Below are 226,659 nucleotides of genomic sequence, written 5' to 3'. Positions count from 1 at the left end.
GGATTTGAACCTGTGACCCCATCATTATGAGTGATGTGCTCTAACCAGCTGAGCTAAGTAGCCATTACCATGTTTTTTGTTCCTTTTCGATTTGTTGCTGTCTCGTTGGGAACGGGGCGCATTATGCGGAGTTGAGGCTAAACCGTCAATAGTTTTTTCGCAGAAATTTGGAGAAATGAATCGTTCGGTTTCTTTTTAAACAAAGAGGCGTGTTAATGATCTAAAACTGGTAACAAAATGACTGCGCGATAATGAATTAAATGGTTGCGATACTGCAGTTATAAAAAAAGCCCGCATATCTGCAGGCTTTTAAACTCAACAACTTGCACAAAAAATGCGCAGTTAATTATACGTTGAAGCGGAAGTGAACCACATCGCCATCTTTTACGATGTATTCTTTACCTTCAAGACGCCATTTACCGGCATCTTTCGCGCCGCTTTCACCGTTGTATTGGATGAAGTCATCGTAGCCAACAACTTCAGCACGGATAAAGCCTTTTTCAAAGTCAGTGTGGATCTTACCCGCTGCTTTTGGTGCAGTTGCACCAACAGGAATTGTCCAAGCACGAACTTCTTTAACGCCAGCTGTGAAGTAAGTGTGAAGTTCTAGCAGCTCGTATCCTGCGCGGATCACGCGGTTTAGACCTGGTTCTTCAATACCCATGTCCGCTAGGAACTCTTCGCGCTCGTCATCTTCTAGTTCAGCCATTTCTGACTCAATAGCAGCACAAACAGCAACAACCACGTTGTTCTCTTTTGCTGCGTATTCGCAAACTGCATCTAGATATGGGTTGTTTTCAAAACCATCTTCATTAACGTTAGCAATATACATTGTTGGCTTTAACGTTAGGAAGTTCAGGTAATCGATCGCCAGTAACTCTTCTTTAGAAAGCGTAACAGTACGAGCCATACCACCTTCAGTTAATACTGGTAGTAGTTTTTCTAGTACGGTGATTTCAAACTTAGCGTCTTTATCGCCGCCTTTTGCTTTCTTAGCATTGCGGAAAATAGCACGCTCACAAGAATCTAGATCAGCCAGTGCAAGCTCTAGGTTGATGACTTCGATATCTTCGATAGGTGATACTTTACCAGCAACGTGAATGATGTTTTCATTTTCAAAACAACGAACAACGTGACCAATCGCATCAGTTTCGCGGATGTTAGCTAGGAATTTGTTACCTAAACCTTCACCTTTTGATGCACCAGCAACTAGACCTGCGATGTCTACGAATTCCATCGTAGTCGGCAGTACTCGCTGAGGGTTCACAATTTTTGCCAACGCATCTAGACGTAGATCTGGCACAGGAACCACACCAGTGTTTGGTTCAATAGTACAGAACGGGAAGTTTGCAGCTTCGATACCCGCTTTAGTTAATGCATTGAACAGAGTTGATTTACCAACGTTTGGAAGACCAACGATGCCACATTTAAAACCCATGATTGTAACCTTATTCAGCTTTGAACGTGTGTAAGCGATTTTGTGCTTTGCTTAGACCATCTTTAATCAAGATGTCGAGACAACGAACAGCTTCATCTGCCGCCGCGTCTAATAGCTCTTGCTCTTTAGCAGGAGCTTTGCCGAGTACAAAACCAGCCACTTTATCTTTGTGTCCCGGATGACCAATGCCAATCCGAAGACGATAAAACTCTTTGTTGTTGCCTAATTTGCTAATGGTGTCACGTAAACCATTGTGACCACCATGCCCGCCGCCTTTTTTAAATTTAGCGACACCAGGAGGTAAGTCTAGCTCGTCATGAGCGACCATGATTTCTTCTGGTTTAATTTGGTAGAACTTAGCCAGCGGAGCAATTGCTTTGCCAGATAGGTTCATAAAAGTGGTAGGGATCAATAGGCGAAGATCCTCACCATTTACCATGATACGTCCAGTAAGACCAAAGAACTTAGGCTCATTCTTTAGCGTAACGTTATGAACGCGTGCTAACTCCTCCACAACCCAAGCGCCCGCATTATGGCGAGTCTTAGCGTATTCAGGGCCAGGATTAGCTAGTCCGACAAGAAGTTTGATCTGTTGAGTCAAGGTTGGGATCTCTCTGGAATATCAAAAAGCGCAGTATGATAGCACACAAATCCTGCCTCGGGCGAGGTGTGGATATTGGCGGTAATTTTGCACAACGATAGCAATAAAAAAACACCCCTAAAAGGGGTGTTTTCAATTCGGTCTAATCGCGAGGGATTAGTTGAACATTGCAGAGATTGACTCTTCGTTGCTAATGCGACGAATAGCTTCAGCTAGCATGCGAGATAGGCTTAGTGTGGTCACTTTACCTGTCGCGTCCATCTCTTTAGACATAGTGATTGAGTCAGTCACGATCACTTGGTCTAGAACTGAGTTTCCGATGTTTTCAGCAGCATTACCAGAGAATACAGCGTGAGTAGCGTAAGCGAATACTCGCTTAGCACCGCGCTCTTTAAGCGCTTCTGCTGCTTTACATAGGGTGCCACCTGTATCGATCATGTCATCAACGATCACGCAGTCGCGACCTTCAACGTCACCGATAAGGTTCATTACTTCAGATACGTTCGCACGTGGACGACGTTTATCAACGATAGCGATATCGATGTCGCCAAGCGCTTTTGCTGTTGCACGAGCACGTACAACGCCACCTAGGTCAGGAGAAACCACTACTGGGTTTTCTAGACCACGCGATTGCATGTCTTCAAGAAGTACTGGTGTACCGAAGATGTTATCTACAGGTACATCGAAGAAGCCTTGAATTTGCTCTGCGTGTAGATCGATCGTTAGAACGCGGTCAACGCCAACGTTAGACAGGAAATCCGCTACTACTTTCGCAGTGATAGGTACGCGAGAAGAACGTACACGACGGTCTTGGCGAGCGTAACCAAAGTAAGGGATTACAGCTGTAATACGGCCCGCAGAAGCGCGGCGCATTGCATCAATCATCACGACAAGTTCCATTAGGTTGTCGTTAGTTGGTGCACAAGTAGATTGGATGATGAATACATCGCTACCACGTACGTTTTCGTTAATTTGAACAGCGACTTCGCCGTCAGAGAAACGAGAAACAGTGGCGTCACCAAGTGAGATGTAAAGACGATCAGCAATACGTTGGGCTAGTTCAGGTGTTGCGTTACCAGCAAATAGCTTCATATCAGGCACGGTGGAAACCTCAGGTTTGCGTCCAGTTTTTAAATAGATGAGTTGTGGGCTAAACGGTATTTAGCCAGTGTCTGGTATAAGGGCGAAACGTTATTACCTTTAGCCACAAATGCCGACACATTGTCAGATAATTGCTCGAACACGCTTTGTGCATCGTTTTTGCTCAAAAATTCAGCAAAAACACACGATCCAGTGCCCGTCAGTCTCGACGGCGCGTATTGTAGCAGCCATGAAAGTTGCTTATCAACCTCTGGGTACAGCATTCGGACAATTTTTTCGCAATCGTTTTCGTAATCACCCTCAAGAAGTAGGGATAACGGGCGTTTCGGCGTGTTTCTGGTTAAGTCGGGATGAGTAAAAATATCGACCGTTGCGATGCTGACATTGGGTCTAACCACCAAGTACCATTTTTCTTCCGGTTCAACGTGGATTATTTCTTCGCCAACCCCTTCCGCAAATGCCGCATGACCTCGAACAAAAACAGGCACATCAGCGCCTAATTGAAGACCGATTTCAGCTAATTGGTCGTCATTGCATTTGGTTTGCCATAGGTGATTGAGTGCAACAAGTACGGTCGCTGCATTGGAAGAACCGCCACCAATGCCACCACCCATAGGTAAAATCTTGTTAAGTTGGATATCAGCACCATGCTGACAACCTGTAAATTGCTGTAGAGCCTTTGCTGCGCGCCAGATTAGATTGTCTTCAAGTGCAACACCCGGGATATCGGGTGAGAGGGTGATCATCCCGCTGTCATTGGCGGTAATGGTTAAGTCGTCATTATGGTCTAAGAACTGAAACAGCGTTTGCAGTTCATGGTAGCCATTCTCACGACGACCAGTAATGTAAAGGAATAGATTAAGTTTTGCTGGTGAAGGCCAGTGTGTGGTTTCACGAATCATTACTTCAAAGTCCACTTAGAGATCACCAAATTAATGGTGGTGTCGTTTTGTTTTAGTTTGAGCTTGTGCGGTACAGGAAGGTCTGAACCTAAAAATGGCACATCTTGATAACTTGAATAGATTAGTTTCCAAGTTTGGCCATTAATTTTTTTGGTTAACGATGCCAATGTCTGCGTCTCGTTGACACTGAACTCATCAGCATTGGTTGGTTTGCCGAGCAGCCAATCGTTGAGTTGCTCTACCGGGATGTTTAAGCCCGTGAGATCGGCAATTAAACGGTCGGCACTGGTATCGGTATAAGTCTCATTATTATAAGTCTCAACCTTTGCACCAGATGAATCTATGTTGAGGTTTAGTACCGTTTGTCCGAGGAACGTGGTTAAGCGTAACTCTTGAGCTTTTGGCGTATTTTGCCAATAGAAAGTAAGCGATTCACGCTGTTTGGGTGCAATGTAGCCCAACTTACCAGCGGCTTTGTAATTGCGGATAAGCTCTAGTCTTTGTTGGTGCGCTTGCCATTCCACGTTGGTATAACTGTCTTGGACAGAGCTACACCCTGTGACCAGTGCAATCAAAAAAAGCAGCAAAAAGCGTTTTGGTGAAAGTCGCAAAGACATAGCGGACTCATTTCCTTGTTCAACTGAATTTAGGTTGGTAACTATACCATTGAAAAGTGTTGTTACTCTTGTTTCGAAAAGGAAATTACGGACTTTGCAGTCTGATTCAAGCTATGTGGTTGAGAAATAGGGTACAATCGGTTTTTTATACCCTCAATATTGACGATTAAATAGTGTAGAGTGAAAACAGTTGGGCGATCCCCTTTTATTCATCGGGGGCATCAAGTAAAATTCCGTCCCTGTTTGTACACCACCTGATTCAGAGAACCCACAGTACATGTCATTGCTTGCTATCGGTATCAATCATAATACGGCTTCTGTAGAACTACGCGAAAAAGTCGCGTTTGGGCCGGACAAATTACCGCAAGCTTTACAACAACTATCTGAAAGCCCTCATGTTAGTGGTGGTGTCATCGTCTCAACTTGCAACCGTACCGAGATTTATTGTGACGTCAAACCTTCGTGTAAAAACAAGGTCATTGATTGGCTCGCACAGTTCCATCAAGTCAGCGCTGAAGAACTAAAACCCAGTATTTATGTTCATGAAGAGCAAGCCGCCATTCGACATTTAATGCGTGTTGCTTGTGGTTTGGACTCATTGGTGCTGGGTGAACCGCAGATTCTTGGGCAGGTAAAACAAGCTTTTTCTGACTCACGCGCGGGTCTTTCTGTTAATGCGGCAATGGAAAAATGGTTTCAAAAAACGTTTTCTGTTGCTAAACGTGTTCGTACAGAAACCGATATAGGTGGCAATGCTGTTTCTGTCGCGTATGCGGCGTGTACGCTTGCTAAACATATTTTTGAGTCGTTACAAGAGTCGACCGTACTGTTAGTCGGTGCGGGTGAAACGATTGAGTTGGTGGCAAAACATTTAGCTGCCAACGGCTGCACTAAAATGATTGTGGCTAACCGAACCAAAGAGCGCGCGCAATTATTAGCTGAGCAGTTTGGTGCGGAAGTGATCAGCTTACCTGAGATCCCTGAGCATTTGGCAAGAGCGGATATTGTGATCAGTTCTACCGCAAGTCCATTGCCTATTATTGGTAAAGGCATGGTGGAAACTGCGCTGAAAAGTCGCCGTTATCAGCCGATGCTGCTGGTGGATATTGCCGTCCCTCGTGATATTGAATCACAGGTCGGTGAAATTAATGACGCTTACTTATACTCGGTGGATGACTTACAGTCGATCATTGATAGCAACATAGAGCAGCGCAAAGTTGAAGCGATTCAAGCCGAAGCGATTGTCAGCGAAGAAAGTGCTGCATTCATGACTTGGCTACGCTCACTGCAAGGTGTCGATACGATTCGTGAGTTCCGTCAGAACGCGAACGACATCAGAGAAGATCTGCTCGGTAAAAGTATTCAAGCGCTCGCCGCTGGGGGCGACCCAGAAAAAGTGTTGCTTGAGTTGAGCAATAAACTCACCAACAAACTCATTCATGCCCCAACCCGTGCTTTACAAAGTGCGGCGGAGCAAGGCGAGCCAGCAAAGCTTGCCATTATTAGACAAAGTTTAGGTCTTGAAGACCCGTTATAACTAGAACCCTGAGTTAATAAAATATGAAAGCCTCAATTCTAACTAAGCTAGAAACGCTAGTAGAACGTTATGAAGAAGTTCAACACCTACTTGGTGATCCTGGAGTGATTGGCGATCAGGATAAATTCCGCGCATTGTCAAAAGAGTATTCTCAACTCGAAGAAGTCACTAAGTGCTTCCAAGCTTATCAGCAAGCACAAGATGATCTTGAAGCTGCAGAAGAGATGGCAAAAGAAGATGACGCAGAAATGCGTGAAATGGCTCAGGAAGAAATTAAAGAAGCAAAAGCAGCGATCGAACGTTTGAACGATGAACTGCAAATTTTGCTACTGCCAAAAGATCCAAACGATGACCGCAACTGTTTCCTAGAGATTCGTGCCGGTGCGGGTGGTGATGAAGCGGGTATCTTTGCGGGTAACTTATTCCGTATGTACTCAAAATTTGCTGAGAAGAAAGGCTGGCGCATCGAGGTGATGAGCTGTAACGAATCTGAGCAAGGCGGTTACAAAGAGATGATCGCGAAAGTGAGCGGTGATGGTGCTTACGGCGTTCTGAAATTCGAATCAGGCGGTCACCGTGTTCAACGTGTACCAGAAACTGAATCGCAAGGTCGTGTACATACATCAGCGTGTACCGTTGCTGTCATGGCTGAAATCCCAGAAGCGGATCTACCAGAAATCAAAGCGGCAGATCTGAAAATTGATACTTTCCGTGCGTCAGGCGCGGGTGGTCAGCACGTTAACACCACAGATTCAGCAATCCGTATTACTCACTTACCAACAGGTACAGTGGTAGAGTGTCAAGACGAGCGTTCACAGCATAAAAACAAAGCGAAAGCGATGCAGGTACTGGCTGCGCGTATCGTACAGGCTGAGCAAGCTCGTCGTGCGGCAGAAGTGTCAGACACTCGTCGTAACTTGCTAGGTTCGGGTGACCGTAGTGACCGTATTCGTACTTACAACTACCCACAAGGTCGTGTTTCTGATCACCGTATCAACCTGACTATTTACCGTCTAAACGAAGTGATGGAAGGTGACTTGGCGAGTTTGATTGATCCTGTGATCCAAGAGTACCAAGCGGATCAGCTTGCCGCTCTAGCAGAGAGCAACTAATTAAATGTCGGCTGCAAACAGTGTTGAGAACACACTAAAGCGAGCCACACAGCAACTTCAAGAGAACGGCAGCGATTCGCCGTCTCTTGATGCTGCGGTATTACTCTGTCACGCCTTAGATAAACCCCGCTCATTTTTAATGACATGGCCTGAAAAAGAACTGTCTCCGCTCGAATTAGCGCCGTTTGAGTCTTTACTTACTCGTCGTTTAACCGGTGAGCCAGTGGCTTATATCGTTGGCGAGCGTGAGTTTTGGTCTTTGCCATTAAAAGTGTCACCAACCACTTTGATTCCACGCCCAGATACAGAGCGATTGGTAGAGTTAGCCTTGGACAAAGCACTTGCGACGCAAGGTGATATTCTTGATCTTGGCACGGGGACAGGGGCGATAGCACTCGCGTTAGCGTCTGAATTGCCAACTCGCAATGTCATGGGTATTGATTTGATGCCTGACGCTCAGCAGTTAGCGACAACCAATGCAACCAACTTAGAGATTCGTAATGCGATTTTCTTAGCGGGAAGCTGGTTTGAGCCTCTTGAGAGCAGTAAGCAATTTGCTGTGATTGTCTCTAATCCTCCTTATATTGAAGAGAATGACCCGCACTTAGCTCAAGGTGATGTACGCTTTGAACCTCTAAGTGCCTTGGTTGCGGCAGGCAATGGTTTAGCCGATATTCGTCATATTGCCGACAAGGCGCGCCACCACTTGTTAGACAACGGTTGGCTGCTGTTTGAACATGGTTATGACCAAGGTTTAGCGGTTCGTAATATTTTCAATGAGTTGGGTTACCAAGAGATAGACACATTCCAAGATTATGGGCACAACGATAGAGTGACATTAGGTCGCTATGTGAAAACACAATAAGAGAGCAGATTGATGTACGAAGGACTGAAACATTTTCACTTACTCACTATTGCCCTAAGCGCAACGTTACTATCAGTACGTTTTGCATTGCTACTGGCGAATTCGTCACTACGTGAGAAAAAATTTCTTAAAGTATTTCCACACGTCAATGACACTTGTTTATTGGTGACAGGTGTTATCTTATCGATAATCACCGGTTATATTCCGTTCACTGAAGCAGCACCATGGCTAACAACCAAAATTACCTGTGTACTGGCCTACATTGCATTGGGTTTCTTTGCGCTGAAATTGGCAAAAAATACGCTGTTACGCATTTTTGCCTTCCTGGGTGCGTTGGGTTGGTTGATGATGGCGGGTAAAATTGCCATAACCAAAACCCCATTTTTGTTCTAAATTGGTAATTTCGAATGCAAAAATTGTTTGATGAAGACTTTGATGCGCTGGAGTTAGCGGAAGGTGCGTTAGTGCTCAATCAGGCGATTGATCCTGAAACTCAAGCGGATTGGGCACGGGCAGAGATGCAGCGCCTGCTGAAAGAAGCTGAGTTAGCTTTAGTCAATGAACATCACGAGCAGCAGCGCTTTGAGGCGTTTTTACGACTCTTTTACCAAGAGTGGGGCTTTCAGGGTGATAAAGACGCGTATTTTGACTCAGCTAATGCGTTTGTTGATAAAGTCTTAGAGCGTCGCAAAGGGATTCCTGTGAGCTTAGGTTCACTGCTGCTCTATTTTGGTAAGCAGCTTGGTTTTCCTGTTGAGGGCGTCACATTTCCGACTCAGTTTGTCGTGATGGTTCGATGGCCTGAGCACCCAGTGCAATATGTGAACCCTTTTAATGGTGAATACGTCTCGGAACATACGCTGCGCGCATGGCTTGTTGGGCAAAAAGGTCCTTTTGCTAAACTGAAACCAAATTACTTAAAAGTCGCGGATCACCCAACGGTGATAGGGCGCTGGCTTGCATTGATCAAAAGTGCATTGCTGCGTGAAGAGCGTTACGCACTCGCGTTGCGTTGTTCTGATTTAGCATTGTCCTTCGCGCCAGATGACCCGTATGAAATTCGAGATCGCGGCTTTATCTATCAGCAACTAGACTGTCATCAGATAGCTTCATCTGATTATCAGTACTTTATTGATCAGTGTCCGGAAGATCCGGCTGCAGAGTTACTTAAAAATCAAGTTCGTGCCATGAGTCAAACTCAGGTGACGTTACACTAAGTCCAGTAACACACTGGCTTACTAGGTTGAAAAAGAGAGAAAATGATGGAACAGAAAATCGTTCATGTTGGTGATATTCCTGTTGCTAACGACAAACCGTTTACCTTATTTGCTGGTATGAACGTACTAGAGTCTCGCGATCTTGCGATGCAAATCTGTGAGCATTACGTAAAGATAACTGACAAGCTTGGTATTCCTTACGTATTCAAAGCCTCTTTTGATAAAGCAAACCGCAGCTCTGTTCATTCATACCGCGGTCCAGGTCTTGAAGAAGGTATGAAAATCTTCCAAGAGCTAAAAGATACGTTCGGCGTGAAAATCATCACAGACGTTCATACCGAAGCACAAGCGCAGCCAGTAGCTGATGTTGTTGATGTGATTCAGCTTCCTGCATTCTTAGCGCGTCAAACTGACCTGGTTGAAGCAATGGCAAAAACGGGTGCAGTGATCAACGTTAAGAAACCTCAATTCATGAGCCCTGGTCAAGTGGGTAACATCGTCGATAAATTTGCTGAGTGTGGCAACGAAAACATCATTCTATGTGAACGTGGTTCATGTATGGGCTACGATAATCTAGTGGTTGATATGCTTGGTTTTGGCGTAATGAAGAAAGCGTCTAACGGCAGCCCAATCATTTTTGATGTTACTCACTCACTACAAATGCGTGACCCATCAGGCGCGGCATCCGGTGGTCGTCGTGAGCAAACGGTTGAGCTAGCAAAAGCGGGTTTAGCGACGGGTATTGCGGGTCTGTTTATTGAAGCGCACCCAAACCCAGATCAAGCTCGTTGTGATGGTCCATCGGCATTGCCGCTAGACAAATTAGAGCCTTTCCTAAAACAGATGAAAGATCTCGATGATTTGATCAAAAGCTTCGCGAATATCGATATCCGTTAGTCGAAATACGCTTATCCTATCTAAATTAAAAGCTGCCATGGGCAGCTTTTTTCGTTTTTAGCCTCATTTAATGCTCGGCTTTACGTTCTTGCCATCATTAATTTTTATGCTGAGGTTAAAGTTAGGTAATCAGTTAAACGTTTGCTTGTGATCGTTTTTTCAATCAAATGTAAGTCCCCACTTTTGTTGCACTTTTTCTAGAAAATTATAGTGATCAATGTTGCATAAACATGAAAACTGAATGTTCAGCAAGAATGGTTACTTTAAACTGTGTCAAGTTTTGCTACCCCAAATTATATCCGTGTAGATGAATATGCTCGCTACACTAAGCCAAAAAGGTAGCAAATGGCAGTGGATCCCAATTAGTTCAAAGGTATGACTATGACGCAACGCCTGATTGTAAAAACAGCACTAAGTGCAGCGATTCTTGCAACGCTAGCTGGCTGTGCAACAGCTCCTCAACAAGAGTGGGAAGCAGACAAAACGTATAAATTGACTGTTCTACACACCAATGACAACCACGGTCGTTTTTGGGAGAACAAATATGGCGAGTACGGCATGGCCGCTCGTAAAACGTTGATTGACGAGCTACGCGCAGATATTAAAGCTGATGGTGGTAGTGTATTGCTACTGTCTGGTGGCGATATCAATACAGGTGTTCCAGAGTCTGACCTGCAAGATGCAGAGCCTGATTTTAAAGGTATGAACAAAATTGGTTACGATGCAATGGCACTTGGTAACCATGAGTTTGATAACCCGTTAGAAGTACTTTTCAAGCAGGAAGAGTGGGCAAACTTCCCAATGCTTTCAGCAAACATCTACGATAAAAAGACTGGCGAACGTATGTTCCAAGCTTATCAGATGTTTAACAAGCAAGGCATCAAGATTGCGGTTATTGGTTTAACGACTGAAGATACGCAGAAAATTGGTAACCCAGAATACATCGGTGGTATTGAGTTCCGTGATCCTAAAGCGGAAGCGAAAAAACTGATTGCTGAGCTTAAAGAAACTGAGAAACCAGACCTAATTTTCGCAGTAACCCACATGGGTCACTACGAGAATGGAGATCGCGGTATTAATGCACCGGGTGATGTAGCATTGGCGCGTTACCTAGATGAAGGCTCGCTAGACATGATCGTTGGTGGTCACTCGCAAGAACCAGTATGTATGGAAGCACCAAACGTGGTGAAGAAAAACTTCCAACCATCTGATGAGTGTAAGCCAGACATGCAAAATGGTACTTACATCGTGCAAGCGCACGAATGGGGTAAATATGTTGGTCGTGCAGATTATGAATTCCGCAACGGCGAACTAGAGATGGTGAGCTACGATCTAATCCCAGTTAACTTGAAGAAGAAAATCAAAGTTAACGGTGAGAAAAAGCGTGTTTTCATTGAAGATGAAATCGCACAAGATGCAGAGCTACTTGAGTTCCTACGTCCATACCAAGAGCAAGGTCAAGACAAGCTAAACGTTAAAATTGCTGAAACAAATGGCAAGCTAGAAGGCGATCGTAATGTGGTTCGCTTTGAGCAAACTAACCTAGGTCGTCTAATTGCCGCTTCTCATATGGAACGTGCAAAGGCAGACTTTGCGGTAATGAACTCTGGTGGCGTACGTGACTCGATCGAAGCGGGTGATGTGACTTACAAAGATGTACTGACTGTTCAGCCATTCGGCAACATTGTGACTTACATTGATATGTCAGGTAAGGAAGTACTGGATTACTTGAATGTTGTTGGTACTAAACCAGTTGATTCAGGTGCGTACGTACAGTTCTATGGTGTTTCAATGACTGTCGCTGACGGTAAAGTGTCTGACGTGAAACTGGACGGCAAAGCGATTGATCTTGAAAAAACTTACCGCTTTACAGTGCCAAGCTATAACGCAGCAGGTGGTGACGGTTACCCGAAAGTGTCTGATCACCCTGGTTACGTAAATACAGGTTTTGTTGATGCTGAAGTTCTAAAAGAATTCTTAGAAGCGAATAGCCCTGTAGACGTAAATAAATTCGCGCCTAAAGGCGAGATTGTTTACAAATAGTTCGTTTACAAACACTGACTATTGACTGTTTTTAACAGATCGCATTAACTAAAGCGGCGCCAATTGGCGCCGTTTTTTGTTTTTAGACACTCATCACTATAAGTTATTGCGCTAAGTCTTAAAAAGTTGCAGTGGTTTATCCTGATTGGTGATAGGAAATTTTATGACACCCGCAATCAATACCGCGAAAAAGAAAAAAGTGGTTCATACCATTCATCAATACCACCACGATCCTCGTGCAGAGAGCTATGGATTAGAAGCGGCAGAAGCGTTGGGGCATGACCCTCAACAAGTGTTTAAGACGTTGCTGTTTTGCCTCAATGGTGAGCCGAAGAACCTCGCAGTGGCTGTTCTGCCAGTGGAGCATAAGCTTAACCTTAAGCTCGCCGCTAAGGCTGCAAATGCCAAAAAGGCTGAAATGGCCAACCCTGATATTGCGCAGAAAACCACAGGTTATGTGGTAGGTGGCATTAGCCCGCTAGGACAAAAGAAGGCACTGCCAACGTTTATTCACTGCAGCGCACAAAATCTGGCAACCATGATGGTCAGTGCTGGTCGTCGTGGTCTTGAAATTGAATTAGCTCCGCAAGACCTTGCGATGCTGACAAGAGGGGAGTTTGTTGAACTCTGTCTTGATTAAATCAGCAGACAATGTCCATTAAAAAAGGGTTGGCATCGCCAACCCTTTGTCATTTTTGTGCTTTGTCCAGAGACGGGTTAATTAGTCACGGATTTGTGCATTATCAACCACGTGGTTTTCACCCAAATCTTTAGGCAAGATTAGGTTTAGAACGATCGCCACAATACCACATAAGCTGATGCCTTGTAGGTTGAAGTCGCCAATACCAAACGCCATGCCGCCGATACCGAATACCAGAGTGATCGCCACAATCACTAAGTTGCGTGACTTATGCAGATCAACATTGTTTTTGATTAGCGTATTCAAACCAACGGTTGCGATTGAACCGAACAGTAGAATCATAATGCCGCCCATCACTGGCATTGGGATAGTTTGTAACAGAGCGCCAAGCTTACCAACGAGCGCAAGTACGATAGCGGTAATTGCTGTCCAAGTCATGATCACTGGGTTGTATGCTTTAGTTAGCATCACAGCGCCAGTCACTTCAGAGTATGTTGTGTTAGGCGGTGCACCAACCATTGATGCCGCGATAGTCGCCAGTCCGTCACCTGCAATGGTACGGTGTAGACCCGGTTTCTTCAGGTAGTCTTTACCCGTTACATTTGAAATCGCTAACATGTCACCTACGTGCTCAACTGCAGGCGCAATGGCAACAGGAATCATAAATAGAATAGCGTTGATGTTGAATTCCGGCATGACGAATGCTGGTAGTGCAAACCATGCAGCTTGATGTACCGGTGTAAAATCAACAATGCCATAGAATAGGCTTAGCGAGTAACCAACAATAATACCGCCTAGAATTGGCATCAGTTTTAAGAAACCACGGGTAAACACGCTGATAAAGACAGTCGTAATGAGTGACGCAGAAGAGATCACTAGGGCTGCGTTGGCATCAATCACTTGTACACCGTTTGCTTTACCTAGCGCCATGCTGACAGCCGTTGGTGCAAGACCAAGACCGATCACCATAATAACCGGACCAACAACGACTGGAGGTAATAGTTTGTGTACGATTCCAACACCACGCAGTTTAATCAAACCACCAAGAGCCACATAAACTAAACCAGCTACCATTAAGCCGCCCATAGTGGCAGGGATTCCCCAAGTTTGAACACCGTAAAGAATTGGAGCAATGAAGGCAAAAGAAGAAGCGAGGAAGATAGGAACAGAACGACGGGTGATAATTTGGAAGATTAGAGTACCGATACCGGCACCAAATAGTGCAACACTAGGATCTAATCCCGTCAGAAGCGGAACCAGTACCAGAGCACCAAATGCGACGAATAGCATTTGCGCGCCTTGAATGGCATTTTTCATTGTTTTATTCCTTTGTGGTGACAAATAATCCAATTTCGCAGTATCTAGCTGGTTTATCAGCCAGACCCGGAGAAATGATGGCTCAAAATAAAAATTCGCGGGATTTTATCACCACTGCAAACGATTTCAATCCGAATTAGAACAATTGTTTAAATAATTGTGGTCGAGGTCTATATCAAAATTATCAATAATCAGTTAGTGGCCTCAAACTTGTTTGGAATAATTGTCGACGTCATGGGAAAAGTTTGAGATCGCTTGATCTCGCAATTGAGGTCAAAAGTTGGTCAGTTCGACTGCGCTTTTGTTGCTCAGATTTGATAAGTTGCTTATCATCTGCGATTAAATTGCTGTAACTGATTCTAGGAAAAATATGCGTTCTATTGTTTTATTCGCATTGGGTCTGATTGGCTTCCCTGCCTTAGCTCTAACTAATGTCGATCTTTACCAAACTCAGGTTGTGTTAGATCAGAGCGTAGATAAACCAGATGCGCAGGCGCGTATTGAAGGCATGGAACAAGTGATTGTTCGTGCATCCGGTATGCAAGACTCGGTAAGTAACCCAGTGGTACAAAAAGCGCTCAAGCAGAGTGCTCAATACATTGCTCAAATCAGCTATGGACAGCTAGACGATCAGCAAACCCTGAAGATGAAATTTAATGCCCCACAGATAAATGGGCTATTGAGCCAAGCTCAATTGCCAACGTGGCCGGCACAGCGTGCCAATATTCTGGTGTGGCTGGTGGAAGAAACACAGTCACAACGTGCAATTGCTTGGGAGCACACCAACTCGGCTGCGTTGAAGCAAATGAAGGTTCAGGCAACAGAACGAGGTCTACCTCTTACTATTCCTGTCGGCGATTTTGATGACGTGACGGGAATCAACATCTCTGATCTTTGGGGTGGTTTTGCCTTACCTGTTGGTCAAGCTAGCCAACGTTATCCAGCCGATGCGGTGTTGGTTGTTCGTGCAAGCAATAACAACGTGCGTTGGACGCTCTACGATCAAGCACCAAAAACCATAGGTATCACACGCCAAGCGCCACTTTCTGGTAGCAATAATGGTGCAGATGCAGCGGATAAGATGATTAACCAAATCAGTGATTACTATGCGAAGCAAAGCAGTGTTGTGGTCGCGAGTGAATCATCGGAATCGGTGAAGGTTCGTTTTACTTCTTTGGATAACGCGGTCGACTTTTTTGTATTGGAGCGCAAGCTACAGCAATTAAATTCTGTTGCATCGCTGGATATCTTGAAAATCCAAGGTAATCAAGTCACGTTTTTGGTGCATCTGTTGGCAACGCCTTCTGAGTTTGAACAACAAGTTACTCGTATGCGTGAAGCAACCCCCATTGTAGTCGAAGTACAACCAACAATTGTCCCTGCTCAGCCTGAGCCATTAGCGCAAGCTGGTGACGTGAGTGATTTGACCGCTGAGCAAACACTGCCGCAAATCATCGAACAGGCTCCGGCTGTTGTTGCGCCAGAACCTATGCTGATGTTCGAATGGCAAGGTGGTAAATACGCCGCACCAACACCGACTGAACCAGTGAAAGAAGCACCAGCAGAAACGGATGTTCTAGAAACCGATATTGATGCTTAGTGCGCTCACAGATAACGAAAAGGTCTAGCAATGCTAGACCTTTTTCATTTTTACCGCTCAATCTAGGATTTATTTGTCAAACTTCGCTCTTTCTTTCTTCTCAACTTCTGACAGGCGGGTGAGTTTTAGCCCTAACTCTTTGCCGCGAGCGCGAGCATAAAGAATATTGCCAACAAACGCACCACTGGTTAGCAGTAGTTCCACCATTGCAAGCCAGCGCTCTCCACCATCGACGTACAATAGAGTTAACGCGTGTAGGAAATAGAGCATTAATACAAAGTTTGCCCAAGCATGAGTGTATGGTTTGCCAGCTAAGATGCCGGGTAGCGGTAGCAGTAAAGGGATACACCAAGCAATGGCTAAGGTGGTGCTGCTGATATGAGGATGAGGTGATAAAAAGATCTGCCATATCGCAACCCAAGTCAATAACGCCAAATTAGCGCACAGTGCCAATAAGCGAAATGCTTTGGTCATTGGCTTCATACCTTTGAGTAAACTATCTGGCTGGGTGTCGGACATAATCACTCCTTGACTAGTTTTAATGCGGTTGTCGCAAGACGCTTTCCAAGTTGTTTTGCTAATTCACTTTCGTCTTGGGAAAGCCCCTGCAGAGCGGAATCAGCTACATGGCTAGCACCATAGGGTGTGCCACCGGCTTTTGTTGTGTGTAGTTCTGGGATTGAATAGGGAATGCCCATGACCAACATTCCGTGGTGGAATAGAGGAAGTTGCATTGATTGCAAGGTGGTCTCTTGTCCGCCATGCATGCTTGAAGAGGAAGTAAATACACAAGCTGGCTTGTCAATCAAATCACCGGCAAGCCAGAGCGGGCTGGTTTGGTCCCACAAGTGTTTGAGTGGCGCGGCCATATTGCCAAACCACACAGGGCTCCCCATCGCTAAGCCATTACAACTCTTCAGTTCTTCCAGCGTTATTATAGGGTCGTGCAATTTAGCATCGCTTGGCGAAAAATCTTCAACCGTACGCAGTAGCGCTTCGCATTGAGGGACAGACTCTATCCCTCGTGCTATTTGACGGGCTAACGCTCTCGTTGCTCCATGACGGCTATAGTAGAGGACGATTAGCTTGCAGCTCATAGGATCTCAAGAACTTGCTCAGGTGGACGTCCATGTTTTGCTTTGCCATTGGCAACAACAATAGGGCGTTCAATCAGTTTTGGGTGTTCGGTCATTGCAACAAAAAGAGCGTCATCTGATGCTTGTGCAAGGTTGAGCTCTTTATAGATGTCTTCTTTGGTACGCATCATCTCACGCACTTCACTCAGTGCCAGTTGAGAGTAGAGCGTTTTGAGCTCTTCAACTGTAAGCGGCGTTTCAAGGTACTTCACCACTTCAGGTTGAACGTTATTCTCTTCGAGTAAAGCAAGAGTTTGTCGGCTTTTTGAGCAGCGAGGGTTGTGATAAATCACGACTGACATGTAAAAGTCTCCTATTTATTTTTATTGTAATGCCATGAAACGGTCACGTTGTACCATCAATTGGTCAATACGTGCGTCGTATCTGGCTTGTTCTAAACTACCTAACTCTGCCATTTGGCTGGCTTGAGAGTAATATTGTATGGCTTTATTCCAACCCGCCTTGAGTGCCAGAATTTCAGCACGAGCCGCGAGATCTTCTTGGCTATTACCTAGCTTAATATTCGCTTCCGAGAGTAAATGCCAACCGTTCACATCGTTGCCATTGTCATGAGTGTAACGTTGTAATACACGAATGGATTGAGCGTATTTTTCTTGTTTTAACAAGCTATTGGCATAGTTGATCATTAAAACAGGGTTGTTGGGCTCAGACTTCAATGCTTGCTCTAGCATAGTGATAGACTGCTCGGGTTTGTTTTGCGCCAGATAGAGATCGGACAGTGAATCAATATAAAAGCGATTATTGCGATCTTGTTTATGCAGTTGCTCAAGAATAGGCGCTGCTTTATCCAGCTGCTGATTGTCTAGATAGACTAGAGCACGACCGTATTGCAGAGCAGGCTTGATATCATTACTCGCTTTTGCTTCTTGTCGAGAAAACCAATCAATCGCGGCATCTGATTTAATGCCCGCATAGCGAGCAACAATTCTTGAACGTGCGAGATGATAGTCTAACGAGGCAGAAACTTGTTTCGTCGGGTAATTCTGTGCTCTGGCTCGGGTATCGGTAATACGATCTTGTGGCAATGGGTGAGTCAGTAACATAGGTGGTAAGTTCGTTGCGTAGCGGTATTCATCAGCTAAGCGACCAAAGAAGCGTGGCATTGCACTTACATCGAACCCCGCTTTGGACAATGTCGCGATTCCGAAGCGATCCGCTTCTTTTTCATTACTGCGGGTGTAGTTTATCTGCCCTTGAATATTACCAGCTGTGGTTGCTGTGATAGCTGCCATCCCCGCTTCGGGTGCGGCAATGGCCAATAGTAATGAGCCTGCCAATGCCGCCATTGTTACTGGAGAACGACGAGCTTGTTCTTCCATACTTCGAGCAAGGTGGCGTTGTGTTACGTGAGCAATTTCGTGGGCCAATACAGACGCGAGTTCGCTCTCTGATTGTGCATGCAAAAATAAGCCTGAATGAATCGCAACATAACCACCAAAAAATGCGAATGCATTAATGTTACGGTCACGAATCATGAAAAAGGTAAACGGCGTTTTGACATCATCGGCGTTGGCAACCAACTGATGCCCAAGAGTGTCAACATACTCACTCAACACAGGGTCAGTAATTATGGGTGCTCGATTTCTTAGCATACGCATATACGCATCGCCATATTGTAGCTCTTGATCGATAGTGAGAGTGCTACTGGCTGCAGTGCCGATATCAGGCAGATTGAGACTATTGGCCATTAAGGGCGCAGAGGGAATGCTTAGAGTCGTCGCAATACAAAGGGCAATAAGCGATCGCGTTTGTTTAAACATAGCTAGCAGGTTAGTTTCCTTTTGACTTGACGTATCTACTAAAGATCTTGTCATGTTAACGTCCAGTAGATGTATAGACACTTTATTGTCGACAGGGTTTCAAAGCAAATAAAGTTGTAGCATATCTGCACATTTATCTCGTAGAAGGCTTTTTATTTTTCCCTGCCGCGAGAGGGCGAGCAATTATAAGCAGTTAAGTATACAATGAGCGTCTCATACTGTTTATTCGGCTATCGTCAGTAAGATGAAAGAATTAGACTTGCGAGATCAGCGTTGCCCCTTGTCTTTGCTTCTAGCAAAGCGCCATACAATGGCGTTAGGGGAAGGAGAGCAAATCATTATTTTGGTGGCTGATCCTAGCTCCAAGTCAGATATTATCCGATTTCTTAGTCAGCATGCATTTGATGTTAAATGTGCAGAGCTTGGCAGTTTTTACTCATTGAACGTGACTAGAGGGAACGCCCTAGATGTTAGAAATGGTGAGTCGTTGGTATAAACGACGTTTTTCTGATCCACATGCTGTCAGCTTAGTAGCGATCTTGCTATTTGGCTTCATTACCATTTACTTCTTCGGTGATCTCATTGCACCTTTGTTAGTTGCGATTGTTTTGGCTTATTTACTTGAATGGCCAGTGTCAAAGCTTTCAAAGCTCGGTATTCCACGAACCTTATCAGTCATATTGGCGATTCTTACCTTCTTTAGTTTGGCGTTAATTGCTTTGTTTGGCTTGGTTCCAACGATATGGCAGCAAGTGGGTAATCTGATCAACGATATCCCCAATATGTACACTGGCTTGCAGAATGTGATTGCTGAATTACCGCAAAAATACCCTGAGCTGGCTAACTTCCAGATTGTTGAGTCATTAGTGACCAATGCGAAAAATCAAGTAATTAGCGTTGGTGAAAGTGTGGTTAAAGGGTCACTTGCTTCATTGGTGAGTCTTGCTACTTTAGCGGTTTACCTCATTTTGGTCCCACTGCTTGTGTTTTTCTTGCTCAAAGATAAAAAAGAGATGATCGCGATGGCAAGTGGTGTCTTACCTCGTAACCGAAAACTCGCAACCAAGGTATGGGAAGAGATGAATGAGCAAATCTCAAACTATATTCGCGGCAAGGTAATGGAGATTCTGATTGTCGGCGGGGTGAGTTACGTCACATTTGCCATTTTAGATCTGCGTTATTCGGTGCTACTAGCCGTTGCGGTAGGCTTCTCGGTTTTGATTCCCTATATCGGTGCGGCTGCGGTGACGGTTCCAGTGGCAATTGTGGGCTTATTTCAATGGGGCTTATCGCCTGATTTTTATTATCTACTGATTGCTTATGGCATCATTCAAGCGCTCGATGGCAACGTATTGGTACCCGTACTGTTTTCTGAAGCTGTAAACTTACACCCTGTCGCAATTATCGTGGCGGTATTGGTGTTTGGTGGCTTGTGGGGATTCTGGGGTGTCTTTTTTGCTATTCCGTTAGCGACCTTGGTTAAAGCGGTATGGAATGCCTTACCTGGACCGGAAGCTCAGGAAAATGAAACGGAAGCGTGATCACATATAGATAAATTACCCCAAAAAAAGCCAGCTATTATTGCTGGCTTTTTTACATTTAAAATCATTGATTTAGAAAATGTAATCGTCAACTTTAATTATTTAACTATTCAACCAACCTAAACTTTTTCGATTTACTGTCGATAAAATTGCTATTAGTTATTGGTGTTTATGTGAGGTATGTCGTGAGGTTTAGCCAAAAGATAGTTTTAGCTTCTTCAACGTTGCTGTTGGTTAGCATTATTTTGCTTTCTGTTCAGCAGTCTATGTTAGTAAAAAGTGAAGTGGAAGGACTGGTGAATTCTAGCTTGGAAGAGTTAGAGAAAGGGGTGAGCACAATTGTGAGTGCTGAACTCAACAATAAACGCGATTTAGCTAAATCGACATCTGAGCTAATCGAACTTGCTCCTTTTGATCATCAATATGTTTCTCAGGTTTTAGAGACTTCGGTGATTAAACAAGGTTTTATTACCGTCGGTTTAGGTTATGACCAAGATGGTTTTGTCATTGAGAACGATGACGTGTGGGAAGCTGACTCTAGCTATGATCCTCGTACGCGAGTTTGGTATAAGCAAGCGAAAAACCAAGGTAGCCTCGTTGTTACTGACCCTTATGTCGATGCCACTACCAATAAAGTGATTATTTCGATTGGAACACCAATCAAAGCTGATGGTCAATTTGTTGCTGGCATGTTCTACGATGTCGACCTGAAAGAGCTCGCAGATTTAGTTAATCAAGTTAATCTGCTGGACGCTGGCTACATGTTCATCTTGAGCGCAGACGGTTCAACTATTGCGCACCCTGATGGCAGCTTTAACGGCAAACAATTGGCAACTTACTTACCGGAAGTACAAATTCGAGAAGGTATTCAATCGTTTGAAAAAGATGGTACGCCATATTTAGTTCGATTCACCAAAGTAGCGTCTGAAGGTTGGTATATCGGTGCCGTTGTTGACGAATCCGTTGCGTTTGCCGCGATTTCTGAAATGCGCAACAGCTCAATGATTTACGCTGCAATTGCATTAGTTCTGAGTGTGCTTGGTCTTTCTTTATTGATTAAATTCCTAATGCGTCCGCTTAATGACTTAAACAATGCGATTCAGGATGTAGCCTCTGGTCAGGGTGATTTAACCAAACGTCTAGACACCAACACTGACACTGAGTTTGCAGAGTTGGCGCGAGGCTTCAACTCGTTCACAGAGAATCTGCAACAGCAAATTATTCAGTCCAAAGCGATCGGTTCAGACATTTTGGTTGGTACGGAACAATCTCATGTTAACGCACAAGATGCTTCAAAGGCTGTTGCTAGCCAATTAGAAGAGTTAGAGCAATTAGCAACGGCTATGCATGAAATGTCGGTAACGGCAACGGATGTTGCTAACAATGCCCAAGGTGCAGCGGAAGCGGTTAAAGAAGCTGAGCGCGTTACTGATGAAGGTTCGAAAGTTGTAAGCGATACAACCGAAGCGATGAGCCAGCTTTCTATGCGTGTTGACCAAGCTGTAGAAGAAGTGGCAGGGTTAGAGTCGGCGACAAATAACATCGAAACGATTTTAAAAGTAATCAATGATATTGCTGACCAAACCAATTTGCTTGCACTAAACGCAGCAATTGAAGCGGCGCGTGCGGGTGACTCAGGTCGCGGCTTTGCTGTTGTTGCCGATGAAGTACGTACTTTGGCTCAACGCACTCAACAGTCAACGACTGAAATTCGTGGCATGATTGAACAACTGCAATCAGGCGCTAGCTCTGTGTCATCAGCAATGAACGAGAGTAAATCAACGGCCGATATTGCAGTTGATAAAGCGCAGCAAGCGAATGACTCTTTACAAGCTATTCGCACTATCATTCAACGCATTACGGACATGAACTTGCAAATAGCTTCAGCGGCTGAAGAGCAAAGCTTGGTTGCGGAAGAGATCAATAGCAATACTGTACGCATTAAAGATCTGACTACGTTAGTGGCTGATGCAGCGCAACAATCCAGTGTGGCGATGGAGCATCAAACGCAAAGTGTTCGTCAGCAAGATGAACTACTCAATAAGTTTATTGTATAAGTTAACCTTGTAAGTGAATGGAAAACGCCAGCGATTATCGCTGGCGTTTTTGTCTGTAATATTGTTATCTAAATAGATTATTTTCCGTTTAGATAATTCAAGACGACTTCATGGTGATCTTTAGTTTTGAACTTATTAAACACATGTTCAATCATGCCATTTTCGTCAATCAAGAAGCTGATGCGGTGCAGTCCATCGTAGACTCGGCCCATAAATTTTTTCTCGCCCCATACACCAAATTGCTCGGCAACCGCATGGTCTTCATCTGACAGCAAAGTAAAGTTGAGATTGTCCCGCTCAATGAATTTTCCTAGGCGTTTTACCGGATCAATACTGACACCGAGAACGACGACATTATGTGCATCCAGCTCTGCTTTAGTATCACGTAAGCCTTGCGCTTGAACAGTGCAACCCGGAGTCATTGCTTTTGGGTAAAAGTAGAACAGTACCTTTTTGCCTGCAAAATCAGCCAAACTGATTTGATTGCCATCTTGGTCGAATAGAGAAAATGCTGGAGCTGGGGAGCCCGCAGTAAGCGTATTCATGATAATTCCTTTATTGACTGTTTTTTGTAAAATTCAATGAGCCTTTTACGTCGAGCTCTAGGCAAAGAGCGGTAAACTCTTCTTGCAGTTGCATCAAATTACATTCGGAATCCACCGAGGCGGTAAGAGCAAGATGAAATTGATCGTGCTCAGATTCGAGTTTTTCTTTATCAATGGTTTGAGCACTGAGTGATGACAGATCAATCGCTTTAGCCGCGAAAAACTGGGTGAATTTCTCGGTGAGACCGACTTTGTCATCAGACTCGATAAAGGCTTCTAAGGTGTAGGTGTTATCTTGATGCGCGTGTTTTGCAGTACGCTTCATCATGGTGATAAGGTTTTGCTCTTGTCCGAGCAGAGGCAAGGTTGTCTCTACACGGGTAATGGCCCCATTGCTGCCAGATAACAACATAATGAGCGTGAACTCACTACCGAACAGAGCTATGCGGCTATCAACAATATTACAACCAGATTGCGTGACTAGTCGCACGACTTGGTTGCATACACCAGGGCGGTCGCTACCAACCGCAGTAATTACCAGATGTTGAGTCATACTATCACTTCAAACTTTGTTTTGATTATTAATCAATTACTTTAGCATAGTTATTACGCGGAAAAATCATGATTGTGATCATTTTATTCACATTCGCTCGCGTTTGCTTAGGAAATACTCTGTGTCTCAGAATTAACGTGCTTGAACATGATTATGATAGCGCCAAATGGCGTTTTATTTGCTGAGTATCTGCGATTATTTTTAACAATTGATTCGGTGGGAAAAGGGTGTTGCTCTGTGGTGACTATTGATGATTAGTCGATGTACAATTTGACCTATGTCTTAATTCTGCTGCTTTGGTGAGTTTACAACGCAATATTCAAGTAAATCGATGAGTTAAGAGGCGTTAAGCGCTTGTCTTTTTTCATCACCATACAGTACCATGCAATCAGTATCAAAATATCGGAGAAGGACATGTTTTCAGGAAGTATCGTAGCGCTAATTACCCCATTTACTCAAGACGGCGAAGTAGATTACGTTAGCCTGAAGAAGCTCGTAGATTATCATTGTGCTGCTGGCAGTGACGGAATTGTTGCTGTTGGGACAACGGGTGAATGTCCGACTTTAACCATCGAAGAGCATGTCAAAGTTGTGCACAAGACAGTTGAGTTTGCAGAAGGTCGTATACCCGTTATCGCAGGCACAGGTGCGAATGCAACTCATGAGTGTGTGACGTTTAGTCGTCTACTGAATAATTCAGGTGTTGTGGGTTGCTTGAGTGTGACGCCATACTACAATAAACCGACGCAAGAAGGTCTTTACCAGCATTATAAAGCGATTGCGGCAGAGTGCGATTTGCCTCAGATCCTATACAACGTACCAGGTCGTACTGGTGTTGATCTACAACCTGAGACGGTTGGTCGCTTGGCTGAAATTGAAAACATCGTTGCACTTAAAGATGCAACCGGTGATCTCAGCAGAATTGCAAAACATCGTGAACTTTGTGGCAAAGATTTTATCTTACTAAGTGGTGATGATGCGACAGGTCTCGATTTCGTTCGTCTAGGTGGGCAAGGTGTTATCTCTGTGACAAATAATATTGCCGCAGAAGATATGGCGACCATGTTCCGCTTGGCAAAAGAAGGTCGATACGAAGAAGCGGAAATCATCAACCAACGCCTAATGTCTTTGCATAAAAATCTGTTTGTTGAATCAAGCCCTATCCCTGTGAAATGGGCAGCGCATAAGATGGGTTTGATTGAGTTCGGTGGTCTACGTTTACCGCTTACCGACCTTTCAGCATCGGCAGAGCCTATTGTTGCTCAAGCGATGAAAGATGCTAGCATCTACTAAATTTAAGGATTGCTGAAGCGTAAAGCTTCAGCATTTATTTATCAGGAGTTTCAATGAAGTTGTCACCCCAGCTAGTCGTTAGTTCACTAGCTGTTTTTGTGTTAAGTGCATGCTCCGGCAGTGCCGACCAGCGCCGCCAAGCGGATAATGATTTTGATTACCTGACCACTGCGCCTTTAGAGGAGTGGCATTCGCTTGAAGGTTCAGAACCTCGCGTCTACAACAACTACGTAATTCCTAAAGGTGATTTTACAGGTGGTGTTGGTAAGCAAGTCGATATTCGTCCGCCGCAACAAGTACTTGAGCTCATACCGGGCGCTCGCATTGAACGAGCGAATGGTGATGTGACTATCTGGCTACTAAAGCAGGAAGATGCTGATCGCGTCTGGAAAACCGCTCAAACCTTGTTAGCAGAACGTGATTTAAGTGCACGTGAGCAGTCAGATTCTCATATTGAAACTGAATGGACGACTTGGGTATCAGAAGATGAAGACACGCCACTCAGTGCGCGTTATGAATTAACGCGTTTTACTAGTAATGGTCGTCACGCTATTAAGTTAGCGCTGATTGATTGGCGTCAAGGTAGCCAAGAGTTACCAGTCACATTTACTAATAAAGAACGTTACAGTGCTTTGATGGCAAACTTGCTAACCGCACGATACGATCTTGATATACGCCAGGAAGCGGAACGCAAAGCCAGTGAGTTGATTAAACAGATCCCGATCTCTATGGGTACAGACCGTTCTGGTTTGCCAATTATCATTGCACGTTCACCATACGATGTATTGTGGGCTCGTTTACCGAAGATTCTACCAGCAATGGGCTTTAAAATTGAAGAGCGTAACCAATCGCAAGGTACGATTAAAGCGAAATACTTCGAACCGGATGACGAATTTTGGCAGGAAGTCGGAGTGAAGCCAATTGCACTTAAATCGGTCACTTATACTTTCCTATTTGGTGATCTAGGTAACCGTACTTCGATCAACGTAACGGACTCGACTGGTAAGCCAGTGGAACAAGAGTTGCTGAAAGATATGGTTCCAGTCTTGGCTGCGATGGCGGAAAAACATCAATAGCGAGATTGCTTGAGGTAATAAAAAAGCTGACATTGATGTCAGCTTTTTTTGTATCAGTCGTACTGAGAAAACAGTCGAGTAGTCAGTCTCTATAGAACCATTGCTGCAACCCAACCGAATGCAATAAGCGGTAGGTTGTAGTGGATAAAGGTAGGTACTACCGTTTCCCAAATGTGTTCATGCTGTCCGTCGGCATTCAAACCGGAGGTTGGTCCAAGCGTTGAGTCTGACGCTGGTGAGCCAGCATCACCCAATGCTGCCGCTGTTCCCACAAGAGCAATCGTTGCCATAGGTGAGAAACCAAATGCTGCTGCAAGTGGCACATAAATAGTGGCAATAATTGGAATGGTTGAGAATGAAGAACCAATACCCATGGTCACCAGAAGACCAACAACCAACATTAATAATGCGGCAAGTGGTTTATTGTCACCAATGCTGGTGGAGAGCGCTTGTACCAATGATTCCACACCACCGGTTTGCTTCATTACTGCCGCAAAACCAGCAGCTGAAATCATAATAAAACCAATCATAGCCATCATGTGAACGCCTTTGGTGAACACATCATGGGTCTCTTTCCAAGCAATAACACCGCCGCCAGTAAAGACCATAAAGCCCGCTAGTGCACCAATGATCATTGAGCCCGTCGTCAACTGAACCGCTAGCGCTGCAACAATACCAAGACCCGCGACCACAATATTTTTCTTATTGATTTCAGGAGTGACTTGGCTAGTTTTTGTATGGCTTGTTTCCGCGTACTCTCTAGGCTTACGGTAAGTGAAGAAAATAGCCGTCAGCAAACCAAATACCATACCTGCAGCAGGCAGTAGCATGGCGGTCGGTACTTGCCCAGCAACCACATCTAAGCCGTTGTCATGCAGGTTTTTAAGTAGAATATTGTTGAGGAAAATGCCACCAAATCCGATAGGTAGGATCATGTAAGGCGTGATCAAACCAAAAGTCAGTACGCATGCAACCATACGACGATCGAGTTTCAACTTCGCAAATACGCCTAGAAGAGGTGGAATTAGAATAGGAATAAAGGCGATATGGACTGGAATAACGTTTTGCGAAGACATTGTCACTAGCACTAGAGCAAACAGCATGCCATATTTTAAACCAGTGGTCGCCGCGTCGTTCTCTTTGCCGTTGAGACGTTTGATCACGTTATTGGCGAGTAGATCGGTAATGCCAGAGCGGGAGATCGCAACCGCAAAGGTTCCTAACATCGCGTAGCTTAAAGCGATGGTTGCACCACCACCAAGACCACTTTCAAATGCGGAGACCGCATCATTTAAGCTCATGCCAGATACCAAGCCACCAACAATAGCGCTAAATGTCAGTGCAACCACGACATTTACCCGCATTAGGGCAAGTATCAGCATGATACATACAGATATTACAACAGGATTCATAATCAACTCATTCGTTATGTTTGCGTTTATTTTTGTCCGTTTTCTACTTCATCGCTAACTAGTGGCCAACCACCAAGGGCTTTCCATTTGTTGACGATGCCGCAAAAGAGCTCTGCTGTTTTTTGTGTGTCATAGAGTGCAGAGTGGGCTTCTTTGTTATCAAATTCCATTCCGGCAACTCTACATGCTTTGGCTAAAACGGTTTGGCCGTAAGCAAGACCACTAAGTGCAGCGGTATCAAAAGTTGCGAAGGGATGGAAAGGGACACGTTTTAGCTTGCTGCGCTCACTGGCTGCCATCACAAAGTTGTGATCAAACGTTGCGTTGTGAGCCACAATGATGGCACGGCTACAATCTGCCGCTTTTTGCTCTTTTCGTACAAGCCTATAAATCTCTTTTAACGCTTCAGATTCCGCAATTGCGCCACGAAGTGGGCTAAAAGGGTCGCGAATGCCGTTAAATTCGAGCGCTTCCTTAACTAAGTTTGCCCCTTCAAAGGGCTCAATATGGAAATGAAGCGTTGATGCTGGATGGAGATCGCCATGCTCGTCCATCTTTAGCGTGACGGCACAAATCTCAAGAAGTGCATCTGTCTGGGCGTTGAAGCCCGCGGTTTCGACGTCAATCACTACCGGGAAATAACCGCGGAAGCGTTTTTTAAGCGTCAAAGCTTCATTTTCTATAGTCATATTGATTTAAATTTGTGTGACAAGGCTGGCATTATTGCAGATTCTAGATGCAATACCAATCAACATTAATTTGCATTTAAGTTGGGTGAGCCGCCTCTTAATCAACGTGTGATGGACAACACGTAAAAATTGAGCATAACTCGGTGAAATATGGAGCAGTCAACGGCTACTGGCTAAAAGTTGGCGGGAATATTGCTTTGTAAGATAGGGTGCTTAGTTGCGAGCGAAAAACTGGCAAATATGTGCCGCGAAAGAGTGAATTTCAGAGAACGGTATAGAATGAAGAATCGGATTGTTACTAGTTTAGCGTTTACCATTGCTCTCTTTAGTGCAAATAGTTGGGCTATGGATAAGAGCTATGGCGCCTCGCCCACGCAATCCCAATGGCAAATGGTGGTGAATACACCATTGCAGTGTCAACTGGTTCATCCGATCCCAAATTTTGGTGATGCTGTTTTCACCTCGATAGCCAGCAAAAAGATAAACCTCGATTTTGAACTAAAAATGAAACGTCCTATGGGCGAAACGCGAGATGTTTCATTAGTGTCAATGCCGCCAGCATGGCGACCTGGTGACAGCGCAGACCGAATGACCAATATCCGCTTTTTTAAACAGTTTGACGGTTATGTTGGCGGGCAAACGGCGTGGAGTATTTTAGGTGAACTAGAAAAAGGGCGTTACCCGACTTTTAGTTATCAAGAATGGCAGAGCCGAGACCAGCGTGTGGAAGTGGCATTGTCTTCGGTACTTTTCCAACAAAAATACAATGTTTTCAGTGATTGCGTCGCCAATTTATTGCCTTACAACTTTGAAGATATCGCTTTTACTATTTTGCATTACGATCGCTCAAGTGTGCAGTTGAACAAAGCGTCGCAAAAACGGTTGGCACAAATTGCCGAGTACATCCGTTACAACCAAGATATTGATTTGGTGTTGGTATCGACCTACACCGGTTCTGAAGACAGTAAGAGTGGAAGCCAAGCACTTTCTGAGCAACGAGCGGATGTATTGCGTGATTACTTTAAGTCGATAGGTTTGCCTGAAGACCGTATTCAAGTGCATGGCTATGGTAAACGTAGACCAATAGCCGACAATGCTTCGCCACTTGGTAAAGATAGAAACCGACGAGTAGTGATATCGCTCGGGCGAACACAGGTATAGCCTTAAATAAAAACCAGCCAATAGGCTGGTTTTTTTATACGGGTGACAGGTGATAAATGAAGGCGCTCTGCGTTAATGCAACTTGAATTTGGCGATGAGGTTACAGTTGGTTGCAGTGTCGATATCTTGAACCATTCTGGCGATCTTGGCATTAGGGTGGCGTTTCATAAATTCAACTAAGGCTTTTTTACAACACCCCATAGAATCAACAAAAGCATCGCAATTGGTATTTGGACATTGTGGCACTAGGGTGAGTACTTTTTCTGAAGCAAGTTTTAAGTACTTGAGCTCGTACTTAACATCGCCAATAGTACGCCAAAATGAGGCGAGATTATGGCAAGAAATCACCGAGATCAGTAATCTATCTTCAACTTCTATTTGTGTCGATTGGCTGATCCTTTCACTAACGGTAAGCGCTTGCTGGTAGTGCAAGACAGATCTTAGGTGGTCCTGCTCTTTCATCGCTATATCAGCAAGTAAGGTGTGTTTCTCCCAATCTGAAATGTCCATTTTGCCAACCTCATTAAAATAGGTTGCTCAATATTAAATGATACTCATTATCATGTAAAGTAAAAATAAAAGGGCAGCTGTGTGCCACCCTTCGCTTGAGTTTTTGCTAGATTTAGCCTTCAAGCCCTGCTGAAGCATCAGAGTTTTGAATCAACTCAATCATGTAACCATCTGGGTCTTTAACGAAAGCAATATGCGTTGTACCGCCTTTGACTGGACCAGCTTCACGAGTGATGTTGCCACCTGCAGCTTTGATCGCGTCGCAAGTTGCATAGATATCATCAACACCGATAGCAATATGACCAAAAGCAGAGCCTAGGTCGTACTCACTGGTTCCCCAGTTATAAGTCAGTTCGATTACCGCACCTTGCGATTCGTCGCCAAAGCCAAGAAAAGCGAGGGTATATTGGTATTCAGTATTGTCATTTTTGCGCAATAGCGTCATGCCCATTACGTCTTGGTAAAATTCAATTGATTTGTCTAAATCACCGACGCGAAGCATAGTGTGTAAGATACGTCCGTTTGACATGGTTCACTCCCGTTTTTAACCTTTGCTAATATTATCATGATTTTACAGCTGGAAGTCAGATTGAATACCGTTTGCTTCCGCTGGGTTACACGTCAGTCTTTTCTTTATACTTCTGTTTTTTCAGAGTACTCACACAAGTCTTCGATGATGCAACTACCACAGCGAGGTTTGCGTGCCACGCAAGTGTAGCGCCCATGGAGAATTAACCAGTGATGAACATCAAGCTTGAATTCTTTTGGTACGACTTTCAGTAGCTTTTCTTCTACTTGATCGACATTTTTGCCCATCGCAAGCTTAGTGCGATTTGAAACGCGGAAAATGTGCGTATCAACAGCGATGGTTGGCCAACCAAAGGCAGTGTTCAACACCACATTAGCGGTTTTCCTGCCAACACCGGGCAGCGCTTCTAATGCTTCACGATTTTCTGGAACTTCACCACCATGTTTTTCCAGCAAAATTTTGCAGGTTTTGATGACGTTCTCTGCTTTTGAATTAAATAAACCGATGGTTTTGATATAGTCCTTAACACCATCGACACCCAAATCAAATAGGGCTTGAGGTGTGTTGGCAATAGGATAAAGCTTGTCTGTTGCCTTATTTACACTAACGTCAGTTGCTTGTGCTGAAAGCAACACGGCTATCAATAACTCAAATGGCGAATTCCAGTTCAATTCTGTTTGCGGGTTAGGGTTGTTCTCCCTTAACCGTTTGAGAATCTCAACTCGTTTGGTGTTGTTCATTTTGTTGGCTGCTTCCAGTGTCGATTTATAGTTATATTTTCAATTGAGGCTAGGAGCATCGCGCCACTTAATTAGTTACACGTGCACGCTCAATACTTGATTTTTCTTGTTTTGGCTGACGCTGCGCCAGCTTTTTATCGATGATGTTTTTAAGAGCAATTAAAAAGCCAACACCAATAAATGCGCCTGGCGGCAATAGCGCCAGTAAGAAGCTGTTATCGAATTGGAATATTTCGATACGTAATGCTTTTGCCCAATCACCTAGCAGTAAATCGGCGCCATCAAAAAGCGTACCGTTACCAATGATTTCGCGCATGGCACCGAGTACAACTAAAACACTCGTCATGCCTAACCCCATCCATAGACCATCAAGGGCGGCAGGTAGAGGCTCATTTTTAGAGGCAAAGGCTTCCGCTCGACCAATGATAATACAGTTGGTCACAATCAAAGGAATGAAAATCCCGAGTGATAAATAGAGACCATATGCGTAAGCATTCATTAGCAATTGAACACAAGTCACCAGCGCTGCGATGATCATTACAAACACCGGAATGCGCACTTCTTTAGGCACATAATCACGCACTAATGAAACACTGACATTCGAGCTAACCAACACCAAAAGAGTGGCAACGCCTAAGCCTAAAGCGTTGGTTACAGTAGAAGAAACCGCAAGTAGTGGGCACAAGCCCAGTAGTTGAACTAGGGCAGGGTTGTTGTCCCACATGCCGTTTTTAAATAGTTGCTTGTTATCAGCCATGATTTCCTCCGCAGTCGCGAGGTTGAGCGAGTAGCTGCTGCTGGTTTTGGTTGATGTAATCGACGGTGCGTTTCACGGATTTAACTACCGCTCGTGGCGTAATGGTTGCGCCAGTAAACTGGTCAAACTGTCCACCGTCTTTGCGTACATGCCAACTTGATTCATTGTCAGCGGTCGCTTGTTTACCCGCAAATCCCAAAATCCAGTCACTGACACGTAAATCGATCTTATCGCCCAAGCCAGGGGTTTCTTGATGAGACAATACGCGAGTACCGGTAATGGTGCCGTCCAGTTGTACGCCAACAATAATCTTAATTGCGCCGTTGTAACCATCAGGTGCGATGGCCTCGAGTGCGATCGCACTTGGTTTACCCTGCATTGTTGCTATGTAAGCTGGCATTGGCATCGTCGTGCCGAGAGCTGGTGATTGAACCAGAGTGCAAGCCTCGTAAAGTACATTATCGTGCATCTCTTGAGGGATGACCTGATTAAGCACAGAGAGTAATTGTGCCTGTTCTTGTAGTTTTATCTGATCTTTCGTCAGGTACTGAGTCAGTGCAACTAGACCTGTTGACGCACAAGCAAAGATAGCAAGCACAAGACCATTTTTTCGAATTGCTTTTAACATGCTATCCCTTAGTGACCATAAGTGCGTGGTTTAGTGTAGTAGTCGATTAACGGCACACACATATTGGCAAGTAGTACAGCAAATGCCACGCCGTCAGGGAAGCCACCCCAACTGCGGATAATAAAGACCATCACACCGATGAAAGCGCCAAAGATCAGGCGACCTTTTACCGTTGTAGAAGCAGATACCGGATCGGTTGCGATAAAAAATGCCCCTAACATAGTCGCACCTGAGAATAGATGGATGATTGGCGACGCCGTTTGATCGGGTGTAATAACCATAAATAGACCGCTAACGATAAATAGGCTAGCAAGGAAGCTAACCGGAATTTGCCAGCTAATAACACGTAGCTTGAGCAGGGCAATGCCCCCAGCTAAGTAAGCAAGGTTGACCCACTGCCAACCAAGACCAGCTAGTGCGCCAAACTGTGGTTGAGTTAATGCTTCACTTGCGGTGCTGCCAGCCATTAAGGCAGTTTTAAAGCTGTCTAATGGTGTCGCCATGGTTACACCATCAATGCCAGTTCGAATCTGTTGCAGTGACAGCCCTTCAATATTAAAACTAGTAAAAATTAGCGAGAAGGCATCGCCCATACTAATGGGAGTTGCTTGCAGTTCCACAGGTGAAATCCAACTGGTCATTTGTACTGGGAACGAAATCAAAAGAACTACATACGCTACCATGGCAGGGTTAAATGGATTTTGCCCAATACCACCGTATAAGTGCTTGGCGATGACGATTGCGAAAATCAAACCAATGACAATCACCCACCATGGAGAAAGTGGAGGAATAGCAATCGCAAGCAGCCATGCTGTTACTAGCGCACTGTTGTCGCGTAGAGCTGACATTGGTGGACGCTTGCGAAGTAGCATGACCATTGCTTCAAGACCCAAGGCAATAACGATAGCCATTACCAATTGAATCAGTGTTCCCCAACCAAAAAAGTAGGTTTGGGCAATCAGACCTGGAAGGGCGCAAATCGCTACCCACTTCATAAGATCAGGAGTGCTTCTGCGGCTATGCGCATGGGGTGAGCTGGCAATAAAAAAGGCCACTACTCTTTCTCCTCAAATTGTTTTTGTTGTTCTTGTTGTGCTTTACGAGCCTTCGCGCGTGCAATGGCAGCGGCAACCGCCGCTTTCTTTGGATCTTCAGTAGCAGGCGTGTCTTCGACTGTCGTTGCTGGCTCATTCGCCGCAGCGTCACTCGCTTTTGCTGACTCTTGCTCTGCTTTACGAACTTTGGCGCGGGCAATGGCAGCGGCAACTGCCGCTTTCTTTGGATCTTCAGCTACAGGCGCGTCGTCTTCTACTGGCGTTGCGGGTTCATGCACCGCAGCATCACTAGTAGTTGCAGACTCTTGCTCTGCTTTACGAGCTTTCGCGCGGGCAATGGCAGCCGCAACCGCCGCTTTCTTTGGATCTTCAGCTACAGGCGCGTATTCGACTGTCGTTTCTGGTTCATTCGCCGTAGCGTCACTCGCTTTTGCTGACTCTTGCTCTGCTTTACGAGCTTTGGCGCGAGCAATGGCGGCGGCAACCGCCGCTTTCTTTGGATCTTCAGCGGCAGGCGTATCTTCTACTGCCTTTTCTGGTTCATTTGCCGCAGCGTCACTCGCCGTTGCTGAGCCTTGCTCTGCTTTGCGTGCTTTAGCGCGGGCAATGGCAGCAGCCACAGCGGCTTTTTTCGGATCGTCTGTCGCTGGGGCATCGTTCTGCTCTTTGCTGTCAGCTACTGGTGCTTGCTCTGCTTTACGAGCCTTAGCACGGGCAATAGCGGCAGCGACGGCAGCTTTTTTGTCCTCAGCAGGAGCGGTTGGCGAACCGTCTGCTTCAGCTTGCTGAGCCTTTTTCGCTTTAGCACGAGCAATGGCGGCGGCAACCGTATCTTTTTTCTCATTTGGCTCTGATGAAGATGACTCTTTTTCTGCTTTGCGTTCACGAGCTAGGCGTTTACGCTCTTCACGCAGCTTCGTCATTTCACTATTGTCTGGCTCGTTGCTACCTTGCTGCTGAGCTTGTGCTTGTTTTGCTTTCGCTCGGGCAATGGCAGCGGCAACCGCAGGTTTTACGTTTGATTCTTGAGATTCCGGTTTTGCTTGCTGGGCTTTCACGCGAGCAATGGCCGCAGCTATTGCGTCATCACCACCAGAGGATTTCATCTCCTGACGACGATCATCCGCTGCTTTCTTGAAGCGATTTTCACGCTCAGCCTTGTCACGCTCCATGCGAGCTTTCTTGTGTTCAAAACGCAGTCTTGCTCTTTCTGATGCTTCCGCTTCTTCTTTGCGAGTACGAATTTCTGCTTTTGCTTGGCGGTAGTATTTCACCAGTGGAATTTCGCTAGGGCAGACGAAGGCACAAGCACCGCACTCAATACAGTCTTTGAGGTTGAGTTCTTCGCACTTATCGTATTCTTGGGCTTTTGCATGCCACTGTAACTGTTGTGGTAGCAGTGAGGCAGGGCAAGCTTCAGCACATTTCCCACAACGAATACACGCCATTTCATATTGTTCGATAGAAATTTCACGGCGAGTGGGTGCTAAAATACAGTTCGCTGTTTTGGTAATTGGCACATTGGTGTGCGGCAGGGTAAAGCCCATCATTGGACCACCCATAATCAGACGCGGTGCTTTTTTATCTGCACTGTATTCAAATTCATTAAGCAGAGCTTGGACTGGCGTACCGACGAGCGTCCATACGTTTTGTGGCTGCTTAAAGGTATTTCCCGTTAGTGTGACGATACGTTCAATTAAAGGTTCGCCATGGCAAACAGCACGTTGAATTGCGTATAACGAGCCAACGTTTTGCACTAACAAGCCAATATCTGCCGGAATACCAGTGTTTGGCACTTCTTTATTCGTCAGTACTTTAATTAGCTGCTTTTCACCACCTGAAGGGTACTTAGTTGGGATCACTCGGATAACAATATCTTTGTGTTTAGCGGCTTGCTCTAAGGCTTGTACGGCTTGTGGTTTGTTATCTTCAATACCGATGATGGTTAATTTCGGCTTGAGGATATGTTCGACAATCTCAATACCTTGCACGATAGCATCGGCATGCTGCTGCATTAAGACATCATCGGCGGTGATATAAGGCTCACATTCGGCAGCATTAACAATCAGAATTTCAGTTCGACCTAGACCTGCCTGAATTTTTTTCGCCGTTGGGAAGCCCGCGCCACCCATACCGGACACACCAGCCTGACGAATGATTTCAATTAAAGCATCAGGGGTAAGGCTTTGATAATCTTCTACTGGGTTGAGTTCAAACCACTGTTCTTGAAAGTCAGGTTCAATCACCACACACAGTTCAGATAGACCAGACGGATGCGCAGTCGTTCTTGGTTCAATCGCTGTGATCACGCCAGAAGTGGGCGCGTGAATTGGTAGCATAAAGCTGGTGTCGTATTTGGTCAGAGGTTGACCTTTCAGTACGCGTTCACCAACGGAGACAATCAAGTTGCCCGGCTTACCGATATGTTGTTTAACGGGTAGCACAAGTTCGTTGGCAATTGATGCACGAGCAATGGGCGTTTTAAGGGATTGACGTTTATTCTCTGGTGGATGAACACCTCCGGGAAAGTCCCAAAGTGCACCCGTTTTAATTTGTTTGATTAATGACAACATACCAGCCCTTAACTCACACTTTTCTGCGCTTTGGCAGAATCGGTAATATCAACAACAGCAATGGCGTTTAATTGCCACTTCCAATTCGCTGTAGTGGTTTCTACAGGGATCATTTCAATACAATCCGTTGGACAAGGTGCAACACATAAGTCGCAACCGGTACATTCATCCTTAATCACTGTGTGCAAAGCCTTAGTGCCACCAACAATGGCATCGACCGGACAAGCTTGGATGCACTTGGTACAACCAATACACATATCTTCATGAATAAAAGCGACGGTTTTCACCGCTTCATCAAGGTTATGTGCCGACTCTGTGGCTTCAACACCCATAAGAGCGGCAAGCTTTTCTATTGTGGCTTGCCCACCCGGAGGGCATTTATTGATCGCGTCACCGTTGGCGATGGCTTCAGCATAAGGTCGGCAACCAGGGTAACCACACTGACCACACTGTGTTTGCGGTAAAATTTCATCGATTTGATCGACGATAGGATCCGCTTCAACTTTAAAGCGAATTGACGCAAAGCCTAAAATAGCGCCAAAAGTAGCGGCTAATGCCACAAGGGCAACAATGGCGATTAATATTGAACTCATTAAAGCTTCACCAAACCTGTAAAGCCCATAAAGGCAAGAGACATTAAGCCCGCGGTGATCATCGCAATGGAAGCACCTCTAAATGGAGTAGGTACATCAGCCACGGTAATACGTTCTCGCATAGCAGCGAAAAGGATCAATACCAGTGAGAAGCCAACCGCAGCACCAAAACCATAGATAATAGACTGGATGAAATTGTGGTTCTCATTAATATTCAGTAAGGCAACACCCAATACAGCACAGTTGGTTGTAATGAGAGGTAGGAAGATCCCCAGCAGGCGGTAAAGCGTCGGGCTGGTTTTATGTACGACCATCTCTGTAAACTGAACCACAACGGCAATCACGAGAATGAAACTCATCGTACGTAAATATTGCAGCCCCAAAGGTGCCAAAATATAACTTTCGACGAGATACGCGCATACCGAAGCGAGAGTTAGCACAAATGTTGTTGCTAACCCCATACCAATAGCTGTCTCTAGTTTTTTAGAGACACCCATAAATGGACATAAGCCCAAGAACTTCACCAGTACAAAGTTGTTGACCAGCACAGTGCCAACCAACAACAAAAGATATTCGGTCATAGTTATTTAGTTAAAGAATTCCGATCCCAATATTATCCCGCTTTGCTCAGTCAATAACAACCAACTAAAGGTAAGGATTTCAATTGCTGATTAAAAATTATACGCAAAAATCGACAATAGAGACTGCCCAATCGTTTTCGAGCAATTTTACGCTAGTGAAAACTTATATTGCTGAAGGGTAAGTCGATGGCTTGTAAGAAAGGTAAGGGTGAGTGAGCGATATTTTTATATGCTTGTCTGGCAACGCATTAGTCTAGAAAAACGAAAAAAGCCCAATCGACAGATTGGGCTCTTCTCTAAATTTGGCTCCTCCTGCTGGGCTCGAACCAGCGACCTGCGGATTAACAGTCCGTCGCTCTACCAACTGAGCTAAGGAGGAATTGCTTTTAGCGCTGCGAATATTATCTATCTGCCAATTAAGTGTCAATAGCTTTTCAGCGGCGGATTTGAAAAATTAATCAAGAAAAAGGGCTTTACATTTCGCTAAGCCACGCCACTAAAGGGCTCTATTTAGTTATCCACTAAAATTGTGGATAAGTATGTTAATTACGCTTTAATAAGTAATTGGCAGGCGAAATATTAGGCATTTAACGGATGTGTATGAAAGAAAAAGATCGTTGCTAAAGTGCTTTTATAGCAATGCTTTACGAGGTTTTAAGTTGATAACTTAAGCGAATTGTGAATAAAAGATCTTTTTGATTTTTTAACTCGAAAAGTGATTTTTGTGTATAAGCTGTGAATGATGAAGAGTGGTTTTTGAGGCTGATTGACTCAATAGGGTCGGGCATATTATCAGCTTCTTCATCAAGGATCTAGCGTAATTACTCGAGCAAGAACAAAAACCGAATTTAATTTTTTTGTATATTGCTTGAGTCTGTATATATATACAGACAAAATAGCGTCATCACCTAGAATAAGACTTCGAGGATGTCATGAGCAAACTGTACGACCTAGTCTCAGATTACAAACCATCGGGCGACCAACCTACAGCCATCAATCAATTGTTAGAAGGCTTGGATGCAGGGCTTGCCCATCAGACTCTGCTTGGGGTTACGGGTTCTGGTAAAACCTTCACTTTGGCTAATGTGATTGCAACGGCACAACGTCCGGCAATCTTTTTGGCACCAAATAAAACTCTGGCAGCTCAGCTCTATGGTGAGATGAAAGCATTCTTTCCTAATAACGCAGTCGAGTACTTTGTTTCCTACTACGACTATTATCAGCCAGAAGCGTATGTCCCCACCACGGATACCTTTATTGAGAAGGATTCATCGGTGAATGCCCATATTGAGCAAATGCGCTTGTCTGCAACCAAAGCGTTGCTTGAGCGTAAGGATGCGATCATCGTTGCATCGGTTTCTGCTATTTATGGTTTGGGCGATCCGCAGGCATATCTGCAGATGATGTTGCATATTCGTCGCGGCGATGTCATGGACCAACGAGATATTTTGCGCCGCCTTGCTGAACTGCAATATAGCCGCAATGATGTTGCTTTTGAGCGTGGTCAGTTTCGTGTTCGCGGTGAGGTGATCGATATTTTCCCAGCGGAATCCGCTCAAGATGCGGTCCGTATTGAAATGTTTGATGATGAGATAGATTGCATCAGTATTTTTGACCCTTTAACTGGCGCAGTGAAGCAGCGAGATTTGCCTCGTTATACCATTTACCCGAAAACGCACTATGTGACGCCACGTGAGCGTATTCTTGAGGCGATTGAAACGATTAAAGAAGAGCTCGCCCAGCGTAAAAAGTACTTGTTGGATAACAATAAATTACTGGAAGAACAACGTATTAGCCAACGTACACAATTTGATATTGAGATGATGAACGAATTAGGTTTCTGCTCAGGTATCGAAAACTATTCACGTTACTTGAGTGGTCGTAGTGAGGGTGAGCCACCTCCGACATTGTTTGATTACCTTCCGAGTGATGGCTTATTGATCATCGATGAGTCACACGTGACGGTGCCGCAAATTGGCGCAATGTTTAAGGGCGACCGTTCGCGGAAAGAAACCTTGGTTGAGTACGGTTTCCGCCTGCCGTCTGCTTTGGATAATCGCCCGCTTAAATTTGAAGAATTTGAAGCGCTCGCGCCACAAACTATCTTTGTCTCCGCAACGCCAGGAAAGTACGAGATGGAGAAATCCGCAGGCGAAGTAGCGGATCAGGTTGTTCGCCCAACGGGTCTATTAGATCCGCAACTCGAAGTACGTCCTGTTGCCACTCAAGTGGATGATTTGCTGTCAGAGATTCGAATTCGAGCAGGTAAAGATGAACGCGTACTGGTGACGACGTTAACTAAGCGAATGGCAGAAGATCTCACTGAGTACCTAACAGAGCATGATGTACGAGTACGTTATTTACACTCTGATATTGATACCGTCGAACGTGTCGAAATTATTCGAGACTTGCGTTTAGGTGAATTTGATGTGTTAGTGGGTATTAACTTACTTCGAGAAGGTCTTGATATGCCTGAAGTTTCTTTGGTTGCTATATTAGATGCAGACAAAGAGGGTTTCCTACGTTCTGAGCGTTCACTTATTCAGACAATTGGTCGAGCAGCGCGTAACATCAACGGTAAAGCAATATTGTATGGAGACAAAATTACCGGCTCGATGGAACGTGCCATTGATGAAACCAATCGACGCCGCGAGAAGCAAAATGCTTACAATGTAGAGCAGGGGATTGAGCCGCAACCATTGAAGCGTAATGTTAAAGACATTATGGAGTTGGGTGACATCAGCAAAGGGCGCAATCAACGCAATACCAAAGCGGTACCTTTGTCGAAAGTGGCTGAACCTTCACAAGATTACCATGTACTTTCGCCACAGCAGCTGGATAAAGAGATCAGAAAGCTGGAAGCGCAGATGTACCAACATGCACAGGATCTTGAGTTTGAACTGGCAGCCGCCAAGCGTGATGAGATAGAAAAATTGCGAGCGCAATTTATTGCTAACAGTTAGCGGTGAGGCTGAATTAAAGATAAAAAAATAGCCAATAGAAATGTTCTATTGGCTGTTATTTGTGAATACTAAGTTCACTAACAACGTCAGTTGGCTAGGTGACCCGTTAGGGTCATATAGTATTGAGCACTATTCATGCCAGTTTTGAATTACCGAAAATCATTAAAATTTATAACCTAGCTCGGTTTTTTTGTGGCTAAGATTTGCAAAATGCAATGCGCAATGCAATTATTGGTACAAAATGCAATCAAAAAGAGCATTGGCTAGGTTATGCAACAAAACACAACAAAACAAAAAACAAAATATCTATTAATGGTTGAAGATACCGCGTCGGTCGCAGCCTTATATCGTTCTTACCTTACCCCACTAGGTATTGATATCAATATCGTTGGTACCGGACGTGATGCAATTGAGAGCCTCTCGTTTCGCACTCCTGATCTGATTTTGTTGGATCTGCGTTTGCCTGATATGACTGGTATGGATGTACTGCATGAAGTAAAGCAGCAAAATCCAGATGTTCCCGTTATCTTTATGACCGCTCATGGTTCGATTGACACCGCAGTTGAAGCGATGCGTCATGGTGCGCAAGATTTTCTTATTAAGCCTTGTGAGGCCGACCGTTTGCGCGTTACGGTCAATAACGCGATTCGAAAAGCATCAAAGCTTAAAACTGAGGAAGGGATTAATCAGGGTTATCAGGGCTTTATTGGCAGTAGCCACACCATGCAGGCGGTTTACCGCACTATAGACTCTGCAGCATCAAGTAAAGCGAGTATTTTTATTACCGGTGAAAGTGGTACCGGTAAAGAGGTGTGTGCTGAAGCCATTCACGCTGCGAGTCAGCGCGGTGATAAGCCATTTATTGCAATAAATTGTGCCGCAATCCCGAAAGATCTGATTGAAAGTGAGTTGTTTGGTCACGTAAAAGGCGCGTTTACCGGCGCCGCGACTGACCGACAAGGCGCTGCGGAATTAGCCGATGGCGGTACTTTGTTCCTCGACGAGCTGTGCGAAATGGATTTGGATTTACAAACCAAACTGTTGCGCTTTATCCAAACCGGTACCTTCCAAAAAGTGGGCTCTTCCAAGATGAAGAGTGTCGATGTGCGCTTTGTTTGTGCCACCAACCGCGACCCTTGGAAAGAAGTGGAGCAAGGACGTTTCCGTGAAGATTTGTATTATCGTCTATACGTTATCCCACTTAATTTGCCACCATTGAGAGAGCGTGGTGAAGATGTCATTGAAATTGCATACTCTTTGCTAGGTTTTATGTCAAAAGAGGAAGGCAAGGATTTCATCAGGCTATCTCCTGAAGTGGTGGATTGCTTTGCTCGATATGAGTGGCCAGGGAACGTGCGCCAATTACAGAACGTATTGCGTAACGTAGTGGTACTTAATAACGGTAAAGAAATTCGCCTTGATATGCTGCCACCTCCATTAAATCAGCCGATGCCAGCGAATTCGGTGGTCTCACACCAAGAGAAAGAAATGTTGTCTGTTCATGATATTTTCCCGCTTTGGATGACAGAGAAAAGAGCAATTGAACAAGCGATTAAAGTGTGTGATGGCAATATACCGAAGGCGGCGGGGTACTTAGATGTTAGCCCGTCGACCATTTATCGCAAGCTGCAGGCATGGAACGAAAAGCAACTATAGTAGGGTGTCATGGACATTATCAATCAGCAGCAAGTTGAACGTTTAAAGCAAGAAATTGGTGCGGAAAATCTGCCAGTGTTGTTAGAGATTTTTCTTTCTGAGCTGAACCAATATAGGATGAAATTGACAGATTCGACCCATGATCAAGAGGCGTATTTAAAAGAAATCAGCCATGCACTCAAAAGTAGCGCCGCCAGTTTTGGCGCTGAGGCGTTGCGTAATTTGGCGATTGATTATGATGGAGCAGCAAAAGCAGGGGTGAGCCTTGCAAGTGCCGAGCAAAAACACGCAATGCTCGCTTTGCTTAAAGAGACTCACCAATGTTATGAAAAGCTACTGAGTCAGTAGCTCGATGACGGCATTGTTCAGTTTCTGACGATCATGTCGCCAGTCGCGGTTAGGCGAAGCAAGATCTGCTTGGACACAGTTCCAGCTAGCCAGTTCAGGGTGTTCTTGCGCGCCTAAAACGACATCAATTTTACGAGCCTGACAGGCTCTTTCACACCACTCGAGTTTCTCTTTGAGTGTCATTCGCCCTGCTGGGCCATATTCAGGCGATAAGTTCTCCACAAATACAAGCTTAGCCTTAGCGTTGTCGGCAATTGCTCTGCCTATTTCAGGGAGTAGCAATGGTGGCATAATACTGGTAAGAAAGCTGCCGGGACCAAGAATGATCATATCGGCTTGTTCAATCGCGCTCACACCTTCTTTCGTCGCCGGAACTTCAGGATCTAAATCTAATCGCTGTAGATCCGCTTCCATTTCGTCGACACTGGTCTCACCGGTGACCCACTTGCCATCTTTTGATAACGCCTTAAGATCGGAAGGGTGCTCTGACATTGGCACTAAATTGATATCAACTTTAAGCATATTGCGGATAAGGTTGATCGCATCAAGTGGACGAACGGAGAGGTTATCGAGTGCTGTTAGCATAAGATTACCTAGGTTGTGCCCATCTAACTCACCAGTACCTCTAAAACGGTATTCAAACATCATAGAGCTGATTGAAGGTTCAGTAATGAGCTGATTAACACAGTTCCGAGTATCGCCCCAAGCAATACCGCCTTGGCAATGACGAATACGTCCCGTCGAGCCACCATTATCTGTTGTAGTGACGATTCCAGTGGCATTTGAGCCGAAATCTTTCAATGCAGCGAGCATTCGTCCTAAACCGTGCCCACCGCCGATAGCGACAACTTTTTTTGTTGTGTAGATTGTCATTTAGTTTGTTCTTATTTCCAGCTATACCAACTACAATTTAAGATAATTCATTTGTTCAAGGTACTCAATACTGGGTAAATTGGGCTCAAAGAGCGTTTTTTTTTACTCAAAGGGTAGAATCACTTACATTTTTTAAGTATTTTATCTATCAGCTACCGTTGGGCTCACTGGTGTTAGATTTGTGAGTTGGTAACGGTTGCCATAACTCCGAGCTCATTAAGCTAAGTTCTATCATTGAATAAGCTTTGTGAGCCAGTGGCATGACGCCACCAGGGCATAATTGGAAATGATTATGCCTCCCGTGTTTGGAAAGGTGTTCCGTGGCGCAACAATTAGAAGATAAATTCCATCGCAAGTTTTATTACTTGCGTCTTTCTGTTACAGATGTCTGTAACTTTAAATGCACATATTGCTTACCTGATGGTTACAAACCATCGGGGCAGAAAAACTCGTCCTTTTTATCGCTACCAGAAATCCAACGTGTAGTCCGTGCTTTCGCAGATTGCGGAACCAGCAAGGTGCGCATCACTGGTGGTGAACCTAGTTTACGTAAAGACTTTACCCAGATTATTGAAACCGTTGCGAATACTAACGGCATTAGTAAGGTTGCGACAACCACTAACGGTTATCGAATGGAGAAGCAGGTCGAGGAATGGAAACAAGCGGGTTTAACGCACATCAACGTTAGTGTTGATAGCCTTGATCCACGCCTATTTCACCAAATCACCGGCGAAAACAAGTTTAATCAAGTCATGGCTGGCATCGAGCGGGCCTTTGAAGTGGGCTACTCGCAGATCAAAGTTAATGTCGTGTTGATGAAAGACCTTAACTCTCACCAGTTGCCACTTTTTCTTGATTGGATCAAAAACCGACCAATTCAGCTGCGCTTTATTGAGCTAATGCAAACGGGTGAGATGGATGAGCTGTTTAATAATCACCATGTTTCCGGTGTACAGATCCGCAATCAATTGATCGCCAACGGCTGGCTACTCAAAATTCGCGAGAAAAATGACGGTCCGGCACAAGTTTTTGTTCACCCTGATTATCAAGGTGAAATTGGATTGATCATGCCTTACGAAAAAGGGTTTTGTGAAAGCTGTAACCGTCTGCGTGTATCGGCTCTGGGTAAACTGCATCTTTGCTTATTTGGCGATCATGGCGTCGAGTTACGCGATCTTCTTCAGCAAGATGAGCAAGAACCACTATTAATTCAACGTATTCAAGATCAATTACAAACCAAATCTGTCAGTCATTTTCTTCAAGATGGCAACACAGGTATGACGCCGCATTTGGCGTCAATTGGCGGCTAATTATACAATCTTCCTAACAATTTATAGTCGGTATTAATCGACAAACAAACCAATCACAACAGGTAGGTGAGCAAATGGGTCATGCAGAAAGCAAGTTCCAACCAGCAAATATTGCAGTATTAACCGTGTCTGACACGCGTACAGAAGAAAATGATACTTCTGGTCGTTACCTTGTCGAAAATGCTCAAGACGCAGGCCACAACATTGTTGATAAACAAATTGTTATCGATGATATGTACAAAATTCGTGCAATCGTGTCACAGTGGATTGCTGATGATAACGTGCAAGCAATTATGATTACGGGTGGTACAGGTTTCACTTCACGTGACAGCACGCCTGAAGCACTAAAACCACTATTTGATAAAGAAGTTGAAGGTTTTGGTGAACTGTTCCGCTTGGTTTCTTATGAAGAAATCGGTACTTCAACTATTCAATCACGTGCGATTGCGGGTTTTGCTAACCATACGGTTATTTTTGCAATGCCTGGTTCGACAGGTGCTTGCCGTACCGGTTGGACCAAGATCATCAAGCAACAGCTTGACGCGAGCCACCGTCCTTGTAACTTTATGCCACACCTGTCGGTTTAATCGCTGTCTGAATTATACGCGGAGCAATCATGAACCAGTTTACCCATATTAATGCTTCTGGCGAAGCGAACATGGTTGACGTATCGGGCAAGGCAGAAACAGTACGTGAAGCACGCGCTGAAGCATTTGTTCATATGGCACCAGAAACCCTGCAACTGATCACTTCTGGTCAGCACCATAAAGGTGATGTATTCGCGACAGCGCGAATTGCAGGTATTCAAGCGGCAAAGAAAACGTGGGACTTAATTCCACTTTGTCATCCTCTGCTGCTTTCGAAAGTAGAAGTGCAGTTAGAAGCGAATGAAGCGGAAAACTACGTACGCATTGAATCGGTATGTAAACTGGCGGGTAAAACCGGCGTAGAAATGGAAGCACTTACTGCTGCTTCAGTTGCCGCATTGACCATTTACGACATGTGTAAAGCCGTACAAAAAGACATGGTAATTAGCCAAGTTCGTTTGCTTGAAAAGCTAGGCGGTAAATCTGGGCACTTTAAGGTGGATGCATGATTAAAGTTTTATTCTTTGCTCAAACTCGTGAGTTAGTGGGTATTGATGAGCTTCAATTGCAGGGTGAGTTTCATACCGTTGAAGAGTTGCGTTCTCACCTTGCTGAGCAAGAAGGTAAATGGGATTTAGCGCTAGATCCTGGGCGCTTACTTGCTGCTGTGAACCAATCTATCGTACCACTAACACACCCAATCTCATCCGGTGATGAAGTGGCATTCTTTCCCCCAGTGACAGGGGGTTGATATGGACTCTCGTGTTTCTGTTCAGGTTGAAGACTTCAATGTTGGTGATGAGTACCAAGCATTAGCGCAAAGCAATGCTTCAGGTGCAGTGGTTACCTTTGTTGGTAAAGTTCGTGACATGAACTTAGGCGACGATGTTGTCGGTTTGTCACTTGAGCACTACCCAGGTATGACTGAAAAGGCTCTGCTTGAAATATGCAATGAAGCAGAGCAGCGTTGGTCACTTGAAGGTATTCGAGTGATTCACCGAGTGGGTGATATGAGCACCGGTGATCAAATCGTTTTTGTTGGTGTTGCCAGTGCGCACCGTGGTGCGTCTTTTGAAGCATGTGAATTTGTGATGGATTACCTAAAAACCAAAGCACCGTTTTGGAAAAAAGAGCGTACGACAGCCGAGACTCGTTGGGTCGATTCGCGAGATTCTGACGCCAAAGCTGCTGAGCGTTGGCAGAAATAGAATAGAGTGGAAGTTAGTTTATCGAAAGGTCATAGGCGAAAGCGTATGACCTTTTTTTGTGCATAGTTAGAATTTGTTGTAGAGCCTATTTTCCCCTTCTGCGGCGTTGATAAAATCTTCACATAGAGCATTGATTGGTAATTCCTATCAGAAAAATTGCTGCTTTCCATTTAGTAAAATCAAGAAATTAGGCGACACTTACCTTAACCAACATTTTTGCAGCAGTGCGCAAAAGTCAGTTGCACGATAAGGAGACGAGAATGGAATCGTTGAAAGTAAAAGACTACATGACATTACAAGCCGTAACGTTTAAACCAGAAATGTCACTCAGTGCAGCCTTAGGTAAGGTGATGGGCTCAGACTATCTTGGTGGTCCAGTTATCAATGAAAATAAAGAAGTCATTGGTTTTTTATCCGGGCAAGATTTACTCGATAAACTGATTAAAGTGAGTTACTTCTGTCAAGACACTCATATTGTGAGCGACTGTATGTCGACGGAAGTTCTGTCAGTGTCGTCAGATATGTCCGTCATTGAATTGGCTGAAATGATGCAAATTGGAAAACCCAAAGTGTACCCGGTGATCGATAGCGGAAAGCTGGTGGGTATAATTACTCGGAAAGATGTACTACGAGCAATTGCAAAAAATATCGATGAATGCTTTAAACATCCAGTATGATATCGATAGATTGTAAGAAGGCGCTGAGGCGCCTTTTATTTTTGCAAATGGATGTCTAAAGGATTCGCGATGACCGAGCAAAGCGCCAAGTTTGTTGAAGGATCGACCATGCGTCATATCCTTGTTATGTCAGGAGCTGGCTCGGTCGGCTTGATGGCGCTTTTTGTTGTCGACTTACTCGACATGTTGTTTATCAGTATGCTCGGTCAAGTCGAGCTAGCGGCGGCGGTTGGTTTTGCTGGTACCTTAGTCTTCTTCTCTACCTCCATTTCTATTGGTACATCTATTGCCATGGGCGCATTGGTTTCCAAAGCCATTGGCAGTAAGCAATTTACCTATGCCCGCGCTTTGAGTAGCAGTACGTTATTGACTGCGTTCGCGATTAGCTGTGTTGTTAGCGCGGTGATGTATAGCTTTATTCCAGAGTTACTCGCGGCGATAGGTGCCAAAGGTTTTGTAGCTGAGCGAGCACAAGCCTACCTGCAAATTATTATTCCGAGCGGACCCATTCTAGCGTTGGGCATGGCAGCCGGTGCAGCGCTGCGTGCTGCGGGCGACGCGAAACGCTCTATGTGGGCAACGCTTGCGGGGGGAATAGTTAATGCACTATTGGATCCCCTGTTTATATTTGTGTTCAATTGGAACGTTGAAGGGGCGGCGGCGGCATCTGTGATTGCACGTATCGCTGTGTTCTCTTTCTCTATCTACCCATTAATCAAAACCCATGATTTGGTGGCATTGCCCACGTGGTTTGCTTGGAAGAACAGCGCTAAGGCAATATTGGCCATTACTATTCCAGCCATCATTACCAATATCGCAACACCAATAGGTAACGCGATAGTGACCTCATCAATCGCCCAGTTTGGTGAAAACTTTGTCGCCGGATTTGCGGTAATAGGGCGATTAACCCCCGTTTGTTTTGCGGTAATTTTTGCGCTGTCTGGGGCGGTTGGTCCGATTATTGGACAAAATTTTGGGGCGGAGCGTTTTGACCGAGTGAAAGAAACACTGAATAACTCATTGTTGGTAACCACTGTGTACACCATCTTTGTCTGTATTGTTCTATATTTCGTGCAAGGTTTGATTATTAGTGGCTTTAGCTTAACAGGTGATGCCGCATTGATAGTGGCAACGTTTTGCACCTATGTAGCGGTGAGTTTCATCTTTAATGGCATGCAGTTCGTTGCCAATACTTCGTTTAATAATCTTGGTAAACCTCTTTATTCAACGGCTCTTAATTTGGGTAAAGCTACCTTGGGAACCCTTCCTTTTGTCCATCTTGGTGCCAGTTGGTTTGGCGCTGTAGGCGTTTTGTACGGACAAGCCGCTGGTACTATTGTATTTGGGTTGATTGCACTATGGGTGCTTCGCAAACATATTCGGGATCTTATGCAAGGGGAAGTGGCAGAATTGGCACCTAAAGATCCATCCATTACCAGTGTCAACACCACCCCATTTTGTAGTCACGATGCTGTTTTGATTGAAGAAGTTGCTGCTAATAAAGAAAATTAATTGATTAGAGGCTTGACCTTGGAGTGTACTCCAAGGTTTATGCTTAAGGTGTACAATGATAGGAGAATCAAATATGTGCACCAAACATGACGGCTGCTGTTCAAGCAAAACAGTGGCAACGCCAGCTCAATCAAGCTCTTGCTCTAGCCCAAAAGTGACCAGTATCAAAATGGCAACAGTTGCCACCTCTGAAGCTGCGTGCTGCTCGAGTTCAAGTTGCACGGCTGGTGGTGATCCTAGTGATGAGGAAAGCGACTCCGGTAGCATTACCCAAGCTCGTTATAGTCACAGTTGGAAAATTGATGGTATGGATTGCCCATCTTGTGCCCGCAAAGTTGAAACTGCGGTCAACAAGATTGAAGGTATCTTAGAAGCCAAAGTGCTATTTGCAACTGAAAAGCTGATCATTAAGTCAAATGATGCCGGCGTTGCAACAATAGTGGAGCAAGCCATTCTCGATACCGGGTTTACATTCCGCTCGCCAGATCAAAAAAATACCCCAAAGCCCACTGGTTGGTTATCCATCATTGCGCAGAATGCGCAAATAATTGCCATCGCCTCTGTGATGGTGTTGGCGGCTATTCTAAAACCATATCAGCCACAAATTAGTGAATGGCTTTTCATTTTGACCTGTCTGGTCGGTCTTTATCCTATCACTAAAAAAGCCGTTTCTTTGGCAAAATCAGGCACTCCTTTTGCTATTGAAACACTCATGAGTGTGGCTGCGCTTGGCGCTCTGTATTTAGGTGAAAGCGTCGAAGCGGCGATGGTGCTGTTGTTGTTTCTGATTGGTGAGCGCTTGGAGGCCTTTGCTGCTTCAAGAGCGAGGAGTGGTGTGCAAGCGTTAATGGAACTCGTTCCCGAAACAGCAACCAAGATTGTTGACGGTGATCGAGTCGAGGTGTCCGCCAGTGAACTTAATCTTGGTGATATCATTGAAGTTGCGCCGGGCTCACGTTTACCCGCAGATGGCAAAATCTTAACAGGCGGTGCAAGTTTTGATGAAAGTGCATTAACGGGTGAATCACTCCCGGTTGAACGTTTTGAAAATGAACCGGTGATGGCGGGTGCTGTCGTGGTTGATAAAGTGGTGCGTTTAGCCATTACCTCCAAACAAGGCGAGAACGCTATCGATCGAATTCTCCATTTGATTGAAGAAGCCGAATCACGCAAAGCGCCATTAGAACGATTCCTAGATCGATTCAGTCGATGGTATACACCGCTAATGATGCTGGTGTCATTGCTGGTGATCATCACCCCACCATTACTGTTTGCTCAACCGTGGGAAACTTGGGTGTATCGAGGATTGGCATTATTGTTGATTGCTTGCCCATGTGCATTGGTCATTTCAACACCAGCCGCGATCACATCAGGTTTGGCTGCGGCGGCTCGTCGAGGTGCGCTGATTAAAGGTGGTGCGGCACTCGAACAGTTAGGGCGTATTGAGTCAGTAGCATTTGATAAAACGGGCACTTTGACTAAAGGCAAGCCAGAAGTAACCGATGTTGTGGTGAGCGAAGGTGTTGAAGAGGCGTGGTTACTCAAACATATCGCGGCGATTGAGGTCGGATCTAGCCATCCATTGGCTGTGTCACTGGTGAAGCACGCGCAGAACAAGAGCATTGAATTACCAGAGGCAAATGACAAACAAGCGTTGATTGGCAGTGGTATTCAAGGCGCGATTAATGGTGTGGTTTACAAGGCGGTAGCACCGAGCCGACTTGAGTTTTCTCTAGCAGAAGAGATGAGTGACAAAGTATCACTGCTCGAAGACCAAGGTAAAACGGTGATAGTTGCGCTGCAAGATACTCAAGTGATCGGCTTGATTGCATGGCAAGATACTTTGCGTGAAGACGCTAAAAAAGCCGTAAAAGCGCTAAAAGAGTTGGGCATTCATTCAATCATGCTGACAGGTGATAACCCTCGAAGCGCCGCGGCGATCAGTGCTCAAATTGACATTGATTTCCAAGCAAGCTTGCTGCCACAAGATAAAGTGCATTATGTAGAGCAGTTATCGGAGCAACATAAGGTCGCGATGGTTGGGGATGGTATCAATGATGCGCCAGCAATGAAGGCATCAAGCATTGGTATTGCGATGGGAGGGGGGACTGATGTCGCGCTTGAAACTGCCGATGCGGCGATCACCCATAATCGTCTAATAGAATTAGCGTCGATGATTGAACTGTCGCGTGCAACGTTAAACAACATTCGTCAAAACATCGCGTTGGCGTTAGGTCTAAAAGGCGTATTCCTTGTTACCAGTTTACTGGGAATCACAGGGCTTTGGGTTGCTGTATTAGCTGACAGTGGTGCGACCGCTATCGTAACCTTGAATGCCTTGCGACTGCTGAAGTTCAAAAGCAAGGTTAACTAATCTTACCTCACATTAACTGCAAAAATAGCCACTAATCTCTTTTTAGTGGCTATTCTTTTTATGCAATAGATTGTCTTGAATTGCGAATAAATGTGATACCAACCGTTTTTATGTGCAAGTTGGATGTTTCTTACTTTCTTTAGTGTGATTGTTGTCACTTTTTAGCCGGTTTGAGTTGGTTAGAGTGGTTTTGTACCCAATGAATTTATAGAGCGAGCCTAGTTGCAGAGCTCGACGTAATAAGGAGTTTCCCATGTCTCAAGCTGTATTCCATTTAGGTATTACTGAAACTGATCTTGCAGGCGCGACACTTGCGATTATTCCAGGTGATCCAGCACGCGTGCAAAAAATTGCCGAAGAAATGGAAAATCCGGTATTTCTAGCGAGTCACCGTGAATACACTCTTTACCGCGCCGAGCTTGATGGTAAACCAGTTGTTGTTTGCTCTACCGGTATTGGTGGTCCTTCTACGTCAATCGCTGTTGAAGAGTTGGCGCAACTTGGCGTTCGTACTTTCCTACGTGTCGGTACTACGGGTGCGATTCAACCTCACGTCAATGTGGGTGATATGATTGTTACCACAGGTTCCGTTCGTCTTGATGGCGCAAGTCTGCACTTCGCTCCAATGGAATACCCAGCAGTGGCGGACTTCGATGTGGCAACTGCGATGAAAGCGGCCGTTGAAGAGTCAGGCGCACCAGTGCATATGGGTGTGACAGCATCGAGCGATACCTTCTACCCAGGACAAGAACGTTACGATACGTTTTCTGGTCGCGTTGTGAAGCGTTTCCAAGGCTCAATGCAAGAATGGCAAGATATGGGCGTACTGAACTTTGAAATGGAGTCAGCGACGTTGCTAACCATGTGTGCAAGCTCTGGTTTACGTGCGGGTTGTGTTGCGGGTGTGATTATCAACCGTACACAAAAAGAGATCCCTGATCACGCCACGCTAAAAGAGACTGAAGCGCGCTCAATTAAAGTGGTCGTTGAAGCTGCACGTAAAATGCTTTAACACTGATTCATATAGTCACGCAGCAAAAGCCACCACTAGGTGGCTTTTTTGCTTTCTGCTGATGGAATATCAGCAAGTGGCTGATATAAACTCTGCATAATATCAGACAGCATTTGATCATAAACTTGTGAAATAAGGCGCGAAATATCGGTAGTTAAGTAATAAAGTTGGTTTTGATTCAACGTAATTTTATCGGCTTGAAGCAACATATCTAATGTATCAAATAGATGATTACCCAGCGGAGAGTTGATAGGAAGTGAGTTAATCAAGCTTAACTGCAGCAGTTTGTGTCGGATCTTGTTAGCGTTGTATTTGATTCTCATCTCTCCGGATGGCTGCCCCACTTCTGGAATGCAGATACGCAGTTGGGTGAGCACCTCCATACTATCCAGTACTTGTTGCCAATTTAACTGGTATTCATCGCAGAGATCCTCTCGACCAGAGTCGAGAAGCCAAGTTAAAGCAATATCATCGATTAGAAATAGACAGTGTCGAATTGCGGTACCATGAATACGTTGATTACGTGCAAAACTGCGCTGTTGGCAGCCTTCACACATTCCAGTTAGCTTACGCTGCAACATTCGGTACTGAGGTTTACTATCGAAATGAGCTAAACCAATCAGTTTGGATGACTCCAGAGTTAACTGCTGTTTAAGTTGATCTATCGTCTGAGTGGTTGATTCATTATGTTCCGTTGCAATCGCGTGGTGGGTTAAATCGCGGTGCTGCCGGCATAACTCTAATACCTGACGAAGAGAGTGGATTTGTTGATGGTTACGTTGATGGGATTGGCTGCGTTGTCTCGAATAGTGAGACAGCAGCACTAATATTAATATAGAAACTGATATCGAAATTATGACCAACATAGCGGCTCCTTGCTGTTAGTGGGCTCTTTAGTTAACAGCAGTATCAATGCCAATAGGTAATGTATTAAATATCAGTTATTTAGGTGTAAGTTTAAATGATGAATGAACGTTTATGGTGCAATGGCTCACCAAGTGAGGGAATCGCAGCCATAAAAAATCCCCGCCGAGGCGAGGATTTTTAATTAGTTCAAAAGCTTACATTACGCGCATACCAGGTTGAGCACCTTCATGTGGCTCAAGAATCCACAGGTCAGCGCCACCAGGCCCCGCTGCTAGGATCATACCTTCAGACATACCAAACTTCATTTTACGAGGCTTAAGGTTTGCTACTACAACCGTCAGTTTACCTACTAGGTCTTCTGGGTTGTAAGCGGCTTTAATGCCTGAGAATACTTGGCGCATTTCACCACCGATATCCAACTGGAATTTCAGTAGTTTGTCTGCTTTTGGCACTGCTTCACAAGAAACGATTTTAGCGATACGTAGGTCTACTTTCGCAAAATCATCAAATTCGATTTCTTCTGCGATAGGATCTTTGCTTAGCTCTGTTTCGTTCTTAGCCGCTTCTGCTTTTTCTTTCGCAGCCACTTCCGCAGCAGCATCTTCTTTCGATGCTTCGATCATCGCTTCGATGTTCTTCGGATCGATACGATTGAATAGCGCTTTGAACTTAGTGATTTCATGACCAGTTAGTGGTGCAGCGATACCTTCCCAAGTTAGATCTTGGTTTAGGAATGCTTCAGTGCGCGCAGCTAGCTCAGGCATGACAGGTTTTAGGTAAGTGATCAGAACGCGGAACAAGTTAATACCGACAGAACAGATTTCTTGTAGTTCCTGATCTTTGCCTTCTTCTTTCGCAACAACCCAAGGTGCTTTTTCATCAACGTATTGGTTTGCTTTGTCAGCCAGTGCTGTGATTTCACGGATAGCACGACCAAATTCACGAGTCTCGTAAAGTTCAGCAATACGATCAGCCGCAGCAACGAATTCGTTGTATAGCTCAGGTTCAGCAAAAGTATCGGCAAGCTTGCCTTCAAAACGCTTCGAAATAAAGCCAGCGTTACGAGAAGCTAGGTTAACGATCTTGTTAACAACATCAGCGTTTACACGTTGAGTGAAGTCTTCAAGGTTAAGATCTAGATCATCAATGCGGCTGTTTAGTTTCGCAGCGTAGTAGTAACGTAGACATTCAGGGTCTAGGTGGTTTAGGTAAGTGCTCGCCTTAACAAACGTACCTTTAGACTTAGACATTTTCGCGCCGTTTACTGTAACGTAGCCGTGTACGAATACGTTATTTGGCTTGCGGAAACCAGAACCTTCTAACATCGCTGGCCAGAATAGGCTGTGGAAGTAAACAATGTCTTTACCAATGAAGTGGTAAAGTTCAGCCGTACTGTCTTTTTTCCAGTATTCGTCGAAGTCTAGACCTTGGGTTTTGTCACATAGGTTCTTAAATGAAGCCATGTAACCCACAGGTGCATCTAGCCAAACGTAGAAGAATTTGTTGGTTTCACCAGGGATCTCAAAGCCAAAGTATGGCGCATCACGTGAGATATCCCATTGCTGAAGACCAGATTCAAACCACTCTTGCATCTTGTTTGCTGTTTCAGTTTGTAGCGAGCCAGAGCGAGTCCACTCTTTTAGCATGCTTTCAAACTGAGGCAGATCGAAGAAGAAGTGCTCAGAATCTTTCATGATTGGTGTTGCACCAGACACCGCTGATTTCGGGTTAATCAACTCTGTTGGGCTATAGGTTTCGCCACAGCTATCACAGTTGTCACCGTATTGGTCTTCTGACTTACACTTAGGGCAAGTACCTTTTACAAAACGGTCTGGTAGGAACATCTCTTTTTCTGGGTCAAACAGTTGAGAGATAGTACGGCTAGAGATAAAGCCATTCTTTTTCAGTTCTAGATAAATGTGTGACGCCAGCTCGCGGTTCTCGTCAGAGTGCGTGCTGTGGTAGTTATCAAAGCTGATGTCAAAGCCAGCGAAGTCTTTCTGATGTTCTTCACTTACGGCAGCGATCATCTCTTCTGGAGAGATACCCATCTGTTGAGCTTTAAGCATGATTGGCGTGCCGTGAGCGTCGTCAGCACAGATGAAGTTTACAGTGTTTCCACGTAGGCGTTGGTAACGAACCCAGATATCCGCTTGGATATGCTCAAGCATATGACCAAGGTGGATCGAACCGTTAGCGTACGGGAGGGCACAAGTTACCAGTAATTTCCTTGGTGTAAGGGTTCTTGGATCGTTTGCCATACTTAATATTCGCTTTCTCGATAGGTACAAAAAATAGAGACTTATACTACCTTATCCAAACAACGACTCCAAGGAGTCAAATAGGCATTCCCTTAGTTTTTTCAGGGTTCTGTATATGAGCTTGTAGTGCTACGATTGGAACAATAAGTAGCAGGCTTTAAGTCATGGCATTTAAAGCGACTCGAACAATCATTATTACCTTGTCTTAAAACCAGGTAAAACTCACCTAAAGAGCATTGTTGAGGTGATTTGGTTACATGAAGGAGAACCTATGCGTCAGTTTCATTCCAAGCAAGATTTTTGTACTTGGCTAAGCCAATTCGAGCATCATCATCTCATTCAAGATTGGGCATCGGCGCCGGGTATAGTGAGTGTGGATGCGCAGGGTTATTTTGCTATCACTTTTCCTTTTGCCGCGAATCAGTTGGTGAGCGAACTTGATGCATGGATTAAACAGCAACAACAAAATCAAGATGTAGCGCCGTTCAACTACCAAATTAATGTGGAAGTGAAAACGCTACAAAGTCATGTTGAAAGCAAGGTTAAAGGGGTGAAAAATGTTATTGCCATTACCTCTGCAAAAGGGGGAGTGGGCAAATCTACCACCTCAGTTAACCTTGCATTAGCGATAGCACAAAGTGGTGCCAAAGTTGGTCTTCTTGACGCAGATATCTATGGTCCATCAGTGCCAATGATGATTGGTCAAGTGGATGCTCAGCCAGAAGTACGTGACAACAAATGGATGCAACCTATTCAAGCGCATGGCATTCATACCCATTCGATTGGCTACTTAGTTTCTAAAGAAGAGGCGACAATTTGGCGTGGTCCAATGGCTTCCAAAGCATTAGGACAACTATTAAACGAAACCGATTGGCCAGAATTAGATTACTTAGTGATCGATATGCCGCCAGGTACCGGTGATATTCAATTAAGTTTGGCGCAGCAAATTCCCGTTACAGGCGCAGTGATAGTGACAACGCCGCAAGATTTAGCCTTAGCAGATGCGCGTAAAGGCGCGGCAATGTTCGACAAAGTAGGCATTCCTTTGGTGGGCGTTGTGGAAAACATGAGTTACCACATCTGCAGCCAATGTGGGCATAAAGAACACATTTTTGGTACTGGTGGCGCAGAACAGATGTCGAGTGACTATCGCTTGGATCTGCTTGGACAAATTCCTCTGCATATTAATGTGAGAGAAGATATCGATGCGGGTTGCCCAACCGTTGTCGCACGCCCAGACTCTGAACATACGCAGCAATATCTAGAGTTGGCAGAATCGGTCTGTGCTCGCTTGTATTGGCGTGGAGATGTTCAACCTGATGCCATTAATATCAAGATGGTTTAACTCAGTTGCATAAAACGTTTAGCTGGTCTTATGACAGCTAAACGTTTGCTTTATCCCTTCTTATTCCATTTTGTATTGAAAGACGATTTAAACTATTACTTTCTGGTATCTATCAGCTGAACTCCCTATAATCAGGCGGTTTAATTTGGCACTGCTAACCTTTCCATGCCAAGCTTTTAGCAGGTCACTGCTCACCAATCAATTCATCGGGTGCAAGAATAATGTCTGATAATAATCAATGTGTAATCGTCGGTATTGCTGGCGCTTCAGCTTCAGGGAAGAGCTTAATCGCAAGCACTATTTATAATGAACTTCGTGAGAAGGTAGGCGATCATCAAATTGGTGTGATTACGGAAGATTGCTATTACAACGACCAGACTCATTTGAGCATGGAAGATCGTGTAAAAACCAATTATGACCACCCGAGTGCACTAGATCACGATCTACTGTGTGATCACCTAGAGAAGCTAGTAAAAGGTGAAGCGGTTGAAGTGCCTGAGTACAGCTACTCAGAGCATACGCGTACAACAAATACCACAGCAATGACACCGAAAAAGGTGATCATTCTTGAAGGTATTTTGCTACTAACGGACCCACGTCTACGTAAATTGATGCACGCAACAATATTTATGGATACGCCATTAGATATCTGTTTGCTACGTCGTGTAAAACGTGATGTGGAAGAACGTGGTCGTACTATGGAATCGGTATTGAAACAGTACCAAGAAACAGTTCGTCCAATGTTCATGCAGTTTATCGAACCATCTAAGCAATATGCCGATATCATCGTACCACGCGGTGGCAAAAACCGTATTGCCATTGATGTGTTAAAAGCTCACATTGCTAAACTACTGAAATCTTAACAGTATTCTAGCTTTAGAGACTTTATTTTTTCTAAGATAAGTGGCACTTTAGGTGCCACTTTCTTTTTTCTGAAAAGTAATCGGTTGCGCAGAAGTTTTTCCGTAAGCCGTTATACTTTCAGTAAACTTTACTCATTCAAATAGCCTAGTTTGGCTGTTAAGCAAGGACTCTGCTGATGAAGAAACTCGCGTTAGTAATCGCAATTCCCATCGTGGCAATCATTGCCGTAGTGTTGGCTTTGGTGCTACTTGTAAACCCTAATCAATTCAAGCCATTGATCGTTGAGCAGGCCAAACAGCAAACGGGCTTAGATCTTGTCATTGAAGGTGATATTGATTGGCAGTTTTTCCCTTCTGTTGGTTTTACTTTAGGTAAAACTGAACTGAAAAATCCACAAGGTTTCAGCCAGCCAAATTTATTCAAAGTTGAGCAAGTTGGTATTGATGTTTCGGTCACGCCGCTGTTTAGTCAGCAACTTGAAATTGGCAATGTCACGCTGGATGGCGCAGAGTTCTATATCGAAACGCGCAAAGACGGTGTGAAAAACCTTGATGCATTAGCTCAGAGCCAATCGAAAGCCAACCAAGAGCCAGTTGCGACAGACAACGCCGAGACACCAGAAGCCGCTGCGGGTGAAGCTTCTCCGTGGACGATTAGCCTAGCAGGCGTTTCTATCACCAATGCCTTGCTTGATATTCAAGATAATAAAGCGGGTACGCATACTAAGTTGTATGACGTGTCATTAACGCTAACCGAGTTTGCCTTAGATGCATGGAGCCAAGCGGATTTCGCCATGAAAGGTGAAACTAATCAGCAGAAATTTACCGCGCAAGGCACAGCAGAACTCAAATTAGCCAGCGGATTTGCTGATTACGCACTGCGTAATATTAGCTTTGATGCGAGCTATAGTGACGCAACAAATCAGATTGACTCGGCAAGCATTGAGCTGGCGACATTTGTGTTCGATCAGCCAAATGCACTGAAATATGCAGTGAAAGGTAAAGCAGCAGAACTGGCGCTTGATCTTAAAGGTGGTGCGCAATTAACGGTTGATAAAGCGATCAGCAAAGTGACCATGAAGCAGTTAATTCTTGATGCTAACTTCGAGGGAAGCAGCCTGCCACAGTCACCAATGAAAGTGGATATGGCATCAGATCTAGCGTTTGATCTTAACAAGAGCCACTTGAGCTTTGTGCTGGAAAAACTCACCGCCAATGCACTGCAGTTTGACGGCAAACTTGATGTTACTTTGGCTGATATCCCTAAAATTGTGTTCAATTTGCACAGCCCAAATATTGATGTTGACGAGTTCTTGGGCTTAAACAGCGAAGGTGACAAGCAAGCGAATCAGGGTGATGAATCTCAATCTAGCAAAAAAGCACCAGACGCAACCACTGAGCAAGAGCCTGATTTATCAGCGCTTAAAGGGCTAGACCTTACCGGTGCTATCGCCATTGATAAATTTAAAGTGAACAATGCTAAATTGCAAAATGTTAACGCGAAGTTCAGTGTTAACCGTGGCCTCGTGAAACTGACTTCATTTAGCTCCAATTTGTATGATGGTTCAATTAAAGCGACAGCGACCTTAGACGCACGTAAAACACCAGCAACTTACAGTGCGAAGAAGTACATCAAAGGTGTAAAAGTACAACCTCTTTTGATTGATGTGGTACAAAACGACAAATTGGAAGGTACGGGTAATATTGATGTTGATGTGACGGGCCGTAGCTTGGCACCAACAGCAATGAAGAAAAACCTAGCGGGTACGATTAAGATTAATTTTGCAGATGGTGCCGTAAACGGCATTAACGTTGCGCAGCTGATTCGTGAAAATTATGCGAAGTTCAAAGGCGAGAAATTAGAAGCGAAAGACAGCGTTAAGAAAACTGATTTTAGCGCAATGACAGCAACGTTAACGCTTAAGAATGGCGTAGTAACGACCAACAACCTGCATGCACAGTCACCATTATTGCGTGTTCGTGGTGAAGGCAGCGCAAACTACATCAATGAAACAGCAGACTTTACCATTAGCACCTCAATTGTTGGCTCGTTAGAGGGGCAGGGTGGTAAAGACATCAATGAGCTTAAGGACATTACCATCCCGGTGAATATCTCTGGTCAGTGGGCTGATCCGAAATTCAAGCTAGTATTTGATGATGTTCTAAAGCAAAAAGCTGAGAAAGAAATTAATCGTGGTTTGGAAAAACTGGATGAGAAGCTTGGCGACAAAATTAAAGATGAAAAGACCAAAGAAGCGGTGAATAGCTTAATCAAAGGTTTGTTCAACTAAGTCTATACCCAAGAAACTTGAAGATGCAGGTAGGCGGCAAGTAAGAAAGCCCCTGAGCATAGGTGAACTATGTGATTGGGGCGCACGAACACAGCCAACACCGCTGCAACTTCAAGTATGACGGGTATAAGTCACTTGCAATAAAAAGCCCGCTAACCAAGCGGGCTTTTTTGAACTATCAGCTAATTGATACTTATTTGCTCAGCGAGAAGTTAAAGAATTCGCTGCTGCCATCATCATTGTCACTGGCAAGTAAACCTTCGATTTTGTCTAGGCTTTGGCTCGTAAAGGCAACCGACTCAATCTTGGTAATCAGACGCTGATTGCCTTCCATTAATGGCACTAAATTGTCGCTTAAATCTAACGTTCGATTTTGACTAAGATCGTCAAGAGCAACTAGACCAACATAACTCCCCAATATTTCTCCATCATTATACGCATCACCTGTCGCTTCAATTGAAGCGGTGAGAACTAGGCTGTCAGTTTCTACCCAGTAGGCAGCGCCAGAAAGCCCTGCCTCAAAACCTTTAACGATCGGCAGTGCCACATGGTACGCTTTTACATCTTCAATTAGCTCACTTTCGCCGGCGAGATAATCCTGGAAGTCTTCAAGATCCAGTTCAAAAATCACGTTAGAACCACCGTTACCTCGGTTAATAATGAAGGCAGAATCTTTTGATGTCGCCAAACCTTCAACGTTAATTTCTTGATCTGCTGTGTACCCTGCGGCTTGACGTAGTGTTTTGTACAGTGGCTTTAATGAACGCTCAATTTTTAGTTCACCGTCATGGCTAATGATGAATGCCCATTCGCGAACGTCTAGCTTACTGCCTGAACCGAGCATGACAAATGATGGTTTTTCACTGACGGAGATAATGTCTAGTGCTTCAAAATCAGGTTTCACTTTCTTGAGTATGCGGCCATTATCTCCAACAGGATATTCCTTGATGAGCTCCTTCTCCACAATTGTAAATTCAGGGCTGAGTTGGTATAGCCAAGGTGAATCATCACCGACGGCATAGATTTTTTCTTGGCTTACTACAACACCAGAAGCGGAGGGAAGGTTATTGTTGGTCGTTTTGTTGGACAGCTCTAGAGTTAATCCTTGTGCGGCGAGACCACTTGAAAATAATGCGCTAAAACATAAAGTTAAGAATGTCTTCTTCATTTACCGATTTCCTTATGCGTAATAAATTGCATATACGCTACCATAGGCATAAAGGGCTAAAGCAAAGAATGAGGGGAAGTTTGAGTTTGATTCCAGTGGGCGAAGAAACAGGAACGGCTTTGTATCAAATCTGGATAGCAATCGACACTATCCGCGCAATAATCCGCGCAATACTGCGTTCCTTTTGATTGGGTAATAAAAACAAAGCTTAGCGAAAGCCAAGCTTTTAGGTAAATGTTAAAGGGGCTACCAATCAACACCTTTGAGTGCTTTCACTCCGGATTCAAAAGCGTGTTTAACGTTTTTCACTTCTGACACTGTGTCTGCCATTTCAATTAAGGTTCTATGCGCTGCTCGTCCCGTGATCACGACCGACTGCATCTTAGGGCGATTATTAAGTGCTTCCACCACTTCATCTAATTCAATGTAGCCATAGCTCACCATGTAGGTGAGTTCGTCAAAAAGAATGACATCAATTGATTCATCTTGCAGCATACGTTTGCACTCTTGCCAAACTTGCTGCGCTGCTTGTGTATCGGCGTCTTTGTTCTGTGTTTCCCAAGTAAAGCCTGTTGCCATTACTTGGAAATCAACCCCCAGCTTTTCGAGTAGGTTGCGTTCGCCGTTTTCCCAAGTGCCTTTGATAAATTGGGCGACAGAACATTTCATACCATGACCTACGGCGCGGGCAATGGTTCCAAAACCAGAAGTAGACTTACCTTTGCCATTACCGGTGATGATCAGTAGTAAACCTTTCACTTCGGTTGCCGCGGCAACTTTAGCGTCAACTTGTTGTTTGACCTTTTCTTGTCGTGCTTTATGACGTTGTTGCTTGTCGTTATCAGCCACCATGGGAATTCCTTTTTTCAGTTCGCTATTCTCGTTATGATAGAACAATGCAGGTGTAAGAAAAACCATTGATAAATCAGGGGTTCAAATGAAGAGAGTGCTGGTGGTTTGTATGGGGAATATTTGTCGTTCTCCAACGGGAGAGGCAGTGTTGCGTGCCAAAGCAAAGCAGTTAGGGATTAATGTCGAAATCGATTCTGCGGGAACGATAGGCTACCACCAAGGCAATCCGCCTGATGAACGCTCTCGTCAAGCTGGCGAGCGCCGAGGATACTCGTTTAAAGGGATACGCTCTAGAAAAGTAGAAAACCAAGACTTCAGTTATTTTGACCTTATTTTAGCCGCAGATAGAGACAATTTACATGATCTTCAAGCTATCTGTCCGGCAGAGTATCAACACAAACTTCGACTCTATTTGAGTTTCGGACACTCCGAACAACAAGAAATTCCAGACCCATATTATGGTGGTGAGCATGGCTTCGAATTAGTGCTCGACTTACTTGAAGATGCGGCAGAGCAAGTTCTTCGCCAGCTCTAATTATGCCGCCATTACTCGCCCGCTAAAGTAGTCATTCGAAATTATATACTCAGTGTTTCGGATGACTTCATCTTGAACTTCTGCCCAATTCTGCCCATTAGACTCACCACAAGGTATCACGCCACCAACGCGTATGTTGAAGGGGGTGAGTTCTTTCGCCCAGCTCTGTGTAAAGCCCGATACAAAAGATGAGGCATTGTCGAAGCCTGCCATATCTTCGTAGTTGGAGTAGCCAATGACATTGACGATCACCCCCTGTTTGTTTTCTTGCCTCATTCGCTCAGCGGTGGCTTGTCCAAAGCCAAACAGAGCGCTTGCCATGGAAGTAAGGTTAAGGGCAAAGGTATCATAAGCACTTTGATCGAAAATATTTGGGACGGCTTTTGTGGTAAAGGTATTGATTAGCACATCGGGTGTGCAATCAAGAGAGTGCTCAATGGATGAGAACAGCTGTTGGATTGATGGAATAGAGTAGTCTTTCAACACGAATTGATAAACATTATTGTTAATGCCACGGCAACGGTGATAAGTCTCGTCGAGTAAGCGTTTATCGCTATCACAGAGAATGACTCGCGCCCCCAAAGATGAAAAGTGAGCTGCGAGTGTGCTCCCAACTCCAGAACCTGCAGAGGTAACCAAGACTACTGCACTGTCTACTTTCATACTTTTAATCCCCGTCTACGAACGACAAAAAACTGTCCACAAAGAATGGTTGATTAATTGTTATTTAGATGTGAATAAGGTCAAAGAAGCTGTGAGTAGATAGGATCAGTTGTCAGTTTTTTGCGTTCATTCACACTCTGGCGTTACGAACAATTACCAAAGAGAAATTGTGCTATCACATTGAAAAATCAGGCTTGTGCTCTGATTTGGAAGGTTCTTTGAGCTTCAACTAGTTGATTGTAAAGATCAAAGGGCATCAATTTCTTCGGTTCTTTCTCACCGAGTTGACGCTGCTGATGTAATGATAAGTTATGGTATACATCTTCAGGTAGGCTATGAGTCTGCTCGGGAAGGTAGACTAGCGCTTCGGGAATTAAATAATGTGCTAGTTTTGCACTTGCTAACCCACCTTGGTGAAACTGATGGGCTTGTTGAGCGGATATTTGGTACGAACTTTGGTCCGACTGCAGTGCTTGTGGTGACTGCAAATCAAAGCGCTGACGTAATGACTGGTCAGTGATCTCAACTTTGTCAATTTGCTCGACGGGAGTATTGTCTCTCACGTCATTGGAGAACATTGAAAGCAGCAAAGCGAAATCAGCACGACGCCCTTCGTGAACGGCATGGTTGATCCCCGTACCGAACTGAAGTTCGTTAATAGCGCTGATGTTATTGATAGATTCGATTTGCATTAGTTCCTCACTTGCCATTTAAAATAGCGGCTAAGTGGTGAGAAACTTTAAACAAATTTGCTTCGGGCATAAAAAAAGCCTGCGAGATGCAGGCTTTTTCAACAATAGGGTAATCGCGTGATTACTTCGCTAGGTTCTCTGCAACGAAATCCCAGTTAACTAGTGCCCAGAAACCATTCATGTAATCTGGACGAACGTTGCGGTAATCGATGTAGTATGCGTGTTCCCACAGGTCAACCGTTAGAAGAGGAGTAACGCCTTCTTCTGTTAGTGGAGTTGCTGCGTTAGACGTGTTCACGATATCTAGAGAACCGTCAGCTTTTTTCACCAACCAAGTCCAAGATGAACCGAAGTTGTTGATTGCTGAGTCTGTAAATTTCGCTTTGAATTCTTCAAATGAACCAAATGCAGCATTGATAGCATCAGCAACAGCACCTGTTGGTTCGCCACCTGCTTTTGGCGCTAGACAGTGCCAGTAGAACGTGTGGTTCCAGATTTGAGCTGCGTTGTTGAATACACCGCCAGTTGAAGTTTTTACGATCTCTTCTAGAGTTTTACCTTCAAACTCAGTGCCTGGGATCAGACCATTAAGTTTTACAACGTAAGTGTTGTGGTGTTTTCCGTGGTGGAAATCTAGAGTTTCAGCTGAAATGTGTGGTTCTAATGCATCTTTTGCATAAGGCAGAGCTGGTAGTTCAAATGCCATTGCTCGTTTCTCCATATATATAGAAAGAGTGTTCTCTTTCGATTCTTCCAAATGTTTATTGTTTTTGCGATTCGCTACCTTGCGAGTCGTTGTCGATATGACTGACTTGTCGCCTAGTTTAGCAAGTTTTTACGTGATTAAAAGCACGCTTGAGCAAATTGTTTCGCAAAAAATTCGTTTCTAACTATTTATTTAAGCACATAAAAAACATGGTTTTTACGTGAGATAGCAGTAACAATGATGGCTGCAGACCTTGCTGATAGTTCGTGTTAAGATGTTGTAATAATCACGCTTATAATAACCGCAATATTTCTGTGCTTTTTATTCTTGAACAATGGTTTAAAATGAGCGGATATCTTGCAGTAACTCCATCAGAGGAAGCAATGGAAACTATTGAAAAAATCAAACAGCAAATCGCAGAGAACACCATCTTACTTTACATGAAGGGTTCACCAAAACTACCTAGCTGCGGTTTCTCATCTCAAGCTGCTCAAGCACTTATGGCTTGTGGTGAAAAGTTCGCTTATGTAGACATTCTTCAAAACCCTGATATTCGTGCAGAGCTTCCAGCGTATGCACAATGGCCGACTTTCCCACAACTGTGGATTGAAGGCGAATTGATTGGTGGTTGTGACATCATTCTTGAGATGTTCCAAAAAGGTGAGCTTCAGCCACTAGTGAAAGAAGCCGCTGCTCGCAATCAAGGCGATGCTGAATAACGCATAATACTGTTTAAATTTACAGTTTATCTTGAATTTTTAAGGCCACATTGGATAATGTGGCCTTATTTGTTTGTGTTGAATTCTGTTTATGTCACGTTTATTTATTGCCGAAAAACCCAGCTTAGGCCGAGCAATTGCTGCTGCTTTACCTGGTCCTAAGAAAAATGACCAAGGTTTCATTCGTTGTGGCAATGGTGATGTAGTGACATGGTGTATTGGTCACCTGTTGGAACAAGTTGAGCCAGATGTTTATGACGAACGTTATAAGAAATGGAACCTCAATGATCTGCCTATTGTGCCGCAGCAGTGGCAATTAAGACCAAGAAAATCAGCCAGTAAACAGCTCACGGTCATACGAAAATTACTTAAAGAAGCTACTCACATAGTCCACGCTGGCGACCCAGACCGTGAAGGTCAGCTGTTGGTGGATGAGGTGCTGGATTACTGTAAAGTCAGCCAGACAAAGAAAAAAAGCGCACAACGTTTGTTGATCAATGACTTGAACTTACCAGCGGTAAAGCGTGCCATCGATTCAATGCGCAGTAATCGAGATTTTATTCCCCTTTCGGTTTCCGCTTTAGCTCGCTCTCGGGCTGACTGGTTGTATGGCATGAATATGTCACGCGCTTATACCTTGCTGGGGCAAAAGGCGGGTTATCAAGGGGTACTTTCTGTTGGTCGCGTGCAGACTCCGGTACTTGGTCTTGTCGTGCGTCGTGATGAAGAGATAGAGCACTTTGTGCCGCGAGACTATTTCAGTTTGCATGCGCTGATCCCGTATCAACATGAGGGTACCACATTTGATATTCGAGCCAAGTGGCAGCCAAGTGAGGCGTGTCAGCCTTGGCAAGACGAAGATGGTCGAGTACTTAATCGAAAGTTGGTGGAAAACGTAGCCGCAAGAATCGTAGCCCAACCCGCGAAAGTAACCGAATCAGAGCAAAAGCAAACCAAGCAGGCGGCACCGCTGCCTTATTCACTATCTGCATTGCAGATTGATGCTGCAAAACGGTATGGGATGAGCGCGCAACAGGTGCTTGATACCTGTCAGTCCTTGTATGAAAAACATAAGTTAATTACTTACCCTCGTTCGGATAGCCGTTATCTACCCAATGAACATTTTGCTCAAGCGCGCAGTGTTACCGAAGCTATAGCCAATAATGCCCAAGAGATGAGTTCGGCGGTTGCAGGGGCAGATTTAAACCGTAAGTCAAAGGCATGGAATGACAGCAAAGTTGATGCGCATCATGCGATCATTCCGACACCTAAAAAAGCGGCAGTAAACGCACTCTCGGCATACGAGATGAAGGTTTATCAGTTGATCGCAAGGCAGTATTTGATCCAATTCTACCCAGTAGCAGTGTATGCAGAAGCAAAATTAGTGTTTGATATTGCTGGCGGGAAGTTTATCGCCAAAGGTCGCCAGCTTGTGACCGCTGGTTGGAAAGCCTTGATGGGTAAATCTGATGAGCAAGATGCAGGGGTCGACAAAGTGCCGCCGTTAGCGGAAGGTACCGTATTAACGTGCCGAGAAGGTGAGATTAAGCAACATCAAACTGAGCCGCCAAAGCACTTTACGGAAGCTACTTTGCTGCAAGCGATGACGGGTATTGCGCGATTTGTAGAAGATAAAGAATTGAAAAAAATTCTCCGCGAGACCGATGGCTTAGGGACCGAGGCAACAAGGGCGGGCATTCTTGATACCTTATTTAAGCGCCAGTTACTGACAAGGCAAGGTAAGAGCATTCTGAGTTCAGCCGCAGGACGGGGGCTGATACACGCTTTACCTAAGGAGTCGACTTTTCCTGATATGACGGCAAATTGGGAACACCAATTACAAGGAATGGCTGAGCGAAATCAAGCCTATCAACCGTTTATGGGCGCATTGCAACAAAGAATCGAGAATCTGATGCAGCAAGTGAAACAAGGGCAAGTACCTGAGTCTTTACGCCATCTACCTCAAGTTGAGCGACCAGCATTTAAACGTAAAAAGCGCACCTTTAAAAAGGCTACGAGTAAAAAAGGCAGTAGCAAATAGGTGATGATGAGAGGCGGCAACGGCACAATGCCGCACTCGAGTTAATCAAAAAGATTGTTATGTTCGGCAATTGCGCCACGGACATCATTTTGAGTTAACACGCGCTTACCTAACTCACCTTTCACTTGCTTACCCAAATCGATTAATGCATCTCTATTGGCTTGTGTTTGCCTTTTCCCTGCACTTCTTAAGCAATAGTTGAGTTCGTGGGTTTCACTAAAATTGACTAGATGCTTGTCTGCCATCGTTGCTCTCCTTATTGAGTGAAATCTTTATAATTCTGGAAGGAGAGAGAGAAAATTCAAGTTAGCGATAGCGATTAATTTTCTAATAGTAAAGCGGACGGCGCTAGCCAATTGATTTTCCGCACTTTGATTATGTCGGCGCTTGCTTGCTTGTTTGTTTTGTTATTACCTACCAAGGTAGGGATTGCCCATCAAAATTGATGAACTGACCAGATTGCGGAATCGTCAAATTTTCGATCACCTGAGTTAACCCTGCAACCGATGTCGCAACATCAATCAAAGCATTGCTTCCGCCCATTTGCGTTTTAACCCAACCAGGGTGTAGCGCGACTACGGTAAAACCTTGTGAAGATAAGTCATTGCTTAAGCTCTTCACCACTGAGTTTAATGCGGCTTTGGAAGAGCGGTAGATGTAACCACCACCGGAGGTGTTTTCAGTCATACTGCCGACTTTAGATGAAAGGCAGGCAATTTTGCGTACAGAGCTTTGCGCCAAGTTTGAGTAAAAAGCTTCGACCAGCTTTAATGGTGCAATCGAGTTCACCTCAAACACTTTTCGCCACTGCTCAACATCAGTATGACCAAATCCATAGCCTTTAGGGCCATAGTAGCCAGCGTTATTGATCAGTATATCGAGCGTACCAACTTGCGAGGCGAACTGAGAGACTTTGGCGTAATCTGTTACATCCAAACAGTGGCAGTGAAGACTGGCATTGTTGGCGGCAAGAGCAAATAGAGCATTGGCGCTAGTAGCATCACGATAGGTGGCATGAACATCAAAGCCTTGCGATAAATAATGCTGGACTAAACCAAGCCCGATCCCTCGGTTTGCACCTGTAATTAAAACACGATTCATATAGCCTCCTTCCAAAGTGAGATTATTGTCTTAGCTCAGAATGATAAAATCAACCATAGCCCAAGCGGTCAATGTCATCAGAGCGAAAGCGAGAATTGCACCGAGCATGCCCGCGATGATGCCAAGGTAGAAGAAGAGAGTTGAAGAGTACATAGCTACTTAGTGGTAATGATAATTAATATCAATTAAATCTATTTTGCAGTCAAAGTTCAAGCTGTTAACATGAAAAGACACAATTCAAGCTGATGTCATCATGATTCCGATTGTCTATCATCCCATTTATTCTGAGCTAACATTGCCCCCTAACCATCGATATCCTATTGAAAAATATCGATTGTTGTATCAAGCGCTGCTTGCGCAGCAAAAGAACGAGTCGGATTGGCAGCAGATGTTTCCCCTCTATGCACCCACGCCTTTAGCCATTGCAGATATTACCAAGGTGCATTGCCCTGAATACATTCATGCGCTTTTCTACAATCAATTGCCGGCGGCTAAAATGCGGAGAATTGGATTCCCATGGAGTGAGCAGTTGATACAGCGAACCTTAATCTCGGCGGGTGGTACTTGCTTAACGGCAGAGCTTGCGATTGAGCACGGTACTGCAATCCATTTAAGCGGTGGTTACCACCATGCACATTATGATTTCGGCTCCGGATTTTGTTTGGTGAATGATCTGGTTATTGCGGCAAAGAGGGCATTGGAGTTTGAACAGATAGATAAAGTCTTGATTATTGATAGTGATGTTCACCACGGAGACGGTACGGCAACCTTGTGTTCTGAAGATCCGGATATAATCACACTCTCTTTTCATTGTGATAAGAATTTCCCTGCCAAAAAGCCGCATTCTGATATCGATATTGCGTTACCAAGAGAAACGGGCGATGAGCTATTTCTGGATCATTTTGTATCGGTCGTAGAGACGGCGGTAAACCTGCATCGTCCTGATCTGATTTTGTATGATGCAGGTGTGGATATTCATATTGATGATGAGTTGGGGCATTTCAACGTATCAACTCATGGGCTCTATCAGCGAGATTTATTTGTAGTGAATATGGCGAAGCAGCGGGAGATCCCACTCGCGTGTGTGGTTGGGGGAGGGTATCGCAGTGTGCATCAAGCACTTGTCCCAATGCACATGCAATTATTGAAAGCCGCCTTGAATAGCCACCACATGTCGCCAACCTAAGGGGAACCTATTCCACAATAATAACGCGGTTCTTACCCTCTTTTTTTGCCTGGTACATTGCGCTATCGGCTTTGTGCATCAACTCTTCTTGGTCGCATTTCTCGCCGCAACAGAAATAACCACCAATACTGGCATTGAATTGCAAACAGACGTTGCGGGCGACCTCTGTCGGTTGTTGTACCAATTCCAGCAATGTTGAAGCGTGGCACTGTGCGTCTTTACCGTTTGTATTGTCTTGCAATATCACGGCAAACTCATCGCCACCAAGGCGTCCCATAATGGCTTGTTCACCAAATACGTGTTGCATCGCTTGGGCGACGTGGATCAACGCTTTATCACCGGCAGCATGTCCGAATTGGTCGTTGATACCTTTAAAGTCGTCCAAATCGATGTAGATCAAACACAACGAGGTACGTGTTTTTCTCGCTGATTGAATCAAAGACTCTAGCTCTGTTTGGAAAGCGCCTCGATTTAATAGTTTGGTTAAAAAATCATAACGAGCTAGATAGTGAATGCGCTGATTGTCTTGGTGCAGCCTAAGCTGATATCTGGCCATAAAATAAGCCAAAATCAAACTTAGCAGTACGCCAATTCTCATTAACGTATCGTGTAGTGATAACGGGTGCTTGACGTCTAAACGTTTGTCGAACTCAGCATAAGAGACAATCTTCCAAGCGGTAGTATCGTTGTTTGATAGCAGAGAATCCTGAAAGCAATAAGGGGTTTCGTTGCCACTCGACCCGACAGATTCGATGGTCATAATGCCATCTGCAGTTTCAAATTGTCCAGATACGGTTTGTTTTAGCTGCTTGACCATCGAAGGGAATTGAGAATAAACGGTAAGATCTTTTTTATCATCAAACATAAATGCGAATTCAGATTCAGGCTGCTGTTCATTGAACAGATAGTAACCATCACGATTGACCAGCATGTAATTGGTGCCGCTATTTAGGTTGAATAGCCTTAAACCATCCATTAAATAGTCCGCTAGATAGTTAATGATAACAATGCCACGCTTATTCCCTTGCTGATCAAAAACAGGGGCAGCCATACGTATAGTGGGTTTATAAGGCAGTTCTATGGCTCCATGTTCAATATTCAAATCCAATGGGGAGACATACACTTGATTGCAATCGAGCTGTTTGGCTTTCTCAAAATAGTAACGGTGTGCTTTATTTTGTAGTTGTGTATGAGCGACGACATTTGCTCGACCATCTTTAAAATTGATTCGCACTACTTCGTTGCCATTGAGGTCAAGGTAGCGTATTTGGTCGTAAATCTCTTTCCGTTGGCTCATGGACACTAGAGTATTATTGACTCGGCTGAGGATCGCTGTCTTTGATGTTAGGTCAGGGTTGTTTTCCGCTAAATAAACTTCTTGCTGGCTGAGTAGGTCAGCTAGTAGGGCCGTCTCTTTAACCACTGACCCAATGACTGACTCGATATAATCTTTCTTACCTTCGAGAAGTGCTTTCTGCTCAGCTTTTATATTGCTTTTGCTTGTTGCAAGCTCGTTTGTTGCGTCGTAATAAAAGATAGCAAAAAACACCATCACAAATATTGCAAAGGTGGCGACGAAACGGGTAGAGAAAAACTTAAAGTCAGAGGTGGTCATAAACAGCAGCTAATCGAACAAAATACAATCAGGCGTTATTATAGTGAGAGCGGTCACACAATGATAGGTTTATAGTTTATTGATTAAACTGGTGAAAATTAATGAAAGTGGCTAAAAATGTTTACGCGAAGATAAAGTAAGCGTTCACCTCTTCCCCGCCCCAAATCTTTCCTTATTAAGGAAGCTACCGACCAGCTCAATAGGGCTTGGTATCAAAAATCCTCCATAGAAGAGCGCATTTAGTGCGATGAAAATAGTACAGCGTGAAAATTTTAGGCGTTTTACTAAAGAAATTTCGGTTAGTTTTCACTGAGTGTTTATGGCTAATTATTTATAACATTCTTAATTAATTCATGTGCTTGGGTTTATCTGCTTGATTTATTTGTTTTCAGTCCCCTGACTTTCTGTCACGGATATTTCAAACCATTCAAAAATATTGCACGAAATTGTGACTCTGGTCATATTTTGTCTTTTGTTTAATCGTATAATGCCGATTGTCGGACAATGGACAATTAACTGTTTAACGATAAGACTGAGAATATCAAAATGAAAGCAATAAAACTTTCTCCTACGGACAATGTAGCAACGCTACTGGGTGACGTAGAAAAAAACGAACTAGTTGAAATTATTTCTGCGGATAACGAAGTGATCGCAGAAGTTAACGCGCTGCAAAAAATCACTTTCGGCAACAAGATCGCACTTGGCGACATTGCCAACGGTGAGCATATTTTGAAATGCGGTCACTCAATCGGTAAGTCAATTGTTGAAATACCATTGGGTCAACTTGTTCATGTCCAAAACGTTCGCAGCGAACGCCTAGACATTCCAGAAGCAATCATCGAAGAAATCATTAAACAAATGGGGATTGAACAATAATGACCGCGACATTTAAGGGTTTCCCTCGCCCAAACGGCACATTTGGTATTCGCAATAGTGTGATAATTATTGCCATTGATGAGTGTTGTGAAGGCATTGCACGCAACATCAGTAAAGAAATTGAAGGTTCAGTTGTTGTGACTAACCATTACACCTGTATGTATGGTGGTAATGAAGAGATGATCGACACTATCATCCACACGGCAACGAACCCGAACATTGCTGGCGTACTAGTCATTGCAATGGGTTGTGGCTCCATTGACCCACAAATGGTTGCTGAACCAGTGCGTAAAGAAGGTTTGCCAGTTCATGCACTAACCGTTATTAAAAACAAAGGTACGGTTGAAACCATCAAAGATGGTATCGCACTGGCTAAAGAACTAAAAGCATATGCTGATAGCGTAGAGCGTGTTGATGCACCAGTATCTGCGTTACGCATTGGTATTAAGTGTGGCGGTTCTGATACGTCAAGTGGTCTTGCTTCTAACCCATCTGTTGGTGCTGCGTCTGACAAACTTGTCGATATGGGTGCAACGACAATGGCAGGTGAGCTACTAGAGCTACTAGGCTGTGAAGAAATCCTAAAAGAGCGTTCAGTTACCCCTGAAGTAGGCGACAAAATTGAACGTCTTATCGCAGAAGATTTGAAACGCTGGCACGTAATTGAAGCCACTGAAACCATGTCTATTGGTAACAGTGTTGGTGGTCTAACAACGATTGATGAGAAATCACAAGGTGCAATGCACAAGACGGGTACTCGTCCAATTCAAGACTGCTTACGCATCAACCACATTCACCGTGAAAAACCAACAACCCCAGGTTTCTACCTAACCGAAACTACCATGTTATGTGGTGGCGCAGCAATGCACTTTGGTTCACTGGGTTGTCAGCTAATTCTTTGGACTGCAGGCGCTGCAGGCTTTAATAACTCAATCGTTCCGGTTATCCGAGTGTCTGGCAACAGCTCTCTGATCACTGCTGATATGGATATCAACGCTTGTGGAATCATGGATGCAACAGACACTATCGACAATGTATCGAACAAGATCGTTGAGCGTGTGTTTGATGTTGCAAATGGCGCAGAGACTAACCTTGAAGGTATTGGTTTTGCTTATGCGTCACTATATCAAAAAGACCAACGTTTAGAACACGTTATCGGTATTTGTCCACAATAATCTACGTTGTTATTTCCAAAAGGAGTTGCCTCAACTCCTTGATTTGAGATGAAGAAAATGAGTAAAACTGCTCCGAATAAATCACTGGGTTTAAGCCTTGCTCTTATTTGTGCTGCTTTATGGGGGGCTTCTTTCCCATTGGGTGGTGTTCTTGCGGGTAAACTAGACCCTGTGGTACTTGCAATCGCTCGTTATGCGATTGCGACACTAGGCTTCGTTGTTCTGTTTGCTTTCTCTAAAAAACACACGCTTAAGAAAATTCAAAGTAAGAAAGATGCAGTATTGCTAATGACAGCGGGTATCGCAGCACAAGCAGTATTCTTCTACTTTACGATCCTTGCATATGAATTCACCTCTTCAGGTGAGATTGGTGTAATCAATGGTATGGCTCCATTCCTAACCATGCTTGCTGTATTTGTTATCGACAAAATCAAGCCTTCTGCGCCAAAAGTATTTGCAGTGGTACTGTCTCTAGTGGGCGCTGCAGTTATTGCTTACGACCCATCGAACAAGATCCAAGGTCTAAACCTGGGTCACTTGTTCGCACTTTGTGGTGTACTTGGTTTTGTCACTTACAACTACATTTTAGGTAAATTTGGTTCTGATCTAAACTCTCGCTACGACACGTTCTCTAGTTGTTTTTACCAATTCGCCGCGGCAACAGTTGCGCTTCTAGTGGTTGGTCTAGTGACTGGCGCTGATTTTGGCTCAGCAGTCGTTCTGGTTGAAAATGGCAAACACATTGCGACCATCTTGTCGTTAGGTATGTTGTGCTCTGGTATCGCCTACGCGGTATGGGAAGTGGCAACACTGAAAACTCAAGATGCAGTTATCACTACCATGGCACTAAACGTTTTACCGCTATTTGCGATGATCGTGGCTTACTTCCTATTAGGTGAAGTGATGACAATGCAAAAGCTTGCCGGTGTTGTGACCGTAGTTATCGCACTATGTATCTACACTGCGGGTGACAGATTCATGAAAAAACCTGTTGCTCCACAACCTGCGGTATAACTTGTATCGATTTACTGTCAGTCCTGCACTGACAGTTTCTTTCCTGCTAGCTGAATAGCTCCACGATTTATCTAGCAGGAAAGAACTTTACCAATGGCATATAAACAATATTCTACTGCAACACTCTATGGCGCTCGCGCTCTCCAATCGGCTAAAACTCACTTAAAAGAAACGTCTTTCGAATAAAATGTACTACGAATCGAATTATCTAAATCGACGTGGTGCAAACCTCTAGGCTATAGTGTCCTGCCATTCTTAAGTCATACCCGAAGGCGGTAACTCCGCCTATTCAACCGATAGCACCGATCTCTTCAACTTGCTTACTGCATATTCTGGCAACGTGTTTTAGCGCTCCATCCCCAGTGCTATGACACCAACAATGAAGTCGTATTCATACTCTTCCATAAGATATAGACCGGAATTATTGTTTATCCAGAGTAGGTCTTGCTCAACAATAATCTTGATATAAGTTTCGTCCCAATATGAGTACTCAGACAATAATTTCAACACACGTAAGAGGCTATGTAATTTGCGATGGATTTTGAGCAGATTCTGGGTTGATTGCATTTTCGTTGAGATAGGCTTTATTAGCGAATCAAAACAAAAGCATGAATACCACTTACAACACTTTGGGCTTGAATTAAATCAGATGACGGGGTGGGGGGCTAAAAAATTAGGATTGAGTTTTAGTTTGTACCCTAAAATGACGAAAGCCCGCTAATTTCTTAGCGGGCTTTCCGAATGTGGCGGAGAGATAGGGATTTGAACCCTAGGTGGGCTATTAACCCACGCCGGTTTTCAAGACCGGTGCTTTAAACCACTCAGCCATCTCTCCGTTGTTGACGCGAATAATATAGGGGTCTGCTAACCTTGTAAACCCCTATTTATACTGTTTGCTTCATTTGTGAGCGGTTTTGGTTGTTTTTCTTTTTGTTGGCTTAAGGATTAACCTATCACCCTGATTTTTAGGGAAACATTGCACAAAAACACTAAGCTAGAAACGACAAAAGAGAGCCGAAGCTCTCTTTCTAGGTGTATGGTCGGACTGAGAGGATTTGAACCTCCGACCCCCGACACCCCATGACGGTGCGCTACCAAGCTGCGCTACAGTCCGATGAAGTTAATTTAACCTCTTAAATCGGACAGGTCAAACATAAGGTTATGATTTATTGGCTTTTTGTGTAGAAGCGTTGTAATTCTGTTAACCCCTGCATAATGACAGGAAGCGCCGGATTCTCATCTCGCAGGCGTTTGTATTCACTGTCGTACAGCTTGTAATTACCAAACTTATCGATCACCGTGGTGTTACGATTGGTGATAAGTGCGAGCTCGTGGTAGTCACCAGCAAGAATCCACTTACGTGCACGTTCATCAAACAAGTTACGACCACTGCTGTAATCAGAAGGGTTTGAAGAGACACCTAATAGATCTTGAAGCAGAGTCACTGAAAGATCTAGGTGACTGGTACGGTGGTTATACTGACCAGCGACTTTACCTGGCCAGTGGATGATCATTGGAACTTCAAGTTGGAAACGGCTGTAGTTTGTGCTTGAACCCCAAGTATTGGTCTTGGTTTCATTAAATTCGGTACCGTGATTTGAGGTAATGATAATCACCGTTGACTCAGACAGATCCAAGGTTTGGATTTGCTGATAAAGATGAGCCAATTCATTGTCGGCACTTTTGATAGATTGCTGATAATTGCTAATTAAATCATTTTCAGCATTGCCTGAGTTTGAACTGTAGTCATTGAAATCATCTAATGTGGTTAGCTCAATAAAGCTAAACCAAGGTTGCTTGCCTTGTTCTTGCACCCAAGTTGCCCAAGCGTCAATTGCCGCGTTGTCACCCGTGGTTGTCGCATCCGGTGTGATTGGAATAACAGGCAGCCCATTAAAGACGATCTCTTTATAGATAGGGTCGCTAAAGTTATCGCCACTAAATAGACCAACTTGATAATCTTTATTTTCTAACGTTTCTAATACCACAGGTAAAGATTGCTGAGCTTTAATGCTACTTGCGTAACTTGTTGGCAAACCATAAAGCAAACCAAACACGCCGTTACTGTCATTACTTGAGCTGAAGTGATTGTTGAAGCTCAAATTATCCAAAGAGTATTGGAAAGTATTTGGCATGTTTATGGCGTTCAATGCATCGGCACGCAAATTGTTCACACTGACAACCAATACGTTGAGTGGATTTGCGCGGCGGCTAAATTCGAGTTTTTCTAACGGGTAGCGTACAAGTTCCGCTTCACCTAAGTTCTCTTGTTGGCGTTTTAGGTACTCTTCACGGTCAAGTAGACCATGTTTTTCCATAAACGATTTTGCCGTCATTGGGTAAGACAACGGGAAATTAGATTGTTGAGAGGTGATCGGATTATAGAAGTAGGCATCTGCCCAAACGTAAATCAGATGGCTTGAAATAAAACATAGGAAGAACACACCAGCGATTGGGCGTCCTACATGTTTATGTGAGAGTTTACGTTGTTTACGCCACACCCATTCTGATAGAGCAAGTTCAACGAGGAAGATCAAAGGCAGCACGACAAACAGATGCTGCAAATCGGCACTTGCACCACTGACGTTCTCACTGCTGTCGGAGAATAGAACTTCCCAAACCACAGGGTTTAGGTGGAGGTTGATCGATTGATAAGCTTGCGTATCAATCAACAATACCGTTAAACCGACAGTCGTCAAACATACCGTCAGTAAGCGGAATAGCTTACGTGACGGTATAACAAACGTTAACGGGAATAGAACCAGCAGATAAACCGCGAATACCAAGAAGCCGAAATGTCCAACCCAAGACGCCGCCAAGTACACTTGACCAAGCAATGTGTCAGGCCAAGGCGACTGAGTGATATATCGAGTCCCGATAAGCATGGCTGCGATAATGTTGAAAAAGGCAAACCAGTGCCCCCAACCGACTAAACGCGAAACCCGCTCAGCGTATGTATTTCCGTTATCTACCATGTAAAGTTCTATTTTCCGGTGTTTAGATTAGTGTGCTTTGTCGTCGATTGAAGACAACAGTGCTTGAGCAAATTTTTCTGCAATAGCTTTACGTTGAGCGATAGCTACGCTCTCGTTAATCACGTTAGTTGCAAGGTTGCCAGCGATCATTAGTGACAAGTCAGGACCCGCGCCATGCTTTTCTAGCACAGCAGCAACTTCTGTCAGAATGTTTTCGTATTTTTCGTCGCTGTATTTAGATGTAATCGGCATTGAATACTCGAATGATGATAGTAAAGCGGCTTATGATAACCTACAATGCCGAGCAACTGAATCCTAGAACGACGATAAATTTAACATGAGCCTACACCTTTCAAACGTAATTTTACATCAATTGCAAAAAAACGATTCTGATGAGTTGGTGGTTAACTTCCGTGCTGAAGCGCTAGAGAATGATAACTCGTCTGAAAATCTGGTTGCTGAGTTACATCGAGTTTTTAATTCTAAAGCGGGCAAGGGCTTTGGCTCATTTAAGTCTGACAGTGAATTTCAGGTCTGGTTGCAAGAACTTCGTCAAAACAACCGCGATTTTTATGATTTCTCTCAAGTAAGCGCTAATCGCTTAAAAGATGAGTTGTCTAAATACCCATTCGCTGATGAAGGTATTTTAGTTTTTGCTGAATATCAGTCTTTAGCGACAGACTATTTGTTTGTTGGCATTATTCCTTCAAATCAAAGCCTTAAAGTAACTGAAGGTCTTGATATTAGTGCTACTGAGTACTTAGATTTAAGCAAGATGGATATCGCAGCGCGTATCGATCTTTCAAGCTACGAGACAGATAAAGATTCAAATCGATACCTCACTTACATTAAAGGACGTGTGGGTCGTAAAGTGGCTGACTTCTTCCTTGATTTCCTACAAGCAGAAATTGGTTTAGACACGAAGCAGCAAAACCAAGTGTTAATGCAAGCTGTTGAAGATTTTTGTGCGGATTCAAAATTAGATAAGTCTGATGCAAACAGCTACAAAAAACAGGTTTATGACTACTGTAACGATCAGTTGAAGTCGGGTGACGAAGTCTACATCAAAGAGTTGTCGGGTGAATTACCACCAGCACAAGATGGTTCAAGCTTCCTCGATTATACGCAAGATCACGGTTATGAATTAGAAGAGAGCTTCCCAGCAGATCGCAGTACAGTTAGAAAGCTAACTAAGTATGTTGGTGCTGGTGGTGGTTTGAATATCAACTTTGATAGCCTGTTACTCGGTGAACGTGTTTTCTATGATCCAGAAACCGATACGCTAACAATTAAAGGTACGCCGCCTAATTTGCGCGACCAACTAACACGTAATCGTTAGAATTATCATACTGAAAGCCTCGCAAATATGCGGGGCTTTTTTGTATAACAAGAGCTTCACGACAAATTCCTAACTCGGTCTTACCTATCAACACTTTTATGTATATGCTTGTTCTACAGGAAGATAAAAGTGAATGCAGTGTATGGATAAGCGTCAATTAAAGCTCGGATGGTGGCTGATCATGCTTTGGCTGGTTGGCATGTCGGTGATGATCTTCAACTATCATCAGATAGAGCGTCGAGTGCAACAAGTCGAGTTGCTAGGGGATTGCATTGAAGAATTCCGCAGCCGACTTTACTTTGATATGCCGTATCGGACTTATCTTTCTGATCAGCAAACTAAGCAATTAGAAGGTATCACCACACTTAGAGCTCAGTTGGAACAATCTCCCCCTTTTTCTTGGCTGCAACCTGACATCCAGCAATTACTCTTCACGACGGATCGATTTATCGAACAAAGTCGCGCTTTTATGTCGACCGAACTGGCGATAAAAGATTTAATCATCAGCATCCAAGATAAACGCCAGCAATATGATGAACGGTCAGAAATGGCGGTTTACTACTATCAATTGAGTGCTTACGTATTTGAAGCGCTTTTCTCATCCCAATCTTCAAGCTCAATGGCTTATCGAGAACTTGATAAACTCTATACCCAATCACTTCTTATAAACGAACAAGAAAAGCAGCACTTACAACAATCGCTGGCTGAGACATCGAGTGTGATGGGCAGTTTTGCCCAAGGCACTTATCTGGTTGAACAACTGATTGGTCACTCTATCCATGATGAGATTAGGAAGGTGGAAGCGCAGTTTCATCACGCTTTAGAGAAACTACTCATTTTTAGCTTGGTGATTAGTGGGATTTTGATGACTTTTATTATGTCATTTTACCAAAGAGCCATGATTAGAGTGTCGAAGTTGAATTTGTCAGAGTTGAATACATCAAAATTGAGTGCGTCAAAGGCGCTTTCCCCTCATGACGAACAGCCAAAAACTGTGGAGCCTACAGACGAATTGAGTTCGCTACGAAGCGTAGAGGAAGAGACTGAGGCAGCAAGTGCTGAGGTAAGTGTTGAACAACAAGTCAATTTTGAAGCAATGCTAGAGTCTCTCGGTGATGATAAAGAATCCCTATGTATGTTGCTTGAAGTGTTCGTGGCAGACCATAAAGATGACGTAGCTCAGATAACACAACTGTTGAATGATTCCCCAGATGAGGCGATACGCAAAGCCCATAGCTTAAAAGGGGTGGGGGGGAACCTAGGCGCAGATCAGTTGCGTGACAGCGCGTCGAAACTTGAGATTGCTATTGTGCAAGACATCACTCAAGTTGCGGCTCTTTTACCAGAGTTAGATCGCTGTTTGAATAAGGCTATCGAAGAAGCAGAGCTGTTTATAGAGCAACACAGTTGCAATGAAGAGAGCTAACGAAAAAGAGTTAAAGAAGAACGTATCGAAACAAGTAAAACAAAAAAGAGCGCCAATGCGCTCTTTTTTATTGGAAGATAGATTAAGCCGTTTGCTTATCTAACTCAGTAGTACTGTTTTGCTCTGCGGCTTCGGCAATCGGCTCACAACGGTCAACGAACCAACCCATGTATGAGCTAATGATGGTGACTAGGATACAGACAAAGCTTAGCCACATAAATGGCGCGTAAGAGAGCGTAGCAACACCTAAGATACTCGCCATATAAATGCCGTTATCACTCCATGGCACCATGCCTGATGTTAATGTGCCACCAAATTCTGCGTTACGAGATAGGTTTTTACGTTTAAAACCTAAGCGGTCATAGTTTTTGGCACAAATCTTCGGTGTAAGGATTAGCGAAACATACATCGCCGAACCAAAGATGTTACCCATAAAGGCAGTAGCAATGGTCGATGTCGCGAGTGAACCGGCATTATTAACGCGGCGTTCAAACAGTTTCGCAACCGTCTCAAGTACGCCTACTTTATCCAGTAGACCACCAAAACCTAAACCAAACACAATTACCGCTACTGAACCAAGCATGGATGACATGCCACCGCGGTTTAGAATCGAATCGATAAAATCAACACCAGATGAAATCGCATAAGGTGCCCACGCAGTGTTAAACGCAGTTAGGAAGTCAACATCTTGAATCAATACCGCCCACACAATACCCAGTAGTGAGCCAAAGCTAATTACTGGGAATGAAGGCATGCGCATCGCAAGTAAAACAAGTACAACAACGACAGGTATGAACGAGAAAGGGGTAATGTAAAATTGTTTATCCATGGCAGCGATAACGTTTTGCACTTGTGACATATCAACGTTACCCGCGTAGTGGAATCCGAACAGGGTAAAGAGGATACCGGTGATCACATAGCTAATTAAGGCAATAGGTAACATGCCTTTGATGTGCTCAACCACTTCAACGTTAGACATTGACGATGCCAAGATCACTGAATCAGAAAGTGGTGACATTTTGTCGCCAAAGTAACAGCCTGATAATACGGCACCTGCAGTGATAGGCGCTGGCACACCAAGCCCTTGGCCGATACCCATCATCGCAATACCAGCGGTACCCGCCGCACCCCAAGATGTACCTGTAGCCAGTGCAGTGAGTGAACAGATTACCATGGTAGCGAGAAGGAAAATCGAAGGATGGATTGCTTTTAAACCATAGTAAATAATTGTTGGAACAATACCGCCTGAAATCCAGGTACCGACCAATGCACCTACTGCAAGTAGGATAAGCACTGCACCAAGACCGTTTGAAATGCCATTAAGTGCAGATTGTTCTAGATCTTTATACTTATGTCCGAGTCTGAGACCCAGCGTCATAATGATGAACCAACCGATATAAAGTGCTAGCTGAATTGGTAGATTTAACTGGGCAGTAAAAGAAAATGCCATCAGTAGAAATAAACCAAGTGATACAATTACTTGTGTCAAGCTTGGCAGTCGAGGGGTAAGTTGCGTCATAGCGTGCCTCTTCGCGAACTGAAACTAAACATTCAACACCAATCAATCCTTGCTTACTTTGGAGTAAGCTTCAGAGCAGCCATACAAGCCTAAGAAAATGCATTTTTTGTTACATTAATTTAAGACAAGTCAAAGCTCAGATGATGAACTCGAGTGTGAACTCCATTTTATTTGCTGAGGAACCATACATTAGCTAGGTGAATAATTCGAGAAATTGTCATCTTTTCGTCTAATTTGCCTGTAGCGCGGTAAATGGTCAGTTAAATGTGTTAATTGGTGGTGATTTTGCTGAGGGTGATTACTCTGTTGTGTAACATTGGTGTGCTACAAATGGTATATAACCAAGTTGTAACGGTAGATATGAGCTTTCAACGCTTGAGAATCAAAAATCCTCCGCAAAACGGCTCGATTACAACAATTATTTAAAAATAACTGATCAAAGTGTGATTTTTAACTTGAGATTTTTGTTTGAAAAATGAAAGATGAAAGGAATCGTTTTTAAAATGAATACATGGAGAGTTGATGATGAGAGTTGGTTTAGTTGGGTGGCGTGGCATGGTAGGTTCCGTGCTGATGCAGCGAATGGTAGAAGAAGGCGATTTCGACCTTATTGAGCCCGTGTTTTACAGCACATCTCAAATTGGTATCCCGGCACCGTTTCTAGGTAAAGAAGCAGGTAATTTGCAAGATGCCTTTGATATTGAAAGCTTAAAACAGTTAGATGCCGTTATTACCTGCCAAGGTGGCAGCTATACAGAAAAAGTATACCCAGCGCTTCGTCAAGCGGGTTGGAAAGGCTACTGGATTGATGCCGCTTCCACGCTACGCATGGCGCAAGACTCTATTATTACTCTTGACCCTGTCAACCAAGCTCAAATTCAGCAAGGCATCCATGGCGGCACCAACACATTTGTTGGTGGTAACTGCACAGTAAGTCTAATGCTAATGGGGCTAGGTGGGCTGTTCGAAAAGGGTTTGGTTGAATGGACGAGTGCCATGACTTACCAAGCCGCTTCAGGCGCAGGCGCACAAAATATGCGCGAGCTTATTTCACAGATGGGCGTGATCAATGACGCGGTAAGCTCTGAGCTTGCTAACCCTTCAAGCTCTATTCTTGATATCGATAAGAAAGTGGCCGATACCATGCGCAGTGGTACCTTCCCGACTGATAAATTTGGCGTACCGCTAGCAGGTTCTTTGATCCCATGGATCGACGTTAAGCGCGATAATGGTCAAAGTAAGGAAGAGTGGAAGGCTGGTGTTGAAGCAAACAAAATTCTTGGCTTCCAAGACTCTCCAGTTCCTATCGATGGTACATGTGTTCGTATTGGCGCAATGCGTTGCCACTCTCAAGCATTGACTATCAAGCTTAAGCAAAATGTCCCAATGGATGAGATTGAAGAGATCATCGCGACTCATAATGATTGGGTTAAAGTGATCCCGAATGAGCGTGATATTACTTCACAGGAACTCTCTCCAGCGAAAGTGACGGGGACACTCTCAATTCCTGTTGGTCGTCTACGTAAGATGGCAATGGGTGATGACTTCCTCAATGCATTTACTGTTGGTGACCAATTGCTATGGGGTGCAGCAGAGCCTCTACGTCGTACACTACGTATTATCCTTGCTGAAAAACAATAGAGATGGGCTGATTTAAATAGACAAAGGCTACAGCACTGGCTGTGGCCTTTTTTGTTTTTACCGTTTGTTGGCATTTAATACTTGTGCATATTTAGAGCATATCGTCCCTTTTAAGACGCAATTAGTTCGGTGACTACGCAGAGTTTGATATGATATAGAGAATTTTCAGCCAAACATGGACGGGATGTCGCGCGGAGGGCTTCGTGTCGGCATATGTAGGAATAGAAGACTATTGTAATCATGAAAATCAATAAACAAAGCTTAGAAGAACAAGCGGCCGATTACCTAAGACACAAAATCGTCAAAGGCGAGATGGATCAGGGTGAAAAAATAGTTGAAAGCACACTAGCAAAAGATTTAGAGCTATCACGCAGCACAGTTCGCATGGCACTAAACACTTTGTCTCATGAAGGTCTAGTGGTGCAAAAACCTTATGCGGGCTGGCATATTTTTTCTCTGGATGAAGATGATCTTTGGGAATTATACAATTTACGTGTTGCTCTAGAGAGCCAAGCGGCAGCGATGGCTGCAGAGAAAGCCTCAGAAGCCGACAAGCAAGCCTTACGAGCGTTATATCAAGAGTATTGTGAGCTCTGTGTTTCCTCGCCAAAAGAGATGCAAGCGATTAGCCAAGCTGACTTTAACCTGCACCGAAAAATCGTTGAGGTAAGTGGCAGCAAGCGGATGGATAAAATTTACAGCCAGATAGCGAATCAGCTCCAAAGCTACCTTAGCATTACTCACCAAGATTATGATTTAACTCAAAGTGCTTTAAGTCATGAAGCGATGATTGACGCGATTTGCGCCGGTGACCAGGAAAAAGCCTGGCTAGAAGCGAAAGCCAATATCACACCAGTGACTTTGCAATGCCAGTCACTTAAAGACAATCAGTAACGCCAATTGTTATCTTTTTATAAATACCCACTCTCGAGTGGGTATTTTTTGTTTGCCAATGAGCCATTTATGAAAAAATGCTTGTAACCCTGATCAAAACTAAAAACTAATAGTGATCAAACGGCATTAACGAACTTTACAAACCAATGACTTAGCTCTGATTTCTACTCGTTCTGACAACCTTATTGGTTATATGAGGACTGATGGCTGTTAACAATTGATAACGGTTTAGCGTAGTGAAAGAGCTCCTAGGAGCTCCTTATTTGTCATCAACTGGAATAATGCGTTGGTCAGGTTCGGCTAATTCGCTGCCGCAATGCTTGCAATGTACGGCATCTGACTCATGCCCTGGTTTTGAGCAGTTAGGGCATTTCACTAAAGTCCGATGTGACTTCATTTCATTATTCAGTTCCGCCGTAATGATCCCTGTTGGTACCGCCAAGATTGAGTAGCCCAATAGCATGGTGAGCGATGCCACACCTTTGCCTAGAGCCGTTTGTGGTACCAAATCACCGTATCCGACCGTGGTAATAGTGACGATTGCCCAATAAATACTTTGTGGAATGCTGGTAAAACCATTAGCTGGACCTTCAATCACGTAGATCAATGAACCCAAAATCGTCACCAAAATAGCCACAGTATTAAAGAAGATAAAGATTTTGCGTTTCGCCATTAGCAGTGAACGCAGCAAAATATTGGAATCTTGTAAGTAACGAACCAGCTTCAACACACGGAAGATACGCATTACACGCAGTAATCGAACCACACCCATAAACGAAACAGCAGGGAAGAAGATTGCCAAGTAAGTAGGCAAAATAGCAAGAAGGTCAATGACACCATAAAAGCTGGTGGCGTAAGACTTGGGTTTTGGTGAACAGTACAGGCGTAGCAGATACTCTATGGTGAAAAGCGCGGTAAAAACGTATTCACAGTAACGAAGCTCTGCGCTCCACTCGGTCATTACCGATGGCATCGACTCCAAAACGAGGATCACTAGAGACGTTAGAATGGCAATGATAAGCCCAATGTCAAAGGCTCTACCAGCAGCGGTATGGGTGCCAAAGATAACGACATACAGCTGATGTTTAAAAGAAGTTTTAGGCATGATGTGTCATATCAAGTTTTATATATGTCACATCATACCAGAAAGGAGAGAGAGGCTAAATTACGCCAAGCCCGGGAATAGGGCGCGTAAACCGTTGGCAATAAACTCAATACCCAGCGCACCTAAGATCAAACCCATAATACGTGAAATGATGTTGATGCCCGTTTGTCCAAGGAAACGAACGATTAATGGCGCTGAACGGTATAGCATCCAAGAGCAGAAGCAAAAAACCATAATGGTTAGAGCAATACCAACGGTATCAAACAGATTTGGGTAGCGAGCACCGTATACGATGGTCGAGCTGATAGCACCAGGACCAGCCAATAGCGGCATTGCCAGCGGCACAACACCAATCTGTTCACGGCTGATAGATTCGGTTCTTTCTTGATTGTTCTGTTTATCAGCACCTAATTTACCGCTCATCATTGAAAAGGCGATGCTTAGCAGTAATAAGCCACCAACCACTCGGAATGAATCTAGAGAAATACTGAACATATCCAGTAGCCACTGACCAGCGAGCAAAGAGATGATCAAAATACTGGCAATCGCAATATGGGCAGTTAATGCGGTTTTGCGCTTTTCTTCTAAAGTCATATGACCGGTTAAAGAAACAAAAATAGGCATGATGCCGATCGGGTTAACCGCCGCAACCATACCTAGAAAGAACTGAAGAAAAATAGCGAGCTCGATAGTCTGCATGTTGGTACTCAAAGGTTCACAGAGTTGAAAAACAATAGAGGTAAAATTTCGCGCATAATGTAGTTCATTACGCTTTGGTAAACGAATGAAAAAAACTAACGTATAAGACGGGCTACGAGTGAGAAAATCTTATCGTTAGTTGATGTTGTAAATAAGGAGGATTGGAATTGTTACGATGGCGAACAATGGAATGTATGTTTGATTTCACAAATGTTAACATTCGCACACTTTCAATATAAATTATGTCGAGTTGTAGAGAGATAATGTGGATTCTATATACTCTCAGTAGCACAAAAATTTAGAGCTACATGAAAGTGTATAGCTAAAAAATGAAACTTTTTTACAGTTTATTGTCAGATTCTATAGTTTATGGTTTGTTTGCTACTTTTTTGTTCAGTTTTTGTTTTTCTGTAAATTGTAGTTATATCAGATAGTTATGTGTTGTTATGTTCTGCTTTCACCACTTTAGGGTTAATTAGATTGTCAAAACTGATCAAGGTCAATTTTTTTCACAACTTGAAATAATATACTCAGCCCTGAAAGCAATTTACTAAGAGTGTTGTAAGTTGAATCACTTAGGTAGTGACTAAGCAAAGAAACAACGAACTTACTAAAAAGTTTTTAATATTTGTTAATTTTAGGAGATTCCCTATGCCTGTAACTAATTTGGCTGAACTAGATGCTCTAGTAGCTCGCGTAAAAGCAGCTCAAGAAGAATTCGCTACGTTCTCTCAAGAGAAAGTAGATGCAATTTTCCGCGCAGCATCTCTAGCAGCTAACCATGCTCGTATCCCGCTAGCACAACAAGCGGTTGCTGAGTCTGGAATGGGTATTGTTGAAGATAAAGTAATCAAGAACCACTTCGCGTCTGAGTTCATTTACAACAAATACAAAGACGAAAAAACGTGTGGCATCCTTGAAGAAGACGAGAACCTAGGCACGATGACTATCGCTGAGCCTGTAGGTATCATCTGTGGTATCGTACCAACAACAAACCCTACTTCTACAGCTATCTTCAAATCTCTAATCTCTTTGAAGACTCGTAACGGCATCATCTTCTCGCCACACCCACGCGCTAAAAACTCTACTAACGACGCAGCTAAACTTGTTCTAGATGCAGCAGTAGCAGCAGGCGCACCAAAAGACATCATCGGTTGGATCGACCAACCTTCAGTTGAGCTTTCAAACGCTCTTATGAAGCACGATGGTATTGCACTTATCCTAGCAACTGGTGGTCCAGGCATGGTTAAAGCTGCATACTCTTCTGGTAAACCAGCAATCGGTGTTGGTGCAGGTAACGTTCCTGTAGTTATCGACGAAACAGCAGACATCAAACGTGCAGTAGCATCTGTTCTTATGTCTAAAACATTCGATAACGGCGTAGTTTGTGCTTCTGAGCAAGCAGTAATCGTAATGGACGAAGTATACGATGAAGTGAAAGAGCGTTTCGCTTCTCACAAAGGTCACGTACTAAGCAAAACTGACGCTGATAAAGTTCGTAAAGTTCTACTTATCGACGGCGCACTAAACGCGAAAATCGTAGGTCAACCTGCTGTAGCAATCGCTGAAATGGCGGGTGTTAAAGTACCAGCTGATACTAAGATTCTAGTTGGTGAAGGTCTAGGTGAAGTATCTTACGACGACGAATTCGCTCACGAGAAACTATCTCCAACTCTTGGTATGTTCCGCGCGTCTTCTTTCGAGAACGCAGTAGACCAAGCAGTGAAAATGGTTGAAATCGGTGGTATCGGTCATACATCTGGTCTTTACACTAACCAAGACGTGAACGCAGACCGCATCCGTTACTTCGGTGACAAGATGAAGACTGCACGTATTCTTATCAACATTCCTACAACTCACGGCGGTATCGGTGACCTGTACAACTTCAACGTTGCACCATCACTAACGCTAGGTTGTGGTTCATGGGGTGGTAACTCTATCTCTGAAAACGTTGGTCCTAAGCACCTAATCAACAAGAAAACTGTTGCGAAGCGAGCTGAAAATATGTTGTGGCACAAACTACCTAAATCAATCTACTTCCGTCGTGGTAGCCTTCCAATCGCTCTTGGCGACCTAGAAGGTAAGAAACGCGCGTTCCTAGTAACTGACCGTTTCCTATTCAACAACGGTTACGCTGATGACGTAGTTAGCCTACTTAAAGCTCAAGGTATCGAAGTTCAAACATTCTTTGATGTAGAAGCGGATCCAACTCTATCTGTAGTAGAGAAAGGCGCTGAAGCAATGAAGAGCTTCCAACCTGACGTAATTCTTGCTCTAGGCGGCGGTTCTCCAATGGACGCAGCTAAGATCATGTGGGTTATGTACGAGCACCCAGAAACTCACTTTGAAGAACTAGCAATGCGCTTTATGGATATCCGTAAACGTATCTACAAGTTCCCTAAAATGGGTCAAAAAGCTGAGCTTGTATGTATCACTACAACTTCAGGTACGGGTTCAGAAGTTACTCCATTCGCTGTTGTTACAGACGACAAGACTGGTGCTAAGTACCCACTAGCTGACTACGAAATCACGCCAAACATGGCTATCGTTGATGCGAACCTAGTAATGAACATGCCTAAGTCGCTAACAGCGTTCGGTGGTTACGATGCAGTAACTCACGCTCTAGAAGCTTATGTATCAGTTCTTGCGAACGAATACTCTGATGGTCAAGCTCTTCAAGCACTTAAGATGCTTAAAGAGTACCTACCATCAAGCTACAAAAATGGTTCTGCTGACCCAATCGCTCGTGAAAAAGTACACAACGCAGCAACAATCGCTGGTATGGCATTTGCGAACGCATTCCTAGGTGTTTGTCACTCAATGGCACACAAACTAGGTGCTGAGTTCCACCTACCACACGGTCTTGCTAACGCACTACTTATCTCTAACGTTGTACGTTACAACGCGAACGATAACCCAACTAAACAAACTGCGTTCTCTCAATACGACCGTCCACAAGCACGTCGTCGTTACGCTGAAGTTGCTGACCACCTAGGCTTAAGCCAAGCTGGTGACCGCACTGCTCAGAAGATTGAACGTCTACTAACTTGGTTGGAAGAGCTTAAAGTTGATTTGGATATCCCACTATCAATTCAAGCGGCTGGCGTTAACGAAGCTGACTTCATCTCTAAACTTGAAGAGCTATCAGTTGAAGCGTTCGATGACCAATGTACTGGTGCGAACCCACGTTACCCTCTAATCAGCGAGCTAAAAGAAGTTCTAACTGCTTCTTACTTTGGTAAAGCATTTGTTGAAGGCGAAACTTTCGAAGGTACAACTGTTATCAAGAAAAAAGCCGACCAAGAAGCTAAACCAGCTAAAGCTAAGAAAGAGAAATCTGACGCTTAATAATAAGTAAGCGTGAGTTATGAGTTTGGTTTTCGCTAGCACGTAACCTTACTCGGGAAAAAGGTTCAAAGCCTCTGTCGAAAGACAGGGGCTTTTTTTCGTCTTTATGTTTCATCTCTATGTTGAGCAGGGATAAAAAAAGGCTGATGTTTTCACATCAACCTTATTATTATTTACGTTGTAACTGAGTTACTTTTCTTCGTCTGGCAGCTTAACGTTAAGCTCCAACACTGAAATGTCGTCATCTTTGTGTTCGAAAGTAAGATCAACCATTGAAGGATCAATCGCAACATATTTGCTGATCACTTTCAGAATGTCTTCTTTTAACTGTGGCAAGTATGACGGTGCTGGGTCGTCATGGCTGCGACGCTCAGCAACGATGATCTGCAAACGTTCTTTGGCTAAGTTTGCTGAACTCTTCTTTTGTGGACGGAAAAATTCCAATAATGACATGCCGTTTTAGCCCCCAAATAGTCGTTTGAAAATCCCTTTCTTCTGCTCAGTTAGGAAGCGGAAGTCAATTTGATCACCCAATAGACGATCAACCGTATCTGCATAAGCTTGGCCTGCGTCAGACTGATCGTCAAAAATTACTGGTACACCTTTGTTTGATGCATTCAGAACCGCTTGGCTTTCTGGAATAACGCCCAGTAGAGAAATATGTAAGATCTCTTCCACATCTTCCACGCTTAGCATTTCGCCTTGGTTTACACGAGCAGGGTTATAACGGGTAAGTAGAAGGTGTTGTTTAACCGGCTCTAAGCCTTGCTCTGCGCGTACTGACTTCGAATCTAGAATGCCTAGAATACGGTCTGAGTCGCGGACAGATGAAACTTCAGGGTTAGTGGTAACAATGGCTTCATCTGCGAAGTACAGCGCCATTAGAGCGCCTTGCTCGATACCTGCTGGTGAATCACAGATAACAAAGTCAAAACCCATCTCGTCTAACTCGTCAAGTACACGTCTCACGCCGTCTTTGGTGAGGGCATCTTTATCACGAGTTTGAGAAGCAGGCAGAATGAACAGATTGTCAGTGCGCTTATCTTTGATCATCGCTTGGTTAAGTGTTGCTTCACCATTGATAACGTTAACGAAGTCGTACACGACGCGACGTTCACAGCCCATGATCAAGTCAAGGTTACGTAGACCGATATCAAAATCGATCACTGCCGTCTTCTTGCCTTTCAGTGCAAGACCAGAGGCAATAGCAGCGCTTGATGTAGTTTTACCTACACCACCTTTACCTGAAGTGACAACAATAATACGTGCCATTCTTTATTCCTTATAATCTTTAAATCGTCAACAACTCGAACTTGAGTGAGTCATCTTCCAAACTAAATAGAACTTTCTGTTGCCAAAATTCTTCGGCAAATTGCTCGGTCAACCAATAGTGCCCAGCAATCGACATTAATTCTGCGTGCAATTTATTACACACAATGACCGCACCGGTGTTACCACTGGCTCCGGCAATAGCACGCCCACGTAGCGTACCAAGAATATGGATAGAGCCATCAGCGATGACTTCGGCACCTTCACTTACATGGTTTAGCACGATCAGGTCAGCGTCTTTGGCATAAATTTGTTGCCCAGAGCGAACGGGGGTGCGAACCACTTTGGTCGGGCCCATTTTTGCTGGTGCTTGGGCTGGAGACTTACTTGCCGACATAATGGCAAAGCCTGCCTCTGAAGCCATATTTTTTGTTCGTTTGTCTTTGCTCCCTGTGACTCCAACTGGAATCATCCCCACATCTGAAATACCTTGTTTGAGTGCGATAAAATCGATGTCACCCTGAACGAGAGAAACATTAATTACAACAGGTGCTGATGTGAAAAAAGCGGGGGCGTGTTCGACCTTTTCTTTCAGAAAATGGATAGTCTTTTCGACATCATTGTCAGAAAGGTGCAAAACTGACAAAGTAAAACTACTACCTTTCAAATCTGGGGTATGTGACATCTTTTACTTTGGACCTCGTTTGAAAATCGCTTTTGCAGAAATGACGTTGCCTGCGAGTAGGGGTCTCATGTTATATTCCCACAATACACTCAGCAAGTTATCTTGCTGTCAATTGAGTGTTTTGCTAAAAAAAAAGCAAAACATGGTTGTTCTCGATGATAGATAGGCTAAAGGTTTCCCATGCTTTGTGCGATTTACAAAAGTTCTAAAAAAGAAGGCGCATACTTATATTTACCAAAGAAAGACGATTTTTCACAAGTTCCTGACCAACTTATGCAAATGTTTGGTAAACCTGTTATTGCGATGATGGTGAATTTGGATGGTCGTAAATTGGCGCAAGTGGACATAGAAAAAGTGAAACAGTCTATGAATAACGAAGGTTTCTTCTTGCAATTGCCGCCACCACCAAAGAACCTATTAGACGAATATAAAGAACAAAAAGCACGTCAAAAATCAGAATAGTGAGCCATTGCTCAAGGAGGGCAATAGTGAAAAAAATACTGTCAGTTGTATTGGGTTTAAGTTTGGCTTCTACTGCGATAGCGCAAGATAAAGACTTTGACCAATATGTGAAAGGCTTAAAAGCAGAAGCCATAGAAAAAGGAATTTCTGCGCCGATCGTTGATCGCGCTTTTGCTGAAGTAAATTACAAACCAAGAGCCGTTAAGGCCGACCGCAACCAACCAGAAAAACGTTTAACGCTGGACGAATACATTCCGAAAGCCGTACCTGATTGGAAGGTCAAGCAAGCAAAAGAGTTGTACAAAAAGCATTATGCAGAGCTAACTCGTATTGGTGAAGAATACGGGGTACAACCAAGATTCATCGTCGCACTGTGGGGCATTGAAAGTAACTTTGGTCGCTTCACTGGTAATTACAGTGTGGTGGATGCGTTATCAACCATGGCGTATGACGGTCGTCGTGAAGAGTTCTTCCGTAAAGAGCTAATGGCAGCATTGACTATTCTAGACCAAGGGCATATCGAAGTTGAAGATATGAAAGGCTCTTGGGCTGGGGCGATGGGACAATGCCAGTTTATGCCAAGCTCATTCATCAACTTTGCTGCTGACGGTAATGGTGATGGTAAGAAAGACATTTGGAACACCGAAGCTGACGTTTTTGCCTCGGCGGCGAATTACCTTAGCCAGTCAGGCTGGGATGATAGCTACACTTGGGGTCGCCAAGTGAAACTGCCAAATGGCTTTGATATGAACTTGGAAGGGCGTGTACAAGGTAAAGAGAAGACATTGACCGAGTGGAACACGCTGGGCATTACTCGTTATGACGGTCGCGCGCTACCTAAGCTTGATAATGATATTGTCGCTTGGTTAACCGCCCCTGATAACGCTAATGGTCGTGTTTACTTGGTGTACAACAACTACAATGTGCTGATGAAGTGGAACCGCTCTTACTACTTCGCGTTGGCGGTAAGCCATTTGGCTGATCGCATCATGCTCGATTAAGCGCATTTTCTAACTATGTTTAAGGGAGCTCTATGAGCTCCTTTTATTTTTCAGGAGGCAACGTGCTTTCAGATCGCGCAGCTCAAATGGTGGTGTTTGCCGCATTACTCAAACATAAAAACTTTACTCTAGCCGCGAAAAGCTTAGGAGTGTCGGTTTCGCATGTGAGTAAGCAATTGGCATTATTGGAGCAGTCCGTTGGCGTTAAGTTAGTACAGCGTACCACGCGCAGTTTTACCGCTACTGAGGCGGGTGAACGATTCTATCGCCACTGCCAACAGATCGTTTTAACCATTGATGAAGCGCAAACCGAAATCGAAAGCCAACGAGATGAAGTTGAAGGCTTAGTGAAGATTGGTCTTTCGCAATCATTTGGCACACTGCATATCATCCCTGCAATTCAAGAACTGCGGGCGCAACACCCGGATCTGCAAGTCGAAGTACACCTGTTTGACTACAAAGTCGATATGCTCGAAGAAGGGCTGGATCTGTGGATCACCAATAATGAACGCCTGCCGGAAGGCTATGTGGCGCAGCGCATTGCAGATTGCCAATTTGTCGTTGCCGCTTCACCAGATTACTTGATGCACAATGCCGCACCCAAGCACCCGCAAGAATTGGCAGAGCACAACTGCTTGATATACCGCAGTTGGGAGCGCGATTATACCAACTGGACATTCAGCAACGCACAGCAACAGTTGGCGGTGAAAGTAACCGGTAATTACTCGGTTGATCTTGCCGAGGCTGTGCGCGACGCGGCAGTGGCGGGGTGGGGGATTGCCTATTTAGCGACTTACTTGATACGTGACGAGTTTAAACAGGGGCAACTGATTCAATTGTTGCCAGAATGGCGAGCAAGCCAAAGTATGCCATTTTATGCCGTTTACCCAAGCCGTCATTACATGCCGAAAAAGACCTCAGCCGTGATCGAATTTATCAAACAAAAGATCGGTTCGCCATGTCATTGGGATGCCCAATTAGCGCCTTATATTAGCCGACCGAATGTTTAATGATTGTTTCCAAAGTCAGAAACATATTTTCCATTTGGAAATAATGGCATTTAGCAATCGTTTATCTTGTTATAAAACAGTGTGTTAAGTTGTTGTTTAAAAAGTGAGCGGCTAATTCTACAACCTTGCAACAAACGTGACTTGCGTCTCATTTTTTAGGCGCTATTATCCGACGCCTTCCAGTTCCCCCCTTTTTGTCGGATTCATTTTATGAACTCAATCTTTGGTATCGTAGCGATTTTGCTTACTGCATGGCTACTATCTACAAATAGAAAAAATATTAACTATCGAACGGTTTCGTTGGCATTTGCGCTACAAATCGCATTTGCCTTACTTGTTCTCTATGTTCCGGCGGGTAAAGACGCGCTAAACAGCGTGACAGGTGCAGTTTCAAACTTAATCAACTACGGACAAGAGGGCATTGCTTTTCTTTTCGGTGGTCTGGCGACGGGTGGTTTCACCTTTGCGATTAACGTATTGGGTATTATTGTTTTCTTCTCGGCGCTTATCTCTGGTTTGTACCACATTGGTTTGATGCCAAAAGTGATCAACCTGATCGGTGGCGGCTTACAAAAACTATTGGGTATTGGTCGCGCGGAATCGCTTTCAGCAACAGCGAACATTTTCGTAGGTATGATCGAAGCACCATTAGTCGTAAAGCCATATCTAAAACACATGACTGACTCGCAGTTCTTCACCGTGATGACGTGTGGTTTGGCATCGGTTGCCGGTGGCACGCTAGTGGGTTATGCCTCATTAGGTGTTGATCTTAACTACCTTATCGCGGCGGCATTTATGTCGGCACCAGCTGGTTTGTTGATGGCAAAAATCATGATGCCTGAAAGCGAAACAGTGGCACCGGAAGTTGAGCTAGAAAACGTTGAAATGCCGAAAGCAACCAACGTAGTAGAAGCGATGGCTGATGGCGCAATGGCAGGTTTACGCATTGCCGTTGCCGTGGGGGCAACTCTACTTGCATTTGTTAGTGTGATTGCACTTCTAAACGGCATTTTAGGTTGGGCTGGTGGCTTAGTTGGTATCGACCTAAGCTTTGAGCTGATCCTTGGTTACTTGTTTGCACCGGTAGCATGGCTATTGGGTGTGCCATGGAGCGAAGCGACTATCGCAGGTTCTCTGATTGGTAACAAGATCGTGGTGAATGAGTTCGTAGCGTTCATTCAACTAATGGAAGTAAAACCACTACTGAGTGAGCACTCACAAGCGATTGTAACTTTTGCACTGTGTGGTTTTGCCAACATCTCAACCATGGCAATGCTGATTGGTGGCTTGGGCAGTATTGTTCCAGAAAAGCGCACCTTTATCTCTCAGTATGGCTTCCGAGCAATTGCTGCGGGTGTAATGGCAAACCTAATGAGCGCTTCTCTAGCGGGTGTGATTTTATCACTCTAGTTTGCTAATTGATTATCAAAGCTAGCGAAACCTACGAAGACTCCTTCTGGACAATTGGGTATTCGTGGTTCGCTTAGCTTGATTCTTCGAGCTTAAATAGAAAAAGGGATGACAACGTCATCCCTTTTTTATTCGATTTTTTCGACTACTTGCTGTGTAGAGTCTGTTACTTAGTATGGAACTGCTCACACGCGAGCATCGTATTCTCAATCAGGCTGGCGACTGTCATTGGGCCTACGCCACCCGGTACAGGAGTAATAAAGCTCGCGTTTTCTTTCGCTTTATCGTATTCCACATCACCGACCAGTTTGCCTGACTCCAAGCGGTTAATACCCACATCAACCACAACCGCACCTTTCTTAATCCACTCTCCGGGAATAAAGTTAGGTTTACCTACAGCCACAACCACCACGTCAGCTTGGCGAATGTGACTTTCTAAATCTTTGGTGAAGCGGTGACAGGTAGTGGTAGTACAGCCAGCTAGTAACAATTCAAGCGTCATTGGGCGGCCAACAATATTTGATGCGCCAACCACGACCGCGTGTTTACCACGTAGATCGATGTTGTAACGACCCAGCAGGGTAATAATGCCTTTAGGAGTGCAAGAGCGTAGCTTTGGAATGCGTTGCGCTAGTCGACCCACGTTGTATGGGTGGAAACCATCAACATCTTTCTCTGGGTGGATACGTTCTAATACGTGAGTGGTGTCGATGCCAGCCGGTAAAGGTAACTGCACCAAAATACCATCAATCTCATCATCACCATTCAGTTCATCAATGAGGTCTAATAGTTTTTCTTCTGTCGTGGTCGCTGGTAGGTCGAATGACTTAGAGACAAAGCCCACTTCTTCACAAGCGCGGCGTTTGCTACCTACATATACCTGTGATGCTGGGTCTTCACCCACGAGAACTACGGCCAAGCCTGGTGCGCGTAAGCCAGCTTCCTTGCGTGCTTTTACTCGTGCAGCAACTTCAGATCGCACTGTTTGCGATATTAACGTCCCATCTATGTTTTGAGCAGTCATGACTTTCCTTCAGAATTGAATGGCGAGAAATACGCGGAGCATTGTCGCAAAAAAATCAACAAACATCTATAAGCAAACGTTTGCGTCGGGTTGTTTTTAAACAGCGACGCTGATGATGCAGGTTTTTTAAGCATTCAGATCAGAATGTTAGTAAAAGCACTTGTGTTACCCGTTCTAACTCGTATAATCCTGTCCCTGTAGCGCGCCCTTAGCTCAGCTGGATAGAGCACGTCCCTTCTAAGGATGTGGTCGCAGGTTCGAATCCTGCAGGGCGTGCCATTCATTCTAGAAAGCCCCGATAACTCAATGAGTTGTCGGGGCTTTTGCGATCTGGTGATGTCGAAATTCCACTTATCACCTTCTAATCAGTAAATGTTAGCGAGTTAGCTAGCGCATTTATGCCCCAAAACCACTTAGATTAAATACTCTACACAATTCATAGGGCGTGCGTTTACCCTACTAAAACTTATTCGATTGAGTTGATAACTGTTCATTCTCGTCATTAGGCGACATCTTGCCGCTTAACTTCCCGTCATGTGTCATAACTTATTGATTATAAGTTGAGTTAATATGAAAATGATGGCATTTCCGAAAGATGAAAGACGACAATTTGTCGTCTAACAAGCTTTAGGGGAAATAATCAACTTTCCCTCCCAGAATACAACATCAATCACATTTTTGAACGTCTTTATCGTTTTATGCAATCACACACTTTAAAAATGGTTTCTTTGACTACATATAGTGTTTGCGGTTGTCGCAAGCACAATTTGTTGTGTTGGTTGTTTGTTGAGTGGTGTGTATGGCTAAGACTATTTCTGATTTACTAGATGTTTCAAGCAAGACCCTTATGGACTTGGGAGCGTTCGATCCCATTTTAGATTTAGATACTCGTTTATTCATCGACCCTCACTTGTTGAAACACTGCGATATACCTGAGTTTGAAGCAAGTTATGACAAGTTTACTTCTCACTTTAAAAGTATTGTCAAATTGCTTGATGCAAGCGAAAAAAAGGGTGACGTTTTTTGGAATAAAGCTGACCGCTTATTATCTGGAAAAGAGGTTAAGGGTCTATGTATAGGATATGCATCTAAAGGTACTTCTGGCTCTGGTGTTGGCCCAGCACTAAGGAAGCGATTGCTCGAAACAGCTAAAAACATAATAGCTAAAGGTAAAGATGACCCTGAGTTATTTGAACTTGTTGGCATGTTTGAGGGCGACTTCGGTCCCGACCGAATCAGTGATATGACGGCAAATATCATCCGAGATGATATTACTGAATATACAAAAAGAGTTGTATCTCAAGTCGAATTGGGTGCAAAGGCGACAGTAACTTTCGATGATAAATCTGGTCTTCCAATGAACCCATTTACGGGGGATATTATCCTATTAGTCCCTTATTCCATACTACGAGATCTACCAGTTGCTCTAGATTGGAGTAATATGGATGTTGTTGCGCAACAGAACCAAGAGCTAAGAGACAAAGTTAACGGCATCATCGGAAATTCTTGGCGAGAAGCCATGAAGACAGTTAGCAAAGACAAACTGAAGAAACTAATCCTTGAACATCCTGACTTACTCGATGATCTAGTTAAACAGTATGCAGCTAAGCCACCGTTGCCATATGACTTTATCGAAGACCGTGCTGGTGAATATATTTGGTATCCTGTTACTAGAGAATTAGTTAAAGACAACCCAATTCCTCTTACTCTCAGTGAGTCTCCAACCATTGACGAGGTAGAAAGCCTCGTTGTGACAATATGCGAGAAATTCAAAGAACTTGTAGAGTATAACGGCCTTAATCAACTTTTATACAATAAAGATGGCTCTTTAAAGCATGAAAGTGCAGCTCAGTTACTGTTTTATGGTGTCGCTGAGTCTTATTGTACAAGTAACAATATAATGATTGCCCGAGAGTGTGATTCTGGCCGTGGTCCTGTTGACTTTAAGTTTGGTACAAACAGTGAGAATAGTGTGCTCGTTGAGCTTAAGAAATCCACAAATACATCTGGACTAAAGAAAGGTATTGAGAAACAGCTACCTGAATATATGAAATCAGAGAAAAGTCGCCGTGCAATATACTTAGTGATCGATGTTGGCTATACAAAAGCTGCGATCAAAAACTTGGAAAGTATCAATAAAAAAATTAATGGTGCAAATGTGCAAATCATTCATGTAGATGGTTCGCAAAAGGTTAGTGCTAGCAAGATGTAGCAAAAATTTCCCCTAACAAGCATTTAAGGTATCGAGATACTTTTTCTAATCTGGAACAAGTGTTTTAGAACGACAGACCTAAAACACTTTTGTCCAATAGTGAGTTTGGAAGCGCTTGAGATTGTTGTGATCACCTCGCGTTTGTATTACAAAAATAATAACTGGAAAAAGACAACACTTTCCCCTGTTTATCACCTTACTTTATTACTCCTAAAATTAATGCCAAATAAATACATTAATACAGGCTATTTACAGTTTCTCATACTGGTAGTCGTACTCTACGACTAATGTCTAACTATCTGAGACTGTTTGTTTTTTTTGGTTTGGTATAAAGTGCAATCAACTGAGTTTCTATAGTTATGTTTAGTAATAGGTTGAATTGTTCTTTTATTAAATAGTAAGTATTAAGAGTTTTATAGAACGAATGACCATATATTCGGTTGTTTCATTCTCTATTTTTAATGAGTTAATTTCACGTGTTAATAAAAACTCAACTTATAAATAATATAAAGCCATCAGTTCTTTATCGGGGGGAATATATAGCTTAACTACTCCGCTAAATCTTTGTGCGGTGAGTAAATAACGTTTGTTGGAATAACACACCTTAGAGTGTGAAAGAAAGGAATCAAAATGAGCAGTACCTTAGAGTCCGTGCATCTACGAACAGATAAGCCTCAAGTCAGTGGGGATGAACTCACTTATGAACAACAACATAAACCAAGATCTGAATTTGATTCCCGAGAGCAATATTTAGAGCACGAATTACAAATCATGGCGCCAAAACGCTGGCGTCCCAATTTGCCGTTTAAAGATTATCGATTTGAGATAGAAGATACCATTCCTGCTATGGCGGCGACCATTGGTAAGGTTGTTATGGTGGGAGCCATTGCAGCAACCTTTGCCGGGGCTCTAGGGTTAAATGAAGGCTTTATTTTAGAAAATGTACGTTATGAATTACTCATAGCATCTGTTTTTATTATTCTTTTCTCTGGTTTTTTGTTGCCGACCGCTAACCTCGCTGGTACACACGGTCCACTAATCCCTTTAATTCCAATTGTCGTTGCCGCTGGCGGGCATCCTATGGCTTTCGGATTGCTGATTGGCGCTTTTGGCTTGATTTTAGCCATTAGTAAAGGTGGCAGCATGCTGGCAAATCTCACCAGTAAAGGCGTGTGTGGCGGCTTATTACTCTACCTTGGCTTTGTTGGAACCGCATCTCAAGTTAAAAAGCTGTTTGCTTGGGCTGAGGGAATAGGTATGAGTCATATTGCTTTTGTCGTGATCTTTTGCACCATTATTTTATATGCTTTATTGGAACATTTTCGTAAGCGTTGGCTAGCAGTACCACTTAGCTGCTTGCTGGGCGGCACTATAGCTTTTGCCATGGGTGCGCCGTTTTCTTTTCAAACCGAGCCTGGTTTGCCCAATATGAACCCTATGTATTGGTGGGGAGAAGATACTGGCTGGATGCTCGGCTTACCGACGATTGAACATTTCATGGTGGTATTGCCTTTTGCAATTCTAGCTGTGGCTATGTGGTCGCCAGATTTTTTAGGGCATCAAGTTTTTCAAAAAATCAGCTATCCAGAACGTACAGAAAAAGTACATATGAACATTGACGATACTATGACCACAGCTTCAATTCGTCAAACGTTCGGTTCCCTGCTCGGTGGTACTAATTTTACTTCTTCCTGGGGTACTTACATCATACCGGCGGCTATTGCCAAACGTCCGATTCCTGCCGGCGCTTTGCTGACGGCTCTGTTCTGTATCATAGCTGCGGTTTGGGGTTACCCAATGGATTTAGCGATATGGCAACCTGTACTTTGTGTTGCGCTCATTGTTGGGGTATTTGTGCCATTGCTAGAAGCTGGAATGGAAATGACGCGTGAAGGGAAAACCACACAATCGGCAGCGATTGTTGTATTTTCTTCAGTGCTAGTTAACCCAGCATTTGGCTGGTCTCTCACCATGCTGCTAGATAACTTAGGCTTAGTAGGTTGCAAAGAACGTAGCGGTGAACTTAGCAAAATGAGCCGTTGGGTGCTGCCTGGAGTTATGTTTATTGTGTTAAGTGGTGTGATGGCGTTAGTTGGTCTTTTACCAGGGATACCTGCGATTATCACGAGTTTTCGTTAACCGTTGAATGCTGGCTTTGGAAATAAAAAAGGCATGCTAACTTGGGTGTTCTATGTCACTTAAGTTAAAGGTCTACTATGAAGAAAGCACTCTGGGAAATTGTTTTTTTGTTAATGTCGTTTGGCAGTGTAGCCGCAGTGATTGCTCCAAATGTACCAGAGGGTTATTACCGGCTTGGATGGATCTATATTATCTCAATGCTCGGTATTGGTGTTTTGACACTTTATGCTGAGAAAATTATAGCTTGGTGCGATAAACAGTTGGGAATCGATAAGGGTGAGTAAACAGGGTCGCATTTCCCATTAACGGAGTGAATCACTCTCAAAAATGCAATGTTAGCTTACCTGCTTTAGATTGATGTAGCGTTGACGGCTACGTTTGAGAAGCGCATTCTTTTATGTCCGAGCAGGACAGGGTTGCTATTCGTTAATCGAGTAATCTAACAATAGTTTGTTCTGTGCAACGCATCTATTTGAATGGCTGAACACATGAATAAAATTGTTATGTTAGTTATGGGGCTGCTTTTTACCAGTCGACTATTTGCCAGTATTGGACCGCATGTTACCCAGCTTGAGCATGATGCGCCGATTCTGATTCGCTCTGCACTCATCGTCGGCGTTGCGGTTTATCTCATCTGGATGGTAGTTAAATACCTTAAAAAGAACAAAGTCTAGACGCTCAAAGAATATATATTAGAGAACGTATTATTCGTCGTTGAACTAATATCGAGAGTACCAAACACCGAACTTTCACGTTTGATTAGATTACCGTCTTCATCATAAATGTAAGTGCTGTTTTCGCCCAACGTATCATATGATTCAATGATATTTCCGGTGTCGTCAAAAATAAGCGTCACCTCTGAAGAGGTATCAACACCTTCGATTTGCTTCGTGCTTTTTTGCGATTTAAAAGGGGCTAGTTTTATCGTTGGTTAGATCATGTTGATATGTCAAAAGTAATGAGTGACAAAGTCAGGACCTGCCACTCATTTTCTTATCACTTTATCCTTTAATACGAGTTGGAAAGCTCTTTTCTGATGATTTCTGCACCAGCACTCAAAGCATTTAATTTAGCAGTTGCGACTGAGCGCGGTAGGGGAGCCATGCCGCAGTTCGTACTAGGGTAGAGTTTATCGGCATCGACAAACTTAAGTGCTTTGCGTAGGGTATCCGCTACTTCTTCTGGGGTTTCAATGGTATTGGTTGCGACATCAATAGCGCCGACCATCACTTTCTTGCCTCGAATGAGTTCAAGTAGATCCAGTGGGACGTGGGAGTTGTGGCACTCTAGCGAGATGATATCAATACTCGATTTTTGTAGTTTAGGAAAAGCCTGCTCATATTGTCGCCACTCTGTTCCTAGCGTCTTTTTCCAATCGGTATTAGCCTTTATACCGTAGCCGTAGCAAATATGTACGGCAGTTTCACACTTAAGCCCTTCAATGGCTCTTTCTAAAGTTGCGATACCCCAATCATTGACCTCATCAAAAAATACATTAAATGCAGGCTCATCAAATTGGATAATATCAACACCAGCCGCTTCTAACTCTTTCGCTTCTTGGTTGAGAATTTTGGCAAACTCCCAAGCGAGCTTTTCACGGCTCTTATAATGGTTATCAAACAGCGTATCAATCATAGTCATAGGACCTGGCAAAGCCCATTTAATCGGCTGTTTGGTTTGCTGGCGCAAAAACTTGGCATCTTCAACAAAGACGGGTTTTTGACGAGAAACAGCCCCAACGACTGTTGGTACACTCGCATCATAGCGATCGCGAATTTTAACTGTCTTACGCTGCTCGAAATCCACGCCGTTAAGGTGTTCAATAAACGTTGTCACAAAATGTTGGCGTGTTTGTTCGCCATCACTGACAATATCAATGCCGGATAGCTGTTGTTCATGTAATGACACGCGTAAAGCATCACGCTTGCCTTCAATTAACGCCTTATCTTGTAATTTCCAAGGTGACCAAAGGGTTTCAGGTTGTGCGAGCCAAGAGGGTTTAGGTAGGCTGCCAGCCGTAGACGTTGGTAGTAGTATTTTCATAATAAATTCTGTTGTTGGCGTTCGTTAATTAAACTGAGTAATTCGCAGACCAATGCTCAAGTACACTTTGGTATGGTTTGATGAAATGTTCTTCCGCAAATTTCCCCTGCTCGATAGCTAACTGGCTACGCTCTTCTCGGTCATAAATAATTTGAGTTAACGAGTGATCCAAGTTTTTCAAATTTGGTTGATAGCATTTTCCGGCAACTGCATTGGCGTTATAGATTTCAGGGCGGTAGATTTTTTGGAACGTTTCCATCGTGCTGATAGTGCTTATGAGCTCAAGGCTCGTGTAGTCATTTAGCAAGTCGCCAAAGAAATAAAACGCCAATGGTGCAACACTGTTTGGTGGCATGAAATAACGAACCTGCAATCCCATTTTTTGGAAATACTGCTCAGTCAAAGATGATTCATTTGGCTGGTATTCAACACCTAATACAGGATGTTGATTTTCAGTACGATGATAGGTTTTGGTATCTGAAACGCTAAGGCATATAACCGGAGGTTTACTAAAATTATTCTTGTAAGTGTTTGAATTGACGAAATATTGGAACAGCTTACCGTGTAGGTCACCAAAATTATCAGGAATGCTAAATTTAGGCTGATTTTTATTATGATTGAGTAGCAATACGCTGAAATCATAATCACGGACGTAAGAGGAAAAATTATTCCCTACAATACCTTCAATACGTTTTTTTGTTTTGTGATCAATAATATTTGTTTTTAATATTTCAATTGATGGGAATGAATAATCACCGTCTTTGATATCCATATTGACGGAAATAATTTCAAGTTCGACAGAGTAACGATCGGCATTAGGATTATCCCAATGTGCTAATGCATTAAAGCTATTATTCATCATCTTTAAAGCGTTGCGCAGGTTCTCTTGGCGGGTGTTGCCTCTAGCCAAGTTTGCGAAGTTAGTTGTAATGCGAGTACTGTCTGAAGGATGATAGTTTTCATCGAGACAAACGCTTTTAATGGCAAAAGTGAAATCGTTATTCATGGCGAGTTGTTAACCTGTTCCTGAAGTGAAAGCTGAATTAATTACTTACTTTTTGTATGGCTTATTATGTTTTGCATCGATTGTTCTTGTTAGATAAAAATAAAGCGTTGAAAGCGAGTGTGTTTAAATATTTTTGGTATGGTTTATTTTATACGTTGAAGATGGTTCGATTAATAACTCTTTCACTTCATAGTCAACATGAAAAATATTCATGCTCTATAAGTTTGTATTCTCAATTGGGTGTCAGTTATATTATTTTCCTTTGCGCGAGTATAAATGCATTTATGTGGTGTTATAGCCACTCAATTATATTAAGAGATGAACTAGATGAGTGAGTTGCTATTATTGGTTATATACTGCGCATTACTGGGGAGCTGCGTTGGCTTTTTGGCAGGGTTGTTAGGTATTGGCGGAGGGTTGGTTATTGTCCCTGTGTTGAGCAGTATTTTGCTTTACTTTGAGGTTTTACCGCAGCAGCAGGTCGTCGTTGCTGCGATAGCCACTTCGCTGGCATCGATATTATTCACCTCAACCTCTTCAGCCATCGCGCATCATAAAAATGGTAATGTCCCATGGGATCTCGCGCCTTGGGTTATGATTGGTGTTGCCTTTGGTGCGCTTATCAGTGGCTTTATGGCGGCGTTATTACCGGAAAAAGTGGTTCGAATTGTGTTTTCTGTGAGTGTTGTTCTTATCGCTATAAAGATGTTTCTAAGCAGTAAAAATGACTCACCGCAAGAACGTAAAATACCGAACAAAGGTTTATTGACGATCTTTACAACTGTTACTGGCGGTTTATCTGCCATGATAGGTATTGGTGGCGGTGCTCTATTAGTACCTTTGTTGACATTTTTTTCAGTCGACATGAAAAAAGCCATCGGATGCGCCTCTGCGTGCGGCATTGTCATCGCCTTATTTGGTTCAATAGGTTACATCAGCTCAGGCAGTAGTCATTTTTCTTTGCAAGAGGGGTTTGCTGGGTTTGTCTATTTGCCGGCTTTATTCGGTATTGTATCCACATCTTGGTTTACTGCGCCGTTAGGAGCTAGATCGACCCATTACTTACCTGTTGCTACGATCAAAAAAATCTTCGCGGCATTGTTGTTAGTCATCGCAGTTAATATGGCTATTAATTAAAATAGGGCTGTGCATAATCAGCTAGCCTTACTCAACATCAATAAAGTAGGTCGATTGTGATGATGGGTTTAGATAATGGTATTGATCGAGCGTTAGCGCTTTGCTGTCTAACACATTGGTGATGCTCAAACCAAACTCAGCAATATTAATGATGGCAGCTTGGTCACGAGGAACATCTTGGTCGTAAACCAATATGTATGGGCTTAGGCGCGTCTCTTTATTGGTAGAAATCACCACCCCAATTTGATGATCAGATAGCTCAACTATCGTCCCCGGAGGATAAACCCCAACCACGCTAATCAACGCCATTATGTCTTTTACATCATGTTGCCCACGGCACTTATTATATAAGTACGTTAGCGCATTATGCGGGCTGTACTGGTTATCTAACCCGTTACAAAGGTTGTCATAGGCATTGGCCAAAATGAGCACGCGAGAGAGTTGGTGAATCTCATCTCTGCTTAGGCTATTTGGGTAACCCGAGCCATCGTTCAACTCGTGGTGCTGACCAATCAACTTTAATGCCGCTTCTGGGAATTTCGGGATCTTCGCAACTACTTTTAGACTTTTCTCTAAATGAGAACAGAGCCGTTTTTGGTCATTATCATCCAGTGGATGTGGTTTTGATAGCAAACTCACAGGCAGTTGAGTTTTGCCAATGTCGTGATACAAAGCGGAGAAAGCCACTAACTGGCACTGCTTTGGAGTAAAGCCTTTCGCTTGGCATATCAATACCGATAGCAAAGAGACATTAAGTGAATGGTAATGCAAACGACTGTAGCCAACGGAATCGTTCATTAAGTGAATCGCACTGCCGCTCTCAGTATCAATGTTTTTGTAGATAAAATTCACAATAGCTAAAGATTGACTGACGCTTGGGTTTTCGCGCAGTTTATCGAGGTCAAAGATATCTTGAACATCATTTAGCGTGTTCGCAAATGCCTCTTTAGAGCGGTGAATACGGTCTTCAATCGCAGCAAATTGCTTGCAACTGTCTTGCTTCTTTGACCACATTTCGTCCAGCGCTTCTTCCGCGACGAATTCGAGTGAATTTTCACTATTCTCGTCAGTATTCGCGTCAGTAGTTAAGTCACTGTTTGAATCACTATCTAAGGGCGCAACTGGCTCGTCATGAACATCACTTTTGAGTGCATTAATCGTGATGGTATTTATCCCGAGCTGTTTGATAATGCTTAACTGCTCATTACTCTTAATTTTGAATGAATTGAGTAAGAAAGGGTGTTGTCCCCACTTGAGTGGTAGATAAACATAGTGGCCGATACGCAGCTGTTTTATATCTAGTCTTACTTTCATACTCTTTTCATATCAAGAATTTAAATCACTACCTTGCCTACAGATCCAACGTTGCGGTTCTGTGACTATCGGTCATCGCAGCAGAAATGCGCGGTATTCTCGGCTCAACTATGCTCGGCAATGCTCGATTTCAGCAAGACTGTACTCTTGAGCCAGTGATATTTCTACTTTAAATAGAAGAATAAAAGCAAGAATGTAGGGGCTCTCACTATAAGAGACAATAAAACTGAGTAAACACTGACTTTGACTGTGAGGTTTCATTTTAAGGTAAGTGGTACTCGTTCTAAGTGAACGATTTGGATCCACTTCGCTGATCAGAATATAGGTCGATAATCTCGATTTTCGATTGATAAAGTTAATTCGATATTCATTCCAATTTGGGCAATGTTCATTCCAACGAAATTAATAATTGGAATTAGCGTCATAGAATCTAAAAATACGTGCATAAAGAATTGTGTTCATTTGATAAAGTGAATGAATATTATGCTCTGAATTTATTTTAATTTAAGTTAAATAATGAAGATTTATTAAGGTTTGTTGTTTTTGATGCTTGCGTTTACTTGCATTTAAATTAAATGAAAATTGAGCAGTTATACCTGTTTGGTTATTTCGTTATTGATGGTTTTTTGTCTAACTCAGTCATTTGTACTGTTTGTTACCATATGGAGATGAGGGTGGTTCCGTGATTGCTAGTTATGCTTAGGGCAGAGCCTTAGTGAACTTTTGGAATCCAATGTGATGATTTAGGTGTTTAAAAATCATATGGATACATATGTTTTCTAGGTTGGTGAGGTAAAAATGGCTACCGTGATTTTCTAGCGGAAGAAATATGTCAGAAATAACCTACACACGAAGGTGTAGCAATAAAAACAGTCGTTCAATTATACTTCGCGTTATAAATAAAGGACTTCCTTTCACTAGGGGGCTTATTTATAGCCTAAAGTAAAGTCGTTAGTCCTCTAATTAAAATGATTTATCTGAATGGATAAATAACTCAAAGAAGAACTAAGTTGTGAGAAAAATAAATAAAATAACCGTCGCACTTACCAGCGTTATGTTCAGTGGGTATTTGTACGCTGCGGACGCAAGTCTAACATCTGGTGTTGTTACTTTTGTTCCTGGAGAAACAAAAGTTCAAAATGGAGACATGGTTTCCTATAATGGCGAGTGTTTTATCGCCAAAAATAACCCAGGGATCTGGGAAACGCCAAATGCAAGTTCATGGTTTTGGGATGCAGCGGAATGTTCAGGTGAGCCAGAACCTGAGCCGGATCCAGACCCAACACCAGATCCTGATCCAACCCCTGACCCAGATCCAGATTTAGGCGATGTTATTCCTTTTGTTCCGGGTAAAACTCAAGTAAGTAATGGCGATGTTGTTTCTTATGACGGTCAGTGCTTCATTGCACAAAACAACCCAGGCGTATGGGAAACTCCAAGTGCGAGTTCATGGTTTTGGCAGCTAACAGAATGTTCTGATGAGCCGGGAACTGGCGAACCGGAACCAACTGAGCTATCTGTTCTTTCTCCTGTTGCTGGGCAAGTACTAAAAACTGAACAGCCTATCGCGATCAAAGCAAGTGTTGACGGCGAACTTGCGGCAAAAGTTGAGTTTTGGGTAAATAACACCAAGCTTGCATCTAAAACCATTGATCAAAGCCAAACACTTTACTCACAAACGTGGACGCCAAAAGAAGCGGGCAGTAAAAAAATTAGCGTAGTTGTGTTTGACAGCAAGAACCAGCAGTTAGAACAGCAATCAGTTAATGTGACGGTAGAAGCGGACGTTAACGAAGATTTCGTCGCACCTGTAGTAACCTTCATTACGCCTGCGAACGGCACAACGATTAAAGCAACAGAATCTGTTTCTATTGCGGTTAACGCAACCGATGCGGATAACGATTTGTCTACGCTGGTGGTTAAAGCGAACAACAAGCAAATCTGTAGCTTTGATGCGGCAACGACTGACGCATTTACGTGTGATTGGCAGCCAACTCAAGCTGGTAATGTAACGCTGAAAGCGATTGCGACGGATGCTCAAGATCTCTCTTCGACGGTTAGCGTAAAAATCACGGTTGAAGAAGAAACTGTTGAGCCACCTGTAGAGCCGCCAGTAACCCCACCGGGTGAATTGTGTGCAGACTTCAATGTTTACCCAGACTGGACGCAAGGTACTCATGCGACAGGTGGTGACATTATGGTTCACAACAACATTGCTTACTCTGCGATTTACTGGACTCAATCAGTACCGGGTAGTGATGCTTCGTGGTCTCTACACCTAAACTGTGATGGTTCAGAACCTGGTACTGCGCCGCTGCTTTCACTACCAAACCCGATGGATCCTGTTCGTCTGGAAGTGGCAGGTTGGCCAAACACATTTGTGGTTGCTAGCCCATCGACGATGACATCAACAAATGCGCCTGCAACTTTAACTATTGAAGCGAGCAGCAGCGCAGAATTGGCTGACTTCGATAAGCTAACCAGTGCGTTTGTCTCATTTATTGAGGCAGCGGCAAAAGCAGACGCTTCGTCTATTATCATCAGCAGTGATGTTCTTGATGCCGCCACTCAAGACAAAGGTGCATCAGTTGGTACAGTTGCGGTTAAGCAAGCGCTAACTAACGCAATGGATATCACAGGTAGCCAAATTGATATCGATGCGATCAACGCACTATCTAATGATCTAAAAGGCTGGGCGCAAGCACACAACCTAATCATCAGCACGATCGCACCTGAAGCGAGCTTTGGTTGGTCACTAAGCATTGGTGCTTTTGCTTACGATACCCACTCAGGTCGTCAATCAGTATGGGATAAAGCATCTGTATTTAGCGCAGATCTATTAGCGACTCTAGAGCTATACAAAACAGACGCAGTAAACAAAGCCGACTTTGTGGCATTCACTAAATCTGCGGCAACTGATGCGCTGACGAGTGAGCAGTGGCACAACGCGCTTGAGTACGTGAAGCAAGTTTCTGACTACGTGAAGACGCCTGCGATGTTAGCAAACATCTCAACAGATCAAGCATCTGGTTATTTCATGGGTGATTCAGCGGGCAAACCTCAACTACGTAAAGCTGCGTTTAGCAATGTATTTGCGCTGATGTTTGATCAAGATAGCCAAGCGCTAACGGCGAAGATTGAAACTTACCAAGATGTGAAAGTACCACTGTACTACGTGGGTGAAGAGTTAGAAAAAGGCTCATTAACACGCATTGAAGCGCTAAACCAACAGTTAGCAAATGCTGAAAACGCGATGGACAATGAAGCATTCCTATACGAAACACCGCAATCACAGTGGGTTCCATCAACAGTGTATAAGTGGGCTGACTTCCTAGATGGTCTAAATGCCATGCACAACATTGGTGTGGCGGGTAATAAGTTCTGGCTACTGAACGATGAAGCGGACGATGCAACCAACATCACTTATGCAAAAGTGGCGATTGCTGCGTTCCTAGCACAAAGTATGCAAGAGACGATTCGTTACAACGCTTGTGATGAGAATAACTGGTCTGAAGTGAAATACGGCGCGCCAACAGACTACCCAATGACTGCGAGCTGTGGTCAGCTTGGTCAGAAATACGCAGATTACGGTGTTAACCCGGTATCAGGTCTAGATTACGCATACTCATGTCCGCGTGATAACAAGATGGAAGTGAGCGCATTGACTCACGCCAAATGGTACGGTGCACCCGCGCCTGTGTTTGCTGCTCCTGATGCTGTGCTTGAAGAGCGCGGTCTACTTGTGAACGGCAGCGTTGGTCGCTGGACGAACAATGGTCACTGTAACGATGTACCTGAAAAAGTAGATACGTCTAAGCAAGTTTGGGAACGTGACGAGTGTAAAACCTACGTTGGTCAAAAAGCCGGTAAGTTCATTTGGGACGGCAGCAGCCAAGAAAGTGTTGAAGGCTGTGGTTGGTGGGGTCGTGGTGTTATTCAAACCACGGGTCGTCAAAACTTCGGTACGCTTAACCACTACTTAGGTCGTTCACACGTTGACCCTGAGACAATCGGTAAAACGATTGATGGCGTAACTGTTGAAGCTCCACCCGCGAACCCGCTATACGCAGAGCTTGATTTCTGTTCAAACCCAGGCTTGATTTGTAGCTCTGAAGAGAACCGTGAAATTAAGTGGATCGCAGGTTTGTTCTACTGGGTAACATCAGTACAAGCGTACAACGATGAAGGCGGTCAATACGGTGACTGGAACTACCACAACGAACTGAAAAAGTACGTGGATAGTGGTCTACAAGGTTCTCAGTTCATTGATGACGTTTCTGGTATCGTTAACCGTGGTTGCCCTGATCTAACGTGTTCAACGGGTGATGTACACAACGTTAAAGAGCGCCGTGAGAACTTCAAACTAGTACTACAAAAACTAGGTCTTGACCCAAAATAATTGGCTAAACAGCTCTAGTTAAACCAACCAGTGACAATGCGCTCAGGTTGTTTAAGCCCCTTACTTCTCGAAGTAGGGGGCTTTTTTATTGGTTGTTGTAGTATGGCAATTGCATTCTCATGCCATGGTAATCGCGACCGCAATGCCCTTAGATATAGTATTTTGCTAGAAAACGCGCATAATCTTGCTATACAAAACTCAAAGAAGATATTTCCTATGGCTGATTTTCAATACTACTTCCATCAACTACCTTGTTTTAACTGCCAAAAAACCACAGTGAATACTGATCTTGGTTGGCTAACCGAAGCAATGAAAGATGACGTTCTAGCGCAAGTGGCTGCGACGATTGCCGAAGGTAACGTTGAAGCTGACCTTTCAGTGAACGTGACTTGTAGTGCAGATGAAGCGCGTGATTACTTACTATTAAACTTTTACGGATATTCGGAAGAAGAACTTGCTAGCCAAGTTGAAGCTGAAGATGAAAAAGAAGTGGCGGATGAAATCGCAGAGCTATTAGCAGAAGGTAATGATGTGGCAGTGTTTGAGCATGAGATTGCGCTGCAAATCTGTACTGATTGCGGTATTGATGATGAGTCAAACCAAGCGTAATCATTAAGTCTGTGCCCGTGGAGGGAATTGTATTGCTAGCCAGCGTGCGAAAGCAGTAATACACGGTCTCATCTTTACTCGCTATTCATCATAAGTAACATGGTGTTCTAATAAGTTAAGGCGTTAGCAAGGTATTGTTTGCTAACGCCTTTTTTATAATTAATTCAGCTTTAAATTAATCGACTCACTAAGAGAGCTCCGTTTTCGCGTAGAAAGCAAACCTCTGGTTACTCGAGCACTTCTCCAAATGACTATTCTGTCACGAGTGATGGCTGGCTAGATGCATATTTGCCCATTACTAAACCTAGAGACACCATCAACATTGTTGGAACAATCCAACTGGCAAAGTAATGGTATAGCGGCATATTGATCTCTAACCACTGGTTGGTAGCTTCTGGCATGTAGCCAAGAATATGCACAGCGTCCACGCAGCCAAAGCCTAGTGCAGTGAAGGCGGTTAAAACAATCATCATTTGTGACATCTTATTGCGGACAGGCGCCATAACCATCAATGCAATGGCGACGGGGTGGAGTACAACAACCGCCGGCAATGTGATGGCTAGTAGCTGCTCTAAACCAATGTTGGCAACGAAACCTGCAATGGTCATTGTGATGATGACACAGGTCTTGTAGTTCACTTTGCTAAAGGTATTGTCGTAGAACTCACTGCCTGCGGTTGTTACGCCAATCGCGGTGGTCAAGCACGCAAGCACCATGACTGCGCCTAACAATACTGAGCCAAATGCACCGAAATGAGCGAAAGTAAATGCCGTTAGAATGTCGCCCCCATTGCTAAATTCAGAGCCTAGGTAAGAACTTGTAGAACCAATGTAGGACAATGAGATGTACACAAATGCCATTGCGACGGCATACATCAAAGCAGCAATAAGTGTGTATTTTGCGGTTGCTTTCGGGCAGTCGATCCCCATGCTACGAATCGCGCGAAAGATGATCCAACCAAAGCCGATTGAGCCAAGTGCGTCCATGGTCATGTAACCTTGTGTTAAACCTTCTGCGAATGCGCCATTCACATACGGACCGCTTGCGGCAGTAAGTTCCCCGACCGGATAAACCAAAGCTGTCACTGACATGATCACTAAGATAGCTATTAATGCTGGCGTTAGTATTTTTCCCAAGTTATCGACTAGCTTACCCGGATGCAGCGCAAACAGAATGGTGATAATACAAAATGCGATGGTAAATGGCACCAATGCTGCCTCACCAAAAATTGGTGCAAAACTAAATTGGTAAGCGACAGTAATGGCACGTGGAATCACGAATGCAGGACCAATCACGATAAATACCATCACCCAAAAGCTGGTTGCCAATGGTTTAGGTAGTGCGGCCGTTAATTTGTCAGAGCCGTTAATGATAGCCACCATTACTAGTGCCATCGCAGGTAGACCGACGCCAGTTAAGAGGAAACCAGACATTCCGCTCAGGAAGTTTTCACCTGCTTGATAACCCAAAAAAGGAGGGAAGATAAGGTTACCTGCGCCTAAGTACATGGCGAAAGTCATAAAGCCTAAGGCGGCGATGTTGCGTGCGCTTAACATGGTTATTCCTCTTTAGTTTCGCTTGAAAGAAACGGAAAGGAATAGGAGAGATGGTGTGGTATTCCCGTCAGCTTCTTATCAAGCCGACAGAAATTTTAGATTTAGCCTGTCAGCCCTGAATCAGTTTCAGAGAGAGCAGGAGGATCGAAGCAGCAACACCTGATAGGCGTTTTAAAGCGAATTGTGATTGCGCAGTTGCTGACATGGATGATCCTTAATAGCGAAAAATGCCAAGGAATACGTTTGCCTTGGCGTTCTTTACCCTAACCAAGATGTAGTGATTGATACAATCCAAAATTATAAAATAAGTCGATATTGTTAATGTTTTCTCTATTTGTAGCCTATTAAACTGGATTGAAGTTAATTGGTTGGAGTAAATGACTTTTCATTTTATTAACAATATCTATTTGAGTGTCCATGCTAGAGATGGCAAAAGGTTAGAACAACCAAATCGTTTACCTATATCGGCATCGGATCGGGTGAACATGGGTAGTGTTGGTATGAGCTTTCGGTAGGGGCTGGAAAATAGAAAGTCGCGGTGATTTTCATCACCGCGACAGCATTACTGCAGGAGCAACTAACCTCGGGGGGAGAGGGCTATTTGTTCAGCAATGCTTGTTCTAAACGGTATAAACGATGATTTTGCTCAATCATTTTACGAATAAGTTCGCGTTCTGATAGCGTTGTCATTAAGTGATCTTGTGCGTGAACCATAATCATACTGACTACAATTTTCTCACCACTGATTTCTTGACGGATAAGATCAGTTTGAACGCTGTGAGCTTTGCGTACGCTTACATTGCACTGTTCCATCATCGCTTCAGCTTCATCAAACTTGCCTTCTTCAGACAATGTTAACGCCTCATAAGCATAGCCCTTCGCTTCGCCAGAATAACTCACGATCGATATTATGATTTTTTCAAAATCTTCATTCATTTCTTGGGTGTTGCTCATGGATATTTCCTGAATTTAATTTGATGCATTCACCCTAACAGAAGCGAAATAAAAAGCGATGAAACTTGATTTCACAGAATTAGTGAAATCAAGTTTCGTTGACGAAAGTAAGCAGATGCTCGTTAATTACGCTGTTGTTAATGCGAATTTTAAATACGAATAAAAAGGAAATTACGATGAAGATTTTATTGGTTTGTGCTGGTGGTTTTTCAACCACAATGATGATGGAAGAAATGAAAAAAACCATCAATGGTAGCCAGAAGCTGAATTTAGAGGATTTTACTCTTGAAGCTATTTCGGTTGACCGATTAGCAGAGAAAATAAACAGCTTCGAAGTGATTTTAGTTGGACCTCAACTGAGCCACAAATATAAGGCTATTGAAGCGTCGGCACTGGAAAATAATAAGCCTTCAGTTCTGTTGTCTGCAGAGATCTACGGTGCAATGGACGGTGCAACTGTGCTGAAACAAGCTCTTCTTGCGCACAAAAAGCACCAAATGAGCCTAACAGACTAAATCTAACAGAGTTTGATTTTATCTCTGCCCCTACCACCTGTACTTGATTGCAGGTGCTACCTATTATAATGAATGAAGGTTATTTATATGAACCTATTTGCTTCTTTTGAAAAGCTGCTGAGTAGTATATTACTGCCAATAGCAGAAAAAATAGATAAGCAAGTCCATCTTAGTGCCGTTAAAAAAGGCATGGTCGTACTGACACCTATACTATTACTAGGTTCGATGGCATATCCATTAAAAGCGCTGAAAAACGTATTTTCGGATTCAGCTGCGGTACAAGAATGGTTTATAAATAATACATATCTAATTGACCTGTTAATTAAATTTTCACTTGGTTTTATTGCAATCTATACCGTAATTGCCATCGCTTACTTCTTAAGTGAAGGGTATAAAATCTATACGGTCGGTGCGATAGCCTTATCCCTTTTTGCTTACCTGATTCTAACAACGTCAGTAAATGCGGATGGGTCTCTTGATATTCGTTTCTTCGACTCCAAAGGTCTATTTACCGCAATATTTGTTGCCATAGTCAGTGTTGAAGTCTATCGATTCTTTACCGAGAAGAAACTGGTGATCAGAATGCCTGAAGGCGTGCCTGATTTTGTTTCAAGCTCGTTTGAGTTAATCACCCCAACAGCATTTATTGCCGTACTATTTATTTCAGCTCGTTACTTCATTGCTGATTTAACGGGTGGTTTGTTATTGCCAGAAATTCTTATGCAAGTGCTAGCCCCTGTTGTCGGTAGTTTAGATAACTTGTGGGTAGTATGGTTCGTTATCATGCTGCGTTTGCTGTTCTGGTTCTTTGGTATTCACTCTGCGGTACTTAGCCCGATCCTTTCCCCTATTTTTGTGCAATATCTATCTGAAAACATTGCAGCGAAAACGCTGGCTGAAGAGCTGCCTCACTTTGTGACGGGTGGTACTTTCTCTGCCTTTGTTAACTTTACCGGATCTGGGGTTACGTTAGGTCTGGTCATTGCCATGATGATCGCCAAAACCCAGCGTTACCGAAAAGTTGGTCAGGTCTCCTTGGTGCCGAGTTTGTTTGGTATCAATGAACCGGTGTTGTTTGGTGCACCGATTATCTTGAACCCGATTTTGTTTATCCCATTCGTACTAGGTGGTTCGTTGATTGGTATCTTCCCACTCGTACTAATGAAATATGGCTTCCTAGCGAAACCGTTCTTTGATCCACCGTATTTACCGCTGTTCTTTGAAGGTTACTTAACAAGCTTTGACTGGCGTACTCCGTTTGTTCAGGTTGTGCAGATAATGGCGTCGTTCTGTGTTTACTATCCGTTCTTTAGAATTATGGATAAACAAGAAATGATCCGTGAAGCAGAAGTTCAAGCGGAAAAAGAGAAGAAATCCGTATTCAGCAAGAAAGATGATGAGCTGCTGGATGAACTCGGACTCGATTTCTAGCCTCGCTTTTATACAGAGAAAAGCCTTAGTGGAAAATGGAAAACGATTTCAGCTAAGGCTTCTCTCAACGGTCTTCTTTAACGGAGAAACGACATGCGTACATTTAGCCTAGAGCCTTATCAAGAGCAGTTTGATGCTTTGCTGGTTAGCGATAGCCATCATAAGCGTTATTTGAGTGGGTTTACTGGCAGCGGTGGGCACTTGTTGCTCACACCTACCGGGGCAGAGTTATTGGTTGCAGGTAAATACTGGAACCAAGTGGGTGAGCAAAGCCCAAACTGTCACAGGGAGTGCACCGATGCTGCGGGATGGCTAAAGACCTTGCAACAAAGGCTGAATGTACACGGAGTTCAACGCTTGGGTTTTGAAGCGCACGCATTAAGTTACCAAGAAGTTGAGGCGCTAAAGCAAAATCTATCTCAGCAATTAGTACCTGCAATTGATGTGGTGCAACCCATGCGGCGCTGCAAATCACCACAAGAAATTGCTTTGATACGCAAAGCGTGTGCAATTACTGAAGCCGCGATAGAACGTGGTCTAGCCGATTTTCGCTTCGGTATGAGTGAGCAGCAATTGGCGGCGCATATTGAGTTTCATGCTCGAATGTTGGGTGCAGATAGCATCGACTTTTTGATTGTGGTCTCTGGTGAGCGTGGTGCTTTGCCTCACGGGCGACCTTCAGAGCGAGTCATAGCTAAAGACGAGTTACTGACTATCGATTTTGGTGTGGTCTATCAAGGCTATCACTCAGATGTCACGCGCACATTCAGCACGGGTGATATCTCTAGCCAGCTACAACGTTTGTTCAACGCCGTGCTAACTGCACAACAAATGGGAGTTGAGATGCTTCGCCCAGGCGTTGCCGTTAGTTGTATAGACCATGCGGTTCGTCAATACCTTACTCGACAAGGGTATGGGGAAGCCTTCTGCCACGGTCTTGGACATGGGGTGGGTTTGCAAGGGCATGAGTACCCCATGTTAACCGCAGATAGCACCGCAATACTTGAGGTTGGAATGGTCGTAACCATTGAACCTGGAGTCTATTTGAGTGGTGTGGGAGGGGCTAGGGTTGAAGATACCTTAGTCATTACCGAAACGGGCTGCGAAAGCCTAACTAAGCTACCAAGAAGCTTACGAAATATCACCGATTTGGCATAAACGGCGTCAAGAAGCCGGGAGTAATAACAATGACAGACTTCAGTTTGTTGGCTCGATTAAACAATGCTCATGGTCCTTCGGGACGAGAAAGTGAAGTGCGAAAAGTCCTTTGTGATGTTTTAGCCCCTATCGCTGATGAGATCACCTTTGATGGATTGGGCAGCGTTATTGCGCGCCTTAACCGCCATGCAACAGGTCCGAAAGTCGCGGTAGTGGCACACATGGATGAAGTGGGTTTTTTGATCCGCGAAATTCGCTCAGACGGTTTGCTAAAAGTGTTCAAGCTGGGTGGAATTGACCCTATGGTAGCGGTGAACAGTGAGGTAGAAGTCAAAACTCGTAGTGGCAAAAAATACACCGGCTTGATTTGGAGTAATAAACCAATACCCGAGCTGACAATGGATGACTTGTGGCTTGATGTAGGCGCAGACACCCGTGAGGATGTCTTAGCCATGGGGATTGAAATAGGTGACAGCGCGGTGTTTGCCACTCGTCATTTTGCTCTTAACGATAGTGGAAATTTAGTCGCTAAAGCGATAGATGACAGAATCGGTTGCTGGCTGGGCGCAGAGTTGATGCGTACACTCGCACATTCATCACTGCAGTGTGATCTTCACTTCGTGGCGACAGTGCAAGAAGAAGTTGGCACTAAGGGCGGAAAAACCGCGATCGAGCAGTTAAAGCCGGATGTGGTTATTGTGCTCGATGTTGCCACAGCCAAACACGCTGATGCTCAATCAGGGACTCAGCGAGTGTATGGCAATGGTCCTTGTTTGGTGGTGGCAGATAAAATTGCACTCGGGCATTACCCTTTGTTGAATTTTGTTAGCGATGTTGCCAAAGAGCAGGGCATTCAAGTGCAGCGAGATTTCTTAGCGGGTGGTGGTACCGATAATGGTCCTGCGACCATGGTCGGTCATGGTATTGCAGGGTTAGCCATCATATTACCGGTACGAAACTGCCACTCAGCCTATACGCAAGTTAGTCAGAATGATGTTCTAAACTGTCTGGCATTATTACAGCAGACCATTACTCAACTGGATGAAACGCAGACAGCGCGCTTGTACTCCTATTACTAAGCGGATTATCGGTTTCAGTGGTTACCGAAAACGGGTCTTGCTCGGTTAACCGCTGATGAAGTTGATGCACCGCGCGTAGATGCTGAACATTATCAATGTGGCTGATCATCATGACCTGCCTGATGGTTCGGTGGAAGATGTCTTTCACCGGACTTTTTAGTGGCAAGTGGACAATCCCGATACGATGCGAGTGGGCAGAGCTTTTCCCATGACAGATCAGCAACCCATGTTGGGCAAAGTAAGCATGATTACGGGCAAAATGGAGGGTTTGTACGCCATTGGTGTATTTCTCATTCACTAAACCCATTTGCTCCATTTCACCCCCGAGCCATTTTAATACTGGAATCAATTCAACGCAGTCCGGCACATTGTTGGCATGCCCAAGAGTGACGAGTAAATCATCCAAAGCCGGTAGGGTTCGATCATCGATTACCTGCTTGCCCACTTTGCTTAAGATTTGTGTGACAAACTCTTCGCAATTAAGGTCACTGCTGCAATTTTTGGCGATTGAGAGTAATGCCTCCAACGAAATGGGGTTGTGGCTGCGTGCTTCTATTGCTCGATTGATCAACCGAGTTAAATAGCCAATTTCTTCATCACGTAATGGTTCAACCAGAAGGTGACTATATTGGGTGGCAACGACTTTAACTTGTTCAAATAGCTGACGTGAATAAGGGCTTTGTTCTCCTAGCTGGGTATTGAGGTTGTTTTTAGCCCGATACACCGCAGTTGTTAGATAGGTAACCATGTCATTGAGCAGTGCAGTGTCATTGAGCAAGGAGTTGTTATTAAGCTGAGATGATGCCCTGATTGCTGAAGGATCTGCGCGTTGCCCTTCAAGGCAATATTGGCTTACGCAGCTTTGACTAATTGTACTGAGTAGCTGGTATATAAAGCTTTCTGCTTGAAGACGTTTTTCGTAAAAACCATCAGTATTGATGCCACCGAGGAAGTATTCCGCCAAATGCAGGGACTCAAATCGGTAGCTTTCTTGATGCCAATTTAATGCATTTTGAATGTAGCCAAATGCCTTGGTTGATTGCAAAAAAGTGCCGTTATTTTTCCGATTGATCAGTACGCCTTGTTCAATGCGGATCAAGGTGATCATTAAATAAATAGTGAACAGGTTTTTGAATTCGTGGCTCAATGAGCATTTGGCATTTTGTTCAATTTTGCTGACGGCTGGGAATGCGGCAAGTGGCTTGTAGTGCTCCATATAGGCACGAACAATGGCGACGATATCACGCTCAAAAAAATAACGCTTTTCAAGGTAGTGTAGGTTGTTGTTCTTACAGTACAGGTATTTAGAGGCGTAACACATCTGCAAGTAGCGGATCTGTTTTTCCTTTCCAGTCACGCATAAGTGCTGATCTATGACTTCCAATTCAAGGGTGAGCTCGTTGAATGTCTCATTGGTGTTGCGTAAGTCTTTATTTAGCGTAGGTCTGCTAACGCGTAAATAGTTCTGAATCTCACATAAGGGCGTATCGGGAGCAAACAGCGCAATCGTGGCTAAGTATTCTTCGCGTTCGTGTTTAGAAAAAATGAAATTGCTTGCCAAGGTATCGCTGAAAAACGGGCTAGGGTCATGAGGGTAATGCAGCTCTCCTTGGGTAAGGGCTATCGGTGTCATCCCCAGTTTTTCTAAGTAGTAATTGATGTTTTCGATGGCGTATCGAAGATTACGCGATGTCATATTAAACACCGAGGCGAGCACCTTGATGTTACTGCTCTGCATAGTAAGTGCAGTCACGATATCAAAATGCTGTTTGTTCAGGCTCATGAGCGTTCAAGGTCACTAAAATTTCGCCCAAGTCTATCAATATGCAAAGGGGAAAGATGAGAGCTGCTCGACTAAATCAGCCCTGTTTTTCGCTGACAAATGTGGCATATATTTCACCTGCGTATGATGTGCTCACTTATTCAACACTTTGGTTCACTGCTTATGTTGCGCTGCAATAAAAAGCCCCAATAGGTATGAATGGTATTGGGGCTTTAGCTGATTATTTTTTATCGAAAAAATTCAATCAATGGAAGTATTGTACTTTCTGCATTAGTTCAAGAGCTTTGCTTCTAAGGGTTTCTGATGATTGAACAGTATTCTTACTGATCTCCTGCGTCTCTCGGGTTAGAGTATCTATCTCATTCACATTGAGTGAAATTTCTTGAGCGACTAGAGCCTGCTCTTCGGAAGTGGCTGACATTATTTCAGTTTGCTCGCTAATATCGCTTACCTGCTGTGCAATACTATGAAGTTCATTGCGTGCTGACTCTGCTTGTGCAACGGCTTGTATTGAATTGTTTTGACTCTGTGAAACGATATCGACGGCGCCTTGGGTCGATTTCTGTAGCTGTTCAATAAGCTCAGCCACACTGACTACTGAAGTCTGAGTTTTGTGCGCTAAAGTACGAACCTCATCCGCAACGACCGCAAAACCTCGCCCTTGCTCTCCTGCTCGAGCCGCTTCAATCGCAGCGTTTAAGGCAAGTAAGTTTGTTTGTTCTGCTATATCGTTAATGATTACGGTCACCTCTTGGATTTTTTTTCCGTGCACAGCCACACTTTCTATCGCACTAGCAGAGTCACCAAGAGAAACACTCAATTCATTTAAGTTTTCAGCAACGTCGTTAACGATATTAATACCTGATTGAGTATTAACATTCGTTGTACGGGCGTTATTTGCAATAGTATCGACCTGTAGAGCAATATCTTTTGCTGATTGTGCCATCTCTTCTATCGCAGTGACGACTTGTTCGACGGCAATTTGCTGAGAACTGATGTGTTGGAGGCTTGATTGAGAGTCTTTAGACATTGACTCCGATTGTTTTGCAACCGAATCGCTAACCGTACGGATCTCTGTGACTAACTGGTTGATTTGTCGAGCTGTATCACTTGCGCTGTTGCTCAGTACTATAATTTCGTTCTTACTGGTTATTGGACCTTGATCAATATTGATACTTACCTGACCAGCGCCAATCTTGTTCATATTATCGCATAGAGTTAATAATGACTTTGTTATGCTTTTTATTACAATCGTGAGGAAAAAAAATGTGATAGCACCAACTACAAATAACGTTACCGTGATGCTTTTAAGTAACTGAAGGCTATTTTTTGTGATTTCATCAATGAAAGTCCCTCCTGCAATTTTCCATCCCCAACCGTCAACATCGCTGTGAACTAAGTATTTTTCGGCAGAGTCAGCATTACGTCTCCAAGGATAAAAAATGGTGCCGCTAGATGTGTTGAAAATTTCACTAAATGGTTTGTTGCCTTCTGAATCTTTTACGTTAAGAATAGATTTGTTTTCATAATTTTTGTCAGCATGAACAACAATATTACCTAACTTTTCATCACTGTTATCAAAAACAATAGTATATCCAGTTTCACCCCATTTGGTTTTCCTTAAAATGTTGAATGCTCCATCCATTACGGTATAAATCGGTTTTCCAACAAACACTATTCCAATAACACTATTCTCTTTGGATAATATCGGCAGGTATGTGGATATATACTCTTTGCCAAATAAAGAAACCTTAGAAGAATAACTTAACCCTTTGAGTGCTTGCTGATAAGCAGGGTGGGATTTTTCTAAAGTCGTGCCAGTAGCTCTATAATTATTTTTGTCAGTTAATGAGGTTGAGACTCTGATGAAGTCATTGCCTGAGCGAGAGAAAATGGTCGCAATTGCACCGGAATCTAAGCTGAATTTATCAATTATAGAATTATTATTGATGATGCTTATATCACCTATCTTTAACTGGTTTATTTTAAAACCATTAATGGTTGATTTCTCATCACTTAATGTCAATCCATGTAAATACTCATCTCTAAACACATGGCTAAGATTCTCATTGCTTTTAATTAAAGACTTGTACTCTTGGCTGAGTGTTTTTGCAAGAACAGTGATCCTTTCTTGATGCTCTTGTAAGGATGTATTTAAAAGAGTCTCATTTGCTTGTTTAAATACGATTGTACCAACGAGGATGAATGAAAAAAGCAAGCAAAGTAAAACGACTATGTTGATCTGAAGACTTATCCCTAAATTTCTAAATTTATTCATTTTAAACCCTATTATTAATAGAAATAGTTAACGAAGTTTTCTTGACTTTCCACTTGGAAAGCTAACATTTAGGGGGGCGTGTTCGGTGATGGCTTATATTAATTATGATGTATTTCACAAAGAAATAACGCTTAAATCTAGTTCGGGTATTACAATGTACAGTTTTCGCAACCTTATGAAATTTAAGGTTTATTTCTCATCTTTGTTTCTTTTGGATACTCACCAAAGAAAAGTTTATACTGTTTGCTAAATCGGCCTTGATTGATGATGCCATACTTTTCAATGAGATTTGATATGAGTATATTGTTGTTACTATCGCTCAATTCTTTATGGATCATGTTCATCCTAGATATCGATAGATATTGTTTTGGAGATACGGAAAGAATACTCATAAATGCGTACTCTAAAGTTCTAACACTACAATAGCAGTGGCTTGCAATAAATGGGATTGACATATGCACATCAGTACTACCCGCAATGAGCATTAGTGCTCTATCAACAATTTTTTTCCTAGTATTGATGTTTTTGATTGTTTTAGGAGGTGTTTGAAATATATCTTTCAGTAGTAAAGCTATTCTTTGTTGAATGTCTAATATGAGGGTGGGTGATAGGTTGTTATGAGATAGTAAGGTGAGTTCAATAATCTTAGTAATTTCTATTTTAATATTTTCAATGTTTTGGTTTTGTAGAAGACCTTTTCGAGTGGATTCTGATGTGGCTAATATTTTTTGATAGAGAGGCTCACCACAATAACTTTTGAAGTAATCTTCTTCTATTGAAAAGAAAAAACCTTCTAGATCATGCTGATATAAGGCGATTATTTCTTCATTAGGAGGCATTATATATAACCCACCTACGGTTACTGTTTGCCCATTTACTTTTATGGGGGTGCTATTTTTTTGAATTATAAATGAAACTCTACCTTTAGTACTTACTCCGTGGAACATTGAAGCTTTACCAATAGTTATCCGTGATAGTTGCATATTAGGTAGGTCTATAACCTCACTATAATAGTTAAAAGTCTTCCCTGTTAGTTGAATTGCAGTTTGGTTTAGATGACTCATTGACCGCTTAAAGCTATCAATATCTTTTTCTATAATTATCTTTTTTTCTATCATGTCACTAAGTATGAGTTCGGTTGCATTGTTAAAATTATGATGTATTGCTTGGCATGCTTATGCTCCATTAACATTCGAGCGAACTCTATTAATAAAAGATAATAAACGCAAACATATACTAAAAGGTTTGCGCAAAAGGTATATTTTCAACTTATTTATATGCAACAAGAGCGGTGGCTTTTGTTTCTTGGTTGTTAGCTTTAACTATATTTGTTGATTGAGTTTAAATGATTTTTTGTTTGTTCTTATGAGGATGAACTTGCTAATTTCATAATATAGTTGTTATTTATTGATAGGTTATATCTTAGGAATAGATTCTGTCATTTACTGAATTGATAAATCTGAGGGCGTAATAATGCGATTGATTGTAATCATATTCATAATTAGTTTCTATTTTACTCCTACTGTTGAAAACGTTTGTTCTAGACGCTTATGACAGTTAGTGATGCTGAAAGTAGGTGACTAAAGCCTATGAACAATTTGAATGAGTTAGCTTACCCTCCCTCTATTACTCTATTTGTTGGTTTGATTGTATCGTTTCCAGGATAGAGATTGCGGTGTTCACTAAGGTCCGGTACTTGACAAAATTAGCTATCGCGTTGGTTGTAAGTGCCTTGTAGAAAGCTAACAAACGCTTTTGCGGCGGTAGAAAGGTAGTGGCTCGACTTCCAACCAATTCCCAATTGCAATGGAATCGGCGGATCAAACGGAATCGCTTTAAGTTGTGGATCATCGGCAACCAATATTGGTAGGCAAGTGCCAATGCCTATTTCACGCCTGACCATTGATTTCAGCAGCTCTGGTAAGTTGGTTTCAAAGTGAATATTGGGTTTCAATTTGTGTTGTTGGCAGTATGCATTCACTGTTTCTCGTAAGAAGTAGCCATTTCTAAACAGCACTAATGGTTGTTGGCAAAACTCATCTAAAGTAATGCTTTCACGAGATGCAAACGGATGCGCAGCAGGCACACAGGCGGAGATTTGATCGCGGGCGAGTAATGTTTGGCGGATCTGCTCATGTTCACGGTCGCCACGAATCAAAGCCAGATCGAGTTCTCCATTCACCAACATCTGCGCCAAAGTCGCCGTACCCGCCTCTTGAATGTTGATCTGAATACCGGGGTAGGACTTTTTGAATTGCTCTAGTGCATCAGGTAAAAAATAAGAAGCGAGCATGGCAGGGGCGCCAAAGTTGATCACCCCACTGGTGAGCCCTTTCAGCTCTTGTAGTTCTTTTTCTGCTTGTTCCACATCTTCCAAAATAATTTTTGTATGGCGCAGCAACACTTGACCTTCAGCCGTTAAGCTCATTTGCCGTTCAGTACGGTTGATCAGTTTTAAGCCCAACTGCTGTTCTAACTTTTTGATACTGGTACTCAATGCAGATTGAGCAATACCAAGTTGATCAGCAGTTTTAGTGAAGTTCCCAGTTTTGGCCAACTGATTGAAATAGTGCAGTCGCTTCAAATCCATCTGAATTCTTACCATCTATTTTGTATATGGAAACTATACATACCATATATTGTTAATACAAACTCGCAATCGTTATAGTTTTGTTAATTAAAGCGTCGGGTCGATTCGCTTGATCTAAAAAACATGATGTAGATGGCAGTTTGCTGCTCAGCCAAATAAGGAAGTAACACAATGAATATTGCTAAGGTCTTTAACCAGCACGTAGAAGAACGTTGCGGATTTACTATCTCTTTGCACCCAGAGAGCCCACGTTTACAAGTGGTTACGCTGACAAAAGAAACCTTGGATCGGTTTGCGGATCTAATTCAAAACTTTAATCTTCAATCTTTAGAGTACAAACCGTTTCTTCGCTTTGCTGTGGCTGATGCGTTAGATAAAGCGTGTGATTACCAGTTGGGTCAATTCTTAGTGGAAACAATGGAAGACCGCGAAAGAGGTGCTTTTTTACTTGAGCCATCAGAGGAAGCAAAAGCCCTATTTGAAGACAGTGACGAGCAGCGTGATTTCTTTGTCATTCTTTCTACCGCGATTTCTCATTTGATTGGTATTCCAAACTTTGATGCTATGTTTGGCAAATATTACGCGCGCTTTACGGTAAAAAATGATGACAATAGTGACAGTTATCTACGCCAAGCGCACCGTCGTATGGAGCTGCATAATGATGGCACTTATGTGAATGAACGTACTGACTTCGTACTGATGATGAAGATGGATGAGAAGAACATGCAAATGGGTGACTCGCTTCTTCTTCACGTTGATGACTGGCAAGATCTGGATAAGTTCTACAACCATCCAATGGCGAAGCAGAATATTGTTTGGGGCGCGCCGCCGAGCAAAAATGTGGGTTACACAATTGAGCACCCAGTCTTCTTTGAGGAAGATAAAAACGGTAAACCGCATATGTTGTTTATTGACCAATTTGCTCAACCACAAAACATGCAGCAAGGTCTCTACTTACACCAGATGAGTGAGTCTTTAGAGACAGACAGCAACTGTTTTAATGTCCGAGTGAATACAGGTAGCATGTTGGTAGTGCAAAACCATTGTTGGCTGCATGGTCGTGATAAATTTGTCGCGCACCAAGATCTTAAACGTGAGCTTCTACGCCAGCGTGGTCACTTTACACGTTAATTTGATGCCCCTCTCGCTTTTAATGGTGAAGGGGGGCGTATAGTAAAACGGCTTTATCGGTTTAGTTGATGAAGCCGTTTTACTATAAATATACCCAAGTAACCTCAAGATACTTAGTTCAGCGAGAGTTGTTAGGTTTGCAGGCAAGGCATCGATTTGAAAATATAGTCGCTCTAAATTAAGAATTGATAACGTAGTCTGAGAACCTAACAAACTCGCCCTGTGGGAGTCTGTCACTGGATCCATTTTTACGTCAAACAACTAGGAAATAGATGGCTATTCCACGTCATTGTTTTCCTTTAACTGGAACCAGTGACAGACTCTGAATCCTGCATCTTGAGGTCACTTGGGTATAAAACACTATAATTAGAACAATGAGAGTGAAGGAGCACCTAATCGTGGAAAAAATGTATGACTACGTAGTGATCGGGGGCGGAATTGTCGGTGTTTCAACAGCTTGGCAGTTACAGAGTCGTTTTCCTGATAAATCGATATTGTTGATCGAAAAAGAATCAGGGTTTTCGCATCACCAAACGGGGCATAACAGTGGGGTTATTCACGCTGGGGTTTATTATGCGCCTGGCAGCTTGAAGGCTGAATTTTGTAAAGCTGGCGTAGCGGCAACCACGGAGTTTTGTGCTAAGCACAATATTCCAGTCGAGAACTGTGGCAAATTGCTGGTGGCAACGTCGAAAGAAGAAGTCGAACGAATGCAGGCTTTGTATCAGCGCTGCCATGAAAATGGTCTTGATGTAGAGTTGATCGATCAAGATGAGCTAAAAGCGCGTGAGCCTAATATTGTCGGCTTGGGGGCAATTGCCGTATCAACCACTAGCATTGTCAGCTATCGCCAAGTGACCGAGAAAATGGCGCAAGAGTTTGTTGATGCGGGTGGGGTGATCTCACTTGATACGGAAGTAACAGGTTTGGCTGAATCGACAGAGAAAGTCACTGTATCTGCCTTGCGTTGTGGTGAGCCGGTGGTGTTTGATGGTCAATTCTTGGTAGTCTGCTCAGGCTTAATGGCTGATCGAATGACCCGTATGATGGGGATTGAAACTGATTTTCAAATCATTCCATATCGTGGTGAGTATTATCGTTTACCAGCCAAATACAATAACATTGTGAATCATCTGATTTACCCAATCCCTGATCCTGATTTGCCGTTTCTTGGCGTGCATTTGACCCGCATGATTGATGGTTCAGTTACGGTTGGTCCAAACGCAGTTCAAGGCTGGAAGCGTGAAGGGTATGGCAAAATTAACTTTAATCTGCGCGATGTGTTAGACATGGTGAGCTTTGCTGGTTTTTGGAAAGTCTCCGCGAAGCACTTAAAGACTGGTTTAATTGAAACCAAGAATTCTTGGTGGAAGCCGGGGTATTTGAAGTTAGTGAATAAGTATTGCCCACAAATCAAAGTAGAAGATTTACAGCCGTATCCGGCAGGCATTCGTGCTCAAGCAGTATTGAAAGATGGCTCGTTGGTGCATGATTTTCTGTTTGCGGAAAGTGAGCGCAGTTTGCATGTGTGTAATGCACCGTCTCCTGCGGCGACTTCGGCAATTCCAATCGGTGGTTATATTTGCGATAAAATCGTAAAAAAGCAGCAACCTGTAATCGCTGAGATCAATAAAGAAGACGTGGCTAACGTCGCTTAGTTTTCATCGCTCAATTTAATTAATTTAGAAGACCTGAATTGCCCACTTGTTAGTTGGGCGTTTCAGGTCTTTTTGATCGTGTTTATTGCTTTTGCTCAGCTATTCATTCTGTTTTCGGTAGTAGTCACGCATGGTTTTTATAAACAGCGAACGTACTTTATTTATCGCGTTGGTCTTTTTAGTGATCGCCATGATCTCTAAATGGTAGTAACGGCGTGAGGGGGCAATGGCAACTAACTCACCAGACTCAACATAAGGCTTGGCGTAGTGCTCAGGCAAGTAGCCGATAAACCGAGAAGAGAGTAATAAAGTGATGCGAGATTCATAGTTATACGCAGTCGCTTTTAGGTTCATGTTGGCTAAATGACCGTTGATGCGTTCTTGAGTTTTTAGCCCAGCGTAGGCAACAGGAAAGCCATCAATAACCTCATCGGTTAATTCAGTGTCTGAAAGCTGTGCTAATGGGTTATCGGTACTTGCATAGAGGTAGCAAATATCGGTGTAAATGTACTCATATTCCAACCCATCGAGTTCTCGATGTAAGGGAATAAAACCAATATCTGCTTCGTCTTGCATCACCATTCTTTCGATTTCCGTCATCCGCGAGACTTCCGCCGTTAGGTAAACCTCTTTGGCGATGCTGGAAAAATTGCGGATCACCTCAGGCATGCACGATCTTGGGTCTAAGCTGATATTGTCGCTAAAGAGAATCGTTAAGCTGCCGGATAATTGAATATCTAAGTGGTTGATGGTATTTCGAAAATCGTCCAGCTCTCCTAGTAATTTAACCGTTGCCTCATACACTACTGTCCCTTCTTCAGTTAAAGCAAATCCAGAGCGCCCCCGACGGCATAGGATCAGATTTAATCGCGATTCAAGGTTAGAAATATGAATACTGATGGTGGAACGACTGATATTGAGTTCGGTTTCAGCAGCAGAGAAGCCGCCGCAATCTGCGACGACCTTGAATATTTTCAGTTGTTTTATTTCGTAGTCACCAATTTGACCGACAGGCGAAGAAATTTTTGTCATTGTTTTAGGCTCGTAAAACTTCATGTTTACTGGGGAATATTTAATCCCTCGGCGAGTTGTTATAATTTTGTTGTATCTATTGCCAATTATGCGTTATTTGGATTTTTTAATCTTTGACGTTGTTAATGTTTATAACAGTAGGAATTTAAGTGATGAGAGATTTGGTCTTATCCCGTGGCTTGATCAATGGAGAATGGGTCGAAGCCATTGATGGTAAACAAGTTGAGATAGTGAACCCATCGACTGGCGCTATCATTACTGCCGTACCTGATATGGGTAAGGAAGAATCTGAAGCCGCCGTTATTGCCGCACATACAGCCTTGCAGGATTGGCGTAAAACCACCGCTAAATATCGCGCGGGTTTGATGAAAAAATGGTTTGATTTGATGGTTGAAAATGCTGACGGTTTGGCGAAATTGCTGACGTCTGAGCAAGGTAAACCTTACAAGGAAGCCTACGGTGAAGTCATGTACGGCGCCTCATTTATTGAGTGGTTTGCCGAAGAAGCCAAACGAATGTATGGCGATGTGATCCCTGCAGCAAATCCGAATAATCGCTATATGACGATTAAGCAGCCTGTGGGTGTAGTAACGGCGATCACGCCTTGGAATTTCCCTATAGCGATGATCACTCGCAAAGCTGCGCCAGCGCTTGCAGCGGGATGCACTGTAGTGATTAAGCCTGGGGAAGATACGCCTCTTTGTGCATTAGCTATGGCGTTATTGGCAGAAAAAGCAGGGATTCCTAAAGGGGTGATCAACGTAGTGACGACTTCACGTCCCGCCGAAGTGGGCGATGTGTTGTGTCGCCATCCTTTGGTGCGTAAGGTTTCATTTACCGGTTCAACGCCTGTGGGCAAGCTCATTTTGCGTCAAGCGTCTGAAACCGTGAAAAAAGTGTCATTGGAGTTGGGTGGTAATGCGCCGTTTATCGTTTTTGAAGATGCAGATATCGACAAAGCCGTACAAGGCGCCCTGATTTCTAAGTATCGCAATGCGGGTCAAACCTGTGTTTGCACCAACAGGCTCTACATTCACGACGCTATCTATGATCAGTTTTTAGAGAAATACACGCAGGCTGTCAGTAACTTGATCATTGGTGATGGTTTGGTGGACGGTACAGAGATTGGTCCTCTTATTAATCAAAAAGCGATTGATAAGGTGGCTCAGTTGGTACGCACAGCCGTTGAGCAAGGTGCAACTCTAACATTAGGTGGAAACATATCAGATGTTGGTCAGCAGTTTTATCAACCAACCATTTTAACCGACGTGACAGAAGAGATGGACATTGCGCACCAAGAGCTGTTTGGTCCCGTTTCTACCCTCTTCCGCTTCAATGATGAAGACGATGTTGTTCGTCGCGCCAATGATACCCCATTTGGCTTAGCCGCTTATTTTTATACGCAAGATCATGCTCGTGTCTGGCGAATGAGCGAAGCACTTGAGTACGGTATTGTCGGCATTAATGAAGGCATAATCTCAACGGAAGTTGCCCCTTTTGGTGGGGTGAAAGAGTCTGGTTGTGGTCGTGAAGGCTCTAAGTACGGCATTGAAGATTATCTAGAAATTAAATATTTATGCCACGGCATATAGATGAAAAGTTTCCCTATAACTTTCAAGTTTCCCTTTTTGTGACCGTATGGTTCCAGTATAGCTCGGGCATGGCTTCGATATGATGGTTATATAGTTTTTTTATCACTTTTATATGGTTTCGACATGTCTGCCCCAAACTGTTAGTCCTTCCAGACCTTTTGGGTTTCATGCTTTTAGCAGCACCAAGTGTGCTGCTTTTTTTCGTCTGGAGTTGAGGAATTTGAACAAAATAACCTGTGGTTGTTGAAAGGTTGAGCGCAGTAAAACTTTAGGTGGAGAAATGCGAATTTATCGAATGTAAACGAAATGTAATTATTTATAACACGGTGACAACGAGGAAGTGACAAGTCACCTCATACTGTGACTGGCATAGCCAGAGCAAACAGGAATACATCAAGGAGATAATTCATGTTTAACACCCTAAGTAAGCTAAGCAAAAAAAGCCTAACGAAAAAGGTTGCGGCATACGCATTGGCGATTTCGAGCACTTTTTTTACCGCATCTCAGGCTTTCGCTGCGGAGCATAACTGGCGCTTTGTAAACCTATATTCGCGCGGTACAGCCTATGGTGAAGTGTATAAAAACTTTGCTGAAAATATTGTAGCAATGTCGAATGGTCGTATCTCTGTTCAAGTAATGTATGCCGGAGAAGGTGTTGGGCAAACAGGTGTACTTGGCTCGGTTAAATCAGGATTGATGACAATGGGCGCACCTTTCCAACCGATGCACGCGGGTGAGTTCCCTGCGGGTGTGGTTGAAGTTGGTCTACCAGGTATGACTGATGATGTGGGTGAACTAAGCGCACTGTTCCATGAAAAAGGTTGGGGCGAAGTACTAGAAGAAGCGTACGACAAGCAAAATCTTGTTTGGCTAGAACCATACATTCAGCTACCTGTTTATGTTCTAACCAAAGAACCGATTAACTCAATTGAAGACTTCGAAGGTTTGAAGATTCGTGCTCCTGGCGCTTACGGTAAGTTCTTGCGTAACTTAGGCGCATCTCCAGCTTCGCTATCATGGAGTGAAATCTATACCAGCCTAGCAACGGGCGTTATCGATGGGTCTATCGGTAGTAACATCATTGACCACCGTGATGGTAACCACGTGGAAGTGGCGAAATACATGTACCGTTTACCAATTGCCGGCGCTCAAGCATTGCCAATTGTCGTCAATAAGAGTGCGTGGAACAAGCTACCAGAAGATCTACAAGCGATTGTACGTGCAGCCAGTGCGGTTCACGCTCGTGAGCAGATGACAAAGTCACGCCTATGGGAATCTCAAGCGATTGCTGATATGGAATCAAAAGGCATGAAATGGAGCCCAGAGCCAAGCGCTGATGATGTCGTTAAATGGAATGGCGCGGCAGATTCTTTATGGACTGAGTATGCTGACGCAGACAAGTACAGCCAACGTCTAATTAAGATTGTACAAGATACCCAGTAATCATTGTAAAGACAGGCGGTTTAGCCGAGTTCAAATCAAAATTTAGATTTTGAATGCGTATTTAAATCGCAAACCAGAGGGGGGCGAGCCCCCCTTTCTTTTTATGCTGGCAGGGATGATGTGTATGTTGAGAAAAGTATTAACGGCTTATTGTCAGGGAATTAATCGCTTAGTGTATTGGATTGGCTTTTCTGCTTCGATACTCATGCCACTCCTTGCTGCCACTGTCGCTTTTGAAGTTTTTTCTCGTTATGTGCTTGGTGAACCGACGATCTGGGCTTATGACGTGTCGCTATTCTTATTTGGTTATATCGCCGCTCTTGGTGGCGCACTGGCGCAGCAAAACAAAGCGCATATCAACGTTGATGTGCTTTACCTTTCAGTGTCAATGCGGGTGCGCTCACTGTTCAATCTCGTTTCATACTCGTTGGCGATTTTCTTCCTTTCGGTGGTGCTGATGATGTCATTCGGCAAGTTTGAAGAAGCACTTGAGTTTAATTACCGACGCCAATCTGAATGGGCACCATCCATGGCGCATTTCTGGGTGATGATGATGGTCGCTACAGGCTCGTTTGTCGTCCAATTTACCAGCGACATGGTGCAAGACATTTATTACCTATTCACGGGTAAAACTCTTATCGAACAAGAACCAGAAGAGAGTGAACAACAAGACACGCTGATCGAACAAGCGGGGGATGTATGAGTATTGAAGTTCTAACGTTGTTATTGATTGGCTGTATTTTATTTAGCTTTGCCTTAGGCGCGCCAGTTGGGCTCGCTTTGGGTGGTATCGCGATGGGGATGGGGTATCTAACGTGGGGTGAAGGCATCTTCAACCTAGTCCCAACCACCATTGAGAGTAACTTTTTTAGTTTTATTTTGTTAGCAATCCCTTTGTACATCTACATGGGGCAGCTACTGACGCGTTCGGGTATCGGTGATGCGATGTTCAATGCCAGCCAAATGTTGATTGGGCGCTTGAGAGGCTCGCTGGCGATCAGCGTGATTGGTGTCTGTTCGATGATTGGTGCAATGGTTGGCATTATCGGTGCGGGTATTATGACCTCGGGAAGTATTGCCCTTAAGCCAATGCTTGAGCGAGGTTACGATAAGCGTTTGGCGCTTGGTGTGATCATGGCTGGTGGGGGGTTAGGTATCCTGATCCCGCCTAGTATTCCCATGATTATGTACGCGGCAACCACGCAAAATTCAGTAGGTCGCATGTTTTTAGCTGCGATTATCCCGGCGCTGATCTCAATTACGCTACTCATCAGCTATGTGATCATCAGTTGTAAGCTGAACCCTGAGAGAGCGCCGCTCGGGACGGGCAGTGAAAGCAAAATGACGGGTAAAGAAAAGGTGAGAACCGCGCGTGACGGCGTATTTTCTTTGCTGCTGATCGTTGCCGTATTAGGCAGCATAATTACCGGCATTGCCACGCCAACAGAGTCGGGTGCGATTGGCGTTGTCGGGGCGCTTTTTCTAGCAATTATCTTTAAGCGTTTTCGTTTTGAGATGTTCAAATCGTCGGGGTTTGAAACGGCAATGCTGGTCAGCGTGTCGATGTGGATCATTCTTGGCGCATCACTGTTTAGTAACTTCCACATGCTCAGTGGTGTACAAAACATGGTGGCACAAATTACGCAAGATCTTGGGTTACCGCCGCTTGGGGTGATCATCTTACTGCAAGTCATCATGTTGTTGCTCGGGTTCATTATCGATGAACTGATCATTGTGTTGATGTGCGCACCGTTGTTCACGCCAATTGTGGTATCGCTCGGTTATGACCCTATCTGGTTTGGCATTTTGATGATATTGAACATTGAGATTGCGGTACAAACACCGCCTTATGGTTTTGCCTTGTTCTATTTGAAAGGTATTGCCCCGCCAGGCGTCAGCATGATGGATATTTACCGCTCTATTCTACCGTTTATTTTGCTCAAATTGTGCGTGCTGGTGATGTGTATGTTGTTCCCAGAAGTGGTGATGTGGCTACCCAACAAAGTGATGGGAGTAAATTGATATGAGTTTACAACGTATCTTAATGCCCGTTGATCTCGCCTACCCAGAGGTAGTGAAGAGAGAAGTCAATTTGGCGCTAAAACTGATCGCGGAAGATGGGGTGATTGACATGCTGTATGTCGATGAAGCTCGCGTTCATCGCAGTATGGTGCCGACAGCTTCGGGTACTGCTTTTTCAGCGCAGCATCAAAGTGCGTTTGATAGCGTACAGACGATGTTAGAACAGTTAGTACCCAAGCCACATCGCGGCAAGAGTATTGTGCGTTGTGGAGTGGTATTTGACGAAGTGGTGTTACAGGCCAAGAAATCGAATGTAGACGCAATAGTCATGGCATCTGCGAAGCCTAAGCTGCGCTCATATCTGCTTGGCTCCAACGCAGCGAAAATCGTACGACATTCACATTGCTCAGTGTTTGTCGTGAAGTAAAAACAATAGCGATGCAACCAACCAAGTCGATAGTTCGGTGCAAAAATCGCGATACAACCAGTAAGTAAGTGCCCAAATAGAAAGAGGCATTTAGCTCGTATTAGTAAAGGCAATAAACTCAAGGAAATGATGATGACCAATCAACAACTGCACCAAAGAAGAAGCCAAGTCATTGCTCAAGGCATGGGCGCACTGTATCCGCTTTATGTGGAAAAAGCAGAAAACGCACATGTGTGGGATGTAGAGGGCAATAAATATATCGATTTTGCCGCTGGCATTGCAGTCACTAATACGGGTCATTCAAATCAACGTATTAGTGAAGCGGTGAAAGCACAATTAGATAACTTCTCTCATACTTGTGCGCTGGTTACGCCTTACGCCTCATTTATCGAGTTGGCAGAGAAGCTGACAAAAGCTGCGCCGGGAGAAAGTGATAAGAAGGCAATCTTCTTAACTACCGGTGCAGAAGCGGTTGAAAATGCGATTAAAATTGCGCGTGCGCATACAGGTCGCAGTGGCGCAATCGCTTTTAAAGGTGGCTTCCATGGCCGTACCAACTTAACCATGGGGTTAACAGGTAAAGTGGCACCATATAAGGCTGGCTTTGGTCCTTTCCCGAGTGAAATTTTCCATGCCCCTTACCCAAATGAGTTTCATGGCATCAGTGTTGAGCAAAGCCTGCAAGCGGTAGAAGATCTGTTTGCTTGCGATATCGAAGCGTCACGTGTTGCCGCGATCATCTTTGAGCCAGTGCAAGGTGAAGGTGGTTTCTACCAAGCGCCTGCGGAATTTGCTCAAGGTCTGCGTGAGATCTGCGATAAGCACGGCATTATGCTGATTGCGGATGAAATTCAAACCGGCTTTGCTCGTACGGGTAAAATGTTTGCTACGGAATATTTAGGTATTGAACCAGATATGGTCACCATGGCGAAAGGTATTGCAGGTGGTTTTCCAATTTCTGCAGTAGTGGGTAAATCTGAGGTTATGGATTCAGCCGCAGCTGGTGGTTTAGGTGGTACTTATGCTGGTTCGCCACTCGCGTGTGTAGCGGGTTTAGAAGTACTTAAAATCATTGAAGAAGATGATTTATGCGCTAAAGCGATGGGCATTGGTGAAGTGGTTTACTCTCGAATGACGAAGCTACAACAGTCAGTACCCGCGATTGGCGAAGTTCGTACCACGGGTGCGATGATGGCTATTGAGTTCACGGATCCGCAATCTGGTCAGCCTTTGCAAGAAGTGACTAAAACTATTATTAGTAAGGCGCAAGAAAACGGTTTAATTCTGCTTTCTTGTGGTGTTAAAGGCAATGTGATCCGCTTGCTTCCACCACTGACGATTGAGCAAGAAGTGCTGAGTGAAGGTCTAGATAAACTAGAGAAAATCATTTTAGAAGTGGTGTAACTTATACGGCTATCAATGGTTTCTATTAGCAAGACCCGAGTGCAATCACTCGGGTCTTTTTGTTAAATATTCATCGAATAATACTAAGGTTTAGATGTTAAAGGCTTGACTGATTCTGGCTTTACACGTTGCCAGAGTCGTCCATCAATAGCTGATAAGCCAAGTGCGATTAACAACATGCCGGCTAAGTGAACCCAGCCTAAAGACTCGTTAAGGAATGCACAACCAAGTAAAACGGCGGAAACAGGCACCAATAATGTCACCAGCAATACATTGGTCGCACCGGCTAGATCAAGAATTTTAAAATAGAGAACATAAGCTATCGCGGTAGAGAGCACCGCCAGTGCCGTAATCGCTGCCCATACATGGCTACTGGTCGCCATTAAATCGATCGGTCCATCGACAACTAAAGTGATAGGAAGCAGTATGATAGTGGAGCCCGTTACTTGCCCTGCTGCCGTGATAATCGGATCGACTCTTAGGGTTTTAAATCGACGACCATACACACCACCAAAGGCATAAAACAGTGCCGCTGCAACCACTGCAAGCTGAGGAAGCAGCTTACCTTCACCGTTCATCGCGGGTACGCCGATAATGACGACGACACCAATGAATGCGATACATACACCCAATAATTTTAGTGGAGTTGGGCGTTCATCAGGGAGTAGCAACCCTGCCACCACGACCGCAAAAATAGGTGCAGAGGCGTTAAGGATGGCGGCAAGCCCTGAGGCTATTTGAGTTTGCCCCCAAACAATCAGCGCGAATGGAATGACATTGTTTAATAGCCCCATGCCGAGAAAAGCCAGCCATATGTTAGGGTCCTTGGGCGGGCGAAGCCCAACCATGAAGACAATTGCCCACAATACTATGGTGGCAATGCCCACTCTGAGAGCCACAATCGTTAATGGTGGGAGTTCACTCACTGCGGTACCAATGAAGAAGAATGACCCTCCCCATATGATGGAAAGTAAAATGAGCATCGCCCACGCTTTAGCGCTCATCGTATTGGTGATTGAATATGTCATTGCCAATTCCATTCTTTGTATTTATCTATTGGGCTCATGCTAACGAACTCGAATTTTTCAGAACATCCGAATATTGCGTCATATTCGATTTCTTTTTGATGATCTACCTCCAATTATTCAGCAAGAATCGGATAGAAGATCATATTAATATGTGATGAGATGGTGGTGTTATGAGCTAGCTAGAGAATAAAACTATGTCGATTCCATCTGATAAAGCGATGATTGAAGCAATAAAAAATAGAGACAAATCCTTTGACGGTCAGTTTTATTACGGCGTTATTACGACGGGGGTTTTTTGTATTCCTTCTTGCTCTACTAAATCTGCAAATTTAGAAAATCTACGCTTTTTTGCGGATATTGAATCGGCAATACAGGCAGGATTTCGACCGTGTAAACGTTGTTGTCCTGCCGGCGAAAATACGCGAACTCAAAAGCTGATTGAAGTAGCACGTTATATTGAAGAGCACATAGAAGATAAAATAACGTTATCCCAATTGGGAGATATTGCAGAGCTTTCTCCATCTCGATTGCAAAGAGTATTTAAGGAGGTATTTGGCGTCTCTCCTAAGCAATATCAGAATGCAGTTCGAATGCGCCATTTTAAGCGTTCATTGAAAGAAGGTGGTGCGGTGACCGATGCCATTTATTCTTCTGGGTTTGGTTCGATAAGCCGAATATATGGTGAATCAATGCGCAATATTGGCATGACGCCAAAGGCTTATCGGGCAGGGGGAGAGGGTGAAATTATCCATTATGCCTGTCGAAACACCGTCCTTGGATGCATGATTATGGCGGCAACAGAAAAGGGTGTCTGTAGTGTACAGTTTGGTGACGATGAAGATTCATTAGTCGGCTTATTGTCGAAAGAATTCCCTCATGCTGACCTTCTCCTTTCTGCCGCACAAAATGACCCAGAGTTGGATCATTGGATGGATGCTTTAGATCGGTATATAAGTGAAGGCGCCCCAAGACCCGACGTGCCACTTGATATTCGCGGGACCGCTTTCCAGATCAAAGTTTGGTCATTTCTACTTAGCATCAAAGAAGGTGATGTGATGAGTTATGGCGAAGTCGCTGAGCATATCGACAACCCAAAAGCAGTCCGAGCGGTAGGTACGGCTTGCGGCAAAAATCCAATCGGGGTGTTGGTACCCTGCCACCGAGTGTTGAGAAGTGACGGCTCACTGGGCGGCTATCGCTGGGGGCTAGAGCGCAAACGAGCATTACTCGATAAAGAGCGGCAGAGGCGGTGAGCCGCTCAGGCACTCACTTTGTTACAACGCTACTTCTTAATGAACATTATGAAACGCGCTCAAGTGCATAAGTTTGGTTGATATATCATCAATTCGTATGATTTGCATCAAAAGGAGAGTGCTCCGTAATTGAGAATAGGCTGTTACTTTGTAAGAATTCGATATAAATGTTAATAAAATTGTTGTTTTTATATGCCCAAGTTTTCTGACATTCGAATTCAAACCAAATTAGTCTTCATTTTGATGTTTTTCGGCGTTGTGCCGTTACTCGCCGCAACGTTATTCAACGGAAAGATCGCCTCTAACGCGCTAATTGAAAAATCATTTAGTGAATTGAGCTCGATTCAACTATTAAGAAGTAATGAAATTAAAGAGTTCTTCTCTGAACGAATTATAGATGTAGAGATGTTTGCTCACAGTGACAATATGTCGTCATTGTCCGCACTAATCGATGTTGAGGAGCGAATTAATCGTACCAATACCTATAGTTCTTTAGTTAAGAAGTTCATCGATAATTACGGTTATAGCGACTTGTTACTCCTTAGCGCCAAAGAAGGGAATATTTTATATTCTTATAGTGACCCTCAGCGTGTCGGTTCTTCTGTTGTTCGTAATAAGGGAATGGACGTTGCTCTGAACCGAGCTTGGGCTGACGTTGAGTTAAATAATAAGTCGGTGTTTTCAGATTTTGCTTTTAGCGAATATGAACAAGGGCAAGTCTCGTATATCGCTGTGCCAATGGAAATGGATAATGGAGAGCTTGATGCTGTTCTTGTAGTCAAAATATTACCTCGACTCATTAATCAAATTCTTGATTCACGAGTTGGTTTGGGTGAAACCGGTGAGTCTTACCTTATTGGTGTAAATAGAGTCAGCGGAAAATTTGAACTAAGAAGCGACGTTGTATCGATGGGTGATGGGCAGTACGTGGTTGGTTTTCGTTTGCCAAATGACTTGCCTTATTGGACCGACGCTAAAGCCGCAGGTGATCAAGGTGGGCATAATACCTACGTTGATAGTGCCGGAAAAAAGGTTCTCATCACTTATAGCAAGATCCCTGTGCCTGGTCACCATTGGTATATGATTTCAAAAATCGACCAAGATGAAGTCACGCAGCCAATTTACTTTCTCTATATTACTTTGCTGTTTGCTTCACTGATATTGGTTGTCGTGGTGGGTTTAGTTGCGATGAAATTCGCCAAATCAGTGACTGAACCTCTGCTGCAAGGTATGGGATTTGCCAATGACATTGCATCAGGCAAACTCAATTCAACGTTACAACTTGATCGTCGAGATGAGCTGGGGCAGCTCTCAGATGCGCTTAACGATATGGCGGTACAGCTAACCGATCTTGATTGGTTGAAAACCGGCAAAGAAAACCTAGATGATCAATTACGTGGTGATTTAACTCTCGCTGAGCTCGCAAAACGTTTTGTCTCTTTCTTTACCAAGCACATGAACAGTGAGCTTGGAGCATTGTATCTTTTTGATGAGAAGACAAAGCAACTGACGTTAACTTCAAGTTATGCTTTTCAAGACCGAAGTGGCAATTTTAATGTGATTGAGCTTGGTGAAGGCATGGTGGGGCAAGCTGCAGTTGAGCAAGAAATCATTGCTTATTCGGATATTACGCACAATGCTCCTTCACTCAATTACGGTGCAGGTGAGATTACACCCTCTAATTTTATGTCGATTCCGTTAGTAACCGATTCTCACTTGATTGGTGTGGTATTACTCGGTTCATTGACGCCGTTTACTCAACTGCAAAAACGTTATGTCAATGAAGCGTGTGCCAATGCGGCGGTTGTGTTTGATGCCGCTAATGCCCGCGAGACGATCGGCAAGTTGCTAGAACAATCTCAGCAGCAGCAACTGAATTTGTCTCAGGCTAATGATGATCTTGAAGAACAAGCTGCAGCACTACGCGAGTCAGAAAGTGCCTTGCAAACTCAGCAAGAAGAGTTACGAGTGACCAATGAAGAGCTTGAAGAGCAAACTAAGGTTCTCAAAGAATCAGAGGCAGAACTGCAAGCGCAACAAGAAGAATTGCGAGTGACCAACGAGGAACTTGAAGAGCGAACCCGAGCATTAGAAGATCAGAAGGTCGAGATGCTTGAGAAAAATAATGAGCTGAACCATGCACAGCAAATTGTAGAAGAGAAGGCGAAAGAGCTGGAAATTGCCAGTAAATATAAGTCTGAGTTTCTTGCCAATATGTCGCATGAACTTAGAACACCGCTCAATAGTATTCTGATCCTTTCGCAATTATTTGCCAATAACAAAGATGGTAATTTGAATACCAAACAGATTGAGTCAGCTAAGGCGATAAACTCTTCAGGCTCCGATCTGCTATCTCTGATCAACGAAATATTGGATCTTTCCAAAGTGGAAGCCGGCAAGGTAGAACTGCACATCGAAGATGTGCCATTCATTGCCATCGAGCAAGATATTAACCGTCTCTATAAAGACATTGCAGCGGACAAAGGGCTCGATTTCTCCGTTTCTATCGCGAGCAATTTACCCAATGGGATTGAGACTGACTCACAGCGTTTGCAACAAATTTTGCGTAACTTACTAACCAATGCGTTTAAGTTCACCCATGAGGGTTCTGTGTCACTTAGCGTGGCCTTGCCGTCACCTGAAATCGCCGAACGGATGAATAAACCTAGAGAGTCATTGGTGGCTTTTCATGTTAAAGATGACGGCATTGGTATTAAGGAAGAGCAGCAACTAGCCATTTTCCAAGCCTTCCAGCAAGCTGATGGCAGCACCAGTCGAAAATATGGAGGCACCGGGTTAGGGCTTTCAATTTCTAAAGAATTGGCTCACCTGTTGGGTGGAATGATCTCACTGAAAAGTGAAGAGCGCAAAGGCAGTGTTTTCACTATTGTGTTGCCTTTGGAGTACGTAAATAAGCAAAGCCAGCAAGACTCGTCTGAATCCTCTTTGACTCCGATCGTGAAAATTTTGCCACAAGAAGATGAACCGCAACTCGTTCCCCCTCAGCAGATAAATGGTGTAGAAAGTAAGCCTGCCAGTTTAAATGGCAAGGTGCCCGAACCGACGATATTGAGAAATGACAATTATGTTGATGATGATCGCCAAAGCATTGTCGCAGAAGATAAAACCTTGCTGATCATCGAAGACGATCGTGCATTTGCAGGTGTGATGCGTGATTTTGGGCGTGAGCGTGGCTTTAAGTGCATTGTGGCTGAAACTGGTGAAACCGGTTTGCATTTTGCCGAGTACTACAAGCCGAGTGCGATTATTTTAGATATTGGCTTGCCGGGGATTGATGGCTGGACAGTGATGGAGAGACTTAAAGATAATCCTGCTGTTCGACACATTCCAGTGCACTTTATGTCAGCGAATGATGCCAATCTTGATGCCATGCGAATGGGGGCGATTGGTTATCTCACTAAACCCGTTGATATGAAAAAGCTCGATAACGCTTTCACTAGTATTGAAAATATTATCTCTAAGCCAGTGAAGCGTTTGCTTGTTGTGGAAGATGATGACATTCAACGCGACAGCATCAGGCAATTAATCGGTGAGGATGACGTTCATATCGTCGCGGTCTCTACCGGCAAAGATGCTCTAGCAGAGCTCGAGTCACATAATTATGACTGCATGGTCCTCGACCTTGGTTTAGAGGATATGACGGGTTTTGATCTGCTCGAACATATTCGTCGTAGTGAAACGGCAGCACGAGTACCGATCATTGTCTATACCGGACGAGAGCTATCACGCGAAGAAGAGAAAGAGCTTAACCAATACGCGGAAAGCATCATTATTAAAGGTGTGAAATCGCCAGAGAGATTACTGGATGAGTCAGCGCTGTTTTTGCATCGAGTAGAAGCGGAGTTACCAGCGGAGCAACGCGGTATTCTAAAAGCAGTACATGATAAGGAATCGATACTCAAAGATAAGCACATCCTTTTGGTTGATGATGACATGAGGAACGTATTTGCGCTGTCTAATGTACTGGAAGACAAGGGTATGAATGTCACCATTGCGCGCGATGGTAGCGAAAGCTTAGATAAGCTGAAAGACAACCCAGACATCAATTTGGTGTTGATGGACATCATGATGCCGAAGATGGATGGCTATGAAGCCATGCAAGAGATTAGGAAGCAGAAGAAATACACATCACTGCCGATCATCGCGTTGACAGCAAAAGCGATGAAAGGTGACAGAAGCAAATGTATTGAAGCGGGTGCGAGTGACTATTTGGCAAAGCCGATTGATACCGACAAGCTAATTTCAATGATGAGAGTATGGTTGTACTGATATGAGTGATGTCATCGAAATAGACGACGAACAGTTAGAGATAAAGCTGTTTCTTGAGGCAATTTATCTTAAGTATGGTTACGATTTTCGCGAGTATTCGGTTGCCCATACTCGGCGTAGGCTTGAGTATCGCCGTGCTCTTGAAGGGATGAAAAACTACTCAGAAATGCAGCACAAAGTCATTTATGAACCGAGTTTTTTTGAGCAAGTCTTACTTGATCTCTCGATCAACGTCACCGAAATGTTTCGCGACCCTTGGTTTTATAAAAAAGTCAGAGAAGTCGTTTTGCCTCATCTGCAAACTTACCCTTTTGTTAAAGTGTGGCATGCGGGCTGCTCTGCAGGGCAAGAAGTGTATTCAATGAGCATTCTTCTTGAAGAAGAATGCATGACGGAGCGAGCTCAGCTCTATGCAACAGACTTTAATGAGGCGATTTTAGAGAAAGCGCAGAAAGGTATTTACCCAATGGATTTAGTGCGTCAGTACACCACTAATTACCAAGCGGCTGGTGGTACACACTCGTTTTCTGATTATTATCTTGCTGACTATGATCATGTGATTATGCAGAGCCGTTTGCGAGAGCGAGTGCTCTTTACACCGCACAACCTCGCCACCGACGGGGTTTTTGGTGAAATGAACGTTATATTCTGCCGAAATGTGCTGATCTACTTTAATCGTGAATTGCAAAACAAAGTGTTTCAGCTGTTTTATGACAGCTTAGTACCCGGTGGCTTTTTATGTCTTGGTTCTAAAGAGAGTTTGCGTTTTTCAGCGATTGCCGACAGATTTGAATTAGTGTGTGAACGAGAAAAAATCTATCGAAAAAAACGAACTGTTTATAACGATTGAGGGGGCGGTATGAGTGTGAATTGCGGTAATACGGTGTATCGTGCCGTCGTTATTGGCGCTTCTGCTGGCGGACTATTGGCAATGGAAGAGATTCTTAAAAACTTAAAACCAAGTTTTTGTCTTCCAGTGTTGTTAGTTCAGCATATCAGCCCTAATGTTGAAAGCTATTTGGCGACCCATTTTGAGCACCGCTCCAGCCTGCGTGTTAAAGAAGGGGAAGATAAAGAGCCAATACGTCGAGGTATTTTATATATTGCCCCGCCGAACTACCACATGATGGTCGAAGTGGATGGTTCGGTAGCGCTCTCTATTGACGCGCCAGTGAATTATTCTCGACCGTCCATTGATGTACTGTTTGAAACTGCGGCTGATTATTTTGGCAAAGAGCTTATCGGTGTTGTGTTGACCGGGGCTAATTCAGATGGTGCGCAAGGGTTACAGCGAATCAAAGAAAAAGGAGGTATGGCTGTTGTGCAGTCGGTGGAAACCGCAGAAGCTCAGGCTATGCCGCAAGCAGCAATTGATGCTGTTAACGTAGACCATATAATTCCTTTGGAAAGAATGGGTGAATTTTTAAACAGCATATGTGAGTGTTGAAATGACGAAACGTCCTAGTGTCTTGATTGTGGATGACCGTCCTGAAAATTTAATTACCTTGGAAGCACTATTAGAGCCATTTAATCTCGATATTGTTCGTGCGACGTCAGGTGCCGAAGCACTTGCTCATACACTTGATTACGATTTTGCTTTGGTGCTACTAGATGTACAAATGCCGGGCATGGATGGCTATGAAGTTGCAGAGTTGCTGCGTGGCAACAAAAAAACTAAGTCGATTCCAATTATTTTTGTAACGGCTCGTTCCAAAGCAGAAACACAAATCTTCAGAGGCTATGAGTCAGGCGCAGTTGATTACATGTTTAAGCCGCTTGAGCCGATAGTATTTAACGGTAAAGTGCGTGTGTTTATCGAACTATATGAGCAAAAAGAAGCGTTGCGCCGTAAAACTATAGAGTTTGATCAGAAGTTAGCCGAGTTAGAAGAGTTGCAGCAACAACTTGAAGAGACTAACGAGCAGTTGTTGATGTTATCAACCACTGATGGATTGACCGGGCTATATAATAAGCGTCGCTTTGAAGAGATTTTCTCAGAGGAGTGGGAAAGAGCATCAAGAACTGAAACCTCACTCTCGCTAATCATGCTCGATATTGACCACTTTAAGCTCTATAACGATAGCTTTGGGCACCATTTAGGCGATGATTGCTTGCGAAGTGTGGCGAAGGCGCTGCGTCAAATGGAATTGCGCGAGCTTGACCGTATAGCGCGTGTTGGCGGCGAAGAGTTCGCGATTGTGTTGCCTGATACAGATCCACAGGGGGCTGAACTTGTGGCTGAGCGGGTAAGAAAAGTTATCAGCGAACTACGTATCCCCCACAATGAAGCTTCAGGAAGAGAAATTGTCACTGCCAGTTTTGGTGTAAGTTCTATTTTGCCGACTCGACACTTATCCTCTCGCTATCTTGCGGAAGCTGCTGACGAGGCTTTGTATGAGTCGAAAAGCAAGAATCGTAATTGTGTCACTTTTAAAGAGTGCATGACGTGCTGGGAGTACGCACAAGATTAAAGCGCAATTTTGGGGCGCGAGTTGACCCCAAAGCGCTTTAATCTTTTCAATCGACTATCGGTAGATCAGATCTGCCCAGTGGGTAAGCCCTGCGGTAACCGAACCAAAATAGTTACCACTGATGATCTCAGTATTCGGAAGTACCGATGCTACTGCTGAGGTCAATGCGCGAGAGCGAGAAGAACCGCCAGTCATATAAATCACATCTGGCTCAATGCCACTCTGTGTGACAGCCTCTTGTACCAAGCTGCGAATCTTGTTCATTGGATTCTCAATTGCCGCATCAATTCCTGCGCGTGAAGTGGGTACATTAAATGTCTCTGAGACTAAATCGATCAAGGTGGTGAACGTCTCCTGATCAGACATCGCAATCTTTGCCATTTCAGCTTGATGTATCACACCATGCCCCAGCGTTTCTTGATGTAGTTTGACTAAGCGATTGAGTTTTTCCGGCTCCATCGCATCCATGTGAAATTGACGAAGTGTTGGCAAGTTATCATGAGCGTAAAAACTACGTTGAGCTTGAACATCGTTAATCGCCACTGAATTCCAAAACTGAATTAATGGTAGGTCTAAGCCACTTTTTAGCTTAGTGCCAAGGCCAAATTCTGTCATTAAGCACTTAAACGCAATGAAAATATCTAAGTCATTACCGCCCACCATTTGTCCAGTATGAGCCAGTAGGGAATCTTTTCGGTCAAGCTTGCCACGCCATGTAGGACCCATTTGAATCATTGAGCAGTCGGTTGTACCACCACCAATATCCACCACCAAAACTTTCTTATCAGTCGTCAGTGTGTTTTCAAAATCTAATCCTGCTGCTACGGGTTCATATTGGAACTCAATCTCTTTAAAACCTGCGCGCTTTGCTGCGCGAGTCAAAATATCGACCGCTTGAATGTTAGATGCCTCACCACCGCGACCTAAAAAGTTCACTGGTCTACCGATGACGGTTTGGCTGAACTCTTTTTCAATGGCTGCCTCTGCGCGAGTTTTGATGTTGCTCATCATCGCGCAAACCAGATCTTCAAAAAACGAGAGTTGCATATCTCTAAGCCCCATAGCTCCTAAAAATGATTTAGGCGACTTGACGAAATACACGTCTTTCGGGTCTTGCAAGTAAAGCTCTAACGCTTGATGACCAAACTTTACGTCATCCGCGATAACGTCTAATCCCTCTTCACGGTTGAGTTTGATCGCTCTTCTAAGTACGGCTTGATTGGTTTCGTCACTCGGTTGAATGTTTAAGCAACGGAACAAGTACTCAGAAACAGATTCGGCATTCGGTGCACACAAGGTTGAAGGCAAGTAGACGTTTTCACCAACTAATGGAATAGGAACGGCTTTACCGTTAACTAGATGAGCTACGCAGCAATTTGCAGTACCGAAATCAAATCCAATCGACATTTTTACCTCAAGGTATGGAAATAAGGGGGGCACACTAAACCTCACACTGGTAGACGGGTCAAGTGGTATTGCTGCAAACGATCATACTTTGCTCTACACACGATGGGTATGCGAACCATTATTGTGTTAACGATTTTGTTAATAGTGGTTGTTTTTTGCCTACATTGTCACCAGATCTTCTACAGTAAATAAGAATACAAAAAAGAAGGAACGGTCATGGTCAGCGAATACATTCCACCTAAAACATGGATCAGCGATACCGAAAATGGTGGTACTTGGGCGAGTATTAATCGACCGACAGCGGGAGCACGCCATGAGCAAGCTCTACCGGAAGGTGAGCATCCATTGCAGCTTTACTCAATGGGTACGCCAAATGGTCAGAAAGTGACGATTATGCTGGAAGAGCTTTTAGCTTTAGGTATTACGCAGGCGCAATACAACGCGCATCTGATCAGTATTGGTGATGGCGATCAGTTCTCATCGGGTTTTGTGGCGATTAATCCAAACTCAAAAATTCCAGCGCTGGTTGATCGATCTGTAACGCCAGCCGTGAACGTATTTGAATCTGGGCATATCTTGCTTTATTTAGCTGAGAAGTTCGGCTGCCTGTTGCCCAAAGACCCAGCAACCAAAGCCGTTGCAATGAACTGGCTATTTTGGCTACAAGGCAGCGCACCTTACCTTGGTGGTGGCTTTGGTCATTTTTATGCCTATGCTCCAGAAAAAATGGAATACCCAATTAATCGTTTCACCATGGAAATAAAGCGCCAACTTGATCTACTCAACAATCATTTAGCAGAGAATCATTATTTGGCTGGTGATGAGTATTCGATTGCGGATATCGCCACATGGCCTTGGTATGGAAATTTGGTGCTTGGTAAATTGTACGACGCCGGAGAATTTCTTGATGTGGCAAGCTATCCAAACCTACTTCGTTGGGCTGAAGAAGTTTCAGAGCGATATGCAGTCCAACGCGGACGTATCGTTAACCGATCTTGGGGGGAGGAGTGGGAGCAGGTACTAGAAAGGCATAGCGCTGATGACATAGATCAAGCGTTGGCAAAACAACCAAAATAAGATTTCAATTGCAGCCAATTGTTTCTTTAGTTAAGCCCTGAGTTTAGGGCTTTTCGTCGTCTTCATCATTTCATTTTATGTCCGTACTCATGGTATTGCTATCCATTCGTTGTCATAAAAAATTCACTATCAACAAATTGTTAATTCGCTTAAATTTCATATTATTGTAATTAAGATGTCATATTGAGTGAGGTGGTTATGAGAGAACAAGAAATGATACAACCGTCAAATTTTGGCGTAATTAGCCGTACTTGCCTTTTTTCTTTAGTGGGTATTCTTAGCGTCTTCCTGATTGTGTCACTTTAGCCTAGTCATTAATTATAAGTGGTTGTTTTATTTAGCCACGCCAAGTGTGTGGGTACTAACTTTTATTCAAAATGGACTAGAACCCACATATTTAATTTGATAGTTTGCAGTGAGTCTAAGCTACAAAAATGGATTGTAAATGGCTAACTATCACCCTCTTGTTATCACAAATCGATTTGCCCAACTTCCCGCTTGTTTTTACCGCGATGTTACCCCGCAACCACTGGACAACACTCGGTGGGTGATGTGGAACTCGACATTAGCTATACAGTTTGGCTTACCTGAAAATGCGCCGCTTGGTGAGTTAAAACAGCAACTGTCAGGTGAAGTGGAACATCCCCAATTCAGCCCTTTAGCTATGAAATACGCTGGACACCAGTTTGGTGTCTATAACCCAGACCTTGGTGATGGACGAGGCTTGCTTTTGGGTGAATTGACTGACGCCAAAGGCAGTGTGTTTGATTTACATCTGAAAGGGGCAGGGTTAACACCATACTCTCGAATGGGGGATGGGCGAGCGGTATTACGTTCGACCATTCGTGAATATCTGTGTAGCGAAGCGATGGCAGGTTTGGGCATAGCCACGACTCGCGCGTTGGGCATGCTGGTGAGTGATACGCCAGTTTATCGTGAGAAACAAGAACGCGGGGCCTTACTGTTGCGTATGGCGGAAAGCCATGTACGTTTTGGTCACTTTGAATACCTCTTTTATACCAATCAACTTGCCGAACTCAAGTTGTTGGCTGACAAAGTGATTGAATGGTATTGGCCTCAGTTAGCGCAGGCAGAGAATCCTTACATTGCCATGTTCGAGCAGGTGGTGGACACAACCGCGTTAATGATTGCGCAGTGGCAGGCAGTGGGTTTTTGTCATGGGGTAATGAATACCGATAACATGTCGATCATCGGTCAAACGTTTGATTATGGTCCGTTTGCTTTTCTTGATGATTATGATCCAAGTTACATCTGCAATCATTCTGATTACCAAGGGCGTTATGCATTTAATCGCCAGCCTTCCATTGCTTTATGGAATTTATCTGCACTCGGGCATGCTTTATCAGCCATCATCGATAAATCGGATATTGAGCAGCAACTCGCGCAATATGAAATAAAGCTGCAGCAGTATTATAGCCGCCAAATGCGCGCCAAACTTGGCTTGAATACTACCCTTGAAGAGGATGGTGAGTTCTTTGTCTCGCTGTTTGAGTTATTAGAAAAAACTCACGTTGACTACCCACGCTTTATGCGAGAACTGTCCAATTTGGATCACCAGAGCCCATCCAATGTGATCGACTTGTTTGTTGATCGCGACAGCGCAAAAACTTGGCTTGAACGCTACCTTCTACGAGCAAGTAAAGAAGTGGATGAAAATGGCAATAGCATTACCGCAAAGCAGCGCTGCGAGCAGATGAGAAAAGTGAACCCTAAGTATGTGTTTCGCAACTACTTGGCACAACAAGCGATAGACAAAGCAGAGCGCGGCGATTTTAGTGAAGTACAAACGTTGGCTAAGTTGCTGGCAGCGCCCTATGACGAGCATTCTAAATATGAATCCTACGACAAGTTACCGCCAGAATGGGGAAAAGGCATGGAAATCAGTTGCTCTTCGTAAGCTCAATTAGATCAAATGACAGCTTATAACTGTGCTGTGTATCTTGTTGTTACTGCAATTGTTAATTATATGTGAACATTATCTGAGGTTAGTTCAAACTATTACAAGATATCGCTCTTACTTGCGGTACGAAACCATAGAATTTGAGTATTCAACACAAATTGATATGGATTAGTCATTGATGAATGCGAAGATATTGGTTGTCGATGATGACAACGAGATACGAGAGTTACTTGACGAATATCTAACAAAGTCGGGTTATCAAGTACTTACTGTCAAAGATGGTGTTGAGCTTAAAACACAGCTTCAATTTGGGTATCCGGATCTTATTTTGCTCGATGTAATGCTACCGGGTGATGACGGATTTACCATCTGCCAACAGGTAAGGCGCAGTTCGGATGTGCCGATCATTATGCTGACGGCTGTCTCTGATGATACAGATCAAATCATTGGCTTAGAGATTGGCGCTGACGATTATATTGCTAAACCATTTAGTCCTCGTCATCTTATTGCGCGTATTAAAGCGGTGTTGCGCCGCAGTCAACTGAGTAACGAACGCTCAATAGATTCCCTACCTAAAGCGATAGTGTTTGGTGAATGGCGTTTAGATACTCTCGCCCACAAGATTACCCACCTTAAAGATCATCAACAGCATGATTTATCAGGCAGTGACTTTAATTTGTTGATGCTGTTTCTTTCTCGTCCCAATGAAGTGCTCGATCGAGACACTATTTCTCATGCTACACGTGGAAGAGAAGCGTTACCGTTGGAGCGCGGGATTGATGTCCAACTTAGCCGATTGAGGCAGCGTCTAGGTGATAGTGGGAAGTACCCCAATTACATCAAAACAATGCGTGGTAATGGTTACATCCTCTCAGTTCCAGTGAGCTATGAACTTTAGTCTTTTAGGAAAACGTATGAGAATCAATTCCTTGGTGTCGAGGACATTAACTCTGACGTTGTTTGCCGCGTTAGTCGCTCAATTGATTGCTACCACAATCTGGTATACAGAATCCAAGAAACGTGAAATTGAAGGTATTACTTCAACCTCTGCGAGCATGGCGAACATGTTCGCCTCTACCGTTACTTTTTTTGAATCACTTCCCGTGAGCTATCGCCATATTGTGTTAAACCAAATTCGAAATATGGGAGGGACCCGCTTTTTCGTTTCATTGAATAAACAGAAGTTGATCGTTGATCCCATTGAGAATAATGCACTAAAGAACGCATCGGTAAGCGCTATCGAGCAGGTATTGCACTCTGAGTTGCCACGGGTGAATTCTATATCAGTCGACTTCTCTTTGCGGCAAAATCTGCGTTTACTAAAAAATGACCTCTATTTAACCGATTTGCCTAAATCTTGGGTTCATCACACTTTAACGCTTTCACCAATCGAGCCGCCGGTGCTAGTGGTGCAAATTGAACTGACGGATGATCAATGGCTATATATTGCAGCTTTGCTGCCCGCGCCATATATGACGTTAGATGACAGCATCTTTAGCCAAGAGCAGTGGTGGTTTCTTACCATATCGACCTCATTGCTGTTGGGTTTAACCTATTTGTTAATGCGTCAGCAAGTTAAGCCATTAAAGCGTTTAGCCAAAGCCGCCAATGAAATGAGCATGAACATCGAGCAGCCAGCTTTGAAAGAGGAAGGTGCGAGTGAACTGATCACTGCCACACGCGCTTTTAATCGCATGCAGCAGCGTATTCAACGCTATATCGCTGATCGCGAGCTGCTATTTTCTTCCATATCTCACGATCTTAAAACGCCAATTACTCGTTTACGTTTGCGTACTGAGTTACTCGATGATGAGATAAAACGCGATAAGTTTAATAAAGACCTCGATGAACTTGAATTATTAGTGAAAGGGGCTCTTCAATGTGTAAAGGATACTGATCTGCATGAAAATAATGCGGATATTGATATCAGAGAGCTGCTGTTTTCGCTGGTTGAGCCACTGAATCAAACGACCCAACGGGTTGAGATTGAGTTAAGTAACACGTTATCGATAGTGGCTAAGCCGTTAGCGATCAAGCGGGTTTTCAGCAACTTAATAGATAATGCAGTGAAATATGGTGGTACGGCATTGGTGGCGGCAAAACAAGTAAAGCAAGGGGTGTTAGTTACCATTACAGATACAGGACCAGGCATACCAGAACAACAACTCGAAGTGGTATTTGAGCCATATTGCCGCCTTGCTACTGATGAAGACGGACATGGGTTAGGGCTTGGTATATGCCGGAATATCATCCACGGGCATGGTGGAGATCTCACTTTAAGTAATTGCGAGGAAGGTGGCTTGCAAGTGCAAATCTATTTACCGTCAGGGTTAGATGGTTAATGTAACTAGTTTGTTACATGCTGTTTACTGTTTGTTTCAAAGCGTAGGTGTTCAATTGGTTAGACTCAATATCGAATCAAAAGTCGGGTCCTAAGATCAATAAAGAGGGCGTGCTTAGTTTGTTACTCAGTTCGGCTGCTTTACGAGTCTGAGACCTACTGCGTACAAGGAAGTGCTCTCATATCTAGCGAGCCTGGAGTCTAATCCTAACAAGGAAGATAACGATGAAACTAAATAAAACCCTACTGACCCTATCTCTTATTGCTGTGTCTCCACTTGCCAGTGCTGGGCAAGTGGAAGTACTCCACTGGTGGACATCGGGTGGTGAGGCAAAAGCGCTTAATGAACTAAAAGATATGCTTGAAGAGCAAGGGCATGACTGGAAAGACTTTGCGGTTGCTGGTGGTGGTGGTGAAAGTGCTATGACGGTGTTGAAAACTCGTGCAGTGTCAGGCAACCCTCCTTCCGCCGCACAAATTGTTGGACACGATATTCAAGAGTGGGGTGGTTTGGGTTTTTTGACTAACTTGGATGATGTTGCCAAACAAGGTGGTTGGGATGACGTGGTCCCACCGATGGTGACGGATATCATGAAGTTTGATAACGGTTATGTTGCTGTGCCAGTCAATGTTCACCGTGTTAATTGGTTATGGGCAAACCCAGAGGCATTCAAAAAAGCAGGAGCGAAAGTACCAACTACGCTTGAAGAGTTTTTTGTCGCGGGTGATAAGCTCAAAGCGGTAGGAATTATTCCTCTTGCTCATGGTGGGCAGCCATGGCAAGACGCAACTGTGTTTGAAGCTGTCGCACTGGATGTTTTGGGCAGTGAAGATTACAAAAAAGCATTTGTTGAGTTAGATATGGATGTGCTGTCTGGCGATAAGATGGTGCAAGTTTTCTCTCAATTCAAAAAAATGCGTGATTATATCGATGCTAACTCGCCGGGACGTGACTGGAACGTGGCAACATCAATGGTGATCAACGGTGAAGCTGCGATGCAAATCATGGGCGATTGGGCAAAAGGAGAGTTTTCAGCGGCCGGAAAAGTAGCCGGCAAGGACTATGTTTGTGTCCCAGCTCCAGGCACTGCTGGGCAATTTACACATAACGTGGATAGTTTCGCCTTTTTTGAACTCAGTGATGAGAAAAGCCGTCAGGCTCAAAAAGCTTTGGCTGCGACAATTCTTGACCCTAAATTCCAAGAAGTATTTAACTTAAACAAAGGTTCTATCCCTGTACGTTTAGACATGGACATGTCCAAGTTTGACTCCTGTGCACTTGATTCGATGTCAGATTTCAAGTCAACCGCTAAAACGGGTGATTTAGTCCCAAGTATGGCTCATGGTATGGCAACAACGAGTTACGCTCAGGGCGCTATTTTTGATGTTGTAACAAATTTCTTTAACGACAAAAAAGCGGATCCGCAACAAGCAGCGAATAAACTCGCGAAAGCCGTTAAGGCAGCTATCTAATTCGCTTAAGCACTTCTTGTTAAAATAGTTAGGCTTATAGTGAGCCTAACTGTCTTTTCCTTGGCTTGTTTTTCTTTGCAAGGATTCGTTATGGAACAAACGATCACCCATTCAACCACTTCTAATGTGGTTCGATTGAGCTTTGCCGATCGATTACAACATTGGCTACCCAAAATCGTACTTGCTCCGACGATGTTAATCACCGTCGTGTGCATCTATGGGTATATTTTTTGGACTGCTCTACTCTCACTGACCAATTCCCGGTTTCTTCCGAGTTTTAATTTTGTTGGCTTCGCTCAATATGAAAAGTTAATGGATAACGACCGATGGATGACGTCGATTGCCAATTTAGGCATTTTTGGTGTGCTATTTATCGTAGTGTCGATTGTACTTGGCGTTATGCTGGCAATTCTTCTTGATCAAAATATTCGCCAAGAAGGCGCGATTCGTACTATCTACCTCTACCCAATGGCACTCTCTTTTATCGTAACCGGTACCGCTTGGAAATGGATATTAAACCCAGGGTTGGGTATTGAAAAGCTGATGCATGACTGGGGATTTGAATCGTTTAAATTTGATTGGTTAGTCAATTCAGAAATGTCGGTTTACACCTTAGTTATTGCTGCTGTTTGGCAATCTTCAGGCTTTGTCATGGCAATGTTTTTAGCCGGTCTGCGCAGTATTGATTCATCGATTGTTAAAGCGGCTCAAATCGACGGTGCTAGTCTACCTACCATTTATTGGCAAATTATTCTGCCTTGCCTACGACCTGTTTTTTTAAGTGCAGTGATCATCACTTCACATATTGCTATTAAGAGTTTTGATTTGGTGACTGTAATGACAGCAGGTGGACCAGGATACTCTTCTGACTTACCAGCTCTGTTTATGTACGCCCACTCATTTACTCGCGGGCAAATCGGTCTTGGTGCCGCGAGCGCAATGATGATGTTAGCAGGGATACTTGCGATCTTAGTGCCATATCTCTATTCAGAATTGAGGGAGAAAAATAGTGAATAATCTAAAACTCTCCCGAATGTTTTTATACGCAATCCTTATTACGTTTTGCTTAGTTTATATGATGCCACTAGTTGTCATGGTGATGACTTCACTGAAAACATTGCCAGATATTAAGGCGGGCAACATCATGAGTTTGCCTCAAGAGTGGGTATTTGATGCTTGGTATAAAGCGTGGGGGGGCGCGTGTACAGGCATTACCTGTGAAGGAGTAAAAGGCTATTTTTGGAACTCATTCCAAATGGTAATCCCGGCGGTTGTGGTTTCGACCTTGATCGGTGCGTTTAATGGTTACGTTGTGACCAAGTGGCAATTTAAAGGTTCAAATCTGTTTTTTAGTTTGTTGCTGTTTGGCTGTTTTATACCTTTTCAGGTGATTCTACTGCCAATGGCTGCGGTGCTTGGCAAACTAGGCATGGCAAATACAACCATGGGGCTGGCATTGGTTCATGTGATTTATGGAGCAGCATTCACCACGTTGTTTTTTAGGAATTTCTATATTGGTGTTCCAGATGAGTTGGTCAAGGCAGCTAAACTCGATGGCGCTGGCTTCTTTACCATTTTCTTTAGAATCTTACTGCCACTCTCTACACCGATCATTATGGTGACGGTGATCTGGCAATTTACCTCGATATGGAATGATTTCCTATTCGGTGTGGTTTATTCGGGGGCAGATACCCAGCCTATTACCGTTGCGCTCAATAATTTGGTTAATACCAGTACAGGTGTGAAAGAATATAACGTTGATATGGCAGCCGCGATTATTGCGGGCTTACCAACCTTAGTGGTGTATGTGCTAGCAGGGAAATATTTTGTGCGTGGATTAACCGCAGGATCAGTGAAAGGATAATAGGTATGGCAACTTTAGATTTAAAACAGATCCGTAAAACCTATCCAAAGGCGGATCAAGAAACGTTGAAAGGGATTGATATTAGCATTGAGTCTGGTGAGTTTTTGATCTTAGTCGGTCCCTCTGGCTGTGGTAAATCTACCTTGATGAATACAATTGCCGGTCTTGAGGATATTAGCTCTGGACATATAGTGATTGATGGGCGGGAAGTCTCTCAAGTCGAACCAAAAGACCGAGACATTGCGATGGTATTTCAGTCGTATGCGCTTTATCCCAATATGACCGTATATGGCAATATTGCGTTTGGTTTGAAAATCCGCAAGATGCCGCAGGAAGAGATCAACACAGAGGTGCAACGTGTTGCTAAAATGCTGCAAATTGACCATTTACTAGATAGAAAACCATCGCAACTTTCTGGTGGACAAAGGCAGCGGGTTGCGATGGGCAGAGCATTGGCACGTCGACCCAAGCTGTATCTATTTGATGAGCCACTCTCTAACCTTGATGCGAAACTTAGGGTGGAAATGCGTCATCAAATTAAGCGTTTGCACCAACAACTTAATACCACCATTGTATATGTGACTCATGATCAAATAGAGGCTATGACTCTCGCTGACCGAATTGCCGTAATGAAAGATGGTGAGGTACAACAGCTGGGCACGCCGAATGACATTTATTCAGCACCAAATAATATGTTTGTTGCCAGTTTCATGGGGTCTCCATCGATGAACTTTATTGCTGGCTGTGTGCATCGAAACGATGCCGGTCAGCCTTACATAGAAATGCTAGATAGTAATCAAGATCCTAAGCAGTTGAGTTTACCTTTGGCTATGTCTGAATATGAAGGTAAAGACATTGTTGTTGGTCTTCGACCTGAGCACATTACTGATAAAGTGATGCCTGATTCTGACACGTTAACGCGGCTGGAGCTTTCACTTGATGTACTGGAACCGACCGGACCAGATGTCATTGCGATGTTTACTCTTAATGATCAAGAGATTGCGTGTCGTCTAGCCCCTACATTCTTAGCTAAAGCTGGGCAGGTTGTACCGCTTAGCTTCGATCTGTCGAAAGCCGTCTTTTTTGATGCGAAGACAGAACAGAGATTAGAAGTCGGTTAATTTTTGTTATATGCACTAGGGTTTGATGGGTAGGAAACTACCCACCATTTATTGTGTTAGTTTAATGCTGAATGATTACGCGTTGCTGCGTTAGTAAATCCACTATATAGAGTGATGATGTTCTTTCATCGGCAACTAAGGCGAGCTGCGTTGAGACATTGATGTCTATACCTCTGGGGCGTACTAAAATGACCCCATATTGATGATCCTCAGCGCTGTGGTTAGAGCGTTCGCCTGTTGCGATATCGATTCGAATTAATGATTCACTATTATGTGAGACTCCGTAGAGAACATTCTTTGAGGGATCGATTGTGAGATCTCGGGTGTTATTTGTAGGAGGTCCTGAATTCGTGGTCATATTTGAAACAATTGAGCGTGCCCCATCGATCAAGTTCATCGCCCAAATATGTTTTTCACCCGTAGAGGGAGAAAAGACAACTTGATTATTTCTCTTATCTAAAGCCATTCCATAACCCGTTCTCAGCTTTTCATCAGTATTGAGGTTTGAAATAGAAACTAAATTTGATAAAACCTCAGTCTCAATATTCCAAGTTAGAACGCCAATTGTGTCATATCCGCTAGGAACGGCGTCATCAACTTCTCGAATTAAATAAAGTAATCCAGAATCAACGTCGATATCTATGTCGGTTAGAGTGAAATTTTGATAATCACGAATATTGGCAATATGGCTTGGGTCGATCATTTTGTTGAGAGTACCCGTCTCAATATCTACTCTGTATAGCTCATCACTGCTGCTTGAATTGATAAGGTAGAGATGGTTATTGTTCTTATCTAAAACGCCGTCTTCAAATGTTACTCCAGTGTACGTACCTATTTCTCGCCATTGCTGGGTCTGTAGATCCAACTCATATAACTGGGAATACAGATTCTGTTCTTCTCTACGAATGATGTAGTAGACCTTATTCGACTCAAGGTCGAGCAATGCTTTTCGGGCTGTGCTTGGGTTAATGTGGTTTCCTCCAATGCTTAAGGAGTCACCAACTAGTTGATAGCTATAGCCACTATAACCGGGAGAAAATTGAACAAGTTGATAGTCCGTTTTAGTGGTTCCTGAAATGTACAAATGCTCGTTGGTACTAAAAAGAAATTCGGAGGATAAACGATTTTGATCAGGGTAGCCTTGCATTGATGCAGTGATGTCTTCCAAGGTATGTGTTGTTGCATCATAGGAGCAAATGTTCCCACTATCATCGTCATCACTCCAATAAAATGTGTTGCTGCTGCTTTGGTAGGTCAGTGAATTATTAGTCTCTATCGCAGGGCAAGTTGCCAAATTGGTTTGCAATCCAGATCCAGCACTATGTTCTCCATCAACCAAATTGATTTTACCCGATAAGTAACTGGTTCCAGCTTTAGCAACAAATGTTAGAGACGTTGAATTTTCTATTCCCCAATATAAAAATTGGTCAAATGTAGGTAGATTTACCAAAGGAAGGGGATCTAAGCTGGGTGAATCGAGTGCTAAATCCAATGTGTAAAGAATGCTACTTTTATACTCATTTGTGAGCACCAGTCTATTATTGGTTTCATCTAGTAACAGCGGCATTTCTTTCGCAAATGACGGGCTCGCCGGTTGTGTGTATCCCGGAGAAGATGGACCGTAAATTGTAGTGAAGGTAGAAGACGCTGTATCTAAGCGATTAATATATAAATCGTCTTGGAATACGACCAAGTAGTATAGACTTTGCCCATCTTTGGATACGACGATGCTTTCTGGTTCCTGCTCTTGCATCTCATCTTGATATTCATTCTCATTAGGGAAGTAGTCAACACTAACTTGGTAAACAAAATCTATTTGTTCGTTCAACGTGTTGAGGGAGAAAAAAGAATTGCTATACTCCTCAAAAATGTAAAGAGTATCGACTTCAGTTGCAAAGCTGGCTTTGGTGGGTCTTTCTAAAAAATAGGCATTTCGCCTAATTGAAGGAGCGAATAGAGATTGTTCTATCCCGCTTTCGTTGGTGTAGGTCACAGTCAATTGGTTGTCACCATAAGCAAGGGGAATATTCGCTACCCAAAATCCTTGACTAGCAAATGTTGTTGTATCTGCCGCTACACCGTTTACTTTTAGATTGGTTTCAGTTCCTCGACCTCTTACTTCAATCGTTGAAGCTGTTGTTAGAGAATCCACCAAAGGGAAAAGAACCTCAACTGTTGAGCTTGCCTTTACTGATGCGTCATCCTGTTCCCCACAGCCTATTAAGGCGAGTAATATACATATCGATGATATAACGTTCCTTGTCATAACATACCTCATTGTTTTGTAATGCTAATTAATTGTCTTTCCTGACATGGCTTATCTATTAGATAGCAAACAGACTGGAAGTAAATCATGAATTGTTAAAATTTGTTTGCGATTATTTTGCGTTTATTGTGCGAGGTCGGGTGTTGTGGGGGAATTCTACACAATTGATTTAAAAAATGGGTGAAATTGACCCATTATGATTGGGTTTACTGTTTTTATATGGTCTATATGCACAATACCAAGTGATTTAAGACTATAAAAATTAATAACTTATTAACATTTAATCTAAGTTGGCTCGCTTATTGCCCTTAGTTAAATATCAACACCCAGTGATGGGGTTGTCCATTTAACAAGGAGAATAATAATGTTTAAGCCTTTGACCCTACTATCTGTTTCTGTGCTGGCGGCAACAAGCTTTAATGCAATGGCGAACTGCGATCCGGGTGAAACTGTGATCAAATTTAGCCACGTAACAAATACAGATAAGCACCCAAAAGGAATTGCAGCTTCATTGCTTGAGCAGCGTGTTAACGATGAGATGAACGGTAAAGTCTGTATGCAGGTTTTCCCTAACTCAACGCTATACGATGATAATAAAGTACTGGAAGCGCTACTAAACGGTGACGTGCATCTTGCTGCCCCTTCTCTTTCAAAGTTTGAAAAGTTCACGAAAAAATACCGTATTTTTGATCTGCCATTCCTATTTGAAGATGTGGACGCCGTTGATCGCTTCCAAAACTCTGAGTCTGGTGAAAAACTTAAAAATGCGATGAACCGCCGTGGTCTGCAAGGTCTGGCGTTTTGGCACAATGGCATGAAGCAAATGTCAGCAAACAAACCGCTGATGACACCTGAAGATGCAAAGGGTCTGAAATTCCGTGTACAAGCGTCAGATGTGCTAGTGGCTCAGTTTGAGCAGCTAGGCGCTAACCCGCAGAAAATGTCATTTAAAGAAGTGTATGGCGGTCTGCAAACTAAGGTTATTGATGGTCAAGAGAATACGTGGTCAAACATCTACGGTAAGAAGTTCTTTGAAGTACAAGACGGTATTACTGAAACCAACCACGGCATTCTTGACTACCTAGTGGTGACCTCTACTGACTTCTGGAAAGGTCTACCAGATGACCAGCGTGAGCAGTTAAATACCATTATTCAAGAAGTTACCGCTACTCGTAATGCGGAATCAACTAAAGTAAATAATCAAAACAAAGCCAACATCATTGAAGCGGGTGGCGTAGTGCGTGCATTAACGCCTGAGCAACGCCAGCAATGGGTAACGGCGCTTCAACCGGTTTGGAGTAAGTTTGAGAACGATATCGGTTCTGACCTTATTCAAGCGGCTCTAGATTCTAATAATTAATAAACAAGCTTTGGACCCTTCTGTCGGGAGGAGGGTCTTTTTTTATCTCTATTTTCTCTTTCTGGGACACAATTTAGAAGCGATTAACTATGGAACAGTCAATTTTTACCAAGATTGGACGGGTAACTGACGCCATTGAAGAGTCATTGATAGCCTTTTTCTTGGGTGCGATGACTCTACTGACGTTTGCCAATGTCATTTCACGTTATGTCTTTAATGACAACATTCTCTGGGCACTCGAGCTGACAGTATTCATGTTTGCATGGATGGTGTTAGTTGGGGCTTCTTATGGTGTGAAAAAGCATTTTCATATCGGTGTTGATGTCATCATCAATATGGCTCCGGAGAAGTTACGCAAAATCTACGCTTTGCTTACGGCTGCATGTTGCTTGACCTTCTCGATTCTTCTTTTGATTGGTTCGTGGAACTACTGGTATCCGTTTATCTCTGAGCGTGCTTGGTATGAAACGGATGACATCCCTATGCCTGAGATGCTGCAGTTCTTATCGGATTGGCTAAATGAAGGTGAGCGCTATGAAAAAATGCCACGCTTTATTCCTTACATGGCGTTGCCGATTGGTATGGCTTTACTGACTTTTCGTTTTGCACAAGCAACTTGGCAGATTGCTACAGGCAAGTTGGATCGCTTGATCGCCGGTCATGAAGCGGAAGAAGATTTAGCCGCGTTAAAAGCCGAAATGTCAGATGCCGCTGATGCGCTGGATCCTAACAATAACAAAAATGACAAGGAGAGCTAATCAATGGATATCCTATTTTTATTCGTGATGGTGGTTGGCTTTATGCTAATCGGTGTGCCCATCGCTGTTTCACTGGGTTTATCCAGTATTCTTTTCCTAATGATGCATTCTGATGCATCCCTAGCCTCGGTGGCACAAACACTCTTTAATGCCTTTGCAGGACATTACACTCTTCTGGCAATTCCGTTCTTTATTCTTGCATCGAGCTTTATGTCCACCGGTGGTGTAGCAAAGCGAATTATCCGCTTCGCGATAGCCATGGTCGGTTGGTTCCGTGGTGGTTTGGCAATGGCTTCGGTTGTTGCTTGTATGATGTTCGCTGCGCTATCGGGTTCTTCACCGGCAACGGTTGTTGCAATCGGTAGTATTGTTATCGCGGGTATGATCAAAAATGGTTATACCAAAGAGTTTGCTGCTGGCGTGATTTGTAATGCGGGCACACTGGGTATTTTGATCCCACCTTCAATTGTAATGGTAGTCTATGCTGCCGCGACCGATGTCTCTGTTGGGCGTATGTTCTTGGGTGGGGTTATCCCAGGGCTACTGGCTGGCGTCATGCTGATGATTGCAATCTACATTGCGGCTCGTGTGAAGAACTTACCTAAGCAACCATTTGTTGGTTGGAAGGAGATGTTCGATGCCGCGAAGGATGCCAGTTGGGGTTTATTGCTGGTCGTTATTATTTTAGGTGGTATCTACGGTGGTGTATTTACCCCAACGGAAGCGGCGGCAGTCGCTGCGGTTTATTCTTTCTTTATCGCTAACTTTGTCTACAAAGACATGGGACCCTTTGCCGATAAGAAAAACACCAAACCTGCGTTGGTCAAAGTTTTACAAAGCTTCGTGCATAAAGACACCAAACATACATTATATGAAGCGGGCAAGCTGACTATTATGCTGCTGTTCATCATTGCCAATGCTTTGATCCTAAAGCATGTATTGACGGAAGAGCGCATTCCACAAATGATTACCGAATCGATGCTTTCGGCAGGTCTTGGTCCGATTACGTTTTTGATTGTGGTCAACGTGTTGTTGTTGATTGGTGGTCAGTTTATGGAGCCATCTGGTCTGTTGATCATTGTGGCACCGTTGGTATTCCCAATCGCAATTGCGCTAGGTATTGACCCGATTCACCTTGGTATCATGATGGTGGTGAATATGGAGATAGGGATGATAACGCCACCAGTAGGGCTCAATCTGTTTGTGACCGCAGGGGTCGCGAAGATGTCGATGATGCAAGTGGTCAAAGCGGCACTGCCATGGGTGGGAGTTATGTTCCTCTTCCTCATCATCGTGACTTATGTACCTTGGGTGTCGACGTGGTTGCCAACCATGCTGATGGGACCTGAAATTATAACCAAGTGATCTTAAACAGATAAATGAGTTTAGATTGTCTCGTTTATCTGTTTAGCTTGAGGATTACGAGGGTCCTGACCACTCCTCCGTTCGTAAAACCGCCATTTCATCTGGCGGTTTTTTCGTCGGTCCTTCCCTGAGCGAGCTTCTGTTTGATACACACCATCGACCAACGTGGTGTCTGTGATAACTTTAACTTTTACCTTTTCACCCATTGGCTGCTCCTATTACTATTAATATCAGTATGGAAGCTAATAGGGAGAATGCCAAAAAAGATGGAACCTAATAGGTTTTGTTTATAACCAAACTAAGGCGCATTTAAATTGCGAATGTGTTTTAAATTAGGCTAGTTCTCATCTTTGTAGTCACGTTTATCTAAGCCATATTTTTGCATTTTGTCATAGAGAGTTTTCCGCGCGACTTGTAGTTGGTGCATGGTTTCGTTTATTCGCCCTTCGTTTGAGGTTAGCGCCTGCTCGATGATCATTCTCTCGAAATCAGCAACCTGTTCAGAAAGGGGGAGCGAGCTATTGTCCGAACTATCTGATGAAAACTCGCCCAATTTACCAAGCAGAACAAACCGCTCTGCACAGTTACGTAGTTCTCGCACGTTGCCGGGCCAATCGTGACCCAGCAATGTTTGTAAGTCAGCGTTAGGTATCGAGGCGGCATCCTTACCGTATCGCGCCGCCGCAACCAACAAAAAGTGATGAAAGAGGGCAGGGATATCTTCTTTTCTCAATCTGAGAGGGGGTAAATCCAGCGTGACGACATTGAGTCGATAGTAGAGATCTTGCCTAAAGTCGCCTTGGGTCGAGGCTTGTTTAAGATCGGCTTTTGTTGCGGCTATCACACGGATATCAATCGGGATCAATGAGTTTGAGCCCACTCGTTCAATGACGCGTTCTTGTAGGACGCGTAGCAAACGGATTTGAGCCTGCATTGGCATCGATTCGATCTCATCGAGAAATAACGTACCACCATGCGCATGTTCAAATTTACCAATACGCTTGCTGTCTGCACCAGTGAATGCCCCTTTTTCGTGCCCATATAACTCACTTTCAATCAGGTTTTCAGGCACTGCGCCACAGTTGATTGCAACAAAATTGTTTTCGCGTCGCGAGCTTTGCTCGTGAATAGAGCGCGCAACAAGTTCTTTACCCGTGCCAGTTTCACCAAATAATAGAATGTCGGCATTGGTGTCTGCGATATGAGTTATGGTGTCGCGCAGGGTTTCAATCGATGCGTTTTGTCCAATGATTCGAGGGCCTAATGTTTGGCTCGCTTTCAGGCTTCGTTTCAGCGCTTGGTTCTCAAGAGTGAGGTTATGTTTTTCAATCGCTCGGCGTGTGGTGTCGATCAGCCTATCGATAGCAAATGGCTTTTCAATAAAGTCATATGCGCCATTTCTTAATGCGCTCACCGCCATTTCAATATCACCATGACCGGTAATTAAGATCACCGGAATGTCAGGGTCTTGGCGCAATACGCTATTGAGTAGGTTTTCTCCGGATAACCCCGGTAAGCAAATATCGGTAATAATAGCCTTCGGTAGTCCACAGTCTTTTATCGCCAGTAGCGCTTGTTCGGCATCAGCAAAAAAACGTGCAGAAATATCTTCTAGTTCAAAACTTTGCTCAATTGCGATACGAATATCGCATTCGTCATCAATAAAGAAAACGTCTTCCATTACTCATCCTTCAACGGCAAGGTGATCGTAAATCGAGCGCCTCCTAGCGGGGAGTCACTCGTGGTCAATTCTCCATTCATTGCTTGGAGAATTTGTTGTGAAATAGATAGCCCTAATCCAAGTCCATTCTTCTTAGTGGTATAGAAGGGCTCGAAAAGTTTGTCGCGATTTTCAACGCTAATGCCTTCGCCACTGTCATCAATGTGAATCAAAACGTGCTGATTGTGTAGTTCAACAGACAGTACAATGCGACGATAAGAACAATCGGCGACAGCATGAATGGCGTTACTCATTAAGTTTACTAGTACCTGTTCAAGTTGAATTGGGTTTACTTGAACTTTGATAGGCTCGGCTTCTAGAGTTAATTCCAGTTCGGTCTGCTGAGATTTGAGCTGTGGTGCAATCAGCTCTTTTGCCGCCGTAATCATGGGTGTTAATGCTAAATACTGCTTCTCTTGGCTGTCTGATTTGCGAGTAAACGACTTAAGCTGTTCACTGATTTTTGCCATTCTTACAGTAAGTGCAGAGATACGTGCCAAATTCTCATCCACCCGCTCGTGTTGCTCTTTCGCTAGAAAACGCCTGCCGTTGTCAGCAAAGCTACGAATGGCCGCTAATGGGTTGTTGAGTTCATGGCTAATGCTGGCGGACATTTGCCCAAGTACCGCCAATTTTGCTGCTTGAATGAGCTCATTTTGCGTTTGCCGTAGCGCTTGTTCTGTTTTACTGCGTTCGTGGATCTCAGCGTGCAATTCTGCGGTTCTTTCCATCACCAGAAACTCTAATTTTTGTTTCGCTTCTAGTTGTAATTGCTCAAATTGCCTTTGTTTGATCTGTTTTTGATGAGCCAGTTGAATGGAGAGAAAAGCCACGGCAAAAAGCAAAGTTAACACCAGTAAAAAACTGAGGGTCGACCAGAGGATGGTATGCTTTGGTGTCAGTACGCGAATGGTGAGTTTAAGGTCAGGGAAGGTACGTGAAGTGACGATGAAATCTCCCTGACCGCCCCCTTTACGTAAATTACTTAATTCAGTCTGTTTTAACTCTAAGTTGCCGAGCAAACCCAATGAGCGAATATCCGTATCAAGGTATTGTCGACTGAGCAGAACGCGCTCTTTTGCCTTGGGTGTTAAGTCGACCAAACTATGGAATAACCATTTCTGATTGCTCGACATAAAAATAATGTTGTTTTCATCTGTGGCGACAAAGAAATTTCGCTCGCTTTGCCAGTTACCTTCTATCGCTGATAAATCCATTTTAATGACAATGACACCAATAATTTCAGCGGCATACACCACGGGGTAGCTGTAATAGTAACCTCGTTGCCCTGAGGTTGAGCCCAATGCAAAATATTGGCTTGCTTCACCTTGGATAGCTTGTGAGAAATAGGGGCGCCATGAGAAGTTTCGCCCTACAAAGCTACGCGAAATATTCCAATTACTCGCGGCAAGCGTGGTGCCTTGCGCATCGAGAAGGTAGCTGTCAGATGCTTCGATCACTTGATTTACATTTTCAAGATAGCGGTTGGTGATATCGATTTGGGCTGAATTGTTGGGGTTTAAAACCGCAGAAATGATCTGTTTATCTTGCGCTAGGAGTTGCGGTAAATGGGCGTACTTATCGAGCTTGGTTGATATGTGACTGGCAAACCGATCTAACTGTGACTGATGTAATTCCAGTTGGTTAGAATAGTTGCTGTTCCAAACCCAGCGCCCACCAAGAATTGCGCAAAGCAAAAACAACACCAGCAAATACAGTTGGGTGCGTCGGTTGAAAAGCATGCCAAATCCTTGTGAATAAGCCAATACTTTAGCCTATCGTTTTTTGTTATCAAGGTGTTGTGGGAGGTTGTTAAATTGGGCGGTAAAACCGGACTTAGATCTCCTTTTATCACTTGAATTAAAAAAAACGCTAGTTTCTCTTGAAAAACGCATTAATGTCCCCATTTCTGACACGGTTAGCGGTTTTATAGATTAAATATGGAGCAGTTAACTGAGAATTTAGGATATTCGTAGATGTAAGCAGGGGTTCGGCTCGACAGCCATTGTCAACGTCGTTAGAATGCTGCTCTAAATCTATATCCTGAGACTAATCGGAGATACCTTTAGCTAAAACAAAAGATATCGCTAATTAGTTCGGTCGCCCTTTTGTGTGCTGCCGATGCTCGAAATCAAATAGGTGCTCTTAGAGTACAAACAAGGATGCAGTTACCAAGCGAAGCTTAGGTAACTCATACGCTCAGCGTGGCTGAGCCAGTATTGAGGTTAATGAATAATGCAAGTTACTGTTGAAACGCTAGAAGGCCTAGAGCGCCGTCTAAACATTACTGTTCCAGCTGCAAACATCGAAGATGCAGTTACAGCGGAACTACGCAACATCGCAAAAAACCGTCGTTTCGATGGTTTCCGTAAAGGCAAAGTGCCTCTAAAAATGGTTGCGCAGATGTACGGTCAAGCAGTACGTCAAGACGTGATGGGTGAAGTTATGCAACGTCACTTCATCGAAGCGATCGTTAAAGAAAAAATCAACCCAGCAGGCGCACCTACTTTCGCTCCAGTAACGACTAAAGAAGGTGAAGATCTAGTATTCACAGCTTCTTTCGAAGTGTACCCAGAGATCGAACTTAAAGGTCTTGAGAGCATCGTTGTAGAAAAGCCACAAGCAGAAGTTAAAGACGCTGACGTTGAAGAGATGATTGAAACTCTACGTAAGCAACAAGCGACTTGGGCTGAAGTTGCAGAAGCTGCAGAAGAAGGCAAGCGCGCAACTATCGACTTCGTTGGTTCTATCGACGGTGAAGAATTCGAAGGCGGTAAAGCTGAGAACTTCCCACTAGAAATGGGTGCTGGTCGCATGATCCCTGGTTTTGAAGACGGTATCGCAGGTAAGACTGCTGGTATGGAATTCGAAATCGACGTGACTTTCCCAGAAGATTACCACGCTGAAAACCTAAAAGGTAAAGCAGCTAAGTTTGCAATCAAAGTAAACAAAGTTGAAGCGCGTGAACTTCCAGAACTAAGCGACGAGTTCGTTGCTAAATTCGGTGTTGTTGAAGGTGGTGTTGAAGCACTTAAAGCTGAAGTTCGCAAAAACATGGAACGTGAGCTTAAGCAAGCTGTTAAGAACCGCATCAAAGAGCAAGCTATCGACGGTCTAGTTAAAGAAAACGACACTGACGTACCAGCAGCGCTAATTGACCAAGAAATCAACGTTCTTCGTCAACAAGCAGCTCAACGTTTCGGTGGCAACCCAGAAGCTGCAGCTCAGCTTCCACGTGAGCTATTCGAAGAGCAAGCTAAACGCCGCGTAGTTGTTGGTCTTCTTCTAGGTGAAGTGATCAAAGCTGAAGAACTAAAAGCTGACGACGAGAAAGTTAAGTCTCTAATCACAGAGATGGCGACTGCTTACGAAGATCCAGCTGAAGTTGTTGCTTACTACGAGCAAAACGAGCAAATGATGAACAACGTGCGCAACATTGCTCTAGAAGAACAAGCAATTGATGCAATCTTGGCTAAAGCTCAAGTTTCTGAAAAAGAAGTTGGTTTCAGCGAGCTAATGAACCAACCTGCTTAATAAGCAAGATCTTGCGTAGAAAAGTTGACTAGACGTTAACTATTCTGCTAACAATGGTCCGTATGATATTCATCATCCGGGCCATTTATTTTAGGGACATCAGAATATGAGCTACCAAGAACAAAATACTATCATGAACGCACTTGTGCCAATGGTGGTTGAACAAACTTCCCGTGGTGAACGTTCTTACGATATTTATTCACGCTTGCTGAAAGAACGCATCATCTTCTTGACGGGTCAAGTTGAAGACAATATGGCGAATCTTGTTGTTGCCCAGTTGCTTTTCCTTGAGTCAGAAAACCCAGACAAAGACATTTACCTATACATTAACTCTCCGGGCGGCAGTGTAACGGCTGGTATGGCTATCTACGATACCATGCAGTTCATTAAGCCTAACGTGAGCACGCTATGTACTGGTCAAGCATGTTCAATGGGTGCATTCCTGCTTGCTGGTGGTGCACCAGGTAAGCGCTTTGCGCTGCCAAACTCACGAGTAATGATTCACCAGCCTTTAGGTGGTTTCCAAGGTCAAGCGTCTGATATTCAGATTCATGCGCAAGAAATCTTGTCTATCAAAGAGAAGTTGAACACATTGCTTGCTGAGCATACTGGTCAACCGCTTGAAGTTCTTGAGCGTGATACCGATCGTGATAACTTCATGTCAGCTGCACAAGCGGCGGAATACGGTATCATCGACCAAGTGTTAACCCATCGCGGTTAATAGAACAGGTTTTGAGTGTTATTCAGCCGAATTGAGATGATGTTTCACTCAATTCGCGGGGGCAATTTGCCCTAAATTGATATACACTCAAAACGTATAGATTTAAGGCTAAGAGGTTAGCGAATGACAGATAAAGGCAAAGAGAGTGGTAGTAGTAAGCTGCTTTACTGCTCTTTCTGCGGTAAGAGCCAGCACGAAGTTCGCAAGCTAATCGCCGGTCCGTCAGTCTACATTTGTGACGAATGTGTCGATCTTTGTAACGACATTATTCGTGAAGAAATCAAAGATGTGCTTCCGAAAAAACAATCTGAAGCGTTGCCTACGCCACGCGAGATTCGTGAACACCTTGATGATTATGTGATTGGACAAGATTACGCTAAAAAAGTGCTAGCCGTAGCCGTTTACAACCACTACAAGCGTTTACGCAACGGTGATACAACGAGCGAAGGTGTTGAGCTAGGTAAGAGTAATATCCTACTTATCGGTCCAACCGGTAGTGGTAAGACTTTACTGGCTGAGACGTTAGCTCGTTTCTTGGATGTACCATTTACAATGGCAGACGCGACGACCCTGACTGAAGCAGGTTACGTTGGCGAAGACGTTGAAAATATCATCCAAAAACTACTCCAGAAATGTGATTACGACGTAGCTAAAGCTGAACGTGGTATTGTCTACATCGATGAAATTGACAAGATTTCACGTAAGGCAGAAAACCCATCAATCACTCGTGACGTCTCGGGTGAAGGTGTACAGCAAGCGCTATTGAAGCTGATCGAAGGTACGGTTGCTTCTGTTCCTCCGCAAGGTGGTCGTAAGCACCCTCAACAAGAGTTCCTGCAAGTAGACACATCGAAGATCCTATTTATCTGTGGCGGTGCGTTTGCCGGCCTAGATAAAGTGATTGATCAACGTGTTGCTACCGGTGCGGGTATCGGCTTTGGTGCAGAAGTGCGCTCAAAAGACGAGAACAAGACCATTGGTGAGTTGTTCACTCAAGTTGAGCCAGAAGATTTGGTGAAATACGGTCTGATTCCAGAATTCATCGGTCGTCTACCTGTGACGACAACACTGACTGAATTGGATGAAGAAGCACTTGTTCAAATTTTGTGTGAGCCAAAGAATGCGCTTACTAAGCAATATGCAGCACTATTTGAACTAGAAGATTCTGAACTTGAATTCCGCGAAGATGCACTACGAGCGATTGCTAAAAAAGCAATGGATCGTAAAACAGGTGCTCGTGGTCTACGTTCAATTCTTGAAGCTGTGCTACTTGAGACTATGTATGAACTGCCATCAATGGACAACGTAAGCAAAGTTGTTATTGATGAATCAGTGATTAATGGTGAATCTGAACCGCTGTTGATTTACAGCAATTCAGACAATCAAGCTGCGGGCGCTGAATCATAATTTGCCGTTAGGGTTAAGTTATTAAAAAGGAGGATGATAAATCCTCCTTTTTTTTATTCCTCCATTGATTCCAACCAATTAGCCCCCATATACTGCAACATAAGACTAAGCGGAAGAGAGAATAATATGAACTTGGAACGTTCCGAACGTATCGAGATCCCAGTACTACCTCTACGAGACGTAGTAGTTTACCCGCACATGGTAATTCCACTGTTTGTTGGTCGTGAAAAGTCGATTGCTTGTCTAGAGGCAGCAATGGATGCCAATAAGCAAGTGCTGTTGGTTGCCCAGAAAGAAGCTGAAACTGACGACCCAGCAAAAGAAGACTTATTCGAAGTTGGTACAGTTGCGACTATCCTGCAATTACTGAAGCTGCCAGACGGCACAGTTAAAGTGCTAGTTGAAGGTCAACAACGTGCCAAAATTCATGAGTTTATTGAGAATGAATTCTTTGTTGCTGATGCAGAATATCTAATTACTAATGAATTAGATGAGCGTGAGCAAGAGGTGATTGTACGCAGTGCAATTAACCAGTTTGAAGGCTTTATCAAACTAAATAATAAGATTCCACCTGAAGTGCTAACGTCACTCAATGGCATCGATGAAGCGGCTCGCTTGGCGGATACCATTGCGGCGCATATGCCTCTTAAGCTAGTTGATAAGCAAAAAGTACTCGAAATTTTAGATGTTGCAGAGCGCCTAGAGTTCCTAATGGGACAAATGGAATCTGAAATCGACATCCTACAAGTTGAAAAGCGTATTCGCACTCGCGTTAAAAAGCAGATGGAAAAATCTCAACGTGAGTACTATCTGAATGAGCAAATGAAAGCGATTCAGAAAGAACTTGGCGAAGGTGAAGATGGCGTTGATGAATTTGAAGCATTAAAGCAAAAAATCATCGATTCAAAAATGCCGCAAGAAGCGCGTGAGAAAACCGAACAAGAGCTACAGAAACTGAAGATGATGTCGCCAATGTCTGCGGAAGCAACCGTAGTGCGTGGTTACATTGATTGGATGCTTGGCGTGCCTTGGAGCAAGCGTACTAAAGTTAAGAAGAACTTAGCGAAAGCTGAAGAAATCCTTAACGAAGACCATTACGGTCTAGAGCGCGTTAAAGAACGTATCCTTGAGTATTTAGCGGTGCAAAACCGTATCAATAAGCTGAAAGGTCCGATTCTTTGTCTTGTTGGTCCTCCTGGTGTGGGTAAAACCTCGCTTGGTCGCTCAATTGCAACTGCAACGGGTCGTCAATACACACGTATGGCGCTCGGTGGCGTACGTGACGAAGCTGAGATTCGAGGTCACCGTCGTACCTACATCGGTTCAATGCCTGGCAAACTTATTCAAAAGATGTCGAAAGTTGGTGTGAAAAACCCACTATTCCTATTGGATGAAATCGATAAGATGTCATCAGATATGCGTGGTGACCCATCATCGGCACTGCTTGAGGTATTAGACCCTGAACAAAACAATGCGTTTAACGATCACTACCTAGAAGTAGATTACGATCTGTCAGACGTCATGTTTGTTGCTACGTCAAACTCGATGAATATTCCAGGTCCACTACTAGACCGTATGGAAGTGATTCGCCTATCGGGTTACACCGAAGACGAAAAACTTAATATTGCCAAGCGTCACCTTGTAGAGAAGCAAGTGAAGCGTAACGGTTTGAAGCCAAATGAGATCTTAATTGAAGACTCAGCAATTATTGGCATCATTCGTTACTACACGCGTGAAGCAGGTGTACGTAGTTTAGAGCGCGAGATTTCGAAGATCTGTCGTAAAGCAGTGAAAAACATTCTGCTTAACAAAGATATCAAGCAAGAAACCATTTCGATGGACAACCTAAAAGAGTACTTGGGTGTTCAACGTTTTGACTACGGTAAAGCGGATGATCGCAACCGTATCGGTCAAGTAACGGGTCTTGCTTGGACGGAAGTGGGTGGCGACCTACTGACGATCGAGACGGAGTCGATGTTGGGTAAAGGTAAACTTATCCAAACCGGTTCTCTTGGCGATGTGATGCAAGAATCGATTCAGGCGGCGATGACAGTAGTACGAACTCGTGCTGAGAAGTTGGGCATTAACCCTGACTTCTATGAAAAGCGCGATATTCATGTCCACGTTCCTGAAGGTGCAACACCAAAAGATGGTCCAAGTGCGGGTATCGCAATGTGTACTGCATTGGTATCGAGCTTAACCGGTAACCCGGTAAAAGCTGAAGTGGCGATGACAGGTGAAATTACCCTTCGTGGTGAAGTTTTACCTATCGGCGGCTTGAAGGAAAAACTGTTGGCAGCCCATCGTGGTGGCATCAAAACAGTATTGATTCCTAAAGACAATGAACGTGACTTGGAAGAGATTCCTGAGAACGTGATCGCAGACTTGAAGGTTATTCCGGTTCAGTGGATCGATGAGGTTCTGACCGTTGCACTAGAAAGAGACCCATCAGGTGTCGAGTTTGCTGTAGAAAAATAGTGATGTGCAGCAAAAATAAGTAAAAGATTGCGCTGATAAGCAGAAAAATGCTTGTCAGCGTTTTTTTTGGACGCTAACTTTAGCCTCTGTAGCCTAAACCCTTGCTAGATAAGGGCTGAAGCTGAATTTGAAATTGAAATGGAACGATAAGTCGTCTCACAAAATAATAACAGGCGACGTTAAAGGGGAATCACCGTGAATAAAACTCAATTAGTAGAAACAATCGCTGAAAATTCAGAACTATCTAAAGCAGCAGCTGGTCGTGCACTAGACGCATTCATTGAAGCAGTAAGCGACACTCTACAGTCTGGCGACCAAGTTGCACTTGTTGGCTTCGGTACTTTCAGTGTACGTACTCGTGCAGCACGCACAGGTCGTAACCCTAAGACTGGCGAAGAAATCCAAATCGCTGAAGCTAAAGTACCTTCGTTCAAAGCGGGTAAAGCGCTAAAAGACGCTTGTAACTAATCTAGACGAGCTACTTTTTCAGTAGTTTGTTAGAACCTTTTTAAATTCTGCGCATCATACTGATGCGCTTTTCTTTTTCTGATATTATCGCGCTACTGAATTTAAATTAATGAACATCGTGTTGCCTCAAGCTGAGGTAATTGCGGTTCATACGCGGAGAGTAACAAAAGTATGATGGACCGATTGCGCGAAGGCGTGAATAGCATCGCGGTTAAAATTATCCTAGGCCTCATTATTCTATCTTTCGTATTTGCGGGTGTAGGTAGCTACATCGTAGGTGGCGGCAGCAATGTTGCAGCGAAAGTAGGTAATGTCGAAATCAGTCGTGGTGAGTTCGAGCAGGCATATCAAAATGAACGTAATCGTATGCAAGCACAGCTTGGTGATTACTTCTCAAACTTACTAGCTGACCCTACTTATGTAGCGTCTTTCCGCCAATCAGTTTTAGATCGTATGGTTAACGATGCACTGCTCGAGCAGCACGCACAAGCATTGGGCTTGCGTGTTAGTGATGTGCAAGTGCGTGAACTAATCCTTGCGATGCCTCAATTCCAAGTTGATGGGCAGTTTAGCCAAGATGTATACCAGTCTGCGCTTCGTCGTGCAGGCTACAGCCCTGAGAGTTTTGCTGAATATCTACGCCGTGACTTAGTTCGTAACCAACTGATGTCGGCAGTACAAGCGAGTGATTTTTCTCTACCGGGTGAAGTGTCTGCGCAAAGTAAGCTGATCATGCAGACTCGTGAAGTGAGAACAATTAATCTTTCACTGGCTGACTTTGCTAACAAAGTTGAGCTGACGGAAGAAGAAATCCAAGATTACTATCAGCAAAATCCAGAGCGTTACACGCGTCCTGAACAAGCGAAAGTTGCCTACATTGAACTGTCTGCTGAAGCGTTAAAGAACTCAATTGAAGTTTCAGACGAGCAAGCGAAGCAGTACTACCAAGAGCATCTTGATAAGTACTCATCAGAAGAGCAGCGTAAAGTAAGCCACATCCTAATTCAGGGTGATGACGAAGCTAAAGCACAAGCGATTCTTGATGAGTTAAATGCCGGTGCTGACTTTGCTACTTTAGCTGAAGAAAAATCTGAAGATATCGGTAGCTCAGAAGAGGGCGGTTCTCTAGGTTGGATTGAGCGTGGAGTGATGGACCCTGCGTTTGAAGCTGCAGCGTTTGCACTACAAACTCAAGGTGAAGTTACGGGTCTTGTGAAGTCTGATTTTGGTTACCACATTATCAAACTTGATGAACTCAAAGACGCGGTTGCAAAACCATATGCGGAAGTAGCTGAAACCATCAAGCAAGAGCTTCGTGACCAACAAGCCGTAGATCAGTTCTATGAACTGCAAAGTGAACTTGAGAAAGTCGCCTTTGAATTCCCTGATTCATTAGATGACGCAGCGGAAGCGATTGGTGCGAAGATCGTAACGACGGACTTTATCTCTCAAGCGGACGCGCCAGCATTGCTTACTGCTCCTGCAGTAATGCAAGCGATTCTCAGCCCTGAAGTGAAAGAAGACGGTCTAAACTCTGAAGTTATCGAAGTTGCGCCAGAGCACGTGATTGTGGTTCGTGTAGAAGACACTCGCGATGAAACCGTACTACCTCTTGAAGAAGTTCAAGAGCAAGTGGTAGCTCAACTATCTCGAGTGAAAGGCGAGCAAAACGCGATTGCGCTTGCGACCAAAGTGGTCTCTGAGCTAAAAGCGGGTAACCAAGCTATTTTGGCTGAAAGTGGTTTAGCGTTTGGCGATAAAGCTGCGATTGACCGTAGTTCACCGCTAGCAAAAGTTGTCTTTGCAATGCCAAAACCAATGGCAGGCAATGTTGAGTTCGCACAATCAAAAACGTTTGACGGTGATATTGTCGTTGTTGAGCTAGATGCTGTTTCTGATGTATTCAATACGCAGTACAACGAGCAAATTGCAAACCAACTTGTACAGATGAATGCGCAACAGAACCTAGAAGGTCTGATTAGCATTTTACGTAAGACGATTGATATTGAGTACACGGCTGTGACGCAATAACGCGTAAGCATGTAACTCACATAACTATCAAAACGGACAGCTCAGGCTGTCCGTTTTATTTTTTGCAGCTGCAATTAACAACACCTTATTCTGCGCTTATGGTGAAGGTTCACCACTTCGTTAATAAGGAACCACTATGAAAATCAAAGCTCTCTTTTTAACTGTTATTTTTGCCTTAGCAACCCCCTTTTCCTATGCCGCAGAAAAAGTGGTAGAAGACCCGAAATACGATGGTATTGAGATAGTGGTCAATGTAAACCAAGCGTCGGCGCAGGAAATTGCAGACTTACTGAACGGCATTGGATTAAAGAAAGCGCAAGCAATCGTTGAGTATCGTAATCAACAAGGTCCTTTTGAAAAAATAGAAGATCTGGCTAAGGTCAATGGCATTGGCGAAAGAACCGTCGCCAAAAACGTTGCCCGTATCCAACTATAGAGTCTTCTAACCTAAGTAGTAGCGACATACTGCTTGGGTTGCCTCCCCTCGTTTTACTCTATATGTATTTAAACGAAAACTTCCCTAGAACCTAAGTTGATTTCGCTCTATAATTTGACGCCGAAAAAGTCAGGGTAGAATCGCTCTGGCGACAAGCAACTTGGAGTATTTCATGTCCTCTCACACGCCAGTTATTACTGTAGATGGACCAAGTGGTGCGGGTAAAGGCACACTTTGTATGCAACTCGCGAATAAGCTCGGTTTTCATTTGCTGGATTCAGGCGCAATTTATCGAGTTCTCGCGCTAGCGGCTATCCACCATGGTGTTGATCTTGAATCAGAAGACGCGCTAGTGGCATTAGCCACACACCTTGATGTTCAATTTATTGCAGAAGGTGATCTAGTTAAAGTGATTCTGGAAGGTGAAGATGTTTCTGGTGAGCTTCGTAAAGAGCAAACAGGAATGGCGGCTTCCAAAGTAGCAGCATTGCCACGAGTTCGTGAAGCATTGCTCCGTCGTCAGCGTGCTTTCGCTGAAGGCGTTGGCTTAGTTGCCGATGGTCGTGATATGGGTACGGTTGTATTCCCACAGGCAGAAGCCAAAATCTTCCTTGATGCCAGTGCAGAAGAGCGAGCGCTACGCCGCCTTAAACAGTTGCAAGGCAAGGGGTTAGATGTTAAATTTGACGACCTTTTGAGCGAGATCCAAGAGCGAGACGATCGAGATCGTAATCGCCCTGTGGCGCCGTTGCGCCCAGCTGAGGACGCTCTAGTGCTAGATTCTACGTCGATGGGTATCGACGAAGTTGTCGAAAAAGCACTACAATATATTGAATCTAAACTGACTGCGTAATTAGCGGGGTCAGCTCAGAGCGTTGGTCGCAAGGATGATGACTGGCGAATTTAATAACCCCATGCGGTAGGATACCCGTGGACGTTTAATTTATTGAAGATTAAATAAATGACTGAATCTTTTGCTCAACTCTTTGAAGAGTTTCTAAACGAAACTGAATTCCAACAAGGCAGTATCGTTAAAGGTACTGTAGTAGCTATCGAGAACGGTTACGTTCTTGTTGATGCTGGTCTTAAGTCTGAATCTGCTATCCCTGCTGAACAGTTCAAGAACGCTGCTGGCGAACTTGAAGTTGAAGTTGGTTCTGAAGTAGACGTAGCTCTAGACGCAGTAGAAGACGGTTTTGGTGAGACTCAACTTTCTCGTGAGAAAGCGAAGCGTCACGAAGCTTGGATTGTACTTGAGAAGGCTTACGAAGAAGCTGAAACTGTTGTTGGTATCATCAACGGTAAAGTTAAAGGTGGTTTCACTGTTGAATTAAACGGTATCCGTGCCTTCCTTCCTGGTTCTCTAGTAGACGTACGTCCTATCCGTGACACAGCTCACCTAGAAAACAAAGAGCTAGAGTTCAAAGTTATCAAACTTGATCAGAAGCGTAACAACGTAGTTGTTTCACGTCGTGCAGTTATCGAATCTGAAAACAGCGTTGAACGTGACGAGCTACTTGAAAACCTACAAGAAGGCGCAGAAGTTAAAGGTATCGTTAAGAACCTTACTGACTACGGTGCATTCGTTGATCTAGGTGGTGTTGACGGTCTTCTACATATCACAGATATGGCTTGGAAACGCGTTAAGCACCCATCAGAAATCGTTAACGTAGGTGACGAGATCCTAGTTAAAGTTCTTAAGTTTGACCGTGAGCGTACTCGCGTATCACTAGGTCTTAAGCAACTTGGCGAAGATCCATGGGTAGCAATCGCTAAACGTTACCCAGAAGGTCACAAGCTTTCTGGTCGTGTTACTAACCTAACTGATTACGGCTGCTTCGTAGAAATCGAAGAAGGCGTTGAAGGTCTAGTACACGTTTCTGAAATGGATTGGACTAACAAGAACATCCACCCATCTAAAGTTGTTAATGTAGGCGACGAAGTTGAGGTTATGGTTCTTGAGATTGACGAAGAACGTCGTCGTATCTCTCTAGGTCTAAAACAATGTAAAGCTAACCCATGGCAGTCATTCGCTGAAGCGCAAGCTAAAGGCGACCAAGTTACTGGTAAGATCAAGTCAATCACTGACTTCGGTATCTTCATCGGTCTTGACGGCGGCATCGACGGTCTAGTTCACCTATCTGACATTTCTTGGAATGTTGCTGGCGAAGAAGCTGTACGTGAGTACAAGAAAGGCGACGAGATCTCTGCAGTAGTTCTAGCAGTAGACGCAGAGCGTGAGCGTATCTCTCTAGGCGTTAAGCAAATGGAAAATGACCCATTCAATGCTTACGTTTCTGAGAAGAAGAAAGGCGTTCTTGTTAACGGTACTGTAACTGCAGTAGACGCTAAAGGCGCAACTATCGAGCTTGAAGAAGGCGTAGAAGGTTACATCCGCGTTTCTGAAATCGCTCGTGACCGCGTAGAAGACGCATCTCTAATCCTAAGCGTTGGTGACAGCGTTGAAGCGAAATTTACTGGTGTAGACCGTAAAAACCGCGTAATCAACCTATCTATCAAAGCTAAAGACGAAGCTGATGAGCAAGAAGCAATGGCATCTATCAACAAGCAAGATGACGCTGCATTCGGTAACGCTATGGCAGACGCTTTCAAAGCAGCTAAAGGCGAATAATTTAATTCCCTTATAGCAAAAAGGAGCCGAAAGGCTCCTTTTTTATTTCTGTGGGCTAATACCAATTTTTGCAACTGGTTATTAAGAAAGCGATTTAGAGTTGCACATCTTGTATAAATATTGTCTAGAATTACTAGCAAGTGTTTGTTGGAATTGATATTAGTTACTATAATAAGTGATAAATTACTCTACGAGGGAAACTATGACTAAGTCTGAACTGATTGAAAGACTCTGCGCTGAGCAAACTCATCTTTCAGCGAAAGAAGTCGAAGACGCTGTGAAAGATATTCTTGAGCACATGGCGTCAACACTTGAGAAGGGTGAACGCATTGAGATTCGCGGCTTCGGCAGTTTCTCACTTCACTACCGCGAACCTAGAGTTGGACGCAACCCAAAAACGGGTGATAAAGTTGAGCTTGAGGGCAAACATGTTCCTCATTTTAAACCAGGTAAAGAGTTGCGCGAACGCGTTAATCTGGGTTAAGACTGTCTCATCTCGGCTACGGTTAAATTGATAAAAATGTGATCTAACCGACGAAATAATTGTAAAACGGCATGCTTTTAGGGCATGCCGTTTTTTTGTGCATAAATTAAAGTAAATTTGCGATCTTTGTTCAATAATTGAGCGTTAAAACATAATATTTTGTTCATTAATCGTCCGTTATTCACACAAAAATTGAGTGGATTTGACAAAATATATCGGATTGTTATCATTCTTCACGCAGTAATTCGGAAATTATTACAATTTCCAGTCTAATAAGTATGCATCTGGCTGTTTATATAGACGTTTAAATTGCTTCGCTCAAAAGTGAAGCACATCAGACTTTAAAGGCTGAAATAACGCCTTAATCATCTATAAAGTACAACGCAATCTACATCCCTTCTTGGGCTGAACTTAGTCCTATTTCAACAATATCCAGAGGTTTGATTTGGAAGTATTTACCTTTTTTCTGGAGAATTGGGAGATCATCGTATCGCGCACGGTTGAGCACTTATCACTTGTTAGCTTAGCAGTCGGATTAGCGATAATAACTGGCGTACCAATTGGTATTGCGATCACCCAAAGCCAGCGAGCAGCAAACATCGTACTGTATGTTGCTTCTATCATTATCACCATACCGTCGATTGCCTTATTTGGCATCATGATTCCAGCACTTTCTATGATTGGACAAGGTATAGGTTATTTACCCGCGGTCATTGCGGTTTTGCTTTACTCGCAGTTGCCAATTATTCGCAACACTTACACGGCGATTAATAATGTCGACCCAGCACTTCGCGAAGCAGCGCGAGGAATGGGATTAACCAGTATGCAGCGTCTACGTCTCGTTGAAATTCCAATGGCTATCCCTGTGATTATGGCAGGCGTGCGAATGGCAGTTGTTATGAACATCGGTGTCATGGCGATAGCGACCTATATCGGAGCAGGAGGTCTGGGGACCTTTATCGCTCGTGGTATTAGCCAGTCTGACCCGCGCCAACTGATTGTTGGTGCCGTGACAGTAAGTCTGCTTGCCATCATTGCCGATATGGGCCTAGCTAAAGTCCAAAAGAAATTGACGCCAAACGGCGTTGTTATTTGCAGCTAACCCTGTGTAGACAAAGACATTCGAAGAGACTGATTTTATGATCCAACTTGATAACCTAACCAAGATTTTCGAAACGCCTCAGGGTGTGACTACAGCCGCAGACCATATCAGCATGGAAGTCCCGACGGGAGAAATCTGTGTACTGCTAGGTCCATCTGGTTGTGGCAAAACAACGACGTTAAAAATGATCAACCGTCTTATCACACCGACCTCAGGTCGTGTGCTGATCAATGGCGAAGACACCACCGATATCGATACAGTGACGTTACGCCGAAATATCGGTTACGTAATTCAGCAAATTGGTCTGTTTCCAAATATGACCATTGAAGAGAACATTTCACTCGTACCGAAATTGATGGGGTGGGATGTCAAACGTTGCCACCAAAGGGCGAAAGATCTTCTCGATATGGTTGCGCTAGAACCTAACACCTTTATGAAGCGTTTTCCTAACGAACTATCGGGTGGTCAGCAGCAACGTGTTGGCGTTATCCGTGCACTCGCAGCGGATGCTCCAGTTCTATTGATGGATGAACCTTTCGGCGCGATTGATCCAATCAACCGTGAAGTGATCCAAGATGAGTTCCTAAAAATGAATAAGGAGCTCAACAAGACCATCATGTTTGTTTCACACGACATCGATGAAGCCGTCAAAATGGCAAATAAAATCGCCATTTTCCGAGATGGTAAATTGGAGCAATACTCAAGCCCTGATCGCTTACTTGCCCAACCGGAAACTGACTTTGTTGCAGATTTCGTTGGTAATGACCGCACACTTAAGCGTTTGCAACTGGCGACGGCTGGTGAAGTGATGGAAACGCAGGTGCCGATTGTGAAGGCTGACGAACCGCTAACGCAAGCAGCGGCAAAAATGGACGAATACGGTCATGGCATGATTGTGATGGTCAACAAGCAACATCAACCTGTGGGTATCATTACCAAAGAGATGGCCGCGACAAAACGTGGGCTTTGTGGCGAACATTATGCAGGGGTTCCTGTGGTCATGAAACATGATCAAGAGTTACGTGCAGTCGTGTCTAAAATGTTTGCTTTCGATACCTCTTGGCTTCCGGTTGTCGATGCAGACGGTCGTTTATGTGGTGAAGTATCCCAGCGCGGTATTACGCATCATCTTGGCGCGAAATATCAGACTAAGGGGTAGAGAGTGAATCAAGAACAGATCCGTAACACCTTAATGTTCGCTCTGCTGGTCACCGCTTTTGTAACCGGCTCAACCTTACAAGCGAATGGGTTTATCGATGACTTCATGTATTACTGGGAAGATATTGTTTACCTAGCCGGCGAGCACATAAAGCTGACCATAATCTCAGGCTTGATTGCCGTTTGTATTGGTATACCCGCAGGTATTTTATTGAGTCGACCGTTTATGCGTCGTTTCTCAGAGTTTGCCATGCAGGTCTTCAATATTGGCACAACAGTACCGACGTTGGCGGTACTCGCACTGTCGATGACTTTACTGGGTATTGGTAATACCCCTGCAATATTTGCACTTGCCATTGCAACGATTTTACCGATTGTGCGAAACACATATACCGGGCTAATTTCAGTGCCCGAGTATCTGAAAGAAGCAGCAACTGGTATGGGACTGACGCCTTTTCAACAGTTGTTACGTGTAGAACTGCCCAATGCAATGTTTGTCATTATGGCGGGTATTCGCACGGCATTTGCCATCAATATCGGTACTGTACCATTGGCGTTCTTGATTGGTGGCACTGGCTTAGGCGAACTGATTTTTACTGGCATTGATTTAGACGAGTTAAGCATGATGCTTGCGGGAGCAATCCCTACCGCAGGTTTAGCGGTTCTCGCCGACATGATGCTAGGTATGTTGACGTTTGTGGTGGTCAGAAAAGGGGTTAATCCTCTACGAAACTAAGTTTGAATAGCTGTCGATGAACAGCATCGTGAAAACAAAAATAGATAGGAACGGAATAAAATGTCTAAATTTACAACTCTTTTTGGCGCAGCAGTGATTGCGCTAACATCAACATTTTCGCAGGCAGCAGATCTGGTTGTTGGTGGTAAAGGTTATACAGAACAATTGCTTGTTGCATCAATGACTGAGCAATACTTAGCAGCTCAAGGTTATGATGTTGATAAGCGCGATGGTATGGGCTCAACAGTACTTCGTAAAGCGCAAGAAAACGGGCAAATCGATCTGTACTGGGAATATACCGGCACATCGTTGATCACATTTAACAAGATCAAAGAGCGTATGTCTGCTGATGAGGCATATGCAACAATTAAAGAATTGGATGGCAAAAAAGGTTTGGTTTGGCTTAATCGTTCACAAGCAAACAATACCTACGCATTAGCAATGCGCGCAGATGATGCGGCAGCAAAGGGCATTGTGACTATTTCTGATTTTGCGACGTACCTGAAAGGTGAAGGCAAAGACGCAATTTTTGCTTCAAATGTCGAATTTGCTGCTCGTCCTGATGGTTTAAAACCACTGCAGAAAGAGTACAAATTCAAATTTGCGCGTAAGAATGTGAAGAAAATGAACTCAGGTTTAACTTATCAAGCGCTGAAAACGGGTGATGTTGATGTTTCACTTGTGTTCGCGACAGATGGTCGCATTAAAGCCTTTAACTTTGTGATTCTACAAGATGATAAAGGCTTCTTCCCTAACTACGCTTTGGCACCAGTCGTTCGCCAAGAGACGCTAGAAAACAACCCAAAACTGGAAGCGCAGCTGAATACTCTTGCCGCGTTACTTGATGACAATGTTATGTCGACGCTGAATGCATCGGTTGATGTGGAAGGTAAGAGCATTGAATCGGTCGCTAAACAATTTTTAGTTGATAACAAACTGATCTAATTTCCGCTAGCAACGCAGATAGACTAAAAGGGTCGACGACTATGTTGACCCTTTGTCGTTTGTTCTGTCTATTTTCAAATAGGTATCATCTCATATGAAAAAGAAGCTTAAAGTCGCTGTTGGTCAGATCGCTCCAGTTTTGGCAGGTGTTGAGCAAAATTACGCTAAACACAAACAATACATCTTGCAGGCCCGCGAGCAAGGCGCTGATGTATTACTATTTCCTGAGCTATCCCTTACTGGGTATAGCTTGAAAAACCAAGTTCCTCAGGTGGCACTACAGCGAAATGCAGAATTACTCTCGCACTTATCGAATGTTGCTCCAGAAATGCTCATTAGTGTCGGCTTTATTGAAGAAGGCGCTCCGGGCGAGTTTTATAACGCGCAAGCCACACTTGCTGATGGCAAAGTCGTCCACGTTCATCGTAAACTCAATTTGCCAACTTATGGTGGTCTTGAGGAAGGTAAGTGGTATGGGCAAGGGCAGCAACTGACCATGTGTCATCATATTGAGGGGTGGCCAGTGCATACTTTGATTTGTGCTGATCTTTGGAATCCTGCTCTACCGCATTTGGCGATGTTGGATAAACCATCGTTAATGCTCGCCCCTATTAATTCAGCTGCGGATATTGTTTCAGATGAGTTCTCTAACCCAAGCGGGTGGAAGACAAACACAGATTTTATATCAATGACTTATGGTGTTCCGGTGTTGATGGCAAACAGCTGTGCGCTAGAAGGAACTAGCCAATTCTGGGGTGGTTCGAGAATATTGGATGCCTTTGGTCATCTTTTAGCGGAAGCGGGTAGCGAAGAAGAGTTGTTGGTGGCTGAAGTCTTACTTGATGATATTGCCAATGCGCGTTTCCAGCTACCGACTATTCGCGATGCGAATAGCTCTCTGGTCGCGAAGTTACTTAATGAACGGTTATGAAACAAAAGAGTATAAAGCAGGCGTTGAGATGAATATATCAGGCTGAAATTGGAGAATATTGCTAATATCCATGGTCTGAATGTCCATTTTACTGCATAATCTTAGCTGTCGATTTTAGGATAGGTAATGGACTATGAAAATTATAAAAATCGTTATCGTACTGGCTTTGTTCCTGGTAGCTTTAGCTTTAGGTTCACAAAATCAAGCTGTTGTAACTTTTAATTACTTGTTAGCTCAGGGTGATTTCCACTTGTCCACGCTGCTTGGTGTGGTGTTTGTGACAGGTTTTGCGATTGCATGGATTATCTTTGGCAGCCTTCATCTGAAATCTCAATTGCAAGTGCGTAAATTGAACAAGAAACTTAAAAAGCTTACTCCTGCTTCTACAGTGGTAGAACAAAGTAAAGCATAATTGAGATAAGTAGGCTTTTTCCTTAATGCTAGAAATACTCTTCTTGTTGTTGCCGATTGCCGCAGCTTATGGCTGGTACATGGGTAATCGTAGCGCACAACAAGACAAGCAAAAGCACTCAAATCAAATCTCCCGTCAATATGTAACGGGTCTTAACCTGCTGTTATCTGATCAGTCTGATAAAGCGGTGGATCACTTTATTGAGTTGCTTCAGGTAGACAATGACACCATTGATACGCATCTAGCACTGGGCAACCTATTTCGCTCCAGAGGTGAGGTCGATCGTGCCATTCGTATCCACCAAAATCTTATCTCCCGTTCTGGCTTAACGATTGATCAGAAAAATATTGCGCTTCAACAGTTGGCAAAAGATTACATGGCGTCGGGCTTTTTAGATCGTGCTGAGAAGATTTTTGAGCAGTTGGTTGATGAGCCAGATCACCGTGAAGCCGCATTACAACAATTGGTTGCGATTTATCAGCAAACGCGAGAGTGGCATAAAGCAATTCACTACGCGAGCCAACTATTTAAGCTTGGTCGTAAGCGGATGCGTGTCAGTATTGCTCATTTCTATTGCGAAATTGCAATGCAAAATCAAGCGGATGGAGAGCGTAGCCAAGCCATTTCCCATTTCAAACGAGCATTGAGTGAAGACCCGAAGTGTGTCCGTGCAAGCATTGCTTTAGGTAAACTTTATCTTGAGACGGAAGATTATCAGCAAACCATTAAATACATGACAATGGTGTTGGACCAAGACTCTGAGTTCATCAGTGAAGTATTACCAACATTGGCTGACTGCTACCATCACTTAGGGCAAGAAGATGAGCTGCTCAATTTTTTACGCCAGAGTATTGCTAATAAAGCGGGTGTGTCAGCTGAGCTGATGTTAGCTCAATTAGTCGCACAGCATGATGGCTCCGCTGCAGCACAAGAATTGCTTACTCGTCAGTTAGTAAAGAACCCAACCATGAAAGGCTTTTTCCGCTTGATGGATTACCATCTAATGAATGCTGAAGAAGGGCGAGCCAAAGAAAGTTTGGCGACGTTGCAAAAGCTGGTTGGGGAGCAATTGAAAGTAAAACCACACTACCGTTGCCGTAAGTGCGGGTTTTCAACTCATTCGATGTATTGGCATTGCCCTTCGTGTAAAGGGTGGGGCACGATCAAACCAATCCGTGGTTTGGACGGAGAATAGTTTATTTTTAATGCAGCTAATTTATTAGCTGCATTTTTTTAATAACAACATGTTTAATAAAAATAAGTTAATTAGGAGATGAGATGATCGACCAAAAAGTCATTGTGGCACTGGATTATGACAACCTAGCGGACGCATTAGCTTTTGTTGACCGTATTGACCCTGCGTCATGCCGTCTAAAAGTGGGCAAAGAAATGTTTACGCTGTTTGGTCCTGACTTCGTCAAAGAGCTTCACAAGCGTGGTTTCTCAGTATTTCTAGATCTTAAATTTCACGACATTCCGAATACTTGTTCAAAAGCAGTACGTGCTGCGGCAGAAATGGGTGTATGGATGGTGAATGTACACGCAAGTGGCGGCGAACGTATGATGGCAGCATCTCGTGAGATTCTTGAACCGTATGGTAAAGATCGCCCACTCTTGATTGGTGTTACTGTATTAACCAGTATGGAACAGCCAGATCTTGCAGGCATCGGTCTTGATATGGCACCTAAAGATCAAGTTATCCGTCTTGCAAGTTTGACCAAGAATGCAGGTCTTGATGGTGTTGTTTGTTCAGCTCATGAGTCTTCAATGCTGAAAGCTGAGCTAGGCAGCGAGTTTAAATTGATCACACCAGGGATTCGTCCTGCGGGTTCTGATCAAGGCGACCAGCGCCGTATTATGACGCCTGTAGAAGCGATTCAAGCAGGCTCTGATTACCTAGTAATTGGTCGTCCTATTACACAAGCAAGCGATCCAGCAGCAGTATTGGCAGCAATTAACGCAACGCTTTCTCACTAAATCACACCCACCAAATTTGGTGACTCCAGTGTGCCGAGATAAAAAAAGGTCAGCAATTGCTGACCTTTTCTATTGGTGATTTTTTCTTTCAATGAGACTAGATTACCACTTCTTCTTCTCACCGAAGAGCGCGTCCATATCTTCTTCACGTTGCTTATCAACAATTTGCTGTTGTTCAGAAGCGCTATGATTTTGGCGGCGTTTTTCAATATCATCGTACATCGCTTGCAGCTTCTCTTTTGCTTGAGAGGAGTAAGCGTCATTTTTCGTACTTAGAACATCTAAACCTTTACGAAGCAGTTGTATCGCAGTACCTGGTTGCCCGCGAACAATAGCATCGTTTGAGCGTTTCACTACGTTTTCAATGTTAATACGTACTTGGATTGTTTCTAAGCGAGCATTTTCAGCGACGTAAGCTTCAGTATCAAAGCGACCTTTATTGTGTTCGTTGCGAATGGTATCTCTAAGGCGTTTAACCAATTTCAACATCACAATGGCTTGCTTGTCATTGCTTGGTACTTTAAACGCCGCACTTTCACCACTTTGAAAGTTTGTTTTTAGGTTTTCAATTTGTTGTTTTACATGTTCGACACGCTGTTCTAGCTGCTTGTTCTTAGGATCAAGCTCATACATGTTTTGTACAGCGTCAAGAATACGGTTGTTAAGGCACAGTAGTAGGTTTTTACTGTATGGCATGTGGTGAGCATGTCCAATCAGTTCTTCTGTCGCATCGATAACTGCAATGTATCGAGCGCCTTCTTGCTTTTTTGCTGTGGCAATTTTTGCATTGTATTGCAGGATCATGTTGTAACCGAGTACAAGCACCAGCAAAACTGCGACGAGAGCAATGATTAAACCAATATTCATAAATTCCGTTATCTTATGTTTATTACGGCTAGCCGCTAAGGATACACGATTCTGTAGACCGACGGCACCAAATATTCACCTGAGCATTATTACTTGTTGAAACTTTGATTAATATGGAAAAACCTATTTCAAGCGAGAAACTGGGCTTTCGATTGCAAAAATTGCCTTTGAAAACTGGATTTGCTCTGGGTGTTTCGGCTAAATCACCAATTTAACTACCAATTTACTTAAAGAGGCGTTATAACTAAATATTATAAAGTATACAGCTAAGTCTTTAACTAAATATAGTGGTGTAATGACTTGGTTATATTCACCCGCATATCGATAAGGGATTACGAGGTCGCGAATGAAGTTACAACAACTGAAGTATATTGTTGAGGTAGTTAACCATAATCTGAATGTCTCAGCGACTGCTGAGAGTCTTTATACTTCTCAACCAGGGATCAGTAAACAGGTTCGTCTACTTGAAGATGAGCTTGGGATTCAGATTTTTGAACGAAGTGGTAAGCATCTCACCCAAGTCACTTCCGCTGGTGAAGATATCATTCGAATCTCTCAAGAGATTCTGGCTCGAGTCGAGAGCATTAAAGCGGTTGCGGGAGAGCATACTCATCCTGAGATGGGGACGTTGAACATTTCAACAACCCATACGCAAGCTCGTTATGCTTTACCTGACGTTATAAAAGGATTTACAACGCGATACCCGAAAGTCTCTTTGCACATGCATCAAGGTACCCCAAGCCAAATGTCAGAAGCGATAGCCAAAGGCACGGCAAATTTTGCGATTGCAACTGAGGCACTGCACCTATACCAAGATGCGATTATGTTGCCTTGCTATCATTGGAATCGCTCAATTGTAGTGCCTAAAGATCATGCCTTGGCGAAAAAAGCAAAAATTACCATCGAAGATCTAGCTAGCTACCCATTGGTGACCTATGTATTTGGGTTCACGGGGCGTTCTGAATTAGATACAGCCTTTAATAAGGTTGGGTTGACTCCACGCGTGGTCTTTACTGCGACAGATGCAGATGTGATTAAAACTTACGTTCGCATGGGAATGGGGGTTGGTGTGATAGCAAGTATGGCTATCGACAAAGACCAAGATGAAGATTTGGTCGCGATTGATGCAAGCCATATATTTGGTGCAAGTACCACCAGTATTGGTTTCCGCCGCGGTACGTTTTTGCGCTCGTACATGTTCGACTTTATGGAGCGTTTTGCTCCACACTTAACGCGACCAGTTGTTGAACAGGCACTGTCATTGAAATCCAATGCAGAGATTGAAGAGATGTTTAAAGACATCGACCTACCTGTGCGTTAAAACGCTACTCAAAATGCTCACTTCCCTCTAGAATTGGCGCTCGCTGAGTCGCTGATCCCGAGGGAAGTATGCAAACCCTATTTGAATCTATTGATACATACCTAGTTAATCACCAATCATTTTGGCGTTTTGAGCCATTCTTCACCTCTCAGCAAAAGAAGTTGCCTTGGGCATCAACGCACCCTTTACTTTGCCAATGGTTAGAAAATTTAACTGAAGAGCAGATTGAGCACTACAAGCAAGATTTTGGCTCATTAGCTACTGCTGTGGGCCCGTACTTTCCTCAACTACGCGATTTTTTAGCGCAGTTGCAGTTAGATCGAGTTGCCTTAAGTGGACTTAACCTTGAACGTGGTATTGATGCCGGTGTGCCGGGGCGCAAACTTGAGCAAATCGTTGCGATGGGCGAAGCCTCTTTATTACAGCATTCGGGCAATGAGTGGCTTGAGTGGTGCGCAGGGAAGGGGTTTCTAGGGCGAGTTCTTGCTAGTCAAAGCCAGCAGAAAGTGACCAGTTTTGAGTACCAACAAGCGCTATGTGAGGCAGGGCAAGGTGAGGCTGATAAGCAAGGGCTAGCGATGCACTTTATTCAAGGTGATGCCTTTAATGTCGATGCGAACAAGGTGTTTAACCCCCAGCAACATGCGGTTGCGCTCCATGCTTGTGGCGATCTGCACGTCACTTTGATAGAAAAAGCAGTCGAACACCAGTTACCTGCTATTACGCTTTCACCTTGTTGTTATCACCTCATTCATTCAGCGCAGTATCAACCCCTTTCGCAACCCGCGATGCGTTCTTCTTTGCGGCTTACTCAAGCTGAATTACGTATTCCTTTACAAGAGTTAGTCACGGGTGGTGAGCGAGTTAAACGCCACCGTCTGCAAGAGATGAGCTACCGTTTAGGTTTAGATATTTTGCTAAGACAAGAGCTTGGACAACAACAGTATCTGCCAATTCCGAGCGTGAAAAAATCCCAGCTTTCAGATGGCTTTGAAGCTTTTTGTCTGTGGGCAGCCGAGAAAAAAGAGATCGCTTTACCAGGTTGTGACTTTAGCTATTACCAGCAATTGGGAGAGCAACGCTTTTGGCAGATGGAACGGTTGAGTCTAGTACAGCAGCTTTTCAAGCGTGGATTAGAACTGTGGTTAGTGTTAGATAAAGCTCTGTACTTGCAGCAACATGGTTATCAAGTCTCGGTGGCGGAGTTCTGCTCACGAGAAATGACACCACGTAACTTATTGCTGCAAGCGAGAAAAATTTAACGCCACTTTTGTTACCTTTGTGTTAAATCTTACTTCCAATTTATATAACTTATTGGTAATAATGATGGGTGTGCACAAAAAATGTGCAGATGGAAAATAAAAATAAATAAAGCCAACACGATTGGCAAACACACAACATCCCTAATCATTGCTTAAATCAAGGAGTTAAGATGAAAGCAAGCAAAGCAATTGCAACCGCCGTTCTTGCAGGTGTAGCACTACTCTCTTCTAATAGCATCATGGCAAAAACAGCAAAAGTCGCTGTTTCACAAATTGTTGAGCACCCAGCATTGGACGCTACTCGACAAGGTCTGGTTGATGGATTGAAAGCGAAAGGCTACGAGCAAGGTAAGAATCTCGATTTCGATTACAAAACAGCACAAGGTAATCCAGCGATTGCCGTCCAGATCGCTCGTCAATATGTCGGCGAAAGACCGGACGTCTTAGTTGGTATCGCCACCCCAACTGCGCAAGCATTGGTATCGGCTACTCGTGATATCCCGGTGGTATTTACTGCTGTGACTGATCCTGTCGGAGCCAAGTTAGTCAGCCAAATGGAAAAACCGGGTAAAAATGTTACCGGTTTATCCGATCTTTCCCCAGTCGCTCAACATGTTGAGCTGATCAAAGAAATCCTTCCGAATGTCAAAACCATCGGTGTGGTCTTTAACCCGGGTGAAGCGAATGCCGTTACCTTGGTAGACCTACTGAAAGCACACGCGAAAATGCAGGGCATTGAGGTTGTTGAAGCAACAGCGTTAAAGAGCGCTGATGTTCAATCGGCAACTCAAGCGATTGCTGCAAAATCAGATGTGCTTTACGCGCCAACAGACAATACGGTTGCGAGTGCGATTGAAGGTATGATCGTGGCGGCAAATCAAGCTAAGACACCGGTTCTTGGTGGTGCAACTTCTTACGTTGAGAAAGGGGCAATTGCCGGTCTTGGGTTTGATTACTACCAAGTTGGCGTGCAAACCGCGGATTATGTTGCCGCCATTCTTGATGGTCAAGAACCTGGTGAATTAGATGTTAAAGTGGCGAAAGGCTCTGATCTTGTGGTGAATAGCGGCGCAGCGAAATTGCTGGGTGTTGAGATTCCTCAATCAGTATTAGATCGCGCGACAAGCGTTAAGTAAGCATCGTATTTAATAGGGCAGTGCTTAACTGCCCTAAGTAAGCAGAAAGGGAGTATTTATGTCTGCTTTTGCTTTTTTCGGTGCGCTTGAAATTGGACTTGTCTACGGCTTGGTAGCACTGGGTGTCTACCTGACGTTTCGCGTACTCGATTTTCCTGATCTAAGTGTTGATGGCAGCTTCCCAATGGGTGCAGCAGTTGCAGCGACCGCTATTGTTGCTGGCATTGACCCTTGGCTTGCCACTGGCATGGCGATTATTGCTGGTGCTATGACTGGCTGGGTCACCGCGTTCTTGGCAGTAAAGTGCGGTATTTTGCATCTACTGGCTTCCATTCTTACCATGATCGCTGCATTTTCTATCAATATTCGTATCATGGGACGCCCCAATATCGCGCTTCTGGGTGAAGAAACTATCTTAACGCCTTTTGAAGCGATGGGTGATCCTGTCTTTATTCGCCCTCTAGTCGTTGGCGTACTCGTACTTATCTCGGCGTGGTTTGTGGTTCGTCTACTCAACAGTGATTTTGGGTTGGGGCTGCGAGCTACCGGTGTGAATGCGCGAATGGTTTCAGCCCAAGGCGCCAGTACCTCGTTTTATACCTACTTTGGTTTGGCATTGTCGAATGGCTTTGTTGGATTTGCCGGCGCGTTGTTCGCGCAAACAAACAGCTTTGCTGATGTCACTTCCGGCGTGGGTACTATAGTTGTGGGTTTAGCCGCGGTTATATTAGGACAAACTTTGATTTCCGGTCGTAAGATTTGGGTCGCGGTTGTAGCTGTTATTGTTGGCTCAGTGCTCTATCGATTGGCTGTCGCTTTTGCTTTAAGTACCGGAATGTTTGGTTTGCAAGCCTCAGACTTAAACTTGGTTACGGCGGTGTTGGTTGCAGCTGCGCTGATCGCGCCAAAAATTCGAGGTCATTTCCGAGCAAAAAAGCGTAGTGCTGCCCAAGTGACAAAGGGAACAACGGATGGATCAGGAGAGGTAATATGATTCGTTTAGAAGATATTCAAGTGACCTTTAATCCGGGTACGATTCTAGAGAACCGAGCACTGAAAAGCGTTTGTTTGGAAGTGCCAGAGCATCAATTTTTAACTGTGATAGGTTCCAATGGTGCAGGCAAATCGACACTACTTGGCGCAACCACAGGTGAAACGCCAATGATGGGTGGGCGGGTTATTATTAATGAGCAGGATGTGACTAAGCAAACTGTTGCCCAGCGAGCCACTCAATGTGCACGAGTATTTCAAGACCCACTGGCAGGTACCTGCGGTGACTTAACCATCGAAGAAAATATGGCATTAGCCTATATGCGCGGTAAACGTCGAGGTTGGAGCCATTCGCTATCCACTAATCGACGCAAGCTTTTTCAAGAGCGCATCAGTATTCTGGGTTTGGGTTTAGAGGACCGTTTAGGCGATAACATAGGTTTACTTTCTGGTGGTCAACGTCAGGCGGTTAGCCTGGTTATGGCAACCTTGTCGGACAGTAAGTTGCTATTACTAGACGAGCACACAGCGGCACTTGATCCGCGTATGGCGGCATTCATTATCGATTTAACCAAACGCATCGTTAAAGATTTTGATTTGACCGTGATGATGGTGACGCACTCGATGAAAGATGCGTTAGCGTGTGGTGATCGCACTGTCATGCTCCATCAAGGAGAAATTGTACTGGATGTCGCGGGTGAGCAGCGAGCCAATATGGGCGTGCCTGACTTACTTGAGATGTTCTCTAAGGTCCGTGGCGAAGAGCTTGCTGATGACAGTTTGCTGCTGAATTAGTATGTCGTTGCCGCTTATCGGAATAAAAAAGCCCATCTATTATTGATGGGCTTTCTCTATTTATGCGGCTTTGAGTGTGTCACGGTAGCGTTGTAGGTGCTCAACAATTGGCGCCGCTTTATTGAAAATACGTATTTCACGGAATAGCTCAGCCGCTTCAGGGTATTGGTTACGTAAATAAGCAAACCATTGTTTTATACGATTTGGGTAGTACAAACCTTTATCGCCTTTTATCTCATACTGAGAGTAGACCAACATAAGTTCGACTACCTCAGACCATGGCATAACCGCGTGGTTATGTTTAACCACATTGCCGACGTTAGGCACGTTAAACGCACCGCGGCAGACCATTAGTGAGCCAACTCCAGTGGTTTCGATGCATGATTGACCATCTTGGTAATTCCAAATCTCACCATTGGCAATCAATGGAATAGCGCTACGTTGGCGGATCTGATTAATGTAGTCCCATTTAATTTCGCTTGCCTTGTAGCCGCCTTCTTTAGTTCGAGCGTGTACAGTGAGCTCATTCGCTCCGGCAGTTTCAATGGCGCTGACGATTTCAAAGCAATCATCTGGGTTTTCCCAGCCGAGACGAATTTTTGCCGTCACTGGAATCGAGTCATCGACCGCTTCTCGGCATGCTTTGACAACATTGTGGATCAGTTCAGGGTGCTGCAATAGTGCGGCGCCACCTTTACTTCTGTTAACCAGTTTTGCTGGGCAGCCAAAGTTAAGATCGATCCCTTTAGCACCAAGTTCAGCTGCCATTACGGCATTTTCAGCCATCCAATGTGGATCTTGTCCAAGCAATTGAATGTGGACAGGTACACCAGATTTGGTTTGTGAACCTTGATCTAACTCTGGGCAAAGACGTTTGAATACGTGTTCGGGTAAACGTTGATCCACCACGCGCACAAACTCAGTAACACATAAATCGTAGTCATTGATGTCTGTTAAAATCTCACGCATAAGGTGATCTAAAACGCCCTCCATAGGGCCCAAAACAACTCGCATAAAAAACGCCTCTGATTAGGGAGGCGTGATTTTAATGATATGCGGACGAAATGTCACGGATGCTATTCGTATGGTTTATCCGTTTTCTTCGTAAACTCGCCAGATACTGGGTTGTAGTACAAAATTGGCAGTCTTTCACCAGCGTTAAACCCTTTCGTATAGTAGTAGTAGCACTGGTCTCCGGTATACCAGCTGACAATATCGTCGTCGTGGTTGTATACCGGTTCACCAACTGTGTGCTGTGCCACTGTCAGATCAGTCGTGAGCAGAGAACGCCAAAGATCGAGGCAATCATTCCCCTCTAACTTATCAACAGGTTTTTGGTTGGCAACATTGTCCCTTAAAGTTAGTGGATAGCCAGTACTTGTTGGGTAAATGTCGCCAGTCGCGTAGCCGACAACACCGGTAGGCTCACCTTCAGTGAACCATTTTGAATGGTACAGTTGTACCGCATTCTCAAAACTTGCGAATGCCGTATCGGCACGGGCTAAATGGGCATCCCGTTGATAGCTGATAAAACGTGGTAGTGCCACCACAGCCAGCACCGCCAATATTACGATGACGACAACCAGCTCTATTAAGGTAAACCCAGAGTTTTTATTAATTTTCATAGTTGTTAGGCAGCCAAAAGTAAATGTAACAATTTGTTTCAATAGGATGATGCACTACTTTGTGTTGAAAAAACAGTCAATTTTATGTCAGGAGTTGTCAGTTCATCTCTGGTTCATTTTGTTTACTTCATGCTAGTCAGTGACCCGGCGGTATCGGCAAGGTATAATCGCCCACTGAATTTAATAGATTAGATAGCGTAATGAATTATCAACTTATCTCCTTAACCGACACTCAATGCCAAGAATCACCAATGTTTATAGAGGGTGTGACTCTTGCCGCCAATATGGCAACCAAGCCATTACAACCAGAAGCATGGTTGGAACAAGTGTTTGGTGATAACGCGAATGAATTGAATAAATTAGTGGTTGGTCAAATCAATCATCAATACAGCTATCTAAAGCGAAATGAATATTCGCTACTTGATTTGGCGGCGGGTAGTACTCAAGCGCAGCAGTTAGCTGATTTTGCCGAAGGCTTTATGGCACTGTGGGTAATAATTGAACCTCAGTGGCTGGAGACTAATATTAGTGACGGCACGCTTCGAATGCTGCAAGCAATGCTAACGACATTTATGTTGGCGATTGATGAAGAGCAAACTCAAGCTGAAATGAAGCTAGCGGGTATTGAAACACCACCTGCGCTAGCCGATTTTATTGATCAGCTAGATTTAATGATTAATGAAGTAGCGCAAGCGGCAGATGAAGCATTGGTAGGGGCAAAAGCACAAAGTGTAAACCCGTACAAAGAAGTTGGCCGCAATGACCCATGTACATGTGCTAGCGGCAAAAAATTTAAGCAGTGTTGCGGTAAATAGACGCAACAAAGTTGACTTTATTCGGTCATAACTCGAAGTCATCGCAATTCAGGAATAAAGATAATGAAGAAAACACTACTGCTGTTATTGGCGAGTTTTTCAGTTTGGGCTACACCTCAGCAAGAACTGAGTGACCGTTTGCAATTGACGGAAGGTTTCAGTGCGGATTTTTCACAACGCGTTATTAGCCCTGAAGGGGACGTGGTGATGGAAGGCGAAGGTGATGTGGAAATTGCACGCCCGAGTCTGTTTCGTTGGACAACGACTCTACCTGATGAAAACACCTTAGTGTCTGACGGTAAAACATTGTGGTATTACAGCCCGTTTATTGAGCAAGTGAGTATTTACTGGCAAGAACAAGCAACGGAACAAACACCGTTTGTATTACTGACTCGCAACAGAGCCAGTGACTGGGACAATTATCACGTAGTGCAGCAAGGCGATATGTTTACCCTTACACCTACAGCTGTCGACAGTAACCAAGGTCAGTTTAAGCTAGAGATTAATGAACAAGGTGCGGTGAAAGGTTTTAGCGTGATTGAACAAGATGGACAAACCAGCTCGTTCGCCTTTTCAAATATTGATTTGAATAAACCTAATGCCAATCGCTTTACCTTTACGATTCCTGAAGGAGTCGAGGTTGACGATCAAAGGAACTAACAAGTGAGTAACTACTCGTTTGATTTTGCAGGGGACGAAGATTTTCGTCCCCTTGCTGCTAGAATGCGCCCACAAACCATGGACCAATATATTGGTCAGCAACATATTCTGGGCGAAGGCAAGCCACTGCGTCGAGCGCTAGAGGCGGGGCATATTCACTCCATGATTCTATGGGGACCTCCCGGTACCGGTAAAACCACACTTGCGGAAGTGGCAGCGAATTATGCTAATGCCGAGGTTGAACGAGTATCAGCAGTGACCTCCGGGGTAAAAGAGATCCGAGCGGCAATAGAGCGAGCACGAGAGAATAAACTCGCTGGTCGTCGAACCATTTTGTTTGTTGACGAGGTGCATCGTTTTAATAAATCTCAGCAAGATGCGTTTCTGCCCCATATCGAAGATGGTACGGTCACCTTCATTGGTGCCACAACTGAAAACCCTTCCTTTGAACTCAATAATGCACTGTTATCAAGAGCGCGAGTATATAAGCTGACTTCTCTTGCGACAGCAGATATACAGCAGGCACTGCAACAAGCAATCAATGATAAAGAGCGAGGTTTAGGCAATACCCCAGCACTATTTATTGATAATGCATTAGACCGCTTAGCTGAGCTAGTCAATGGTGATGCACGTATGTCACTGAATTATCTTGAGCTTCTTTATGATATGGCTGAAGAGAACGAGCAGGGTGAAAAACAAATCACGTTGAAGTTGTTGGCGGAAGTTGCTGGTGAAAAAGTCTCTCGCTTTGATAACAAGGGTGATATTTGGTACGACCTAATTTCTGCTGTTCATAAGTCGATTCGCGGCTCAAACCCCGACGGTGCCTTGTATTGGTCTGCTCGGATGATTGCTGCGGGCTGTGACCCTCTCTACATTGCCCGTCGTTTATTGGCTATCGCATCAGAAGATGTTGGCAATGCTGACCCACGAGCAATGCAAGTCGCATTAGCGGCTTGGGATTGCTTCACTCGTGTCGGTCCCGCAGAGGGGGAGCGTGCGATCGCTCAGGCAATTGTTTACCTTGCATGTGCGCCAAAAAGTAATGCTGTGTATACCGCGTGGAAACAAGCGCTTACCGATGCTCATAATCTACCTGAGTATGAAGTACCCCATCATTTGCGTAATGCGCCAACCCATCTCATGAAAGATTTAGGTTATGGTGCCGAGTATCGATACGCTCATGATGAGCCTGGTGCTTATGCTGCGGGCGAGCAGTATTTACCCCCAGAAATGTTAGCAACCCGTTACTATCAGCCGACTAATCGAGGCTTGGAAACGAAAATTGGTGAAAAGTTAGATTACTTGGCCAATTTAGACGCAAATAGCCCACAAAAGCGCTATGAAAAGTAGTGTTTTTTGGATACATTTGTTCGGTTAATTATTTAGTGTGCAAGCATGATGCGGGCACGCGATTTCACAACTCAAAGCATAGGATTAACAATGCTGGATTCTAAATTACTTCGTACAGAGCTGGATGAAACAGCTGCTAAATTAGCGCGTCGTGGCTTTAAGCTAGACGTAGAGACAATCCGTACACTTGAAGAACAACGCAAGTCCATTCAAGTAGAAGTTGAAAATTTACAATCCACGCGTAACTCCATCTCCAAGCAAATCGGTCAGAAAATGGCGGCTGGTGATAAAGAGGGTGCTGAAGAGATTAAAAAGCAAATCGGTACACTGGGTGCAGATCTAGATGCTAAAAAAGTAGAACTAGATGAGCTGATGGCAAAACTAGATGACATTACAATGTCTCTACCAAACATCCCTGCAGATGAAGTGCCTGATGGTAAAGATGAAGACGACAACGTTGAAATCTCTCGTTGGGGTGAGCCAAAGACTTACGAATTTGAACTAAAAGATCACGTTGATCTTGGTGAAATGGCTGACGGTCTTGATTTTGCGAGCGCAGTAAAAATTACAGGTGCACGTTTTATCGTAATGAAAGGTCAATTTGCGCGCCTTCATCGTGCAATCGCTCAGTTCATGCTTGATCTTCATACTGAAGAGCATGGCTATACAGAGATGTATGTCCCTTACCTAGTAAACTCTGACAGCCTATTTGGTACTGGTCAGTTACCTAAGTTTGGTAAAGATCTGTTCCACACAGAACCACTAGTAGAAAAAGTGAACGATGAGGAACCTCGTCGTCTATCACTAATCCCTACAGCGGAAGTGCCAGTAACGAACTTAGTGCGTGACACTATCTCTGATGAAGCTGATCTACCATTGAAGATGACGGCTCACACACCGTGTTTCCGTTCTGAAGCGGGGTCTTACGGTCGTGATACTCGTGGTTTGATCCGTATGCACCAATTCGACAAAGTTGAATTAGTACAAATCACTAAACCAGAAGACTCTATGGCTGCGCTAGAAGAGTTAACTGGTCACGCTGAAAAAGTACTGCAACTGTTAGAACTTCCTTACCGTAAAGTTGTTCTATGTACTGGTGATATGGGCTTTGGTTCTCGCAAGACTTACGACTTAGAAGTATGGGTTCCTGCTCAAGAGACTTACCGCGAAATTTCTTCATGTTCAAACATGTGGGACTTCCAAGCACGTCGTATGCAAGCTCGTTTCCGTCGTAAAGGCGAGAAGAAACCTGAGCTAGTACATACACTAAATGGTTCAGGTCTAGCTGTAGGTCGTACTATGGTAGCGATTCTTGAAAACAACCAAGAAGCTGATGGTCGTATTCGTATCCCAACTGCACTGCAAAAGTACATGGGTGGTGCTGAGTACATCGGCGGCTAATATAGCGACGAATAACGTTAAAAACCGGCTCTTGAGCCGGTTTTTTTGTAGCTAGTTTAATTAACTATCGGTGCTGATAAGAGATTCATCGTAGGAAAATAAGATGACAGAATTTGAAAAAATGGTAGCGGGACAAGCGTTTGATGGGGGGGATAAGTCACTCAATCAAATACGAGATCGTGCAGCAAGTTTGTTAGCTCAGTTAAATCAAGCCAATCAAGAGGTTGATCGTACTGGTCTTTTTCAACAGTTGTTTGCTCAGTTTGGAGAGACAAGCATTATCCGTTCGCCATTCTCCTGTGAGTTTGGACAAACCATTTCAATAGGTGATAAAACCTTTATCAATATGAATGCGACATTTCTTGATGGCGCTCCAATTACGATTGGTAATCATGTTTTGATTGGACCCAATGCACAGTTCTATACCGCGAGTCATTCACTAGACCATTTGAGCCGTCGAAATTGGGAAACGTTCTGCAAGCCGATCATTGTAGAAGACGATGTTTGGATTGGCGGAAATGTTGTGATTAATCAAGGTGTGACAATTGGTGCTCGTTCTGTGATTGCTGCAAATACCGTGGTGACTAAAGATCTTGCGGCTGATGGTTTGTACGGGGGGACACCAGCAAAATTAATTCGACGGATAGACAGCGAATATACCGAGAGCGTCGAATAATTTTAACTGAGTCACACCTAATTGGCTTATTTTCTCACTCAGAGAGAAAATAACACCAGCCTAAGTCGCGCTCTATTGGTCAAAATGGCATCATTTGAGTGGGCAAGCCACGTTCTTGGTTTGCTGGTTTAACACCTGCCTTATCAACACCAAATAAAACTGAGTAACAATTGTGAAATCAGAGCGAAAAGCCGCAACCATATTAGTACTAGCAACGATTTTGTCGGCTTTTGGTTGGATTTTTTCTAAAGAGACAATTCAAGGCTTACCTCCTTTTGGTTTCATTGGTATGCGCTTTTTGCTGGCTTCTCTCTGTTTATTACCATTTTGTTTTAGCGCGTTGAAACGAGCAAGTTGGCGAGATATTCGTTCTGCAGCTATGGTTGGTTGCCTATTGGCAACGGCACTGATGAGCTGGATACACGCGATATCGATCAGCGACACACTAGGCGAGGGGGCATTTATTTTGAGCCTCTCTATGTTGTTGGTCCCGTTTGTTGCTTGGATATTATTTGGTCAGCGTCCCAAGCGTATATTTTGGGTATCGTTGCCAATCGCGATCAGTGGGTTAGCCTTTTTGTCACTCAAAGATGGTTGGCAAAGCTCCACCAACCAATTATGGTTTTTGTTCAACGCAGTTATCTTGGCATTGCATTTCAATGTTAATAGTAAGTATTCACAGACGCTGCCAATCCTTTTACTGACCTGTATTCAGTTGTTTGTTACTGGTGCGATTGCAATTACAGCCAGTGCCTTTTTTGAGTCAGTACCTCCCCATATTGAGCCTTCTATTTGGGGGTGGTTTGCCGCGAGTACTATTTTGGCAACGGCAATGCGTTATGTTATGCAGACAACGGCTCAAAAACATATTATCCCCGGGAATGCCGCCTTAATAATGATTTTGGAACCTGTATGGACGGTATTTTTGAGCATTGCTTGGTATGGCGAGCAGTTATCAATAAATAAATTGGTTGGCTGTAGCTTGATTCTATTCTCCCTGATCTTATATCGAACTGACGGTAAGTTTGCCACTTTGTTTCGCCGCGGTTAATTCCTCTCTTTATTTATTCATTACTGTTAAAAACAACAGTAGCGAAGGTGGCTTTTCGCTTAGTTATTTATTTCTTAAAAATAAGTAATTGAAAACTTTTAAGCTAAACCCATCCCTATATCCAAAATTTACGTTGGGTCTGAGTGTGATGCACATAAAACTCGCATTACATATTTGTTGCATTTCATACATTGGGTTGTGATCGATTTATTGGAATTGCTGGTTAATTGTGAATGAAAAGTGTGCAATTGATTTCCATCAATTTTGTAAGGTTTTTGTGTGTTAATTTTCTCGCAAATATAAAAACTTTAGTCTTGTATCGTGTGAGTTTAAGCAGTGGTGTCTCTTTCTCACATATATAGGAGAAGTTAAAAACAAAGCCCTACAAGGAAATAACAATGAAAAAAGCAATATGCACTTTAGCGGTATTAACCGCTCTTACCTCTGCTCAAGCATTCGCTCATAAAGAAGGCGATTTTATTATTCGTGCTGGTTTAGCATCCGTGGTGCCAAACGATGATAGTGGTGCGGTACTAAACGATTCAAACTTAGGTTTAGAAGTCGACTCGAACACTCAATTTGCTTTTACTATCGGTTATATGATTACCGATAATATTAGCTTTGAAGTATTAGGAGCTACGCCCTTTTCTCATGATATAAATTTAACCGCTGGTGGTGTTGACCAAGGAAAGCTTGGCGATACTAAACACCTTCCACCAACCTTTATGTTGCAATACTATTTCGGTACTTCAGAAAGCCAGTTCCGACCTTATGTGGGGGCGGGTCTGAACTACACTATGTTCTTTGATGAAGGTTTAGTTAGTGGTGCGCCTGTAAGCGATTTAGAGTTGGATGATTCTTTCGGTTTGGCTGCCAATATTGGTGCTGATTACATGATCAACGATAGTTGGTTTGTAAATGGTTCGGTGTGGTATGCAGATATTGATACTGATGCTAGTTATAAAGCGGGTGGTCAAACATATACAACTAAAGTTGAAATCGACCCTTGGGTATTTATGATCTCTGGTGGTTATAAGTTCTAAGCAACTGAACTTAAATTTCAGATATAGAAAAGCCGACACTTGATGTCGGCTTTTGTCTATTTATTCACGCAAACTGAGATAATTAAATACTCATTTCACCACGCAGTACTTGCTGCATTTTCACTTTGATTTGCTCGTAGCTTAAATTTTGGCTGAGTAAGTAGTGTAACTTAGCCAATGCCGCTTCTGGTGTCATATCGTAGCCACTGATCACGCCCGCTTCCGCTAATGCACAACCCGTCGCGTAGCCACCCATGTTGACCTTACCAGACAAACATTGGGTTAAATTAACCACAATCACCCCACGTTCTGAGGCATTTTTTAGGTGCGCCAATAACTCTGGGTTTTGAGGCGCATTACCTACACCAAATGTGAGCAAAATCATAGCGTTGACAGGTTGCAGCAGAGTATTGCGAATCACTTCGTGGGAGATCCCTGGGTACATGGTAATCACACCAATAGGTTGTGGCGTAATGTCATGCACTTTGAATTCACCGCTTGGAATTTCACCCACTTTAATCTCATTGCTGATTTGGATATTAATACCCGCTTCGAGCAATGGAGGTAAGTTTGGTGAGGTAAAAGCATTGAAGCCATCAGCATGCGATTTAGTGCTGCGGTTACCACGCATCAACTTGTTGTTGAAAAACAGCGTCACTTCATTGATTGGGTAATTGGCGGCAATATGCAGTGCATTGAGCAAGTTCGCTTGACCATCAGAACGTAGCTCTGCCAATGGAATTTGTGATCCGGTAATAATGACCGGTTTACCTAGGTTCTCAAGCATAAAAGAGAGCGCAGAAGCGGTATAAGCCATGGTATCAGTACCATGTAAGATCACGAACCCGTCGTATTTATCATAGTTATTACGGATATCTTCAGCGATCTGTTGCCAATCTGCTGGTGTCATGTCTGACGAGTCAATCAGTGGCTCATATTCATGAATGGTGAATTCAGGCATCTCAGGTCGATGGAACTCAGGCATGCTTGCTAACTGTTTCTCCATGAAACCGGCAACTGGTACGTAGCCGTGGTCATGAGATTTCTGCATACCAATGGTACCGCCAGTGTACGCGATGTAGATGTGTTTTCTTGCCATTGCTTGAAACCAGTTAATTTGAAGGGGGAACAGAGCGAAGGATTATAACGAAATCTTAGCCAATAAAAAGGGGCATGTACCGCAGACATGCCCCCACTTGGAGTGTTAACTAACCCTATCGGTTAAGAGTTAAGCACTTATGCTATTGCACCTGACAATTTAAACAGAATACATATTGTCCGTTAGGATCGTTGAAGCTCTGCATCAAACTTATATCTTGTGCCATTTGCTTCGCTGCTGGTTGCAGTGCCGCAGGTACTAGGCTGTTTATGTCAAAGCCCATAGATACGCGTACTTGATTCATGATGTCTTGAATAAACTGCTGAGCTGGTGATAGCGGCTCTTCAACCCAGTAGATGTTATAGCTGTCTAATTTGGCTAACTCGGCAGCTAGAGCTACGGCATCGTCAAAATCGCCCATCTTATCGACCAAGCCTAAATTCATAGCATCTTGACCTGTCCAAACACGACCTTCGGCAATGCCATCCATTTTAGCGAGTGGAATATCACGGTTGCTGCTAACAAGGTTAATAAAGCGGCTGTAGCCATTGTCGATACCGAGTTGAATAGCATCTGCTGCTTTATCTGGAATACCAGTGGTGATGCCGATACCTGATAGCGGAGAGGTGCCAATACCGTCAGTGTAAACACCGAGGTTATTGAGACCTTTCTCAAAGGTTGTGATCACACTGAAGATGCCGATAGAGCCAGTGATAGTCGTCGGTTGAGCAACAATTCGATCTGCGCTCATTGAGATCCAGTAACCACCAGAAGCCGCCACACTCGACATTGAAACCACCACAGGTTTACCTGCTTGTCTTAGCGCTTCAACTTCATTACGAATTACTTCAGAGGCAAACGCACTGCCCCCTGGGCTATCAACACGTAGCACCACTGCTTTTACTTTTTTGTCGTTACGAGCTTCACGAAGTAGGGAAGCGACAGTATCACCCCCAACAGCACCGCGAGGTTGAGCACCATCCATGATGGCACCGCTAGCGACAACAACCGCCACATCATTGCTCTCGACATTAAAGCTCGGTGCTATTGATGCGGCATATTCGTAGTAATCAACATAAGGGTAGCTATCGCTTCCATCACTGCCGAAAACGTCGATCAAGTCCTGACGAATCTGTTGGCGTGTCGAAAGTTTGTCAACCAAACCTAATTTCAAAGAAAGAGCGGCAAGGTCACCGTCGGTGCTCGCCACTAAATCAACAAACTCATCCATACTTGGGTTAAGTGTTTGTGCGTCGATAGAGCGGTTGGTTGCCACATCATCAACATACGCGCCCCATAGTTGACCAAGCCAGCGAGAGGCAGACTCTTTTGCTTCATCAGACATGTCATCACGAATGAATGGTTCGATAGCCGATTTATAAGTGCCAACTCTGAATACGTGCGTGTTGATATCGAGGTTTTCTAGTAACGTTTTATAGTACAGCGAGTAGGCACTATAGCCTTTGACCATCACCGCGCCGTAAGGAGAGAGGTAAATCTTATCGGCATAGCTTGCGAGGTAGTATTGGCTTTGGTTGTAGAAATCACCCACCGCGTACACAGGCTTACCAGAGGCTTTGAACTCGTTTAGCGCTTTTGCGATGTAACGCAGTTTGGTTAGGCTAGTCTCTGGCATATCACGTAGTGACAGAACAATACCTGTGATGTTTTGATCATCTTTCGCATGTCGGATAGTGCTAACGATGTCATAGAGTACATTTTCTCTAGGTAGATCTTGCCCAAACAAAGAACCAGTAACTGAATCCATTGGATTTTGGTAGCTTGCTTGTTCAACAATCGGACCTGAAATGTTGACGATAAGCGCAGAAGCTTTAGGTTCAGGTACGGTTACGCTAGATTCAATACTCGTATAGCTAAAGTAAATCAATGCAATGACAGCAAGGAAAATGAGGTTTGCAAGCGCCACACGAATAAAGGTTATCAGTCGCCAGATCCCCTTAAAGAATAGCCCTATGTACTTAAATATAGTTTTCATTGTCTCTCCGCTGTGCTCCCCACAGACCCAAATGATTAACCTTACATGCTACTGAATCTTATAGGGTATCACCAGAGTCTTTAAATCGTTTCAATATTAAATTTAGCTAAATAGCCAAACTATGCGTGGTTAATAATCGATTCTACGTCGTAGAGTGACAAATGTTTCAATTATGTAAACGGATGTTTGATTTTTGTTTGAATTGCGCATAGTCTGGTCAGACCACAATGAGAATAATGAAAGTGATGTCTGCCATGTACCCAAATTTACTCAAACCATTAGATTTAGGTTTCACTCAATTAAAAAATCGCGTGTTGATGGGCTCGATGCATACGGGTCTGGAAGAGGACAAGCAAGGTTTAGATAAACTCGCTGCATTCTATGCTGAACGTGCTAAAGGCGGTGTTGGTCTGATTGTTACCGGGGGATTTTCGCCTAACTTGCGCGGGCGTTTGCACCCGTTTGCTGCTGAGTTTAGTAAGCCTAAACATGCTCAGGCACATAAAGTCGTTACTCAAGCTGTGCATCAACATGGCAGTAAGATTGCGCTGCAGTTGCTGCACGCTGGTCGCTATGCAATGCATCCGTTTTCGCAAAGTGCTTCATCGATCAAAGCACCGATCGCAAAATTCTCTCCTAGTGAAATGAGTACCCGACAAATCAATAAGACCATAGATGCGTTTGCCAATAGCGCAGCATTAGCCCAAGAAGCTGGCTATGATGGCGTTGAGGTAATGGGCTCTGAAGGATATTTACTCAACCAGTTTATTTGTCAGCGTACCAATACTCGTTATGACGAGTGGGGTGGCAGCTATCAAAACCGAATTCGATTCCCATTAGAAGTTGTCAAAGCGATTCGCAAACAAGTGGGAGAGCGGTTCATCATTATTTTCCGCCTTTCCATGTTAGATCTGGTCGAGCAAGGCAGTACCTTTGATGAAGTGATCGAATTGGCGCAAGCCCTCGAAAAAGCGGGTGTTACACTGCTTAATACGGGTATTGGATGGCATGAAGCGCGTATTCCAACCATCGCCACTCAAGTGCCACGTGGCGCATTTACCTGGGTTACAGAAAAAGTACGCCCACATGTTTCAGTACCAATTATTACATGTAACCGAATTAACATGCCGGAAGAGGCTGAAAGCATTTTAGCTTCCGGTCAGGCTGATATGGTTTCAATGGCGCGTCCTTTCCTTGCTGACCCATATTTTGTGGTCAAAGCAGAGAAGCAGCAATCTCGCCTTATCAATACCTGCATCGGGTGTAATCAAGCTTGTTTAGACAACGTATTTAAAGGCAAAGCGGCGAGTTGTTTGGTCAACCCGTATGCGTGTCGAGAAACTGAGTTGGTCGATACTCCTGCTATGACGGTAAAAAACGTTGCGGTTGTCGGCGCTGGACCTGCTGGTCTTGCTTGCGCGACTACACTCGCTGGGCGTGGGCATCAAGTCGATTTGTTTGAGCGCAATGACCGCATTGGTGGGCAATTCCGCTTAGCAATGCAGATACCGGGTAAAGAAGAATTCCGCGAAACCATTCGCTACTTTGCTAATCAATTGGATGAAACTGGGGTCAAGCTCCATTTGGAAACCGATGCCAATTTTGACTTACTCAAAGAGTATGATGAAGTGATCATTGCTTCGGGTGTTGAGCCTCGTAAGGTGGAACTGAAAGGCGGTGATGGTTCAAATAAGGTTGTCGATTATCAAACGTTAATTAGAGAGAAAACTTACCTAGGTAATAAGGTTGCGATCGTGGGAGCTGGTGGTATTGGGGTTGATGTGGCGACAATGATCACCGAGCCTGAAAATCATCAACTGGACGATTGGCTACATGATTGGGGTATTGATAAAGAGATGACCCATCCTGGTGGCTTATATCCATATCCTGATTCACTTAGTGACAAAGAAGTGTGGGTATTGCAACGCCGTAAAGGTCGCGTTGGTAAAGGTCCGGGTAAAACTACCGGTTGGATCCACAAGCGTACGCTGGAAAAACGTGGGGTCAACTTACTGGGTGGTGTGGAATACCAAGGCGTAACCGATGAAGGTCTAGAGATTAAATATGAAGGCGAATCTATGCTGATACACGCCGACAGTGTGGTTATTTGTGCAGGGCAAGTATCGGTGCGTCCTTTCGAAGATAAATGGACCCAGTTAGGTGAGAAACTTCATGTGATTGGTGGTGCTGACCACGCAGGTGAACTTGATGCCGTCAGAGCGATCAGGCAAGGCGTTGAGTTAGGTTTGAAACTCTAACTGAATAGACTTAAATTAGTGGGAAAGTCCTCCAATTAGGAGGACTTTTTACTTATTACTTATTACTTAGCTAACTCGTAGTTTTCTTGCATCTCTTTTGGGGCGATACCGTATTCATAGTCAGCAAGGTAGCCGTCTTTGTAGACTTTCATGCCTTTATCGTCCCAGCTCACTTTGATCACGGCTGTTTTTCCATCCTCAGAGCCAAGTAACTCCAACATAGCGGCATCGATTTTGATCGCCTTAATTGGTACCACGCGCTTAAATGGTGTGAATTCAGTCGATGTTGGCAGTGCACCGTAAGTCTCCGTCCACACATTCTTTGGAATTAGCCACTGATTATAAACATCGGCAACAATAGGTTTGTCCATGCTCGCCACAACCACGTTATCACTCATGACGTTGTTGGTCTCTAGCGTATAACCGTCTTTGCCATCAGCAACATAAGTCGGAAAATCTTTACCTAATTCCTCTTGTTTAGGTAAACGACCCAGTGTGACAGCCTTTTTTACATACAGTTGTGCCGAATCGAATTTATCCATGATTTTGGGAATTTTTTGAAACTCAATTGGCTCAGCGGCAGAAAGCAGTGCAGGAAAAGAAAGTGCGGCAGTCATAGCGGCTAATAGGAATGTCTTTTTCATTTTGTCGCTCGTTATTGTTATTGATTACGCCTTATTCACGATAGTGGCGCCATCAAATTGTTTTTGGCTAAGGTGATTATAGGTTTGCGTGAAGGTAACGACATTTAAAGCTAAATGAGATAACCACCACGGAGCAATGATAAAGCAGATAACGCAATCGTTTCACTAGTGGTGTGGTATTTTTTCTCTTGCAGTGAAAAAAAGCTGACTTCCAGTAGGAAATCAGCTTCTAAAATAGGCGGTTTTTACAGGATAACGGTTTTATTTCCGTAAACAAAGACATGGTCGTTAACCACTTTGTTTAACGCTTTACTCAGAACGTTTTTCTCTACGTCACGACCGGCTTGTGCCATATCTTTGGCTGTGAAGGTGTGATCGACAGGAATAACGTCTTGTTTGATGATCGGACCTTCATCCAAATCGTTGGTAACAAAGTGTGCGGTGGCACCAATGATTTTTACTCCGCGATCGAATGCTTGCTGGTATGGTTTTGCACCAATAAAAGCCGGCAAGAAACTATGGTGGATGTTAATGATTTTATGGTGATATTTTTCAACGAAGCCAGGAGTGAGAACGCGCATGTATTTTGCCAGTACAAGAAAATCTGCTTGGTACTGATCAACCACGGTGAGTATGGCTTGCTCGTGTTCTTCTCGTGATAAGTCTACGTGGCTGACATGATGGTATGGAATGTCAAACTTTTCAGTTAACCCTTGCAAGGTATCGTAGTTGCCAACTACCGCTGCAATATCGATATCTAAACTGCCATCGAAATTCTTCATCAGAATGTCGCCAAGGCAGTGGGCTTCTTTTGTTACCAGTACCACAACACGTTTACGGCTAGAGTCAACCAACTTACGTTTTGCGCCACTTGGCAGAGCTTGGTCTAAATCAGCAAGAAATGTCTGATCATTGAAGTATCCTTCAAGCTCGGTACGCATAAAGAAGTGCCCGCTTGAATTATCAACATACTCATTGTTATGAATAATGTTTAATTGATGCTTATAACAAATATTGGTGATCTTTGAGATAAGACCCGGTGCGTCACTACAGTGCGTAAGCAGTGTTTTCTTTTCCATTTCGTATGTACTTCCGTGATTTATTTTTTTCGTATTCTGAAATTTTTCGGGGCTTCCGAAGGGTGAGATAACCCGCAATAATAGGGTAACAATTAAACTAATATTGAGATGAATTCAACAAGTAATCTACTTAAAACTAAGTTGGTTAGCTAGCATTGAAGTTTTCTCTTCTCATTGAGCGTCTTAAGGTGGTTGTTATGGATAAAGAGCTATTAGCCCGTAAATTATATACCGAACGAGTCAGTTCCCTTTTAGGTAGCTGTCAATTAGACGAATCAATCTTAACAGAAATGTGGGAATCTAAAGCATCGCCGAGTGATGCAGCCAGAGCAATTATTGATAGTCAAAATGAGTTTGATGGTCCAGCTTGGCTTTCTCGTTATCTAAATAAACGATAAAACAGACTTACAAACGAATTCTCGCGCGGCTCCTAGGAGTCGCGTTTTTTTAGCTAAAAGGTGGGCTTGATTAGGGTATACTTAGCCTTTTCCAATACTCTTTCCATTCGCATGATCACAAAAACCTTCTCTCAAGATGGCGCACTAGGCAAAGCGATACCGGGTTTTCAGCCTCGTCAGGCACAGCTTGATATGGCGGACGCGGTATACAAGGCAATTCAAGAGCAAAGCCAATTAGTCATTGAAGCAGGTACAGGTACCGGTAAAACCTTTGCCTACCTTGTCCCAGCATTGATGAGTGGAAAGAAAACCATCATCAGTACCGGCTCAAAAAACCTACAAGAACAGTTATTCCATCGCGACTTACCTCTAATGACCGCTGCGCTTGGCTTTTATGGTCAAGTAGCGCTTTTAAAAGGGCGCGCCAACTACTTATGCACTGAACGCCTAGGTCGGCAAATGATCGAAAGTCATGGCACACATACAGACCCTGCATTGTTGAGCCAGTTAGTCAAAGTTCGTACTTGGGCATCGGAGAGTAAGAGTGGTGATTTGGGTGAGTGTGACGCTATCGCGGAAGATAGCCCGGTGATACCAACGATCACTTCAACCAATGATAATTGTTTAGGCAAAGATTGCCCGACTTACAGTGAATGCTTTGTCCTAAAAGCGCGTAAGAAGGCACTGGATGCGGATGTGGTTGTGGTAAACCACCACCTTTTTTTAGCCGATTTAGCGATTAAAGAAACCGGCTTTGGTGAGCTGATCCCAGAAGCGGATGTGTTTATCTTTGATGAGGCGCATCAGATACCGGATATCGCCAGCCAATACTTCGGACAATCGGTATCGAGCCGTCAAATTCAAGAGTTAGCTAAAGACATTGAGATCGGTTACCGCACTGAAGCTAAAGATATGCGCCAATTGCAAAAGGTGGCGGATAAGTTGGTGCAATCAGCGATGGATTTGCGTATCTGTCTTGGTGAGCCCGGTTTTCGTGGTAATTGGCGTGAGGCGATCAAATCCCCCAACATTGCTCGAGAAATAGAGCGAGTACGTGAATCTCTCGACTTTGCGATTGAAGTGCTAAAGATAGCGTTGGGTCGCAGCCAGATATTGGATGTTGCCTTTGAGCGTGCGCATACCATTAAAGGCCGAATTGAAAGGGTGTGTGATGTCTCTATTACGGGTTATTCATATTGGTTTGATACTACGCCGAGGCACTTTAGCTTGCACATTACGCCACTGAGTGTGGCAGATAAATTTCATGAGCAAATTGAATTAAAGCAAGGTACGTGGATTTTTACATCCGCCACATTAGCGGTGAATGATGACTTTGGGCACTTTACCTCACGCCTTGGTCTTAAACCTTCCGCACAGTTTTCTTTGCCAAGTCCGTTTGACTATCAAACTCAGGCTCGCCTTTGTGTGCCGCGTTATTTGCCAGAGCCAAACAGTGTGGGTTTAGCTGATAAATTGGTGAGTATGCTGGCTCCAGTGATAGAGCAAAACCAAGGGCGTTGTTTCTTCCTTTGTACTTCGCACAGTATGATGCGTGAACTGGGTGAAAAGTTTCGCGAAGTGTTGAGTTTGCCGGTATTGATGCAAGGTGAAACCAGTAAACAAAAGACACTGGCTGAGTTCATGGAGCTCGGTAACGCGTTATTAGTGGCAACGGGCGCCTTTTGGGAAGGGATTGATGTTAGAGGTGACACGCTGAGCTGTGTTATTATCGACAAATTACCGTTTACCGCACCGGATGACCCGTTGCTTAAAGCCCGGATAGAAGATTGCCGATTGAAAGGTGGTGATCCTTTTGCTCAGGTTCAGTTACCTGATGCCGTTATTACGCTTAAGCAAGGGGTGGGGCGATTAATACGAGACAAGAAAGATAAGGGAGCACTGATCATTTGTGACAATCGATTAGTGACGCGCGATTATGGTGGTGTTTTTCTCGCCAGTTTGCCTTCCATTCCTCGCACCCGAGATTTAGGGGTAGTAGAGGACTTTCTTCAGCAAATTTCAGAAACAAATAACCAAGATTAGAGAATTTAATGAGCGCAAAGATTCTTGCCCTAGACACGGCAACAGAAAATTGTTCAGTTGCACTGTTGGTAAACGACCAAGTGTATTTTCGTAGTGAAGTAGCACCACGAGATCACACCAAAAAAATACTACCTATGGTAGATGAAGTGCTAAAAGAGGCTGGGGTAACCCTTGCTGAGCTGGATGCATTAGCGTTTGGTCGTGGACCGGGTAGCTTTACTGGTGTTCGTATTGGTATCGGCATTGCGCAAGGTTTGGCATTTGGTGCGGATTTACCAATGATTGCTGTTTCAACGTTAGAAGCCATGGCTCAAGGTTCATACCGTGTAAACGGTGCAACAAATGTTGCTGCCGCGATCGATGCTCGTATGAGTGAAGTTTATTGGGGGCGTTATAGCCGTCAAGAGAGTGGTGAGTGGCTTGCGGTGGATGCTGAGTGCGTGATTCCACCGGCGAATTTGGTCGAACAAATCGTTGCGGATGAGTCACAATGGACTACGGCAGGAACGGGTTGGGAGGCTTATGCCGATCAACTGGATTCGCTCGCATTAAGCTGTAAGCAAGGCGATATTTTGTACCCAGACGCGCAAGATATCGTTCAAGTAGCGAAATTTATGTTGGCGAAAGGTGAGACGGTTGCGGTCGAAGAGTCAAGCCCTGTTTATCTGCGTGACAATGTGACGTGGAAGAAACTGCCTGGCAGAGAGTAATCCTACACAGTTAAAAAGCGAATAGTATGGTCTCAATTAATGGCTTACCTGCTTCAATACCTGGCTCGAGTAAAACCAACCGAGTTAGCAAGAAGAATGAGGTAAGAAAATCACAGCAAAAGCAAGATGTTGGGCAGCCTTCTAAGGTAGCCAACGCGGTTGCGCATACTATTCGCCATGTTCAACAAGCTGATATTGAAAAAGCACAGATCCACTACGATCTACCTGAAGGGCGTAGCCGAAAAGCGCTGGAAGAGTATATGAGTGTGATGAATCAAGCCAAGCGTGATGAACTGATCCAAATGCTTGGTGTCGATATTTATATATGATGTTGTCCGTCTCGTGTTTGGCGAACACGCTACTCAATTTACGATAAATGGCTCTAGAAGGTGTATAAAACCTATGATCTTTAAGCGCTTTATAAAATCAGCGATTGGTACAGTTGCATTAGTGGCTCTTACCGCCTGCTCCTCACTCCCTCAGGAGCTGGCTTCAGATAATCCCAATATCATTACCGATTACCCAACGTGGCAACAGCAACTCAACCATAGTGTTGATGTTCGTTTGGGTGGCGTGATTGCGAGTGTCAACAATCTAGATGATCGCACACGGATAGAAGTGGTTAATTTACCGATTGGTTCATCAGGTAAACCGGATATCAACCAAGAGCCTAAAGGTCGCTTTGTGGCATATATCAAGGGGTTTGAAGATCCGGTCACTTTTTCTCAAGGACGTCTGATTACTCTATTGGGACAATCGAGCGGTAGTGAGGTTGCGCCTGTGGGCGAGTATGAATATGACTTTCCCGTTATGTTGGTTGACGGTTATCGTTTGTGGCGTATTGAAGAGCGAGTCATCATCAACGAAACTGGCAGCTATATCTACCCATGTCGAGGTCTCTATTGCCGCGATATTCATTCCAGTACCCGCCAAGGCAGAGTGATTCAAGACGTTAAGTAATGGTTAGAGATTCCCGATACACACTTTTGGATGGCTTTATTGCTGCTAGAGAAATCGGTCATGCCCATAGTGCTGACTGCAGCGTGGTATTTTTGCATGGCTGGTTAGATAATGCAGCCAGTTTTGCGACGGTTATGGAACAACTCCATCAACTCACACCTCAGCTTCATTTGTGCGCCATCGATCTTCCAGGTCATGGCTTGTCTAGCCATAAGCTTGCAAACAATTATTACCCATTCCATGACTATATCGATGATGTTCATCAGTTTTTGCTTAATCTTTCACCAAACAAGTTGTTATTAGTAGGACATTCTCTTGGTGCTTTGATTGCAAGTTGTTATAGTGCCGCCTTTCCAGAGCAAGTGGCGGGTTTGATTCAAATTGAAGGCAATGGTCCACTTGCTGAATTGAGCAAAAACAGTGTTAAAAGATTGCGTGATGGAATCAAAAGCCGTCACCGTGTTCGCAGTAAACCTAGCCGTGAATTTGCTTCATTAGATGAGATGATTGATCGCAGGGCGTCGCTTAATCAACTGATGGCGGAGCAAATAGCCCCCATTGTTTTAAGAGGCAGCGAGGCATCGCCGCAAGGTTGGCGTTTAAGACACGATGTAAAGTTACAAAGTGATTCGCTATATCGAATGTCCTTTGCTCACGCAGAAGAGATTCGCCAGAACATTTGTTGCCCTCAACGCATTATTTTGGGGGATAAAGGCTATGCACACTTACAGCAAGATGGCGACACTTTAGCTGACGTTGTCTACATTGAAGGTGGACATCACTGCCATTTGCAGCAGCCGACGGTTACCGCGCAACAAATTTTTGCTTTAGTTAACAAAATTTAAACAAGTGTTTGAGCATTAGGTGCTCGAACACTTAGCCTGTGTTGTAATACAGCATGAATGACGTGCTATATCGTACGTTGAGACGCTAAGTTGCGGATTACAATACCTGCCTAATTCGAGGAGTAGTATCGTGGATAAACCTTGGTTATCTCGTTATCCAAGCGAAGTGCCTGAGCACATCAACCCAGACCAATATCCATCTTTGGTGGAAATGTTTGAGCAATCAGTACAAAAATACGCTGATCAGCCAGCATTTATGAATATGGGCTCGGTCATGACCTTCCGTAAACTGGAAGAGCGCAGTCGTGCTTTTGCCGCGTACCTACAAAATGACCTGAAACTGAAAAAAGGCGACCGTGTCGCTTTGATGATGCCTAACCTATTGCAATACCCAGTCGCATTGTTTGGTGTATTGCGAGCCGGTTTAATAGCGGTTAACGTGAATCCTCTTTACACGCCACGTGAGCTTGAGCATCAATTGAATGATTCGGGCGCGAAAGCGATCGTTATCGTTTCTAACTTTGCCAATACACTTGAGCAAGTGGTAGAGAATACGCCAGTTAAACATGTGGTACTGACTAGCCTTGGTCAAATGTTACCTCGTGCGAAAGGCACGATTGTTGATTTCGTGGTGAAGTACGTGAAAGGCATGGTACCTAAGTACGATTTGCCGGGCGCTATTTCAATGCGTAAAGCACTGCATAAAGGTCGACGTCTGCAATACGTTAAACCATTTATGACCGGTGATGATATTGCCTTCCTACAGTACACCGGTGGTACAACGGGTGTGGCTAAAGGTGCTATTCTTACTCACCGCAATATGGTGGCTAACGTACTGCAAGCGAAAGGTGCTTACGGTCCAGTACTCTCTGAAGGTCGCGAGTTAGTCGTCACAGCATTACCGCTCTACCATGTATTTGCACTGACAGTGAACTGTTTACTGTTTATTGAAATTGGTGGTGCCAACTTACTGATCACCAACCCTCGTGATATTCCGGGCTTTATCAAAGAGCTGCAAAAATACCCATTTACTGCGGTGACGGGTGTTAATACTCTGTTTAATGCTTTGGTAAACAATGAAGACTTCCATGAACTGGACTTTAGTCGCATGAAGTTGTCAGTGGGTGGTGGTATGGCAGTGCAACGTGGTGTTGCTGAGAAGTGGAAGAAAATTACAGGTATCCACTTGTTAGAAGGCTATGGTCTAACGGAATGTGCACCGCTTGTAACGGGTAACCCTTACGATCTAACCGATTACACTGGTGCGATTGGTTTGCCTGTTCCTTCTACAGATGTACGTATTGTCGATGAAGAAGGTAACCCGCTACCAAATAGTGAAGTTGGCGAACTACAAGTTCGTGGACCTCAGGTGATGCAAGGCTACTGGCAGCGTACTGAAGCGACCAAAGAAGTTCTTACAGAAGATGGTTGGTTATCTACTGGTGATATCGTTAAGTTTGACGATGAAGGTTTGCTGCATATTGTTGACCGCAAAAAAGATATGATCTTGGTTTCAGGCTTTAACGTCTACCCAAATGAAATTGAAGATGTGGTTTCTCTACACGGTAAAGTGCTAGAGGTGGCAGCAATTGGTCAAACTCATGAAATATCGGGCGAAATCGTTAAACTTTATGTGGTGAAACGCGATCCTAGCTTAACTAAAGATGAAGTGATCGCTCACTGTCGCCAACATCTTACCGGTTATAAGATCCCGAAACTGGTTGAGTTTAAAGATGATTTACCAAAAACTAACGTCGGTAAAATTCTTCGACGCGTACTTCGTGAAGAGAACGATGCCATTTTAGCAAGCAAGGCTGAAGCGAAAGCTGAGTAAGCCAAGCAGTGCAAGTTGATTAGTGATAGAATGCCGGCTAACCATGCCGGCATTTTTAATGCGAGAATTAAGTGAACTATCAAATTATTACCCAAAGCGCAGAGCTAGCCACCGTTTGTCAAAAAGCTCGAAATGTTGATGCTGTGATGCTCGACACTGAGTTTGTTCGCACGCGCACCTTTTACCCACAACTGGGTTTGATTCAGTTGTTTGACGGTGAGACTCTGTCTTTGATTGATCCGCTTGAAATCGACGACATGACGGCATTTGTTGAGCTACTCAAAGATACGTCAGTGATGAAGGTACTGCATGCTTGCGGTGAAGATTTGGAAGTGTTCTTTAATAGCTTTGGCTGTTTGCCTCAACCTATGGTTGATACGCAAATCATGGCAGCATTTTTAGGTAACGGTTTATCGACAGGCTTTGCTGCTCTTGTTGAAGCTAACTTAGGTGTGGCACTCGATAAGAGTGAATCACGCACCGATTGGATGGCACGCCCATTAACTCAGAAGCAGCTTGATTATGCTGCCGCTGACGTATACTACCTCAAGCCGCTCTACGAAAAGTTACTGGCACAAGTAGAACAAGCCGGTTGGTGGCAAGCGGCTCAACAAGAGTGCGCTCTGATTGCGTCAAAACGTATTAAAACCGTTGATGCTGACAATGCCTACTTGGAAATTAAAGGCGCATGGCAGTTAAGACCGAAAGCGTTGGCAATATTGAAACCATTGGCAACTTGGCGTTATAAAGAAGCGGTTCGTCGTGATCTCGCCTTGAACTTTGTTTTTAAAGAGAACGACTTGTTAACCGTTGCTCGATTGGGTATTCAAAACCGCCATCAAATGGAGCAAGAGGGTGTCGACCCTCGCTCTGCCCAGCGTCATAGCGCTCGCATTATCTCATTGGTCAAAGCGGCGAAAGCAACACCTGTGGATCAATATCCAGAAACAATCGAACGTTTGATGGATAAGCCGGGTTACAAGCAATTGTTTAAAGTGCTGAAAGATGAGGTGAAAAAAGCATCCGACAGCAGTGGCTTAGCTACGGAGTTCCTTGCCTCTAAAAAGCAACTCAATAGCATCATTAGTTGGGTATGGAAGCGTCAGCGCGACCAAGACAAACTACCTGATGTAATGCAAGGCTGGCGCCTTGAATTGCTGGGTGAAAAGTTAAACAAGCATATTAAGTAACACTATTTGGCAATAATATATAGAAATAAGGAGGCTGGGGAATGACCCAGCCTTTGTATTTTAGCCAGCAAAAATTTACGGATGCTAAAGCTTTGCTGGTGGCTGAAAAATCAGAAAATAGAGAAATAATAGTGGCTTAGCCCACTTTGTTATTTTGCTAGCTTCATTAGCGAATACTTTTCGCATCTTACCGTCATTGATTTGTTGCTACAGTTAGGCAAAAGCCTCAGAATGTCGCACTTTTCTATCCGAGCCAAATTATTGAAAGGGCTCGGCATGAACCACTACTTATTGAGAATCTAATATATGGGTTTTACCTCGCTCGCTCTTTCTGCTCCGATCCTTAAAGCTGTTCAAGAACAAGGCTACGATACACCTTCGCCAATCCAAGCAAAGGCTATCCCTGCGATACTTGAAGGGCAGGATGTTATGGCAGCAGCCCAGACGGGCACAGGTAAAACTGCGGGCTTTACCTTGCCGATCCTTGAGCGTCTAAGTAACGGTCCTCGAGTGAAGAACAACCATGTTCGTGCTTTGATTCTAACTCCAACTCGTGAACTTGCGGCTCAAGTTCATGAAAACGTGCACAACTATAGCCGTTACCTTAAGTTGAATTCTGCAGTGGTTTTTGGTGGCGTTAAAATTAACCCACAAATGGTTAAGCTAAGCCGAGGCGTAGATGTGCTGGTGGCAACACCGGGTCGCCTAATGGATCTTTACAACCAAAATGCGGTGAAGTTTTCTCAGCTTGAAGTTTTGGTTCTAGATGAAGCTGACCGTATGCTTGATATGGGCTTTATTCGTGATATCCGCAAAATTCTAGACTTGCTGCCAAAAAATCGTCAGAACCTACTATTTTCTGCGACGTTTTCTAATGAAATTCGTGAGTTAGCGAAAGGGCTAGTGAACAATCCAGTTGAGATTTCAGTCAGCACTGCAAACTCAACTGCGACGACCATCGAGCAATTCATTTACCCAGCAGATAAGCGCCAAAAAGCGCCGATGCTGGTTAAGTTGATTAAAGATGGTGATTGGCGTCAAGTGCTGGTATTTAGCCGTACTAAGCACGGTGCTAACCGTCTTGCCTTCTATCTAAATAATGAAGGCATTACCGCTGCACCAATTCACGGTAACAAGAGCCAAGGGGCTCGTACTAAAGCATTAGCTGACTTTAAATCGGGTCAGGTTCGTGTCTTGGTTGCGACGGATATTGCAGCTCGTGGTATTGATATCCCTCAGTTACCTCAGGTGGTGAACTTCGAAATTCCACACGTATCAGAAGACTATGTACACCGTATCGGTCGTACTGGTCGTGCAGGTGAAGTTGGTAAAGCTATTTCGCTAGTATGTGCTGATGAAGCTGCGGAGCTGTTTGGTATTGAACGTTTGATCCAAACTGTGTTACCTCGCCTTGAGCTAGAAGGTTTCAAACCGACAAATACACTACCAGAATCGGTATTGGATACTCGTCCAATTAAAGCCAAGAAGCCTAAAAAACCGAAGAAGCCAAGAACGGAACATGCTGATGGTCAGCGCTCTGGTGATAATGCTCGTGGTCATAAACCTGCTGGCAAAAATAAACGTCATTTTGGTCCGCGAAATGACGACGCGAAAAAGCCTCAAGGTGATAAACCAAAAGGTAATGGACAGAATAAGCCAAACGCGAAGTCGGGTAGTAACGGCGGAAACAATGCCAATCGTACTCGTAGTAACAATAAACCGGCGACAGCGGGTAAGCCACAGCAAAATCGCAAGCCTCGTCCCGCTAATGCAAACCGTGGTTAATAGAATAGTACGGCTAAAACAATATTGAGTTAAAACTAAAAACCAGTGACTGTTCACTGGTTTTTTTGTGCCTGACAAATGAGCTGTAAACGTTGTCTCTCTGAGATAGGTGGTAATGAGTGCGTTTGTGGGGAAAAAAAAGCTTCCCGAAGGAAGCTTTTTGAAAGAATTTTCAATGAGAGATTTAGCCAGCTAGAACATCGGTAGCGACCTTGTAGCTCGGGTCTTCTTTGACGTTAATCTCTACTAGGCTGCCCGCTTTTACGAGTAGCGCTCGGCAATCTTGGCTCAAATGGCGCAGATGCAGAGTTTTACCGACAGCAGTATAGCGCTCTGCTAATGTCTCAATCGCTTCGATGGCTGAGTGGTCAGTCACACGAGAGTTGGCGAAGTCGACAATAACGTCACTCGGATCTTCTTTCGGGTTAAACAACTCAAGGAAGTTTGCTGCACTACCGAAGAAGATAGGACCATGTACGTGGTATACCTTTGAACCTTCTTCATTGATTTTGCTTGATGCGTAGATGTGCTTAGCGTGGTCCCAAGCAAACATCAGTGCAGATGCAATCACACCAACGGCTACCGCGACCGCAAGATCGGTCAGAACAGTTACGATGGTTACGAGAACAATAACAAAGAAATCTTTCTTAGGTACACGGCGAGCGAGTTTGAATGTTGCCCACTCGAACGTGCCAATTACAACCATGAACATTACACCAACTAGCGCTGCTAGTGGGATCATTTCAATCAGCGACGATGCGAAAAGAATAAAGACGAGTAGCATGATTGCGGCAACAATACCGGATAGACGACCACGACCACCTGAGTTTATGTTGATCATTGATTGACCAATCATTGCACAACCACCCATTGCACCGAAGACGGAACAAGTGATGTTAGCCAGACCTTGACCCATACATTCACGGTTAGATTGACCACGCGAGTTGGTCATTTCGTCAAGTACTGTCAGTGTTAGTAGAGACTCAATCAAGCCGATTGCCGCAAGGATAATAGCGTATGGCAAAATGATCTGTAGAGTTTCAAGCGTAAACGGTACTTCAGGGATAGAGAATGTTGGTAAAGTACCAGCAAGTGTTGCTGCTTCATCACCAGACATTGTTCTTAGGAAGTCAACAACTGTACGCGTTTCTAGGTCTAAGCCAACCACAAGAGCAGTAACCGTTACGATAGCAACCAAAGATGATGGTATCGCGGTTGTGAACTTAGGTAAGAAGTGGATGATTGCCATGGTTAGCGCGACTAAACCAAGCATTAGGAATAGCTGATCGCTTGGTAACCAAGTTAATACACCGCTAAGATCGGGTCCTTTAAACTGACCAAGCTGAGCTAGGAAAATAACAATCGCCAAGCCATTTACAAAGCCAATCATTACTGGGTGTGGGACCATTCGAATAAACTTACCCAGCTTAAACAGACCAGCCGTTATCTGTAGGATACCAGCCAGCAAAATCGCAGCGAATAGGTATTGAACACCGTGTGTTGCAACAAGGCTCACCATGACAACTGCCATCGCACCAGTAGCACCAGAGATCATACCAGGGCGACCGCCGAAGATAGAAGTGATAAGGCCAACGATGAATGCTGCGTATAGACCAACCATAGGGTCAACACCGGCTACGAATGCGAATGCTACGGCTTCAGGAACAAGCGCGAGTGCTACGGTTAGACCGGACAACACGTCGTTTTTTACGGAGTGTTTCGAAAATTGTGGAAATTCAAACATATTTGCTCAGTTAGGCTAAGTGTTTAAAACTATTCTGAATTTAATATTGAGTGGTCACTGGAGCAAAATGAAATATAAAAGAGCAAAGTGACGAAGTCATTAATTCAGTTCGAGTCGGCGCATGCTACCTAAAACTGTGATTAAGTTCAAGAATGAACCAGATGTTAACCGATATAAAAAATATATAGTTAGGAGTTAGAGCTGCGCGGATAGATAAAGAAAAGGCTGCTATTACTAGCAGCCTTTAAGAGTTGGCTGGAATATTAGAAACCTGATGGTTTCGTCATTCCTGCGCCTGCTTTACTTGTTGCGACTTGGCTACCAGCACCTTTAGCTTGGTAACGTTCAGCGCGCATAGGAGCAGCATTGATAGTGATTTCTTTTAGTTCTTGCGTACCTGGTGCTTTAGCCATTGGCGCACTCGCATGAGCCTTCAGTGTTTGCACCGCTGGTTCAGTAGCAGCTTGTACCGGTTGCTCAACTTTCGCTTCAACAACTACAGGTTCAACCGTCTCTTCTACGACGACTTCTTCAGTAATGGTTTCAACAACTGGCTCAGCCACTTCAACTGGTGTTTCAACCGTTTCAACTACTGGGGTAGCTTGTTCAGCAACTTCAACAGCTGGAGCTTCAACGACAACCTCTGGTTCTACAACAACAGGCGCTTCGCGACGGATAATAACTTTACCCATTGCCATCTCAGGGAAAGCGTAGCCACCTAGTACATTTGTTGCTTCAGCGATTGGCTGTTCAACATGCTGTTCAATTTTTGGCTCTGTTACTGGTTTAGGTTGGTGAGTCGGTTGTGCCAAGTCGTAGCGAGGCATCACTTTACCCATAGCCATCTCTGGAGAGGCAACACCACCTTTACGTAGGCGGAATGGGTTAGGGCGACGATCACGACCGCGACGACGACGTTGACCACTTGCACGAAGGTGACGTGGTGAACGACGGTTACGGCGTTGTTTACCTTCTTGCTCATCGTTGTTGTTGCTTGTTGCTTCAACTGTTGGCTCTACCGTAATTGGTGCTTCTACGACAGTTTCAACCGCTTGTGCAACTAATGTTTCTTCAACAACGTCAGTTTTCGCTTGTTGGTCTTTTACGCGTATTTGCTTGTTCAGCTTACGACGTTGACGACGCTCTTTTACTTTAACAACTTTTTCTTCGCTGCGAACATCGGCTTTATCGCCATGAGCTTCCGCTGCCAGTTTCAAGCCTTCTTCTGCTACCTTGCTTGGTTTCACTTCATCGCGTTTATTACGACGTTGTTCTTGCTTAGGTTTGCGGTTCTGCTGCTTGCGTTCTGCCGGTTTTTGCTCAGCGTTCGCGTCGTCACGTACAACAGGTTTACGTTTGTCGTCGCGCTTGTCATCACGAGTATTGTCGCGGTTGCCGTCACGATTACCATCGCGATTGTTGCGGCGACGTTGGTCATTACGATCGCGGTTGTTGCGATCATTACGATTGTTACGACGATTGCGATTGTTGCGATTTGGTCTTTCTTGCTCAATTGTTTCTTCTTTCTTCGGTTCTTCTTGCTTGTCAGAACCAAAAATAAAGTCACCTAGAGCTTTGAAGAAGCGGCTGAATAGACCTGGTTGATCTTCTTTTGCTTCTTCTACCGCCACTTTAGCTTTTGCTGTTGGGGCTTTTGCAACAGGAGCCGCTACAGGTGCTGGAGCTGGCGCCGGTGCTGATTGTGCAGGAGCAGCAAAGCCTTTTAGTGCAGGCTCTTCAATCTTCTTCGGTTTGTATTCAGCATCAGGCACTTCTTTGCCTTCAGCTTCTTTCATCGATTCAAGCTTTTTAGGTACTAGGTAAGAAAGCAAATTAACTTCTTCACCTTCGCGTACTCGAACCACTTCGAAGTGTGGTGTTTCCATATCAGAATTAGGAACCACTGTAATCTTAACTTCTTGATTACGTTCGATGTGATTAACTGAACGACGTTTTTCGTTCAATAGGTAAGACGCGATTGGTACCGGTACAACAGCAAGCACTTGTGCGGTATTGTCTTTTAACGCTTCTTCTTCAATTAAACGAAGAACGGATAGCGCTAGAGATTCGTTATCACGAATCACGCCAGTACCAGTACAGCGAGGGCAAATATGGTGGCTTGCTTCTGCTAGCGACGGGCTTAGACGCTGACGCGACATTTCAAGTAGACCGAAGCGAGAAATACGACCGATTTGAACGCGAGCACGGTCCATACGAACAGCATCACGCAGACGGTTTTCAACTTCACGTTGGTGGCGAATCGGTGTCATATCGATAAAGTCGATAACCACTAGACCGCCAAGGTCACGTAGACGTAGCTGACGAGCGATCTCATCGGCTGCTTCTAGGTTAGTATTCAGTGCTGTTTCTTCGATATCGCCGCCTTTAGTTGCGCGAGCAGAGTTGATATCGATTGAAGTAAGCGCTTCAGTAGGGTCGATAACGATTGAGCCACCAGAAGGCAAGCGAACTTCGCGTTGGAACGCTGATTCGATTTGGCTTTCGATTTGGTAGTGGCTAAATAGTGGCACTTCACCATCGTACTTCTTAACGCGGCTGACGAAATCAGGACGCACTAGACGAATATGATCAAGAGCACGTTCGTACATCGTGTTGCTGTCGATTAGGATTTCGCCAATATCACGACGCAAGTAGTCACGAATCGCACGAACGATGACGTTACTTTCTTGGTGAATTAGGAAAGGAGCCGGGTTTGAATCAGACGCTTGTTTGATTGCACCCCAATGGTTTAGAAGAACGTTCAAGTCCCACTCTAGTTCTTCCGCACTTTTACCTACACCTGCAGTACGAACAATAAGACCCATGCCTTGCGGCAGTTCAAGGGTGCTTAGTGCTGCTTTTAGCTGGGTACGTTCATCACCTTCGATACGACGAGAAATACCGCCAGCACGAGGGTTATTAGGCATAAGAACAAGATAGCTACCAGCAAGAGAGATGAACGTAGTAAGTGCAGCGCCTTTGCTGCCACGTTCTTCTTTTTCCACTTGTACGATTACTTCTTGACCTTCCGTTAGCACTTCTTTAATGCTTGGACGACCTTGATATGTGTAACCTTCAGGGAAATATTCGCGGGCAATTTCTTTTAGAGGGAGGAAACCGTGTCTTTCTGCGCCGTAGTCAACGAAGGCAGCTTCAAGACTAGGTTCGATTCGAGTGATACGTCCTTTGTAGATATTTGCTTTTTTGGATTCGTGACCTGGGCTTTCAATATCTAAATCGAATAAGCGCTGACCGTCCACTAAAGCAACGCGCAACTCCTCTTTTTGAGTTGCGTTGATTAGCATTCTTTTCATTTAATAATCTCGTTGTCATTCTTTTGTGTGCTTGCTGCTAAGTTTTTCTTTCACGGCGCCAGATCCCATGGTTTATACGGTGCAGCCTCCCGGCTGGAGGGATGCTCTGGGGCACTCCAGTTCTCACAAGCTTTGGCTGGTGAGCCGCGATGTCGGCGGAATATACTCAACGTGAAAGGTGACGAGTAGAGCAACAAGTAGCTAATGTTCGAAAGGTCTTACGCCGTGTGCTGCACTTTCTATTTATCGGCAATCTACTCATTTTTAGCTCCGACGGTTTGGTTAGTACAAAAGTCAACCAAATCAATCTTTGCAGGTGTGAACTATAGCAGTACCCACTAACCACAGCAATCTGCTTTATAATAAAACGATAAATTATCTGATTTCGCCCTCATTAACGTATTGTTTTTTCGTAACTTTGCTCAGGATAATATCCTTTTTATAAATGAGTATAGGAAAAAGCGTTCGTAGCGCGGCTGAAAACAAGTAAACTGAGCGCTTGTTGCGAAGAAAATGTGAAATTGCGCAGTTTTGAATGATAGAATAGCCTCATGAGTGAAATTAGAACCCAAGTCCAGTTTGTCGACATAGATTCAGATATGGCTGGCCAGCGTATTGATAACTTTCTACGCAACCATCTGAAAAGTATCCCGAAAAGCATGGTTTATCGCATTCTTCGTAAAGGAGAGGTGCGAGTGAACAAAAAACGTGTCAAAGCAGAATATAAGCTGCAAGACGGTGATGTTGTGCGAATTCCTCCAGTCACTATGGAAGAAAAAGCGGAAGAAGTTGCGCCGAGCACCAAGTTAAGCAAGGTTGCTGAACTAGAAAATATGATCATCTTTGAAGACGATCATATGTTAATCCTAAATAAGCCTTCTGGTACTGCTGTTCATGGCGGCAGTGGACTTAAATTTGGCGCTATTGAGGCGTTGCGTGCCTTACGCCCTCAAGCTCGTTTTTTAGAGTTGGTTCACCGTATTGACCGCGATACGTCAGGTATTTTATTGGTCGCTAAGAAGCGCTCAGCACTTCGTCATCTTCAAGCTCAGTTTCGCGAGAAGACAGTGCAAAAATACTATTTCGCGTTGGTCATGGGTGAGTGGAAGCCAAGTTGTAAAGTGGTAAACGCGCCATTATTGAAAAATGAAGTGAATAGTATTGTACGTGTTAATCCAAATGGTAAGCCATCAGAGACGCGTTTTAAGGTGATGGAGAAGTTTGCGCAAGCAACGTTAGTTCAAGCCAGTCCAATTACTGGCAGAACGCATCAAATCCGTGTTCATGCTCAATATACAGGTCACCCAATTGCATGGGATGACCGTTATGGTGACCGTCGTTTTGATGCTTATACGGCAAAAGTAGGGCTTGATCGTCTGTTTCTACATGCCGCAAACATTAAATTTGTTCACCCTGGTACCGAAGAGTGGATGGAAATTAATGCCCCAATGGGTACCAAGTTGGAAAAAGCCTTGTCTGGCTTGAGAAAGCAGTAGTTTATACTGTTGTTTGAGATAAGCGCAGCCATCGAGGTTGCGCTTTTTGTTTTTATATCAATACGCTATAAAACATTCATGCCTTGTGAGCTCAGCATGTCAACGAGATCGATCAATGGTAGTCCAATCAGTGTATTTGGATCTTTACCTTCCAGACGTTCAAACAGCGCTATACCAAGCCCTTCACTTTTAAAACTGCCTGCACAATAAAAAGGCTGCTCTTTATCAACGTAAGATTCAATCTGTTGCTGTGTCAGTTGGCGAAAATGGACGACAAAGGTATCAAGCTTGCTTTCTGTCTTCTTTGTTACCGTGTTGTAGAGCGCTAACCCTGTGTAAAAGGTAATACTTTGTCCACTTTGGCGCATGAGCTGCTCAATGGCTTTTTCTCGAGTGTGCGGCTTGCCAATGATTTGACCATCAATGACACAGACTTGATCACTACCGATAATTAAGCTCTCTTTACTGACTTGGCAAGACTGTGCTTTACCTATCGCTAATCTTTGCACTAAAGCCATCGGAGACTCTGCTTCGAATGGGGTTTCATCAAATTCAGGATCGGCCGTTATAAAGGGTATTGCTAATTTATTGAGCAATTGCTGCCTAAAAGGTGACGTAGAAGCTAAAACTAGTTGGTAATTTGTCATTTTAATTTACAATCGAATCATGCTTGGTAAGCAGCATAATCGAAGTTATGGTCGCTAGCCTAGCCTTCGCAGCAGAAAGGAAAAAAAGTACAACTTTTTACCCTTTTTCTTTGACTCTAAACAATTTGGAAGATAGAATTTGCGCCCTATGCAAAAGGTAAAAATACCGCGAACAGTTGATCCTGCGCGAACAGCTCAAAAACGACTAGATATAAATGGCATCATTCAATCCAGTCTTTTTAAGCGTTTAAGTGAAGCAACTGAAGGCGTAAAACGTGACGCGCAAGTCTCATTGTCATTTGGGCTTGATGAACAGCGACTCGTCGTTATCTCTGGTAAAGCTAACGTCGAAGTTGATTTAGAGTGTCAACGTTGTAATGAGGTTTTCGCACATCAGTGCGATGTCCAATTCACTTATACTCCTGTCTACAGCGAGAAGAGTGAAGAGGAAGCACCGGAAGAGTACGATTTGGTAGATCTAAACGAGTACGGTGAGTTAGACCTGATTCAACTAGTTGAAGACGAGTTCATCCTTGGATTGCCACAAGTAGCAATGCACGACGACGCTGACTGTAGCGTTAACTCGAATAATATGGTGTTTGGTGATCTTCCTGAAGAAATTGAGGAAGAGAAAAAACCGAATCCATTTGATGTTTTAAAAAGCTTAAAGAAGTAATTCTTTAAGAATTTACATAGGAGTAGGGTCAATGGCCGTACAAAAGAGCAAGAAATCACGTTCAATGCGTGGCATGCGTCGTTCACACGATGCTCTAACTACAGCTGCACTTTCTGTAGACGCAACTTCAGGTGAAACTCACCTACGTCACAACGTGACTGCCGAAGGTTTCTACCGCGGCAAAAAGGTTATCAACAAGTAAGGTTGACCTTTGCAAAATATTACCGTTGCACTTGATGCAATGGGCGGAGACTTCGGTCCTCGCGTAACAGTGCCTGCCGCCGTGCAGGCACTGTCGCATTTCCCAGAGCTAAAAGTAATCTTAATAGGTGATCGGACTTCGATCACAACTCAATTATCCTCTCTTGGTTATCAGGTAGATGCTCGGCTGAGCATTAAACACTGTGACCGAGTGATCTCAAATTCAGAAAAACCTTCTCTAGCACTTCGAAACGGACAGAACAGTTCCATGGGACGAGCGATCGACCTTGTCTCTGTTGGACAAGCTGATGCCTGCGTCAGTGCCGGCAATACTGGTGCTCTGATGGCTTTGTCTCGTTTTCGTCTTAAGCTATTACCTGGTATTGAGCGCCCTGCGTTGATTTCGGCATTACCTACCGTATCTGGCAACCGAACTTGGATGCTGGATTTAGGTGCAAATGTGTCGAGTGACGCCGATTCTCTATTTCAATTTGCAGTCATGGGCAGTGCATTAGCTGAGCAATATCTAGATCGCCCGCCACGCGTCGCAATTTTAAATATCGGCGCGGAAGAAATTAAAGGCAATGATCTTGTCAAACGCTGTGCAGAAATGTTATCAAACACTGAGTCGGTGAACTTTATTGGTTATATTGAAGGTAACCAGCTTTTTCACGACTATGCTGATGTTGTGGTCTGTGATGGTTTTGTCGGCAATATCTGCTTGAAAACCAGCGAAGGCACAGCCCAGCTTTTTATAGATAAGTTGAAAACTTACATGATGGCCTCATCTATAAAGGGTTGGATAGCAAGAAAACTGTTTTCTGGGTTAATTAATGAACTAAAAACATTGAACCCCGACCAGTATAACGGTGCAAGTTTGCTAGGATTGCGCGGCATTGTAATCAAAAGCCACGGAAGTGCAGATGTAGAGGCGGTCGTTAATGCCATTGGCGAAGCCCTACACGAGGTCAAACGACAAGTACCCAGCCGTATAAGCGATCGTTTGGAAGCGGTTTTACTCGAGAGGCATTATTAGTCTTCATGTTTAGCAAAATTTTAGGTACTGGCAGCTACTTGCCATCTCAAGTGCGTACTAACGCAGACTTAGAGAAAATGGTAGATACATCTGATGAGTGGATTGTTGCGCGTACTGGTATTAAAGAGCGCCGCATCGCTGCTGAAAACGAAACTGTTGCCGACATGGGCTATCTCGCAGCTGTCAATGCGATTGAAATGGCCGGTATTGATAAAAACGACATTGATTTGATTATTTTGGCTACGACAAGTGGTAGTCATACATTTCCTTCGTCTGCGTGTCAGGTACAAGCAAAGCTAGAGATCAAAGGCTGTCCAGCATTTGATTTAGCGGCTGCATGTTCTGGTTTCGTTTATGCACTTTCTGTTGCTGACCAGCATATTAAAACGGGTATGTGTAAAAACGTGCTGGTCATTGGTGCTGACGCTTTGTCGAAAACATGCGATCCAACTGACCGTTCGACCATTATCCTGTTTGGTGATGGCGCGGGCGCAGTGGTTGTTGGTGCAAGCGAAGAGCCAGGCATTATTTCTACCCATATTAATGCTGACGGTGCATTTGGCGATTTATTAAGTCTACCTGTTGCCTCTCGCGATGGAACAGAAGCGGACAAATGGCTGCATATGGCGGGTAACGAAGTCTTTAAAGTGGCGGTAACACAGTTATCGAAACTAGTAAAAGATACGCTAGAAGCCAATAACATGCATAAATCTGAGCTAGATTGGTTAGTTCCACATCAAGCCAACTATCGCATTATTTCTGCGACAGCGAAGAAGTTGTCAATGTCACTTGATCAAGTGGTTGTGACTTTAGACCGTCACGGTAATACATCAGCGGCAACCGTTCCGACGGCTCTTGATGAAGCGGTTCGTGATGGTCGTATCAAACGTGGTCAAACACTTCTATTGGAAGCGTTTGGTGGCGGTTTCACTTGGGGTTCTGCCCTGGTGAAATTCTAAAAATTAGAATTTAATTTAAGATGCACTTCGGTGCGTCTTTTCATACCGGTGCGAGCATCTCAACCTAGATAGCGATGGCATCGGTATCAATTATCTTTGTTTTAAGGAAAAGAACATGAGCAAGTTTGCTATCGTATTTCCAGGTCAAGGTTCACAAGCAGTTGGTATGCTTGCAGAGCTTGGCGAACAATATGACGTAGTTAAACAAACTTTTGCAGAGGCTTCTGAAGCTCTTGGTTATGACCTTTGGGCGTTGGTTCAAAACGGACCAGCAGAAGACCTAAATCAAACTTTCCGTACTCAACCTGCACTATTAGCGACTTCAGTAGCTATTTGGCGTGTATGGCAAGAACTCGGTCTTGAGCAACCAGCGAACTTAGCAGGTCACAGCCTAGGTGAATACTCAGCGCTTGTATGTGCTGGCGTTATTGACTTTAAACAAGCAATTAAATTGGTTGAGCTTCGTGGTCAATTAATGCAAGAGGCAGTACCAGCGGGTACGGGTGCTATGTACGCAATCATCGGTCTAGATGACGCAGCGATTGCTAAAGCGTGTGAAGATGCAGCTCAAGGTGAAGTGGTTTCTCCAGTTAACTTTAACTCGCCTGGTCAAGTGGTTATCGCGGGTAGCAAAGACGCCGTTGAACGTGCGGGTGTGCTATGTAAAGAAGCTGGCGCAAAACGTGCTCTTCCTCTTCCTGTTTCAGTGCCTTCACACTGTGCGTTGATGAAACCTGCAGCGGATAAGCTGGCAGTCGCACTAGAAGAAATTGAATTTAATACACCTCAGTTGCCAGTGATCAACAACGTTGATGTGGCTGCAGAGACTGACCCTGCAAAAATCAAGCTTGCACTTGTTCGTCAACTATACAGCCCAGTTCGTTGGACTGAGAGCGTGCAGCTTATGAGCGAGCAAGGTGTTGAGAAACTGCTTGAAGTTGGTCCGGGTAAAGTTCTTACCGGTCTGACTAAACGTATCGTTAAATCGCTAGATGCTGCTGCTGTTAATGATGTTGCTTCACTTGAAGCCGCTAAGTAATAGCCGGTCAGTAATCGGCTCGCGATAAAGCAAAAGGAACGCAAAGAAATGATGAATCTAGAAGGCAAAATTGCCCTAGTAACTGGCGCAAGCCGTGGTATTGGTCGTGCTATCGCTGAACTGCTTGTTGAGCGCGGTGCAACCGTGATTGGTACTGCTACTTCTGAAAGTGGTGCAGCGGCAATCAGTGAATACCTTGGTGCTAACGGTAAAGGTTTAGCGCTTAATGTGACTGACG

At 43.9% G+C, this 226,659-nt stretch carries 199 protein-coding genes, 4 tRNA genes and 1 riboswitch (1 of these 204 running past the window's edge); of the genes, 129 read left to right on the top strand and 74 right to left on the bottom strand.

What is annotated here, in order from left to right:
- Window positions 1-346 precede the first annotated feature (346 nt).
- The 5 genes from ychF to lolB form a co-directional block, all read right to left on the bottom strand.
- Complete coding sequence (gene ychF / locus H2O73_RS06770) at window positions 347-1,438, bottom strand: redox-regulated ATPase YchF (protein ID WP_182107845.1); 1,092 nt, start codon at window positions 1,436-1,438, stop codon at window positions 347-349.
- A 10-nt stretch (window positions 1,439-1,448) separates the two neighbouring features.
- The gene (gene pth / locus H2O73_RS06765; protein ID WP_182107843.1) at window positions 1,449-2,039 is read right to left on the bottom strand and encodes an aminoacyl-tRNA hydrolase; all 591 of its coding nucleotides are present in this window, start codon (window positions 2,037-2,039) and stop codon (window positions 1,449-1,451) included.
- A gap of 156 nt (window positions 2,040-2,195) precedes the next feature.
- Window positions 2,196-3,140, bottom strand: a complete 945-nt coding sequence (locus H2O73_RS06760; RefSeq protein ID WP_182107841.1) for a ribose-phosphate pyrophosphokinase — start codon at window positions 3,138-3,140, stop codon at window positions 2,196-2,198.
- A gap of 29 nt (window positions 3,141-3,169) precedes the next feature.
- On the bottom strand, window positions 3,170-4,042 hold the full coding sequence (gene ispE, locus H2O73_RS06755; RefSeq protein ID WP_182107899.1) for a 4-(cytidine 5'-diphospho)-2-C-methyl-D-erythritol kinase: 873 nt from the start codon (window positions 4,040-4,042) through the stop codon (window positions 3,170-3,172).
- Window positions 4,042-4,659: a lipoprotein insertase outer membrane protein LolB gene (gene lolB / locus H2O73_RS06750; protein ID WP_182107839.1), complete on the bottom strand. Its 618-nt coding sequence runs from the start codon at window positions 4,657-4,659 to the stop codon at window positions 4,042-4,044. Before lolB ends, ispE begins: the two co-directional genes overlap by 1 nt.
- 277 nt (window positions 4,660-4,936) lie before the next feature.
- Between lolB and hemA the strand changes: the two genes are divergently transcribed.
- The 8 genes from hemA to ybaK all read left to right on the top strand — a co-directional run bounded on the left by hemA (window position 4,937) and on the right by ybaK (window position 12,970).
- A complete protein-coding gene (hemA, locus tag H2O73_RS06745; RefSeq protein ID WP_182107838.1) occupies window positions 4,937-6,196 on the top strand; it encodes a glutamyl-tRNA reductase in 1,260 nt (419 codons plus the stop codon).
- Window positions 6,197-6,219: 23 nt separating this feature from the next.
- Window positions 6,220-7,308 (top strand): peptide chain release factor 1, encoded by a 1,089-nt coding sequence (gene prfA / locus H2O73_RS06740; protein ID WP_182107837.1) that lies wholly within the window; start codon window positions 6,220-6,222, stop codon window positions 7,306-7,308.
- A 4-nt stretch (window positions 7,309-7,312) separates the two neighbouring features.
- Complete coding sequence (gene prmC / locus H2O73_RS06735) at window positions 7,313-8,173, top strand: peptide chain release factor N(5)-glutamine methyltransferase (protein WP_182107836.1); 861 nt, start codon at window positions 7,313-7,315, stop codon at window positions 8,171-8,173.
- Between the two features lie 12 nt (window positions 8,174-8,185).
- The gene (locus H2O73_RS06730; RefSeq protein ID WP_182107835.1) at window positions 8,186-8,566 is read left to right on the top strand and encodes a SirB2 family protein; all 381 of its coding nucleotides are present in this window, start codon (window positions 8,186-8,188) and stop codon (window positions 8,564-8,566) included.
- A gap of 14 nt (window positions 8,567-8,580) precedes the next feature.
- Entirely contained in the window at window positions 8,581-9,390 is an 810-nt protein-coding gene (locus H2O73_RS06725) for a SirB1 family protein (RefSeq protein WP_182107834.1), read from the top strand.
- A 45-nt stretch (window positions 9,391-9,435) separates the two neighbouring features.
- Window positions 9,436-10,287 (top strand): 3-deoxy-8-phosphooctulonate synthase, encoded by an 852-nt coding sequence (gene kdsA / locus H2O73_RS06720; protein ID WP_182107897.1) that lies wholly within the window; start codon window positions 9,436-9,438, stop codon window positions 10,285-10,287.
- Window positions 10,288-10,668: 381 nt separating this feature from the next.
- Window positions 10,669-12,330 (top strand): bifunctional UDP-sugar hydrolase/5'-nucleotidase UshA, encoded by a 1,662-nt coding sequence (gene ushA, locus H2O73_RS06715; RefSeq protein ID WP_182107833.1) that lies wholly within the window; start codon window positions 10,669-10,671, stop codon window positions 12,328-12,330.
- A 163-nt stretch (window positions 12,331-12,493) separates the two neighbouring features.
- Complete coding sequence (gene ybaK, locus H2O73_RS06710) at window positions 12,494-12,970, top strand: Cys-tRNA(Pro) deacylase (RefSeq protein ID WP_182107832.1); 477 nt, start codon at window positions 12,494-12,496, stop codon at window positions 12,968-12,970.
- A gap of 81 nt (window positions 12,971-13,051) precedes the next feature.
- On the opposite strand, the gene H2O73_RS06705 is transcribed toward ybaK, so the two are convergent.
- Window positions 13,052-14,287 (bottom strand): uracil-xanthine permease family protein, encoded by a 1,236-nt coding sequence (locus tag H2O73_RS06705; RefSeq protein WP_182107830.1) that lies wholly within the window; start codon window positions 14,285-14,287, stop codon window positions 13,052-13,054.
- 370 nt (window positions 14,288-14,657) lie between these two features.
- Here H2O73_RS06705 and H2O73_RS06700 point away from each other — a divergent pair, with 370 nt between their 5' ends.
- Window positions 14,658-15,887: a DUF2066 domain-containing protein gene (locus tag H2O73_RS06700; RefSeq protein WP_182107828.1), complete on the top strand. Its 1,230-nt coding sequence runs from the start codon at window positions 14,658-14,660 to the stop codon at window positions 15,885-15,887.
- Between the two features lie 69 nt (window positions 15,888-15,956).
- Here H2O73_RS06700 and H2O73_RS06695 read toward each other — a convergent pair whose 3' ends face one another.
- The 4 genes from H2O73_RS06695 to bepA are packed head-to-tail and all read right to left on the bottom strand — an operon-like array spanning window position 15,957 to window position 18,804.
- A complete protein-coding gene (locus H2O73_RS06695) occupies window positions 15,957-16,406 on the bottom strand; it encodes a DUF2069 domain-containing protein (protein ID WP_182107826.1) in 450 nt (149 codons plus the stop codon).
- Between the two features lie 2 nt (window positions 16,407-16,408).
- Entirely contained in the window at window positions 16,409-16,984 is a 576-nt protein-coding gene (gene wrbA, locus H2O73_RS06690) for an NAD(P)H:quinone oxidoreductase (protein WP_182107824.1), read from the bottom strand.
- Window positions 16,981-17,325: an arsenate reductase (glutaredoxin) gene (gene arsC, locus H2O73_RS06685; RefSeq protein WP_182107822.1), complete on the bottom strand. Its 345-nt coding sequence runs from the start codon at window positions 17,323-17,325 to the stop codon at window positions 16,981-16,983. Before arsC ends, wrbA begins: the two co-directional genes overlap by 4 nt.
- Before the next feature lie 21 nt (window positions 17,326-17,346).
- A complete protein-coding gene (gene bepA, locus H2O73_RS06680) occupies window positions 17,347-18,804 on the bottom strand; it encodes a beta-barrel assembly-enhancing protease (protein ID WP_182107895.1) in 1,458 nt (485 codons plus the stop codon).
- Window positions 18,805-19,048: 244 nt separating this feature from the next.
- Between bepA and H2O73_RS06675 the strand changes: the two genes are divergently transcribed.
- From H2O73_RS06675 to H2O73_RS06665, 3 genes are all read left to right on the top strand, one after another.
- Complete coding sequence (locus tag H2O73_RS06675) at window positions 19,049-19,300, top strand: sulfurtransferase TusA family protein (protein ID WP_182107820.1); 252 nt, start codon at window positions 19,049-19,051, stop codon at window positions 19,298-19,300.
- Window positions 19,272-20,345 (top strand): AI-2E family transporter, encoded by a 1,074-nt coding sequence (locus tag H2O73_RS06670; protein ID WP_182107818.1) that lies wholly within the window; start codon window positions 19,272-19,274, stop codon window positions 20,343-20,345. Before H2O73_RS06675 ends, H2O73_RS06670 begins: the two co-directional genes overlap by 29 nt.
- A gap of 185 nt (window positions 20,346-20,530) precedes the next feature.
- Window positions 20,531-22,402 carry a methyl-accepting chemotaxis protein gene (locus H2O73_RS06665; protein WP_182107816.1) on the top strand — a complete coding sequence of 624 codons (1,872 nt, stop codon included), beginning with the start codon at window positions 20,531-20,533 and terminating at the stop codon, window positions 22,400-22,402.
- A gap of 77 nt (window positions 22,403-22,479) precedes the next feature.
- Here the strand turns inward: H2O73_RS06665 and bcp are convergent, their stop codons facing one another.
- Both bcp and H2O73_RS06655 read right to left on the bottom strand, forming a co-directional pair.
- Window positions 22,480-22,947, bottom strand: a complete 468-nt coding sequence (gene bcp, locus H2O73_RS06660) for a thioredoxin-dependent thiol peroxidase (protein WP_182107814.1) — start codon at window positions 22,945-22,947, stop codon at window positions 22,480-22,482.
- 10 nt (window positions 22,948-22,957) lie between these two features.
- Entirely contained in the window at window positions 22,958-23,500 is a 543-nt protein-coding gene (locus H2O73_RS06655) for a glycine cleavage system transcriptional repressor (RefSeq protein WP_182107812.1), read from the bottom strand.
- Between the two features lie 414 nt (window positions 23,501-23,914).
- On the opposite strand from H2O73_RS06655, the gene dapA reads away from it, so the two are divergent.
- Both dapA and bamC read left to right on the top strand, forming a co-directional pair.
- Window positions 23,915-24,793: a 4-hydroxy-tetrahydrodipicolinate synthase gene (dapA, locus tag H2O73_RS06650; protein ID WP_182107810.1), complete on the top strand. Its 879-nt coding sequence runs from the start codon at window positions 23,915-23,917 to the stop codon at window positions 24,791-24,793.
- Window positions 24,794-24,846: 53 nt separating this feature from the next.
- Window positions 24,847-25,869: an outer membrane protein assembly factor BamC gene (bamC, locus tag H2O73_RS06645; protein WP_182107808.1), complete on the top strand. Its 1,023-nt coding sequence runs from the start codon at window positions 24,847-24,849 to the stop codon at window positions 25,867-25,869.
- Between the two features lie 89 nt (window positions 25,870-25,958).
- On the opposite strand, the gene H2O73_RS06640 is transcribed toward bamC, so the two are convergent.
- Together H2O73_RS06640 and rnt are read right to left on the bottom strand one after the other, a co-directional pair.
- Complete coding sequence (locus H2O73_RS06640; protein ID WP_182107806.1) at window positions 25,959-27,281, bottom strand: Na+/H+ antiporter family protein; 1,323 nt, start codon at window positions 27,279-27,281, stop codon at window positions 25,959-25,961.
- 26 nt (window positions 27,282-27,307) lie between these two features.
- Window positions 27,308-27,970, bottom strand: coding sequence for a ribonuclease T (gene rnt, locus H2O73_RS06635; protein WP_182107804.1), 663 nt, complete (start codon window positions 27,968-27,970; stop codon window positions 27,308-27,310).
- Window positions 27,971-28,249: 279 nt separating this feature from the next.
- On the opposite strand from rnt, the gene motY reads away from it, so the two are divergent.
- On the top strand, window positions 28,250-29,131 hold the full coding sequence (gene motY, locus H2O73_RS06630) for a flagellar protein MotY (protein ID WP_182107802.1): 882 nt from the start codon (window positions 28,250-28,252) through the stop codon (window positions 29,129-29,131).
- Between the two features lie 72 nt (window positions 29,132-29,203).
- Here motY and H2O73_RS06625 read toward each other — a convergent pair whose 3' ends face one another.
- The 10 genes from H2O73_RS06625 to H2O73_RS06580 all read right to left on the bottom strand — a co-directional run bounded on the left by H2O73_RS06625 (window position 29,204) and on the right by H2O73_RS06580 (window position 37,476).
- Window positions 29,204-29,641: a DUF2753 domain-containing protein gene (locus tag H2O73_RS06625; RefSeq protein ID WP_182107800.1), complete on the bottom strand. Its 438-nt coding sequence runs from the start codon at window positions 29,639-29,641 to the stop codon at window positions 29,204-29,206.
- 112 nt (window positions 29,642-29,753) lie between these two features.
- Window positions 29,754-30,170: a lactoylglutathione lyase gene (gloA, locus tag H2O73_RS06620; RefSeq protein ID WP_182107798.1), complete on the bottom strand. Its 417-nt coding sequence runs from the start codon at window positions 30,168-30,170 to the stop codon at window positions 29,754-29,756.
- A gap of 104 nt (window positions 30,171-30,274) precedes the next feature.
- Entirely contained in the window at window positions 30,275-30,910 is a 636-nt protein-coding gene (gene nth / locus H2O73_RS06615; protein ID WP_182107796.1) for an endonuclease III, read from the bottom strand.
- Between the two features lie 67 nt (window positions 30,911-30,977).
- Window positions 30,978-31,667, bottom strand: a complete 690-nt coding sequence (locus H2O73_RS06610) for an electron transport complex subunit E (protein ID WP_182107794.1) — start codon at window positions 31,665-31,667, stop codon at window positions 30,978-30,980.
- Window positions 31,660-32,295, bottom strand: a complete 636-nt coding sequence (rsxG, locus tag H2O73_RS06605) for an electron transport complex subunit RsxG (RefSeq protein WP_182107792.1) — start codon at window positions 32,293-32,295, stop codon at window positions 31,660-31,662. The genes H2O73_RS06610 and rsxG overlap by 8 nt, the downstream gene beginning before the upstream one ends.
- A gap of 8 nt (window positions 32,296-32,303) precedes the next feature.
- Complete coding sequence (gene rsxD / locus H2O73_RS06600) at window positions 32,304-33,350, bottom strand: electron transport complex subunit RsxD (protein WP_182107790.1); 1,047 nt, start codon at window positions 33,348-33,350, stop codon at window positions 32,304-32,306.
- Window positions 33,350-35,923, bottom strand: a complete 2,574-nt coding sequence (gene rsxC / locus H2O73_RS06595) for an electron transport complex subunit RsxC (RefSeq protein WP_182107788.1) — start codon at window positions 35,921-35,923, stop codon at window positions 33,350-33,352. The genes rsxD and rsxC overlap by 1 nt, the downstream gene beginning before the upstream one ends.
- 8 nt (window positions 35,924-35,931) lie before the next feature.
- On the bottom strand, window positions 35,932-36,516 hold the full coding sequence (gene rsxB / locus H2O73_RS06590) for an electron transport complex subunit RsxB (RefSeq protein ID WP_182107787.1): 585 nt from the start codon (window positions 36,514-36,516) through the stop codon (window positions 35,932-35,934).
- Complete coding sequence (gene rsxA / locus H2O73_RS06585) at window positions 36,516-37,097, bottom strand: electron transport complex subunit RsxA (RefSeq protein WP_182107785.1); 582 nt, start codon at window positions 37,095-37,097, stop codon at window positions 36,516-36,518. Before rsxA ends, rsxB begins: the two co-directional genes overlap by 1 nt.
- Window positions 37,098-37,400: 303 nt before the next feature.
- Window positions 37,401-37,476: transfer RNA gene (locus H2O73_RS06580), tRNA-Asn, on the bottom strand.
- Window positions 37,477-38,029: 553 nt separating this feature from the next.
- On the opposite strand from H2O73_RS06580, the gene uvrB reads away from it, so the two are divergent.
- The 3 genes from uvrB (at window position 38,030) to luxU (ending at window position 42,064) form a co-directional block, all read left to right on the top strand.
- Entirely contained in the window at window positions 38,030-40,060 is a 2,031-nt protein-coding gene (gene uvrB, locus H2O73_RS06575; RefSeq protein ID WP_182107784.1) for an excinuclease ABC subunit UvrB, read from the top strand.
- 270 nt (window positions 40,061-40,330) lie between these two features.
- Window positions 40,331-41,716 (top strand): quorum-sensing sigma-54 dependent transcriptional regulator LuxO, encoded by a 1,386-nt coding sequence (gene luxO, locus H2O73_RS06570; protein ID WP_182107782.1) that lies wholly within the window; start codon window positions 40,331-40,333, stop codon window positions 41,714-41,716.
- Between the two features lie 9 nt (window positions 41,717-41,725).
- Window positions 41,726-42,064, top strand: coding sequence for a quorum-sensing phosphorelay protein LuxU (gene luxU / locus H2O73_RS06565; RefSeq protein ID WP_182107781.1), 339 nt, complete (start codon window positions 41,726-41,728; stop codon window positions 42,062-42,064).
- On the opposite strand, the gene H2O73_RS06560 is transcribed toward luxU, so the two are convergent.
- Window positions 42,050-42,937, bottom strand: a complete 888-nt coding sequence (locus H2O73_RS06560) for a YvcK family protein (RefSeq protein WP_182107780.1) — start codon at window positions 42,935-42,937, stop codon at window positions 42,050-42,052. The two genes, luxU and H2O73_RS06560, sit on opposite strands and share 15 nt — an antisense overlap.
- Window positions 42,938-43,130: 193 nt before the next feature.
- Window positions 43,131-43,269: riboswitch (molybdenum cofactor riboswitch) on the top strand.
- On the opposite strand from H2O73_RS06560, the gene moaA reads away from it, so the two are divergent.
- The 9 genes from moaA to udp all read left to right on the top strand — a co-directional run bounded on the left by moaA (window position 43,258) and on the right by udp (window position 51,617).
- Window positions 43,258-44,247 carry a GTP 3',8-cyclase MoaA gene (gene moaA, locus H2O73_RS06555; RefSeq protein ID WP_182107778.1) on the top strand — a complete coding sequence of 330 codons (990 nt, stop codon included), beginning with the start codon at window positions 43,258-43,260 and terminating at the stop codon, window positions 44,245-44,247. Its footprint overlaps the riboswitch before it by 12 nt.
- Before the next feature lie 74 nt (window positions 44,248-44,321).
- Window positions 44,322-44,834, top strand: coding sequence for a molybdenum cofactor biosynthesis protein B (moaB, locus tag H2O73_RS06550; protein ID WP_182107777.1), 513 nt, complete (start codon window positions 44,322-44,324; stop codon window positions 44,832-44,834).
- Between the two features lie 29 nt (window positions 44,835-44,863).
- Entirely contained in the window at window positions 44,864-45,343 is a 480-nt protein-coding gene (moaC, locus tag H2O73_RS06545; protein WP_182107775.1) for a cyclic pyranopterin monophosphate synthase MoaC, read from the top strand.
- The gene (gene moaD, locus H2O73_RS06540) at window positions 45,340-45,585 is read left to right on the top strand and encodes a molybdopterin synthase sulfur carrier subunit (protein ID WP_182107774.1); all 246 of its coding nucleotides are present in this window, start codon (window positions 45,340-45,342) and stop codon (window positions 45,583-45,585) included. Before moaC ends, moaD begins: the two co-directional genes overlap by 4 nt.
- 1 nt (window position 45,586) lies before the next feature.
- Window positions 45,587-46,042 (top strand): molybdopterin synthase catalytic subunit MoaE, encoded by a 456-nt coding sequence (moaE, locus tag H2O73_RS06535; RefSeq protein WP_182107772.1) that lies wholly within the window; start codon window positions 45,587-45,589, stop codon window positions 46,040-46,042.
- A gap of 260 nt (window positions 46,043-46,302) precedes the next feature.
- Window positions 46,303-46,719 (top strand): CBS domain-containing protein, encoded by a 417-nt coding sequence (locus H2O73_RS06530; RefSeq protein ID WP_182107771.1) that lies wholly within the window; start codon window positions 46,303-46,305, stop codon window positions 46,717-46,719.
- A 69-nt stretch (window positions 46,720-46,788) separates the two neighbouring features.
- Window positions 46,789-48,231 (top strand): MATE family efflux transporter, encoded by a 1,443-nt coding sequence (locus H2O73_RS06525; protein ID WP_182107769.1) that lies wholly within the window; start codon window positions 46,789-46,791, stop codon window positions 48,229-48,231.
- Window positions 48,232-48,304: 73 nt separating this feature from the next.
- Entirely contained in the window at window positions 48,305-50,605 is a 2,301-nt protein-coding gene (locus tag H2O73_RS06520) for a zinc/cadmium/mercury/lead-transporting ATPase (RefSeq protein ID WP_182107767.1), read from the top strand.
- 253 nt (window positions 50,606-50,858) lie between these two features.
- On the top strand, window positions 50,859-51,617 hold the full coding sequence (gene udp / locus H2O73_RS06515; protein ID WP_182107765.1) for a uridine phosphorylase: 759 nt from the start codon (window positions 50,859-50,861) through the stop codon (window positions 51,615-51,617).
- Between the two features lie 35 nt (window positions 51,618-51,652).
- Here the strand turns inward: udp and H2O73_RS06510 are convergent, their stop codons facing one another.
- Together H2O73_RS06510 and metG are read right to left on the bottom strand one after the other, a co-directional pair.
- The gene (locus H2O73_RS06510) at window positions 51,653-52,483 is read right to left on the bottom strand and encodes a hypothetical protein (RefSeq protein WP_182107763.1); all 831 of its coding nucleotides are present in this window, start codon (window positions 52,481-52,483) and stop codon (window positions 51,653-51,655) included.
- A gap of 195 nt (window positions 52,484-52,678) precedes the next feature.
- On the bottom strand, window positions 52,679-54,745 hold the full coding sequence (metG, locus tag H2O73_RS06505) for a methionine--tRNA ligase (RefSeq protein ID WP_182107761.1): 2,067 nt from the start codon (window positions 54,743-54,745) through the stop codon (window positions 52,679-52,681).
- A 271-nt stretch (window positions 54,746-55,016) separates the two neighbouring features.
- Here metG and apbC point away from each other — a divergent pair, with 271 nt between their 5' ends.
- The 3 genes from apbC to H2O73_RS06490 all read left to right on the top strand — a co-directional run bounded on the left by apbC (window position 55,017) and on the right by H2O73_RS06490 (window position 59,244).
- Entirely contained in the window at window positions 55,017-56,090 is a 1,074-nt protein-coding gene (gene apbC, locus H2O73_RS06500; protein WP_182107759.1) for an iron-sulfur cluster carrier protein ApbC, read from the top strand.
- A gap of 221 nt (window positions 56,091-56,311) precedes the next feature.
- A complete protein-coding gene (gene udk, locus H2O73_RS06495) occupies window positions 56,312-56,953 on the top strand; it encodes a uridine kinase (protein WP_182107757.1) in 642 nt (213 codons plus the stop codon).
- Between the two features lie 176 nt (window positions 56,954-57,129).
- Window positions 57,130-59,244, top strand: a complete 2,115-nt coding sequence (locus tag H2O73_RS06490; RefSeq protein WP_182107755.1) for an AsmA family protein — start codon at window positions 57,130-57,132, stop codon at window positions 59,242-59,244.
- 193 nt (window positions 59,245-59,437) lie between these two features.
- Here the strand turns inward: H2O73_RS06490 and H2O73_RS06485 are convergent, their stop codons facing one another.
- Window positions 59,438-60,412 (bottom strand): DUF6929 family protein, encoded by a 975-nt coding sequence (locus H2O73_RS06485; protein WP_182107753.1) that lies wholly within the window; start codon window positions 60,410-60,412, stop codon window positions 59,438-59,440.
- A gap of 246 nt (window positions 60,413-60,658) precedes the next feature.
- The gene (cobO, locus tag H2O73_RS06480; protein WP_182107751.1) at window positions 60,659-61,264 is read right to left on the bottom strand and encodes a cob(I)yrinic acid a,c-diamide adenosyltransferase; all 606 of its coding nucleotides are present in this window, start codon (window positions 61,262-61,264) and stop codon (window positions 60,659-60,661) included.
- A gap of 85 nt (window positions 61,265-61,349) precedes the next feature.
- Here cobO and H2O73_RS06475 point away from each other — a divergent pair, with 85 nt between their 5' ends.
- Window positions 61,350-61,799, top strand: a complete 450-nt coding sequence (locus H2O73_RS06475) for a low molecular weight protein-tyrosine-phosphatase (RefSeq protein ID WP_182107749.1) — start codon at window positions 61,350-61,352, stop codon at window positions 61,797-61,799.
- Here H2O73_RS06475 and H2O73_RS06470 read toward each other — a convergent pair whose 3' ends face one another.
- The 3 genes from H2O73_RS06470 to sodB all read right to left on the bottom strand — a co-directional run bounded on the left by H2O73_RS06470 (window position 61,800) and on the right by sodB (window position 63,860).
- The gene (locus H2O73_RS06470) at window positions 61,800-62,462 is read right to left on the bottom strand and encodes an SDR family oxidoreductase (RefSeq protein ID WP_182107747.1); all 663 of its coding nucleotides are present in this window, start codon (window positions 62,460-62,462) and stop codon (window positions 61,800-61,802) included.
- Window positions 62,463-62,650: 188 nt separating this feature from the next.
- Entirely contained in the window at window positions 62,651-63,154 is a 504-nt protein-coding gene (locus tag H2O73_RS06465; RefSeq protein WP_182107745.1) for a VC2046/SO_2500 family protein, read from the bottom strand.
- A 121-nt stretch (window positions 63,155-63,275) separates the two neighbouring features.
- Window positions 63,276-63,860: a superoxide dismutase [Fe] gene (gene sodB, locus H2O73_RS06460; protein WP_182107743.1), complete on the bottom strand. Its 585-nt coding sequence runs from the start codon at window positions 63,858-63,860 to the stop codon at window positions 63,276-63,278.
- A gap of 383 nt (window positions 63,861-64,243) precedes the next feature.
- Between sodB and H2O73_RS06455 the strand changes: the two genes are divergently transcribed.
- Both H2O73_RS06455 and H2O73_RS06450 read left to right on the top strand, forming a co-directional pair.
- A complete protein-coding gene (locus H2O73_RS06455) occupies window positions 64,244-64,579 on the top strand; it encodes a Grx4 family monothiol glutaredoxin (protein WP_182107741.1) in 336 nt (111 codons plus the stop codon).
- A gap of 91 nt (window positions 64,580-64,670) precedes the next feature.
- Window positions 64,671-66,620 (top strand): DNA topoisomerase III, encoded by a 1,950-nt coding sequence (locus H2O73_RS06450; protein WP_182107739.1) that lies wholly within the window; start codon window positions 64,671-64,673, stop codon window positions 66,618-66,620.
- Between the two features lie 41 nt (window positions 66,621-66,661).
- Here the strand turns inward: H2O73_RS06450 and H2O73_RS06445 are convergent, their stop codons facing one another.
- The 3 genes from H2O73_RS06445 to H2O73_RS22200 all read right to left on the bottom strand — a co-directional run bounded on the left by H2O73_RS06445 (window position 66,662) and on the right by H2O73_RS22200 (window position 67,874).
- Entirely contained in the window at window positions 66,662-66,865 is a 204-nt protein-coding gene (locus H2O73_RS06445; RefSeq protein ID WP_182107738.1) for a hypothetical protein, read from the bottom strand.
- Window positions 66,866-67,034: 169 nt separating this feature from the next.
- Window positions 67,035-67,721: an SDR family oxidoreductase gene (locus H2O73_RS06440; RefSeq protein WP_182107737.1), complete on the bottom strand. Its 687-nt coding sequence runs from the start codon at window positions 67,719-67,721 to the stop codon at window positions 67,035-67,037.
- Between the two features lie 30 nt (window positions 67,722-67,751).
- A complete protein-coding gene (locus H2O73_RS22200) occupies window positions 67,752-67,874 on the bottom strand; it encodes a hypothetical protein (RefSeq protein WP_281364212.1) in 123 nt (40 codons plus the stop codon).
- 100 nt (window positions 67,875-67,974) lie between these two features.
- On the opposite strand from H2O73_RS22200, the gene H2O73_RS06435 reads away from it, so the two are divergent.
- Window positions 67,975-68,907 carry a histone deacetylase family protein gene (locus H2O73_RS06435; protein WP_182107736.1) on the top strand — a complete coding sequence of 311 codons (933 nt, stop codon included), beginning with the start codon at window positions 67,975-67,977 and terminating at the stop codon, window positions 68,905-68,907.
- Window positions 68,908-68,914: 7 nt separating this feature from the next.
- Here the strand turns inward: H2O73_RS06435 and H2O73_RS06430 are convergent, their stop codons facing one another.
- Window positions 68,915-70,522, bottom strand: coding sequence for a sensor domain-containing diguanylate cyclase (locus H2O73_RS06430; RefSeq protein WP_182107735.1), 1,608 nt, complete (start codon window positions 70,520-70,522; stop codon window positions 68,915-68,917).
- A 546-nt stretch (window positions 70,523-71,068) separates the two neighbouring features.
- Here H2O73_RS06430 and H2O73_RS06425 point away from each other — a divergent pair.
- From H2O73_RS06425 to H2O73_RS06415, 3 genes are read left to right on the top strand one after another with little or no spacing between them, the layout of a single operon-like run.
- Window positions 71,069-71,398, top strand: coding sequence for a UxaA family hydrolase (locus H2O73_RS06425; RefSeq protein WP_182107734.1), 330 nt, complete (start codon window positions 71,069-71,071; stop codon window positions 71,396-71,398).
- Window positions 71,398-72,573: a UxaA family hydrolase gene (locus H2O73_RS06420; protein ID WP_182107733.1), complete on the top strand. Its 1,176-nt coding sequence runs from the start codon at window positions 71,398-71,400 to the stop codon at window positions 72,571-72,573. Before H2O73_RS06425 ends, H2O73_RS06420 begins: the two co-directional genes overlap by 1 nt.
- Before the next feature lie 57 nt (window positions 72,574-72,630).
- Window positions 72,631-73,587 carry a DMT family transporter gene (locus H2O73_RS06415; RefSeq protein WP_182107731.1) on the top strand — a complete coding sequence of 319 codons (957 nt, stop codon included), beginning with the start codon at window positions 72,631-72,633 and terminating at the stop codon, window positions 73,585-73,587.
- A gap of 345 nt (window positions 73,588-73,932) precedes the next feature.
- Here H2O73_RS06415 and H2O73_RS06410 read toward each other — a convergent pair whose 3' ends face one another.
- The 5 genes from H2O73_RS06410 to H2O73_RS06390 all read right to left on the bottom strand — a co-directional run bounded on the left by H2O73_RS06410 (window position 73,933) and on the right by H2O73_RS06390 (window position 76,814).
- Entirely contained in the window at window positions 73,933-74,085 is a 153-nt protein-coding gene (locus H2O73_RS06410) for a hypothetical protein (RefSeq protein WP_182107730.1), read from the bottom strand.
- Between the two features lie 246 nt (window positions 74,086-74,331).
- Window positions 74,332-74,422 (bottom strand) — tRNA-Ser (locus H2O73_RS06405).
- Window positions 74,423-74,624: 202 nt separating this feature from the next.
- Window positions 74,625-74,701: transfer RNA gene (locus tag H2O73_RS06400), tRNA-Pro, on the bottom strand.
- 52 nt (window positions 74,702-74,753) lie between these two features.
- Window positions 74,754-76,562 carry a DUF3413 domain-containing protein gene (locus tag H2O73_RS06395; protein ID WP_182107728.1) on the bottom strand — a complete coding sequence of 603 codons (1,809 nt, stop codon included), beginning with the start codon at window positions 76,560-76,562 and terminating at the stop codon, window positions 74,754-74,756.
- Between the two features lie 27 nt (window positions 76,563-76,589).
- Entirely contained in the window at window positions 76,590-76,814 is a 225-nt protein-coding gene (locus H2O73_RS06390) for a YejL family protein (RefSeq protein WP_182107727.1), read from the bottom strand.
- Between the two features lie 85 nt (window positions 76,815-76,899).
- Here H2O73_RS06390 and yejK point away from each other — a divergent pair, with 85 nt between their 5' ends.
- Together yejK and H2O73_RS06380 are read left to right on the top strand one after the other, a co-directional pair.
- On the top strand, window positions 76,900-77,901 hold the full coding sequence (gene yejK / locus H2O73_RS06385; protein ID WP_182107725.1) for a nucleoid-associated protein YejK: 1,002 nt from the start codon (window positions 76,900-76,902) through the stop codon (window positions 77,899-77,901).
- 142 nt (window positions 77,902-78,043) lie between these two features.
- Window positions 78,044-79,327: an Hpt domain-containing protein gene (locus tag H2O73_RS06380; protein WP_182107724.1), complete on the top strand. Its 1,284-nt coding sequence runs from the start codon at window positions 78,044-78,046 to the stop codon at window positions 79,325-79,327.
- 82 nt (window positions 79,328-79,409) lie between these two features.
- Here H2O73_RS06380 and nhaC read toward each other — a convergent pair whose 3' ends face one another.
- On the bottom strand, window positions 79,410-80,846 hold the full coding sequence (gene nhaC / locus H2O73_RS06375) for a Na+/H+ antiporter NhaC (protein WP_182107722.1): 1,437 nt from the start codon (window positions 80,844-80,846) through the stop codon (window positions 79,410-79,412).
- Between the two features lie 525 nt (window positions 80,847-81,371).
- Between nhaC and asd the strand changes: the two genes are divergently transcribed.
- A complete protein-coding gene (gene asd, locus H2O73_RS06370; protein ID WP_182107893.1) occupies window positions 81,372-82,487 on the top strand; it encodes an aspartate-semialdehyde dehydrogenase in 1,116 nt (371 codons plus the stop codon).
- 240 nt (window positions 82,488-82,727) lie between these two features.
- Window positions 82,728-83,381 (top strand): GntR family transcriptional regulator, encoded by a 654-nt coding sequence (locus tag H2O73_RS06365; protein ID WP_182107721.1) that lies wholly within the window; start codon window positions 82,728-82,730, stop codon window positions 83,379-83,381.
- Window positions 83,382-83,640: 259 nt separating this feature from the next.
- On the opposite strand, the gene H2O73_RS06360 is transcribed toward H2O73_RS06365, so the two are convergent.
- Window positions 83,641-84,486, bottom strand: a complete 846-nt coding sequence (locus H2O73_RS06360) for an ion transporter (RefSeq protein WP_182107719.1) — start codon at window positions 84,484-84,486, stop codon at window positions 83,641-83,643.
- 60 nt (window positions 84,487-84,546) lie between these two features.
- Window positions 84,547-85,185, bottom strand: a complete 639-nt coding sequence (locus tag H2O73_RS06355) for a YchE family NAAT transporter (protein WP_182107717.1) — start codon at window positions 85,183-85,185, stop codon at window positions 84,547-84,549.
- Window positions 85,186-85,836: 651 nt separating this feature from the next.
- Between H2O73_RS06355 and adhE the strand changes: the two genes are divergently transcribed.
- On the top strand, window positions 85,837-88,533 hold the full coding sequence (gene adhE, locus H2O73_RS06350) for a bifunctional acetaldehyde-CoA/alcohol dehydrogenase (protein ID WP_182107715.1): 2,697 nt from the start codon (window positions 85,837-85,839) through the stop codon (window positions 88,531-88,533).
- A gap of 189 nt (window positions 88,534-88,722) precedes the next feature.
- Here the strand turns inward: adhE and minE are convergent, their stop codons facing one another.
- The 3 genes from minE to minC are packed head-to-tail and all read right to left on the bottom strand — an operon-like array spanning window position 88,723 to window position 90,487.
- Entirely contained in the window at window positions 88,723-88,986 is a 264-nt protein-coding gene (gene minE, locus H2O73_RS06345) for a cell division topological specificity factor MinE (protein WP_182107713.1), read from the bottom strand.
- 6 nt (window positions 88,987-88,992) lie between these two features.
- The gene (gene minD, locus H2O73_RS06340) at window positions 88,993-89,805 is read right to left on the bottom strand and encodes a septum site-determining protein MinD (protein WP_182107711.1); all 813 of its coding nucleotides are present in this window, start codon (window positions 89,803-89,805) and stop codon (window positions 88,993-88,995) included.
- Between the two features lie 19 nt (window positions 89,806-89,824).
- Window positions 89,825-90,487: a septum site-determining protein MinC gene (gene minC / locus H2O73_RS06335; protein WP_182107709.1), complete on the bottom strand. Its 663-nt coding sequence runs from the start codon at window positions 90,485-90,487 to the stop codon at window positions 89,825-89,827.
- A gap of 180 nt (window positions 90,488-90,667) precedes the next feature.
- Between minC and H2O73_RS06330 the strand changes: the two genes are divergently transcribed.
- The 4 genes from H2O73_RS06330 to H2O73_RS06315 all read left to right on the top strand — a co-directional run bounded on the left by H2O73_RS06330 (window position 90,668) and on the right by H2O73_RS06315 (window position 94,370).
- The gene (locus H2O73_RS06330) at window positions 90,668-90,949 is read left to right on the top strand and encodes a YcgL domain-containing protein (RefSeq protein WP_182107708.1); all 282 of its coding nucleotides are present in this window, start codon (window positions 90,668-90,670) and stop codon (window positions 90,947-90,949) included.
- A gap of 26 nt (window positions 90,950-90,975) precedes the next feature.
- Window positions 90,976-91,950 carry a lytic murein transglycosylase gene (locus H2O73_RS06325; protein WP_182107707.1) on the top strand — a complete coding sequence of 325 codons (975 nt, stop codon included), beginning with the start codon at window positions 90,976-90,978 and terminating at the stop codon, window positions 91,948-91,950.
- Between the two features lie 62 nt (window positions 91,951-92,012).
- The gene (locus tag H2O73_RS06320; RefSeq protein WP_182107891.1) at window positions 92,013-92,960 is read left to right on the top strand and encodes a LysR family transcriptional regulator; all 948 of its coding nucleotides are present in this window, start codon (window positions 92,013-92,015) and stop codon (window positions 92,958-92,960) included.
- A 210-nt stretch (window positions 92,961-93,170) separates the two neighbouring features.
- Complete coding sequence (locus H2O73_RS06315; protein ID WP_182107706.1) at window positions 93,171-94,370, top strand: NupC/NupG family nucleoside CNT transporter; 1,200 nt, start codon at window positions 93,171-93,173, stop codon at window positions 94,368-94,370.
- Between the two features lie 166 nt (window positions 94,371-94,536).
- Here the strand turns inward: H2O73_RS06315 and folD are convergent, their stop codons facing one another.
- Window positions 94,537-95,394, bottom strand: a complete 858-nt coding sequence (gene folD / locus H2O73_RS06310) for a bifunctional methylenetetrahydrofolate dehydrogenase/methenyltetrahydrofolate cyclohydrolase FolD (RefSeq protein ID WP_182107705.1) — start codon at window positions 95,392-95,394, stop codon at window positions 94,537-94,539.
- Between the two features lie 202 nt (window positions 95,395-95,596).
- Between folD and H2O73_RS06305 the strand changes: the two genes are divergently transcribed.
- The 5 genes from H2O73_RS06305 (at window position 95,597) to H2O73_RS06285 (ending at window position 100,419) form a co-directional block, all read left to right on the top strand.
- Window positions 95,597-95,673 (top strand) — tRNA-Arg (locus tag H2O73_RS06305).
- 520 nt (window positions 95,674-96,193) lie between these two features.
- Window positions 96,194-97,606 (top strand): DUF8370 family protein, encoded by a 1,413-nt coding sequence (locus tag H2O73_RS06300; RefSeq protein WP_182107704.1) that lies wholly within the window; start codon window positions 96,194-96,196, stop codon window positions 97,604-97,606.
- A gap of 630 nt (window positions 97,607-98,236) precedes the next feature.
- Window positions 98,237-99,745 carry a DUF3360 domain-containing protein gene (locus tag H2O73_RS06295; RefSeq protein ID WP_182107703.1) on the top strand — a complete coding sequence of 503 codons (1,509 nt, stop codon included), beginning with the start codon at window positions 98,237-98,239 and terminating at the stop codon, window positions 99,743-99,745.
- A 77-nt stretch (window positions 99,746-99,822) separates the two neighbouring features.
- On the top strand, window positions 99,823-100,029 hold the full coding sequence (locus tag H2O73_RS06290; protein ID WP_182107702.1) for a hypothetical protein: 207 nt from the start codon (window positions 99,823-99,825) through the stop codon (window positions 100,027-100,029).
- 204 nt (window positions 100,030-100,233) lie between these two features.
- Window positions 100,234-100,419 carry a hypothetical protein gene (locus H2O73_RS06285; protein WP_182107701.1) on the top strand — a complete coding sequence of 62 codons (186 nt, stop codon included), beginning with the start codon at window positions 100,234-100,236 and terminating at the stop codon, window positions 100,417-100,419.
- Window positions 100,420-100,753: 334 nt separating this feature from the next.
- Here H2O73_RS06285 and H2O73_RS06280 read toward each other — a convergent pair whose 3' ends face one another.
- Complete coding sequence (locus H2O73_RS06280; protein WP_182107700.1) at window positions 100,754-101,788, bottom strand: methionine synthase; 1,035 nt, start codon at window positions 101,786-101,788, stop codon at window positions 100,754-100,756.
- A 28-nt stretch (window positions 101,789-101,816) separates the two neighbouring features.
- Window positions 101,817-102,794, bottom strand: coding sequence for a DUF1852 domain-containing protein (locus H2O73_RS06275; protein ID WP_182107699.1), 978 nt, complete (start codon window positions 102,792-102,794; stop codon window positions 101,817-101,819).
- 327 nt (window positions 102,795-103,121) lie between these two features.
- Between H2O73_RS06275 and H2O73_RS06270 the strand changes: the two genes are divergently transcribed.
- Entirely contained in the window at window positions 103,122-103,931 is an 810-nt protein-coding gene (locus tag H2O73_RS06270) for a sulfite exporter TauE/SafE family protein (protein ID WP_182107698.1), read from the top strand.
- 27 nt (window positions 103,932-103,958) lie between these two features.
- Here the strand turns inward: H2O73_RS06270 and H2O73_RS06265 are convergent, their stop codons facing one another.
- Complete coding sequence (locus tag H2O73_RS06265; protein ID WP_182107697.1) at window positions 103,959-105,245, bottom strand: cyclic di-GMP phosphodiesterase; 1,287 nt, start codon at window positions 105,243-105,245, stop codon at window positions 103,959-103,961.
- A gap of 1,012 nt (window positions 105,246-106,257) precedes the next feature.
- Here H2O73_RS06265 and H2O73_RS06260 point away from each other — a divergent pair.
- Entirely contained in the window at window positions 106,258-109,644 is a 3,387-nt protein-coding gene (locus H2O73_RS06260) for an Ig-like domain-containing protein (RefSeq protein ID WP_182107696.1), read from the top strand.
- Between the two features lie 216 nt (window positions 109,645-109,860).
- Entirely contained in the window at window positions 109,861-110,253 is a 393-nt protein-coding gene (locus tag H2O73_RS06255; RefSeq protein WP_182107695.1) for a hypothetical protein, read from the top strand.
- A 251-nt stretch (window positions 110,254-110,504) separates the two neighbouring features.
- On the opposite strand, the gene brnQ is transcribed toward H2O73_RS06255, so the two are convergent.
- Together brnQ and H2O73_RS06245 are read right to left on the bottom strand one after the other, a co-directional pair.
- Window positions 110,505-111,809 (bottom strand): branched-chain amino acid transport system II carrier protein, encoded by a 1,305-nt coding sequence (brnQ, locus tag H2O73_RS06250; protein WP_182107694.1) that lies wholly within the window; start codon window positions 111,807-111,809, stop codon window positions 110,505-110,507.
- Between the two features lie 597 nt (window positions 111,810-112,406).
- Window positions 112,407-112,763 carry a PTS lactose/cellobiose transporter subunit IIA gene (locus H2O73_RS06245; RefSeq protein WP_182107693.1) on the bottom strand — a complete coding sequence of 119 codons (357 nt, stop codon included), beginning with the start codon at window positions 112,761-112,763 and terminating at the stop codon, window positions 112,407-112,409.
- A gap of 176 nt (window positions 112,764-112,939) precedes the next feature.
- Between H2O73_RS06245 and H2O73_RS06240 the strand changes: the two genes are divergently transcribed.
- The 4 genes from H2O73_RS06240 (at window position 112,940) to H2O73_RS06225 (ending at window position 116,946) form a co-directional block, all read left to right on the top strand.
- On the top strand, window positions 112,940-113,278 hold the full coding sequence (locus tag H2O73_RS06240; protein ID WP_182107692.1) for a PTS sugar transporter subunit IIB: 339 nt from the start codon (window positions 112,940-112,942) through the stop codon (window positions 113,276-113,278).
- A gap of 87 nt (window positions 113,279-113,365) precedes the next feature.
- Window positions 113,366-114,709 (top strand): PTS sugar transporter subunit IIC, encoded by a 1,344-nt coding sequence (locus H2O73_RS06235; protein WP_182107691.1) that lies wholly within the window; start codon window positions 113,366-113,368, stop codon window positions 114,707-114,709.
- Between the two features lie 93 nt (window positions 114,710-114,802).
- Window positions 114,803-115,867, top strand: coding sequence for a M24 family metallopeptidase (locus tag H2O73_RS06230; RefSeq protein ID WP_182107690.1), 1,065 nt, complete (start codon window positions 114,803-114,805; stop codon window positions 115,865-115,867).
- Between the two features lie 29 nt (window positions 115,868-115,896).
- On the top strand, window positions 115,897-116,946 hold the full coding sequence (locus tag H2O73_RS06225) for a M42 family metallopeptidase (protein WP_182107689.1): 1,050 nt from the start codon (window positions 115,897-115,899) through the stop codon (window positions 116,944-116,946).
- Here H2O73_RS06225 and H2O73_RS06220 read toward each other — a convergent pair.
- The 4 genes from H2O73_RS06220 to H2O73_RS06205 form a co-directional block, all read right to left on the bottom strand.
- A complete protein-coding gene (locus H2O73_RS06220; protein ID WP_182107688.1) occupies window positions 116,897-118,729 on the bottom strand; it encodes a helix-turn-helix domain-containing protein in 1,833 nt (610 codons plus the stop codon). The genes H2O73_RS06225 and H2O73_RS06220 overlap by 50 nt on opposite strands.
- A gap of 244 nt (window positions 118,730-118,973) precedes the next feature.
- Complete coding sequence (locus tag H2O73_RS06215; protein ID WP_182107687.1) at window positions 118,974-121,007, bottom strand: methyl-accepting chemotaxis protein; 2,034 nt, start codon at window positions 121,005-121,007, stop codon at window positions 118,974-118,976.
- 182 nt (window positions 121,008-121,189) lie between these two features.
- Window positions 121,190-122,125: a helix-turn-helix domain-containing protein gene (locus H2O73_RS06210; protein WP_182107685.1), complete on the bottom strand. Its 936-nt coding sequence runs from the start codon at window positions 122,123-122,125 to the stop codon at window positions 121,190-121,192.
- 587 nt (window positions 122,126-122,712) lie between these two features.
- Window positions 122,713-123,597, bottom strand: a complete 885-nt coding sequence (locus tag H2O73_RS06205; protein WP_182107684.1) for a LysR family transcriptional regulator — start codon at window positions 123,595-123,597, stop codon at window positions 122,713-122,715.
- A 171-nt stretch (window positions 123,598-123,768) separates the two neighbouring features.
- On the opposite strand from H2O73_RS06205, the gene glaH reads away from it, so the two are divergent.
- Window positions 123,769-124,728, top strand: coding sequence for a glutarate dioxygenase GlaH (gene glaH, locus H2O73_RS06200; RefSeq protein ID WP_182107682.1), 960 nt, complete (start codon window positions 123,769-123,771; stop codon window positions 124,726-124,728).
- 398 nt (window positions 124,729-125,126) lie between these two features.
- Entirely contained in the window at window positions 125,127-126,386 is a 1,260-nt protein-coding gene (lhgD, locus tag H2O73_RS06195) for an L-2-hydroxyglutarate dehydrogenase (RefSeq protein WP_182107680.1), read from the top strand.
- A 99-nt stretch (window positions 126,387-126,485) separates the two neighbouring features.
- Here lhgD and H2O73_RS06190 read toward each other — a convergent pair whose 3' ends face one another.
- The gene (locus H2O73_RS06190; protein WP_182107678.1) at window positions 126,486-127,418 is read right to left on the bottom strand and encodes a LysR family transcriptional regulator; all 933 of its coding nucleotides are present in this window, start codon (window positions 127,416-127,418) and stop codon (window positions 126,486-126,488) included.
- A gap of 152 nt (window positions 127,419-127,570) precedes the next feature.
- Between H2O73_RS06190 and H2O73_RS06185 the strand changes: the two genes are divergently transcribed.
- From H2O73_RS06185 to gabT, 6 genes are all read left to right on the top strand, one after another.
- Window positions 127,571-129,010, top strand: a complete 1,440-nt coding sequence (locus H2O73_RS06185) for an NAD-dependent succinate-semialdehyde dehydrogenase (protein WP_182107676.1) — start codon at window positions 127,571-127,573, stop codon at window positions 129,008-129,010.
- A gap of 408 nt (window positions 129,011-129,418) precedes the next feature.
- Complete coding sequence (locus H2O73_RS06180; RefSeq protein ID WP_182107674.1) at window positions 129,419-130,453, top strand: TRAP transporter substrate-binding protein; 1,035 nt, start codon at window positions 129,419-129,421, stop codon at window positions 130,451-130,453.
- A 124-nt stretch (window positions 130,454-130,577) separates the two neighbouring features.
- Complete coding sequence (locus H2O73_RS06175; protein WP_182107672.1) at window positions 130,578-131,156, top strand: TRAP transporter small permease subunit; 579 nt, start codon at window positions 130,578-130,580, stop codon at window positions 131,154-131,156.
- On the top strand, window positions 131,153-132,475 hold the full coding sequence (locus H2O73_RS06170) for a TRAP transporter large permease (RefSeq protein WP_182107670.1): 1,323 nt from the start codon (window positions 131,153-131,155) through the stop codon (window positions 132,473-132,475). Before H2O73_RS06175 ends, H2O73_RS06170 begins: the two co-directional genes overlap by 4 nt.
- A 1-nt stretch (window position 132,476) precedes the next feature.
- Window positions 132,477-132,902 (top strand): universal stress protein, encoded by a 426-nt coding sequence (locus H2O73_RS06165; protein WP_182107668.1) that lies wholly within the window; start codon window positions 132,477-132,479, stop codon window positions 132,900-132,902.
- Between the two features lie 132 nt (window positions 132,903-133,034).
- A complete protein-coding gene (gabT, locus tag H2O73_RS06160) occupies window positions 133,035-134,306 on the top strand; it encodes a 4-aminobutyrate--2-oxoglutarate transaminase (RefSeq protein ID WP_182107666.1) in 1,272 nt (423 codons plus the stop codon).
- A gap of 83 nt (window positions 134,307-134,389) precedes the next feature.
- Here the strand turns inward: gabT and H2O73_RS06155 are convergent, their stop codons facing one another.
- On the bottom strand, window positions 134,390-135,334 hold the full coding sequence (locus H2O73_RS06155; RefSeq protein ID WP_182107664.1) for a DMT family transporter: 945 nt from the start codon (window positions 135,332-135,334) through the stop codon (window positions 134,390-134,392).
- Between the two features lie 194 nt (window positions 135,335-135,528).
- On the opposite strand from H2O73_RS06155, the gene H2O73_RS06150 reads away from it, so the two are divergent.
- The 5 genes from H2O73_RS06150 (at window position 135,529) to H2O73_RS06130 (ending at window position 143,348) form a co-directional block, all read left to right on the top strand.
- Window positions 135,529-136,587 (top strand): bifunctional transcriptional activator/DNA repair enzyme AdaA, encoded by a 1,059-nt coding sequence (locus H2O73_RS06150; RefSeq protein WP_182107662.1) that lies wholly within the window; start codon window positions 135,529-135,531, stop codon window positions 136,585-136,587.
- Between the two features lie 192 nt (window positions 136,588-136,779).
- The gene (locus H2O73_RS06145; protein WP_182107660.1) at window positions 136,780-140,877 is read left to right on the top strand and encodes a response regulator; all 4,098 of its coding nucleotides are present in this window, start codon (window positions 136,780-136,782) and stop codon (window positions 140,875-140,877) included.
- A 1-nt stretch (window position 140,878) separates the two neighbouring features.
- Complete coding sequence (locus H2O73_RS06140) at window positions 140,879-141,727, top strand: CheR family methyltransferase (protein ID WP_182107658.1); 849 nt, start codon at window positions 140,879-140,881, stop codon at window positions 141,725-141,727.
- A 9-nt stretch (window positions 141,728-141,736) separates the two neighbouring features.
- A complete protein-coding gene (locus H2O73_RS06135; protein ID WP_182107656.1) occupies window positions 141,737-142,324 on the top strand; it encodes a chemotaxis protein CheB in 588 nt (195 codons plus the stop codon).
- Window position 142,325: 1 nt separating this feature from the next.
- Window positions 142,326-143,348 (top strand): GGDEF domain-containing response regulator, encoded by a 1,023-nt coding sequence (locus tag H2O73_RS06130; RefSeq protein ID WP_182107654.1) that lies wholly within the window; start codon window positions 142,326-142,328, stop codon window positions 143,346-143,348.
- Window positions 143,349-143,402: 54 nt separating this feature from the next.
- Here the strand turns inward: H2O73_RS06130 and yegD are convergent, their stop codons facing one another.
- Window positions 143,403-144,755, bottom strand: coding sequence for a molecular chaperone (yegD, locus tag H2O73_RS06125; protein ID WP_182107652.1), 1,353 nt, complete (start codon window positions 144,753-144,755; stop codon window positions 143,403-143,405).
- 216 nt (window positions 144,756-144,971) lie between these two features.
- Between yegD and yghU the strand changes: the two genes are divergently transcribed.
- The 8 genes from yghU to H2O73_RS06085 all read left to right on the top strand — a co-directional run bounded on the left by yghU (window position 144,972) and on the right by H2O73_RS06085 (window position 154,552).
- Entirely contained in the window at window positions 144,972-145,832 is an 861-nt protein-coding gene (gene yghU, locus H2O73_RS06120; protein ID WP_182107651.1) for a glutathione-dependent disulfide-bond oxidoreductase, read from the top strand.
- A 445-nt stretch (window positions 145,833-146,277) separates the two neighbouring features.
- Window positions 146,278-147,750: a protein adenylyltransferase SelO gene (locus H2O73_RS06115; protein ID WP_182107649.1), complete on the top strand. Its 1,473-nt coding sequence runs from the start codon at window positions 146,278-146,280 to the stop codon at window positions 147,748-147,750.
- A 181-nt stretch (window positions 147,751-147,931) separates the two neighbouring features.
- Entirely contained in the window at window positions 147,932-148,651 is a 720-nt protein-coding gene (locus tag H2O73_RS06110) for a response regulator (protein ID WP_182107647.1), read from the top strand.
- On the top strand, window positions 148,641-150,095 hold the full coding sequence (locus tag H2O73_RS06105; protein ID WP_182107645.1) for an ATP-binding protein: 1,455 nt from the start codon (window positions 148,641-148,643) through the stop codon (window positions 150,093-150,095). The genes H2O73_RS06110 and H2O73_RS06105 overlap by 11 nt, the downstream gene beginning before the upstream one ends.
- Before the next feature lie 224 nt (window positions 150,096-150,319).
- Window positions 150,320-151,567 carry an ABC transporter substrate-binding protein gene (locus tag H2O73_RS06100; protein ID WP_182107644.1) on the top strand — a complete coding sequence of 416 codons (1,248 nt, stop codon included), beginning with the start codon at window positions 150,320-150,322 and terminating at the stop codon, window positions 151,565-151,567.
- A 90-nt stretch (window positions 151,568-151,657) separates the two neighbouring features.
- Window positions 151,658-152,584: a carbohydrate ABC transporter permease gene (locus H2O73_RS06095; RefSeq protein WP_182107642.1), complete on the top strand. Its 927-nt coding sequence runs from the start codon at window positions 151,658-151,660 to the stop codon at window positions 152,582-152,584.
- Window positions 152,585-152,600: 16 nt separating this feature from the next.
- Window positions 152,601-153,431 carry a carbohydrate ABC transporter permease gene (locus H2O73_RS06090; protein ID WP_220457502.1) on the top strand — a complete coding sequence of 277 codons (831 nt, stop codon included), beginning with the start codon at window positions 152,601-152,603 and terminating at the stop codon, window positions 153,429-153,431.
- Window positions 153,432-153,436: 5 nt separating this feature from the next.
- A complete protein-coding gene (locus H2O73_RS06085) occupies window positions 153,437-154,552 on the top strand; it encodes an ABC transporter ATP-binding protein (protein WP_182107640.1) in 1,116 nt (371 codons plus the stop codon).
- A 61-nt stretch (window positions 154,553-154,613) separates the two neighbouring features.
- On the opposite strand, the gene H2O73_RS06080 is transcribed toward H2O73_RS06085, so the two are convergent.
- Window positions 154,614-156,818: a hypothetical protein gene (locus H2O73_RS06080; protein ID WP_182107638.1), complete on the bottom strand. Its 2,205-nt coding sequence runs from the start codon at window positions 156,816-156,818 to the stop codon at window positions 154,614-154,616.
- 364 nt (window positions 156,819-157,182) lie between these two features.
- Here H2O73_RS06080 and H2O73_RS06075 point away from each other — a divergent pair, with 364 nt between their 5' ends.
- The 3 genes from H2O73_RS06075 (at window position 157,183) to H2O73_RS06065 (ending at window position 160,301) form a co-directional block, all read left to right on the top strand.
- On the top strand, window positions 157,183-158,178 hold the full coding sequence (locus H2O73_RS06075; RefSeq protein ID WP_182107636.1) for a TRAP transporter substrate-binding protein: 996 nt from the start codon (window positions 157,183-157,185) through the stop codon (window positions 158,176-158,178).
- Window positions 158,179-158,267: 89 nt separating this feature from the next.
- On the top strand, window positions 158,268-158,936 hold the full coding sequence (locus tag H2O73_RS06070) for a TRAP transporter small permease (protein WP_182107635.1): 669 nt from the start codon (window positions 158,268-158,270) through the stop codon (window positions 158,934-158,936).
- A 3-nt stretch (window positions 158,937-158,939) separates the two neighbouring features.
- A complete protein-coding gene (locus H2O73_RS06065; protein ID WP_182107633.1) occupies window positions 158,940-160,301 on the top strand; it encodes a TRAP transporter large permease in 1,362 nt (453 codons plus the stop codon).
- A gap of 20 nt (window positions 160,302-160,321) precedes the next feature.
- On the opposite strand, the gene H2O73_RS06060 is transcribed toward H2O73_RS06065, so the two are convergent.
- The 3 genes from H2O73_RS06060 to H2O73_RS06050 all read right to left on the bottom strand — a co-directional run bounded on the left by H2O73_RS06060 (window position 160,322) and on the right by H2O73_RS06050 (window position 163,763).
- On the bottom strand, window positions 160,322-160,507 hold the full coding sequence (locus H2O73_RS06060; protein ID WP_182107632.1) for a hypothetical protein: 186 nt from the start codon (window positions 160,505-160,507) through the stop codon (window positions 160,322-160,324).
- A gap of 131 nt (window positions 160,508-160,638) precedes the next feature.
- Complete coding sequence (locus tag H2O73_RS06055) at window positions 160,639-161,982, bottom strand: sigma-54-dependent transcriptional regulator (protein WP_182107630.1); 1,344 nt, start codon at window positions 161,980-161,982, stop codon at window positions 160,639-160,641.
- Entirely contained in the window at window positions 161,982-163,763 is a 1,782-nt protein-coding gene (locus H2O73_RS06050; protein WP_182107629.1) for a sensor histidine kinase, read from the bottom strand. The genes H2O73_RS06055 and H2O73_RS06050 overlap by 1 nt, the downstream gene beginning before the upstream one ends.
- Before the next feature lie 493 nt (window positions 163,764-164,256).
- Between H2O73_RS06050 and tig the strand changes: the two genes are divergently transcribed.
- The 18 genes from tig (at window position 164,257) to pyrF (ending at window position 183,473) form a co-directional block, all read left to right on the top strand.
- Window positions 164,257-165,555 carry a trigger factor gene (gene tig / locus H2O73_RS06045; RefSeq protein ID WP_182107627.1) on the top strand — a complete coding sequence of 433 codons (1,299 nt, stop codon included), beginning with the start codon at window positions 164,257-164,259 and terminating at the stop codon, window positions 165,553-165,555.
- A 106-nt stretch (window positions 165,556-165,661) separates the two neighbouring features.
- Window positions 165,662-166,276 (top strand): ATP-dependent Clp endopeptidase proteolytic subunit ClpP, encoded by a 615-nt coding sequence (gene clpP, locus H2O73_RS06040; protein ID WP_182107625.1) that lies wholly within the window; start codon window positions 165,662-165,664, stop codon window positions 166,274-166,276.
- Between the two features lie 123 nt (window positions 166,277-166,399).
- On the top strand, window positions 166,400-167,683 hold the full coding sequence (gene clpX / locus H2O73_RS06035; protein WP_182107623.1) for an ATP-dependent protease ATP-binding subunit ClpX: 1,284 nt from the start codon (window positions 166,400-166,402) through the stop codon (window positions 167,681-167,683).
- Between the two features lie 126 nt (window positions 167,684-167,809).
- A complete protein-coding gene (lon, locus tag H2O73_RS06030; protein WP_182107621.1) occupies window positions 167,810-170,161 on the top strand; it encodes an endopeptidase La in 2,352 nt (783 codons plus the stop codon).
- A gap of 195 nt (window positions 170,162-170,356) precedes the next feature.
- Window positions 170,357-170,629 carry an HU family DNA-binding protein gene (locus H2O73_RS06025; RefSeq protein ID WP_182107619.1) on the top strand — a complete coding sequence of 91 codons (273 nt, stop codon included), beginning with the start codon at window positions 170,357-170,359 and terminating at the stop codon, window positions 170,627-170,629.
- A 171-nt stretch (window positions 170,630-170,800) separates the two neighbouring features.
- Window positions 170,801-172,660, top strand: coding sequence for a peptidylprolyl isomerase (ppiD, locus tag H2O73_RS06020; RefSeq protein WP_182107617.1), 1,860 nt, complete (start codon window positions 170,801-170,803; stop codon window positions 172,658-172,660).
- A gap of 136 nt (window positions 172,661-172,796) precedes the next feature.
- Entirely contained in the window at window positions 172,797-173,096 is a 300-nt protein-coding gene (locus H2O73_RS06015; protein WP_182107615.1) for a ComEA family DNA-binding protein, read from the top strand.
- A 172-nt stretch (window positions 173,097-173,268) separates the two neighbouring features.
- On the top strand, window positions 173,269-173,949 hold the full coding sequence (cmk, locus tag H2O73_RS06010; RefSeq protein WP_182107613.1) for a (d)CMP kinase: 681 nt from the start codon (window positions 173,269-173,271) through the stop codon (window positions 173,947-173,949).
- Window positions 173,950-174,057: 108 nt separating this feature from the next.
- Entirely contained in the window at window positions 174,058-175,728 is a 1,671-nt protein-coding gene (gene rpsA, locus H2O73_RS06005; protein WP_182107611.1) for a 30S ribosomal protein S1, read from the top strand.
- Between the two features lie 202 nt (window positions 175,729-175,930).
- Window positions 175,931-176,212, top strand: a complete 282-nt coding sequence (gene ihfB / locus H2O73_RS06000; protein ID WP_182107609.1) for an integration host factor subunit beta — start codon at window positions 175,931-175,933, stop codon at window positions 176,210-176,212.
- A 445-nt stretch (window positions 176,213-176,657) separates the two neighbouring features.
- Window positions 176,658-177,314, top strand: coding sequence for an ABC transporter permease (locus H2O73_RS05995; protein WP_182107607.1), 657 nt, complete (start codon window positions 176,658-176,660; stop codon window positions 177,312-177,314).
- Between the two features lie 37 nt (window positions 177,315-177,351).
- Entirely contained in the window at window positions 177,352-178,473 is a 1,122-nt protein-coding gene (locus H2O73_RS05990) for an ABC transporter ATP-binding protein (protein WP_182107605.1), read from the top strand.
- A 3-nt stretch (window positions 178,474-178,476) separates the two neighbouring features.
- Window positions 178,477-179,208 (top strand): ABC transporter permease, encoded by a 732-nt coding sequence (locus tag H2O73_RS05985; protein WP_368737151.1) that lies wholly within the window; start codon window positions 178,477-178,479, stop codon window positions 179,206-179,208.
- A 60-nt stretch (window positions 179,209-179,268) separates the two neighbouring features.
- Window positions 179,269-180,153 carry a glycine betaine ABC transporter substrate-binding protein gene (locus H2O73_RS05980; protein ID WP_182107603.1) on the top strand — a complete coding sequence of 295 codons (885 nt, stop codon included), beginning with the start codon at window positions 179,269-179,271 and terminating at the stop codon, window positions 180,151-180,153.
- A 94-nt stretch (window positions 180,154-180,247) separates the two neighbouring features.
- On the top strand, window positions 180,248-181,084 hold the full coding sequence (locus H2O73_RS05975; protein ID WP_182107601.1) for a nitrilase-related carbon-nitrogen hydrolase: 837 nt from the start codon (window positions 180,248-180,250) through the stop codon (window positions 181,082-181,084).
- Window positions 181,085-181,217: 133 nt separating this feature from the next.
- Window positions 181,218-181,496 (top strand): LapA family protein, encoded by a 279-nt coding sequence (locus H2O73_RS05970; protein ID WP_182107599.1) that lies wholly within the window; start codon window positions 181,218-181,220, stop codon window positions 181,494-181,496.
- Between the two features lie 25 nt (window positions 181,497-181,521).
- Entirely contained in the window at window positions 181,522-182,691 is a 1,170-nt protein-coding gene (gene lapB / locus H2O73_RS05965; RefSeq protein WP_182107597.1) for a lipopolysaccharide assembly protein LapB, read from the top strand.
- An 83-nt stretch (window positions 182,692-182,774) separates the two neighbouring features.
- The gene (gene pyrF / locus H2O73_RS05960; RefSeq protein WP_182107595.1) at window positions 182,775-183,473 is read left to right on the top strand and encodes an orotidine-5'-phosphate decarboxylase; all 699 of its coding nucleotides are present in this window, start codon (window positions 182,775-182,777) and stop codon (window positions 183,471-183,473) included.
- Window positions 183,474-183,575: 102 nt separating this feature from the next.
- Here the strand turns inward: pyrF and H2O73_RS05955 are convergent, their stop codons facing one another.
- The gene (locus tag H2O73_RS05955) at window positions 183,576-184,340 is read right to left on the bottom strand and encodes a DNA repair protein (protein ID WP_182107593.1); all 765 of its coding nucleotides are present in this window, start codon (window positions 184,338-184,340) and stop codon (window positions 183,576-183,578) included.
- A gap of 346 nt (window positions 184,341-184,686) precedes the next feature.
- Between H2O73_RS05955 and cysB the strand changes: the two genes are divergently transcribed.
- From cysB to H2O73_RS05930, 5 genes are all read left to right on the top strand, one after another.
- Entirely contained in the window at window positions 184,687-185,661 is a 975-nt protein-coding gene (gene cysB / locus H2O73_RS05950; RefSeq protein WP_182107591.1) for an HTH-type transcriptional regulator CysB, read from the top strand.
- 68 nt (window positions 185,662-185,729) lie between these two features.
- On the top strand, window positions 185,730-186,923 hold the full coding sequence (locus H2O73_RS05945; RefSeq protein ID WP_182107582.1) for a methyltransferase: 1,194 nt from the start codon (window positions 185,730-185,732) through the stop codon (window positions 186,921-186,923).
- 170 nt (window positions 186,924-187,093) lie between these two features.
- A complete protein-coding gene (locus tag H2O73_RS05940) occupies window positions 187,094-188,059 on the top strand; it encodes an ABC transporter substrate-binding protein (protein ID WP_182107581.1) in 966 nt (321 codons plus the stop codon).
- Window positions 188,060-188,117: 58 nt separating this feature from the next.
- Window positions 188,118-189,053, top strand: a complete 936-nt coding sequence (locus H2O73_RS05935) for an ABC transporter permease (RefSeq protein ID WP_182107579.1) — start codon at window positions 188,118-188,120, stop codon at window positions 189,051-189,053.
- Window positions 189,050-189,844, top strand: coding sequence for an ABC transporter ATP-binding protein (locus H2O73_RS05930; protein ID WP_182107577.1), 795 nt, complete (start codon window positions 189,050-189,052; stop codon window positions 189,842-189,844). The genes H2O73_RS05935 and H2O73_RS05930 overlap by 4 nt, the downstream gene beginning before the upstream one ends.
- A gap of 60 nt (window positions 189,845-189,904) precedes the next feature.
- On the opposite strand, the gene dusC is transcribed toward H2O73_RS05930, so the two are convergent.
- The gene (dusC, locus tag H2O73_RS05925; RefSeq protein ID WP_182107576.1) at window positions 189,905-190,858 is read right to left on the bottom strand and encodes a tRNA dihydrouridine(16) synthase DusC; all 954 of its coding nucleotides are present in this window, start codon (window positions 190,856-190,858) and stop codon (window positions 189,905-189,907) included.
- A 62-nt stretch (window positions 190,859-190,920) separates the two neighbouring features.
- Window positions 190,921-191,469: a prepilin-type N-terminal cleavage/methylation domain-containing protein gene (locus H2O73_RS05920; protein ID WP_182107574.1), complete on the bottom strand. Its 549-nt coding sequence runs from the start codon at window positions 191,467-191,469 to the stop codon at window positions 190,921-190,923.
- Window positions 191,470-191,669: 200 nt separating this feature from the next.
- On the opposite strand from H2O73_RS05920, the gene H2O73_RS05915 reads away from it, so the two are divergent.
- The 7 genes from H2O73_RS05915 (at window position 191,670) to ompW (ending at window position 198,468) form a co-directional block, all read left to right on the top strand.
- The gene (locus H2O73_RS05915; RefSeq protein ID WP_182107572.1) at window positions 191,670-192,284 is read left to right on the top strand and encodes an SEC-C metal-binding domain-containing protein; all 615 of its coding nucleotides are present in this window, start codon (window positions 191,670-191,672) and stop codon (window positions 192,282-192,284) included.
- Window positions 192,285-192,347: 63 nt separating this feature from the next.
- Window positions 192,348-192,944 carry an outer membrane lipoprotein periplasmic chaperone LolA gene (gene lolA, locus H2O73_RS05910; protein WP_182107571.1) on the top strand — a complete coding sequence of 199 codons (597 nt, stop codon included), beginning with the start codon at window positions 192,348-192,350 and terminating at the stop codon, window positions 192,942-192,944.
- 3 nt (window positions 192,945-192,947) lie between these two features.
- Window positions 192,948-194,297: a replication-associated recombination protein A gene (locus H2O73_RS05905; protein WP_182107569.1), complete on the top strand. Its 1,350-nt coding sequence runs from the start codon at window positions 192,948-192,950 to the stop codon at window positions 194,295-194,297.
- A 90-nt stretch (window positions 194,298-194,387) separates the two neighbouring features.
- Window positions 194,388-195,698, top strand: a complete 1,311-nt coding sequence (serS, locus tag H2O73_RS05900) for a serine--tRNA ligase (RefSeq protein WP_182107567.1) — start codon at window positions 194,388-194,390, stop codon at window positions 195,696-195,698.
- Between the two features lie 103 nt (window positions 195,699-195,801).
- Complete coding sequence (locus H2O73_RS05895) at window positions 195,802-196,374, top strand: sugar O-acetyltransferase (protein ID WP_182107565.1); 573 nt, start codon at window positions 195,802-195,804, stop codon at window positions 196,372-196,374.
- Window positions 196,375-196,546: 172 nt separating this feature from the next.
- Window positions 196,547-197,425 (top strand): DMT family transporter, encoded by an 879-nt coding sequence (locus H2O73_RS05890; RefSeq protein ID WP_182107563.1) that lies wholly within the window; start codon window positions 196,547-196,549, stop codon window positions 197,423-197,425.
- Window positions 197,426-197,823: 398 nt separating this feature from the next.
- Window positions 197,824-198,468, top strand: a complete 645-nt coding sequence (gene ompW, locus H2O73_RS05885) for an outer membrane protein OmpW (protein ID WP_182107561.1) — start codon at window positions 197,824-197,826, stop codon at window positions 198,466-198,468.
- Between the two features lie 82 nt (window positions 198,469-198,550).
- Here the strand turns inward: ompW and ansA are convergent, their stop codons facing one another.
- Window positions 198,551-199,567 (bottom strand): asparaginase, encoded by a 1,017-nt coding sequence (gene ansA / locus H2O73_RS05880; RefSeq protein ID WP_182107559.1) that lies wholly within the window; start codon window positions 199,565-199,567, stop codon window positions 198,551-198,553.
- 142 nt (window positions 199,568-199,709) lie between these two features.
- On the bottom strand, window positions 199,710-201,563 hold the full coding sequence (sppA, locus tag H2O73_RS05875; protein ID WP_182107557.1) for a signal peptide peptidase SppA: 1,854 nt from the start codon (window positions 201,561-201,563) through the stop codon (window positions 199,710-199,712).
- A 245-nt stretch (window positions 201,564-201,808) separates the two neighbouring features.
- Here sppA and H2O73_RS05870 point away from each other — a divergent pair, with 245 nt between their 5' ends.
- A complete protein-coding gene (locus tag H2O73_RS05870; RefSeq protein ID WP_182107885.1) occupies window positions 201,809-203,821 on the top strand; it encodes an NADPH-dependent 2,4-dienoyl-CoA reductase in 2,013 nt (670 codons plus the stop codon).
- 62 nt (window positions 203,822-203,883) lie between these two features.
- On the opposite strand, the gene H2O73_RS05865 is transcribed toward H2O73_RS05870, so the two are convergent.
- Window positions 203,884-204,465 (bottom strand): hypothetical protein, encoded by a 582-nt coding sequence (locus tag H2O73_RS05865; protein WP_182107555.1) that lies wholly within the window; start codon window positions 204,463-204,465, stop codon window positions 203,884-203,886.
- 245 nt (window positions 204,466-204,710) lie between these two features.
- Window positions 204,711-205,544, bottom strand: coding sequence for a formyltetrahydrofolate deformylase (purU, locus tag H2O73_RS05860; protein WP_182107553.1), 834 nt, complete (start codon window positions 205,542-205,544; stop codon window positions 204,711-204,713).
- A gap of 197 nt (window positions 205,545-205,741) precedes the next feature.
- Between purU and H2O73_RS05855 the strand changes: the two genes are divergently transcribed.
- The 9 genes from H2O73_RS05855 (at window position 205,742) to H2O73_RS05815 (ending at window position 215,309) form a co-directional block, all read left to right on the top strand.
- A complete protein-coding gene (locus H2O73_RS05855) occupies window positions 205,742-205,942 on the top strand; it encodes a hypothetical protein (RefSeq protein WP_182107551.1) in 201 nt (66 codons plus the stop codon).
- 111 nt (window positions 205,943-206,053) lie between these two features.
- Window positions 206,054-207,985, top strand: a complete 1,932-nt coding sequence (gene yoaA / locus H2O73_RS05850) for a DNA repair helicase YoaA (RefSeq protein ID WP_182107883.1) — start codon at window positions 206,054-206,056, stop codon at window positions 207,983-207,985.
- A gap of 8 nt (window positions 207,986-207,993) precedes the next feature.
- On the top strand, window positions 207,994-208,695 hold the full coding sequence (gene tsaB, locus H2O73_RS05845) for a tRNA (adenosine(37)-N6)-threonylcarbamoyltransferase complex dimerization subunit type 1 TsaB (protein WP_182107550.1): 702 nt from the start codon (window positions 207,994-207,996) through the stop codon (window positions 208,693-208,695).
- Between the two features lie 26 nt (window positions 208,696-208,721).
- Window positions 208,722-209,024, top strand: coding sequence for a chromosome partitioning protein ParA (locus H2O73_RS05840; RefSeq protein WP_182107548.1), 303 nt, complete (start codon window positions 208,722-208,724; stop codon window positions 209,022-209,024).
- A gap of 73 nt (window positions 209,025-209,097) precedes the next feature.
- On the top strand, window positions 209,098-209,655 hold the full coding sequence (locus H2O73_RS05835; protein ID WP_182107546.1) for a Slp family lipoprotein: 558 nt from the start codon (window positions 209,098-209,100) through the stop codon (window positions 209,653-209,655).
- Window positions 209,655-210,500, top strand: a complete 846-nt coding sequence (locus tag H2O73_RS05830) for an alpha/beta hydrolase (RefSeq protein ID WP_182107544.1) — start codon at window positions 209,655-209,657, stop codon at window positions 210,498-210,500. Before H2O73_RS05835 ends, H2O73_RS05830 begins: the two co-directional genes overlap by 1 nt.
- A 130-nt stretch (window positions 210,501-210,630) precedes the next feature.
- Complete coding sequence (gene fadD, locus H2O73_RS05825) at window positions 210,631-212,334, top strand: long-chain-fatty-acid--CoA ligase FadD (protein WP_182107542.1); 1,704 nt, start codon at window positions 210,631-210,633, stop codon at window positions 212,332-212,334.
- A gap of 71 nt (window positions 212,335-212,405) precedes the next feature.
- Window positions 212,406-213,524 carry a ribonuclease D gene (rnd, locus tag H2O73_RS05820; RefSeq protein ID WP_182107540.1) on the top strand — a complete coding sequence of 373 codons (1,119 nt, stop codon included), beginning with the start codon at window positions 212,406-212,408 and terminating at the stop codon, window positions 213,522-213,524.
- Between the two features lie 306 nt (window positions 213,525-213,830).
- Window positions 213,831-215,309, top strand: a complete 1,479-nt coding sequence (locus H2O73_RS05815; protein ID WP_182107538.1) for a DEAD/DEAH box helicase — start codon at window positions 213,831-213,833, stop codon at window positions 215,307-215,309.
- A gap of 184 nt (window positions 215,310-215,493) precedes the next feature.
- Here H2O73_RS05815 and H2O73_RS05810 read toward each other — a convergent pair whose 3' ends face one another.
- Together H2O73_RS05810 and rne are read right to left on the bottom strand one after the other, a co-directional pair.
- On the bottom strand, window positions 215,494-217,053 hold the full coding sequence (locus H2O73_RS05810) for a SulP family inorganic anion transporter (protein ID WP_182107536.1): 1,560 nt from the start codon (window positions 217,051-217,053) through the stop codon (window positions 215,494-215,496).
- Between the two features lie 263 nt (window positions 217,054-217,316).
- Entirely contained in the window at window positions 217,317-220,367 is a 3,051-nt protein-coding gene (gene rne, locus H2O73_RS05805; protein WP_182107534.1) for a ribonuclease E, read from the bottom strand.
- 551 nt (window positions 220,368-220,918) lie between these two features.
- Between rne and rluC the strand changes: the two genes are divergently transcribed.
- Window positions 220,919-221,863, top strand: coding sequence for a 23S rRNA pseudouridine(955/2504/2580) synthase RluC (rluC, locus tag H2O73_RS05800; RefSeq protein ID WP_182107532.1), 945 nt, complete (start codon window positions 220,919-220,921; stop codon window positions 221,861-221,863).
- Between the two features lie 65 nt (window positions 221,864-221,928).
- On the opposite strand, the gene H2O73_RS05795 is transcribed toward rluC, so the two are convergent.
- The gene (locus H2O73_RS05795; RefSeq protein WP_182107530.1) at window positions 221,929-222,510 is read right to left on the bottom strand and encodes a Maf family protein; all 582 of its coding nucleotides are present in this window, start codon (window positions 222,508-222,510) and stop codon (window positions 221,929-221,931) included.
- 148 nt (window positions 222,511-222,658) lie between these two features.
- On the opposite strand from H2O73_RS05795, the gene yceD reads away from it, so the two are divergent.
- The 6 genes from yceD to fabG all read left to right on the top strand — a co-directional run.
- On the top strand, window positions 222,659-223,186 hold the full coding sequence (gene yceD, locus H2O73_RS05790; protein WP_182107528.1) for a 23S rRNA accumulation protein YceD: 528 nt from the start codon (window positions 222,659-222,661) through the stop codon (window positions 223,184-223,186).
- 31 nt (window positions 223,187-223,217) lie between these two features.
- Window positions 223,218-223,388, top strand: a complete 171-nt coding sequence (rpmF, locus tag H2O73_RS05785) for a 50S ribosomal protein L32 (protein ID WP_004737376.1) — start codon at window positions 223,218-223,220, stop codon at window positions 223,386-223,388.
- Window positions 223,389-223,397: 9 nt separating this feature from the next.
- Entirely contained in the window at window positions 223,398-224,423 is a 1,026-nt protein-coding gene (gene plsX, locus H2O73_RS05780) for a phosphate acyltransferase PlsX (RefSeq protein ID WP_182107527.1), read from the top strand.
- A 5-nt stretch (window positions 224,424-224,428) separates the two neighbouring features.
- Window positions 224,429-225,382 carry a beta-ketoacyl-ACP synthase III gene (locus tag H2O73_RS05775; protein ID WP_182107525.1) on the top strand — a complete coding sequence of 318 codons (954 nt, stop codon included), beginning with the start codon at window positions 224,429-224,431 and terminating at the stop codon, window positions 225,380-225,382.
- A gap of 115 nt (window positions 225,383-225,497) precedes the next feature.
- Entirely contained in the window at window positions 225,498-226,421 is a 924-nt protein-coding gene (fabD, locus tag H2O73_RS05770; RefSeq protein ID WP_182107523.1) for an ACP S-malonyltransferase, read from the top strand.
- Window positions 226,422-226,472: 51 nt separating this feature from the next.
- Window positions 226,473-226,659: the 5' portion of a 3-oxoacyl-ACP reductase FabG gene (gene fabG / locus H2O73_RS05765; protein WP_182107882.1), read on the top strand. 548 nt of this gene lie beyond the right edge of the window; the window shows 187 of its 735 coding nt (coding positions 1-187); its start codon is at window positions 226,473-226,475; its stop codon lies off the right edge, out of view.

It is taken from the genome of Vibrio marinisediminis (assembly GCF_014050145.1).
Taxonomy (GTDB): Bacteria; Pseudomonadota; Gammaproteobacteria; order Enterobacterales; family Vibrionaceae; genus Vibrio; species Vibrio marinisediminis.
This window is presented reverse-complemented; position numbering and strand designations above follow the sequence as displayed.

What these genes read in the sequence shown, in the direction of transcription:
- ychF (WP_182107845.1), bottom strand. Translation starts at nt 1,438, where the DNA reads ATGGGTTTTAAATGTGGCATCGTTGGTCTTCCAAACGTTGGTAAATCA.
- ispE (WP_182107899.1), bottom strand. Translation starts at nt 4,042, where the DNA reads ATGATTCGTGAAACCACACACTGGCCTTCACCAGCAAAACTTAATCTA.
- lolB (WP_182107839.1), bottom strand. Translation starts at nt 4,659, where the DNA reads ATGTCTTTGCGACTTTCACCAAAACGCTTTTTGCTGCTTTTTTTGATT.
- hemA (WP_182107838.1), top strand. Translation starts at nt 4,937, where the DNA reads ATGTCATTGCTTGCTATCGGTATCAATCATAATACGGCTTCTGTAGAA.
- prfA (WP_182107837.1), top strand. Translation starts at nt 6,220, where the DNA reads ATGAAAGCCTCAATTCTAACTAAGCTAGAAACGCTAGTAGAACGTTAT.
- prmC (WP_182107836.1), top strand. Translation starts at nt 7,313, where the DNA reads ATGTCGGCTGCAAACAGTGTTGAGAACACACTAAAGCGAGCCACACAG.
- H2O73_RS06730 (WP_182107835.1), top strand. Translation starts at nt 8,186, where the DNA reads ATGTACGAAGGACTGAAACATTTTCACTTACTCACTATTGCCCTAAGC.
- H2O73_RS06725 (WP_182107834.1), top strand. Translation starts at nt 8,581, where the DNA reads ATGCAAAAATTGTTTGATGAAGACTTTGATGCGCTGGAGTTAGCGGAA.
- kdsA (WP_182107897.1), top strand. Translation starts at nt 9,436, where the DNA reads ATGGAACAGAAAATCGTTCATGTTGGTGATATTCCTGTTGCTAACGAC.
- ushA (WP_182107833.1), top strand. Translation starts at nt 10,669, where the DNA reads ATGACGCAACGCCTGATTGTAAAAACAGCACTAAGTGCAGCGATTCTT.
- ybaK (WP_182107832.1), top strand. Translation starts at nt 12,494, where the DNA reads ATGACACCCGCAATCAATACCGCGAAAAAGAAAAAAGTGGTTCATACC.
- H2O73_RS06705 (WP_182107830.1), bottom strand. Translation starts at nt 14,287, where the DNA reads ATGAAAAATGCCATTCAAGGCGCGCAAATGCTATTCGTCGCATTTGGT.
- H2O73_RS06700 (WP_182107828.1), top strand. Translation starts at nt 14,658, where the DNA reads ATGCGTTCTATTGTTTTATTCGCATTGGGTCTGATTGGCTTCCCTGCC.
- H2O73_RS06695 (WP_182107826.1), bottom strand. Translation starts at nt 16,406, where the DNA reads ATGTCCGACACCCAGCCAGATAGTTTACTCAAAGGTATGAAGCCAATG.
- wrbA (WP_182107824.1), bottom strand. Translation starts at nt 16,984, where the DNA reads ATGAGCTGCAAGCTAATCGTCCTCTACTATAGCCGTCATGGAGCAACG.
- arsC (WP_182107822.1), bottom strand. Translation starts at nt 17,325, where the DNA reads ATGTCAGTCGTGATTTATCACAACCCTCGCTGCTCAAAAAGCCGACAA.
- bepA (WP_182107895.1), bottom strand. Translation starts at nt 18,804, where the DNA reads ATGTTTAAACAAACGCGATCGCTTATTGCCCTTTGTATTGCGACGACT.
- H2O73_RS06675 (WP_182107820.1), top strand. Translation starts at nt 19,049, where the DNA reads ATGAAAGAATTAGACTTGCGAGATCAGCGTTGCCCCTTGTCTTTGCTT.
- H2O73_RS06670 (WP_182107818.1), top strand. Translation starts at nt 19,272, where the DNA reads ATGTTAGAAATGGTGAGTCGTTGGTATAAACGACGTTTTTCTGATCCA.
- bcp (WP_182107814.1), bottom strand. Translation starts at nt 22,947, where the DNA reads ATGAATACGCTTACTGCGGGCTCCCCAGCTCCAGCATTTTCTCTATTC.
- H2O73_RS06655 (WP_182107812.1), bottom strand. Translation starts at nt 23,500, where the DNA reads ATGACTCAACATCTGGTAATTACTGCGGTTGGTAGCGACCGCCCTGGT.
- dapA (WP_182107810.1), top strand. Translation starts at nt 23,915, where the DNA reads ATGTTTTCAGGAAGTATCGTAGCGCTAATTACCCCATTTACTCAAGAC.
- bamC (WP_182107808.1), top strand. Translation starts at nt 24,847, where the DNA reads ATGAAGTTGTCACCCCAGCTAGTCGTTAGTTCACTAGCTGTTTTTGTG.
- H2O73_RS06640 (WP_182107806.1), bottom strand. Translation starts at nt 27,281, where the DNA reads ATGAATCCTGTTGTAATATCTGTATGTATCATGCTGATACTTGCCCTA.
- rnt (WP_182107804.1), bottom strand. Translation starts at nt 27,970, where the DNA reads ATGACTATAGAAAATGAAGCTTTGACGCTTAAAAAACGCTTCCGCGGT.
- motY (WP_182107802.1), top strand. Translation starts at nt 28,250, where the DNA reads ATGAAGAATCGGATTGTTACTAGTTTAGCGTTTACCATTGCTCTCTTT.
- H2O73_RS06625 (WP_182107800.1), bottom strand. Translation starts at nt 29,641, where the DNA reads ATGGACATTTCAGATTGGGAGAAACACACCTTACTTGCTGATATAGCG.
- gloA (WP_182107798.1), bottom strand. Translation starts at nt 30,170, where the DNA reads ATGTCAAACGGACGTATCTTACACACTATGCTTCGCGTCGGTGATTTA.
- nth (WP_182107796.1), bottom strand. Translation starts at nt 30,910, where the DNA reads ATGAACAACACCAAACGAGTTGAGATTCTCAAACGGTTAAGGGAGAAC.
- H2O73_RS06610 (WP_182107794.1), bottom strand. Translation starts at nt 31,667, where the DNA reads ATGGCTGATAACAAGCAACTATTTAAAAACGGCATGTGGGACAACAAC.
- rsxG (WP_182107792.1), bottom strand. Translation starts at nt 32,295, where the DNA reads ATGTTAAAAGCAATTCGAAAAAATGGTCTTGTGCTTGCTATCTTTGCT.
- rsxC (WP_182107788.1), bottom strand. Translation starts at nt 35,923, where the DNA reads ATGTTGTCATTAATCAAACAAATTAAAACGGGTGCACTTTGGGACTTT.
- rsxB (WP_182107787.1), bottom strand. Translation starts at nt 36,516, where the DNA reads ATGAGTTCAATATTAATCGCCATTGTTGCCCTTGTGGCATTAGCCGCT.
- rsxA (WP_182107785.1), bottom strand. Translation starts at nt 37,097, where the DNA reads ATGACCGAATATCTTTTGTTGTTGGTTGGCACTGTGCTGGTCAACAAC.
- uvrB (WP_182107784.1), top strand. Translation starts at nt 38,030, where the DNA reads ATGAGCAAACTGTACGACCTAGTCTCAGATTACAAACCATCGGGCGAC.
- luxO (WP_182107782.1), top strand. Translation starts at nt 40,331, where the DNA reads ATGCAACAAAACACAACAAAACAAAAAACAAAATATCTATTAATGGTT.
- luxU (WP_182107781.1), top strand. Translation starts at nt 41,726, where the DNA reads ATGGACATTATCAATCAGCAGCAAGTTGAACGTTTAAAGCAAGAAATT.
- H2O73_RS06560 (WP_182107780.1), bottom strand. Translation starts at nt 42,937, where the DNA reads ATGACAATCTACACAACAAAAAAAGTTGTCGCTATCGGCGGTGGGCAC.
- moaB (WP_182107777.1), top strand. Translation starts at nt 44,322, where the DNA reads ATGGGTCATGCAGAAAGCAAGTTCCAACCAGCAAATATTGCAGTATTA.
- moaC (WP_182107775.1), top strand. Translation starts at nt 44,864, where the DNA reads ATGAACCAGTTTACCCATATTAATGCTTCTGGCGAAGCGAACATGGTT.
- moaD (WP_182107774.1), top strand. Translation starts at nt 45,340, where the DNA reads ATGATTAAAGTTTTATTCTTTGCTCAAACTCGTGAGTTAGTGGGTATT.
- moaE (WP_182107772.1), top strand. Translation starts at nt 45,587, where the DNA reads ATGGACTCTCGTGTTTCTGTTCAGGTTGAAGACTTCAATGTTGGTGAT.
- H2O73_RS06530 (WP_182107771.1), top strand. Translation starts at nt 46,303, where the DNA reads ATGGAATCGTTGAAAGTAAAAGACTACATGACATTACAAGCCGTAACG.
- H2O73_RS06525 (WP_182107769.1), top strand. Translation starts at nt 46,789, where the DNA reads ATGACCGAGCAAAGCGCCAAGTTTGTTGAAGGATCGACCATGCGTCAT.
- H2O73_RS06520 (WP_182107767.1), top strand. Translation starts at nt 48,305, where the DNA reads ATGTGCACCAAACATGACGGCTGCTGTTCAAGCAAAACAGTGGCAACG.
- udp (WP_182107765.1), top strand. Translation starts at nt 50,859, where the DNA reads ATGTCTCAAGCTGTATTCCATTTAGGTATTACTGAAACTGATCTTGCA.
- H2O73_RS06510 (WP_182107763.1), bottom strand. Translation starts at nt 52,483, where the DNA reads ATGTTGGTCATAATTTCGATATCAGTTTCTATATTAATATTAGTGCTG.
- metG (WP_182107761.1), bottom strand. Translation starts at nt 54,745, where the DNA reads ATGGCAAACGATCCAAGAACCCTTACACCAAGGAAATTACTGGTAACT.
- apbC (WP_182107759.1), top strand. Translation starts at nt 55,017, where the DNA reads ATGCGTCAGTTTCATTCCAAGCAAGATTTTTGTACTTGGCTAAGCCAA.
- udk (WP_182107757.1), top strand. Translation starts at nt 56,312, where the DNA reads ATGTCTGATAATAATCAATGTGTAATCGTCGGTATTGCTGGCGCTTCA.
- H2O73_RS06490 (WP_182107755.1), top strand. Translation starts at nt 57,130, where the DNA reads ATGAAGAAACTCGCGTTAGTAATCGCAATTCCCATCGTGGCAATCATT.
- H2O73_RS06485 (WP_182107753.1), bottom strand. Translation starts at nt 60,412, where the DNA reads ATGAAGAAGACATTCTTAACTTTATGTTTTAGCGCATTATTTTCAAGT.
- cobO (WP_182107751.1), bottom strand. Translation starts at nt 61,264, where the DNA reads ATGGTGGCTGATAACGACAAGCAACAACGTCATAAAGCACGACAAGAA.
- H2O73_RS06475 (WP_182107749.1), top strand. Translation starts at nt 61,350, where the DNA reads ATGAAGAGAGTGCTGGTGGTTTGTATGGGGAATATTTGTCGTTCTCCA.
- H2O73_RS06470 (WP_182107747.1), bottom strand. Translation starts at nt 62,462, where the DNA reads ATGAAAGTAGACAGTGCAGTAGTCTTGGTTACCTCTGCAGGTTCTGGA.
- H2O73_RS06465 (WP_182107745.1), bottom strand. Translation starts at nt 63,154, where the DNA reads ATGCAAATCGAATCTATCAATAACATCAGCGCTATTAACGAACTTCAG.
- sodB (WP_182107743.1), bottom strand. Translation starts at nt 63,860, where the DNA reads ATGGCATTTGAACTACCAGCTCTGCCTTATGCAAAAGATGCATTAGAA.
- H2O73_RS06455 (WP_182107741.1), top strand. Translation starts at nt 64,244, where the DNA reads ATGGAAACTATTGAAAAAATCAAACAGCAAATCGCAGAGAACACCATC.
- H2O73_RS06450 (WP_182107739.1), top strand. Translation starts at nt 64,671, where the DNA reads ATGTCACGTTTATTTATTGCCGAAAAACCCAGCTTAGGCCGAGCAATT.
- H2O73_RS06445 (WP_182107738.1), bottom strand. Translation starts at nt 66,865, where the DNA reads ATGGCAGACAAGCATCTAGTCAATTTTAGTGAAACCCACGAACTCAAC.
- H2O73_RS06440 (WP_182107737.1), bottom strand. Translation starts at nt 67,721, where the DNA reads ATGAATCGTGTTTTAATTACAGGTGCAAACCGAGGGATCGGGCTTGGT.
- H2O73_RS22200 (WP_281364212.1), bottom strand. Translation starts at nt 67,874, where the DNA reads ATGTACTCTTCAACTCTCTTCTTCTACCTTGGCATCATCGCGGGCATG.
- H2O73_RS06435 (WP_182107736.1), top strand. Translation starts at nt 67,975, where the DNA reads ATGATTCCGATTGTCTATCATCCCATTTATTCTGAGCTAACATTGCCC.
- H2O73_RS06430 (WP_182107735.1), bottom strand. Translation starts at nt 70,522, where the DNA reads ATGACCACCTCTGACTTTAAGTTTTTCTCTACCCGTTTCGTCGCCACC.
- H2O73_RS06425 (WP_182107734.1), top strand. Translation starts at nt 71,069, where the DNA reads ATGAAAGCAATAAAACTTTCTCCTACGGACAATGTAGCAACGCTACTG.
- H2O73_RS06420 (WP_182107733.1), top strand. Translation starts at nt 71,398, where the DNA reads ATGACCGCGACATTTAAGGGTTTCCCTCGCCCAAACGGCACATTTGGT.
- H2O73_RS06415 (WP_182107731.1), top strand. Translation starts at nt 72,631, where the DNA reads ATGAGTAAAACTGCTCCGAATAAATCACTGGGTTTAAGCCTTGCTCTT.
- H2O73_RS06395 (WP_182107728.1), bottom strand. Translation starts at nt 76,562, where the DNA reads ATGGTAGATAACGGAAATACATACGCTGAGCGGGTTTCGCGTTTAGTC.
- H2O73_RS06390 (WP_182107727.1), bottom strand. Translation starts at nt 76,814, where the DNA reads ATGCCGATTACATCTAAATACAGCGACGAAAAATACGAAAACATTCTG.
- yejK (WP_182107725.1), top strand. Translation starts at nt 76,900, where the DNA reads ATGAGCCTACACCTTTCAAACGTAATTTTACATCAATTGCAAAAAAAC.
- H2O73_RS06380 (WP_182107724.1), top strand. Translation starts at nt 78,044, where the DNA reads ATGGATAAGCGTCAATTAAAGCTCGGATGGTGGCTGATCATGCTTTGG.
- nhaC (WP_182107722.1), bottom strand. Translation starts at nt 80,846, where the DNA reads ATGACGCAACTTACCCCTCGACTGCCAAGCTTGACACAAGTAATTGTA.
- asd (WP_182107893.1), top strand. Translation starts at nt 81,372, where the DNA reads ATGAGAGTTGGTTTAGTTGGGTGGCGTGGCATGGTAGGTTCCGTGCTG.
- H2O73_RS06365 (WP_182107721.1), top strand. Translation starts at nt 82,728, where the DNA reads ATGAAAATCAATAAACAAAGCTTAGAAGAACAAGCGGCCGATTACCTA.
- H2O73_RS06360 (WP_182107719.1), bottom strand. Translation starts at nt 84,486, where the DNA reads ATGCCTAAAACTTCTTTTAAACATCAGCTGTATGTCGTTATCTTTGGC.
- H2O73_RS06355 (WP_182107717.1), bottom strand. Translation starts at nt 85,185, where the DNA reads ATGCAGACTATCGAGCTCGCTATTTTTCTTCAGTTCTTTCTAGGTATG.
- adhE (WP_182107715.1), top strand. Translation starts at nt 85,837, where the DNA reads ATGCCTGTAACTAATTTGGCTGAACTAGATGCTCTAGTAGCTCGCGTA.
- minE (WP_182107713.1), bottom strand. Translation starts at nt 88,986, where the DNA reads ATGTCATTATTGGAATTTTTCCGTCCACAAAAGAAGAGTTCAGCAAAC.
- minD (WP_182107711.1), bottom strand. Translation starts at nt 89,805, where the DNA reads ATGGCACGTATTATTGTTGTCACTTCAGGTAAAGGTGGTGTAGGTAAA.
- minC (WP_182107709.1), bottom strand. Translation starts at nt 90,487, where the DNA reads ATGTCACATACCCCAGATTTGAAAGGTAGTAGTTTTACTTTGTCAGTT.
- H2O73_RS06330 (WP_182107708.1), top strand. Translation starts at nt 90,668, where the DNA reads ATGCTTTGTGCGATTTACAAAAGTTCTAAAAAAGAAGGCGCATACTTA.
- H2O73_RS06315 (WP_182107706.1), top strand. Translation starts at nt 93,171, where the DNA reads ATGAACTCAATCTTTGGTATCGTAGCGATTTTGCTTACTGCATGGCTA.
- folD (WP_182107705.1), bottom strand. Translation starts at nt 95,394, where the DNA reads ATGACTGCTCAAAACATAGATGGGACGTTAATATCGCAAACAGTGCGA.
- H2O73_RS06300 (WP_182107704.1), top strand. Translation starts at nt 96,194, where the DNA reads ATGGCTAAGACTATTTCTGATTTACTAGATGTTTCAAGCAAGACCCTT.
- H2O73_RS06295 (WP_182107703.1), top strand. Translation starts at nt 98,237, where the DNA reads ATGAGCAGTACCTTAGAGTCCGTGCATCTACGAACAGATAAGCCTCAA.
- H2O73_RS06290 (WP_182107702.1), top strand. Translation starts at nt 99,823, where the DNA reads ATGAAGAAAGCACTCTGGGAAATTGTTTTTTTGTTAATGTCGTTTGGC.
- H2O73_RS06285 (WP_182107701.1), top strand. Translation starts at nt 100,234, where the DNA reads ATGAATAAAATTGTTATGTTAGTTATGGGGCTGCTTTTTACCAGTCGA.
- H2O73_RS06280 (WP_182107700.1), bottom strand. Translation starts at nt 101,788, where the DNA reads ATGAAAATACTACTACCAACGTCTACGGCTGGCAGCCTACCTAAACCC.
- H2O73_RS06275 (WP_182107699.1), bottom strand. Translation starts at nt 102,794, where the DNA reads ATGAATAACGATTTCACTTTTGCCATTAAAAGCGTTTGTCTCGATGAA.
- H2O73_RS06270 (WP_182107698.1), top strand. Translation starts at nt 103,122, where the DNA reads ATGAGTGAGTTGCTATTATTGGTTATATACTGCGCATTACTGGGGAGC.
- H2O73_RS06265 (WP_182107697.1), bottom strand. Translation starts at nt 105,245, where the DNA reads ATGAAAGTAAGACTAGATATAAAACAGCTGCGTATCGGCCACTATGTT.
- H2O73_RS06255 (WP_182107695.1), top strand. Translation starts at nt 109,861, where the DNA reads ATGGCTGATTTTCAATACTACTTCCATCAACTACCTTGTTTTAACTGC.
- brnQ (WP_182107694.1), bottom strand. Translation starts at nt 111,809, where the DNA reads ATGTTAAGCGCACGCAACATCGCCGCCTTAGGCTTTATGACTTTCGCC.
- H2O73_RS06245 (WP_182107693.1), bottom strand. Translation starts at nt 112,763, where the DNA reads ATGAGCAACACCCAAGAAATGAATGAAGATTTTGAAAAAATCATAATA.
- H2O73_RS06240 (WP_182107692.1), top strand. Translation starts at nt 112,940, where the DNA reads ATGAAGATTTTATTGGTTTGTGCTGGTGGTTTTTCAACCACAATGATG.
- H2O73_RS06235 (WP_182107691.1), top strand. Translation starts at nt 113,366, where the DNA reads ATGAACCTATTTGCTTCTTTTGAAAAGCTGCTGAGTAGTATATTACTG.
- H2O73_RS06230 (WP_182107690.1), top strand. Translation starts at nt 114,803, where the DNA reads ATGCGTACATTTAGCCTAGAGCCTTATCAAGAGCAGTTTGATGCTTTG.
- H2O73_RS06225 (WP_182107689.1), top strand. Translation starts at nt 115,897, where the DNA reads ATGACAGACTTCAGTTTGTTGGCTCGATTAAACAATGCTCATGGTCCT.
- H2O73_RS06220 (WP_182107688.1), bottom strand. Translation starts at nt 118,729, where the DNA reads ATGAGCCTGAACAAACAGCATTTTGATATCGTGACTGCACTTACTATG.
- H2O73_RS06215 (WP_182107687.1), bottom strand. Translation starts at nt 121,007, where the DNA reads ATGAATAAATTTAGAAATTTAGGGATAAGTCTTCAGATCAACATAGTC.
- H2O73_RS06210 (WP_182107685.1), bottom strand. Translation starts at nt 122,125, where the DNA reads ATGATAGAAAAAAAGATAATTATAGAAAAAGATATTGATAGCTTTAAG.
- H2O73_RS06205 (WP_182107684.1), bottom strand. Translation starts at nt 123,597, where the DNA reads ATGGATTTGAAGCGACTGCACTATTTCAATCAGTTGGCCAAAACTGGG.
- glaH (WP_182107682.1), top strand. Translation starts at nt 123,769, where the DNA reads ATGAATATTGCTAAGGTCTTTAACCAGCACGTAGAAGAACGTTGCGGA.
- H2O73_RS06190 (WP_182107678.1), bottom strand. Translation starts at nt 127,418, where the DNA reads ATGACAAAAATTTCTTCGCCTGTCGGTCAAATTGGTGACTACGAAATA.
- H2O73_RS06185 (WP_182107676.1), top strand. Translation starts at nt 127,571, where the DNA reads ATGAGAGATTTGGTCTTATCCCGTGGCTTGATCAATGGAGAATGGGTC.
- H2O73_RS06180 (WP_182107674.1), top strand. Translation starts at nt 129,419, where the DNA reads ATGTTTAACACCCTAAGTAAGCTAAGCAAAAAAAGCCTAACGAAAAAG.
- H2O73_RS06175 (WP_182107672.1), top strand. Translation starts at nt 130,578, where the DNA reads ATGTTGAGAAAAGTATTAACGGCTTATTGTCAGGGAATTAATCGCTTA.
- H2O73_RS06170 (WP_182107670.1), top strand. Translation starts at nt 131,153, where the DNA reads ATGAGTATTGAAGTTCTAACGTTGTTATTGATTGGCTGTATTTTATTT.
- H2O73_RS06165 (WP_182107668.1), top strand. Translation starts at nt 132,477, where the DNA reads ATGAGTTTACAACGTATCTTAATGCCCGTTGATCTCGCCTACCCAGAG.
- gabT (WP_182107666.1), top strand. Translation starts at nt 133,035, where the DNA reads ATGACCAATCAACAACTGCACCAAAGAAGAAGCCAAGTCATTGCTCAA.
- H2O73_RS06155 (WP_182107664.1), bottom strand. Translation starts at nt 135,334, where the DNA reads ATGACATATTCAATCACCAATACGATGAGCGCTAAAGCGTGGGCGATG.
- H2O73_RS06150 (WP_182107662.1), top strand. Translation starts at nt 135,529, where the DNA reads ATGTCGATTCCATCTGATAAAGCGATGATTGAAGCAATAAAAAATAGA.
- H2O73_RS06145 (WP_182107660.1), top strand. Translation starts at nt 136,780, where the DNA reads ATGCCCAAGTTTTCTGACATTCGAATTCAAACCAAATTAGTCTTCATT.
- H2O73_RS06140 (WP_182107658.1), top strand. Translation starts at nt 140,879, where the DNA reads ATGAGTGATGTCATCGAAATAGACGACGAACAGTTAGAGATAAAGCTG.
- H2O73_RS06135 (WP_182107656.1), top strand. Translation starts at nt 141,737, where the DNA reads ATGAGTGTGAATTGCGGTAATACGGTGTATCGTGCCGTCGTTATTGGC.
- H2O73_RS06130 (WP_182107654.1), top strand. Translation starts at nt 142,326, where the DNA reads ATGACGAAACGTCCTAGTGTCTTGATTGTGGATGACCGTCCTGAAAAT.
- yegD (WP_182107652.1), bottom strand. Translation starts at nt 144,755, where the DNA reads ATGTCGATTGGATTTGATTTCGGTACTGCAAATTGCTGCGTAGCTCAT.
- yghU (WP_182107651.1), top strand. Translation starts at nt 144,972, where the DNA reads ATGGTCAGCGAATACATTCCACCTAAAACATGGATCAGCGATACCGAA.
- H2O73_RS06115 (WP_182107649.1), top strand. Translation starts at nt 146,278, where the DNA reads ATGGCTAACTATCACCCTCTTGTTATCACAAATCGATTTGCCCAACTT.
- H2O73_RS06110 (WP_182107647.1), top strand. Translation starts at nt 147,932, where the DNA reads ATGAATGCGAAGATATTGGTTGTCGATGATGACAACGAGATACGAGAG.
- H2O73_RS06105 (WP_182107645.1), top strand. Translation starts at nt 148,641, where the DNA reads ATGAACTTTAGTCTTTTAGGAAAACGTATGAGAATCAATTCCTTGGTG.
- H2O73_RS06100 (WP_182107644.1), top strand. Translation starts at nt 150,320, where the DNA reads ATGAAACTAAATAAAACCCTACTGACCCTATCTCTTATTGCTGTGTCT.
- H2O73_RS06095 (WP_182107642.1), top strand. Translation starts at nt 151,658, where the DNA reads ATGGAACAAACGATCACCCATTCAACCACTTCTAATGTGGTTCGATTG.
- H2O73_RS06090 (WP_220457502.1), top strand. Translation starts at nt 152,601, where the DNA reads ATGTTTTTATACGCAATCCTTATTACGTTTTGCTTAGTTTATATGATG.
- H2O73_RS06085 (WP_182107640.1), top strand. Translation starts at nt 153,437, where the DNA reads ATGGCAACTTTAGATTTAAAACAGATCCGTAAAACCTATCCAAAGGCG.
- H2O73_RS06080 (WP_182107638.1), bottom strand. Translation starts at nt 156,818, where the DNA reads ATGACAAGGAACGTTATATCATCGATATGTATATTACTCGCCTTAATA.
- H2O73_RS06075 (WP_182107636.1), top strand. Translation starts at nt 157,183, where the DNA reads ATGTTTAAGCCTTTGACCCTACTATCTGTTTCTGTGCTGGCGGCAACA.
- H2O73_RS06070 (WP_182107635.1), top strand. Translation starts at nt 158,268, where the DNA reads ATGGAACAGTCAATTTTTACCAAGATTGGACGGGTAACTGACGCCATT.
- H2O73_RS06065 (WP_182107633.1), top strand. Translation starts at nt 158,940, where the DNA reads ATGGATATCCTATTTTTATTCGTGATGGTGGTTGGCTTTATGCTAATC.
- H2O73_RS06060 (WP_182107632.1), bottom strand. Translation starts at nt 160,507, where the DNA reads ATGGGTGAAAAGGTAAAAGTTAAAGTTATCACAGACACCACGTTGGTC.
- H2O73_RS06055 (WP_182107630.1), bottom strand. Translation starts at nt 161,982, where the DNA reads ATGGAAGACGTTTTCTTTATTGATGACGAATGCGATATTCGTATCGCA.
- H2O73_RS06050 (WP_182107629.1), bottom strand. Translation starts at nt 163,763, where the DNA reads ATGCTTTTCAACCGACGCACCCAACTGTATTTGCTGGTGTTGTTTTTG.
- tig (WP_182107627.1), top strand. Translation starts at nt 164,257, where the DNA reads ATGCAAGTTACTGTTGAAACGCTAGAAGGCCTAGAGCGCCGTCTAAAC.
- clpP (WP_182107625.1), top strand. Translation starts at nt 165,662, where the DNA reads ATGAGCTACCAAGAACAAAATACTATCATGAACGCACTTGTGCCAATG.
- clpX (WP_182107623.1), top strand. Translation starts at nt 166,400, where the DNA reads ATGACAGATAAAGGCAAAGAGAGTGGTAGTAGTAAGCTGCTTTACTGC.
- lon (WP_182107621.1), top strand. Translation starts at nt 167,810, where the DNA reads ATGAACTTGGAACGTTCCGAACGTATCGAGATCCCAGTACTACCTCTA.
- ppiD (WP_182107617.1), top strand. Translation starts at nt 170,801, where the DNA reads ATGATGGACCGATTGCGCGAAGGCGTGAATAGCATCGCGGTTAAAATT.
- H2O73_RS06015 (WP_182107615.1), top strand. Translation starts at nt 172,797, where the DNA reads ATGAAAATCAAAGCTCTCTTTTTAACTGTTATTTTTGCCTTAGCAACC.
- cmk (WP_182107613.1), top strand. Translation starts at nt 173,269, where the DNA reads ATGTCCTCTCACACGCCAGTTATTACTGTAGATGGACCAAGTGGTGCG.
- rpsA (WP_182107611.1), top strand. Translation starts at nt 174,058, where the DNA reads ATGACTGAATCTTTTGCTCAACTCTTTGAAGAGTTTCTAAACGAAACT.
- ihfB (WP_182107609.1), top strand. Translation starts at nt 175,931, where the DNA reads ATGACTAAGTCTGAACTGATTGAAAGACTCTGCGCTGAGCAAACTCAT.
- H2O73_RS05990 (WP_182107605.1), top strand. Translation starts at nt 177,352, where the DNA reads ATGATCCAACTTGATAACCTAACCAAGATTTTCGAAACGCCTCAGGGT.
- H2O73_RS05980 (WP_182107603.1), top strand. Translation starts at nt 179,269, where the DNA reads ATGTCTAAATTTACAACTCTTTTTGGCGCAGCAGTGATTGCGCTAACA.
- H2O73_RS05975 (WP_182107601.1), top strand. Translation starts at nt 180,248, where the DNA reads ATGAAAAAGAAGCTTAAAGTCGCTGTTGGTCAGATCGCTCCAGTTTTG.
- H2O73_RS05970 (WP_182107599.1), top strand. Translation starts at nt 181,218, where the DNA reads ATGAAAATTATAAAAATCGTTATCGTACTGGCTTTGTTCCTGGTAGCT.
- lapB (WP_182107597.1), top strand. Translation starts at nt 181,522, where the DNA reads ATGCTAGAAATACTCTTCTTGTTGTTGCCGATTGCCGCAGCTTATGGC.
- pyrF (WP_182107595.1), top strand. Translation starts at nt 182,775, where the DNA reads ATGATCGACCAAAAAGTCATTGTGGCACTGGATTATGACAACCTAGCG.
- H2O73_RS05955 (WP_182107593.1), bottom strand. Translation starts at nt 184,340, where the DNA reads ATGAATATTGGTTTAATCATTGCTCTCGTCGCAGTTTTGCTGGTGCTT.
- cysB (WP_182107591.1), top strand. Translation starts at nt 184,687, where the DNA reads ATGAAGTTACAACAACTGAAGTATATTGTTGAGGTAGTTAACCATAAT.
- H2O73_RS05945 (WP_182107582.1), top strand. Translation starts at nt 185,730, where the DNA reads ATGCAAACCCTATTTGAATCTATTGATACATACCTAGTTAATCACCAA.
- H2O73_RS05940 (WP_182107581.1), top strand. Translation starts at nt 187,094, where the DNA reads ATGAAAGCAAGCAAAGCAATTGCAACCGCCGTTCTTGCAGGTGTAGCA.
- H2O73_RS05935 (WP_182107579.1), top strand. Translation starts at nt 188,118, where the DNA reads ATGTCTGCTTTTGCTTTTTTCGGTGCGCTTGAAATTGGACTTGTCTAC.
- H2O73_RS05930 (WP_182107577.1), top strand. Translation starts at nt 189,050, where the DNA reads ATGATTCGTTTAGAAGATATTCAAGTGACCTTTAATCCGGGTACGATT.
- dusC (WP_182107576.1), bottom strand. Translation starts at nt 190,858, where the DNA reads ATGCGAGTTGTTTTGGGCCCTATGGAGGGCGTTTTAGATCACCTTATG.
- H2O73_RS05920 (WP_182107574.1), bottom strand. Translation starts at nt 191,469, where the DNA reads ATGAAAATTAATAAAAACTCTGGGTTTACCTTAATAGAGCTGGTTGTC.
- H2O73_RS05915 (WP_182107572.1), top strand. Translation starts at nt 191,670, where the DNA reads ATGAATTATCAACTTATCTCCTTAACCGACACTCAATGCCAAGAATCA.
- lolA (WP_182107571.1), top strand. Translation starts at nt 192,348, where the DNA reads ATGAAGAAAACACTACTGCTGTTATTGGCGAGTTTTTCAGTTTGGGCT.
- serS (WP_182107567.1), top strand. Translation starts at nt 194,388, where the DNA reads ATGCTGGATTCTAAATTACTTCGTACAGAGCTGGATGAAACAGCTGCT.
- H2O73_RS05895 (WP_182107565.1), top strand. Translation starts at nt 195,802, where the DNA reads ATGACAGAATTTGAAAAAATGGTAGCGGGACAAGCGTTTGATGGGGGG.
- ompW (WP_182107561.1), top strand. Translation starts at nt 197,824, where the DNA reads ATGAAAAAAGCAATATGCACTTTAGCGGTATTAACCGCTCTTACCTCT.
- ansA (WP_182107559.1), bottom strand. Translation starts at nt 199,567, where the DNA reads ATGGCAAGAAAACACATCTACATCGCGTACACTGGCGGTACCATTGGT.
- sppA (WP_182107557.1), bottom strand. Translation starts at nt 201,563, where the DNA reads ATGAAAACTATATTTAAGTACATAGGGCTATTCTTTAAGGGGATCTGG.
- H2O73_RS05870 (WP_182107885.1), top strand. Translation starts at nt 201,809, where the DNA reads ATGTCTGCCATGTACCCAAATTTACTCAAACCATTAGATTTAGGTTTC.
- H2O73_RS05865 (WP_182107555.1), bottom strand. Translation starts at nt 204,465, where the DNA reads ATGAAAAAGACATTCCTATTAGCCGCTATGACTGCCGCACTTTCTTTT.
- purU (WP_182107553.1), bottom strand. Translation starts at nt 205,544, where the DNA reads ATGGAAAAGAAAACACTGCTTACGCACTGTAGTGACGCACCGGGTCTT.
- H2O73_RS05855 (WP_182107551.1), top strand. Translation starts at nt 205,742, where the DNA reads ATGGATAAAGAGCTATTAGCCCGTAAATTATATACCGAACGAGTCAGT.
- yoaA (WP_182107883.1), top strand. Translation starts at nt 206,054, where the DNA reads ATGATCACAAAAACCTTCTCTCAAGATGGCGCACTAGGCAAAGCGATA.
- tsaB (WP_182107550.1), top strand. Translation starts at nt 207,994, where the DNA reads ATGAGCGCAAAGATTCTTGCCCTAGACACGGCAACAGAAAATTGTTCA.
- H2O73_RS05840 (WP_182107548.1), top strand. Translation starts at nt 208,722, where the DNA reads ATGGTCTCAATTAATGGCTTACCTGCTTCAATACCTGGCTCGAGTAAA.
- H2O73_RS05835 (WP_182107546.1), top strand. Translation starts at nt 209,098, where the DNA reads ATGATCTTTAAGCGCTTTATAAAATCAGCGATTGGTACAGTTGCATTA.
- H2O73_RS05830 (WP_182107544.1), top strand. Translation starts at nt 209,655, where the DNA reads ATGGTTAGAGATTCCCGATACACACTTTTGGATGGCTTTATTGCTGCT.
- H2O73_RS05815 (WP_182107538.1), top strand. Translation starts at nt 213,831, where the DNA reads ATGGGTTTTACCTCGCTCGCTCTTTCTGCTCCGATCCTTAAAGCTGTT.
- H2O73_RS05810 (WP_182107536.1), bottom strand. Translation starts at nt 217,053, where the DNA reads ATGTTTGAATTTCCACAATTTTCGAAACACTCCGTAAAAAACGACGTG.
- rne (WP_182107534.1), bottom strand. Translation starts at nt 220,367, where the DNA reads ATGAAAAGAATGCTAATCAACGCAACTCAAAAAGAGGAGTTGCGCGTT.
- rluC (WP_182107532.1), top strand. Translation starts at nt 220,919, where the DNA reads ATGAGTGAAATTAGAACCCAAGTCCAGTTTGTCGACATAGATTCAGAT.
- H2O73_RS05795 (WP_182107530.1), bottom strand. Translation starts at nt 222,510, where the DNA reads ATGACAAATTACCAACTAGTTTTAGCTTCTACGTCACCTTTTAGGCAG.
- yceD (WP_182107528.1), top strand. Translation starts at nt 222,659, where the DNA reads ATGCAAAAGGTAAAAATACCGCGAACAGTTGATCCTGCGCGAACAGCT.
- rpmF (WP_004737376.1), top strand. Translation starts at nt 223,218, where the DNA reads ATGGCCGTACAAAAGAGCAAGAAATCACGTTCAATGCGTGGCATGCGT.
- H2O73_RS05775 (WP_182107525.1), top strand. Translation starts at nt 224,429, where the DNA reads ATGTTTAGCAAAATTTTAGGTACTGGCAGCTACTTGCCATCTCAAGTG.
- fabD (WP_182107523.1), top strand. Translation starts at nt 225,498, where the DNA reads ATGAGCAAGTTTGCTATCGTATTTCCAGGTCAAGGTTCACAAGCAGTT.